Genomic DNA, 230,044 nt, shown 5'->3' on the forward strand with positions numbered 1-230,044 from the left:
CATCAACTCGGTGAACGGAATAAAGCGCACGCTATCACCAGGCTGGATGGGCGTGAGCGGCGGATTGTCGACCAAGCCATCGCCCCAGACCGTGGAGGTCAGCACGCCCGAGCCCTGGTTGCCAAACAGTGCCAGAGTGCCATTGCCCGTATGGCGCGCACGCAGGAATTCGCGGCGCTTTTCTTTCTTGTGCCATTCAAACTGCGCGGTCACTTCAATCGCCTTGGGCGCCACATCCTGCATGCCCTGCAGGCGCAACACAAAGGGGCGCACCAGCAGCAAGAAGGTGATAAAGCTGGAGACCGGATTGCCGGGCAAGCCCATAAAGTGGGCCACGCCTGCAGATGCATCCTTGCCGTTGCGCCAGACCTTGCCATAGGCAAAGGGTTTGCCGGGCTTCATGGAAATCATCCACAGATTCAGCTCGCCTTGCTGCTCCACGGCGGGCTTGACGTGGTCTTCTTCACCCACGGAAACACCTGCGCTGGAGAGCACCAGATCGCAGTCCTGCGCCACGCGGTGAATCGCCGCCACCGTCTGCGCGCGGTTGTCAGGCAGGATGCCGCCATCCACCACCTCGCAACCCAGCCGCTGCAGCAGCGCCCGCAGAAAGTAGCGATTGCTGTTGTAGATATGGCCGGGTTGCATGTCCTGCGGCGCCACGGTGCCGGGGATGACCAATTCATCACCCGTAGAGAACAGTGCCACACGCGGCTTGCGGCCCACGGGCAACTCGGCCATGCCAATGCTAGCGGCCAAGCCGATCGCCGCAGGCGTCAATCGCGTGCCTTGCGCCAGCACCGTGCTGTGCAGGGCAATGTCTTCCCCGGCACGGCGGATGTTCTGGCCCAGCTTGGGCACCGCGTTGAATTGCACGCGGCCGTCTCCCAGCACCTGCGTGTCTTCTTGCATCAGCACCGCGTCCGCCCCGGGGGGCACGGGCGCGCCGGTGAAAATGCGGGCCACGGTACCGGGCTGCAGTGCAGTGCCCACATGGCCTGCTGGAATGCGTTGGCTCACAGGCAGGGCCACGCCGGTGGCGGGGATGTCGGCGGCGCGCACGGCGTAGCCGTCCATGGCGGAGTTGTCTTGCGATGGCACTTGCAAGGCCGAAACGCAGTCTTGCGCCAGCACGCGACCATCGGCGTTGAACAGATCAACGTTCTCCGAGCCCAACAACTGGGCCTGCGCCAGCACGTGGGCTAAGGCGTCATCCAAAGTGGTCATGGCAGCCATCAGGCATTCGCTCCTTGGTATTCAAAACGGCTGGCGTTGGCCAGCATCCAATCCGCAATGTGCGCGGGCTGGTTCAAATCTAAAACGGTGATGTGCGCAGGCGGTTGCACGGGCAGCGCCAGCTCATCGTCGGTGGCCACGGCCACCACATGCGGGTCTTGGGGAAAGCGCAGCGGCTTGGCCGACTTACCCGATGCAGGATCGGGCGCACGCCAGATTTCCACCTTGGGCAGATTGCCATGCTTGAAGCCTTCTACCAGCACCCAGTCCACACGGCTATCCAACTCGGCCAGCATGGCGTGTACATCAAGCTCTTGCTCAGTCTCAAACTCGCGCACCAGCGCCAGGCGCTTGTCGCACACCAGCAGCACCTCGCTGGCACCGGCCTGGCGGTGGCGCCAGCTGTCTTTGCCCGGAATGTCGATGTCCACATCGTGGTGGGCATGCTTAACGGTGGACACACGCTGGCCCCGCGCACGCAGCGCGGCAATCAACTGCTCCAGCAAGGTGGTCTTGCCCATGCCAGAGAAAGCGGCAAAGCCCAAAGCTTTCATCGTGTGTTCTTTCTTCCCAATAAAAACGGCGCTTGGTTGCCCAGCGCCGTTGGTGTGCCACAGGTGCACAGGCTTTCAAAAGCATAGCTGCTAGCGCTTGCAGTATCTTGCTTTGCAAATACTTGGTAGTGCAAAGCGAGTTTTATCAAGCGCAGACAGCTCTCTTTTTTATAAAGCCCGCCTTACCTCAATCGCAGTGCTGCTGGATATAGGCCTTCACCTGTTCCACATCCGACGGCATTACCACCACGCGCTTGGGCAGGTATTCAATGCCGTCGAACTTGGCTGGACGCTCAGGCTGGCGGCCCAGCGCTTCTTCGATAGTCGCCGCAAACTTGATGGGCAAGGCAGTTTCCAGCACCAGCATGGGCTCGGCACGCAGATGCTCGCGGGCCACCTTCACGCCGTCGGCGGTGTGGGTGTCGATCATCTGGCCCAGACGCTCGTAGCAGTCTTTGATGGTAGCCAAACGGTCTGCGTGCGTGCTCTTGCCGCTGACAAAGCCGTACTTGCTGGCAGCTTCTTCCACCATCAAAGGACTGAGCTTAAAGCCACCTTGTTCGGCTACTCCAGCCTCAAACAGTACACGTGTTGCTGCACCATCGCGGCCGACCAAATCAAAGATAAAGCGCTCAAAGTTGCTGGCCTTGGAGATGTCCATCGAGGGGCTGGATGTCTCATAGGTGTTGGCCGAGCCACGCACTTGGTACACGCCGGTGCGGAAGAACTCGTCGAGCACATCGTTTTCGTTGGTAGCCACCACCAGTTGGGCAATTGGCAGGCCCATCTGGCGTGCCACGTGGCCCGCACAGATATTGCCAAAGTTGCCCGAAGGCACGGTGAAGCTGACCTTCTCTTCGTTGCGGGTCGTCGCCTGCAGGTAACCGGCAAAGTAGTACACCACCTGGGCCAACAGTCGCGCCCAGTTGATGGAGTTGACGGTGCCAATCTTGTACTTGGCCTTGAAGGCGTGGTCGTTGGACACCGCCTTGACGATGTCCTGGCAGTCGTCAAACACGCCTTCGATGGCGATGTTGTGGATGTTTTCGTCTTGCAACGAGAACATTTGCGCCTGCTGGAAGGGACTCATGCGCCCATGCGGGCTGGTCATGAACACGCGCACGCCCTTTTTGCCGCGCATGGCGTACTCGGCCGCGCTGCCGGTGTCGCCCGAAGTGGCACCCAGAATGTTCAGCTCTTCGCCACGGCGGGTCAGCTCGTACTCAAACAAGTTGCCCAGCAGTTGCATGGCCATGTCCTTGAAGGCCAGCGTGGGGCCGTTGGACAGGGCTTCGATCAGCAAATTGCCTTCCAGTGTGCGCACGGGCACGATGGCATCGGTGCCAAAGACTTCCTTGGTGTACGTCTTGGCGCACAGGGCGCGCAGGTCGTCAGCGGGAATGTCGTCGATGTACAGCGACAGAATCTCAAACGCCAGCGCGGCATAGCCTTGATTAGCCAAGACATTGCGCAGCTCTGTCAGCTTCGCGTCACTGATCTGAGGGTACTCAACAGGCAGGTACAGGCCGCCATCAGGCGCCAAGCCTTCAAGCAAGATGTCGCAAAAGCGTTTGCGGTCTGCATGACCGCGGGTGGAGATGTACTTCATGAGCGCTTACGCTTGTATCTGGAATAAAGAGAAGCTGCTGCAGCTAGTGCTGTAGCAGCACCAGCTACTCCAATCACAACAGGGGCCACCGTCACGATCAACGGCGCACTTGTCACACCCAGAGCAACTCCGAGAGCACTAAGCCCTGTGGGAGCTGCTACAGATGCTCCTGCAGCAGTCACAACAGCAGCAATCCGAGTAACTTTAGCTGCGGTATCCGTCACCTCAGTTACTTTTTCGTACTGTTCCATTGCTTAACCCCTATGGTTTAAATCAATTCAACTCTTCTTTGCGGATGCGAGTAATGCCAGCCAGCACGGTAGGCAGGCCCTGGATTTCAGCTATGGCCTTGTCCATATCACCTTCGCGGGTGTCGTGCGTCAGAATGATCAGGTCAGTCTGGGTCGAGCCCTCGCCGCCCACTTCGTCGGCTTCGCGCTGGATCACCGCGTCGATGCTGATGCCAGCATTGGCCAGCAGCGTGGTGATCTTGGCCAACACACCGGCTTCGTCCGCCACGCGGATGCGCAGGTAGTAGCTGGTGACCACGTCGGCCATGGGCAGCACGGGCAGTTCGTTGCCCGCAGCCGCCAAGGTGTGGGCCTGGAAGGCCAGCGCCGGCACGCTGTGTGCGGGGTCTGCACCGTGCAGGCGGGCAATATCCACCAGGTCGGCAATCACGGCCGAAGCGGTGGGCTCAGAGCCCGCGCCCTTGCCGTAGTACAGCGTGGTGCCCACAGCATCACCGTTGACCACCACGGCGTTCATGGCGCCTTCGACGTTGGCGATCAGGCGCTTGGAAGGCACCAGCGAGGGGTGCACACGCAGCTCGATGCCCTTGTCCGTGCGCTTGGTGATGCCCAGCAGCTTGATGCGGTAGCCCAGTTGCTCGGCGTACTTGATGTCTGCGCCCGCCAGCTTGGTGATGCCCTCTACATAGGCCTTGTCGAACTGCACGGGAATACCAAAGGCAATCGCGCTCATCAAGGTGGCCTTGTGCGCGGCGTCCACGCCTTCAATGTCGAACGTGGGGTCGGCTTCGGCGTAGCCCAGGCGTTGCGCTTCTTTCAGCACCACGTCAAAGTCCAGACCCTTATCACGCATTTCGGACAGGATGAAGTTGGTCGTGCCGTTGATGATGCCGGCCACCCACTGGATGGAGTTGGCAGTCAGACCTTCGCGCAGCGCCTTGATGATCGGGATGCCCCCGGCCACGGCCGCTTCATAGGCCACGATCACGCCCTTCTCGGCGGCCGCCTTGAAGATTTCGGTGCCGTGCACGGCCAGCAGCGCCTTGTTGGCCGTCACCACGTGCTTGCCTGCGGCAATGGCTTCCAGCACCAGGGCCTTGGCAATGCCGTAGCCGCCGATCAGTTCCACCACCACGTCGATGTCGGGGTTGGCGATGATCTCGCGGGCATCGCCCACCACCTTGGCCTTGTCGCCCACCACCGCTTGCGCACGCGTTGTGTCCAAGTCGGCCACCATGGCAATCTCAATGCCACGACCCGCGCGGCGGCGGATCTCTTCTTGGTTGCGCTGCAGCACGTTGAATGTGCCGCTGCCCACGGTGCCAATGCCCAACAGGCCTACTTGGATCGGTTTCATAAGTTGCTTACGTTTCTACGTCAAAAAGGGCTGCAGCGCTTATGGAGTCTGCGCTTGCAGCTATCAGAAAATTTTAGGCCGCCACGTGCAGTTTGGCTTTGCCTTTGCCTGCAGCTTTGGAAGCTGCCAGCTTGTCGGTACCGTGGCGCTGGCGGTATTTCGCCAGGAAGTCTGCCAAACGGTTGATGGCTTCGCGCAGGTCAGCCTCATGGGGCAGGAACACAATGCGGAAGTGGTCCGGATGGGGCCAGTTAAAACCGGTGCCTTGCACCAGCATGACCTTGGTTTCTTGCAGCACTTCCAGGAAGAATTCCTGGTCGTTGGTGATGGGGTAAATCTCGGGATCCAGGCGCGGGAACATGTACAACGCGCCTTGGGGCTTGACACAGCTGACGCCCGGAATGGCGTTGATCATCTCCCACGCCAGGTCACGCTGCACACGCAGGCGCCCTCCTTCACACACCAAATCCTTGATGGACTGGTAGCCCCCCAGCGCCGTCTGTACCGCCCACTGCCCAGGCACGTTGGCGCACAAGCGCATGTTGGAGAGCATGTTGATGCCCTCGATGTAATCCTTGGCGGGCTTTTTGTCGCCAGAAATCACCATCCAGCCCGCGCGATAGCCGCAGGAGCGGTACGCCTTGGACAGGGAATTGAACGTCAGCGTCAGCACGTCCGTCGACAAGCTGGCCATGGGCACGTGCTTGACGTCGTCATACAGCACCTTGTCATACACCTCATCGGCAAAAATCACCAAGCCGTGCTGACGGGCAATTTCAATGATGCTCAGCAACAACTCCTTGGAATACAAGGCCCCTGTGGGGTTGTTGGGGTTGATGACCACAATGCCCTTGGTACGCGGCGTGACTTTGGCGCGAATGTCGTCCAGATTGGGCATCCAGCCATTCGCCTCATCGCACATATAGTGCACGGGCGTGCCGCCCGAGAGGCTGGTGGCTGCCGTCCACAGCGGGTAGTCAGGCGCCGGCACCAGCAACTCGTCGCCGTTGTCCAGCAACGCATTGGTAGCCAGGTTGATCAGCTCGGAAGCGCCATTGCCCAGGTAGATATCGTCGAGCGTGACCCCCTTGATGCCCTGGTGCTGGGTTTCATGCATCACTGCCTTGCGCGCCGCAAAAATGCCGCGACTGTCCGAGTAACCGGCCGAGTTGGGCAGATTGCGGATCATGTCCTGCTGGATTTCTTCCGGCGCATCAAAGCCAAACACCGCCAAGTTGCCGATGTTGAGCTTGATGATCTTGTGGCCGTCTTCCTCCATTTGTTTCGCCGCATCCATGATCGGCCCGCGGATGTCATAACAGACGTTGGCTAATTTGGCGGATTTTTGGACGGTCTTCATAGGAGGATTTTCCAGTTGGCTCGAAGTGGCGCCGAAGCGCGCTTGCGCCCCGGTGAAACCTATAATTTGAACACAGATCGGGCGCAGCGCCTCCCGTAAACCGAGGTGCCCATGCTCCTTGCACACAGAGGGGACAGCACCCCGAGCATTTCCACGAACTGCCCAAGAAGGAATCTCTATGCAACTCCATGCCGATCGCGCTGATGTGCAAATGGTCACAGGCTATGGCCCCGGCTGGGTCGCCATTGATAAAAAAGAGCACTCCGGCAGTGTTCTGCTTGGTGCCAGCGGCTTTTTACGCCCTTGGAATTGCAGCAACTTTGCTTCGCTCACCGCCCAGCACTTTGTCGAGCTGGCCGAACTCAACGCCGAACTCATCATTTTTGGCTCCGGCGACAAGCTGCGCTTTGTCCACCCTTCCTGGCTCCAAGCCCTGATGCAAAAACGCATCGGATTCGAAACCATGGATACCCATGCCGCCTGCCGTACTTACAACGTTTTAGCAGCAGAAGGCCGCAACGTGATAGCCGCACTGTTGTTGGAGTAATATCCGCAGGGGGCTCGTCAAATTCAACGTTTCGGGGTAAAATTGCAGGTTGCGGTCGGGGGCGTACTTATCCATAAAAGCAATACTTACCCTACACCCCTCGGCATTCCAACGACTACTCCCGAGAGATAAAAGCGCATGGCGATCGTTGTCAACAAACCCCTTCCCGAATTTGAAGCCAATGCGACAGGTGGCGTGAAGGTTTCCAACACCTCGCACAACGGCCAGATTGTGATTCTGTACTTCTATCCGAAGGACAACACACCTGGTTGCACCACAGAGGCCATGCAGTTCCGCGACAAGTTCAAGGACTTCGAAAAGGCAGGCGCCGTGGTGTTCGGTGTTTCGCGCGACAACATGAAGTCGCACGACGACTTCAAGGAGAAGCTGGAGCTGCCCTTCGAGCTGATCGCGGACACCGAAGAAAAAATGTGCCACATGTTTGGCGTGGTCAAAAACAAGATCATGTACGGCAAGAAGGTCAAGGGCATTGAGCGCTCCACATTCTTGATTGATACCAACGGCATCTTGGCGCAAGAGTGGCGCGGCCTGAAAGTCCCCGGTCACGTGGATGAAGTTCTGAAGGCCGTAAAAGCCTTGAAGACGGCCGCCAAGAAGGCTGCCTAAACCCTACATTCTTGGCGCTGGCATTCATGCCAGCGCCAAGACATGCATAATGGATCGCATGCCTTTGCGCGTATTGAACCAGCATTACAAATCCTTCTCTTCCAAAGCCGCTCGGGCCTGCGCCCAGCGGCTTTGTGTTTTTTACAGCCCTGAAAACAAGGACTGAAACGCTTATGCCACTGCCTCCAGCCCCTACCAAGCGCGCTGCGCGCGTTGCCAAGGAAGCCTTCAACGTCACTGCTGACACCAGCAAACGTGCCGCTGCGGCAAAGCCCCCGGTCATCGACTTGGACGAAGACTTGCCCAGCACCGTTGCGACGGCCATCGCCGCAGAACCTGCAGCTTCTGCAGCACCCGCCCGCAGTCGCAACAAAACCTCGGGCAGCGCCAGTGCTGCCACCACGGCTGCCGCCAAACAACTGGCCCAGCAGCGCGCTGCGGCACAGGCAAGCATCAAACAGTCGCCCGCAGTAAAACCCGCGCCTGCCGTTACGGCAGCCACCATGCCTGTTGCCACCGCTACGCCAGTGCCCACCGCAGCAGTTGCACCAGCTACGCCCAGCCAACCCACCAAGGGCAAAACCAAGGCTGCCACCACCCACAAAAAGCGCACCCAGCAGTCCTGCCTGTTTGTGCTGGATACGAATGTGCTGCTGCACGACCCCACCAGCTTGTTCCGCTTTGAAGAGCACGACATCTTCTTGCCGATGGTGGTGCTGGAAGAGTTGGATGCACACAAACGCGGCATGACCGAAGTGGCGCGCAATGGCCGCCAGGTCAGCCGCACCTTGGATGCACTGGTTGATGCCCAGCAAGACGCCGACCTGGCCACCGGGCTGCGCCTGGACGCCAGCGGCCACAAGGGCGCCACGGGCCACCTGTTCTTCCAGACCGTGCCGCTGGATTACAAGCTGCCTTCCAGCCTACCCCAAGGCAAGGCCGATAACCAGATTTTGGGCGTGGTACAAGCGCTGCGCGCCGTCAAGCTCGGCCAACAGGAAGTGATTTTGGTGTCCAAGGACATCAATATGCGCGTCAAGGCACGCGCACTGGGCCTGCCTGCCGAGGACTACCGCAACGACAAAACGCTGGAGGACGGCGATCTGCTCTATACGGGCAGCCTGGCCCTGCCTGCCGACTTCTGGAAGAAGGCCAAACAGGTGGAAAGCTGGCAAGACCGTGGCAAAACGCTCTACAGCTTCACCAGCCCGCTGTCGGGCCAGATGCTGGTCAATCAGTATGTGTACTTTGAGGCACCCGGCGAGCCCAGCTTGCACGCGCGCGTGGCGGAAATCCGCGACAAAACCGTGGTGCTGGAAACCCTGCGCGACTACAGCAGCGCCAAACACAATGTCTGGGGCGTGAACGCACGCAACCGCGAGCAAAACTTCGCCCTGAACCTGCTGATGGATCCGAATGTGGACTTTGTTTCACTCACCGGCACGGCAGGCACGGGCAAGACCTTGATGGCACTGGCTGCTGGCTTGGCACAAGTGCTGGATGACCGCCGTTACACCGAAATCATCATGACCCGCGCCACCGTGAGCGTGGGCGAGGACATTGGCTTTTTGCCCGGTACCGAGGAAGAGAAAATGGGCCCATGGATGGGCGCCCTGGACGATAACCTCGAATTTCTGGCCAAGGGCGACGGCGGCAACCCCGGCGAATGGGGGCGCGCAGCCACCAATGAACTGATCCGCAGCCGCATCAAAATCAAGAGCATGAACTTCATGCGGGGCCGCACATTCTTGAACAAATACGTCATCATCGACGAAGCGCAGAACCTGACGCCCAAGCAAATGAAGACCTTGATCACCCGTGCCGGCCCCGGCACCAAGATCATCTGCATGGGCAACTTGGCACAGATCGACACCCCCTATCTGACTGAAGGCAGCTCGGGCCTGACCTTTGCGGTAGACCGCTTCAAGGGCTGGGCGCACGGCGGCCACATCCAGCTGGCACGCGGCGAACGCTCGCGCTTGGCGGACTTTGCCAGCGAGGTGCTGTAAATGGCCATCAGTTGGGTGACTGCACTCAAAATGGTGCCGTGGGGCGATGTGATTCAGGCTGCGCCTTCGGTGCTCAAAGCCGCCAAGGGACTGATGAAAAAAAGTCCCGAACAGACCCAGGAAGAAGCCGAGCAAGCCGCTTCGCTGCACGCTGCTCAGCCTTCGCTGGCCAGCAATGCCGGTGAATTGGCGCTGCAGCAAGTGGCGCAGTTGGAGGCGCGCATTCAGCACCTGGAAGCCGCCCAGCGCGCATCCAACCTAGTGCTGGAGAAAATGGCGGAGCAGCAGGCACAAATCGTCAAAACCGTGGGCATTTTGCGCACTGGTGCTACGCGCCTAGCATGGGCCTGCGGCGTGCTGAGCGTGGTGGTAATGGGCTTGCTGATCTACCTGGTGCGCATGTAGCGCTTTCAAAAAAGAAGCTGCTTGCGTCGAGCAATCAACAACTTCAGATACAAAACCATCTAAAGTCTATGAATATCAAGCGCTAGCAGCTCACTTTTTATTCAAACCATAAAAAAAGGCCATGCAGCATTGCAAGGCCTTTTTCTTTTGCGTCATCTATGGCGTCATCGCTTTGCGCCAACACCCAGCACTCAATACTCGTCGCTGCCATACCCCATGGCCAGGTTCTCAAAGCGCGTCTGGTTCTTCTGAAAGAACAGTTTCACCGTGCCGGTAGGGCCGTTACGCTGTTTACCGATGATGACTTCGGCCACGTTCGGCTCTTTAGAGTCTTTGTTGTAGTAGTCGTCGCGGTAGATGAACATGATGATGTCCGCGTCCTGCTCGATGGCACCCGATTCGCGCAAGTCACTCATCATGGGGCGTTTGTCGGTGCGCTGCTCCACCGAGCGGTTGAGCTGCGACAGGGCAATCACCGGGCATTGCAACTCCTTGGCCAGCATCTTCAAACCACGGGAGATTTCACCCAGTTCGGTCGCACGGTTGTCGCCACCACCGCCGCTGGAGCCACTCATCAGCTGCAAATAGTCAACCACGATCAGACCCAGCTTGCCGCAGGTACGCGACAGACGGCGGGCGTTGGCACGCAGCTCCGAAGGCGTCAGGCCCGGGGTTTCGTCAATGTGCAGCGAGATTTGGCTCAACTTTTCCACCGCCTCGGTCAGCCGCGCCCACTCATCGTGCTCCAGCTTGCCGGTGCGCAAATTGCCCTGGTTGACCTTGCCAATCGAGCCAACGATACGCACCGCTAGTTGGGCGGCACCCATTTCCATCGAGAAAATGGCCACCGGCAGACCTTCATTGAGCGCCACGTGCTCTGCAATATTCACCGCGAACGAGGTTTTACCCATGGACGGGCGCGCCGCCAGCACCACCAGGTCACCCGCTTGCAGGCCGCTGGTCATGCGATCGAGATCGGCAAAGCCCGTGGGCACCCCAGTCACATCCATGGGGTTATCGGCCATCTCCTGCACACGGTCCAGCAGGTCACCCACCAGCACATCCATGCTCTGAAAGCCCTGCTTCATGCGCGAGCCTTCTTCGCCAATCGCAAAGATCTTCTGCTCCGCCTCGTCCAGAATACGCTCCACCGGCTTGCCCTGGGGGTTCAGCGCATTGGTGGCAATCTCATCGCTCACCGTCAGCAGTTTGCGCAGAATGCCTTTCTCGCGCACGATTTCCGCATAGCGGCGGATATTGGTGGCACTGGGCACATACTGCGCCAGCTGGTTCAGGTAGAGAATGCCCCCTACCTCGTCCGCCTTGCCCATGCCCTGCAGGTGCTCAAACACCGTGATCACGTCGGCAGGCTTGCTGTCGTTGATCAGCTTGCCAATCGCCGCAAAGATCAGCTTGTGCTCATGGCGATAGAAATCGTTGTCGGTGAGCAAATCACCCACCCGGTCCCAGGCGTTGTTGTCCATCAACAAGCCACCCAGCACGCTGGACTCTGACTCCATGGAGTACTGCGGCAGGCGCAGTTTGGCTACCTGCTGATCTTCATCAGGCACAGGGACACCAAACACATCATCTTCCAACGGCGGCATTACGGAGGACATCTATCAACAACCCACAAAAAGACAAGCCAGTGATCGTAGCGCCCAGCGCTGCTGGCGTCATCCAGTAATCACACCAGCAACGCACGCATTGCAACTATCGCGCGCCACCAGCACTTGGCAATACTCAAAAATAAGTGCTGCCCACGCGGATTCAACGTCCACTGACAGCGGTTTTATGCATCCAGCACAGAACCCAAATACAAAAGCCACCCGAAGGTGGCTTTTGTGTGTCGGAAAGTATTCCGAGAAGTTCGGCAAACGCTTAAGCAGCTTCGCCAGCCACTTCCACGTTCACTTCCACAACCACGTCAGTGTGCAGAGCCACTTCCACGGTGGAAGCGGAAACAGTCTTGATAGGACCGTTAGGCATGCGCACTTGAGCCTTGTGCACCGACGCAAAACCTTGCGCCTTCAGAGCATCGGCGATGTCGTAGTTGGTCACGGAACCGAACAGACGACCATCCACACCGGCCTTTTGCGACAGCTTCACGGTGAAACCGTTGAGCTTTTCGCCTTCAGCTTGTGCAGCAGCCAGCTTCTCAGCAGCAGCCTTTTCCAGTTCGACGCGCTTGGCTTCGAACTCAGCCTTGGCAGCAGCGGTAGCACGGCGTGCTTGGCCTGTAGGGATCAGGAAGTTACGTGCGTAGCCGTCCTTGACCTTAACGATATCACCCAGGTTACCCAGGTTCACAACCTTTTCGAGCAGGATAATTTGCATGATTCTTGCTCCTTAGATCTTGTGCTGGTCAGTGTAGGGCAGCATAGCCAGGAAGCGAGCGCGCTTGATGGCAGTGTTCAGCTGACGCTGGTAAATAGCGCGCGTGCCGGTCAGGCGAGCAGGGATGATCTTGCCGTTTTCGGCGATGAAGTCACGCAGGGTGTCAACATCCTTGTAATCGATCTCTTCAACACCAGCCACGGTGAAGCGGCAGAAGCGCTTGCGCTTGAACAGCAGCGACTGGGTGTTGCGCTTGGGGCGCTTGTCTTTGTTGAATTTCTTGAACGTGGCCATTACTGGACCTCTTGAAAATTAATTTTGTTGAATATCCTGGATGTGCAGCACCACGGTTTTGCTGTTGCGCGGTGTGGCAAGAAATCCTTGAAAACTCCAAGAACTTCCGGGTGCTTGACGAGCCAGTCGCTCGGCCAATGCACCAAATGCCACCGCTTTCACAGCCGCTGAGACTTTGCGCGGAACGCCTGCTTCCACTTGGGAGGATTCATGCACCAGGCGCAAATCCAAGGCAGGCAATCCGGCAGGGGTGTAGCGCAGAGCTTGCAGCTCTTCGATACAGGCGCTCAGGACAACGTGGTTTTCCACTCCAAGCGAAACCTAATTAGGCTTCAGCAGCTTGGTTGGCCTTGCGAGCTTCTTCGCGCTCGACAGTCTTCATCATGGAAGAAGCGCCGGTGTCGGCCTTCTTCTTCTGCACTGTCAGGTGACGCAGCACGGCGTCGTTGAACTTGAACGCGTGTTCCAGCTCTTGCATCACAGCCTGGTCGGCTTCGATGTTCAAGCAGATGTAGTGAGCCTTGGCGAGCTTGTTGATCATGTAAGCCAGTTGACGACGGCCCCAATCTTCTTCACGGTGCACCGCACCACCGCCAGCGGTGATCATGCCCTTGTAGCGCTCCAGCATGGCTGGAACTTGCTCGCTTTGATCCGGATGGATCAACAAAATGATTTCGTAATGACGCATGAAAACTCCCTTTTGGGTTAAGCCCCCCGCTGCGCCTGTAGCGGTGGAGCAAGGCAAAACGGCAGATTATAAGCACTCCCCATGGGCTTGTACACTCACAGGCTTGAAATACCCTTTGGCATAACTGCCCTTGAAAGTACAAAACCCGCCCCCAAGTGAACTAACAAGGTTCACTCTTTAGAGACGCTATCCACATGTCAGAACAAACCAATACGCCCCACGCAGCCCCTGTTGACGCCTCGCCTGAGGAAGTCGAAGCTGCGATGGCCGCTAATGTGGCCGACGAAATCTCTCGCCTGCAAGCCGAGCTGGCTGAACTCAAGGCCAAGAACGCCGAAATGGCTGACCATTTCCTGCGCGCCAAGGCTGAAGCCGAAAACATGCGCCGCCGCGCTGAAGAAGAGGTCAGCAAAGCGCGCAAATTCGGTATTGAAAGTTTTGCAGAAAGCCTGCTGCCCGTGTGCGACAGCTTGGATGCCGCTTTGGCGATTCAAAACGCAACGGCCGAGCAATTGCGCGAAGGCTCAGATGCCACCTTGCGCCAGCTGCAACACGCACTGGAGCGCAACAAAGTCATCTTGATCAATCCTGCAGCGGGCAGCAAGTTTGATCCCCACCAGCACCAGGCCATCTCCGTCGTGCCGGCAGACCAAGAAGCCAACACCGTAGTCACCGTGCTGCAAAAAGGCTACCTGATTGCAGAGCGCGTACTGCGCCCCGCCTTGGTCACTGTGGCAGCCCCCAAATAAACGTTAAAAAAACCTTATCAATTGGCTTGAAATCCTAGTAATCACCCTTAGTTACAAGCCAATCAAACATCACAGTATTCGGAGCATTCAAATGGGAAAAATCATTGGTATTGACTTGGGCACGACCAACAGCTGCGTGGCCATCATGGAAGGCAACAACACCCGCGTGATCGAAAACAGCGAAGGTGCGCGCACCACGCCTTCGATCATTGCGTACCAGGAAGACGGCGAAATTTTGGTGGGAGCTTCCGCCAAGCGCCAGGCCGTCACCAACCCCAAGAACACCATCTACGCTGCCAAGCGCCTGATCGGTCGCAAGTTCGACGAGAAGGAAGTGCAAAAAGACATCGACCTGATGCCTTTCACTATTGCCAAGGCTGACAACGGCGACGCATGGGTGGAAGTGCGCGGCCAAAAGCTGGCGCCACCCCAAATCTCCGCAGAAGTGCTGCGCAAGATGAAGAAGACCGCCGAGGACTTCTTGGGTGAAGAAGTGACCGAGGCCGTGATCACTGTGCCTGCTTACTTCAACGACGCGCAGCGCCAAGCAACCAAGGACGCAGGCCGTATCGCTGGCCTGGAAGTCAAGCGCATCATCAACGAACCAACTGCCGCTGCACTGGCCTTTGGCTTGGACAAGGTGGGCAAGGGTGACCGCAAGATCGCCGTGTATGACCTGGGCGGCGGTACGTTTGACGTGTCCATCATCGAAATTGCCGATGTGGATGGCGAAAAGCAGTTCGAAGTGCTGTCGACCAACGGCGACACGTTCCTGGGCGGCGAAGACTTTGACCAGCGCATCATCGACTACATCATTGCTGAGTTCAAGAAAGAGCAAGGCGTGGACCTGTCCAAGGACGTGCTGGCCCTGCAACGCCTGAAGGAAGCGGCAGAAAAGGCCAAGATTGAGCTGTCGAACTCTGCGCAGACCGACATCAACCTGCCTTACATCACTGCAGACGCCAGCGGCCCCAAGCACCTGAACATCAAGCTGACACGCTCCAAGCTGGAAGCTTTGGTGGAAGACCTGATCGAGCGCACCATTGCGCCTTGCCGCACGGCCATCAAGGATGCTGGCATCTCCGTGTCTGACATTCAGGACGTGATCTTGGTGGGCGGTATGAGCCGCATGCCCAAGGTGCAGGAAAAGGTCAAGGAATTCTTCGGCAAGGAACCCCGCAAGGACGTGAACCCTGACGAAGCCGTGGCCGTGGGTGCTGCCGTGCAAGGCCAAGTGCTGGCGGGCGACCGTTCTGACGTGCTGCTGCTGGACGTGACTCCGCTGTCCCTGGGTATTGAAACTCTGGGTGGCGTCATGACCAAGATGATCACCAAGAACACGACCATCCCCACCAAGTTTGCGCAGACCTTCTCGACCGCAGACGACAACCAGCCTGCGGTGACCATTAAGGTCTACCAAGGTGAGCGCGAAATGGCTTCGGGCAACAAGGCGCTGGGCGAGTTCAACCTGGAAGGCATTCCCGCAGCTCCACGCGGCGTGCCCCAGATTGAGGTGACTTTTGACATCGACGCCAACGGTATCTTGAACGTGTCCGCCAAGGACAAGGGTACCGGCAAGGAAAACAAGATCACCATCAAGGCCAACTCCGGTTTGTCGGAAGAGGAAATCCAGCAGATGGTCAAGGACGCTGAATTGAACGCGGCCGACGACAAGAAGAAGCTGGAACTGGTGCAAGCCAAGAACCAGGGCGAAGCCGCTGTACACAGCGTCAAGAAGAGCCTGGGCGAGCATGGTGACAAGCTGGAAGCCTCCGAGAAGGAAGCCATCGAAGCTGCTGCCAAGGACTTGGAAGAAGCCCTCAAGGGTGAAGACAAGGAAGCCATCGAGGCCAAGACCACGGCCCTGATGACAGCCAGCCAGAAGCTGGGCGAGAAGGTGTACGCCGAAGCCCAGGCTGCTGCAGCCGCAGGCGGCGCGGAAGCGGCTCCCGAAGCTGCGCAGGCACAGTCCAAGCCCGCAGGCTCCAGCGATGACGACATCGTCGACGCGGAAGTCAAGGAAGTGAAGAAGTAATTTGGACGCAGCGGCATACGTGACCGCTTGCCGCCGCGCTGCCGCCTGCCAAGGCGACTTGCGCGGCGTTCCTGTTTTTTACCGTCTGTAAATACCAATGTCCAAACGCGACTTTTACGAAGTCCTCGGCGTCAGCAAGACTGCCTCGGACGAAGAACTGAAAAAGGCCTACCGCAAGCTGGCCATGAAGTACCACCCTGACCGCAATCAGGGCGAGCAAGCCAAGGAAGCCGAAGAGAAGTTCAAAGAGGTCAAAGAGGCCTACGAAATGCTCTCGGACAGCCAAAAGCGCGCTGCTTATGACCAATACGGTCACGCCGGCGTGGATCCCAACAGCGGCATGGGTGGCGGTTTTGGCGGCGGCGGTGGCTTTGCTGAAGCCTTTGGCGATATTTTTGGCGACATGTTCGGCGGTGGCCGCGCAGGGGGTGCACGCGGCGGCCGTCAGGTCTACCGCGGCAACGACCTGAGCTACTCCATGGAAATCACCCTGGAAGAAGCCGCCAAGGGCAAAGATGCGCAAATCCGCATCCCCAGCTGGGACAGCTGCGACACCTGCCACGGCAGCGGCGCCAAACCCGGCACCAGCCCCAAGACCTGTACCACCTGCGGTGGCCAAGGCTCGGTGCAAATGCGCCAGGGCTTTTTCAGCGTGCAGCAGACCTGCCCCCACTGCCGCGGCACGGGCAAGATCATTCCCGAGCCCTGCACCAGCTGCGGCGGCCAAGGCCGCATCAAGCGCCAGAAAACACTGGAAGTGAAGATTCCTGCGGGCATCGACGATGGCATGCGCATCCGCTCTTCCGGCAACGGTGAGCCCGGCATGAACGGCGGCCCTCCCGGTGATCTGTACATTGAAATTCGCATCAAAGAACACGACATCTTTGAGCGCGAAGGTGATGACCTGCACTGCCAAGTGCCTGTGAGCTTTATCACCGCCGCTTTGGGTGGCGAGATTGAAGTGCCCACGCTGCAAGGCAAGGCCGCGATCGACATTCCCGAAGGCACCCAGGCAGGCAAGCAGTTCCGCCTGCGTGGCAAGGGCATCAAGGGCGTGCGCTCCAGCTACCCCGGCGATTTGTACTGCCACATCGTGGTGGAAACCCCTGTGAAGCTGACCGAATACCAGCGCAAGCTGCTGCGCGAGCTGGAAGAATCCTTGAAAAAGGGTGGCGGCAAGCATTCACCCAACGGTGAAAGCTGGACCGACAAGCTCAAGCGCTTCTTCAGCTAACTGAACGCACTTCCCACAAGCCCTGCACTGCAGGGCTTTTTTCATTTCCAGGGGTTGCAACGCATCGCCAGCTCTATGAATCGACTCACGTCCGCAACAGGACTGTCAGCATGCACGCGCGCTACAAATTTGAAAGCACACAGTGCTTGCCAGTTAAGCGCTTGTTGGCATTTTGGATAGTATCCAGCACCATCAGCTGCGGCTTCGCCGGGCTTGCATACTCAGCGGCCACTGCTTCATAAAAAAGAGCTGGTGCCGCTTTGTTTTTGCTACTTTCAGCCATGAAGCACCTTGAAGTGCATGCAACACCAGCGCCAGGCACCCACTTTTTCACTAACAACACACCAGCCATCGCCAACCACGAAGGCTTTGCTGGTATTTTTATGCCCCAAGACTTCGCGTAGCGCGATGACAAGCAGCCTATCAGGGTGAGAAAATGCTTTTAACTTCTCAAAACGAGAAGACTGAAAAAGTGTTCCCCGCCATGAAAAATTCCGAGCGCAGTTTTGCACGCCGTATAGACCTGACCTCTTTGCAGTTGTTTGTCGCTGTGTGTGAGCTTGGCAGCATTGGTCGCGCTGCCGAACGAGAGTACATCGCAGCTTCCGCCGTGAGCAAGCGCCTGTCTGATCTGGAAGCCGCCGTGGATACGGCCTTGCTGTACCGCCACAGCCGTGGCGTCACCCTCACCCCCGCAGGCGAAAGCCTGTTGCACCATGCCCGCAACGTGCTGTATGGGCTGGAGCGCATGCAAGGCGAGCTCTCGGAATACGCCGATGGCGTGCGCGGCCATGTGCGCGTGCACGCCACCATCTCGGCCATCGTGCAGTTCTTGCCCGAAGACCTGGGCGCCTTCAGCAAAGAGCACCCCCAAATCAAGATCGATTTGCAAGAGCACCTGTCCGCCGACGTGCTGCAGGCTGTGCAAGAAGGCACGGCCGACATCGGCATTTGCAACATGGGCCAGGCCAACACCAATGGCCTGCAAACCCGCCCCTACCGCACCGACAAGCTGGTGCTGGTGGTGCCCCAAGACCACGCACTGGCCCAGCGCACATCGATTTCTTTTGAAGAAGTGCTGGAGTGGGACATTGTTGGCCTGCACGGCGGCAGCTCCATCAGCCTGGCCATGCGCGGCGCCGCAGCGCGCTCGGGCCACCCCTTACACCAGCGCATTCAGGTCACCAGCCTGGATGCCATGTGCCGCATGATCGACAACGGCCTGGGCGTGGGCCTGATCCCCGATCGCGCGTTTGAGCTCATGCACGGCGTGGGCCATTTGAAGAGTGTGCCGCTGACCGACGGCTGGGCCCAGCGCACGCTGAGTCTGGTGGCGCGTGATTTTGATGCGCTGCCCGTGACATCGCGTTTGCTGGTGGAACACCTCGGCAAAGGCTGGGTGCCAGCGGCCAAGGCGGCTGCCTAAAATTTCAGAGACAACTTTTTCCCACGAAGACGAGAACACTTATGGGCCGCACCCTTTACGACAAGATTTTTGACGAGCACGTCATCCACACCGAGGAAGACGGCACCTCCATCCTCTACATCGACCGCCATCTGGTGCACGAAGTCACCAGCCCGCAGGCGTTTGAAGGCCTGCGCCTGGCCGGTCGCAAGCTGTGGCGCATCAACTCCGTGGTCGCCACGGCCGACCACAACACCCCCACCACCGGCTGGGAGCGCGGTTACGACGGCATTGAAGACCCCATCAGCAAAGAACAAATCACCACGCTGAACACCAACATCGCCGAATTTGGCGCAGCCGCCTTTTTCCCCTTCATGGACAAGGGCCAGGGCATCGTCCACGTGATGGGCCCTGAGCAAGGCGCCACCCTGCCCGGCATGACCGTGGTCTGCGGCGACAGCCACACCTCCACCCACGGCGCCTTCGGCGCGCTGGCCCACGGCATCGGCACCTCCGAGGTCGAGCACGTCATGGCCACCCAGACCCTGCTGGCCAAGAAGGCCAAGAACATGCTGGTGCAGGTCAACGGCAAGGTCGCGCCCGGCGTGACAGCCAAGGACATCGTGCTGGCCATCATCGGCAAGATCGGCACCGCCGGCGGCACGGGCTACACCATCGAGTTTGCCGGCCAGGCCATCCGCGACCTGTCCATGGAAGGCCGCATGACCGTGTGCAACATGGCCATCGAGGGCGGCGCCCGCGCCGGCCTGGTGGCCGTGGACGACAAGACCATCCAGTACGTCAAGGGCCGCCCCCTGGCGCCCACCGGTGCGGAATGGGAGGCCGCCGTCGCCTACTGGAAGACGCTGCACTCCGACGCCGATGCCCAGTTCGACCACGTGGTCGAGCTGAACGCCGCCGACATCGTGCCCCAAGTGACCTGGGGCACCAGCCCCGAGATGGTGCTGGGCGTGGACGCCACCGTGCCCGATCCCGACAAGGAAAAGGACCCCAACAAGCGCGGCGCCATCGAACGCGCGCTGACCTACATGGCGCTGGAACCCGGCAAGCCGCTGAACGACATCTTTGTCGACAAGGTGTTCATCGGCTCGTGCACCAACAGCCGCATCGAGGACATGCGCGAAGCCGCCGCCGTGGTCAAGAAGCTGGGCCAGAAGGTGGCCAAGAACATCAAGCTGGCCATGGTCGTGCCCGGCTCCGGCCTGGTCAAGGAACAGGCCGAGCGCGAAGGCCTGGATGTGATCTTCAAGGCCGCCGGCTTTGAATGGCGCGAACCCGGCTGTTCCATGTGCCTGGCCATGAACGCCGACCGCCTGGAGCCCGGCGAGCGCTGCGCGTCCACCTCCAACCGCAACTTCGAAGGCCGCCAGGGTGCGGGCGGACGTACGCACCTGGTGAGCCCCGCCATGGCAGCGGCAGCGGCCATCCACGGTCACTTTGTGGACATCCGCAAGTTCGCTTAACACCATTCTTACCAAGACAACGAGACCAGGAGATACCGTCATGAAGCCTTCCTTCACGATTCTTTTGATCGGTTTGGCCTTCACGCTGGCCGCTTGCAACACCGTCCAAGGCATTGGCCAAGACGTGCAAAAAGCGGGCAACGCCATCGAACGCGCCGCGCGTTGATCTGACCTACGGACACTTCGAACGTCATGCAAAAATTCACCGTACACAAGGGCCTCGTGGCCCCCATGGACCGCGAAAACGTCGACACCGACGCCATCATTCCCAAGCAGTTCCTCAAGTCGATCAAGAAGACCGGCTTTGGCGTGAACGCGTTTGACGAATGGCGCTACCTGGACCAACCCGGCCAGCCCGGTGTGCCCGAGTCCGCACGCAAGCCCAACCCCGACTTTGTGCTGAACCAGCCACGCTACAAGGGCGCCAGCATCTTGCTCACCCGCAAGAACTTTGGCTGCGGCTCCAGCCGCGAGCACGCGCCCTGGGCGCTGGATCAGTATGGTTTTCGCGCCATCCTGGCGCCCAGCTTTGCCGACATCTTCTTCAACAACAGCTTCAAAAACGGCCTGCTGCCCATCGCACTGCCCGAGACCACGATCGACCTGCTGTTTAACGAAGTGAACGCCTTCCCTGGCTATGAGCTGACGATTGACCTGGAGCGCCAGGTCATCGTGCGCCCCCAGGGTGAAGAAATTCCGTTTGACGTGATTCCCTTTCGCAAGTACTGCCTGCTCAACGGTTTTGACGACATCGGCCTGACCATGCGCCACGCCGACAAGATCAAGGCCTTTGAAGCCGAGCGCCTGGCGCAAAAGCCCTGGCTGTCGCACAGCCTGGTCCAAGCCTGAGCACGCAACAGCCCACGCATATCTATAAATAAATGAGCTGCCAGCGCTCGTTATTTATAGATTTCAGATGCTTTTGTATTTGAAACCTATGAATAACCAGCGCCAGCAGCTATCAAAAAGTTGAGGAATATGATGAAAATCGCAGTCTTGCCCGGTGATGGCATTGGCCCCGAAATCGTTGCCGAGGCCGTGAAAGTGCTCAACGCACTGGATCTGGATTTGGAGATGGAAACCGCGCCCGTAGGCGGTGCCGCCTACGAAGCCGCAGGCCACCCCCTGCCACCCGCCACGCTGAAGCTGGCGATGGAATCGGACGCCGTGCTGTTTGGCGCCGTGGGCGACTGGAAGTACGACACGCTGGACCGCCCCCTGCGCCCCGAGCAAGCCATTTTGGGCCTGCGCAAGCACATGGGCCTGTTTGCCAACTTCCGCCCTGCGATCTGCTACAAGGAACTGACGCATGCGTCGAGCCTCAAGCCCGAGCTGGTGGCAGGCCTGGACATCCTCATCATCCGCGAGCTGACCGGTGACATCTACTTCGGCCAGCCGCGCGGCCGCCGCATTGCCGAAGACGGTCACTTCCCCGGCGCCGAAGAAGCCTTCGACACCATGCGCTACTCGCGCCCCGAGATCGAGCGCATTGCCCACGTGGCCTTCCAGGCCGCCCAAAAGCGTAGCAAGCGCGTAACCAGCGTGGACAAGGCCAACGTGCTGGAGACTTTCCAGTTCTGGAAGGACATCGTCACCGAGATCGGCAAACAGTACCCCGATGTGGCCCTGGACCACATGTACGTGGACAACGCCGCCATGCAACTGGTGAAAGACCCCAAGCGCTTTGACGTGGTGGTGACGGGCAATATGTTTGGCGACATCTTGAGCGACGAAGCCTCCATGCTGACCGGCTCCATCGGCATGCTGCCTTCGGCCTCCTTGAACGCGCAAGGCCAAGGTCTGTACGAGCCCAGCCACGGCTCGGCCCCCGACATCGCAGGCAAGGGCATTGCCAACCCACTGGCCACCATCTTGTCGGCGGCGATGATGCTGCGCTTCTCGCTGCAGCAAGAAGCCGCCGCACAAAAGATCGAAGCGGCCGTGCAAAAGGTGCTGGCCGACGGCCTGCGCACTGCCGACATCTACAGCGAAGGCACCACCAAGGTATCCACCCGCGAAATGGGCGATGCCGTGGTGGCCGCACTGGCGGCGGTCTAAAACCCCAAGCCGCGTGGCGCAGGGCGCACGCGGCTTTTTTCTGGCGGCTAATGTCTGCACAGAAAATTTCAGGTGTTGTGGCGTGCATTTGCCGCCACAATCACCGCCAAACCCCTTGCGGCGGGCGGAGATTAGATTCTCTAAAGCCGCATTAGTTAAGCTACAATTTATGTCCATGTTTGCCGCCCACATCCTTACAGCCTCTCACAACACTGCCTTGCTGGCAGGCGTGGCCGTGCGCGCGACAACCACGACAACGACGATTAAAGGCTGACCCAGCCCGGTTCGTCGTGCGCCCTTTTCCGGCCAGACGAGCCGGGTGCAGAAAGCCAGATTGAGCACTTTCACATCTGTTTTCGCAACTTCTTCTTAAGGGCGTTTCAAAATGAGCAAGCAATTGGTAGGTTTGGTGGGCTGGCGCGGCATGGTCGGCTCCGTATTGATGGACCGCATGCAGGCCGAGGGCGACTTTGACCTGATCGAGCCCGTGTTCTTCTCCACCTCCAACGCCGGCGGCAAGGCCCCGGCCATGGCAACGGTGCACACCCAGCTGAAGGACGCCAACGACATCGCCGAGCTGTCCAAGTGCGACATCATCATCACTTGCCAGGGCGGCGACTACACCAAGGAAGTGTTCCCCAAGATCCGCGCTGCGGGCTGGAACGGCCACTGGATTGACGCGGCTTCCTCCCTGCGCATGGAAGACGACGCCGTCATCGTGCTCGACCCCGTCAACGACGATCTGATCAAGTCCAAGCTGGCCGCCGGCGGCAAGAACTGGATTGGCGGCAACTGCACCAACTCCATCCTGCTGATGGGTCTGGGCGGCTTGTTCAAGGCCGGTCTGGTGGAGTGGGTGTCTTCCATGACTTACCAAGCAGCTTCGGGCGGCGGCGCCAACCACATGCGCGAGTTGCTCAAGGGCATGGGCGTGGTACACGCGGCCGTGGCTGACGAGCTGGCAACGCCTGCTTCCGCCATTCTCGATATCGACCGCAAGGTGGCCCAAACCATCCGCGAAGACGTGCCCACCGAATTCTTCGGCGCACCGCTGGCCGGCGGACTGATCCCCTGGATCGACGTGCAACTACCCAACGGCCAATCCAAGGAAGAGTGGAAGGGCCAGGCTGAAGTGAACAAGATTTTGGGCACCGCCGCCACTATTCCTGTCGACGGCCTGTGCGTGCGCATTGGCGCCATGCGCTGCCACTCCTTGGCTTTGACTTTGAAGCTGAAGAAGGACTTGCCTTTGGCCGAGATCGAAGCACTGATCAAGGGCGGCAACCCCTGGGTTAAGTTCGTGGCCAACGACCGTGCAGAAACCGTCAAGGAACTGACACCTGCTGCCACCACCGGCGGCCTGGAAGTGGCCGTGGGCCGCGTGCGCAAGCTGAACATGGGCCCCGAATACGTGTCGGCCTTCGTGATTGGTGACCAGTTGCTGTGGGGCGCTGCCGAACCCCTGCGTCGCATGCTGCGCATCCTGCTGGCCAAGTAAGCCCTGCTCGGCCGCCCATAAAAAAGGAAGCTACGGCTTCCTTTTTTCTTTCCATGGTGCTTTGCGCTTTGTCGCCCACAGACAACATCCCCTACCCACACACAGCATCGCCCGCACACCAGGGGAATTGACCGCCGCAACCGCCGCCAAACTGGCAGCAAGCGCGCACACTTCCGCCTTACAGCGCGGTTGTGCTTGTCATAATCAAGACTTTGACAACATCCATGCCCTAAAAAGCCTTGTTTTTCGGGCTTTGGCTTGGCTTGTCACCCTCTGGCATTGCTGCTAATGTCTTTGCCAATGTCGCACCAGTGGGAGAGGCTGCGTGCAGCGCCCCAATAAGAACACCCGCCGTAATCACTTCGGCCCAACATTTTGAACGTGACCACAAACATGCATCGTTGGAAACTTTCAGCCTTGGCTGCAGCCGCATTTGTCTCTGCTGCACTAACCACCACCGATGCGTGGGGGTTGTCGCTGGGATCGTTGAATGTGCGCTCCGCACTGGGCGAGAACCTGCAGGCTGAAATTGCCATCCCCCAAGCCACCGCCGCAGAAATCAATAGCTTGGTCGCCCAAATCGCCTCGGCCGAAACCTTTCGGGCTCAGGGTATGGACTACAGCAATGCTGCACGCTCCATCCAAGTGCAACTGCAGCGCAACGCAGATGGCACAGCCAGCCTGCGCCTGAGCAGCACTACGCCCATCCAAGAGCCTTTTGTCGATTTGGTGCTGGAGACGCAGTGGAGTACCGGCCGTCTGGTGCGCAGCTACACCCTGCTGTTAGACCCACCTGCAGCGCAACGCAATGCCCCGGCTCCGGTGGCGCCGCCACAAATCACGGCTCCAGCCAACCCATCGGTTGCGGCTCGCAACTACAACTCCAGTGCAGCGCCACGCCAGCGCGCCACCGCACCTACAACTACCACGACCCCTGCAACCCCTGCGGCGCCTGCCGCTTCCAGCGAAGCAAGTACACGCGTTCGCCCGGGCGATACTGCAGGCCGCATTGCCAATACCCACCGTCAGGCGGGCGTTTCCCTCGACCAAATGCTCGTGGCCATGCTGCGCAGCAACCCTGATGCATTTATCAACGGCAACGTCAACCGCCTTCGTGCAGGTGCCGTCGTGCAGGTGCCCAGCCGCGATCAAGCACTGGAAACCTCCAAAACAGAGGCCCGCCAAATCGTTGCAGCGCAAAGCCGTGACTTCAATGCCTATCGCCGCAGCTTGGCATCAAAAGCGCCGCAAGCCGCCGTACAGGCTGCCGACCGCAGCTCTGGCGGGCAGGTGCAAGCGCGCGTCGAAGAAACACGCCCCAGCGCCGAAACACCTGACAAGCTGACCCTTTCCAAGGGTTCTGTACAGAATGCAGCTGCAGAAGCCAAGGTAGCCGAGCAAAAGCAGGCCAGCGACCAAGACAACCGCCTGAATGAGTTGCAGCGCAACTTGGCAGAGCTCAATGACTTGGCCCAAAACTCCGCAAATACAGCGCCCGCGACTGCCGCCGCAAGCACCAAGCCTGATGCCCCAGCGGCAGCCCCAGACGTGACGAATGCCGCCGCTGCAGCAGCACCTTCTCTGGAAGTGGCCAACGCCACTGCTGCAGCCGCCAGTGAAGCCAATGCCCCAGCCGCGATAGAAGCGGGTGCAGCGCCTTCTGCAGAGACAGCGCAAGAAGCATCGCCCCCTACACCGCAAGCCGACGCCACACCCGCCAAGAAGCAGGCACCTGTCGCACCCGCGCCTACGCCAGCGGCAGAAGCTTCGGTCATGGATGAATTGCTGGACAACCCCTTGGTGCCAGCCGGTGCAGGTTTGGTTGCTGTACTTTTGGGCTTGCTGGGCTATACCGCATGGAAGCGCCGCCGCACAGCGCAAACTGCACAAGACCCCAGCCTGGGAGACAGCCAGCTGCAGCCAGACTCTTTCTTTGGCAGCAGCGGCGGTCAGCAGGTTGACACCAGCAGCGCAGATGCGGGTGCCTCCACCATGGCCTACTCCCCCAGCCAGCTGGATGGGGGCGGGGATGTAGACCCTGTCGCCGAAGCCGATGTCTATCTGGCATATGGCCGTGATGTGCAGGCCGAGGAAATCCTGAAGGAGGCACTGCGCAGCCAACCCGGCCGCTTGTCGATTCACGTGAAATTGGCAGAAATCTATGTCAAACGCCATGACATCAAGGCACTGGAAGGCATTGCACGTGCCATGCAAGACGTCAGCAGCAGCCAAGATCCCGAATGGCAACGGGTGGTGGAAATGGGCCGCCACATGGACCCCACCAACCCGTTCTTCGCAGCGGCCAACACAGCGGCAGGCACTGCCAGCAACAAGCCTACTTCGCCATTTGCCGCCGCATTGAACTCCGTCAAACCCGAGCACACGGGCAACGCCGCAGCTGCCGCAGTCGCTACCGCTGCCACCGTGGCGGCCGCCCAGCCGCTGCCCGATATAGACCTGAATTTGGGTTTGCCGGATGACGGCCTCAGCCATGCCGCCGCACCCGCCCCCACCACCACCCCAGCATCCACGGTATCTGCTGCCCCTACAGCGCCGCTGCCATCGGATGACGACTTCGCTTCCTTGGAACTGCCAAGCGTCTTGGACAGCCAGCTCGATGTGTCTGCAGCCCCTGAGCCGCAAGACCCGCCCACGTTGATACAAGACACGCTGATGGCCCAAGACGACAGCGCCCATGATTTGAGCGGCTTGGATCTGGACCTCTCTGGTTTCGATGTTCCGTCCATGGCGGAGCCCAGCTCGGCGCCTGCAGCGCCCTCCTCTGTGGCAGAGCCTGCACCAGCCATCGATGCAGGCCTTGACTTTGACTTGAGCACGCCCGTCACCCCAGAAGAGCTGCCATCACCCGCTAGCCCGGTCGTAGAACCTGCGGCAGCACCAGACACTACCGAAGCCAGCGACCTGGACTTTGACCTCGGTTCCCTCGATCTGGACTTGGGTGATGCCGCAGCGCCAGCAGCACCAACACAGCCCGTGCACAATCTGGCCGATGACCCCCTGTCCACCAAGCTTGACTTGGCACAGGAATTCAACGCTATCGGCGACAGCGAAGGTGCCCGTGCCTTGATCGAAGAAGTGCTGGCAGAAGCCAGCGGATCGCTCAAGGAACGTGCACAAAAAATGCTGTCTGAATTGGATTGATGATTTGCATTTTTTCTGAAGCGGCTGCGCCGCTTCCCCTGGAGCCGCCATGCGCATAGCCCTCGGGGTAAGTTACAACGGCCAGACCTACAACGGCTGGCAAAGCCAAACGAACGGCAACACCGTTCAAGACAAACTCGAAGCGGCCTTAGGCCGCTTTGCTACGCATAGCATCTCCACTTTGTGCGCGGGCCGCACGGACTCTGGGGTGCACGGGCTCATGCAGGTCGTGCACTTCGACACCGCAGTGCAACGCCCGGAAAGCGCCTGGGTGCGTGGCACCAACAGTTTTTTACCGCCCGATATTGCCGTGCAATGGGCGCGTGCTGTACCTGATGCGTTTCACAGCCGGGCCTGCGCCACCTCGCGCCGCTACGCTTATGTGCTGCTGCAGTCGCCCGTGCGCCCCAGCGTGGAAACGGGCCGCGTGGGCTGGGTGTTCAATGCGCTCAATGGTGACGCCATGCGCCAAGCTGCGGCGTATCTGATTGGTGAGCACGATTTTTCGTCGTTCCGCGCTTCGGCCTGCCAAGCCCTGTCCCCCGTCAAAACCTTGCACCGGCTGGACATCACGCGCCGCAGCGTGGCCGACTCGCTGCACCGGGAGATGGAGTGCTGCTACTGGCGCTTTGAGTTTGAAGGCAGTGCTTTCTTGCACCACATGGTGCGCAACATCATGGGCTGCTTGGTGGCCATTGGGGATGGCTCTTACGCGCCAGAGTGGATGGAGCAGGTCTTGGCAGCACGCTCTCGGGATGCCGCAGCCCCCACTTTCTCGCCCCACGGCCTGTATTTCATGGGCCCTGTTTACGGTAGCGAATGGAATTTGCCGGATCGCGTTCCCGGTTTCGACTGGCTCCCTTAAGCATCAAATTGGCATCAAACCTTTATGGAACAAGCGCTGACAGCTCCTATTTCTCGCACTCGCATCAAAGTCTGCGGGCTGACCCGTGAATGCGATGTCGATGCCGCCGTGGCTGCGGGCGTCGACGCCTTGGGCTTTGTGCTCTACGCGCCCAGCCCGCGCGCCGTGAGCTTGGAGCGCGCCACCCAATTGGCGCAGCGGCTGCCACCGTTTGTCACGCCTGTGCTGCTGTTCGTCAATGCCAGCGCCGCTGAAGTCAGCGCTGCGGTACGCGCCATTCCGCACGCATTGCTGCAGTTTCATGGGGACGAAACCCCTGAAAGCTGCGCGCTGGCCACCGAAAATGGGCGCCACCGTTTCCTGCGCGCTGCACGCATTCCCCTAGGTAACGACGCCAAGGGCTTTGACCTCGTAAAATACGCCGATCATTACTCTCAGGCCCAGGCCATTTTGTTAGACGCCCATGTGGACGGCTACGGTGGTGCAGGCAAAGCATTCAATTGGTCACTCCTTCCAACAAGCGTCAGCGCTCACCTCGTTTTGTCTGGTGGACTTACGCCTGCAAACGTGACCGATGGCATCCGCCAGGTGCGACCCCGCTGCCTGTCTTTGGCAGTTGATGTCAGCTCCGGCGTCGAAGCCACCAGCCCCGAAGGCCAAACGCTCAAGGGCATCAAGGATGCTGAAAAGATTCAACGCTTCGTTGCAGCCGTGCGTGCTGCCGATGCACCACTGGCCCCCTAATCCTGATGTTTGAATATTCCTACCCCGATGCAAACGGCCACTTTGGCCCCTATGGCGGCAGCTTTGCCAGCGAAACCCTGACCCACGCCCTGGCGGAGTTGCGCGATGCCTATGCCAAATACCAGCACGACCCGGAGTTCGTTGCCGAATTCCGCTCTGAGTTGGCGCACTTCGTCGGCCGTCCTTCGCCGGTCTACCACGCCGCCCGCATGTCCAAAGAGATGGGCGGCGCGCAAATCTATCTGAAGCGTGAAGACCTGAATCACACCGGCGCGCACAAGATCAACAACGTGATCGGCCAAGCCATGCTCGCCAAGCGCATGGGCAAACCTCGCATCATTGCCGAGACCGGTGCGGGCCAGCACGGCGTAGCCACGGCAACGATTTGCGCGCGCTATGGCCTGGAGTGTGTGGTCTACATGGGGGCCGAGGACGTCAAGCGCCAAAGCCCCAACGTCTACCGCATGAAGCTGCTGGGCGCCACCGTGGTGCCGGTGGAGTCTGGCTCCAAGACCCTCAAGGACGCGCTGAACGAAGCCATGCGCGACTGGGTGGCCAACGTGGACAACACCTTCTACATCATCGGCACGGTGGCCGGACCGGCCCCCTACCCCGCCATGGTGCGCGATTTCCAGAGCGTGATCGGCGAAGAGTGCCTGACGCAGATGCCCGAGATCTTCAAGGAACTGAAGATGGCCGGCGAGCAGCCCGATGCGGTCGTTGCCTGCGTGGGCGGTGGCTCCAACGCCATGGGCATCTTCTACCCCTACATCCCATTTGAGAACACCCAGCTGATTGGCGTGGAAGCTGCGGGCGAAGGCCTGGACACCGGCAAGCACTCGGCCTCGCTGCAAAAGGGCAGCGCGGGCGTGCTGCACGGCAACCGCACCTTCATCATGCAGGACGACAACGGCCAGATCATGGAGACCCATTCCATCAGCGCTGGCTTGGACTACCCCGGCGTGGGGCCTGAGCACGCCTGGCTGCAGGAGATCGGCCGTGCGCAGTACGTGGGCATCACCGACAAGGAAGCGCTGGAAGCCTTCCACTACCTGTGCCGCGTCGAGGGCATCATTCCTGCGCTGGAGTCCAGCCATGCCGTGGCCTATGCCATGAAGCTGGCCAAGACCATGAAGCCCGAACAATCCATCCTGGTCAACCTGTCTGGCCGGGGGGACAAGGACATCGGCACCGTGGCCGATCTGTCGGGTGTAGATTTTTACGACCGCCCATCGATGCGCGGTCTGACTGTCAAGGGAGGGCCCGCTGCATGAGCCCACAACCATCCAGAATTGCTGCCACTTTCGAAAAACTGAACCAGGAAGGCCGCAAGGCCCTCATCCCCTTCGTGACGGCTGGCTATCCGTTTGCCGCCATCACGCCCTCGCTGATGCACGGCATGGTGGAAGCAGGCTCAGACATCATCGAGCTGGGGGTGCCGTTCTCGGACCCCATGGCCGATGGCCCCGTCATCCAGAAGGCCGGTGACCGCGCGATTGCCAATGGCGTGGGCCTCAAGCAGGTGCTGGCCTACGTGCGCGAGTTCCGCCAGAAGAACCACACCACCCCCGTGGTGCTGATGGGCTATGCCAACCCGGTGGAGCGCTACGACCAGGTACACGGCACGGACGCCTTCGTCAACGATGCCGCCGAAGCCGGTGTCGATGGCATATTAGTGGTGGACTACCCCCCTGAAGAGTCTGAAGCGTTTGCCGCCAAGCTGCGCGCCAAGGGCATGGACCAGATCTTCCTGCTGGCCCCCACCAGCACCGATGAACGCATCCAGCAAGTGGCGCGCATCGCCAGCGGCTATGTCTACTACGTCTCGCTCAAGGGGGTGACCGGCTCCAACGCACTGGATGTGGATGCTGTGGCAGCGATGATGCCCCGCATCAAGCAGCACATCCACGTCCCCGTAGGTGTGGGCTTTGGCATTCGCGACGGCCAAACCGCCCATGCGGTCGCCCAAATTGCGGATGCGGCCATCATTGGCAGCAAGATCATCCAATTGCTGGAAGATCAACCCCACGAAAAAATTGTCCCACTGGCCATTGATTTCTTGCGCGGTGTGCGCAAAACGATGGATGCATAATGCGCCCCCTGGCCCACATCCGTTGTATGTGTGCCAAGTGAGATTGCCCTAAAGAGGAAACCGTATGTCCTGGCTTGAAAAACTCCTGCCTGCCAAAATTCAGCAAACCGAACCCAAGGATCGCCAACAGCAGATTCCTGAAGGCCTGTGGGTCAAGTGCCCTAGCTGCGAAACGGTGCTGTACAAGACGGATCTGGAGAGCAACCAGAACGTATGCCCCACCTGTGGTCACCACCACCGTATTGGCGCGCGCGCCCGTCTGAACCATTTCCTGGACGGCGAAGGCCGCTATGAAATTGGTCAGGAAGTCATTCCTGTGGACCCACTGAAGTTCCAAGACAGCCGCAAATACCCCCAGCGCCTGAAAGAAGCGCTGGAAAACACCGGGGAAACCGATGCCCTGGTGGTCATGGGCGGCACGGTCAAGGGCATCGAGATGGTCGTCGCCTGCTTTGAATTTGACTTCATGGGCGGCTCCATGGGCTCCGTGGTCGGCGAGCGCTTTGTGCGCGGCGTGGAAACCGCGATCGAGCAAAAAGTACCCTTTCTGTGCTTTACCGCCACGGGTGGTGCGCGCATGCAAGAAGGCTTGCTGTCGCTGATGCAAATGGCCAAGACCAATGCAGCGCTGACCCGTCTGGCCAAAAAGGGCCTGCCTTACATCTCGGTACTGACCGACCCCACCATGGGTGGCGTTTCCGCGGGCTTTGCCTTCGTGGGCGACATCGTGATGGCCGAGCCCAAGGCGCTGATCGGCTTTGCCGGCCCCCGCGTGATCGAAACCACGGTGCGCGTGAAGCTGCCCGAGGGCTTCCAGCGCTCCGAGTTCCTGAAGGACAAGGGCGCCGTGGACATGATCGTCGACCGCCGCGCGCTGCGCGATACCGTGGCCAGCACCCTGGCCATGCTGCAGCGTCTGCCTGCTGACGCAGTGGTGCAAGACTAAGAACCGCGCACTGTTTGTGGTGCGTCACCCCACAAAAAAGGCTCCTAGGTAGGAGCCTTTTTTACGTCCTGCGCTTGCCACGGCTGCACAGCCAGCTAGCAAGGACTGAATACGCCAAACCGCGCCTTAGTACGCCACTGCCGTCATGCCGGAGAGCAGGCTGAACTGGATGTGCGAGAGCATCATCTGCATCACCTGCAAAGCAATGATGGCCACCAGCGCCGACAGATCAACACCGCCCACCAGAGGAATCAGTTTGCGCAGCGGGCGCAGCACAGGCTCACTCAGCCGGTGCAGGATGCCTGCAATGGGCGAATGCGGCTGCACCCACGACAAGATGGCATACACAATCAAGATACCAATCAGCCCCGTCAGCACCATGCGCAGCAGGCCAAAGATGGCCAGCACCAACACCATCAACGGATTGCCGACCGCGCCCAGCAGCAGCCACAGCAGCAGGTACTGCACCAGCATTACCAGCATCGCGGCCAGCAAGCTGGACAGGTCGTACTGCGTGCGGCTGGGCACCAGCTTGCGCAGCGGCATCACCAGCCAGTCGGACAGCGCAAACACCAGCTTGCCCACGGGGTTGTTGAAGGGAATGCGCTGTGCCTGCATGTACAGGCGCAGCAGGCAAGCGCCTGCCACCAAGCCGCAAACCACCTCCAGCAGAAATTGAAGAATTTGAACCATCATGGAGATCGAAAAGGTTGAATCACTACGTCAATAAAAACGCCCCACATGCAGGGCTGCGCGGCCTCAGCCTACGTTGACCCTCATGCACTGCAACCCATCATAGCCAAGCGTACTGCTGCTATAGACCATGACTTCTGCGCTGACACTGGTTTCTCTGCCCATTTTTCCGCTGCACACGGTGTTGTTTCCGGGCGGTGCATTGCCATTGCGGGTGTTTGAACCACGTTATCGCATGATGGTGCGCGGCTGCCGTGAGCAAGGTGCGCCATTTGGTGTGGTCACACTGCTCAGTGGCAGCGAAGTGCAACGCAGCCATGCCCCTGAAGAGCGCTTTTACCCGCTTGGCACTCTGGCGCATATTGATATGGTGGCCACACTGAGCTCAGGCTTGGAGCTGATTCACTGCGCAGGCCAAGACCGCTTTCGCATCACCACGGCGCGCCAACTCGCCAATGGTTTGTGGGTGGCGGATGTGCAACTGCTGCCCAGCGACATCACCACTCCCATCCCCGCAGACTTGCAACACGCTGCAGCGGCTTTGCGCCATGTGCTGCACAAGCTGTTGCAGCCGCACTTGGACCAGGCCACGGAACAACAGTTTGCAGATTGCGGCTGGGTGGCCAACCGCTGGTGCGAATTATTGCCGCTGACAGAGCAATTCCAGCTGCAACTGCTAGAGCTGGACAGCCCTTTGCTGCGCCTGGAGCTGATCACCGATGCCCTTGAAAGCGCAGGCATCGTGCCGCAGCAGCCTACAAAAACATAGCTGCCTGCGCTTATTGAATCTAGTTTTCAGGCACTTTCAGTGCTCAAATGCTTTAAATACAAGCGCTTAAAGCTCACTTTTTAGCAATTGTCCGGCGCACAGCACCGCCTTTCACACTGAAAGTGCCGAGATTGCAGCGCCTGCATGCCGAAGCAGCGCAAAAAAACTAAAATGCTCGGTTTTGGCAAGTCTTACCAGCCTTTGCGCTGCGCTCATCCATGTCTGAACAACACAACTCCCCCGAGGCAGAAGTCGCTGCCCCCCAAGACGAAAACAAACTGATTGCTGAGCGCCGCGAAAAACTGAAAGCCTTGCGCGAGTCCGTCAAGGCCCACGGTGGCGTGGCCTTCCCCAACGACTTCAAGCCCGCTGACCGCGCCCTGCCGCTGGTCGAAGCGCATGGTGCCAAGGAAGCCGAGGCGCTGGACGCCGAAGCCATCACCGTCTCGGTGGGCGGCCGCATGATGCTCAAGCGCGTTATGGGCAAGGCCAGCTTTGCCACCGTGCAAGACGCCACCGGCCGCATCCAGGCCTACATCACCCGCGACGCCGTGGGGGAGGAGGTCTACGCCGACTTCAAGAAGTGGGACCTGGGCGACATCATCGCCGTCGAAGGCCAGCTGATGAAGACCAAGACCGGCGAGTTGTCGATCAAGGCCACGCGCATCCGCCTGCTCACCAAGAGCCTGCGCCCCATGCCCGACAAGTTCCACGGCATGGCCGACCCCGAGCAGAAGGTGCGCCAGCGCTACGTCGACCTGATGATGAACGAAGACGCCCGCAAGCGCTTCGTGGCGCGCAGCAAGGCCGTGGCCGGCATCCGCGACTTCATGGTGCAACACGGCTTCCTGGAAGTCGAAACGCCCATGCTGCACCCCATCCCCGGTGGTGCCAACGCCAAGCCCTTCGTCACGCACCACAATGCGCTGGACCAGGAGATGTACCTGCGCATTGCGCCCGAGCTGTACTTGAAGCGCCTGATCGTCGGCGGTTTCGAGCGCGTGTTCGAAATCAACCGCAACTTCCGCAACGAAGGTATCTCGGTACGCCACAACCCCGAGTTCACCATGATGGAGTTCTACGCGGCCTACTGGAACTACCAGGACCTGATGGACTACACCGAGCAGCTGGTGCGCGACGCCGCCATGAAGGCCGTGGGCACGCTGGAGTGCACCTACGGCGGCAAGCCTGTGGATCTGACCAAGCCGTTTGAGCGCCTGACCATCCCTGAAGCCATCGTCAAGTACACCGAAGCCGGAGACAACGTGGCCAACCGCGACTGGCTGACCAATGCCCTCAAGAAGCTGGGGATGAACGAAGAGAAGGACAAGCTGTCCACCCGCTCGCTGGCCAGCCTGCAGGTGCTGTACTTCGAGGAAGTGGTGGAAGAGAAGCTGTGGAACCCCACCTTCATCATGGAGCACCCCACCGAAATCTCGCCGCTGGCGCGCGCCAACGACGAGCGCCCCGAAGTGACCGAGCGCTTTGAGCTGTACATCACTGGCCGTGAATTCGGCAACGGCTTCTCCGAGCTGAACGACGCCGAAGACCAGGCCGCGCGCTTCAACGCCCAGGTGGAAGCCAAGGACGGTGGCGACGACGAAGCCATGTACTTCGACCACGACTTCGTCCGCGCCCTGGAATACGGCATGCCCCCCACCGGCGGCTGCGGCATCGGCATTGACCGCCTGCTGATGCTGCTGACCGACAGCGCCAGCATCCGCGACGTGATACTGTTCCCCGCCCTGCGCCGCGAACATATCTAACGCACTTTCTCTGCAGCAGATCACAGGTGTACTCCGTTTTGGCGGAGTACACCTTTTTTTGCTTTGTGTTCCGGCGCAACCTCGCCAAACTGCGTACTTCTTCGCAGTTTTTTCGCTGGATCTTATGCATTCCCCAGACGAGCGCCCGACCACTGCCTTGGATGACCAAGGTCTTGCCTCCGGCACCACCCACCTGGCAGGTCAGGGTATTCAAAACATTCGGGTCATGGTGGTCGATGACCAAAACTCCGTGCGCTTGGCTTTGGCGTATGAGCTGCAGCGCAGCGGTGTCACCGAGGTCATCCAGGCTGCCGATGCAGAAAGCGCGGTCGCGCTCTTTCAGCAACATCGGCCAGACTTGGTTCTGCTGGACATTCGCCTGCCCGGCAAAAGTGGCTACTGGGTGGCTCGCCGCATTCGCGAAAGCGAGAACGGCGACTGGACACCCATCATCTTCCTCTCGGGCTTGGACAACGACCTGGATGTCTGGCAAGGCATTGAATCCGGGGGCGATGACTACCTGGTCAAACCCGTCAAACCCATTGTGCTGATGGCCAAACTGCGCGCCATGCAGCGTTTGCTGGATATGCGCCGCCGCTTGGTCAGCATGTCTGCCGAATTGCGCCTGGCCAACCAGCGCCTGAACCACATGGTGGAAATTGATGCGCTGACGGGCTTGACCAACCGCCGTGGCCTGGAGCGCCTGCTGCACTCCGAAATCCACGCTGCCCGGCGCGAGCAGCAGCCGCTGACCTTGATGCTATGCGATATTGATTTCTTCAAAAGCTACAACGACAACCTGGGCCATCTGGCGGGCGATGAATGCCTGCGTGAAGTGGCCCGATTGCTCAGGGATGTGTGCGTACGCCCCCGCGATATCGCCACGCGCTATGGCGGTGAAGAATTTGCCCTGGTGCTGCCCAACACCCCGCGCTCGGGCGCCATGACCTTTGCCCGCGCACTGTGCAGCGTGCTGCACAAGCGCGCCATTGCACATCCGCAAAGCGCCGCCTCACCCTTTGTCACGCTTTCTGGCGGTATTACCACCTGCATTCCCGACGAAAATACGGACGAAGAAAGCCTCATCATGCGTGCGGACCATGCGCTGTATGCCGCCAAAGCCGAAGGAAGAAACCGTTTTTTCAGCTTTGAAATGCAGATGGATACCATTGAGCAATTGCGCATGCGTTAGCCTTCGGGCCATATTTGTCTGTCCGGGCACCTTCTGGTGCCCTTCGCCTTTATGGCTTCTCTATTTATTGCCTTTGAAAAATAAGGAACCGCTTTTGTGACCTTGATTGACCGTTTATCCACCCTGCGCACTCGCCTTCCCGCCTGGATGCAAGACTGGATCGAGATTGCCATCCCCTTGCTGCAAATTTTGCTGATCGTGCTGGTCGCCTGGCTGCTGCACCGCCTGTTCAAACGCCTCATCCAACGCGCCAGCGCTCACTATGAGTTTCCACATGAGCTGCTCATGCCCATCCATGCAGTGGTGCGCTGGCTCATCATTGCGGGTTCGGTGCTGCTGATTTTGGAGCGCCTGGGCGTCTCCGCCAGTGTGCTGTGGTCGGCCTTTACCGGCTTTGCCACCGTGGGTGCCGTAGCCTTTTTTGCCGCGTGGAGCGTGCTGTCCAACCTGTTTTGCGCCTTCCTGATCTTCACCGTGGGCCCTTTCCGCGTGGGCGATCACATTGAAGTGCTGGACACCGCCGAAAAACCCGGCGCACTGGGCCGCGTGATCGACATCAACCTGCTCTACACCACGCTGGAAGATGCCACGGCGGCAGAGCCCGGCACGATGATTCAAATCCCCAACTCGCTGATCTTCCAGCGCGTGGTGCGCCGCTGGCGCATGGGCACCCCGGTGCCTGCGGACAAGCTGTACCAGGCGGCACCCGCCGCCCGCGAGACCACGGCAGAGCCTGCGCCTGCGCCCAAGACCGTGACTTTCCCGTAAACGCAGGCCGCGCTTCTCTTACTCCAAAAAGCCGCTGCTTCACGCCGAAGCAGCGGCTTTTTGCATGCCCGAACAATTCGTGCACTTTTCATGCACTTTTTAGCCTCTAGCGCTTATGCATCAAGCGCTAGCAGCTCTACTTTTTAAGGCTTTCGAGGATGTACCTTGCTGGCAGCCAACTTAGCCTGGGTGCGTGCTGTATCCACATCCGCCGCACGCGCCAGCGCCACCCCCATGCGGCGCTTGACAAAGCTCTCGGGCTTGCCAAACAGGCGCAGATCGGTGCCGGGAATCGCCAGCGCTTCGTCCACGCCATCGAACACCAGACCCTCGGCATCCTGGCCGCCATAAATCACAGCACTGGCGCCGGGATTGCGCAAGCTGGCATCCACAGGCAAGCCCAGAATGGCGCGGGCATGCAACTCGAACTCGCTTTGCCACTGGGTGCACAGCGTGACCAGCCCCGTGTCGTGCGGGCGCGGCGAGACTTCGCTGAACCACACTTGCTCGCCCTTCACAAACAGCTCCACACCAAACAAGCCCAGCCCGCCCAGGTCATCGGTCACGGCCTTGGCAATCTGGCACGATTTTTCCAGTGCCGCTGGGTGCATGGGGTGAGGTTGCCAGCTTTCGACATAGTCACCGGCTTGCTGAATGTGGCCCACGGGGTCACAGAAATGCGTTTCGATCTGGCCATCAGCACCCTTGGCGCGCACGGTCAGCTGGGTGATTTCGTAATCAAAGTCGATAAAACCTTCGACAATCACGCGCCCCTTGGCCACACGGCCACCTGCCATGGCGTAATCCCAGGCGGCTGCCACATCGGCGAGGCTGTCGATCTTGCTTTGCCCCTTGCCGGAGCTGCTCATCACGGGCTTGACCACACAGGGATAGCCAATGGCGGGCTGGCCATCACTGCCGTCAATCGCAGCTTGCAACTGCGCCAGCGAGTCGCAAAAGCGGTAAGGGCTGGTGGGCAGGCCCAGGGTTTCAGCCGCCAGACGGCGAATGCCTTCGCGGTCCATCGTCAGCCGCGCCGCGCGTGCGGTGGGGATGCAGGTGATAACGCCTGCGGCTTCCAGCTCTTCCAGCATCGGCGTGGCAATCGCTTCAATCTCGGGCACCACCAAATCCGGCTTGACGTCCTCAATCAGCGCCTTGAGCTGGGCGGGGTCGCTCATGGTGATGGTGCGCGCGTGGTGCGCCACCTGCTGGCCCGGCGCGTTGTCGTAGCGATCCACCGCAATGGTTTCCACGCCCAGGCGTTGCAGCGCAATCAAGACTTCTTTGCCCAATTCGCCGCTGCCCAGCAGCATGACTTTGGTGGCATTGGGAGACAGAGGGGTTCCAAGGGTGGTCATAGCAAAAGTTTTCAAGAGAAGAATGCGCTACGTTTCTCAGCAGCAAGCCTCTCATCATAATTTCCATATAAACCCTATAAGAAATTACGAATTCAAAATTCAAGGCAATGACCGCAGCAACTCCAACCTGCACACCCCATCACCAGGCTTGCTGCGCTGCGTTTAATGCGTCGTAGGCTTTACTGCCTGTGGCGCAGCTTGGTCTTTGCGAGGAATCTCTGCCTGCGCAAAGTCCATATCTTCCGTCCACACCACACTGTCCCAGACCCAAGGGCTGCTCGCTGTTTCCAGACTGAGCACGTGCACGCCCACCATATCTTTGGCACGCCCTTTGAGCCACTCGACCTGGTCATCGCGCACAAACACCAGCAAGCCAATGCTCCAGTCACTCCCAACAACTTGCAGACGCTGCAGCTGCTCGAGCAAAGGGGCATACCACTTCTCTACACGCTGATTGATCTTGTCCACCAGCCCCAGTGGGTAGCCCGATGCACTGACCTCCACCACCCACACCTGGCGTTTGGCCGGCCGCAGCGCTACGAAGCTGGGGCACATCCAACCAGCTGCGACGTCGTACTGCGCTGCAATAAAGGTGTCGCCATTGGCAGTTAACAACTGCATGACCGCTTCATCGTGTCGATCCATGCCTACCCTTTCAGAGTTTTTAATAGCTACCTGCGCTTTACAGACAAGCGTTAGCGCCCTATTTTGCTTATAAAAAAAGGAGCCGCAATGGCTCCTTGTATCAGCGTGTCACGCAATGACTTAGAAAGATTCCCACTCGTCATCATTGGTGGTGGCCACCGCTTTGTTAGCGGCCGGTGCGGGACGCAGCAGTTTAGGCGCTTCTTCCACTTTTTTCGCCACCGGCTTGCTCGCTACGGGCTTGGCATGGGGCACTGCCGCTTTAGCAGCCGCTCTGTGCACGGCAACGCGGCTGCTGGCCACACTCGCCACTACAGGCTTGCGCACTGCGGCAACCGCCACAGACTGTCCCACATTGAAGATCGAGACGACTTGCGCCAGTCGCTGCGCCTGGTCATTCATCGACGTCGCTGCCGCGCTGGACTCTTCCACCAAAGCCGCATTTTGCTGCGTCATCTGATCCAAATTGCTCACAGCCTGGTTCACCTGTGCAAAGCCATCGTTTTGCTCGCTGGCAGCAGCAGTCAACTCACCAATCAAGTCGGTCACGCGGCGCACGCTGCTGACAATCTCTTGCATGCTTTCACCGGCCTGCGCCACTTGCTCAGCACCCATGTCCACATTGTTGACGCTGGCTGTTATCAAGGCTTTGATTTCCTTGGCCGCTTCCGCACTGCGGCCTGCCAAGCTGCGCACCTCACCAGCCACCACGGCAAAGCCACGACCTTGCTCGCCCGCACGCGCCGCTTCCACGGCGGCATTCAAGGCCAAGATATTGGTCTGGAACGCAATGCCATCAATCACACCAATGATGTCGCTGATCTTGCGACTGGAGGTGTTGATCTGGTCCATGCTCATCACCACCTGGCTGACCACTTCACCACCACGCTCTGCCGCTTGCACCGCAGTCGTAGCCAACTGGTTGGCCTGGCGGGCTGTATCGGCAGACTGCGCGACGGTCGATGTCAACTCTTCAATGCTGGCCGCAGTTTCTTCCAGGTTGGCCGCTGTTTGCTCGGTACGTGCCGACAGATCTTGGTTACCCGTTGCAATTTGCGACGCGGCGGAAGACACCGAATCCACCCCATTGCGCACCTCACCGACCACGGCGCGCAGCTTTTGCGTCATGGCATTCAGGCTACGCAGCAGTTGGCCCAATTCGTCCTTGCGGTCATCGTGCACATCACGGGTCAGATCACCTGCCGCAATGGTTTCTGCCAGCTCTACCGCACGGGCCAGAGGTGCCGTCAGCTGACGCACCAGCCATGCCGAGAACAGCAAGCTCAGCACCACCACAGCCGCCAATGTCAGGCTACCCACAGACATAGCGACCGCAGAATCCTTTTCGCCTTGGTCTATCGTTTTTTGCAGCAATTGCTGCTGCAAAACGACCAGTTCCTCTTGCAAGGCCAAATACTGCTGTACCGCAGGCAACAGCTCGGTCTTCACCATCGAAGCGACATCACCATCATTGCGACGCTCCAGACCAATTTGCTCTGCGACTTTCAGCAGTTTCTGGCGCTGCTCCAAGATGCGATCGAACACTGCGCGGCCTTCTGCCGATGACAGGCGCTGACCTGTACGGTCCAGCAGCGCTTTCGCTTCATTCGCAATGGTTGCGTACTGCTCGCCGAAGAACTCCATCGACATGTTGTCTTGCGCCATGTTGGAGGCGATCAAATAGCTGGAGGTGGCTTGCGTATTCCCACGCAACTGCATCACCAAGCTGATGCGCTCCTCCATATCAATGACTTCATTGAGCATCTTTTTATCGACGCTTTTCAGATACGCGGTCATGCCCAAGCCAGCAAGCAGCATCGTGCTCAACACGGTCAACAACAACAACCAAACTTTTTTTGCGACAGAAAGATTTTTGAATTGCATAGCAGCCAGAAAAAAGAAAACCGCCTGCACCTACGTGCAAGCGGCCTGAAAATTCACAGACAGTGACAATTACACCGGGTTTACCCACATATTCCAACCTCTTGTGACACTTAATTACAAACTTTCAAAGAACGCCTATTGCAGATTTGGACAAAGCAACGCTGCACACCAACACAGTTTGCCGTGTCACTTCTTCCACTGATCAAGCCTTGCCCAAGCAAATCCCAATGTCTCGGGCCATGGTCAGTAGGGGGTGATCAAGTGCAATTTTGCGCTGCGTATTGGCCACGGTCGCAATCTCGACGCTCCCAATCTCGCCGTTTTGTAGCGTGACCATGCGTCCAAATTGCCCCGACAAAATCAGCTGCGCAGCGTGGTGGCCAAACTGCGTGGCCAACACGCGGTCAAACGGCGTGGGATCCCCACCGCGCTGCACATGGCCCAGCACCGTAGTGCGCACCTCACTCTTCAAGTGCGGCTGCAAGCGCTCACGCAACACATGCCCCACTCCGCCTAAACGTACCGGGTCAGGACTGTGGGCAATGGTTTCTCGCACCGTCAGGCTGTGGCCGCTTTCCTTGGCACCTTCGCCAATGCAGATGATGGTGTAGCGCTGGCGCTGCTCACGCGCCTTGCACACATCGATGATGGCCTGCAGGTCATAGTCAATTTCGGGCAGCAAGATGATGTCCGCAGCACCCGCCACGCCGGCCTCCAGCGCCAACCAACCGGCATTGCGACCCATGGTCTCCACAATCATCACGCGGTGGTGGCTGTTGGCTGTGCTTTCAATGCGGCGTAAAGCTTCGGTCGCGGTGGCTACGGCAGTATCAAAACCAAAGCTGCGCTCGCAGTTGGCAATGTCGTTGTCGATGGTCTTAGGAACGCCCACGCACTGCATGCCCACCGCATTGGCCAGTCCATAGGCCAAGCTTTGCGTGCCGTCACCGCCAATCGACACCACCACATCCAAGCCCAACGTCTGCACATTGCGCTTGACCTGCGCCAGCGTAGTTTCATTCTTGAGCGGGTTGGCGCTGTTGCTGGTGCCCAAGATCGTGCCGCCAATGTGCAAGATGCCCGAGACCTCGTCCCATGTCAGGGGCTTCACTCGGGGGGCTTCGCCCATCAGGCCTTCAAAACCATCTTGAATGCCCAGCACTTCGCAGCCACCTTGGCTGATCAACGACTTGGTGACCGCACGGATCACCGCGTTCAAGCCGGGGCAATCGCCGCCTCCGGTCAGTACTCCCACGCGCATGGCTTACTCCTTGTTGGGCGCACACACGATCAGATCGACCGTGCGCAAAACCTAAATCATCCCACGGCCAAGCGAAAGCATTCCCCTTTGAGGCACAAAAAAAGCCCTGCCGGCATTCGCACGGCAGGGCTGAAGGGGAAGCACAGGCGGCTATGGCCGCCGGGCATCAATGGGCCGAAGCACCCTTTGCACGCACCTCGCTCACGTCGCTGGCGCTGACGTTGGGCGCCTGATTGCCCCAACCTGTGCGCAGGAAGTTAGCCAGTGCAGCGACTTCTTCGTCATTCAGACGGTCTTCATAGCCTTGCATGACCAGCTGCATCGGACGACGCTCTGTCACGGACGACGCAGCACCGTGCAAAATCACCGACAGCAGTGGGTCAGCACCCTTGGCCAGTACCATGGCGTTGCCTTGCAACTCGGGGAAGATTTCCGCTGCGCCCTTACCGCTGACAAAGTGGCAGGCTGCGCAGTTGTCCAAGTACAGGCGGGCACCCAAAGGCATGTCAGGCGATGCCGAGGTCAGCAGGTCTGCTGTGGCCTTGCCGGCGGCATCCGCTGGCAATGGCGGCATGCTGCGGCCATGCTCAGGCGCAGGAGCAACCGCTGCCGACACGGACTCTACGGTCTTGCCATCCATGTTCTTGATGAAAACCGCCATCGCGTTCAGGTCCGCATCGGTCATGTACTGCATGGAGTGCTCCACCACCAGCGCCATTTCACCATTCGCAACAGCATGGGCGTTACGGCCCGTGGCCAGGTAAGCAGCGATTTCTTCCGCTGTCCACTTTTGCACACGTGCTTGCTCACCGCGCAATGCTGGCGCACTCCAGCCGTCCACGACGCCACCCTTCAGGAAGTTGGCATCTGACAGGCGTGTACCGTCTTGCGCCATGAAGGTCGTACGGGGGCTGTGGCAGGCTGCGCAGTGACCTGCGCCTTCCACCAGGTACTGACCGCGGATCATCTGGTCGTCACCGGCCGTGGGTTTAAAGTCGGCTTCACCCGACAGAGCCAACCAGTTCCAAGCACGGATACCGAAGCGCATGTTGAACGGGAAGCTCAGGCTGGTGGCCTGCACTGCGTTCTTGACAGGCTTGACTTCCGTTTGCAGGTAGTCATACAGCGCACGCAGATCGCTTTCCTTCATGTAGCGATAGTTCTCGTACGGCATGGCGGGGTACAGCTGCTGGCCGTGGCCACCAATACCGTCCACCATGGCTGCACGGAACTGGTCCAGCGTCCAGTTACCGATACCGGTTTCCTTGTCAGGCGTGATGTTGGACGCCCAGATCTTGCCCATAGGGCTTTCAATGGCGTTGCCACCGGCCAAAGGCTCACCACCCTTGGCAGTGTGACAGGCCATGCAGTCACCTGCGCGCATGACGTATTCGCCACGGCCGGGTTCAGCCTTCCAGTCGGCAGCCAAGGTTTCGTTAGCGGGCGATGGTGTGAATGGCACCAAGATCAGCGCCAAGGCCGCCAATGCACCGAGAACCAGCAGCGCAATAACAATGCTGAGGATTTTTTTCATGACTTACGCTCCTCAGACCAACGGACGGGGGTTCTTCAAATACATGGTACGGATCGCGTGCAGCGTCCAGTACGCCAAGCCGCCGACCAAGCCAGTGGGGTTGTACTGGGTGTTTTGCACAAAGTTACCGGCACCAAAGACGAACACGTTGTGCTTGTCCCAAGCTTGGCAGTAACGGTTCACCACGCCTTCGGTCGGCTTCTCGGACATGATGTGGCCGCCGGTGTTGTGGGTGGTCTGGTAGGGACGTACGTCGTACTGCGCACCAAAGCTCTTGAAGCCTGCCTGCATCAGGTCGGGCTTCATGGCCTTGGCCACTTCTTCGACACGCAGCTTTTGGTACTGCGTCATCTTCAGGTCGTTTTCCTGCCAGTTGAAGGTCATGCGCATCAGCGGACGGCCATGCGCATCCTTGTAGGTAGGGTCCAAGTCCAGGTGGTTGACACGGTAGGACATGTGCGAGCCGTGCGTACCAATCGACATGGCGTGACCGTACCAGTCCTTGATACCCTGCTTCCAGCCTGCACCCCAGCCCGGTGTGCCCTTGGGTAGCGGCATGGAACGGATAGGCTGGCCATTCATGGCACCCACGCGCCAGTAAGCGCCGCCAATGAAGCCCAGCTTGCCGAAGTCGTTCTGGTTGATACCGAAGTCATCGATACACATGCCGTTGGAGCCGTGCGCGATGAAGGGGTTGAAGTGATCGCCCTTGAAGAACATGGTCATGCCACCGTTCATCTGGTAGGCGTAGTTCTTACCTGTCACACCTTCGTTGGTCTTCGGGTCGTAAGGCTTACCAATACCCGACACCAGCATCAAGTGCACGTTGTTGAGTTGGTAGGACGACAGAATCACCAGATCGGCAGGCTGGAATACTTCTTCTTGCTTGACCGAGTCGAAGTAGGTCACGCCTGTGGCGGTCTTTCCATCGGCCGAGCTTTCCACGCGCAGCACTTCGCAATGGGTGCGGTACGAGAAGTTTTTCTTACGCTTGAGCGCATCCAGCACTGCTGTTTGGGGCGACGACTTGGAGTACTGGTAGCAGCCATAGCGCTCACAGAAGCCGCAGAAGTTGCAAGGTGCCATCTGCATGCCATAGGGGTTGACATAGGCCGTCGAGGCAATGCCCGCAGGTGCTGGGAAGGGATGCAGCCCCATGTCCTTTGCTACCGCCGCAAACTTGGCCGAGTCATAGGTCGTACCCAACGCAGGCATAGGGTATTCCTTGGAGCGCCAGCCTTCAAAGGGGTTACCACCGGACTGAATCTGGCCTTTGATATTGCCGGCCTTGCCAGAAATACCCGCCACTTCGTCAAAGCGCGTGAAGTGGGGTTCCAACTCGTCATAGCTGACGGGGTAGTCCATCAGGTTCATGCCTTCAGGAATGATGGACTCGCCCCAACGCTCCTTCACATAGGAGCGCAGCTTCATTTCTTCGGCTTGCGGACGCCAAGTCAGGCCGTTCCAGTGCGTACCCGCACCACCCACGCCATTGGCGGGCAGGAAAGAGCCCATCGCACGGTAAGGCAGTGCAATTTCACCGTCGTTGCGGCGGATCGTCACCGTCGCCTGACTGGGGCGCTGCATATTCTTCAGGCGCACGCCATAAGTCAGCTCATCGATCTGGTTGGGGTACTTGAACTCAGGCACCGTGTTCTGGTCACCACCGCGCTCCAGCGCCACGATTTCCAAGCCTTCAGCGGCCAATTCCATACCAGCAATAGAGCCGGTCCAACCCAGGCCAACAATGACCACGTCTTTCTTTTTTTCAATGCGTGCCATTGCTTAACCTCTTTCGCCCTTGATAGAAACCGGACCCAATGGGTACTTGCGGTTGTGTTGATCGACCCATTCGGCATAGCTGGCGCGCGCGCCTGGGAAGCCGATGTGCTTCCACGACTGCATGCCGTAGTTACCGCCGTGTTGCGGGTCAGCGAAATAGCCTTCTTTGGTATTGGCCAGCAAAGTGGCGAAGAAAATACTCAGCTCTGGCGCGAGCTTGATCGCGCCCTTTTGCAGCGCGGTCAATGCTTCGTCTTGCTGTGCAGCTTCCAGCTGCGCGAAATCCTTGCCCCAACGGCTCTTGCACTCTGCGTTGAATGCAGGAATGGCTTGGCGGTAGAGCTGTGCAGGATTGAGAGGCGTCTGCCAGCCACGGTCAGGAGTGGCTGTGGGGTCATGCGGACCTTGCATGTACCAAAGTTCCGCATTGCCGTAATAGCCTTGGAGCTGGCGGTCAATGAACACGGGTACATGGGTTTCCAGTGCGCCGGGGCCTTCGCCCTCCGAGGGGATCAGGCGGGCTGTCGCCGCCATCACAAACGCCCATTCTTCAGCGTTCAGATATTCCGGTTGGTACTTTTCCAATGAAACAGCTGCTTGCTTGGCATTGGCATGAAAAGTCATGGCGATACCAGTTGCAGCCGCCCCAGCACCAGAAGCCTTCAAGAAAAATCTGCGGCTTTGCGGGGAAATGTCAGACATTGCTTCTCTTCCTACATCGTGTCAACAATCCATGCTCTCTTAATGAGAGCATGTGCAGTGCGTCTCGACCTTCTGCGGGCCATGTCACACTGCTTTAATCTTCCGATGCTAGGCCGCTCAGTTCACATTGGTTTTCACCCCCAGCCACATCAATCCGCCAGTCATGGTCTTTTATAAGAGTAAAAACATAGGGTTTACCCTTGGTGATAGAAAAAATACATTCAAAACAACGGGTTGCGTGCATTTATTTCAGTAATTACTGAAATAAATGCACGCAAGAGCTTGCTTCATTAATCCGTCGCCATCAGGTTCTTAAAAGTTATTTTCTATGCCGATATTGCAGTCAGCTTGCACGTACTAACTTAGTGCTTGAAGGCTTCTGCAGTGGTTTCGCAAGCAGAAAAACCACGCAGTGGCCTGCTTTCACCCCAACCCATCGCCCGGATGCCAAAAAAAATCCGCCCAGATGCATCAACATCTGCGCGGACCGGTATCACCAAGGCGGCCAACAAACAGCCTTGCCAGCACTCAAGGCAACATATCGAGTGCCTGCTGATAAGCAGGCTGGCGCATCAATTCATCCCAAGGCTGAGGCACGGTTTCTGGCAAAAGCGCCAAACGACGAGACTCAGAATCGATGTCTGGCTGCCAGCGGCCGCAGCGCAACGCATCGTCCATGCCATCCAGCAGCTCGTCCACATGCTCTCCGAGGCCCAGGCTTTGGTTGCACAGCAGCACCATGTCGCAGCCTGCATTTAAAGCGCGCAGCGCGGCTTCGGTGTAGCTGATGACCTGACCATCAATGCGGCGTGCGGCTTCCATGCTCAAGTCATCGCTGAAGATCGCTCCGTCATAACGCAACTCACCGCGCAAAATTTCCTGCAGCCATACAGAAGAGAAACCGGCTGGCAAGGCATCCACCTTGGGGTAGATCACATGGGCTGGCATCACCGCAGTCAGCACGCTAGAGAGCCACGGGTAGGGGGCGGAATCTTCACCCAAGATCTTTTTCAGCTTGCGCTTGTCCACCGGTATGTCGGTGTGGGAGTCTGCTTTGACGTGACCATGGCCGGGAAAGTGCTTGCCACAGTTGCCCATGCCCGCTTGCAGCAAGCCATGCATCAGACTTCTGGCCAGGGTCGCGACCACACGCGGGTCACGGTGAAAGCTGCGGTCGCCAATGACGGAGCTTTCACCATAGTCCAGATCCAGCACTGGGGTAAAGCTGAAGTCCACGCCACAGGCGCGCAACTCACAGCCCAAGACATAACCAGCAGCCGTCGCTGCATTCATGGCGTGCATGGCGCCGCTGCCTTTGCGGCGTTTTTTACCCTTGCCGTCATCCATCCACATTTGCCCCAAGGCACGCATGGGTGGAATGTGGGTGAAACCATCGGTTTTAAATCGCTGCACCCGGCCACCTTCGTGGTCCACGCAGATCAGCAGGTCTTCCTTGACGGCTTTGATGTCTGCGCACAGCTGTACCAGTTGCGCGCGACTCTCCCAGTTACGGCCAAACAAGATGATGCCGCCCACCAGTGGGTGGGACAGGCGTGCGCGGTCAATATCGGTCAGCGCTTTGCCAGCAATGTCGATGATCAAAGGGGCATGAAGTGCAGTCATAACAATCAGGCTTGTGGACACAATGCACGCTGCAATGTGCGAGAGATGAAAGCCTTGAGTATGACTGCGCTTTGCACGCTGTCTATGACTCAACCACTGGGCTGAGCAGTTTTAAACGTTCAGCGACGTCAAAAACACCCACAGCACACCAAGTCCGGCGGGCAATAACAAGGCCTGCATGGCTTAAGCCTCCTTGCACTCCACCACGCAAAAGCTGGCGGCGTATTCGCTTTCATCCGTCATGGTGATGTGCACGCTCAGGCCTTTGCCCTCAAACCATTCCTTCATCGCGCCGTGCAGCACGATGGTGGGCTGGCCACTGGGCAAATTGGCAATTTCGCAGTTGCGCCACGTCATGGGCATCACCATGCCCAGCCCCACGGCTTTGCTGAAAGCTTCTTTGGCAGAAAAGCGTGTGGCCAAGTATTTGATGCCGCGCTCAGGCCAGCGGGCGCTACGGGCGCGCCACACCCGCAGCTCTTGCTCAGTCAGCACTTTTTCGGCAAAGCGATCCCCGTGGCGCTCTACGCTGGCGCGTATGCGGCGGATGTCGCAGATATCAGTTCCAATGCCGTAAATCATGATGCACCGTCAAAACAGCCTCTAGCCCTTATTTAGAAAGCACTAGCAGCTATCAAAATCAAATTACCCCAACCTTCAGATAGAGCGCTGTGTCATGCCTTGGTCAATGCACGCTTGGTAAGCCTTGACCGTACTGGAATACCCTAGCTCCAGCGCGTCAGCGATCAGCGCATGACCGATAGAGACTTCCGCCACACCCGGCACCAGCGCCACAAACTCTGCCAGGTTGTCACGGTTCAAATCGTGGCCGGCATTCACTTCCAAGCCTACATCCAGTGCCGCTTGCGCAGCCTTGGCATACGTCTCCAACTGCTCGGCCTGCCCTGGTGTACCCCATGCAGCGGCATAAGGTTCGGTATACAGCTCCACACGGTCTGCACCCGCCGCTTTGGCGGCAGCCATTTGCTCAGGGATGGGGTCCATGAACAAACTCACACGCACACCCAGGGCTTTGCATTCCGCAATCAGGGGCTGCAGGCGCTCAGCGTCTTGCGGAAAACTCCAGCCGTGGTCGCTGGTGAACTGGCCCTCGCTGTCTGGCACGAACGTGGCCTGGTGCGGCTTGACGTTGCGAATGAAAGCCATCAGGTTTTGCGTCGGGTTGCCCTCAATGTTGAACTCAGCCTGGGGCCAGGCCTGCATCAACTCGGCCAGCTCGTACACATCGGTGCCGCGAATATGGCGCTCATCGGGGCGGGGATGGATGGTGATGCCCTGCGCACCCGCCTCCAGGCACAACTGCGCCGCGCGCATGACGGAGGGAATGCCCAGGTGGCGCGTATTGCGCACCAGCGCGACTTTGTTGACGTTCACGGACAAGGCCGTGCGGCGGGAAGAGTGAGAGGCGGTCATAGCGTTTGCAAATCCATCATCAATTGCCGCGTGCGCAGCAAGCTACCGCAATGGTATTGCAGCAAATGGCGCAACTGTGGTTTCAGTGCGGGCGCTACCGTTGCGCAGGCACGCACCAAAGCGGGGTAAGCGGCTTCTTCTTGCTCCAGCGCCGATTGCAGCTGCAGCCACTGCTGCCCCGTCAACGCGGCGCGGTCATTATCCAGTGCGGGGCGCAGGCCCATTTCTGCCACCAGTACATAAGCCGTTTGCGGCTGCAGCGCTTGCAGGGTCTGCGTTTCCAGCTCTAAAGCTGGGAGCAACCCCAGTTCGCGCAGCAAAATCAGCTCAAACGCGCGCAGCACCGGCTCAATCACCTCTTCGGGCTGCGTCGCCAGCAGCTTGACCACAGCACCGTACACATCGAACAGGTAGGCGTACGGGTCATCGCGCGCCAGCAGGCGCATCAGCAACTCGTTCAGGTACAGCCCTGTGAGCAGGTTGTTGCCCATGGGCATGATGTGGCCGCCCGCCCACTCCGCACCCTTGAGCACATGGATGTCGGCATTGCCATCGCCCGAGAGCGTGTAGCTGACCTTGAGCGGCTGCAGCGCCAGCAGCACCGGCCGGAAGTTGGAGGTATGCCGTTTGACCCCTTTGGCCAGCAGCGCCACCCGCCCGCGGTGGCGCGTGAACACCTCCAGAATCAGGCTGGACTCGCTCCAGTCGTAGCGGTGCAAGATGAATGCGGGCTCTTCGCCCACGCGCTTGGCGGCCATAGGTTCTTACAAAGACAACAAGGCCTCAACGAGGCCTTGTGAAGCACTGGTGCATCCAGTGTTGGGAAATCGGTTCAGCAAAGCGGTCGAGACGCGAAGCGACCGCGCAGGCAGTGGCAACGCCACGGCAAGCGTGTGCGACAAAGTATCGGGAACCGAATGCCAAGCACCACCCATCATTCATAGCCGAAGGATTTGACGCGTGCCTCGTCATCCGCCCAGCCGGACTTGACCTTGACCCACACTTCCAGGAACACCTTGGCGTCAAACAGCTTTTCCATCTCCTGGCGTGCTTCCATGGAGATGCGCTTGAGGCGCTCGCCGCCCTGGCCAATCACCATGGCCTTGTGGCCATCGCGCTCCACCACAATCGTGGCGGCCACGCGCATGAAGCGCTTGTGCTGCTTGCTGGGCTCTTCCACAAACTTGTCGATCACCACGGTGGAGGTGTAAGGCAACTCATCGCCCGTGAAGCGGAACAGCTTTTCGCGCACGATTTCGGCGGCCATGAAGTTTTCGCTGCGGTCGGTCAGCTCGTCTTCGGCGTAGAACCAGGGCTGCTGCGGCAGGTACTTGGCGCAGATGCCAAACAGACGCTGGATGTCATCGCGCTTTTTGGCCGACATGGGCACAAATTCTTCAAATGGATGGCGCTCTTGCATGCTCTTGAGCCAAGGCGCAATCTCATGGCGGCGGCCCACCTCATCCAGCTTGTTGGCGATCAGCAGCGTGGGAATGCCGGGTTTGAACAGGCTCAACACCTTGGCATCGGCCAGGGTGAAGCTGCCCGCCTCCACCACGAACAAAATCAAGTCCACATCGGTGATGGCGCCCATCACCGTCTTGTTCAGGGACTTGTTCAGCGCGGTGGAGTGCTTGGTCTGGAAACCAGGCGTATCCACAAAAATGAACTGCGTCTCTTCCTTGGTGCGAATGCCGGTGATGCGGTGGCGCGTGGTCTGCGACTTGCGCGAGGTGATGGACACCTTCTGGCCCACCAGGGCATTCATCAGCGTGGACTTGCCCACGTTGGGCTTGCCCACAATCGCAATCAGACCGCAGCGCTGCTCTTCAGGGGCATACACGCGCACCGGCGTGGCAGCTTCGGCGGCCTTTTCGGCCTCAATCTCTGCCGCGCGTGCCACCAGCGATGGGGTGGCGCCGGGTTTGGCCGCCGCCAGCATGGCATCCAGCTCCGCCATGCTTTGGCCCGCAGGCGTCACCTCGGGAAATGAGGGCATAGATTTCGATTCTTTTTGGCCCTTGGCGCTTGCTGCGCCTGCGGTGCTAGCTACTTTTTTCTTCGCAGCATCGGTCATGGGTGTTTCGCTTTCAAAAGTTCCAGCATGGCGCTGGCAGCAGCTTGTTCGCCGGCACGGCGCGATACGCCCGTGCCCTTTGCGCCCAGCTTGAGTTCAGGAATCATGCAGGCCACTTCAAAGGTCTGCTTGTGGGCTGCACCCGTCGTGGCCACCACACTGTATTGCGGCAGCTGTTTGCGTCGCCCTTGCAGCCATTCTTGCAACGCAGTCTTGGGGTCTTTTTCTGCGGCACGCATATGGGGGTTGATATCAACCCCCTCAAACAGGTGGTGCACCAGCTTTTCGCCCGCTGTAAAGCCAGCGTCCAGGTACACCGCACCCAAAATGGCTTCCACCGCATCCGCCAAGATGGAAGGGCGATTTTTGCCCCCCGACTTGGACTCGCCTTCGCCCAGACGCAGCAGCTCGGACAGCTGCAGTTTGATGGCGATTTGGTGCAGCGTGCCTTCTTTGACCAGGTTCGAGCGCACGCGCGAGAGGTCTCCCTCGGGCAAATCGCGCAAACGCTGGTACAGCAGGCTGGAGATGGCCAGACTCAACACGGAGTCGCCCAGAAACTCCAGACGCTCGTTGTTGTCTGCCGAGAAACTGCGGTGCGTCAGCGCACGCTGCAGCAAGGCAGGGTTTTGAAATTCGTACTGCAGCGAGCGCTGCAGATCTTGCAGGGTGATTGGCACCTATTTGGTCTGATGTGTAAAACGATAAACAAGGTAGGCAGGGCCTACCAACGGTACGGAACGCTCATATTCAAAGGCCACCACCACGCGGTCATTGACCTTGCTGACCTCCAGATCCTGGCCGGAAATGGTTTTGATGTCATCAATTTGTGCGGCACGATCAAACGCTGCGCGCACCTCTGGCACGGTGTTGCCTTCATTGGCTGCTTTCTGCGCAGCTTTTTTGGCGGCTTGGTATTCCAAGACGATGGGAAGCGATTGTCCGCCAATCGCAAAAACCGCGACGGCCAGCACAGCAATCACGACAAATCCAACGAAAGACACACCCTTTTGGCTGCGAGCAGATACACGACGCATGATGACCCTCTCCTCTCATGAAAAATGGCCGCTCGAAGCGGCCATTCGATACAGGCGCAATGCCTTGATTTAGTTGAAGCTACCGATACGTTTGAGATTACCGAAATTCATCCAAACGAAAAAGGCCTTTCCGACAATGTTTGCTTCCGGCACAAAGCCCCAGTAACGCGAGTCCAGCGAGTTGTCGCGGTTGTCGCCCATGGCGAAGTAGTGGCCTTCCGGTACTTTGCAGATCACGCCTTCAACGGTATAGGTGCAGTTTTCGCGATAAGGAAACTCCGAAGCGCCTTGCACGAATGCAGGCATGCCCTTGGTGTTGAGCAACTTGTGCGGCTTCTCGCCCAGTTGCTCTTCAAACTGCGCGAAGTAACGCATTGCATCCGTGTCAAAGAAATCCGGCAGCTCCTTGGTCGGCACTTCCTGACCATTGATGGTCAAGCGCTTGTTCAGGTACGCCACGGTATCCCCAGGCACGCCGACCACACGCTTGATGTAGTCCAGCGTAGGCTGTGGGGGGTAGCGAAACACCATCACATCACCGCGCTCCACGGGGTTGCCGTCGGTTACCTTGGTGTTGAGCACAGGCAGGCGGATGCCGTAGTGGTATTTGTTCACCAAAATCAGATCACCCACCATCAGCGTGGGAATCATCGAGCCCGAAGGGATTTTGAACGGCTCAAACAAGAACGAGCGCAGCACAAACACCACAAACAGCACCGGGAACAGGCCCGCCGTCCAATCCAGCCACCAAGGCTGCTTGAGGATGCGGGTTTCGCCTTCCTGCGTGTCCACCATGTCGTGGCGCAAGCCCTGACGCTCCAATTCAGCACGCCGTGCGGCAGCTTCGGCGTTCAGGCGCTCGGCCTCCTTCTTGCGCTGCGGCCAGAAGTAAAAACGCTCCGCCAGCCAGTACAGGCCGGTGATAAAGGTTGCCAGGAACATCAGCAAGGCAAAGTTGCCTTCAATCGCCCCGGTGTACCAAGCACCGATGTAGCCCACAAACGCGGCCAAGATGACCGCCGTGATCCATTGCATTGCTTGCATGGTCTCCCTCGCTTTAGTCTTCGACCTGCAAAATGGCCAGGAACGCTTCTTGTGGTACTTCCACCGAGCCGATTTGCTTCATGCGCTTCTTACCGGCCTTTTGCTTTTCCAACAGCTTGCGCTTGCGGCTCACGTCACCGCCATAGCACTTGGCCAACACGTTCTTGCGCATGGCCTTGACGGTCTCACGTGCAATGATGTTGCCACCAATGGCCGCCTGGATCGCTACGTCAAACATCTGACGGCTGATGATCTCGCGCATCTTGGCGACCACGGCACGGCCACGGTACTGGGACTGGCTACGGTGCACGATGATGGACAGGGCATCGACCTTTTCGCCATTGAGCAAAATATCCACCTTGACCACGTCCGAAGCGCGGTACTCCAGGAACTCATAGTCCATGGAGGCATAGCCGCGCGAGACCGACTTGAGCTTGTCAAAGAAGTCCAACACGATTTCGCCCAAGGGCATCTCGTAGGTCAACATGACTTGGCGACCGTGATAGGCCATGTTCATCTGCACGCCACGCTTTTGGTTGGCCAGCGTCATGACCGGGCCCACGTACTCTTGCGGCATGTACAGGTGCACGGTCACGATGGGCTCGCGAATCTCCTCAATCTGACCAATGTCGGGCATCTTGGATGGATTTTCTACGTCGATCAGCTCTCCTCCTGCCTTGAGCACTTGGTACACCACGCTAGGGGCCGTGGTGATCAGGTCTTGATCAAACTCACGCTCCAGACGCTCTTGCACAATTTCCATGTGCAGCAGGCCCAGGAAACCGCAGCGGAAACCAAAGCCCAGCGCCTGCGAGACTTCGGGCTCAAAGCGCAGGGCAGCGTCGTTGAGCTGCAGCTTTTCCAGCGCGTCGCGCAACTGGTCGTATTCAGAAGCTTCCGTAGGGTACAGACCTGCAAACACTTGCGGCTGCACTTCCTTGAAACCTGGCAAAGCCTTTTCAGCGGGGCCTAAGTTGTTGGGCAGCTTCTTTTCCAAGGTAATGGTGTCGCCCACCTTGGCAGCCTTCAACTCCTTGATGCCTGCAATGATGTAACCCACCTCACCCGCCTTGAGCGAGTCACGGGGTTGGTTGGACGGCGTGAAAACGCCCACATTGTTGGCTTCATAGGCGGCGCCTGTGGCCATCATCTTGAAGCGCTCGCCCTTTTTGAGCTCGCCATCTACCACGCGCACCAGCATGATGACACCCACATACGGGTCAAACCAGCTGTCCACAATCATGGCGCGCAAAGGGCCATCCGGATCACCCTTCGGTGGCGGCACCTTGGCCACAATGGCTTCCAAAATCTCTTCGATGCCCATGCCAGTCTTGGCCGAGCAGGGGATTGCGTCGGTGGCATCAATACCAATGACGTCTTCGATTTCAGCCTTGGCATTGTCTGGATCGGCATTGGGCAGATCCATCTTATTGAGCACCGCAAACACTTCCACACCCAAGTCGAGCGCGGTGTAGCAGTTCGCAACGGTCTGTGCTTCTACACCTTGAGAGGCGTCAACCACCAACAAACCGCCTTCACAGGCCGACAGCGAGCGGGACACTTCATACGAAAAGTCGACGTGGCCGGGGGTGTCAATCAAATTCAGGTTGTAGACGTTGCCGTCTTTGGCCTTGTATTGCAGCGCCGCCGTCTGCGCCTTGATGGTGATACCACGTTCTTTCTCGATGTCCATCGAGTCCAGGACTTGCGCCTCCATCTGGCGTTCAGCCAAACCACCGCAGGTTTGGATCAGTCGGTCTGCCAGGGTCGACTTGCCATGGTCAATATGCGCAATGATGGAAAAATTTCGAATGTGCTTCATCAACGATAAGCGTTTGTAATTAAAGGGGAAAGCGTGCTCTAGGCAAGAAAAAAGGGCGCGTCTCAATGTGACGCGCCCTGAACCAACAATCTCTGGCAACTGCGATTGGTTGGACGATCGATTGTAGGCAAAACCGCCCAAAAACCAAGCATCTATTTACTATGACTCGGGCATTGTGCATTGCCGCCAAATCACTTACCAACAAGTTACCCACAATTCAACTGTAGGTTCACAGACAGTCATTTCAACACCCAACAAGCCTGCATTCACAGCGAGTACTTGCTTGTGCCGGCCTGTGACCGCGCTCATTCAATGGGCATTCTACCCAAGCACCCATCTAAAACCACAGCGAGTCAAAGTAAGTCATTCCTACGCAAGGATTAGCATCCTGCGCAGGAAGACCTTAACCGATGCTTTACTTGGTGTTAGGGCGAATGAGTACGTACTGCGTCCACTCACCACGGCGCACCAACAAGTTCACGGGCTTGCTCTTGTCTGCCTTCGACAGGGCCGCCTCAAAACTCTTGACGCTAGTTACCTCACTGTTGGCCACCGCCAGCACCACATCGCCTTCACGCAGCCCAGCGCGGGCAGCGGCATCCGTGGCCGAGAGCACACGCACCCCACCCTTGACGGCCAGGGCACGCTTTTGGGCCTCGCTCAGCTCACCCACCACCAAACCCAGCTGCTTGGCCGTAGCGGTTGCACCAGAAGCAGGTTTGCCATCTGCGGCAGCGACTTTCTCGTCGGGCTCGACCTCTGCCACCATGATGGACAAATCACGCATCTGGCCGCGGCGGAATACCGTGATCGCGCTCTTGGTGCCGGGCTTGGTGTTACCCACCAGGCGCGGCAGATCGCCCACCTTGTCGATGGCTTTGCCGTCGTATTTCACGATGATGTCACCGGCCTCAATACCAGCTTTGGCTGCCGGTGAGTCAGGCTCTACCGCCGACACCAAGGCGCCCCGTGCAGTACCCAAACCAATCGATTCGGCCACTTCCTTGGTCACCTGACCAATTTGCACCCCAATGCGCCCGCGTGTGACCTTGCCGGTGGCACGCAGTTGATCGCTCACGCGCACCGCCTCGTCGATCGGAATGGCAAACGAAATACCCATGAAGCCGCCGGAGCGCGAATAAATCTGGCTGTTGATGCCCACCACTTCACCGCGCATATTCAGCAAAGGCCCCCCCGAATTGCCGGGGTTGATGGCCACATCCGTCTGAATGAACGGCAGATAGTCACCCGTATCACGCTGCTTGGCCGAGACAATGCCTGCAGTCACCGAGTTTTCCAGCCCGAACGGTGAGCCAATCGCCATGACCCATTCACCCACTTTTAAGCGGCTGACATCACCAATCTTCACTGCGGGCAGGCCCTTGGCATCAATCTTGACCACCGCCACGTCGGTGCGCTTGTCGGCACCGATGATTTTGGCCTTGTACTCCCGCTTGTCGGTCAGCGTCACGATGACTTCGCTGGCGCCCTCTACCACGTGGGCATTGGTCATGACATAGCCGTCCGCGCTCAGGATAAAGCCTGAACCTACGCCACTGGGGCGCTCTTCGCCCTCGTCATTGGGCTGCTGCTGGGGACCTCCTTGGCGGGGCACATTCGGCACAGGCAAGCCAAAGCGGCGGAAGAACTCCAGCATGTCTTCGTCGATGCCGCTCATAGAAGGCTGTGTCGAAATTTTCTCCGTGGTGCGGATATTGACCACCGCAGGGCCTACCGCATCCACCAATTGGGTGAAGTCGGGCAACCCAGTCACCATCGGGGCTGCCGCAGGTGCCGTTGCCACCGTCTGCGCATGCGCCGCAGGCATCCACTGGCGGGCCGCATCGCTCCACGCAACGGTCGCCGCACCTGCAGCCACACCAACGGCCAGCACTGCAGCATGCAAAGGTTTGAATTGCATTAAAGGCATTTTTGTCATCCTTTCCAAAATCACACTCTGCGCCATGCGCAACTACATGTTCAGAAAATCGAACCGCAATTTGGTTCCCCAGTTTATGAGCGAGTTGTCAATTCTTGTGGAGCTTCCATCACGATTCACACAAATAAAAAAAGAGCGCCTTGCGTGCGCTCTTTCTTGGTTTCAGTATGTTTTAGCTTTGAATACATTCAAAACGAGGCGCTGATAGCTCTCATTTTTGAAAGACAGCATCGCCAAAGCGTGCCAGTTATTTGGCTGTGCGGCCACTGCTGCGCGCTTCTTCAAAGCTGGCGTTGCGCAAAAAATCAGCCGGCGTCTGCAAAGAAGCGCGGCTGGCGTACTGTTGGTGGTTCGCCAGCAAGGCGTCCAACCGGGGATCGCGCAACACGCTGCCATTCTCAGTCGCCACCACCACCGAGCTATTTGCGCCAGGCGCACTGGCCAGTTGTGCGCCTTGGCCGTCCACCGGGGTTGCCACCAAATTCCAGCCCAGCGCAGCCATGGCAGCGACCGTGGCAAAACTGGCCGCCACCTTCCAGCGAAAGACCGAGTGGTTGGCGGCGGGGTCGCGCAATGCCACCACCGGCGCCTGGGTTTGCTCCATGCCTGCAGCCACTTGCTGCAGCTGCGAAGACTGCAACTGCAAGGCCGGCTCTTGCGCCAGTTGCGCGCGCAGCCCTGTCAGCAGATCGTGCTGGCTGTGGTGCGCCAGATCCGGCGAACGCAGCACATCGCCCACCAAGTGGTAGAGCTCCCAGCTGGCACAGCCCTCCGCACTTTCTGCACACGCCAAGGCCTGCTCCAGCTCTTCGCCGCGCAGTTCACCATCCACCATCGCAGACAGCAATTCCTTGTTCATCTTTTGTTCCATCATGGGGTCACCTGCTTGATGTCCTTTTTTGCATCACCAACGCTTACCGCCTTGACGCTCTAGCAAAGGCTTCACGCGTGCCGAAATCGCTTCCCGCGCACGAAAAATGCGAGAACGCACCGTGCCAATCGGGCAATTCATTGCCAAGGCAATTTCCTCGTAACTCAAACCTTCAATTTCACGCAGCGTGACCGCTTGTCGCAAATCTTCAGGTAATGCCTCCATGGCTGCGTTCACCGCTGCTGCAATTTCTTGCGCAGCCAGCACAGTCTCGGGTGTTTCGTCTGTGGTTGGTTCATTTCGAGGACGGAAAGTTTCATCCTCGTCATCGGAAATGTGTAACGCGTTCTCGAACACCACAGGATCTCGGCGCATTTCGACCAGTGATTTCTTGGCCGTATTCACCGCAATCCGATAGAGCCAGGTGTAGAACTGCGCCTCGCCGCGAAATTGGTGCAAAGCGCGGTAGGCACGCAAAAACGTCTCTTGGGCAATGTCCTGCACCAGGTCTTGGTCGCGCACCATGCGCGCAATCAGACGCTCAATACGCCTTTGGTATTTGATGACCAACAGTTCATACGCACGCTGATCGCCGGCGACGGTGCGCTCAACCAGTTGCAGATCACTGTCAGATGAAGAGGATGGCGCTAAGGCAGAGGTCATGTATGCGGGGGGACGCGAGGGCACCAACTCATGCGCAAATCAAGCCTAAAGCACTTGATTTTTCGCTGCATCGTGCGTTGGATAAGCTAAAGAATATACCGCACGTCGCAAGTCAAGCCATAAATGCGGCGCCCAATTCCTTTGCAAGAGAAAACGCCGCACTCCTTTTGGCCCACAAGCAAAATGCAGCACCAGCAGCGATTGCAGGTCAGCCACCACCACCGGGGTGCCTTGCAAGACCTCGACCTGTGCAGGCTGTATCCAAATCCACCGCTTGCCATCCCACTGCAAAACACCCTGCGGCATCTGCACCAGCGCCCACCAACTGGCTACAGCACACAACAGCCACGCCACGGTAGAGAAACCTACGCGCAGCCACAAGTCCAGCCCACGCCCTGCCCCCTCAAACCACCATGCCACCAGCACAGCGGCTGCGCAAATTACCGCCAGCCCCCACAGCACCTGCAACGACCGGGCGCGGTGCAAAGGGTAAGACACTGCTGGACTATGGCGCTGAGACATCAGCTAACCTCACTCCAAAAAAACAAAACCCGCTGACTGCACAAGCAGCGAGCAGGTTTGCAGCCTGAGAGAAGGAAAGCAAGATCCTTCTCTGGGCATGGCTTAGATACGCTTGAAAATCAGCGATCCGTTGGTGCCACCAAAACCAAAATTGTTCTTCAGTGCAATGTCAATCTTGGCATCACGTGCCACGTTGGCACAGTAGTCCAGATCGCAATCAGGATCTTGATTCAGCAAATTGATGGTGGGAGGAATCTTCTGATCATGGATGGCCATCACCGTAAAGATACTCTCAATACCGCCAGCGCCGCCCAGCAAGTGACCTGTCATGGACTTGGTAGAACTCACCACCGTCTTGTAGGCCGCGTCACCCAGCGCTGCCTTGATGGCATTGCTTTCGTTCTTGTCGCCCAGCGGGGTCGATGTGCCGTGCGCATTCAGATAGTTAATCTGATCGGGATTCACGCCGGCATTGCGCATGGCATTCAACATGGCGCGGCGTGGGCCGTCCATATTGGGCGCCGTCATATGGCCTGCATCGGCACTCATGCCGTAACCAGCCAGTTCCGCGTAAATCTTGGCGCCACGGGCTTTGGCGTGCTCGTACTCTTCCAGCACCATGACACCGGCGCCTTCACCCAGCACAAAGCCGTCGCGGTCTTTGTCCCAAGGGCGCGAAGCTGCCTTGGGATCATCGTTGCGCGTGGACAAGGCACGCATGGCCGCAAAACCACCGATCCCCAATGGGGAGACGGTGGATTCAGTACCTCCGGCGACCACGATGTCAGCGTCGCCGTATTCGATCATGCGCCCTGCTTCACCAATGCAGTGCAAGCCCGTCGTACAGGCCGTTACCACCGAGAGGTTGGGGCCCTTAAAACCATGGCGCATGGATACGTGACCAGCCACCATATTGATGATGGAAGCGGGCACGAAAAATGGGGTAATGCGGCGGGGGCCGCGATTGGACAGTTCGATCTGGGTGTTTTCGATCAGGGGCAAGCCCCCGATACCGGACCCGATCACGCAACCGATGCGAGTAGCTAAGTCATCAGACAAGGCGTCGCCCGTAGGCAGGCCTGCGTCCTTGACCGCTTGCTCCGCTGCCGCAATGCCAAAGTGAATGAAGGAGTCCATGGTGCGCGCATCTTTGGCGCTCATGTAATCCTCCACATTGAAACCCTTGACCTCGCCTGCAATCTGGCAGGAGAAGTTAGTGGCATCAAACTTGGTGATGCGGTCAATACCGGACTGGCCGGCCAAAAGACTGGCCCAGGCATCAGCGACCGTGTTACCCACGGGGCTGATACATCCCAGGCCGGTCACGACAACGCGACGACGGCTCATGCGTTCTAACCTTATTCTTATCGCTTCGGTGCGTAGAGACTTAACGAATTAAGCCTTGTGGTGGGTGTTGGCGTAGTCGATGGCGTTTTGCACCGTCGTGATCTTTTCAGCGTCTTCATCGGGGATTTCGATGCCGAATTCATCTTCCAGGGCCATCACCAGTTCGACCGTGTCCAGGGAGTCCGCGCCCAGGTCAGCCACGAAGGCCTTTTCGTTGGTTACTTGAGACTCTTCAACGCCGAGTTGTTCAGCAATGATTTTTTTGACACGTGCTTCGATATCGCTCATGGTTTCCCTCAGGGGGTTGTGAATGAACCCGCGATTCTAGCCGTTTCAGGGAATCCCCCTTCATTCGGCCTGCCGTCGCGAGGAAACGGCATAACTTTCGTTAAGTTACATGTACATGCCGCCATTGACATGCAATTCATGACCCGTAATGTAACCAGCGCCTTCCGAGGCCAGGAAAGCCACGGCGTTTGCAATGTCTGAAGGCTTACCCAGATCACCCATAGGGATCTGCGCGGCCAATGCTTTCTTCTGCTCTTCGGGCAAAACTGCTGTCATATCTGTAGCAATAAAGCCTGGAGCCACGCAGTTTACCGTGATACCACGGCTACCCAATTCACGCGCCAGTGCTCGACTCATGCCCGCCACACCGGCCTTGGCAGCCGCGTAGTTGGCCTGACCGGCGTTGCCCATCGCGCCAACCACGCTGGTGACGCTAATGATGCGCCCAAAACGCTGTTTCATCATCGGACGAATAGCCGCACGGCTGAGTCGGAAAACAGCCTGCAAATTGGTGTCAATCACGGCCGACCAGTCATCGTCCTTCATGCGCATGGCCAAGGTGTCCTTGGTGATACCGGCATTGTTCACCAGCACATGCAACCCACCATCGGTCTTGAGGATGTCATCCATCAAGGCATCTACGCCTGCAGCATCATTCACGTTCAGGTTCACCCCACGGCCGCCCAGGGCAGCCAGGGTTTCACCAATGCGTGCAGCGCCTGCATCTGTCGTGGCAGTACCAATGACGGTATAGCCACGGTTTGCCAGCTCCAAAGCGATCGCAGCGCCAATGCCGCGGGATGCGCCAGTCACCAGCGCTACTTGTTTCTTTGATTCAGTCATGCGAGCAATTCTTTCACTTCGGCCAAGGTGGCGGGGTCATACAAAGGGGCACCCACCAGGTCTGCATCGATGCGCTTGGTCATACCAGCCAGCACCTTGCCAGGGCCGCACTCTACCAAATGTGTAATGCCGCGGGCTTTCATGGCCTGCACGCACTCGACCCAGCGCACAGGGCCAAAGGCTTGACGGTACAGCGCATCACGGATTGCTGCGGCGTCGGTTTGTACTGCCACGTCGATGTTGTTGATCACAGGAATCTGGGGCACACCCAACTCCAGCGCCGCCAGCGCCGCTTTGAGCTTTTCTGCGGCAGGCTTCATCAAGCTGGAGTGGAAAGGCGCCGACACCGGCAAGGGCAGCGCACGCTTGGCACCCGCCTCTTTGACGGCTGCGCTGGCTGCTTCCACCGCCGCCTTGGAGCCGGCGATCACTGTTTGACCTGGGTCATTGAAGTTCACTGCTTCAACCACTTCAGCGCCACCCAGCTGGGCAGTGACGGTCGCGCACACTTCCTTGACCTTCTCGGCTGGCAAGCCCAGCACCGCCGCCATCGCACCCGTACCCACTGGCACAGCCTCTTGCATGGCCGCAGCACGCAGGCGCACCAGCGGTGCAGCCTGTGCCAGCGTCAGCACGCCAGCAGCCACCAACGCGGTGTACTCGCCCAGAGAGTGGCCAGCCACCGCAGCAGGCATGGCACCGTCTTCTGCCAGCCACACACGCCATGCAGCCACACCGGCCACCAGCATGACAGGCTGGGTGTTGGTGGTCAGGGCCAAATCTTCCTTGGGGCCGTTTTTGATCAGCGCACCAATGTCTTCACCCAAAGCTTCCGAGGCTTCTTGCAGAGTTTGGGCCACCACAGGGTGATCACCCCATGCGTCCAGCATCCCGACAGACTGGGAACCCTGGCCAGGGAAGACAAATGCGAATTGCTTCATATGACGGTCACTCTTTATTAGTTAAAACAGGCTCTAGCGCTTGTCCAGCAAGCGCTACTAGCTACATATTCAGGAGAACAGCGCCCCACGTAAAGCCACCGCCCACGCCTTCGAGCATGACCGTCTGGCCGGACTGAATCTGGCCGCTGCGCACGCCATGATCCAGCGCCAGCGGAATAGAAGCCGCCGAGGTATTGCCATGCTGATCAACGGTCACGATGACCTTGTCCATCGACAACTTCAGCTTGCGCGCCGTGCTTTGCATGATGCGGATATTGGCCTGGTGAGGCACCAGCCAGTCAATGTCTGCTTCGGTTTTTCCGGCCTTGGCCAGCACTGCGTGTGCGGCTTTTTCCAGCACACCCACCGCCATCTTGAACACGGCCTGACCGTCCATGACCAGCAAGGGCGAGCCCAAGACTTCGCCACCCGAGACATGGCCGGGCACACACAGAATGTCGACGTGCTTGCCATCTGCGTGCAGGTCACACGCCAAGATACCGGGCTGCTCCGAAGCTTCCAGCACCACAGCGCCCGCGCCATCACCAAACAACACGCAGGTCGTGCGGTCGTTGAAATTCAAAATGCGGCTGAACACTTCCGCGCCCACCACCAAAGCACGCTGGGCAGCACCCGAGCGAATCATGGAGTCCGCCACGGTCAAGGCATAGACAAAACCGCTGCATACCGCCTGCACATCAAATGCAGGGCAGCCATTGGCACCGAGCTTGTTTTGCAAGATACAGGCCGTCGACGGGAAGACCATATCGGGCGTCGACGTGGCCACAATGATCAGATCAATGTCTTGGGCGGTAATGCCCGCCGCTTCGATGGCTTTGCGCGAAGCCTCCAGCGCCAAATCGCTGCTGCAGGCGTGCGCATCCGCAAAGTGGCGCGCCTGAATGCCCGTGCGCTCCACGATCCATTCGTTCGAAGTCTCGATACCGCGCTCCGCCAGCTGAGCGGCCAAGTCATCGTTCGTCAGTCGGCGCTCAGGCAAATAGCTGCCTGTGCCGGTAATGCGTGCATAGCGTGTCATGTAGTCTCAAGCTGCTCCGGTGCCGCTGCTCGAAGTCCCCGCAGCGTCCAACACAGGAGCGGCTTGGGCGACTCGACCCTGCACACGGTCAAGAAGGTTATTGCGGGCTGCATCATAAGCGCGGTTGAGCGCATGCTCGTAACCAGATTGGTCAGCAGATCCATGGCTCTTGAATACCAGGCCACGCAAACCCAGCAATGCTGCGCCGTTGTAGCGACGGTGGTCCATGCGCTTCATCAGCGCTTTGAGCACGGGATAAGCCATGATGGCAGCAAATTTGGTGAAGATGTTGCGTTTGAACTCATTTTTCAAACCACCCACAATCATCGCGGCCACACCTTCGGAAGCCTTCAAGGCCACATTACCAACAAAGCCGTCGCACACCACAATGTCTACGCCGCCTTTGAAAATATCGTTACCTTCAACGTTCCCAATAAAGCGAATGGCCTGCGAATCACCTGCCTTGCGCAACAATTCGCCCGTGCGCTTGATGACTTCACTGCCTTTGATCGCTTCTTCGCCAATGTTGAGCAAACCCACGGAAGGCTCCACATTTTTGGCATCCAGCGCTGACACCAACGCCGAACCCATCACGGCAAACTGCAACAGGTGCTCAGGCAAGCAATCTACATTGGCTCCCAGATCGAGCACCGTCGTGGCACCACCCCGGTCGTTCGGCAACTGCGTCGCAATCGCTGGACGATCAATCCCATCCATGGTCTTGAGCAGGTAGCGCGAGACTGCCATCAGCGCACCCGTATTACCCGCCGATACCGCCACTTGTGCCTTGCCATCCTTGACCTGCTGGATCGCTACACGCATGGAAGAATCTTTCTTGCGGCGCAGCGCCACTTCCACAGGGTCATCCATAGTGACCACTTCCGAGCACGGCACCATCTCTGCGCGCTCGTGGGCCTGCCATGTTGCCAAGACCTCAGGAAGGCCGACCAACAATAAACGGGCATCCGGGTGAGTGGAAAGAAATTGGCGGCACGCGGGAAACGTAACGCTGGGGCCGTGGTCGCCCCCCATGCAATCGACTGCCAGTGTGATCATGAATGACTTACCGGTCCGCTGCAGAACCAAGCTGAAATGAGCAGCATTAAAAGAGAAAAGCCCGAGCTACGAGTAGCTTCGGGCCTTTAAACAGTTGAAGCGCTAGTAAATTAGGCTTCGGACTTATTCTTCAGCACTTGACGGCCGCGGTACACGCCGTTGGGGCTGATGTGGTGACGCAGGTGCACTTCGCCAGTTGTAGTTTCAACAGCGATACCAGGCACATTCAGTGCATTGTGCGAACGGTGCATGCCGCGCTTGGAAGGGGACTTTTTGTTTTGCTGAACAGCCATGATGGCTCCTGAGTCTGAAAAGGGTTGGTGAAAAACGCGATCAGCCCATTAAAGACACGAGGGGGGTTTCGCGCGAAGCCCCCGATTATAGCGCAAACCTTTCCCCATCTCATTAACCCCCCAGCACCCAAAAGGGATGCTGCGGTAGCTGCAGGGGAAGGCCGTATCTTTTACGTCTGGCGCAGCACAATTTGTACTGCCTGCACCAAGCAAAACCGCCCGAAGGCGGTTTCTCGCTGATCACAAAGGAATATCAGTCCTCGGCCACATTTTTACGCAGCCCGGCCAACACTGCAAATGGATTGGCTTTATCCGTATTGGCCTGCTCAAAATCTTCATCACTGGACACCATGGGCATGACCTCTGGGCATTCTTCGTGCATAGGCACCAAAGGCACTTCCATCAGCAGTTCGTCTTCCAGCAATTCCCGCAAATTGAAGTCTTTGCTGAGGGCCAGCAGGTCTTCTTCGACCTCGTCGTCCATGGCTTGCGCGGTGGCTTCATCCTGCACAAAGCGGAACGAGCGGTCTACCTGTAAATCAATGTGCGCCACTCCCAGGCAGCGCTGACAAATCATGGGCACTTGGGCATCCGCCTCCAAATGCAGCCACAGGTGACCAGGCCCACCGGTTTCCGGCACATGCTCGCCCTCCGCATACCAGGCAACGTTCATGCCTTCCACGGGGGCCTGCGCCTCTTGGGCCAAACGCTCAAATGCAGATAAGGGATCTTGGCCTTCCATCACCGCATTCGCCTTTGCAAACGCGGCCACATCAAGGTGATCCAATGAATATTCCTTGCTCATGGCGGCAGTGTAAGAGAATCCACCCATGTCTGAACTCCACACCCCACAGCGCCCCTTGATCTTGGGGTCTACCTCCCGCTACCGCCGTGAATTGGTGGAGCGCCTGCACACTCCCTTCACCTGCGTTGCCCCCGACGTGGATGAAACCCCCATGCCCGGCGAAGCCCCCGGCGCTTTGGCCCTGCGCCTGGCACTGGCCAAAGCCCATGCCGTAGCCGCACTGCACCCCGAAGCCATCGTCATCGGCTCTGACCAAGTCTCTGACTTGAATGACCAACCCATGGGCAAGCCCGGTACGCACGAGCGCGCTGTCGAGATGCTGCGTGCCATGCGCGGCCAAACCGTCATGTTCCACACCGCGGTGGCGGTGGTGTGCCAAGCCACGGGTTTTGTGCAAAGCGATGTGGCCGTCATCCGGACCGTGTTCCGCAGCGACCTGAGCGATGACGCCATCGAGCGCTACCTGCGCGCCGAGCAGCCCTACGACTGCGCCGGCAGCGCCAAGAGCGAAGGCCTGGGCATCAGCTTGCTGGACGCCATCCACAGCGACGACCCTACTGCCCTGATTGGCCTGCCCATGATTCGCACCTGCCGCATGGTGCGCGCTGCCGGGATTCAACTGCCATGAGCGATACCTTGCAAACCAAAGGCAAGCTGTATTTGGTGCCAGCGCCGCTAGATTTTGGCTGCGCCACGCAATCGCCCATCACCGATGTGCTGCCCGAGTTGACGCTGCGCACCGCCGCCCGCTTGCAGCACTGGGTGTGCGAGAACGCCAAAAGCACCCGCGCATACTTGAAACGCGTGGGCGAGCACTTTCCGCTGGCCACCCCCATCCAGCAGCAACACCTGCAAGAGTTGCCCCGTGAAGCCCACAAAAAAGGCGACCACGGCGGCAAAGACGGCGCAGTGTTTGATGCCAAGGCCCTGCTGGCCCCGGCCCTGGCGGGACACGATATGGGCCTGGTCAGCGAAGCCGGCATGCCTGCCGTGGCCGACCCTGGCAGCTCCATCGTGCGGGCTGCGCACGATGCAGGCATTGCGGTGGTGCCCTTGGTAGGCCCTGTGTCGCTGCTCATGACACTGGCCGCCAGCGGCTTGAACGGCCAGAACTTTGCGTTTGTCGGCTATCTGCCGCAAGACGCGGCCCAGCGCGTGCAGCGCATCAAAGAGCTGGAGCAGTTGGCCCTGCGCCACAACCAGGCCCAGCTGTTTATTGAAACGCCCTACCGCAACCCGGCGCTATGGCAGGCACTGCTCGCTGTGGTGCAGCCCAACACCCGCCTGGTGATGGCCAGCGGCTTGACGCTGGAGAGCGCCCACATCCAAAGCTGCAGCGCCAAAGACTGGAAGAAACTGGGGGCCGAGCCCGACAACCGCACGCCGGTGGTGTTTGCGCTGGGCCAATAATCACTGCACTCAGCACACCACAGCACTCAGCAAACAAAAAAGAGCGCCTTGCGCTGATCCAACAAGCTTTTCAGATAGTTTTCTATCTAAAAACCAAGCAGATCAAGCGCAAGGCGCTCTTTTTATTGAATCATCCGCCGCGTGCCAAAACTTTAGCGAATCGCTGGCAGCATGCCGTGCAGCGCATCCACCGCGCCGCTGCCCACTGCAGCGCCAAAACGCTTGGCAAAACGCTCGGCGATGTTTTCGCTGCGGGTGTAGTCGATCACCTCTTCGGCCTTGACGATGTCGCGCGCCACGCTGTCCAGTGTGCCAAATTGATCGGCCAAACCCAGTTCCACCGCCTGCTGACCCGTCCAGAACAAGCCGCTGAATGTGTCTTCGTTCTCTTTCAAACGGTCTCCGCGCCCTGCGCGCACCACCTCGATAAATTGGGCGTGAATTTGATTGAGCATGGTTTGCGCATGTTCGCGCTGTGCCTCGCTCAGCGGGCTGAAAGGGTCTAGCATGCCTTTGTTGGCACCAGCGGTGAGCAGGCGGCGCTCCACGCCCAGCTTGTGCATGGCGTCGGTAAAGCCAAAACCATCCATCAGCACACCAATGCTGCCCACGATGCTGGCCTTGTCCACAAAGATTTCGTCGGCGGCAGCTGCAATGTAGTACGCCGCAGAGGCGCAGGTTTCTTCCACCACCGCGTAAATCGGCTTGTTGTGCATGGCTTTGAGGCGCACGATTTCATCGTTGATCATGCCCGCCTGCACCGGGCTGCCGCCGGGCGAGTTGATCAGCAGCACCAGCGCGCGCGAACCGGGGTCTTCCAGCGCACTGCGCATGGCCGCAATCACAAAATCTGCGCTGGCATTGGCATCACTGGCAATCGCACCCTTGATGTCTACCACCGCCGTGTGAGGGCCGCTCATAGAGGTAGCCGCGCTGTCGCGCCCCATCCACCAGATGCCACCCACCACCAGAATCACCCACAAAAAGCGCCAGAAAATGCGCCAGCGGCGTGCCGATCGCTGCTCGCTCACCGTGGCAAACACCAAGCGCTCCAGCACATCGCGCTCCCAGGCAGGGGCAGCGGGTTTGGCGTGCGTTTGCGCCCCCGAAACCCCGCGTGCCCACAGGTCTTGCCCGGGCTGGGGTTCAGAGGAGGCAGCGCCTTCGTTCTCAGGCGTGGAATGGGGGTTCATGGACAAGCTCTACTCTCTCAAAATCAAGCCAAGACGGCAGTATGCCAGCGCGCTCAGGCCCTGCCGTGACAAAGCACTCAAGCGTTGGTGCCCAGCCACTGCTGCAGCTGTGCCACATCACGCGCCACATACAGGGGCGAGCAGCTCTGCAAATCAGCGGCTGCATGGGCGCCATAAGCCACACCCACGCTGGCGCAGCCCGCATTGCGCGCCATCTGCAGGTCGTGCGTGGTATCGCCAATCATGAGCAGGCGTTCGGGCTCCACCCCAAACTCTGCCATCAACTCCTGCAGCATCAGCGGATGCGGTTTGCCCGCAGTTTCATCGGCCGTGCGCGAGCCATCAAACATGCCGCGCAAATCGGCATGCTGCAGCGCCTCATTCAAGCCCCTGCGGCTTTTGCCCGTAGCCACCGTCAGCAAGTGGCCGCGCTCACGCAAGCCCTCCAGCAAAGGCAACACCCCTTCAAACAAGGTAATCAGCGCTTGCTGCTTGAGGTAGTGATAGCGGTAGCGGTTGGCCAAGTCGTTGTACTTTTCCTTGGGCACATCCGGTGCGGCATGGGCCAGCGCAGGCTGCAGCGCCATGCCAATCACGTACGAAGCCTGCTCATCCGAAGGCACCGTGCCGCCCACATCGGCCACCGCCAGCTGAATGCTGCGCGCAATCGCCACAGTGGAATCAAACAAGGTGCCATCCCAATCGAAGGCAATCAAATCAAATTTACGAGCAGTCATCGCAGGATAGTTATAGGTTTTCAGGCTTTTTCGCATACAAACTCAACCAACTCTTGCGGCAACTCGGCGCGCACTTCGATGCGCTCCTCGGTGGCCGGGTGGTTGAACTGCAAACGCCATGCATGCAAAAACATGCGATTCAGGCCCTGCTTGGGCAGGCGCTTATTGAGCGCAAAGTCACCATACTTATCGTCCCCCACAATGCCGTAGCCTTGTGAAGACAGATGCACACGAATCTGGTGCGTGCGCCCGGTTTTGATGGTGACTTCGAGCAAGCTCATCGCAGGCAAGCCCTGCATGGGACGCGGCGCATGCTGGCTGCGCACCTTGACCAAGGTCAGCGACTTCATGCCATCGGGGTCATCCGGCGTCGTCACACGCACTCGGCGCTCCCCATCGGGCAGCAGGTATTTGTGCAAAGGCGCATCAATCACCTTTTTATTGGCGGGCCAGGCGCCACTCACCAAGGCCAAATACGTCTTGCCGGTTTCACGTTCGCGAAACTGGTCTTGCAACTTGGTCAGCGCCGAACGCTTTTTGGCAACCAACAAAATCCCCGAGGTCTCCCGATCCAGGCGGTGCACCAGTTCCAGAAACTTGGCCTGCGGCCGCGCTTGGCGCAATTGCTCAATCACCCCAAAACTCACGCCGGAGCCGCCATGCACGGCCACACCGGCAGGTTTGTCAATCGCAATCAGGTGATCGTCTTCAAAAAGAATCGGAAACTCGCGCGGCGGCGCTGGGCGCTCGGCTTTTTCCTGCACCTTGTCAGAAATACGCACAGGGGGCACGCGCACCACATCGCCGATTTGCACGCGCGAGTCGGCTTGGCAGCGGCCTTTGTTAATACGCACCTCGCCACTTCGGATGATGCGGTAGACGTGGGTCTTGGGCACCCCTTTGAGGTGGCGCATGAGAAAGTTGTCCAGACGCTGACCTGCACCATCTTCATCCACCTCAATCAACCGCACAGCGACTGATGCGGGGTTCTGGGTACGTTCTTGGGGCAGTTTGCCCTCTATAATGTGTTTCACCTGCGCGAATTTATGTGTAAGTGGTTGATTCGTTTGGATTTTAGTCCACCCAGCCATTTCCCCGGCGCAGGCAGGTCGATGCCACAGATGCCGTGCCCGCGTAAAAGCCACCCAATTGTCGGTGCTGGCGGGGCGGAATTTGTCTGGTTGACGCATTGAAACACTGAACGGAATCTTCACGTGGATGGTGGTGTTTGAAGCCAGTTGCTTCAGGCCATCCACGTATATGAATAAACAGCGAGCATGTGGGCATTTTTTTCTTGGTTGCTAGGTATGACGCAGGGGCACAAGCCCGTGCTGCGTGCGCGCGTACCCAACGCCCACCCTGTTCTCTACGCCAGCTCAGGCCACAACCGCAAGGTGCTGGGCCAGCTTTTCGCGTGGCTCGCTTCCTGCTTCCTGCCCTTGCCTCCTTTGCTGACTTAAGCAGCACGGCACGCAATCAGGCCCAGGTCGATTCCCCTTCTTTTCGTTTCAACGCGGCAGCCCGGCATCTACGGCTCCCCTAGAGCCTGTCTTTGATACAGAGTCAAAGGCGTGTCGGCTAGGCAGCGTTGTCGCTGCAGCCGGCCGCCGCACAACGAAAAGGATACGCATCATGAAACGGATGCTGATTAACGCCACACAGTCCGAAGAACGCCGCCTGGCCATCGTCGACGGGCAAAAGCTGCTGGACTACGAAATCGAAATCGAAGGTCGCGAACAACGCAAGGGCAACATCTACAAAGCGGTCGTCACCCGTGTCGAGCCCTCGCTGGAAGCTTGCTTTGTGGACTACGGCGAAGACCGCCACGGCTTCCTGCCTTTCAAAGAAATCTCCAAGCAGTACTTTGCCGAAGGCATCTCCCCCAGCCAGGCCCGCATCAACGATGTGATCAAAGAAGGCCAGGAGCTGATCGTCCAGGTTGAAAAAGAAGAACGTGGCAACAAGGGTGCGGCCCTGACCACCTTCATTTCGCTGGCCGGCCGCTATGTGGTGCTGATGCCCAACAACCCCCGTGGCGGTGGCGTCTCGCGCCGCATTGAGGGTGAAGAGCGTGCAGAGCTGAAAGAAGCGATGGACCAGCTGGAGTACCCCAAGGGTATGTCCATCATCGCCCGCACGGCAGGCATTGGCCGCACCGCGCCGGAGCTGCAGTGGGACTTGAACTACCTGCTGCAACTGTGGACCGCGATTGACGGCGCTGCAAAGTCTGGCAAGGGTGCCTTCTTGATTTACCAAGAGTCCAGCTTGGTGATTCGCGCCATCCGCGACTATTTCAACAATGACATCGGCGACATCTTGATCGACACCGATGACATTTACGAACAAGCCCAGCAGTTCATGGCCCACGTCATGCCTGAGCATGCTGCACGTGTGAAGCGCTACCGCGACGATGCGCCGCTGTTTAGCCGCTTCCAAATTGAGCACCAGATCGAATCCGCCTACGCACGCACCGTGCAATTGCCTTCGGGTGGCGCGATCGTCATCGACCACACCGAAGCTCTAGTGTCGGTGGACGTGAACTCGGCCCGCGCAATCAAGGGCGGAGACATCGAAGAGACCGCCACCCGCACCAACCTGGAAGCTGCCGACGAAGTGGCCCGCCAGATGCGCCTGCGCGACCTGGGCGGCCTGATCGTGATCGACTTCATCGACATGGAAGAATCCCGCAACCGCAAGGAAGTGGAAAACCGCCTGCGCGATGCGCTGCGCCAAGACCGTGCCCGCGTGCAATTCGGCACCATCAGCAAGTTTGGTCTGATGGAAATGAGCCGCCAGCGCCTCAAGCCTGCGCTGAGTGAAGGTGCGCACATCAACTGCCCACGCTGCGGTGGCTCGGGCCACATCCGCGACACCGAGTCGTCGGCCCTGCAGATTTTGCGCATCATTCAAGAAGAGTCCATGAAGGACAACACCTCCGCCGTGCACTGCCAAGTGCCTGTGGAAGTGGCCTCTTTCCTGCTCAACGAAAAGCGTACCGAGATCGCCAAGATCGAACTCAAGCAGCGCGTGTCGGTGCTGATGGTGCCCAACAAATCGCTGGAAACACCGCACTACAAGCTGGAGCGCTTGAAGCACGACGACCCACGCTTGGAAAACATGGATGCCAGCTACAAGCTGGCGGACGAAGTGGAAGATGTGACCAAGGTCACGCGCCGCTCGCAAGAGCCCACCAACAAGCAAACGCCGGTCATCAAGGGTGTGCTGCCTGATACCCCGCCTGCGCCAGAAGCCCGCCCACAACCCGCACAGCGCCCCGTCAAGGGTCGTCCCGGCGCACAGGCACCAGCGCCAGCTGCTGCGCCACGTACCGAAGTCAAGGAACAAGGCTTCTTCGCCTGGCTCAAGAGCCTGTTTGGCTTTGGCGCCAAGCCTGCTGCAGAGCCTGCAGTAGCTCCCGTTCAGCCCGAAGGCGAGCGCAATGGCCGCAACGGTGAGCGTGGTGCGCGCAATGGCCGCAACGGCGAGCGCAATGGCCGTGGCCGCAACGGCCGCACGGGCGAGCGCAATGAAGAACGCGATGCCAATGGTGAACGCCACAACCGCGAAGGCAGCGAAAACCGTGGCCGTCGTGGTGAACGCAACGAACGCGTAGAGCGCAATAGCGACAGCAACCGCCCACAGCGCGAAGGCCGTGAAGCTCGCAATCCCCGCGAGCGCCAGCCCCGCAATACCGAGGCAGTGGAGCAACGCACGCTGCAAGCGACGAACGCACCAGTTGCAGGCGCCGAGCAAGTTGCGCTGACGCCTGATACAGAGCGCAGCGAACGTGCAGAACGCCAGCCCCGCCGCGAACGCGGTGAGCGTGGTGATCGTGGTGAGCAGCGCCGTGAACGCCAGCCTCGCAACGCGGAAGCCCAAGGATCGGCTGGGGTCGATCCCATGGCCGAATCCGTGGCTACAGCGGTCCATGAAATCCAGGCCGCAGAAGGCGCCGCCCCCGCCGTCAATGGCGAAGACGCGCCCCGCAACGGCCGCCGCTCACGCGACCGCTATGGTCGTGACCGCCGCAACGGTCGCGAACGCAACCGCGACGACGCTCCCGCAACCGAAGCCACCGAAGGGGCACCAGAAGCACCTTGGGGTGATGCCAATCGCGCTGCCCCTGCGATGGATACCATCGCCAACATGGTGGACGCCATGGCACCTGAGGCTGAGCAAGAAGCGCCCCGTCGCAGCTACTTCAGCCAAGCAACGCCAGTTGCAGAGGCAGTGGCCGTGACAACGCCAGTGCAAGCCCCTGAAGCAGCACCTGCTGTCGAAATGACCGCACCTGTGGTGGCGCCCGTGGCTGCAGCAGCGGAAGTTGAAGTGGTACAGGTTGCAGCGCCTGTTGCGCAAGCAGAAGTCGCATCCACCATGCCCCACATTCAGGCCTACACCCTGCCGCTTGCCAGCTTGCAGCAACTGGCCCGTGATGCAGGTCTGGAGTGGGTGAACTCCGATGCCGACAAGGTTGCCGCCGTGCAAGCCGCGATTGCCGCGGAACCCAAGCCCGTGCGCATTCCCCGTGAACGCCCTCCTGTGGTGGTCTTGGACGAAGGCCCGCTGGTGCTGGTGGAAACCCGCAAAGACCTGAGCGCCATGGTGCTGCCTTTTGAGGAAAGCGCCAACCACGCATAACGCATAACGCATAACGCGTGACACACAACCGGGGGCCTTGAGCCCCCGGTTGCATCTTCAGCCCTGTTTTTTCTTTCGGACGGTCCGAGCCCATGCTGTTTCTGCTCTCTCCCGCCAAATCACTGGAATACGAACGCCCCCTGCCCGCAGGCCTGGGGCACACGCTGCCGCCTTTCATTGCTCAATCGGCGCAGCTGATTGAAGTGTTGCGCCAGCTGCCGCCCCAGGAAGTGGCGGCGCTCATGTCGATCAGCGACAAGCTGGCACAGCTCAATACCGCCCGTTATGCCGCTTGGCAGCCCACATTCACCGCCGACAATGCCCGCCAGGCGCTGTTTGCCTTCAATGGCGATGTCTATGAAGGCTTGGATGCGTATTCCCTGCAGCCCGATGAGATTGCCTGGGCGCAAGAGCATCTGCTCATGCTCAGTGGCCTGTACGGCGCGCTGCGCCCCCTGGACTGGATGCAGCCCTACCGCCTGGAAATGGGCACGCGCTTGGCCAATCCCCACGGCAGCAACCTCTACCAGTTCTGGGGCAGCCGCATTGCCCAGCTCATCAATGAGCGCCAGGCAAAAGATACGCAGCCTGTGGTCATCAACCTGGCCTCCCGGGAATACTTCAAGTCGGTCGATCTGAAACACCTCAAGGCCCGGGTGGTGGAGTGTGTCTTTGAAGATTACAAGGGTGGTCAGTACAAAGTCATCAGTTTTCACGCCAAGCATGCACGCGGCTTGATGGCGCGTTACGCTATCACCCACCGCCTGACCCAGCCCGAGCAACTGATGTCCTTTGATGTGCATGGCTACGCTTACGCGCCCGAGGCATCGGGCCGAGACCGCTTGGTGTTCCGCCGCAACACTGCATAAAAGATAGCTACTTGCGCTTGTCACTATTGCTCTAGGAGGTTGTTTTGCCACATTCCTCGGAACAATTGTCTGCCCGCATCCCCGGCAGCACCCCTGCCCTGATGCACTGGCTGCAAGCCCAGCTCGCGGCGGGCCATGCGCCCAGCACTTTGCAGCACAGCCTCGTCAAAGCCGGTTGGGCACCGCACATCGCACAGGCGGCCATCCTTGCCTGTACGCAGCCGGTGCCCGCATCCGTTGACCACAGCGCCCAGCCCGGGCCGGATTTGCAGCACTCCCCCAATGAGATAGATGTGGGAGACCGTCGCGTGTCAGTGCTGCTGTCTTTGCAAACGCCGCGCATGGCGCTGTTTGCCAATCTGCTGTCTGATGCCGAGTGCGACCAGCTGATTGCAGATGCCCGGCCTGCCTTGGCACGCTCCAAAACGGTAGCCACCAACAGCAGCGCCGAAGCCATCAACCCCGACCGCACCAGCCACGGCATGTTTTACACGCGCGGACAAACCCCGGTCGTCGAGCGCCTGGAAGCACGCATTGCGCAATTGCTGCGCTGGCCTGTGGAGAATGGCGAGGGGCTGCAAGTGCTGAACTACCACCCCGGCGCACAATACAAGCCACACCACGATTACTTCAATCCCCACGAAGGCGGCACTGACGCGCTCTTGCGCCGCGGCGGTCAACGCGTGGGCACATTGGTGATTTATTTGAACGATGTGCCCGCTGGCGGCTGCACCTTCTTTCCCGAAACACAGCTACGCATTCACCCCCGCAAAGGGCACGCGGTGTTTTTTGGCTATCCACACCCCGATGTCAGCACGCTGACTTTGCACGCCGGAGACCCGGTGGTCGCCGGGGAAAAATGGATTGCCACCAAATGGCTGCGTGCACGGGAATTTCGCTGACCCGGCAAACTTTATCCATCAAATATGGCTCTAGCGCTTATGCAGCAAGCGCTGACAGCTATGAATATCTAGCACCAAGCATGAATACACCCGAACAATCGCAGCTGGGCAAAACCTCGGCTTACGCAGACCAGTACGCCCCCAGTCTGCTGTTTCCCATCCCCCGCCAAACCAAGCGCGATGAAATTGGCATCACCGCGCAATTGCCATTTTTTGGCGCTGATTTGTGGACCGCGTTTGAGTTGTCCTGGCTGAACCAACGCGGCAAACCCCAGGTGGCCCTGGTGCACTTCACCATCCCCTGTGAAACACCCAACATTATTGAGAGCAAATCGTTCAAGCTGTACCTCAACAGCTTCAACAACAGCCGTTTTGACAGCCCAGAAACCGTGCAAGAGCGCCTGCGCGAAGACGTCAACGAAGCGCTGTGGCGCGGCGCCGCCGTGCGCCAGTCCACTGCGGGCGTGCGCATCATCACCCAAGAAGCGTTTGCGCAGCAAAAAGTGCAAGAGCTGCAAGGGCTGAACCTGGACCGCCTGGACATTGACTGCTCGGACTACACCCCGCGCCCTGATTTGCTCAAGGCCGAACACGACAACCCGCCAGTCACGGAAACCCTGGTCAGCCACCTGCTCAAAAGCAACTGCCTGGTGACGGGCCAGCCCGACTGGGGCAGCGTGCAGATCAGCTACACCGGCGCGGCCATCGACCAGGAAAGCCTGCTGCGCTACATCGTGAGCTTTCGCAACCACAACGAATTTCATGAGCAATGCGTGGAGCGCATCTTCATGGACATCACGCGCCAGTGCCGCCCGCTAAAGCTCAGCGTGTATGCCCGCTACACCCGCCGTGGTGGACTGGACATCAACCCGCTGCGCACCAGCGCGCCCATGGCTTTACCGGTGAATGTGCGTTCAGCCCGCCAGTAACGAACACTAATAGCTATAAAAAAAGCAGCTACAGAGCTGCTTTTTTTGATTTCTGACCGCCTCACCCTGCTGCACGGCTGCCGCTACAGCGAAAGGCGCGGAGCGCGTAACGCGCTCCACCACCCAACCAGGGTCAGACCTCAAACGTCGCCGGATCAAAATCCAGGACATAGTTTTGCGGCCCCTTGGCGGCCACCTTCAGTGCGCCCACGCGGTTACCCAGTGCCGCGCACTTGGCCAGCGGCCAGCCCTTTTCCAGACCGTACAGCAGCGCGCCACGCCAGGCATCGCCGCAACCGGTGGGGTCCACCACTTCCTGGGCCTTCACGGGGGCCACCAAGGTCATTTGGCCCTGCTCCCACACCTGGCAGCCTTGCTCACCCAAGGTGACGACCAAGCCTTGCACCTTCATCGACAGCGCAGCCAAATCCAAACCAGTGCGGTCACACAGCATTTTGGCTTCGTAGTCATTCACGGCAATCCAGGTGGCCTGCTCCACAAATGCCAGCAGCTCTTGGCCATTGAACATGGGCAACCCTTGGCCGGGATCGAACACAAACGGAATGCCTGCGGCCTTGAACTGGGCACTGTGCTGCAGCATGGCGTCACGGCCATCGGGGGAGACGATGCCCACGGACGCTCCTTCGCTGCCATCGATCATGTTCACATGGGCTTCGGTCATTGCGCCAGGGTGAAAGGCGGTGATCTGGTTGTTGTCACTATCGGTCATGATCATGGCTTGTGCCGTGTAGCTGTCATCGAGCTGCTTCACAAAGCGGGTGTCAATACCCTGCGCCTTCATGCGACCGATATAGCTGGCGCCATCTTCACCCACCGTTGCCATGGGCAAAGGGTTGCCGCCCAGCAGCTTCAAGCTGTAGGCGATATTGCCCGCACAGCCACCAAAGTCACGGCGCAGCGATGGCACCAAAAACGACACATTCAGAATGTGCAGTTGCTCAGGCAAGATTTGGTTCGCAAACTTGCCTTCAAAGCTCATGATGGTGTCAAAAGCCAAAGAGCCGCAGATCAGGGCTGCCATAGTCAAACTTCCGTTCTTCAGAAAAATCAGGGGTAAAAGGCCATCACCCGGTATCCCGATACCGGCAAGTTCAGGCCTTGTGTCATCACGGGCAGCGTGCCGTTCCACTCACTGCGCGCAGCCAGCTCTGCAGGTGCGCCAATTTCAGACAAGTCCAGCACCTTGCGCACCAGCACCTGGTCTTGCGCATCCGTCAGCGTTAGTTCCACCGCAGGAGTGGCAACTGCCAGAGAAGACTGGTTCTGGATGCTGATATCCAGGCGATAGTGGTTAGGACGCGCTTCATGGGCAAAAGAAGAGCCCGTAAGCACCACCGAAGCAATGTGTTTGCGCGGCGCCAACTCACAGCGCAGGGCCACACACAAGGTCTCTAACACGGGGCGCCATTCCGGCTTCCATGCAGCCAGGGTGTTGCGCTCATGGATGGCCACTTGCAGTAGCAGCGTAATGGGCAGAAAAATCACCAGCATGCCCATCGCAAAGCGCACAGCAGGTTGGCTCCACCATGCTTTGCGCTGCGCTTGCTTGACAAATTCAGGGATCTGCTCGTGCTCCCCCACGCCCCTGTCTCCGTCACCGTCGCTGCCAACCGGCGCAAAGTCTGCAGACAGGGGGGCGTCAGGCTGCAGCGGCGTCACCTCCCCTGGCTGCACAAGCGCTGGGGCTGGTGCAGCCATAGAGATTGCCAGGGGCTCCTGCATAGCGGGCTGCTCGGCATGCACATCCGCCCCAAACGGCTCCCCTTCGGTTGCAGGCTGCCCCTCCTCCAACGCTACGGGTGCAATCTCCCCAGACAACGTATCTGGTTGGGCAAATTCAGCATCCACACCTGCAGTGGCTGCAGGGGCAGCCTCGGGGAGATCCTGCAACGCAGGGGCTTCAACAGCTTGCGGTGTCCAAAGCACCTCATCCCAAGCGGGCTCTTTGGCTTCTGTGGCACTTTGCATGCGCCGCGCAATCGAGGCGAACTCTTGCCCCGGCACATCGGGTGCCACTGGCGCATCAAGCCAAGCTTCATCCTGGTCCACGTCCGGGGGGGCTGGTAATTCATACCCACCCACCAAGGGCTCTGGCTCTGGCTCTGGCTCTGGCTCTGGCTCTGGCTCTGGCTCTGGCTCTGGCTCTGGCTCTGGCTCTGGCTCTGGCTCTGGCTCTGGCTCTGGCTCTGGCTCTGGCTCTGGCTCTGGCTCTGGCAAAGTATTGACCAGTGGGTGGGTGATGGGCGGCTGCGGTGCCTCCACCACAGGTTCATCCCCACCACGCACGATCGGGGGCTGTGTCACCGCCTGCTCCTGCAATGCAGGCTGCGCCGTAGACGCAGACACGGGTGCTGCCGTGGTGAGCGGCATTTCCTCCAGCGCCTGCGTGGCATCAAATACTTCTTGGCAACGCCCGCAGCGCACCCACCCTTCGGAGATGCGCAATTGATCGGCCACCACACGAAATTTGGTGCCGCAAGAAGGACAGCAGGTAATGAGGCTCATCGAGCGTCGATTGTAGGAGGAGCTGCAAGCAGCCAGTGCGTGCATCGACAGTTTCGACACACGCTGGGCTGCCCGCGACCTGCAGTGTTAGGCCTTGTGGGCCGTCATCAAAATCCAGCCGTCTTCGCTGTCGGCTACATCCAGCTTGATGTAGGGGGCATAGGCTTCTTTGAGCTCATCGGCCTGGCGCTCCAAAATGCCTGCCAGCACCAGATGGCCACCGGCTTGCACATGGCTTACCAGGAGCGGTGCCAGCATTTTCAGTGGCGTTGCCAAAATATTGGCCAGCACGGTCTGGTACTCGCCCACCGCCTTATCTGGCAAACCGGCCTTGAGCGTCACTTCATTGGCCTGCGCATTGAGCTCACACGATGTCACCGCATCTGGGTCGATGTCCACCGCATCAATATCGACGGCGCCGAACTTGGCAGCCCCAATCGCCAAAATGCCCGAGCCACAGCCATAGTCCAGCGTGCGTCCCAGCGAACCTTGGGGCTGGCGCGCAATCCAGCGCAAGCACATGCGGGTCGTGGGGTGGGTACCCGTACCAAAGGCCAGGCCAGGGTCCAAACGAATGCTGATCTTGGCGCCTTCAGGCAGCTCATGCCAGGTGGGCACGATCCAGAATTCGGGGGTGATGTCCACCGGCTGAAACTGCGACTGGGTCAAACGCACCCAGTCTTGGGGCTCTATCTCTTGAACACCCAGCACCTGACAGCCTTCGAAAAAGTCCTGCAATTGCAGCAAGGCTTGGGCTTGGCTGGCAGCTTCTTCGTTAGGAAATAGCGCCACGATGCGGCTGCGGTTCCAGCCTTCTTTGGGGACAGGCATGCCAGGCTCGCCGAACAACGGCTGCTCGGACTCGGTTTGTGCATCCATGTCCTCGACCGACACGCTCAAGGCATCCAGTGCATCGAGCGCATCGCTCACATCTTCCACCCGCTCTTCCGGGCACATTAGGCTGAGCTCATGCATGAGGCAGTTCCTTCAAGCTTTTAAAAACGAAATGCTGGCCCCCGTTTCCAAGGGCCAGCATAGCTGGTCAACAACGTCTGGTGATTAGCGCTTTTTGCGCTGTTCCAGCCAGTGTTCCAGATAGTGAATATTGGTGCCGCCTTCAGCAAAAGCAGCATCCACCATCAAGTCTTGGTGCAAAGGCACATTGGTCTTGATGCCTTCGATCACCACTTCCGACAGCGCAGTGCGCATGCGGGCCAGCGCCTGCTCACGGGTGTCACCGTGCACGATCAGCTTGCCGATCATAGAGTCGTAGTTCGGTGGCACAAAGTAATTGCTGTACACGTGGGAATCCACGCGCACGCCGGGGCCACCAGGCATGTGCCACATATTCACGCGGCCAGGCGAAGGCATGAAGTTGTAGGGATCTTCCGCGTTGATACGGCACTCGATGGCGTGACCGCGCATCTGGTTGTTGATTTCACGCTGGGTGAAAGGCAGCTTCTCGCCCGCCGCAACCATGATCTGGGTGCGCACGATATCGACACCGGTGATCATTTCGGTCACAGGGTGCTCCACCTGCACACGGGTGTTCATTTCAATGAAATAGAACTCGCCGTTTTCGTACAAAAACTCGAACGTGCCCGCACCGCGGTAGTTGATCTTCTTGCAAGCAGCCACGCAACGCTCGCCCACCTTCTCCACCAAACGGCGAGGAATGCCGGGCGCAGGTGCTTCTTCGATCACCTTCTGGTGGCGACGCTGCATGGAGCAGTCACGCTCGCCCAGATACACGGCGTTCTTGTGCGTATCAGCAATCACCTGGATTTCGACGTGGCGGGGGTTCTGGAGGAACTTCTCCATGTACACCGCAGGATTGCCGAAAGCCGCACCAGCTTCTGCCTTGGTCATCTGTACAGCATTGACCAGCGCAGCTTCGGTGTGCACCACGCGCATGCCGCGACCACCGCCACCGCCTGCGGCCTTGATGATCACAGGGTAGCCAATCGCCTTGGCGATGCGCTTGATTTGTGCGGGATCGTCGGGCAATTCGCCGTCCGAGCCGGGCACGCAAGGCACACCGGCCTTGATCATCGCTTGCTTGGCCGATACCTTGTCACCCATGATGCGGATGGACTCAGCGGTCGGGCCAATGAACTTGAAGCCACTTTGCTCCACACGCTCGGCAAAATCTGCGTTTTCCGACAGGAAACCGTAGCCGGGGTGGATGGCTTCTGCATCGGTTACCTCAGCTGCCGAGATGATGGCAGGCATGTTCAGGTAGCTCAAAGGCGAAGCTGCAGGGCCAATACACACGGCCTCATCGGCCAGTTTGACGTACTTGGCGTCACGGTCTGCCTCGGAGTAGACCATTACGGCCTTGATGCCCATCTCGCGGCAAGCGCGCTGGATGCGCAGAGCAATTTCGCCCCGGTTGGCAACCAAAATTTTCTTAAACATGGAAGTCCTCGTTGTTCACCGCCTCTGACGAGGCGAATCGTTCAATCTGAAAGCCCTTGTGCTATCGCAGGGGCTTGACCAGATATCACTCGATCACGAACAGCGGTTGGCCGTATTCCACGGCTTGGCCGTTGTCGGCCAGAATGCGGGTGACGGTACCCGACTTGTCAGCCTCGATCTCGTTCAAGATCTTCATGGCTTCGATAATGCACAGCGTGTCGCCTTCCTTCACGGTGTCACCCACCTCAACGAAAGGCTTGGCTCCAGGGCTGGCAGCGCGGTAGAAGCTGCCCACCATGGGCGACTTCACTTGGTGACCGGAAGCTGCAGCAGCGGCGGCAGATGCGGCTGCTTGTTCTGCAGGGGTTGCAGCAACAGCAGGGGCAGCGGCGGCTTGCACGGGAGCAGCTTGCATGGGGGCAGCAACAAACTGCTGCACCACATTACCACCGCTCTTGACGATGCGGACTTTGCCCTCAGCCTCGGTGATTTCGAGTTCCGACACATTCGATTCGGACACCAAGTCGATAAGGGTCTTGAGTTTACGCAGATCCATGGAAGCTCCAACGGCTAAAACTAAATAAGGGCGCGAATTTACCCCAAATTCGCCCTTCTGCGCGCTTTGTGAGATATTTTTCGCTATCACTAAAGCGGTTTTTTGATCCAGCCCCCGGCTTTAGCGTTCCATGCGCTAGGCAAATGATGCCCATTGCGCAAGATCTTGCTCGGAAAGTTCGCCGATTTTACGCTGTTGCACTTGTCCCTGGGCATCGAACAAGATCGTGAACGGCAAGCCACCGCTGATGTTACCCAGCGTTCGCGTCATGGTGACGCCTCCCGCACCGGCCAGCACCACGGGAAATGCCAAGGGCTGGCGCGCAATCCAGCGCTTAACGTTGGCCGCTTGGTCCACGGCAATCCCCAGCACTTGCACTGCATGCGTGCCACGCGCGGCCTGGCTTTGGGCAAACTGGTTGATGAGCGGCATTTCCCGCACGCAAGGCGGGCACCACGTGGCCCAAAAATTCACCAGCACAGGCTTGCCGCGCAGTGACGACAGCGCCATCTGCCCGCCATCGGGCTGCATCAGTTGCAAATCCCAAAACGCTTGCAGCGCCTCATCATTGGTAGACATGTCCCGGGTTTGCTCCCAAGCCACCCAAGCACCTGCGGCTGCAGCAGCCAACGCCACCCCACCCGCCAGCCAGCGGCGGCGCTCTGCAGACATGATGGAGTCGGTCATTGCGCATCCTCCATCTGCAACAGCTGGCGCAAGGCTTGGGTATCACCTCGCTGGGTACGGCCTTGCGCGTCAGCCTTCAAAGCACCACGCAGATCGTCATAGTCGTACACCATCAGGTGTACGCCAATGGTTTCACCCAGAGGTTGGCACAAGCTGCTGATACTCAAGGCATCCACCACTTCCCCGTTAAATCCGACCACCTCCGTCACGTCGTATTGCACGTTGTGGTTGATCAGAGCGATTTCGGCCGATTTGGAATCATCACAAAACAGCCCTATATAAATATCTGACATGCGGGTGGCCGTGCCGCGCCACACGGCGCCTGACAGGTGAGGGCGAAACTCCTGCAAACGCTCCATCCACGTCAAGGCCAACTCCCGCAAGGCGCGCAGCTCCTGCGGCTGGGTTTCGGCACAAAAAATTTCGATGTACTCCCGCACCGCCGCTTCCACAGCCTCGTTGTCCGGCAGCGATGTGCGGGCGGGCAAGCCCAATTGTTTGACGGCGCGGCGCTTGGCCGGGCCCCACTCCAACCCCTCCTCCACCACCATGCGGGCGGCGGTCTGAGCGATTTCCTGGGTCACAGACGATGGATACATGCCTTGTTCTAGCTTGAGCTCACAAGCCGCCATTATGGGAAAGGTGGGCAGTGCAGGGCTTTTTCCAAAACCTGCCTGCGTACAGACTATTGCATTCATATAAAAACAAGAGCATTTAGCGATCAATCAACAAGGTTTTGGCAAACCAAAGCATTGCAAATGCTTATAAATAAAGCGCAAGTTGCTCCTTTTATAGGTGCAAGCGTGCTTTTGCACATGCTCGCATCACCAAGCCATGCCAGCGCCAGCCACCGCCGTAGAATGCCCAGCCATGCATATTCATATCTTGGGCATTTGCGGCACGTTCATGGGCGGTGTCGCTGCGCTGGCACGCGAGGCGGGCCATACCGTGACCGGCTGCGATGCTGGCGTCTACCCCCCGATGAGCGACCAGTTGCGCGCCTTGGGCATTGAGCTGATCGAAGGCTTTGGCGTGGAGCAACTGGCGCTCAAGCCCGATATGTTTGTGATTGGCAACGTGGTCAGCCGCCAGCACCTGGAAGAAGGCAGCCCCAAGTTCCCCTTGATGGAAGCCATTTTGGACCAAGGCCTGCCCTACACCAGCGGCCCCCAGTGGCTGAGCGAGCATGTGCTGCAAGGCCGCCATGTGCTGGCCGTGGCCGGCACGCACGGCAAAACCACCACCACTTCCATGCTGGCGTGGATTCTGGAGTGCGCAGGTTTGACGCCCGGTTTCTTGGTGGGCGGTGTGCCCCTGGACTTTGGCGTCTCAGCGCGCCTGGGAGAAAAAGCCCCAGAGCAAGAGCGCCCGCTGTTTGTGATTGAGGCCGACGAGTACGACACCGCCTTTTTCGACAAACGCAGCAAGTTTGTGCACTACCGCCCACGCACGGCGGTGCTGAACAACCTGGAGTTCGATCACGCAGACATCTTCCCGGATCTGGCGGCGATTGAGCGCCAATTCCACCACCTGGTGCGCACCGTGCCCGCATCGGGGCGCGTGGTCATCAACGGTTTGGAAGAAGCCCTGACCCGCGTGCTGCACCAAGGCTGCTGGAGCGAGCAGCGCACATTCGGCGCCGCTGTAAGCGACTTCACCGCCCTGGGCGAACACCACGCTTTTGACGTGCTGCAGCAAGGCCGCAAGGTTGGCCGTGTGGAGTGGGAACTCAGTGGCGAGCACAACCAGCTCAATGCGTTGGCAGCGATTGCCGCGGCAGAACATGTGGGCGTTGCACCTGCTGTGGCTGCGCAGGCGCTGGGTAGCTTTCACAACGTCAAGCGCCGCATGGAGCTGCGCGGCACCGTCGTCGGCATTACCGTGTACGACGACTTCGCCCACCACCCCACCGCGATCCGCACCACGCTGGACGGACTGCGCCAGCGCGTAGGCCAGCAGCAGCGCATCCTGGCCGTCTTTGAGCCGCGCAGCAACACCATGAAACTGGGCACCATGAAAGCGCAACTGCCTTGGTCGCTCAAGGAAGCCGACCTGGCGTTTTGCCACACTGCCGGACTGGACTGGAACGCGGCCGAAGCCTTGGAAGCCTTGGGCGATGCAGCCTTCACCACGGACAACATCGACACTCTGGTTCGCCAAGTTTTGGCCCATGTCCGCCCCGGCGATCACATCGTGTGCATGAGCAACGGTGGCTTTGGCGGCATCCACGGCAAGCTGCTCACGGCGTTGCAAGACCAATTTGCCACCGCCTAAAGGCGCCCCCCCATACCCCCATAAAAAAGCCGACTGTATGCAGTCGGCTTTTTTGATAGCACGGCTGGCGTTGAAGGGCTGTCTACCACACCAACCCTTACCAGCCACTTTGCACGTGGTGACGCGTTCAGTAGCTCACCGTCATGGCGGCCACATCCACCTTGATCACGGGGCGCCCCAGCACCGCATGCGCTGCACGCGCATAGGTCTGAAACCATGCCTCATCAGACAAACGGCGTTCACCCGCTTCACGTGCCACCACCAGCACCTTATCGGCCAGCAATACCTTGCCGCTGGGGCGCAAAGGCTCGCACTCCAGCACGGTGAACTGCTCATCAAGCCACCGGCGTGCCTCTTCATTGCCCATGGGAGCGAGCCGATCGACCGCAGCGCGGAATTGCTGTTCAGTACTCAATTGCACAATGACTTCACTGATCATGTTGGGCCTTTCGGGATAGCAAGCAATGCAAGAAAAACATGGCTACAGCTTAGCGACAGGCAGCCCCCGCGTTAAGAGGTGATGTACCTGAATCACCACATAAATCAGTGAAAAAATAAGAGCTACTCATGCAATGCCCATAAGCCTTAGAGGCAAAAGTCACCCCAAAGACATTTGCTACCTGGGGGCGGGTCTTGCGACCCGCCCCAACCCAGGCTTATGCCACTGCTTCGGTCTGCAAGGCACCCGCCAGAGTGCGGCGTGCCTGCACTGCGCCCGACAGTTGTTCCAGCACATCCAGCGTGTCATTCCAGCCGATGCATGCATCGGTAATGCTCTGGCCGTAGTTCAAACCGCAGATGTCATCCTTGCCAGGCGTGAACTTTTGCGCGCCGGCTACCAAATGGCTCTCTAGCATCACGCCAAAGATGCGTTGTGAGCCCGACGCGATTTGCGCCGCAATATCAGCCACCACCTGCTTTTGGCGCTCATGCTGCTTCAGGCTATTGGCATGGCTGCAGTCCACCATCAAACTGGCTGGCAAGCCCGCCTTCTCCAAATCAGCGCATGCGGCTTCCACACTGGCTGCGTCGTAGTTGGGCGCTTTACCGCCACGCAAAATCACATGGCAATCAGGGTTGCCCGTGGTGTGCACGATGGCCACTTGACCGTTTTTGTGAACCGACAAGAAATGGTGCCCGTGGCTGGCCGACTGGATGGCGTCGGTCGCAATGCGGATATTGCCGTCTGTACCGTTCTTGAAGCCAATCGGTGCCGAGATGCCGGAAGCCAACTCGCGGTGAATCTGGCTTTCGGTGGTGCGCGCACCGATGGCACCCCAGCTGATCAAATCACCGATGTACTGGGGCGAGATCACATCCAAAAATTCGCTGGCAGCGGGCACGCCCAGGCGGTTGATGTCGATCAGCAACTGGCGCGCAATCCGCAGTCCTTCATCAATGCGGTAGCTGCCATCCAGGTAGGGATCGTTGATCAACCCCTTCCAGCCTACCGTGGTACGGGGCTTTTCGAAGTACACGCGCATCACCACTTCCAGCGTGTCTTTGTACTGCTCACGCACATCGGCCAGGCGGCGGGCGTAATCCAGCGCTGCTGCAGGGTCGTGGATGGAGCAAGGCCCCACAATCACCAGCAGGCGGTCATCACCACGGCCATGCATGACGTTGCGGATGGCACTGCGGGTTTGGGCAACCAGCGTTTCAACGGCTGTCGCATGGATGGGGAAAAAGCGGATGAGGTGTTCGGGAGGGGGCAGCACGGTGGTTTCCTGGATGCGTTCGTCGTCGGTATGTCCTGTTTTGTGGTTGACCGAGCTGCGATACCAAGCTTCGCCATAGTTGTGTGCTGTCATGTCTGCCTCTTTGTGAGTGTGAAATCGTTGGGTATAAAAAAAACCGCCGGGCTTTTCAGCTTCGGCGGTTTTTTGAAGAGGATTTGTTCGTGTGTGCGAGCTATTGCCTCTCATCCGCCATGGACCGAGAACCAAAAGTAAAAATAGAAAGCGCTACGAACTTGCATAGCGGATGACTTTAACACCGTACATCGTGCACCGCAACAAGGCACAAGAACCACAATTCAGGAATATTCCAAAATAACCCACAAAAAATGCTGATTCAAAAATATGAATCAGCATTTTTCAATTTGAAAGCAGAATTCCTGCAAAACAAATCAATTTAAGCAGTGCCACCGACCGTAAGCCCATCGATACGCATGGTGGGCTGGCCCACGCCCACAGGCACGCTCTGGCCTTCCTTGCCGCAAGTACCCACACCGCTGTCCAAACGCATGTCATTGCCAATCAGGCTGACTTTTTTCATGCACTCGGGGCCATTGCCGACCAAGGTAGCACCCTTGACGGGATATTGAATCTTGCCGTTTTCCACCCAGTACGCCTGGCTGGCCGAGAAGACAAACTTGCCGCTGGTGATATCCACCTGCCCGCCGCCAAAATTGGTTGCGTACAAGCCCTTCTTGATAGAGGCGATGATTTCCTGCGGGTCTTTATCGCCACCCAACATGTAGGTATTGGTCATGCGCGGCATGGGCAAGCTAGCATAGCTTTCACGGCGGCCATTGCCGGTGGGCTTCACGCCCATCAAACGTGCATTGAGCGCGTCTTGGATGTAGCCTTTCAAGATGCCATCTTCAATCAGCACATTGGCCTGGGTGGCACAACCTTCATCATCCACATTGAGCGAGCCACGACGATCTGGCAAGGTGCCGTCATCCAAGATGGTGACGCCCTTGGCCGCTACGCGCTCGCCAATGCGGCCGCTGAAAGCGCTGGAGCCCTTGCGGTTGAAGTCCCCTTCCAAGCCATGTCCGACGGCTTCGTGCAGCAGCACACCGGGCCAACCGGGGCCCAGTACCACGGTCATTTCACCTGCTGGGGCCGGGCGCGAATCCAGGTTGATCAAGGCTTGCTCCACGGCCTCGTTCACGTATTCATTGATTTGCGCATCGCTGAAATAGGCCAAGCCAAATCGGCCGCCACCACCAGACGAACCTACTTCACGGCGATCACCTTGCTCGGCAATCACGGTCACCGACAGGCGCACCAAGGGGCGCACGTCAGCCGCCAGCGTGCCATCGGCACGCGCCACCATCACCACGTCGTACTCACTGGCCAAACCAGCCATCACTTGCACGATGCGCGGGTCTTTGGCACGCGCCAGCGTTTCCACCTTGCCCAGCAACTCGACTTTTTCCGTGCTGTTGAGCGTTGCAATCGGGTCTACGCCGGGGTACAGCGTGCGCGAAGGCGCTATTGTGGTCTTGGGGATGCGCACCTTGCGTTGCTGCTGCGCACCGGAGATGGCACGCACCGCGCGGGCGGCATCCAGCAAAGAAGCCTCGGAAATATCGTCGGAATACGCGAAGGCGGTTTTCTCGCCACTGACGGCACGCACGCCCACACCCTGGTCAATGGAGAACGAGCCTGTCTTGACGATGCCTTCTTCCAAGCTCCAGCCTTCGGCACGGGTGTATTGGAAGTACAAGTCAGCATCGTCCACCTGGTTGGCGCGGATTTCCGCCAGCGCACGCGACAGGTGGGATTCATCCAAGCCAAAAGGCTCAAGCAGCAGTTGCCGGGCCGTGGCCAAGCGCTCGATGGTGGGTTCGCGAGAGATCATGGCAGCAATTGTAGGCACGCTGCCATGACCTCACCGCGCACTGGCTTGAGTGATAGCTGGATTTATTTAGCTGGCAGCGCTTTGGTCGTCCAGCACGGCGTCTGCTGCGTTTTTCATCACCGAAGCAACGCCGTTGTCGCGTGCGGCCGCCGAAGAATACATTTCGCTGTGACCAACGATGTGGCCATTGCCCGCTTTGAGGGTGAAGTAAGGCGAGCCGTCTTTGGCAACAAGCTTGTCAAAGTTGGTTTCGACCACGCCGTTCTTGCGTACCGACGCAACCCCATCCAAAGCATTCTGCACAGCGTCATACATTTCGCTGGTCAGAATAGGCTGCCCATTGGATGCCTGCAGATTGAAAAAGAATTTGCCGTTTTTGGCTTTTTTGAGCACGTACTTAGCTGCCATCACACACTCCTTGAAAAATGAGGGGCAGACACAGCATTAGCGCTGAGGATTAGCACTGGCACTGTGCCTACCCCCATTGTTCAGCGGATGTGCATCCAAAAACAACGCGTATTTATGGCTATCACCAATATTTACAAAGTATGTTTGGGCTCGGCGAGCGACTGCCGCTGCGAGCGCGCCACTGACATCAACACGCCCAGCGCCAGCCCCAGCGTCACCATGGCGGTGCCGCCATAGCTGATGAACGGCAAGGGCACGCCGACCACCGGCAAGATACCGCTGACCATGCCCATATTCACGAAGGCGTAGGTAAAGAAAATCATGGCCACCGCGCAGGCCATCAAGCGGCCAAACAAGGTTTGCGATTTGGCGGCAATGGCCAGGCCACGCCACACCAGCAGCAAGAATCCAACGATCAGAGCGAGATTGCCCAGCAGCCCAAACTCTTCGGAATAGGCGGCAAAGATAAAGTCGGTGGTGCGCTCAGGAATGAACTCCAGGTGGGTTTGCGTGCCGGCCATAAAGCCCTTGCCCCATACACCGCCCGACCCAATCGCAATCATCCCCTGAATGATGTGAAAGCCACGACCCAAGGGATCACGCATGGGGTCCAGCAGCGTGCAGACCCGGGTGCGCTGGTAGTCGTGCAACAAGTACCAGCTTTGCCCATCCACGCACAGCCAGGGCTCGTTCCAGATCAGCCAGGTAATGCCCACCACGGCCAGCACCACCGGAGGCACCACCAGCTTCCAGGGCAGGCCGGCAAAAAAGATTACCGACAACCCCGCCGCCAGCACCAGCAGTGAGGTGCCCAAATCCGGCTGCTTCATGATCAGCGCCACGGGCAAGGCCAGCAGCACAAAGGCGATCACAAAATCCATCGCGCGCAACGCACCTTCACGGCGGTGAAACCACCAGGCCAGTATCAGCGGCGCCGCAATTTTCAAGATCTCCGAAGGCTGGATGACCACCCCCACATTCACCCAGCGCGTTGCCCCTTTTTTGGTAATGCCAAACAGCAACACCGCCACCAGCAGCGCCACGCCCAGGGCATACAAAGGCACGGCCACCATCATGAATTTTTGCGGCGGAATCTGCGCCACCACAAACAAAATGGCGGCGGCCAGCAGCATGTTGCGTCCGTGATCGACAAAACGTGTGCCGTGGTCATATCCTGCGGAATACATGGCCAGCAGCCCAATCCCCGCCAGCCAGGCAATGACGAGCAGCAAAATAGGATCAAAGCCGCGAAACATCGGCAAGATACGTTGAAGAATGTTGGGCTTATCAAATTCTGCGGGCATAGCGCGCAATTATCTGCTGAGCGCTGTGTCTGCCGAATGCGGCCCATCTCCTGCCCCCGAAGTTTGTGAGGAACCCCACCACCATGCCCACCACCCACTTGTTGTATTTGCACGGCTTTCGCTCATCGCCACAATCCAACAAGGCCCGCACCATGGCGCACTACGTGCAGACCCAGCACCCCAACGTGACATGGTGGTGCCCCCAACTGCCGCCCTCCCCCAAAGCCGCCATGGAGATGGTGATGGACACCGTGCAAGCCTGGCCCAGCGCGCACATGGCGGTGGTGGGTTCATCGCTGGGCGGCTACTACGCCACGTGGGTGGCCCAGCACAAGCAATGCAAAGCCGTGTTGCTCAACCCCGCCGTGTTCCCCGACCAAACGCTGGAGCAATACATTGGCGAGCAAACCAGCTGGCACAACCCCGAGGAAGCATTTTTCTTTCGGCCTGAATACATCCAAGAGCTGCGCGACTTAAGGGCCACATCCGATGTCGCCCCAGCGCCGCAGCTGGGCATTTTTGCCAAAGGCGATGAATTGCTGGACTGGCGCCAGATGGTGGCGCGCTACCCGGAGGCCGAGCACGTGATTTTGGAAGGCAGCGACCACGCCCTCAGTGATTTTGAAACCCATATTTCGCGCGTGCTGGATTTTTTGGATTTGGCTTGAGCTGCGCACCACCCCCCAACCAGCACTCAAAAACAAGAGCTGCTAGCGCTTGATATTTCTAGATTTCAAGCACTTTATATGTTCAAACTCTTATTGAACCTGCGCTAGCAGCTACATCTTTTAAACACCCCACCCTGTGCTGCGCGCTGGAGGCAAACACCTCCGGGGGAAATACGCGGCATGGGACAATCACCCCCCTATGCACGCATTGTTTGAAGATGCCGGTAAATTTTTGGCCGGCCGTATCCTGTCTGAGGCCGATGCCTCCTCCCAAATCGAGCTGGCCTCTGGCAAGCGCGTCAAGGTCAAGGCCGCCCACATCCTGCTCAAGTTTGACAAGCCCGAACCCGCAGAACTGATTGCCAAGGCCGAAGCGATTGCCGCCAGCATTGAACTGGACCTGGCCTGGGAGTTCGCGCCCGACGAAGAATTTGGCTTTGCCGACATTGCGCGCGACTATTTCTCCGAGTCCGCCCCGCTGAGCGAGCAGGCCGGCATGCTGTTTGCGCTGTACGGCGCCCCCCACTATTTCCGCCGCGCAGGCAAGGGCCGCTTCAAAAAAGCGCCGGCCGAAATCCTGCAGCAGGCCCTGGTGGCGATTGAGAAGAAAAAGCAGCTGCAGGCGCAGATTGACGCCTGGGCGCAAGAGTTGGTCGCGGGCGTTACGCCCCAGGCCATCCGCGACGAGCTGTACAAAATCCTGTTCAAACCCGACAAGAACGCACCCGAATACAAGGCCGTGGTCGAAGCCAGCCGCAGCGCCCAAAAAGCGCCGCTGGAGCTGCTGCAAGCCGCCGGCGCCATCGACTCGGCCTACCAGTTCCACTGGAAGCGTTTCCTGTTTGAGAACTTCCCCAAGGGCACACGCTTCCCGGACGTGACTGCACCCCAGCCACCGGACGATTTGCCGCTGGCCGATGTGCAGGCCTACTCCATCGACGACTCCATGACCACGGAAATCGACGATGCGCTGTCCGTGCAGGGCCTGGGCACCGGCACCGTCACCGTGGGCATTCACATTGCCGCCCCCGGCCTGGCGATCACGCCCGGCTCTGAGCTGGACAAGCTGGGCCGCGCCCGCCTGTCCACCGTCTACATGCCCGGCTACAAAATCACCATGCTGCCCGACGAGGTGGTGCAGATTTATACGCTGGACGAAGGCCGTGCCAACCCCGCCGTGTCGCTGTACGTGACCTATGACGAGGCCACGCTGGAAGTCAAAAACAAGGTCACCAAACTAGAGCGCGTGCCCGTGGCCGTGAACTTCCGCCACGACAAGCTGGACCACATCGTCACCGAAGAATGGCTGCACACCCCTTCGCTGCACGTAGAAGGCACACCCCCGGAGCTGCAAGAGCGCCGCAGCGAGCTGATGTTTTTGCACCGCCTGGCGCAGCAACTCAAGGCCGACCGCGAGCAAGTACGCGGCAAGCCCGAGAACTTCTCGCGCCCGGACTACACCTTCCGCCTGGAAGGCAATGACGGTGAAGAGCCGCAAGGCAACGAGATCGTCAGCATCACCACGCGCAAGCGCGGCGCGCCGCTGGATTTGATCGTGGCCGAAGCCGCCATCGTGGCCAACAGCACCTGGGGTGGCTGGCTGGCCGAGCTGGGCGTGCCCGGCATCTACCGCAGCCAGGCCAGCATGGCACCCGGCGTGAAGGTGCGCATGTCCACCAAGGCCTTGCCCCACGCGGGCATGGGCGTCAAGAGCTATTCGTGGGCCACCTCGCCCCTGCGCCGTTATGTGGACTTGGTGAACCAATGGCAAATCATTGCCTGCGCACGCCACGGTGCTACCGCTGCGCTGGCCGCGCCCTTCAAGCCCAAGGATGCGGAGCTGTTTGGCATCATCAGCAGCTTTGACGGCGCCTACAGCGCCTACAACGGCTACCAGCAGGGCATGGAGCGTTTCTGGACGCTGAAGTACCTGGAGCAAAACGCCATCACCGAGCTGGACGGCGCCGTCATCAAAGACAACGGCCCCAACGGCGTGCTGGTGCGGGCCGACACGCTGCCGCTGGTCATCAGCGTCGCGGGCACCGCCGTGCCGCGTGGCGCCCGCGTGCGGGTGAAACTGGGTGATATTGATGAAATCACGTTGGATATTCACGGCACCGTGACCGAGCGGCTGGACGATCCCGACGATGCCAGCGATGATGCTCCGCTTGACGATGCAGCAGACGACGAGGAGGAAGGCGTAGCCGGCCCCATCGCGATTGCGGTAGATGTCAACGAAGCCGATAGCACCAGCGCTGATAATTCCAACCCGTGAAACTTCCTGCCGCGTTCCGCTCCATGTCCACCCTCACCCTCACCTTGGGGGTGTCGATTGCCATTCACGCCGTTTTGCTGACCGTGCGCTTTGTTGCGCCCGAGCAGTTCAATCGCGTCTTCCAAGACACGCCGCTGGAGGTGATCTTGGTGAATGCACACACGCAGGAGCGACCGGAAAAAGCGCAGGCCATTGCCCAGGCGGCCTTGGCCGGCGGCGGCGATGCCGCCCAGGGCCGCGCCACCAGCCCACTGCCCTATTCGGCCCTCACCGCCATTGGCGATGATTTTGAAGAGCGGCAAAAAAAGCTGGATGCGCTGCAAGAGCAGCAAGCCGTCATGCTGACGCAGCTGCGCAAGCAAATCTCCACCATGCCGCAGTTTGATCCGCGCGAGCAATCGGCCCAGCAAGACCGCGAGCAGCAAGAGCAAAAGCGCAAGCAGCTCATCAAGCTGCTGGCCGAGATTGAAAAGCGCATCAACGAAGAAAACGCCCGCCCCAAAAAGCGCTACATCAGCCCCGCCACGCGCGAAGAGGTGTATGCCGTCTACTACGACGGCCTGCGCCGCAAGGTGGAAGACAAGGGCACGGAGAACTTTCCGGAGTACAAAGGCCAAAAGCTCTATGGCGAGCTGGTCATGGTGCTGACCGTGAACCACGACGGCCGCGTGCTGGAGACCGAAATCGTGCAAGGCTCTGGCAACCGCCAGCTCGACACCCGCGCCCAGGCGATTGCGCGCGCGGCAGGGCCTTTCGGCCATTTTGGCCCGGCCATGCGTGCCAAGGCCGACCAGATTGCCGTGGTTTCGCGCTTTAACTTCACCCGTGAGCAGACGCTGGAGACCAACGTCCGCTAAGGCTTTCACCGCCCCACGCCGCAGCCTGCGGCGTTTTGCTTTTACGACATGCCAAGTACCGCCACCGATTTGTACTGCGTCATGGGCAACCCCGTGGCCCACAGCCGCTCCCCGTGGATCCACGCCCGCTTTGCGCAGCTGACGCAGCAGCCGCTGGTCTACCAGCGCCGTCTGGTGCCGCTGGACGGTTTTGCCGCAGACCTGCAGCAGTTGCTGCAGTCTGGTGGCAAAGGCTGCAACATCACCGTGCCTTTCAAGCTGGATGCCGCCCAGGCGGCGCACAGCCGCAGCCCGCGCGTGGCCTTGGCTGGTGCCGCCAACACCCTGGTGATCGGCGCAGATGGCCACATCCATGCGGACAACACCGACGGCCTGGGGCTGGTGGCTGATATCACCCGCAACGCAGGGGTAGCGATTGCTGGTAAAGCCATTTTGCTGGTGGGCGCCGGGGGCGCCGCTGCTGGCGTGCTGGGCCCGCTGCTGGAGCAGCAGCCGCGCCAAGTGGTGGTGTGCAACCGCACCTTCCACAAGGCTCAGGCCTTGGTGGATGCGCATGCCACCCTCGCCCAATCACAAAAAGTAGAGCTGCTAGCGCAAGAGCAGCAAGGCTTGAGTGGCAGTTTTGACATCATCATCAACGGCACTGCCGCCAGCTTGCAAGGCGCTGGCATTCCGGTGCCAGCCAGCGTCTTGCGCCCCGGCTCTCTGGCCTACGACATGATGTACGGCCAAGCCGCGCAGCCTTTTTTGGACTGGGCCCAGCAGCATGGCGCGGTCGGCCGTGATGGCTTGGGCATGCTGGTGGAGCAGGCTGCGGAATCGTTTGCGCTGTGGAGTGGCGTGCGCCCGCCCTCGCAGCAAGTGCTGCAGGAGCTGCGCGCCGTGCTGGCCCAAGAAGCGCTGGCATGAAAGCCCTGGAGCGCTGGCTGCTGTTGGTGCTGTGCGCGGCTTTGGCGCTGCAGCTGTTTTTTGTGCTGCGCATTGCGCTGGCTGCGTGGTGGGACCCGCAATCGACCAGCTTGCAACGCTCTGAGATGTGGCGCATCTGGCAGCAAAGCGGCCTGCAGCGCACGTGGCAGCAGCAATGGGTGGATTACGCCCAGATCTCCCCCCACCTCAAGCGCGCCGTACTGACGGCCGAGGACGATGGCTTTGTGGAGCACGACGGCGTGCAGTGGGAAGCCATTGAACGCGCCTGGGAGCGCAACCAGAAAGCCCAGGAAAAAGCCCAGGCCCACCCCAACGCCAAGCCGCCCAAAATTTACGGGGGCTCCACCATCACCCAGCAACTGGCCAAAAACCTGCTGCTGTCGGGTGAGCGCAGCTTTTTGCGCAAGGGGCAAGAGCTGCTGCTGGCACGTACGCTGGAAGCGTTTTTGAGCAAGCAGCGGATTTTGGAGATTTACCTCAACAACGTGGAATGGGGCGAAGGCATTTTTGGTGCGCAAGCCGCAGCGCGCCACTACTTTCGCAAAAATGCCGCACAGCTCACCCCCACCGAGGCGGCACGCCTGGCCGTGATGCTGCCACGCCCGCGTTACTACGAGGTCAACCCCCAATCACGCTATCTACAATCGCGCACCCAGGCGATCGTGCGGCGCATGGCGGCAACCCCATTGCCATGACCTGGCGGCGCCCCCTTGCCGCGCTCCACGCCAAGCGGCGTATCATGGCCTGCCCACCTTGGGCTTGAGGCGTAGTGATGACCAGCCTTATTGCCCCCTAACGCTTATACAGACTGCGCAAGCAGCTCCTTTTTTCTTCATGCGAATTCTTGGTATCGACCCTGGCTTGCAGACCACTGGCTTTGGCATCATTGAGCGCGATGGCCAGCAGCTGCGCTATGTGGCCAGCGGCACCATTTGCACCACGCGCACCGAAGGGGTGGCGCTGGGTAATCTGCCGGCGCGCTTGAAGATTTTGTACGAGGGCATCAGCGAAGTCGTTGCGCGCTACGAGCCGCAGGTCGCAGCGGTGGAAATCGTGTTTGTGAACGTGAACCCGCAGTCCACCCTGCTGCTGGGGCAAGCGCGTGGCGCAGCGCTGACGGCTTTGGTCACCAAGGATTTGCCGGTGGCTGAATACACGGCGCTGCAGATGAAAAAAGCCATCACCGGCCATGGCCGTGCCGCCAAGTCGCAAATCCAGGAAATGGTCAAACGCATGCTCAGCCTGCCGGGCCTGCCGGGCACCGACGCGGCCGATGCCCTGGGCCTGGCCATCACGCATGCGCACGCGGGCTCCATCCTGAGCAAGCTGGCAGCAGAATCCACGCTGCAACGCAGGCAGCACGCCATGCTCAAAGGCGGGCGGGTATATTGAGCAAGTTGCCACGACACGGGCACATGCACGCACAGACGCATACGCCGACCAACAAAAAACGCCTCTTGCGAGGCGTTTTTTTACGGCAGCACAGAAGGCCCTGTACGCTTTCATTTTGTGAGCTTGTAGCGCTTGATATTTATAGATTTCAGATATAAAACCATCTGAAACCATGAATTGACAAGCGCTAGCAGCTCTGCTTTTTAACGCACGCCGTTGATGATGAGCTGCGTAATCACGCCGGAAGCGATGGCCACCAGCATGTAGTCGCCGCCATACTGCACCCAGTGGTAGCCACGCGGCGGCTGGTGCAAACGGTGACCGCGCCAGTTATGTACCACATAGCGGGGCGCGCGGTACTGCGGCGGCAAATAAGAGCCCCGCACCCAGTTATGCCGCGGGCCAGCGCCGCGGTAATGGTGCACGGCGGGCGGTGGTGGCCGGTGGCCGTAATACCCATGCGGCTGCGGGCGTGGACGCGGGCCATGCTGCCAGCCAGAGTGAGGGCCATGCTGCGGGCCTTGCGCATGCGGTGGTAGCCCATGGTGGCGCGGCCCGCCATGAGGCTGTGCTTGCGCCACAGCGCTAGCACCCAAGGTCAGGGCAGTCACCATGGCGATGGAAGAAGTGAGGCGTTGTAGTCGCATAGCGGCATCCTTTCTAAGAAACCCAGCAGCAATTTCTGCAGCTGATGGCCGTCATGATGCGAGATAAAAACGGCCCAACCACCCGAAAGCGCCCGGCTTTACCGTACTTTGCGCAAGCACGCCGCGCACTTTGCACCAGCTTTACAGATGCAATAACTTGCAGTGCGAACGGGCTAAATCATCAAAAAGCGCGACAGCCCCAGAACCGCAAAAAACGCCAGCCCGGCAATCACTGCCCACTTCAAGATCAGAAAACCCCAGTATTTGTAGTGGGGCATGCCTGTACCCAGAAAGAAGACAAAGCACAGTGCCGAGGCAATCAGCAAAATAAAAAGCAGCCAGCGAAAAATCAGCATGGCTGCTTTATACCGTGATTCAGGCCGGGCAAGACCTGCTGCCAATCACCAAGCGAGTGCCGTCTGTGCAAAGCCTGCGGGAGCTTTGCGCTCATTTTCAAAAGTGACAAATTCCCAGTTGGCATCCTCAGCCAGCACGGCACGAATCAACTGGTTGTTCATGCCGTGACCGGAGCGAAAAGCACTGTAGGCGCCCAAGATCGGGTGACCGATGACGTACAGGTCGCCAATCGCATCCAGAATTTTGTGCTTCACAAACTCATCGTCGTAGCGCAGGCCGTCGCTGTTGAGCACCTTGTAGTCATCCATGACGATGGCGTTGTCCAGGCCACCGCCCAGCGCCAAGCCATTGGTGCGCAGCATCTCCACGTCTTTGGTAAAGCCAAAGGTGCGGGCGCGGGCAATATCGCGCATGTAGTTGCCCTCGCCCATGTCGAACTCAAACGACTGCCCGGTGGAGTCCACCGCAGGGTGCGAGAAGTCAATATCAAACTTCAACTTAAAGCCGTGGTAGGGGTCAAAGCGCGCCCATTTGAGGCTCTTGCCTTCGCCTTCACGCACTTCCACGGGCTGCTTGATGCGGATAAATTTCTTGGCAGCGTTTTGCAGCTCAATGCCAGCACTTTGCAGCAAGAACACGAAGGAGGAAGAAGATCCGTCCAAAATCGGCACTTCTTCGGCCGTGATATCTACGTACAAGTTATCAATACCCAAGCCGTACAGGGCTGACATCAGGTGCTCGATGGTGTGCACCTTGGCATTGCCCACACCAATGGTGGACGCCATGCGCGTATCCACAATCGCTTGGGCATGGATGGGCATATCCACAGGCTCTGGCAAGTCCACGCGACGAAACACAATGCCCGTATCAGGCTGCGCAGGGCGCAGTGTCATCTCGACACGTTGGCCGCTGTGCAGGCCCATGCCGACGGCACGGGTGATGGTCTTGATGGTACGTTGCTGAAGCATGGCGTGATTTTACTGGTGAGGGGCTGTTTGCTGCCCTTAGAAGGTCTTGGAAATATTTATAACGCCGATTGCCAGAGACCGTTGACCCCTGTTTTGTGCCGGGCACTCGCACATAAAAAAACCGGGCCTCTAGGCCCGGTTTTTAGGTGGATTTGCTCAGCGCTTAATCGGCTTGCTTGCGCAGGAATGCGGGGATTTCCAGATCATCCATGCCGCCCGAAGACAGGGCATCCACGCGCGCAGCCGCTTGCGTGCGGTTGGTGCGCCACACGCTGGGCACGCTCACATCGCCATAGCCACCGCCCATGCCACCCGTGGCTGCACCCATGGTGGGCGCAACACCTGCAGCGCCCATGGTCACACCACCCATTGCATTCGTGGGCGAGCCTGCATAGGCGAAGTCGCCATCGGTACCGGTACGCAAACCACCTTGCACCACCGACATGGCCTGGCGTCGTGCCGCGGGGCGCGACAAGCCGGTTGCCACAACGGTCACGCGGATGTCATCACCCAGCGAGTCATCGTAAGCCGCACCATAAATCACGTGCGCTTCAGGCGAAGCGTAGGCATTGATGGTGGACATGGCCAGGCGCGATTCGGCCAGCTTGAGGCTGCCCTTGGCGGCCGTCACCAGCACCAGCACACCCTTGGCACCCGACAAGTCAATGCCTTCCAGCAAGGGGCAGGCCACGGCTTGCTCCGCAGCAATGCGGGCACGGTCAGGACCGGAAGCGCGGGCTGTCCCCATCATGGCCTTGCCAGGCTCACCCATCACAGTGCGCACGTCTTCGAAGTCGACGTTCACGTGGCCGTATTCGTTGATGATTTCAGCGATACCGCCCACGGCGTTTTTCAGCACATCGTTGGCTTGCGCGAAAGCTTCTTCCTGGGTGATGTCATCGCCCAGCACTTCCAGCAGCTTTTCGTTGAGCACCACGATCAGCGAATCCACATTCGCCTCCAACTCGGCCAGGCCCCCGTCAGCATTGGTCATGCGGCGGCCACCTTCCCATTCGAAAGGCTTGGTCACCACACCCACGGTCAAAATGCCCATGTCCTTGGCCACGCGCGCAATCACGGGCGCAGCGCCCGTGCCTGTGCCACCGCCCATGCCGGCGGTGATAAACAACATGTGTGCGCCTTCAATGGCCGCGCGAATGTCGTCCACGGCAGCTTCTGCAGCTTCACGCCCCTTGTCAGGCTTGCTACCAGCGCCCAAACCACTTTGACCCAGTTGAATCGTGCGGTGTGCATTGCTGCGAATCAGCGCCTGTGCATCCGTGTTAGCGCTGACAAACTCAACGCCTTGAACGTTGCAGGCAATCATGTGTTCGACGGCGTTGCTGCCGCCGCCGCCGACACCGATCACCTTGATCTGTGTGCCCTGATTGAATGTTTCGGCTTCGATCATTTCGATGGTCATGTTGGTGCTCCTGGAAATTTTTTAACTGGGTTCGCTATAGCTGTATGGGGGGCTTCTCTTCGGCGTCGGTATCGAAAATCGGTGGGAGGACCCGTGATGCGCATGCGTCGAGAGCACATAGTTAGAAGTTTCCCACAATGAAGTCTTTAAATCGACCAAAAGCAGTCTTCACAGACCCACTCTTTTGTGCCACCTTGAAACCGCGCAACCTTCCTTGTCGCGCTTCTTCTAACAAGCCCATGACTGTGGCGGAACGGGGCTGAGCCACCATATCGGCCAATGCACTGGAATACTTGGGAACGCCACGGCGCACGGGCTTGAGGAAAATGTCTTCCCCCAATTCCACCATGCCCGGCATCACAGCACTGCCACCGGTGAGCACGATGCCCGAAGAGAGCACCTCTTCGTAGCCCGACTCACGAATGACTTGCTGCACCAACGAGAAAATTTCTTCCACGCGGGGCTCAATCACGCCCGCCAGCGCCTGCTTGCTGATCATGCGAGGGCCGCGATCGCCCAAGCCAGGCACTTCCACCTGGCTATCGGGATCGGCAAGCATCTGCTTGGCATAGCCGCTTTCCACCTTGATGTCTTCGGCATCTTTGGTGGGGGTGCGCAGTGCCATGGCGATGTCGCTGGTGATCAGGTCGCCGGCGATCGGAATCACGGCGGTATGGCGGATCGCACCACCGGTGAAGATGGCGACGTCGGTAGTGCCGGCGCCGATGTCGACCAAGGCCACGCCCAGGTCACGCTCATCGTCGGTCAGCACAGCCTGGCTGGCTGCCAGCGGGTTCAGCAACAATTGCTCCACTTCCAAGCCGCAGCGGCGTACGCATTTGATGATGTTCTCCGCTGCACTTTGTGCGCCGGTCACGATGTGCACCTTGGCTTCCAAGCGAATCCCGCTCATGCCCACGGGTTCACGCACATCCTGGCCATCAATCACAAACTCTTGCGGCTCCACCAACAGCAGTCGCTGGTCCGAAGAAATGCTCACGGCCTTGGCCGTTTCAATCACGCGCGCCACATCGGTGGGTGTGACTTCCTTGTCCTTGATCGCCACCATGCCGCTTTGGTTCAAGCCACGAATGTGGCTGCCGGTGATACCGGTATAGACACGCTGGATCTTGCAATCCGCCATCAGCTCGGCTTCTTTCAGCGCTTGCTGAATGCTTTGCACGGTGGCTTCAATATTGACCACCACGCCGCGCTTGAGGCCATTGCTCGGCGCCACGCCAAGACCTGCCAGCTTGAGCTCGCCGCTGGGCATGACTTCGGCGACCACGGCCATGACCTTGGCAGTGCCAATGTCCAAACCGACGACGACGTCTTTGTACTCTCTTGCCATATCAGTGTCTGCCCTCAGTAGGTCGTGTTTTTTTACTATCCTGTTGTTGCGCTGCAGCTTGGCGACGCGCCATCTCCAGCGCCTTCTCGCGTGACACCGTCGTCACGCCACGCAGTCGCAAGGCATAGCCATCGGGGTAGCGCAAATCCGCGTACTCCAAAGCTTCTGTTGTCCGTTGGTACTGCTGGGTAATTTGCGGCAAGGTGCGTACAAAGCGCTGAATGCGCTGCAGCACGTCTTGCTCCTTACCGCCACCCAATTCAATCTGCGCACCATTGTCCAGTTGCACCAGCCAGCTGCCACCATCGCGCAGCGTCAGGGCATCAATCGGTGGCGCGCCCATGTCTTTGAACGCAGGCTCAAGGGCATAGAACATGCGCAGCACATCCGCAGCCGAGCCCTGAGGACCAGAAAGGCGAGGCAAGCCTTCTCGCTCTACCTCGCCGACATTGGCCTCAAAAACTTCGCCCATGGTGTTCACCATGGAGGTGCCGGTGTCAGGTCCCCAATAGGCCTGGGCTTCATGCTCAAGCAAGATCACCCGCAGGCTGTTGGGGTACTCACGGCGTACCTCTGCTTGGCGTACCCAAGGTACCTGCTCGAAGGCCTCGCGCGCCTCTTTGAGATTGATGGTGAAGAAATTACCGGTGAGGTGCGGCGCCACATTGGCCCGCAAAGTCACGGCATTGTTGTGCACCAACTCACCCTCTACGACGATGCGTGCAATCGAAAAAGCCGGATGGCGCAGTGCCCACCAACTCACCACGGCCAGCAACAAGACGGCCACGCCCGCGAACATGGCCGTAGCGGTCACGTTCATGAGTTTGACGTCAAAAGGTGCTGACATGGAGTAGCTCATCAGATTGCGCGCTCCTGATGTAAATCGCTGTCCAGCGATGCTTGCGCCACCAGATGCAGGCACAACTGCTCATAGCTCATGCCCTGGGCGCGCGCAGCCATCGGCACCAGTGAGTGGCTGGTCATCCCTGGAGAGGTGTTGATTTCCAGCAAAAACGGCTGGCGATCGCTTTGGCGAATCATCACGTCTGCACGGCCCCAGCCACGGCAGCCCAGCGTGCGGAATGCTTTTTCCACAATCTGCTGAATGCGCAGCTCTTCCTCTGCAGGCAGGCCACTGGGGCAGTGGTACTGCGTGACATCGTTGAAGTATTTGTTCTGGTAATCGTAGTTACCATCGGGCGCCTCAATGCGAATTACCGGCAAAGCCTTGGCAAAACGGCCTTCACCCAGCACCGCGCACGTGGTTTCCTCACCGGCAATGAACTGCTCACACAGCACTTCATCGTCGTATTTGGCAGCCAAGGCATAAGCGGCAGCGCACTGGCTGGCATCCGTCACTTTGGTCAAGCCCATGCTGGAGCCATCACGCGCAGGCTTGACAATCATGGGCGCACCCAATCCGGCAAAGGCCTCGCAGGTTTCCTCAGCGCTGGCCACCATGCGCCAGTCCGGCGTGGGCAAGCCTTCAAAGCGCCAGATGCGCTTGGTCATGACCTTGTCCATCGCCATGCTTGAAGCCATCACACCAGAGCCGGTGTAGGGAATGCCCAGCAATTCCAAAGCACCTTGCACGGTGCCGTCTTCACCAAAACGGCCGTGCAAAGCGATGAAACAGCGGTCAAAACCTTGGAGCTTCAAGGCGCCCAGCTCTTGCTCGGCGGGGTCAAATGCATGGGCATCCACCCCTTGCGAGCGCAAGGCGTCCAGCACCCCTTGCCCGGACATGAGCGAGACTTCGCGCTCGGACGAACGGCCTCCCATCAGCACCGCGACCTTACCCAAAGCGTGCACGTCGATATTTTTCATGTTTTTGCTCATAACGCAGACCCCTTCTGCGCTTGCAGCTCTTTTTTCTCTAGCATTTCAACCAGTTGCGCAGGCACAGCGCCAATCGATCCAGCGCCCATACACAGCACCACATCGCCCGATCGCGCATTGTCCGCGATGACTTGGGGCAAATCGCTTATTTTCTCAATAAAAATGGGCTCTACGCGGCCTGCAACACGTACCGCGCGCGCCAAAGCACGGCCATCGGCAGCCACCACCGGCGCTTCGCCAGCGGCATACACCTCATTGAGCAGCACCACGTCCGCCTCGCCCACCACTTTGACAAAGTCTTCAAAGCAATCCCGCGTGCGGGTGTAGCGGTGCGGCTGGAACGCCAGTACCAAGCGTCGCCCAGGGAATGCCCCCCGTGCAGCAGCCAGTGTGGCGGCCATTTCCACGGGATGGTGCCCGTAGTCATCAATCACGGTGAATGTGCCGCCTTGTGCGCATGGCAGATCGCCATAGCTTTGGAAACGGCGCCCCACGCCCTTGAAACCTTCCAGGGCGCGCAACAGGGCGTCGTCCTCGATCTCCAGCTCCATGGCGATTGCCACAGCCGCCAAGGCATTGAGTACGTTGTGCTCGCCCGCCAAACTCAATCGCACATCCAGCGCGGGATAGGTTTGGCCGTTTTGGCGCAGCACCTTAAAACACATCTGCCCGTTTTCAGCACGCACATCCACCGCACGCACTTGCACATCTTCGGCAAAACCGTAGGTGGTCACCGGGCGTGCCAGCACGGGCAAGATATCGCGCACCGCGGGGCTTTCCGCGCACACAATGGCACGGCCGTAGAAAGGCATGCGGTGCAGAAAATCGACAAAGGCTTGCTTGAGCTTGCCAAAGTCGTGCCCGTAGGTTTCCATGTGATCCGCATCAATATTGGTAATCACAGCCATCACGGGCAGCAAGTTCAAAAACGATGCGTCAGATTCATCGGCTTCCACCACGATGTAGTCGCCATGGCCCAGCTTGGCGTTCGCACCCGCACTGTTGAGTTTGCCGCCGATCACAAATGTGGGGTCCAGACCCGCTTCCGCCAAAACGCTGGTCACCAAGCTGGTGGTTGTGGTTTTGCCGTGGGCACCCGCAATCGCGATGCCTTGCTTAAAGCGCATCAACTCCGCCAGCATCAGCGCGCGCGGCACCACGGGAATTTTGCGCGCACGGGCTTGCAGCACTTCAGGGTTGTCCGCTTGCACGGCCGTGGAAGTGACCACCACGTCCGCTGCTTGCACGTGCGCTGCATCGTGCCCCACGAAAGTCTGAATACCCAGTGTCTGCAGCCGCTGCAAAGTGGCGCTTTGTGCCAAGTCAGAGCCGGAGACGGTATAGCCGAGGTTGTGCAAGACCTCAGCAATACCACTCATCCCAGAGCCACCCAGGCCCACAAAATGGATGTTTTGAATGGCGTGTTTCATGCGGCGAGCTCCTCGCACGCAGCAACCACTTCACGGGTTGCATAAATCTTCTGCATCGTTTTAGCTTTAAGAGCAACGTTCAAGAGCGTTGGACGCTGCATATTCTGTAGCATTTCTGCCAGTTTTTGTGCATTCAGTGCAGGTTGTTGCAATAACCACCCACCGCCGGCTTCCACGATGAAGTTGGCGTTCGAGGTCTGATGGTCATCCACCGCATGTGGAAAAGGCACATAAATGGCTGCAGCACCTACCGCAGCGATCTCTGTAACGGTGCTGGCACCTGCCCGGCAGATCACCACATCGGCGTCGGCAAATGCCTGCGCCGTGTCGTCAATAAAAGGGGTCAGTTCGGCTTGCACGCCAGCGGCTGCATAGTTGGCCCGCAAGGCCTCAATCTGCTTGGCGCCACTTTGGTGCACAACGCTGGGGCGCGATGCCTCTGGAATCAAGGCCAACGCTTGCGGCACCACATCATTCAGCGCCTTGGCACCCAAGCTGCCTCCCACCACCAGCACCTTGAGCGGCCCTGTTCGGCCGTCGAAGCGCTGGGCCGGATCGGGTTGCCGCAAAAATGCTTCACGCAGCGGGTTACCCACCCACTGCGCTTGCTTCAAGGCCCCGGGGAATGCGCTAAAGACGCGATCCGCGACCGCAGCAAGCACTTTGTTGGCAGCACCTGCCACCGAGTTTTGCTCATGCAGCACGAGTTTTTTACCCGCCAGCACACCCATCATTCCGCCAGGGAAGGTGATGTAGCCGCCAAAGCCCACCAGCACATCGGGCTTGACGCGGCGGACCACCGCCAGCGCCTGCCAGAAAGCTTTGAGCAAACGCAGCGGCAGCAACGCCAGCGTCACCATGCCTTTGCCGCGTACGCCACCAAACTCAATGGTTTCCAGTGGAAAACCCTGCGGAGGCACCAGCCGTGACTCCATGCTCTCAGGCGCGCCCAACCAGTGCACGCGCCAGCCTTGCTCACGCAATGCTTGTGCCACAGCCAAGCCCGGGAAGATGTGTCCACCCGTGCCACCGGCCATGATCAAAGCGACTTTATCTTTCATTACTTTCTCATCCTCGGGCTGAGCAACTTGTTTTCGTAGTCAACGCGCAGCACCACGGCAATCGCCACCAAATTCATCAAAATGGCCGACCCCCCAAAACTCATCAACGGCAAGGTCAGGCCTTTGGTGGGCAAGGCCCCCAGGTTCACACCCATGTTGATAAAGGCTTGAAAGCCGAACCACAACGCCACCCCTTGCGCGACCAAGCCCGCAAACACACGATCCAATGCAATCGCTTCACGGCCAATCTCTGTAATGCGCCGGGTCAGCCATACAAAGGCGATGATCAAAGTGAGAATGCCGATAAAGCCAAACTCCTCGCCGATCACCGACAGCAAAAAGTCGGTATGCGCTTCAGGCAACCAGTGCAGCTTTTCCACACTGCGCCCCAGGCCCACGCCAAACATCTCGCCACGACCAATGGCAATCAGGGCGTGCGACAGCTGGTAGCCCTTGCCCAGCGCGTGATCGGCCGAAAAAGGATCCAGGTACGCAAAGATGCGCTCACGCCGCCACGGGGAGAACGCAATCATCAGCATGAAAGCGCCCACCACCAGCGCAGCCATCAGGAAGAACATGCGGGCGTTCACCCCGCCCAGAAACAGAATGCCCATGGAGATCACCACAATCACCATGAAAGCGCCCATATCTGGCTCTGCCAGCAACAGCACACCAACAAAGAAGACCGCCGCCGCCATGGGCAGCACAGCGCGAAAGAAGCGCTCCTTCACATCCATGCGGCGCACCATGTAGTCCGCGGCATAGACCAGCACCGCAAACTTGGCCAGCTCTGAGGGCTGGAAATTCATGATGCCCAGTGGCAACCAGCGCCGCGCACCATTGACCACCAGGCCAACCCCGGGCACCAGCACCATGACCAGCAAAAACAGCGCTAGCAAAAACATGGGGATCGCCAGGCGCTCCCAGGTCTTCATCGATATCTGAAACGCCAGCAACGCCGCCACAAAGCCCACGCCCAGCGCCAGCGCATGGCGCAGCAAGAAGTGATAGTGCTCAATCTTGCCAAAGCGGGGGTTGTCCGGCATGGCAATCGATGCGGAATACACCATCACCAGGCCCCACGCCAGCAAACCGATGACGACCCAGATCAGCGATTGATCCAAGCCCAGCGCTGTCGGGGGCAGCGCACGTGTTTTGCGGTATTCCGTACCGCCCACGCGCACCGGCAAAACGTCCACGGGCTTGTCCACCGTTCCGCGGAACCAGCCCTGTACACGCTCGCGCACTTGGATCAGCTTGGCGTTCATCCCGCGTGGCCCTCCAGCACTTGGCCGGCGTCATCAGCCAGCACTTGCACCGCATCGATAAAAGCCTGGGCACGATGGGCGTAGTCACGGTACATGTCCATGCTGGCGCATGCAGGGCTCATCAGCACCGCATCACCTTCTTTGGCGTGGGCTGTAGCCAACTGCACGGCTTGCGCCATGTCGGCAGCATGGAGCAGGGGCACCCCCTCGCCTTGCAGCGCTTGCTGGATCAGGGGTGCATCGCGGCCAATCAGTACCACGGCACGCACGTAGCGTGCCACCGGGGCGGCCAGCGGCGCAAAGTCCTGGCCTTTGCCCAGTCCGCCCAAAATCAGCACGATGCGGCGGTCGGCGCCCAGCCCGGTAAGGGCGGCCACGGTGGCGCCCACGTTCGTGCCTTTGCTGTCGTCAAAGTACTCCACGCCGTTGACCATACCGATGGGCTCAACCCGGTGCGGCTCGCCACGGTATTCACGCAGGCCATACAGCATGGGCGCCAAGGGTGCCCCTGCAGCCTGCGCCAAGGCCAGCGCCGCCAGTGCATTCGTGGCGTTGTGGCGACCGCGAATGCGCAACGCATCGGCAGGCAGCAAGCGCTGAATGACCAGGTCTTCCTGAGGATCACGGGATTTGCGGCCCGCGTTGTCCACGTCCATGGCACGCACCAACCAAGCCATTCCGGCGACCACTTCAATGCCAAAGTCACCGGGGTTGCGCGGCAGGTCTGCACCGAAGGTCAGGTGCGCACGCAACTGCGGCTTGTGCAGCTTGACCTTCACGGGCGGAGGCAGCATCTCCATCACCACGCGGTCGTCACGGTTGAGCACCATCAAGCCGGTCTCACCAAAAATGCGCGCCTTGGCTGCGGCATAGGCCTGCATGCTGCCATGCCAGTCCAGGTGGTCTTGGGTAATGTTGAGCACCACGGCCGCCGTAGGCTCAAAGCCCTGCACACCGTCGAGCTGAAAGCTGGACAACTCCAGCACCCAGGCCTGGGGCAAATCGTGCGCATCAATCCGGGCGCTCAGCGTATCGAGCAAGGTGGGGCCAATATTGCCTGCCACTGCCACGCTGATGCCTGCGTGTTCCAGCAATTTGCCGGTCAGCGATGTGACGGTGGTTTTGCCGTTCGTGCCGGTAATTGCCAGCACCTTGGGCGCGTAGCCGTGGGCTGTGGCCATGCCTTGCAAAGCGGCGGCAAATAAATCCAGCTCCCCGCCCACCGGCAGGCCGATGGCACGGGCCGCATCCACCACGGGCGCCATCACCTCAGGGGACAAGCCTGGTGAGCGGTAAACCGATGTCAGGTTCTGCCCCTGCACCAACGCCGCTGACAGCGCACCGCCGACAAAGCGTGCGTCAGGCATTTCGGCGTGCAGCGCGGCCAGCTGCGGCGGCGCTTCGCGCGTATCCGCAACCGTGACGTGCGCGCCCGCGCGTGTGCACCAGCGGGCCATGGCCATGCCCGATGCGCCCAGTCCCACAATCAGCACACGCTGACCTTGCAGGTGCTGGGCTTGGCCCAATGGCCATTGCGCAGGCACGGGAGGCAGTTCTACCTGGGGTTCTTGCGGCACCGCTTGCGCCGCCGTGACCGGTGCATCGGCCTCATCCGAAACACTGGGGTCGGTAAAAATTTGCGCCACGAAAGCCGCTGCGTCTTTGGCCGCACTCAAGGTGGCTACATCAGGCACCGGTACGGCCCAGGCTGCAGAAACTTCCGTTTTAGGAGCGCCTTGCGCTTGCTCTTCCTGACATTCAGCATCATTTAGACCTGAAACTAAGGATTCTTCAGCGCTAGCAGCTCCTAAATTTTCAGCCTGCAACAGCGCTTCATCTGCGGCTGCCGCTGGGAAGTCTGCCGGTGGCATCTGGGGTGGGAAGTCTTCGGTCTGCATGTTGCTTACCTCAGCTTCAGCGTGGACAGGCCAATCAGGCACAGCAGCATGGTGATGATCCAGAAGCGGATCACCACCTGCGTTTCCTTCCAGCCACTCTTTTCAAAGTGGTGGTGCAAAGGTGCCATCTTCAGCAGACGGCGGCCTTCGCCGTAGCGTTTTTTGGTGTACTTGAACCACATCACCTGCAGCATCACCGACACCGCCTCGGCCACAAAAATGCCACCCATGATGGCCAGCACAATCTCCTGGCGCACGATCACGGCAATCGTGCCCAGCGCGCCGCCCAGCGCCAGCGCTCCCACGTCACCCATGAAAATTTGCGCAGGGTGGGCGTTGAACCACAAAAACGCCAAGCCCGCACCGGCCATGGCGCCACAGAAAATCATCAGCTCGCCCGTGCCGGGAATGCTGGGGAAGTGCAGGTATTTGGCGTAATTGGCGTTGCCGGTCACATAGGCAAAAATGCCCAGTGCCGTGCCCACCATGATGACGGGCATGATGGCCAGGCCATCCAGGCCGTCGGTCAAGTTGACCGCATTGCTGGCGCCCACAATCACCAAATACGTCAAGATCACAAAGCCCAGCACACCTAACGGGTAGCTGATTTCCTTGAAAAACGGCACTTGCAGACCTGCTTGCGGCGGCAAATCCATCGAAAAGCCCGATTGCACCCAGGTTACAAACAGCTCAAACACGCGGCTGTTGGAATTCTCCGAAATGCTGAACACCAGGGCCACCGCAGCAATCAGGCCAATCACCGACTGCCAGAAATACTTCTCGCGCGAGGGCATGCCTTCCGGGTCTTTGTTGACCACTTTGCGCCAGTCATCCACCCAGCCGATGGCACCAAAGCCCATGGTGACCAGCAGCACAATCCAGACAAAGCGGTTGGAGAGGTCAAACCACAGCAGGGTAGACGTGGCAATCGCAAACAGGATCAGCACGCCACCCATGGTCGGTGTGCCGTTTTTGACCAAGTGGGTTTGCATGGCATAGCCACGCACAGGCTGCCCCACCTTCAAGGCCGTCAGCATGCGGATGGCCTTGGGGCCCACATACAAACCAATGGCCAGTGCCGTCACCGCAGCCATCACCGCACGGAAGGTGATGTACTGCACCACCCGCAAAAAACTAAAGTCAGGCGACAGAGACTGCAACCATTCCGCCAAGATCAGCAGCATGCTGCGCCCTCCCCACAAGCACGCTCCAGCGCCTGCACCACTTGTTCCATCTTCATACTTCTCGAACCTTTAACCAGCACACTGCCGGTTTGCCCCATATGGGCTTGCACCGCTGCGATCAACGCTGCCATATCTTCAAAATGTGTAGCACCCCGCCCAAATGCAGCAACGGCATGCTGCATTTTTGGGCCTAAGGCCATAAAAGTTTCAATACCCGCTTGCTGGGCACGGGCACCGACTTCGGCGTGAAAGGCGGGGCCTTGGTCGCCCACCTCGCCCATATCACCCAGCACCAGCAGATGCGGCCCAGGCAGCTCTGCCAGCACCGCAATCGCGGCTTGCACCGAGTCAGGGTTGGCGTTGTAGGTGTCATCCACCACATCAATGCGCCGGCCCGCGCAGACCACCGAGGTCGAGCGCGAGCGGCCTTTGACAGGGCTGAATGCACTCAAACCCCGCGCAATCGCCGCCAAGGGCACGCCTGCAGCCAAGGCACATGCCGTAGCGGCCAGCGCATTGCGCACGTTATGGCGGCCTGCGATGTGCAGCGCGCAGTCAAAACTGCCTTGTGGCGTTTGCACCTGCACCTGCCAGGCGCTATCGGCCCATTGCGCCTTGGTGCTGCGCACGTCGGCCGCTTCGCCGCCAAACGTCAGCACCTTGCGGCCTGCGGCCAGCTTGTGCCACAGCGGGGTAAATGCTTCATCGGCAGGAAATACGGCCACGCCATCCTTGGGCAAAAAGCCCAAGACGCTACCGTTCTCTTCCGCCACCGCCTGCACGGTGTGCATGAACTCTTGGTGTTCACGCTGGGCGTTGTTCACCAGCGCCACCGTCGGCTGGGCAATGCGTGCCAGCTCGGCAATTTCGCCCGGGTGGTTCATGCCCAGTTCCACCACGCCCAGCTGGTGCGCGGCACTCAGGCGAAACAGGGTCAGCGGCACACCAATCGCATTGTTGAAATTGCCTTGGGTGGCAAACGCCGCATCACCCGCTTGCGCGTGCAAGATGCTGGCAATCATTTGCGTGACCGTGGTTTTGCCATTGCTACCTGTCACGGCAATCAAGGGCAGGCCAAACATGCTGCGCCAACCTGCGGCCAAAGCACCCAAGGCTTGGGTGGTGTCTGGCACTTCAATGCCAGGCAAACCTAAAGCGTCCAAACCACCATGTGCCAACGCAGCCGCAGCCAAGCCCTGCGCCTTGACCTGGGGCAAAAATGCATGGGCATCCATGCGCTCGCCTTGGAGCGCCACAAACAAGTCACCACTTTGCAAAGTGCGGCTGTCCGTATGCACACGCAGCACGGGCGTAGCGCCATCTCCCACCAGTCGCGCCTGCGGCTGGAAGGCCTGGATCCACTGCCATGCCTGTTGCAAAGTCATCATTACTTCTGTCCTTCTCGCTGGGCCAAGGCTTGAGACGCCTTGTCCATGTCAGAAAACGGGTGCTTCACACCCTGAATTTCCTGATAGTCCTCATGCCCCTTGCCTGCCAGCAGCACAACATCACGGTGTCCTGCCAGGGCAATCGCTTGCTCAATGGCTTGGGCGCGATCCACCACCACATGCACGCCCTGCAGTTGCATACCGGCCGTGATGTCTGCGACGATGGCCGCAGGCACCTCACCCCGGGGGTTGTCACTGGTGACCCAGACCACATCGGCTTGCCGCTGCGCGGCCTGGCCCATCAAGGGGCGCTTGGTGGCATCGCGGTTGCCGCCGCAGCCAAACACGCAATGCAGCTGGCCGCCACGCGCTTGCGCTACGGGTTGCAAGCCTTTCAAGGCTTGCTCCAAAGCGTCCGGCGTATGGGCGTAGTCCACCACCACCAGGGGCTGCTGTGCTTGGGCAATTTGCTGCATGCGGCCGGGCACCGGCTCCAAATCCATGCAGGTGCTCACGGCATCTGCCAAGCTCACGCCCAGGGTGCGCAAGGTGGCCAGCACGCCCAGCATATTGCTCACGTTGTACTGGCCAATCAACCCGGTTTCCATCGTGAAAACTTGGGTGCCTTCTTGCACTTCAAAGCTCAAGCCCCGCAAGCCATGACGCACATGGCGTGCTTGCAGACGTGCGGGGTTCTCTACCGCCACCGTCCACACATCCAGGCGGTTTTCGGCTTGCAGCTGGGCGGCCAAACCCATGCCGTGCGCATCATCGACATTGATCACAGCTGCTTTCAAGCCTTGCCATGCAAACAGCTTGGCCTTGGCTTGCCAGTAGGCCTGCATGCTGCCGTGGTAGTCCAAGTGGTCTTGGGTGAAATTGGTAAAGATGGCTGTGTGCATCTGCGTGCCATCAAGGCGGTGTTCCTCCAAGCCAATTGAAGAAGCCTCGATCGCGCACGCAGCAATGCCTTGCTGCACATAGTCTGCAAAAGCGTACTGCAAGCATACCGGGTCAGGCGTGGTCATGCCCGTACTCACCACCTTCGGCGGCACGCCAATGCCCAGGGTGCCTACCATGGCGCAGCCCTTGCGTGCTCCCTGCTGGTAGTGCGCCAAAGCATGCGCCAGCCACCACGCCGTCGATGTTTTGCCGTTGGTCCCCGTCACGGCCAGCACTTGCAACTGCGCTGAGGGATGCTTGCACCAGAGGGCTGCGATCTCCGCAGTGGCAGCTTTCAAACCTAAAAAGCTAGCTACGGGCCCTTGCAAATCAAAGGCTTCCATGCCTTTGTGCTCTACCAGACATGCCACCGCACCACGTGCCAATGCGGATGCCACGTGCTCTCGCCCATCCGTCACGCCTCCCGGCCAGGCAATAAACCCGTCACCAGGCTGCACCAGGCGGCTGTCTGTACGCAGTTGCCCTGTCACGCGGGCACGCAGCCAAGCATGGGCTTGCTGCAGGTCATTTAATAATTCAGGCGCGCTGCTCACAGCGACTCCTCCACAGGGTTGGCAACAATTTGGGGCTGTACCGCCATGTCAGGAGCCACACCCAAAAGTCGCAAACTCTGCTGAACCACCGTGCTAAAAACAGGCGCAGCCACAGCACCACCGTAGATGGTGCCGTTGCTGGGCTCATCGACCATCACCGCCACAATCACACGCGGATTCTCGATCGGCGCCATGCCGGTAAACCAAGCGCGGTATTTTCCCGCGGCGTAGCTCTTGCCGACCTGCTTGCGAGCGGTACCCGACTTGCCACCGACGGAATAACCCACCGTCTGGGCCCGCTGGCCCGTGCCACCGGGGCCTGTCGCCAAAGCCAGCATCTTGCGCACCTGCTCCGCCGTGCGCTCCGAAAAGACCGGCACGCCCACTGGCGGCTTGTCCAACTTCAGCATGGTCGCCGGAATGACGTGACCGCCATTGGAGAACACGGTGTAGGAGCGCGCCATTTGCAGCAAGCTGGCCGACAAACCATAGCCATACGACATGGTGGCCTGCTCTACAGGGCGCCACGTCTTATAGGGCCGCAAACGGCCACTGGCCGCACCGGGGAAAGAAATTTGCGGCTTTTGACCAAAACCCACCGCAGAGAAGGTCTCCCACATCTCTTTGGCCGTCAGTTGCTGCGAAATTTTGGTGGTACCCACGTTGGATGACTTCTGAATCACCCCTTCCACGGTCAACAGGCCGTAGTTTTTGGTGTCAGAAATGGTGGAGCCCGTGACATTGATGCGGCCTGGGGAGGTGTCGATCGTCGTCGTCGGCCGCACCTTGCCGCTTTCCAGCGCCACACCCACGGTGATGGGCTTGATGGTGGAACCCGGCTCAAACACATCCGTAATCGCACGGTTACGCAATTGCTCACCCGTCAAGCGTTTGCGGTTGGAAGGGTTAAAGCTCGGATAATTGGCCAGCGCCAAAAGTTCGCCGGTTTTGGCGTCCATCACCACCACCGTACCGCCCACGGCCTTGTGCGCAATCACCTGCTCTTTGAGTTTTTGATACGCAAAAAACTGGATTTTGCTGTCGATGGAAAGCTGAATATCACGGCCATCAATCGGAGGAATTTCTTCCCCCACGCCCTCTACCACGCGCCCCATGCGGTCCTTGATCACCCGGCGTGAGCCAACCTTGCCTGCCAGGTCTTTTTCAAAGGCCAGCTCCATGCCTTCCTGGCCTTTGTCTTCCACGTTGGTAAAGCCAACGATATGCGCAGCCGCTTCACCTTCAGGGTACTGGCGCTTGTACTCACGAGACTGATAAATACCCTTGATGCCCAAGGCCTTGATCTGCATGCCCACGTCCCAGTCCAGCTGACGCTTGAGCCAAACAAAGCTCTTGTCCTCCGCCAACTTTTTCTTCAGTTGATCCAAAGGCATATCCATCAACTTCGCCAACTGGGGCAACTTGGCCAAGTCTTCGGGCGAATTCTTCTCTACGTCTTCGGGGATCGACCAGATACTGGCGGCAGGCACGCTGGATGCCAGGATCAAGCCATTGCGATCCAAAATACGGCCGCGATTCGCGGACAGCTCCAAGGTGCGTGCAAAACGCACCTCACCTTGGCGCAAGAAAAAGTCGTTATCAATCACCTGCACCCAGGCCGCGCGCGCAGCCAAACCGACGAATGCAAACACCACGCAAGCCATCACAAACTTGCTGCGCCAAGCGGGCGTTTTGCTGGCCAGCAAAGGGCTGGATGCGTAATTCAGGCCGCGCCTCACTGCACACCCCCAACTTGCTGGGTGTCATGCACATAGTGCGTGATAGCGGGCGAAGCGCCTTGCAAGCCCTGTGCAACCGCCAATGCTTCGATGCGCGAGGGTGAAGACTGGGCACGCAACTCCACTTGGAGACGCTGGTACTCCGTCTCTAAATTGCGGGATTCATTGGTGGCGCGGTGCAGCTCTGTAAAAAGTCGGCGCGACTCGTACTGGGTTTGCACCAGATAGAGTGCACTCAACATCACGGAGACCAGCAACAAGAAGTTCAGGCGCAGCATGCCGCCCTCCTTGTCTGGCGCAGCCGTACACGGGCTGTCATGCAGGCACCTCGGTACGTTCAGCCACACGCATCACAGCACTGCGAGAACGCGGGTTGGCATCGACTTCCGCCTTGCTGGGCTTGATACGCTCCAGCGCCTTCAAGCGCATGGGCTTGGGTTCTGCAAATGGGGTGCGGCGGTCATACACCTCTTTGGAGTGCTCCGCGATGAACTGCTTGACGATACGGTCTTCCAGCGAGTGAAAGCTAATGACCGCCAAACGACCGCCCGGTTTGAGCACGCGCAAGCTGGCCGCCAGCGCCTCTTCCAGCTCCACCAACTCCGCATTGATAAAAATGCGCAGTGCCTGGAAAGTACGTGTCGCGGGGTTTTGACCATCGCGGCTTTTCACCACCTTGCCTACCAACTGTGCCAATTCGGTGGTGGTTTGCAAAGGGCCATGGGCCTCGCGGTGCGCCACAATCGCCTTGGCCACGGGGTAAGCGAGACGTTCTTCACCGTAATCACGGATGACATCCGTGATCTGCTGCACCTCGGCATCTGCCAGCCACTCGGCCACGCTTTGGCCCCGGGTGGTGTCCATGCGCATATCCAAAGGGCCATCAAAGCGAAAACTGAAACCGCGATCAGCTTGGTCGATCTGGGGGGAACTCACCCCCAAATCCATCAAGATGCCATCGGCACTGGCATCTGGCAATTCGCTGATATTGCGGAACCCTTGGTGACGAATAGAAAAACGGGCGTCTTGGATACGTCCGGCTTCTGCAATCGCCAGCGGGTCTTTGTCAAACGCAATCAGCTGCCCCTGCGGGCTCAGCCTGGAGAGGATGAGTCGCGAGTGGCCTCCACGGCCAAAAGTGCCATCGACATAAGTGCCATGCGCAGCAGACGGATCATTTCCCAGCAAGGCGTCTACCGCCTCGTTCAGTAAAACTGTGATGTGTTGGAGGGGCTGATTCAAAGCGCACCCTTTAGAAAGCGAAATCTTGAAATACGTCGGGCATGGGCGCTTGCATGGCTTGCGCCTCATGGGCTTCATAAGTGGCTTTGTCCCAAAGCTCGAAGTGATTGCCCATGCCAAGCAAGATCACCTCTCGATCCAGGCCTACTGCTTGGCGCAACTCTGGAGAGACCAGCACGCGGCCCGTGCCGTCCATGTCTACATCCATGGCATTGCCCAAGAAGATGCGCTTCCACCACTGCGCCGACATGGGCAATTGGCCAATGCGCTCACGAAACAGCAGCCATTCAGAACGCGGAAAGAGCATCAGACATCCGTGGGGATGTTTGGTGATAGTGATCTGGCCTTGTGCTTGGGAAATCAGGGCGTCACGATGCCGGGTCGGTATGGATAACCGGCCCTTGCCGTCGAGATTCAGCGAAGAAGCCCCTTGAAACACGATCGATCACACCCCGTTTACTTGGGCCTTGAGCGCCCTTCACAGGGCGTTTCAGGCAATTTGCACCACTTAATTGCACTTTTTTGCACTGTAGCAGCAAATTCGGGCCACGCTATTAGGGCCTTCACAAACATTTGCAATGAAATCAATGACTTAGAAAGTAAAAAATCGACCAAAAAACCAAAAAGTCTTTTACTTTCAATCACTTAACCGCTCATCAGCAGAACAATGCTGTCCTACAGCCCTTTTACGTTCTTTATCAAAACAAATCCCCCTTGGTGACAAGGCGTCACCAAGGGGGATGTGCGGGCAATGATTTGGTTACAGGATGTATCTCGACAAGTCTTCGTCCTGGCTCAGCATTTGCAGTCGTGCATCCACATAGGCTGCATCAATCGTGACGGTCTGCCCTGCCAATTTGACGGCATCAAAACTCACCTCATCGAGCAAACGTTCCATCACCGTCGACAAACGGCGCGCGCCGATATTTTCTGTGCGCTCGTTCACGGTAAAAGCGGTGTAGGCCAAACGGGTGATGCCATCTGGGGTGAAGTGCAGCTGCACCCCTTCGGTCTCCAGCAGCGCTTGGTACTGCTTGGTCAGCGATGCATGGGTTTGCGTCAGGATGGCCTCAAAGTCTTGCACCGACAGCGATTGCAACTCCACGCGGATCGGAAAGCGCCCTTGCAACTCCGGAATCAAATCACTGGGCTTGGACAGGTGGAAGGCCCCCGAAGCGATGAACAAGATATGGTCCGTCTTGACCATGCCGTACTTGGTGGACACCGTCGTTCCTTCCACCAGCGGCAGCAAGTCACGCTGCACCCCTTGGCGTGAGATGTCAGAACCACTGGCTTCCTGGCGTGTCGCCACCTTGTCAATCTCATCGATAAAGACAATGCCGTTTTGCTCCAAGTTGGCAAGGGCGCGGGCCTTGGTCTCTTCTTCGTTGACCAGCTTGGCGGCTTCTTCGTCCACCAACTGCTTCAAGGCATCTTTGATCTTGAGCTTGCGCGTCTTGCGGCGCTCTTGGCCCAGTTGGCTGAACATGCCGCGCAACTGCTCGGTCATCTCTTCCATGCCCTGAGGGCCCATGATCTCCAGCTGGGGCTTGGCTTCCGCCAAGTCGATTTCTATTTCTTTATCGTCCAGTTGCCCCTCGCGCAGCTTTTTGCGAAAGATCTGGCGCGTGCTGTTGTCTTCCACGGGAGCATCCCCCGTGCGCGCTGGGGGCAGCAGCACATCCAGCACACGGTCTTCGGCCGCGTCTTCCGCCCGCATGCGCAGCTTTTTCATTTCGCTCTCGCGCGCTTGCTTGACGGCAATTTCCGCCAAATCGCGAATGATTGAGTCCACGTCCTTGCCCACATAGCCCACCTCGGTGAACTTGGTGGCCTCCACCTTGATGAAAGGCGCATCGGCCAAACGTGCCAGACGGCGGGCAATCTCGGTCTTGCCTACGCCAGTGGGGCCAATCATCAAAATGTTTTTGGGCGTGATCTCTTGGCGCAGGCCATCCGCCACCTGCTGGCGACGCCAGCGGTTGCGCAAGGCAATAGCCACGGCACGCTTGGCCGCTGACTGGCCCACGATGTGGTTGTCCAGCTCGGAAACAATTTCCTGGGGGGTCATGGAGGACATAAGCAAATATCAGTCAAATCAGGCTCTAGCGCTTATCCAGAAAGCGCTAGCAGCTATTAATATTTCACAGCCAATCAGCGCGGCGTGGTGGGCAACACCTCTAGGGTGTGGTTCATGTTCGTGTAGATGCACAGCTCACCCGCAATTTCCAGCGACTTTTTCACGATTTCCTCTGCGGACAAGTCGGTGTTATTGAGCAAGGCTTTGGCCGCCGAGTGGGCATACGCACCGCCCGAGCCAATTGCCACAATGCCTTGTTCGGGCTCCAGCACATCGCCGTTGCCCGTGATGATGAGCGAAGCGGAGTGGTCGGCCACGGCCAGCATCGCTTCCAGTTTGCGCAGTACGCGATCGGTGCGCCATTCTTTGGTCAGCTCAATGGCTGCACGGGTCAGGTGGCCTTGGTGTTTTTCGAGCTTGGCTTCAAAACGCTCAAACAGGGTGAACGCATCGGCGGTAGCGCCGGCAAACCCCGCTAGCACCTTGCCGTGGTAGAGCTTGCGCACCTTGCGCGCGGTGCCCTTGACCACAATGTGCCCCAGAGTGACTTGGCCATCGCCGCCAATGGCGACTTGCACGCCCTCGGGGGTTTCGCGACGGATGCTGATGATGGTGGTGCCGTGATACTGTTCCATAGCCAATGCAGATAAGGGCTGCGCCTGTGAATACAAGCGCCCATTCTGCATTTTTTAGGCACTCAGGCGAGCGTCGCCTGCACGGTGGCGTGCTCGTGAATCCCAATCACGTGAAAAAACACCGCAACCAGCTGGTGCAACTGCGTAAAGCGCAGGATATAGCCTTGGTTTTGCATCTCTGCAGCCCAGTTGAGCAAACCACCAGCGGCCACAAAATCCAGGCGGATCAAGTTGTCGCACGCCACTTCCAGCACTTGGCCGGGCTTGGCCTGCGCAGTCAAGGCATCCAGCCACACTTGTGGGTCGCCTTCAATCACGCCTGCCAGTCCCTGCATGGCCGAAGCCACCGGAACGGGCACCAGCCCCTTGGCCTGTGCATGGGCAGAGTGCAGCGAGGCCTCTTGCAAGATGGAGATATCCGCCTCCCCCTCTTCCTGCACCACACAATGGCATTGCGGCTTGGCCCATGATGGAGGAGACACCTCGTAGGTCACGCAATAATCCAGCGCCACTTGCTCGTAATCGTCCATGCGATCCATCATGCGCAGCACTGCCATACGCAATTCCCACCACGCAGCGCAGGTGGCGGCATTCCCCACAGGTGTGTGCCGCTCCAGCAGTTGCAAGAGTTTGCCCGCATCAGACAAGACAAACTGCCCTTCGCCGTCAGACCAGGCATTCAGCAATTGGGTCAACGGCGTCAGTGCAGCCTCATCCACGGACTGCAAGCGCAGCCACGACATGCTCCAGGGCTGCGGAGCTTCTGCCTGCGCCGCACGCAACGCCGTGACCGAGCCCACCGTCAACATCGAGGGGCAAGACCATTGGAACTGTCGCTTAGGCGCATGGGGCCGTGCCGCGCCATGCAAAGCAGGCAAGCCCATACGCTCAGGAATCGACGACCACAGCGGGGCCGAACGCCCAAAATGCTCCGCATAGTCAATGGCCAGCGGTTCAAAAGCCTCTTCGTCGCCGGTCGCGCGGCACAAGTCCAGCACGGCATGCCACAGCACAGCGGCTTTGTCTTCATCCACCGCCTCCGTACTGAGCACCTGCACCAACTGCTCGAGCAAACGGGTGCGCGCACCGTCCATATCACCATGGGCGAACAAGATGGCGGCTTCTTCCAAGTCGGGATGGGGTTGAAAAACGGGCAATGCAGCGGCAGGCGCTGCGGGCGATAGCGCGGCAGCGGGCGCAGGGGACATAGGCACCACCTGCGAGGGCAGTGCTACCGGCGCAGGGGCTGGGGGCTGCACCACGCTGTCTTCACCCAGCACAGGAATGTCACCCAGCGGGCGCGCCGTGGAAGGTCGTGGTGTGGCGGTTTTTTCTACCTTGGCAGCAGTTTGCGCAGAACTGCGCCACCACTGGCCAGACATTTGTGCCTCAATGGCATCAATTTTTTGCAGGGTTTCGGTACTGCGGGTTTCCTGACCGAGCAGGGATGACAGTGCATCATCCTTGGCGGCTTGGCTGGCACTGACTTGCCCCCCAACTTCATTGCGCTGGCGCAGCAACCGCAGTTGGGCAAACTCATGCAAGCGTATGGCCTCATTGCGGCGCTTGCGCACCATCGACTCTTGCAGCACTTCACGTGCACTCAGACTGTCGGGATCGATAGATGAAGCACTGGCAGCGGGGGTGCCGCGCACCATGTGCATCACCTTGTTGAAAAAACCACCTGATTTTCCGCTGTCTGGATGCATGTGCAGTTTTCAAAGCCGTGCTGATAGCACGGCACTCCCTCAATCGCCGAACATTTTTTGTTTGAGCTCACGGCGCTGCTGCGCTTCCAGCGACAGTGTCGCTGTCGGGCGTGCCAGCAAACGTGGCACACCGATGGGCTCACCCGTCTCATCGCAGTAACCATAGTCACCTGCGTCGATTCGAGCAATGGATTGTTCGATTTTTTTCAAAAGCTTACGTTCGCGGTCGCGTGTACGCAACTCCAGCGCATGCTCTTCTTCAATGGTGGCGCGGTCTGCGGGATCGGGCACCACCACGGTGTCTTCGCGCAGGTTTTCTGCGGTTTCACCCGCGTTTTGATGCATGTCTTGCTTGAGCTTGACCAGCTTGGCGCGGAAGTACGCCATCTGTACATCGTTCATGTACTCGTCGTCAGGCATCGCAATGATTTCCGCATCGGTCAGCTCTTCCAAAGGCTTGGTCTTCCAGTTGTTCGCCAGCTTGGGGTCGCGTTTGGTCACAGAGGAAGTAGGCACAGAAGTTGTCGTTGGCATGGTGTTGTTTGAAACGGCCTTGGTAACTGCTGCAGGTGCAGCAGCGGCCTTGGTGGGTTCATGGGTCACAGCGCGGGACTTGCTGCCCGCTGTGGTTTTGGCGGCAGCAGCGCTGGGCTTGGCTGCAGTTTTTTCGCCTGCGGGCTTACCCTTCTGCTCGGCGGTGGCGGCAACCACTTTGGGTGCGGCTTTTTTCTTGCTCGTATCGACTGCTGTCACTTCCTGTCTCCTCACAGTACTAGCACGGCCCAGTCGGTTCACCCATCAGGTATGAAGTACCGGGTTCTTATCAGGGGCGCGATTGTATCGGTCAGACACGGCTTAACCCCTAAAGTTGTACATAACGCACAAGCTTGTCTGGTTTAACCCTGATTCGCACAATGCTTTTCAGGGCCTCACCCCCTTATACCAAGCACTGATCCAGACCTTGGCGCAAGATATCTTGCGGCAAATCAATCCCGATGAAGACCATCTTGCTTTGGCGCTTTTCGCCCTCTGCCCAGTCTGGGCCCAAATCACTGCCCATCAACTGGTGCACGCCCTGGAAGATGACCTTGCGGTTGGTGCCCTGCATGTGCAGCACGCCTTTGTAGCGCAGCATCTTGGGGCCGTAGATATTCACGATGGCACCCAGAAAGTCTTCCAGCTTGGCGGGATCGAAGGCCTTGTCCGCACGGTAGACAAAGCTTTTCACATCGTCGTCATGGTGGTGATGGTGCGGATGGTTGCAGTGCTCACCGTGCGCATGGTCATGGCCGCAGTCGTGGCCGTGTGCATGCTCGTGGTCATGCCCTTCATGGCTGCAATGGCCGTGGTCATGGTCGCAGTGGCTGTGATCGTGGTCATGACCATGGTCATCTTCCTTAAGGAAGTCGGGGTCGATGTCCAGCTTGGCGTTCAGGTTGAAGCCACGCAGGTCAAACACCTCGTTCAGGGCCACATCGCCAAAGTGCACGGCCTTGATGGGGGCACGGGGGTTCATGTGCTTGAGGCGGTGAATCAGCGCGTCTTTTTCTGCCTCGGTCACCAGATCGGTCTTGGACAGGAATATCTGGTCGGCAAAGCCGACCTGGCGGCGCGCTTCCTGGCGGTCGTCCAGTTGCTGGTTGGCGTGCTTGGCGTCCACCAAGGTCAAGATGGAGTCGATCAGGTAGGTTTCCGCAATCTCATCGTCCATGAAGAAGGTTTGCGCCACGGGGCCTGGGTCGGCCAAACCGGTGGTTTCGATCACGATGCGGTCAAATTCCACCAGGCCCTTGCGGCGCTTGGCGGCCAGCAGTTGCAGCGCTTCGCGCAGGTCTTCGCGGATGGTGCAGCAGATGCAACCGTTGCTCATCTGCAGGATTTGCTCGGTGGACTCGGCGCGCAGAATGTCGGTGTCGATGTTTTCTTCACCAAACTCGTTTTCAATCACAGCGATCTTCATGCCGTGCGACTCGCTGAGCACGCGCTTGAGCAGCGTGGTCTTGCCCGCGCCCAAAAAGCCGGTGAGGATGCTGACGGGAATGAGTGCCATGGAAGTACAACCTTGTCGCAATGTGCAAACTGCAGCCGTGCAGCTTGCTGATTAATCAAAGCCCAAGCGCTCAGCCGACGATGGCCGCGCGCCAGAGGCCGAAAGTGTAGCCAGTGCAGCAAGCACATGGCCCCAGCAGGGATGTGCCAATTCTTAGTGTTTTAAGGCTCTGACGCTTATACAGAAAGCGCTGGTAGCTATCAATATTAATACACCCTCAGGCAACCACACGGTTTTCCAGCAGGCTGGCCATGGAGGCCAGGTTCAAGTCCCCCACCAAAACACCGGTAAAGCGCCCGCTGGTGCCGTACATCGGCACGGCAATGGTCAGGCAAAAGTCTTCGGTGGCGCTGGACAGGTAAATGGGGGAGACAAAAGCCTGCCCACTGTCCCGCACATGGGCAAAGTAGGACTGGCCACTGCGGTTGGCCCCGGCACCGCCTGCGCGAATGCGGCCGTACATGGCGGGGTTGATCCAGTTGGCACAGGTTTGCACGCCCTGGGCATCCAGCTCAAACAGCACCTCAAAAAACGGGTAGGCCTTGAAGACATGGTCCAGCGCGCGGGCATCGCGCCCACGCGGCTCTTGCAGCAGGCGCTGCAAGATGTCGAGCACATGCGCCTCCCAGCCCGACATGTTGTCGCCCCGGGCTTCGGGGTGAATCACGCGCGGCGTTTGTGCCTCCACCACAATCACATTGCCGCCTACGTTTTTGCCCACTTTTTTCAGCTTGGCGGCGCGCGCCGAGGCTTCCACACAGTCTTGCGGCATGCCCGTGCTGCCGTTCACGCACGACACCGACATGCTGGCAACGGGGTGGCTTTCCCCATCTTCGGTCACAAAATAGCCACGCTGCAGGTCTTCGGTGTCGTACAGGTGCTGCGCCAGGGTATGAAACTGCGCCATGGCGCGTTGCAGCTGGGGAATGAGCAAGGGGTCAGGCTGGTCAAACAGCACGATGAAATCATCACCCCCAATGTGCCCGAGCATGCACTCCGTGCTCATCGCGAACACGTGGCGCAAAATTTCTGCCAGCGTGCGGATCATGGCGTCGCCGCGCACAAAACCATAGCGGTCGTTGAAGGCCTTGAAATGATCCAGGTCGATATACACCAGCTCCAGATGCCCATGCTTGCGGGCAATGCGCATTTCAATCGCCTGGCGCAGCGTGGGCCCGGTGGGCAACTGTGACAGCGGGTGCAAGCTGGCGCCATGCGCTTGCCGCGCCAGCAGGTGAGAGACCAGCATCATCGGCTCCAGCGTGCCGATGTAGCAGCCGTGCTCATCCACCACCGCCCAGGGCGTGGTCTCCATGCGCTCCAGATACAGGCTGCGCGCCAAGGCCGTCAGGCCCATATTGAACGGCAGCATGCGCTGCAACGGCTGCGCGCCCTGCGCCACCGTGCGGGTGTGCCGCGCCAGCGCACGCCCACGGGGCAAGACGGCCACGGGGCGCCCCCCATCGGTCAGCATGCACCACGGCAGCTCTGGCGATTCCCGAAACGCTTGGCGCACCAGCGTCAGCGGGGCCTGGATATCAAACGCCGGCGGCGACTCGATCACATCGGTGATGCAAAAGCGGTCCACGCGCTGCACGGGCACGCTTTTGTCGGCAGCGGGCACCCCCAGCTTGCCCGTTAATGGTGCATAACTGGGGCGCGCCAGCAAATAGCCTTGCACCAAATGAATGCCCAGGGAGCGGCAAAACGCCACATCTTCGGTGCGCTCCAAGCCCTCGGCAATCACGGTTGCACCCAAGCGCTCGGCCATCGACACCAGCGCTTCGAGCAGCACCGAGCGCACCCGGCTGCCCCGCGCTTCGTGCACCAGCCCCCGGTCGACCTTGATGTAGTCAGAGCGCACCATGCCCAGCACCGACAGGCAGTTAAAGCCCGCCCCCATATCGTCCAGCGCAATACGCAGCCCCTGGCGGCGCAGGTCATCACAGCGCTGTGCCAGCCCGGCAGGGTCAACTTTTTCACTCTCCACCACTTCAATCACCACCTCCTGGTGGTCAATGCCCCAGTCACTGAGCCACTGCACAAACTGCGCGGGCCAGTGGGGCTGCATGAGCGTGGACGGCAGCACGTTCAAGAACAAGGTCGTGCCCGGCTCCAAATCTGCGGCCTTGCGCTGCAAGGCTTTTTGCTGCAACGCCATATCCAGCGCATCCAGCCGCCCCAGGTGGCGCGCCAGGGTGAAGGTTTCATAGCCGTTGAGCAATGCCCCGTCTGGGGTGCGCAAGCGGCACAGCGCCTCTTGCGCATGGATGCGCCCGCCATCCGCCAAATCGATGATGGGCTGAAAGTGCACGTCCACATATTTTTCGATGCCGCTTTGCAGCCACGGGTAGCGCAGCCGCGTCAACAGCACCATGAACGGCACGGCGTTATCCAGCAGCAGGGCGGGCGACTGCTGCGCGGCCACCTGCACCACAGCCACCAGCGTCAAGGCCAGCACTTGCTCGTCCACGTCTTGCGCCAGTTGCTGCATCAGCGCCAGCACAGCGTCTGGGTGTGGCAGCTTGAACACCCACACATTGCGCCCCATGCGCATGCCCTGCAAACGCTCCCAGCCAGGGGGAATGTGGTGTCCTTCGTATTTGAGCAATAACTCCATGGTGCTTGTCCCGCTCATTCGCTTGTATAAAAAGGTAACAAGCAATAAGCACACCATGTCGCTGTACAAAAACAAGAGCGGCTAGCGTTCGATAAACAGGCTTCTCAGCACTAAAACAGCTTGAGAAGCTTTACTTTCATCCGCTAGCAGCTCCTCTTTCAGAAGCAAGCAGCGTTCAAGATTTCTTGCGTGCCCGGGGGTGGGCCTGCTCATAGGCCTGGGCCAGGTGCTGAAAATCCAGCCGCGTATAGATTTGCGTGGTGGAGATGTTGGCGTGCCCCAGCAACTCTTGCACCGCACGCAAATCGCCACTGGACTGCAGCACATGGCTGGCAAACGAATGGCGCAGCACGTGCGGATGCACGGCCACCGGCAGGCCCGCTTGCTGGCTGCGCTGACGCAAGCGCAGCCACACCATCTGCGGCGTAATGCGCGCACCGCGCGCGCCCACAAACAGCGCAGACTCGGCCCACTGAACGCCAAACCGGCTGGCACGCAGCGCCAACCAGCGTTGCAGCGCAGCTTTGGCGGGCGCCCCCACGGGGACGCTGCGGCGCTTGCCGCCTTTGCCTGTCACATGCACCAAACCCGCCTGCAGATCCAGCCACCCCAGCCCAGAGCCCGCTTGCACGTCCAGATGGGCCAACTCACTCACGCGCAAGCCACTGCTGTAGAGCAGCTCGGTCATGGCGGCATCGCGCGCCTCTTCCCAGGGGTCTGCCGCAGCGTTCACAAATGCGGCCAGCTGCACGGCCGCGTCCACGCCCAAGGCTTTGGGCAAGGGCTTGGAAGTTTTCGGGGCGCGAATGCCCTCCACCGGATTGCGCTCTACCCAGCCCTGCCACGCCGCCCATTTAAAAAAACCACGCCAGCACGACAGCCACAACGCAATGCTGCGCCCGTGGCGGCCTTTGGCATGCAAAGCGGCCACAAAACGGCGTATCTGCGGAGGTTGCAGTGCCAGCACCTCGTGGCCGGCTTGCGCAGCCATGGCCTGCAATTGCTGCAGGCCTTCGGTGTAGATGGCTACCGTGCGCGGGGCCAGGCGCCGCTCACTGGCGACATGCTGCAGATAGGCCTGCAGCTGTGGCGCAAGTGCAACCGCGTCTGGCATACCCATGCTCGCGCCTAAGCGCCCATTAATTGCCCGAGGGCATCACACGCAAACGCCCCAGCGCGGCGCTGGCCTGCTCGGCAATGCGCGAGAGGAATTCCGTGCCCATGGTGGCATCAAAACGCAGCGGATCGGGCGAGCCCAACACCAGCAGACCGAAGGCGGGGCTTTGGCTGTCGTTGGGGCCTTCGCGCAGCGTCAGCAGTGCCATAGACTGCACTTCACTGGGGTTGGGCAGCCAGGCCGTGGGCTCAAAACCCAGGTTGGGGCCGCAAAACGGCATGGTCAGCGAGGTGGCAAACGACTTGGCATCTTCGCTCACGCCCATGGTGAACAGCTGGCCCACATAAGGCCCAGCCACATCCCACACGCGGATGCCGACTTGCGGCACATCGAATTCTTTTTGAATGCCTTCGGCAATGGCGCGGGGCAGTTGGCGCACGTCTTGCACCGCAGCCAAGTTGCAGCTCCAGCGATGGATTTTGTGTGCAATGGCGGAGTTTTCACTGCTGTTGCGCACCATTTCCATGATGCGGCCTTCCAGGCCCTTGATTTTGTCGCGCAACATTTCTGCCTGGCGCTCTTGCAAGCTCACAGCGCGCTGGCCGTGACCGCTGCTCAGGTGCACGGCCGTCAGCATTTCTGCATGGCGCTCAAAAAACTCTGGGTGTTGCAGCAGGTACTCGGCAATGCTGGCTTCATTCATGGCGGGTGTTTCAATGCTGTTCATAGTTCTTCGGGAATGTGTATCTGACCTTCAAACACCGTGGTGGCAGGCCCCGTCATCATGACAGCGTCTTGCGCGCCCCCCGTCCATTCAATGGTCAGCAGACCCCCGCGAGTATGCACGTCTACGCGGTGGTCTAGCACCCCCAAAAGGATACCGGCAACCACTGCCGCGCACGCTCCCGTGCCGCAGGCCAGTGTTTCACCGGCGCCGCGCTCGTACACGCGCAGCTTGACTGCAGTGCGCGAGAGCACCTGCATAAAGCCTGCATTCACGCGCTGTGGAAAGCGTATATGGCGCTCAATCTGTGGGCCGACGATGGCCACCGGGGCAGCTTCCACATCCTCCACCAGTTGCACCGCATGCGGGTTGCCCATGGACACAGCCACCACCTGCACCTGGTCGAGCGGCGCAGGGCCTTGCAAGGCCAAGGGCCACACCAGCGCTTGAGACTGGCGCTGTTGCGGCAGGCCCGATACATCAAACGGCACGCGCGCTGGCTCCAGCACGGGCGCGCCCATGTTCACCGTGACGCGGCCATCCGCAGTGAGCTGGGGGGCAATCACCCCCGCTTGGGTCTGTACGCGAATCTCGGTCTTGGGCGTCAAGCCTTTGTCATGCACATAACGTGCAAAACAGCGTGCGCCGTTGCCGCACTGCTCTACCTCACCGCCATCGGCGTTGTGGATGACATATTCAAAATCCACCCCTGGTGCGGGGGAAGGGCGCACCGTCAAAATTTGGTCGGCCCCCACCCCAAAGTGGCGATCCGCCAGAAAACGGTAGTGCGCAGGCGTCAGGCCCAAGCGCCCCTGGGTCTCGTCCAGCACGACAAAGTCGTTGCCAGCGCCTTGCATTTTGGTGAATCGAACTTGCATAAGCAGTGCACAAAGAGCAAAGCCCAAAGCTTAGACCTTTTTTCCACGCTGCCGCACAAACTGGTGCTGCCTGTGTGCCCCGTGCGCAGATATTTTCTGCGGTGACACAGCACTTCCAAAAATTAAAAGCATAGCTAACGGTGCTTGATAAGTCTGCCTCAAACGCTTATTTGACACTGATAAAAAAAGACCGGCAGATGCCGGTCTTTGTACACAAACCTTGGTGCGATGCGCTATTTACATATTGATCTTGCTGATCTTGCTGCCATTGACCGAGACGCCGGCCTCCAGGCCCGTGTTGTTCAGCACATAGCTGCTCACCGGGGCATTGGCTGTGGTGGTGTCAATCGCGCCATTGGCGCCAGCCTTGCCCACTGCCACGTTGGCATCGGCACCTACCGACCAGCCATCGCTCTTGACGAATTTGTCATACGCATCTTGTGCGCTGAACACATAAATCACCGCTTTGGATTGACCGCCAGCCTGCCAGCCAATCGACGCTGCGGTGGTGCTGTAGTAGCCACGTGTGGTGCCATTAGAGCGCAGCACGCACTTGCCGTGTTCTGCGCCAATCACAAAGCTGCCGCCGATCACCGCAGGGCACACCAGCACGCCCCTGGACTTGGCCACCAGCTCACGGGTGCCAGGCATGGCGCTGTACAAACGGTTCAGCGCTGCAGTCGACTGCGACTCCAGTTCAGCGCGGCTGTTGGGTGCCGAGCCCTTGCCCTGGGTGTTGCCGGTCGAAGTGCAGCCCGCCATCACCAGTGCAGCGGCCACCGCGCCAGAAGCCCAAACCACAGAACGCACAGAGAAAGTCTTTTGCATAGTCAGAACCCTCGAAAAAGTATGAATAAGCACACGCACAAGCTGCAAGACAGCAGCTGTGGCGCATGGCTGAAAATCATCCTAGAGGGCTTGTTCGCCCACGCCAACCCTGTTCAAACAGGTCTGGCCCCAGACCTACAGCCAACGTCAGATGCGCCTGCCCTCTGCATGCGCTGGCGCCCCACAAGCCAGTGGACTGCAACCGTTTCTCCCTGTTTTCCCACGGATTGAAAACGCATTTTTTGTTTTACTCTGTGGCCTTATGAGCTTCTGGAAACACTTCTACCATCCCCATGCGGCCATGGTGCTGCTGCGCGTCACCTTGGCAGTGCTGATGCTGTTTCACGGCTGGGCCAAGATCACCAACGGTGTCGGCGGCATTGAGAGCATGCTGGTCAAAGCAGGCTTGCCCGGCTTTTTGGCCTATGCGGTGTTTCTGGGCGAAGTGGTGGCTCCGCTGTTTTTGCTGGTGGGGCTGTATGTGGTGCCTGCGGCGCTGGTCGTGGTCATGAACATGCTGGTGGCCTTGGTGCTGGTGCACACCAATCACTTCTTGCAGCTAAGCAAATCGGGCGGCTGGGCGCTGGAGTTGCAGGCTTTTTTCTTGGTGACGGCCTTGGTTGTTGCCATGGGGCACAGCAAAAGCAAATAGCCCCTGCAGCCTCTGCGGCACCCGGCGCATGCATGCCCTAAGAAATGGAACATGAAAAAAGGCGCGGAATTCGCGCCTTTTTTCGTGGGGGCACAAGGCCTCTACAACCAGGTACGCCCCGCACTCGGGCAATCAAGCGCTGCTTAAAAGCGCTCCCAAGGCATGAGATAGCGCCACTGGCCTTCATCCAGTTTGGCCATGGAGATACGCCCCACGCGCAGGCGCTTGAGGCCCACCAGCTTCAGCCCCACACCCCGGCACATGGCGTCAATCTCTTCGGGGAAGATGCCTTTGAGGGCAAAACGCAGGCGGTTATCGCTTTGCCAACTCACCTTGGTGCGTGGCAGGCGCTTGCCCGCGATAGCCGTGCCGTTGCACAGGCTCTCCAGCCCCTCCGCATCCAGACTGCCTTGCACATGGGCAATGCACTCCTGCTCGATATACAGCGCATCGTCTGTCAGCTTGCGCGCAATCCGGCGGTCTTGGGTCAGCACCGTCAAGCCGCTGGCGGGCACAGGCAGTGGCTCCAGGCACTCCAGATTCTGAAAATGCTTTTGCAGCATGCGAATCGGGGCTGGCGTATCGCCTTGGTGCCAGTTCTCGGGGGTGAGCAAATCCAAAGCATTGAGCTTGCCTGCGGCTTGCACCGAGTAGCCCGCAGGCTTGTGCAGCAAGATGGTGACAGGCGGAACATGCTCGGCCTTGGCACCTGCGGCCACGGTAATTACTTGCTGGGGCAGCACGCGGGCACCGGGGTGCTCCACGGTCACGCCGTCTATTTGGACGGCGCCGTTTTCAATGTACAGCTCTGCTTCGGCGCGCGAGCAGGCCAGTTGCTCCGCCAGTCGCTTGGAGAGGCGGACGCTGTTGTCGTTGTTCTTGGGGTGTTCAGTCGGTGACATGCAGCAAGCCTAAAGCACGAATGCGTTCCACGTGCGCAATCAGGCTTCTTTCCGCCAGTTTCCACAGGTTTTGCGGCGTGTCGGCATAAGCCAGCGCCACCCAGTCTTGCGGGCTGCCATCAGGCTGCGCCCGCATGGCGGCCATCACCTTGGCCTCGCGCGCCAGCCGGTGGGCTTTGAGCTTGGCAATCACCTGGTGCGCATGGCCCAGCACATAGCCATGGGCGGGCAGCACAAACTCCACCCCTTCGGCGCAGCACAAGGCAGCCAGTTTGTCGAGGCTGTCGATGTAGTCACGCATATTGCCGTCGGGCGTGTCGATGATGGGGGTGCTGCCGTTCAAGATGTGGTCGCCACTGAACAGCAGCGCATCTTCTTGCAGCAGCAGGCACAGGTGGTTGGCTGCATGCCCCGGCGTGGATATGGCGCGCAAGGTGTGCGTCACATTCACAGTGTTTTCGGCCTCTAGCGCTTGCGCAGCAAGCGTCAGTCGCTCTCCATCTTGAAGCACCACATCCGGCACAAAGTGGCTGTTGGCCCGCGCCGTGGGGGCCGAAGGCAGGCCGTAAATCAGCGGTTTGGGCAAACCGCGCTGCACGCACAGCGCCTGCAGCAAGAAAGCGCCGGGGGAATGGTCCGCGTGCGAGTGCGTGCAGACAATGTGGCGCACATCACCGCCTGCCGCGTCCAGCAGCCGCGCCACATGGCCGGCATCGGCAGGGCCGGGGTCGATGGCGATATAGCCCGTGGCAGGCTCACCCACCAAATAGCTGTTGGTGCCGGGGCCGGTCATAACGTTGGCATTCGGCGCCGTCAGGCGCAGCACGTTCTTGCGCAGCGGCACAGCGCGCTCGGTTTGCCATGCCAGCTCGTGCACCACCTGCCCATCGGGGCTGACCATGGCCGCCTCACCGTAGGCCGCATCGCTGTCGAGCAAGGAGCGCTCCTTGCCGTTTTCCAGCGCAAAGCGCGGCGCAAACTTCCACAGCGGGCCTTGGGCAACCGCCGCCAAAATGGCATCCACACTGGGGAACTGGGCCAAATACGTCAACGTGCGCACGGTGGGCAGCATCATGGGCATTTGCCGGGCTTTGTGCGCTGCCAGTGCCTGTTGGGGCTCTACCCAGACGGCTTCAAACTGCTCACTGTTATCGGGTTCCGGCGTTTGCCCGTGCGGCATGCGAGCCACAAAAAACGGCACGGCAAAGCGTTTGGGCAAATGCGGTGGGGCGGTGAAATGCCCCACTTGCCACAGCGCCGCCGCATCCAGCTTGAGCCCCTGAGCGGCCAGCTGGGGCCACAAGGCCGTGCTGCGGTCCAGCCCCTGCACCGCAGCAGGATCTACGGCTGCACCCTGCGCGTTCACCGCCAGCAGCACGCCCATCTCCTCCAGCGTTTCGCGCAAGGCTGCCACCGCGGCCGTGCGCATTGTGTCGTCCATATCGGCACGAAACTGCACGACATCGTGGCCTGCTGCGGCATCCTGGGCCTCAATACCGCCACCGGGGAAGACATACATGCCGGGCGCGAAGCTGGCGCGCTCGGAGCGCCGAGAGATCAGCACTTCCCACCCGCCTGGTGCGCGGTCACGCAACAGCAGCAAAGTGGCCGCCAGCAAGGGCTGGGGCGGTGTGCACTGGGGATACAGGTATTGGTCAGAACGCAGCATGGGCCGCATTATTAATGCAGCCTTTGCCACCGCGCTGTCGCATCGGAGCAGGGCGCTGGCCATAAAAAAAGCTGGGTGCACGCACCCAGCCTTGGAAATGTGTAAGTGTGAAGTTCGCCGATAAGCCGGATTCTGTGCACAGCGGTTGCCCGCTGCGTGACTGCCATTACTCTGGGCCAGGGGTCGCCCCACTGGCTCGATGCTACCTACCCGCACACTCCGGGGGCCCCGTCAACGTGTGCCTACTTGGTATTGCTGCGCGTAGAGATTGCCCGTTTCACCCTGTCCGGTCTACCCTTGCGGGCACTCCTGACAGACTACGTCTCTGTTGCTCTGATCCTCACCTCACGGTGGACAGCTGTTAGCTGCTACGCTGCCCTATGCAGTCCGGACGTTCCTCCAGTGCCGTGTTTCCACGATCGCACCAGCGGCAGTCTGCCGAACTTCACGGGCGCAATTATCGTCCATGCCCCCGCAGTTTTCAGCGAAGTTCGGAAAGAACCCGAATGTCGTAGACGATCACGGCCATCAAGCCCAGCACTCCCAACATCATGAGCACACCGCCAAAGCGCGAGTCGCGGTACGAAAAGCCCACCAGCAAGGCCACGCACACGGCCGTCATGGCAGCCATATTGAAGTGCAAAAGTGACATAAAGAACTTCCCTTCTCTTTGAATTCTGTTTTGGAATGCATCAAAGTATCAACGATCACTGCAGCCATTTGAAGCACCACTCAATGGCCCAATGAAACACTGCGCTTATCCGTGCCGTCCATATGCATATGGCGATACGTTGGAACAAGTGCGACAAAATGCCACCATCCGCACTCATTTCCGCCAAGGAGACGCCATGAAATTTGACAACGTCCTGCAGACCATTGGTAACACCCCCATCATCCGCATGAACCGCATTTTTGGCGCGGGCGCCAATGTCTGGATCAAGTCCGAACGCGGCAATCCCGGCGGCTCCATCAAAGACCGGATTGCCCTGTCGATGGTCGAAGCCGCTGAAAAATCGGGTGCCCTGAAACCCGGCGGCGTCATCATTGAGCCCACCAGCGGCAACACCGGCGTAGGCCTGGCACTGGTGGCCGCCGTCAAGGGCTACCAACTGATTTTGGTGATGCCCGAGAGCATGTCGATCGAGCGCCGCCGCCTGATGCTGGCCTACGGCGCGAAATTCGATTTAACGCCCAAAGAAAAAGGCATGAAGGGCGCGATTGCCCGCGCCGAAGAGCTGGCCGCACAAACGCCCGGCGCCTGGGTGCCGCAGCAGTTTGAAAATCCGGCCAACGTGGCGGTGCATGAGGCCACCACGGCGCAAGAAATTCTGGCCGACTTCCCCGACGGGCTGGACGTGCTGATCACCGGCGTGGGCACGGGCGGCCACCTGTCGGGCGTGGCCAAGGTGCTCAAGTCCCAGTTCCCGCATCTGAAGGTGTATGCGGTAGAGCCTGCCGCTTCGCCCGTGATTTCAGGCGGCGCCCCGGCGCCCCACCCTATCCAAGGCATTGGTGCAGGCTTTATTCCCAAGAATTTGGATGTGAGTTTGCTGGACGGCGTGATTCAGGTGGAAGGCGAGCCCGCGCGCGAATATGCTCGCCGTGCGGCCGCGCAAGAAGGGCTGCTGGCGGGTATTTCCTCCGGCGCGACGTTGGCAGCCATTGCGCAAAAACTGCCCGAGCTGCCCCCCGGTGCCAAGGTGCTGGGCTTTGCCTACGACACGGGCGAGCGTTATTTGTCGGTGGAAGGCTTTTTGCCCAGCGCTTAAACCGCTAGCCACCCCACGCCTAGCCGCTGCGCGCAAGCCCAGCGGCTTTTTATTTGCAGCGCGAACTGCGCTTGCGCAACGCCCTGATGGGGCAACCGCGCCATGCTGGCCCGCCAATAACAAGCAATAAAAAAACCTTCTAACCCTTATCAGTATTGCGCCAAAAGCTATTAATTTAAGCACCTATTGCCCGCGCTGCGCACAGGTCATGCCACTGGCCTACCATCGCCAGGGCAAGGAGAGTTGCCATCTTGTTTCGCTTTTTTGAAAACCGTATCCCCCCCTACCCTGCGGCTGAGCCCCAACAGCCGCCCGCAGGTTTTGCTGCTTTTTTGTGGTCCTGTACGCGTGGCATGCGCGGCTGGATTGTGCTGCTGACGCTGACCAGCGCCGCCCTGTCCGTCTACGAAGCATTTTTGTTTGCCGTGATGAGCCAGGTTGTGGACTGGCTGGCCACCACGCCCGTGGCGGACTTCTGGCAGCAGCAACGCGGCAGCATGCTCGGCATAGCGGCCATCTTGCTGGGCAGCATTGGGCTGCTGGCCCTGCACACCATGGTCATGCACCAGGTGCTGGCCATCAATTTTCCGATGCGCATGCGCTGGGTGTTCCACCGCCTCATGCTGGGGCAAAGCATGTCGTTTTATGCGGACGAATTTGCGGGCCGCATCACCACCAAAATCATGCAAACCGCATTGGCGGTGCGCGAGGTGATTTTCATTGTGGTGGATGTGCTGGTCGGCGTGGCCGTGTACTTCATCAGCATCTTGCTGCTGGCCGGTAGTTTTGATGCCTATTTGCTGCTGCCGTTTGGCATTTGGCTGCTGTGCTACGCCGCAGCATGCTGGTATTTTGTGCCGCGCCTGGGAGCGATTGGCAAAGCGCAGGCCGATGCGCGCTCGCTGATGACGGGCCGCGTCACCGATGCCTATACCAACATCACCACCGTCAAACTGTTTGCCCACACCCGCCGCGAAGCCGAATACGCACGCAGTGCAATGGACGACTTTAAAAAAACAGGCTATGCGCAGATGCGCCTAGTCAGCCTGTTTGAGCTGAGCAACCACACCCTCATCACCTTGCTGATACTGAGCAGCGCCAGCACCGCCTTGTGGCTGTGGACGCAAGGCCAGGTGGGCGCGGGCGTGGTGGCCGCCGTGATTGCCATGGCACTGCGCATTGCGGGCTACTCGCACTGGGTGATGTGGCAGATGACGGGCTTGTTCGAGAACGTGGGCACCATCCAGGACGGCATCACCACGCTGACCAAGCCGCGCACCATTACCGACGCCCCCAACGCCCAGCCATTGCGCGTCACGCAAGGGGCGATTGCCTTTGAAAACCTGAGCTTTGGCTACAAAGACGGTGGCAAAAAAGTCATTGATGGGCTGAACCTGCACATTCGCCCGGGCGAGCGCATTGGCCTGATTGGCCGTTCAGGCGCCGGCAAATCCACCCTGGTGAACTTGCTGCTGCGCTTTCATGAGCCGCAAAGCGGGCGCATCACCATCGATGGGCAAGACATCACCCAGGTCACGCAAGACAGCCTGCGCGGCGCCATTGGCATGGTGACGCAAGACACCTCGCTGCTGCACCGCAGCATGCGCGAGAACATCTTGTATGGCCGACCCGACGCCACCGAAGAGCAAATGCGTGCCGCCGCCGAACGTGCCGAGGCGGCCGAGTTCATCGACAGCCTGACTGACCGCCATGGCCGCAGCGGCTACGACGCCCAGGTGGGCGAGCGCGGCGTCAAGCTGTCGGGCGGCCAGCGCCAGCGCGTAGCGATTGCGCGCGTGATGCTCAAAGACGCGCCCATCTTGTTGCTGGACGAGGCCACCAGCGCGCTGGACAGCGAGGTCGAAGCTGCCATCCAGCACAGCCTGGACAGCTTGATGCAAGGCAAGACCGTGATTGCGATTGCCCACCGCCTGTCCACCATCGCGGCCATGGACCGCCTGATCGTGATGGACAAGGGCCACATCGTGGAAGAAGGCAACCACCAGCAACTGCTGCAACTGGGCGGCATCTACGCCAAGCTGTGGGCACACCAAAGCGGCGGTTTTTTGAGTGAGCCCGGCGAGGGGCTGCTTTAACACAGAGGCGGCTCCTGCCTCAGCCACTTGACCAATGCGTGCTCCGTGCAGCGCCTTGCACGACGCCCCCGCCACGCAAGGGTTGATCCAGCACAAAACTGCGCGATTTGTTGTGGCATGGGTGCAGCAGTGACATGTTGTTGCAACTAGGACTCCCTAGCATGTGAGGCCGTTTGGCGCGAATTTCTCTTAGGTACACGCCAGCGCTTTACCAAGGGAAACCCATGTACGCCACCACAGAACGCACACAGGCCAAGCAAACCCACGTTATTGCGCCGCGCCCCCCAGCACAGCACACCCCACAGCCCCCCAAGCCGGTGTTCCAAGCAGCCAAGCGCAGCATTGCGCCCCCACCCATGGAGGCCTTGCGCGATGAGGAGTTTGTGGTGCCTGAGAGCGAATTGCTCATGTCCACCACGGACCAGGCAGGCCACATCACCCACTGCAACGCCGCCTTCATCCACGTCAGCGGCTTCAGCACAGAGGAGTTGATGGGCCAGCCCCACAACATCGTGCGCCACCCGGATATGCCTAGCGAAGCATTCAAGGATTTGTGGGCCACGATTGGCCATGGCCGCGCTTGGTCGGGTCTGGTCAAAAACCGCCGTAAAGATGGGCGCTACTACTGGGTGCGCGCCTACGTCACGCCCATCATGGAGGGGCGCAAACCCATCGGCTATATGTCGGTGCGCGTCAAGCCCTCCGAAGGCGAAGTGCGCGCCGCCAGTGCGCTGTATGACAGTTTGCGCAACGGCACCCAAGGCAATCGATACCTGCATGCCGGAAGGGTGCGCCAGCATGGGCTGATGAACCAGTTGGGCAAGCTGCAGCGCGCCAGCTTCACACAGCGGCTGATGGCCTTGCTGGCACCGGTGCTGGTGGTGGCGCTGCTGTTTCCGCTGATGGGCTGGCATGCAGGCTGGCAAATCGGTGTGCAAGCAGCGCTGCTGCTGGCTTTGACAGGCTTGGCGCTGTATCGCCAGCACATCCGCGTGACCCGACCCTTCCAGGACGCAGCTGCATTGGCGCGTGATATTGCAGGCTGCAAGCTTGACGGCCCTTTACCGGCCTATTTAGGCCGCCACCCCATGGCGTTTTTGCTGGAGCGGCTCAAGCAAGTGCACATCAATTTGCGTGCGGTGGTGGGTGATGCACGGCATGAAATTGAAGGATTTTCGATGCTGTCGCGCAACCTCACGCAAGGCTCGATCAATCTGGCAAGCCGCACCGACCGGCAAGCCCAGGATTTGCAGGAAACCGCCGCAGCCATGGAAGAAATTTCCGCTACCGTCGCTAATGCCCAGCAAGCCACGGAAGAGGTGAAAAACCACAGCGAACAAAGCGCACAACTGGCCGTACAAGGCGGCAGGGCGATGGAAGAAGTCAGCACCTTGGTGCAAGACATGCACCAGTCATCGCAGCAAATGGGGCAAATTGTCTCCACGATTGAAAGCATCGCTTTCCAGACCAATATCTTGGCGCTCAATGCCGCCGTGGAAGCCGCGCGTGCCGGTGAGCAGGGCCGTGGCTTTGCCGTGGTGGCCGGTGAAGTGCGCACCCTGGCGCAAAACAGCGCCAAAGCCGCAGGTGAAATCCGCAACCTGATTGCCGCCACCAGCAACCAGATGGACCAAAGCGCACGCCACATGCAGCACGCCGGAGAGACCATCAAGCAAGCCGTTTCCTCGGTCACCCAGGTCAGCGCATTGATCCACAGCGTTGTCACCGCCACGCGGGAGCAAACCGTGGGCGTGGCCCAGGTCAACGATGCGCTGAACGATTTGGATGCCGTCACGCAGGACAACGCCCGCCTGGCCGAAGAGTCGGCCCACTCGGCCCAGGACATGAACACCAATGCAGGCATCTTGCGCCGCACCTTGGAAGTGTTTCGCATGTGATGCAGCCTCTGCCCAGCTGTGAAGCAAGCCACCTGCGGGTGGCTTTTTTGATAGCTGCCTGCGCTTGTTGTATCAAGGTTTCAGATAGAAAACCATTCAAAACTCAAAAACAACAAGCGCAAGCAGCTCTTATTTTTGACGCAGCCATGATTTATGGGATGGCTGCCCAACCATACGCGGCATCCAGCGCCACGCCTTAGCTTGCAAGGCAGATCTGCGCAGTTGTTGATGGACAGGCTAGACAAAACCACGTGCCGCTTTTTAAGGTCGCTGCCTTCACTTCACTTTGTGCAGCATTTATGAACGCCACCACCACCTTGCCCGAGTACCTCATGATCTTTGGCGAAGAAGGCCCTGTGACCGTAGAAGTCCACGGCCCCGACGGCCCCCTGGCTTTGCCAGCACGCCGCATCTGTGCCGAAGACATTGCCTGGCTGGTCAGCCTGGATGGCCAGCACCTGCGCACCGAGATGGCTTTTGACAGCCACATCCGGACATTGCTGCGCTGTGAGCTGCTTCCCGCACAGCAATGCATTCGGCTGCACGTGCAGTAAGCAGCCTTATTCCAGCCCAATGCCCTGCACGATGTCTTTTTCTTGCGCAAACGCCTGTTTGGCAAACGCCGCATAGGCTTGGTGATCGCGGTAATCCGTGCGAATGCCGTAATTGCGCACCACCTGCTGAAAAGCCGGGTCTTGCATGGCGGTTTTGATGGCTTGGTCCAACTTTTTCACCACATCCAAGGGCATGCCCTTGGGCCCAGCAATACCCAACGGCGAAGGCACATCAAATTCATAGCCCGCTTCGCGGAAGGTGGGCACATTGGCAAAGGCTTCGGGGCGGCGATCAGCCGCCGTGGCCAGCGCACGCACCTTGCCCGCTTGCACCTGCGGCAAGATGCTGTTGGCAAAAATAGCGGAAGTGATGTGCCCACCCGACAGCGCATTGATGGCCTCGGCGTCTCCCTTGAAGGGTGCGTGGTTGAGTGTGATGCCGGTCTTTTTCTCCAGCAACGCCATCGCCACATGGTTGGCGGTGAATTTGCCCGGCGTGCCGTAGCTCATCTGCCCCGGATTTTTCTTGGCCCACGCCACATAGTCTTGCACCGTCTGAATCGACGAATCGCTGGGCACCGTCAAAATAAAGTCGTAGGTCATGAAGGTGGCGATATAGGTCAAATCGCGCACCGGGTCATAAGCCACTTTCTGGATGTAGGGCTGGCGGAAAATGCCCACGGGCGCCAGCGTCAGGCGATAGCCATCGGGCCTGGCCGTCAGCATATCGACCACGCCCATCGCGCCAGCCGCACCCGCCTTGTTTTCCACCACCACGTTTTGCCCCAAAGCTTTCCCCATGCCCAGCCCCAAGGCACGCGCAATCACATCGGTCACCCCGCCAGGGCCATACGGCACGATGAGCGTGATGGGTTTGTTCGGGAAGGTTTCGCTTTGGGCGTGCACAGCGCTTGCTGCCAAGCTCGCCGCCATCGCCACCACGCCCCACATCCAAGCACGTCGCTGCATATCTGCCTCCTGATGTTTACCGTTGCACAGAGCTTCAATCTAAAAGGCATTGCACCGACCGCACTGCGGGTCTGCCCCCATGTGTGCGCGATTTAGGGCAAACCACATCGTGCACCGCAACACAGACCCCCAAGGCGGCATGCCACGGGGCTTTGCACTGCATGTACTGGCTGCCGGCCTCTGCCGTCTAGCGCCCAATGCGTCATGCAGGAGACAGCTGGCGCACAGCGCATGGTGCCCAAGGGCCACCTGTTGCCAGGTCATCACTTGGCCCACAGCCTCGCTAAGATGCTTGTTTGGTTTTGACTTTTCGGTCTCAGCAGATCCCGTATGCGCATCCTCCACACCTCTGACTGGCACCTTGGCCAGAACTTCATGAACCACAGCCGCGAGCGCGAGCATGCTGTCTTGATCGACTGGGTGCTGGAGCAGGTCGAGGCACATGCGGTGGATGCCGTGCTGATTGCTGGTGATATTTTTGACACCGGCACCCCTCCCAGCTACGCCCGCGCCTTGTACTACCGCTTGATTGCGCAACTGCACCAGCGCAAAGTGGCCTTGCTGCTGCTGGGCGGCAACCACGACTCCGTCAGCGTGCTCAGCGAGAGCTTGCCCCTGCTGCACCACCTGAACACCACCGTCATCGCGGCCACCGGTGACGCGGCCCAGCATGTGATCACTTTGCCTGTAAGAGGCAGCACGCAGCCCGGTTGCATTGTGTGTGCACTGCCTTTTATCCGGCCACGCGATGTGCTCACCAGCCAGGCCGGGCAAAGCGCTGAAGACAAACAGCGCAACCTACAAAGTGCCATCCAAGACACCTACGCCCAAGTGTTTGCGGCAGCGCAAGCCCTGCAAGCGCAGCTTCAGGCAGCGCATGGCACACGCGTACCGATTGTGGCCACCGGCCACCTGACCACGGTAGGTGCCAGCAGCAACGAATCCGTGCGAGAAATTTATGTGGGTGCGCTGGAAGCCTTCCCGACCTCTGCCTTCCCGCCTGCGGACTACATCGCCTTGGGCCACATCCACAAACCACAGAAAGTGGGTGGACTGGAACACATCCGTTACTGCGGCTCACCGATTGCACTGGGGTTTGATGAAGCCAAGCAAACCAAAGAAGTACTGCTGGTCGACTTGAATGCGCACGGCCTGCAAGCCCTCACCCCTTTGGCTACGCCTGTGTGCCAAATTTTGGCTTCGCTCACCGGCAATCTGGCCAGTCTGCCCGTACAGCTGCAGGCCTTGGCAGCACAAAGCAGCGCAGAACACCCTGCGTGGCTGGAAGTGACGGTGCAAGAAGACGACTACCTGCCCGATGTGGCAGCGCGCATCGACGCCATGGCGCAAGGGCTGCCCTTGCAGGTGCTGCGCGTCAAACGCCAGCGCGGCACGGCGATGCCCCAGCTTTTTACCGAGCATGGTGAATCTTTGGAGGCCCTCACCCCCAGCGACGTGTTTGCGCGCAGATTGGCCCAAGAGACGGTGTCTGCCGATGTCCACCAAGCTCTGCACCTCCGCTACCAAGAGGTGCTGGCCAGCGTGCACGCAGGAGATGCCGCATGAAAATTCTGAGCCTGCGCCTGAAGAATCTGAACGCCCTCAAAGGCGAATGGACGATCGATTTTCGCCAGCCACCTTTCCTCGATAACGGCCTGTTTGCCATCACCGGCCCTACGGGGGCTGGTAAATCCACGTTGCTGGATGCCATCTGCTTGGCACTGTACCACCAGACACCGCGCTTAAGCAGTGTGGGCGGTGCCAGCAATGACCTGATGACACGCCATACCGCTGATTGCTTGGCCGAGGTGGAGTTTGAGGTCAAAGGCATTACCTACCGCGCGTTTTGGAGCCAGCGCCGCGCGCGCGACAAAGTCGATGGGGCTTTGCAATCCCCCAAGGTGGAACTGGCCCAGGTGGAGGCGGCCAGTGGTGAAGGGCACATCCTCACCACACACAGCAATGAAAAAATCAAACGCATCGCCGCCATCACAGGGCTAGACTTTGGCCGCTTCACCAAGTCCATGCTGTTGGCACAAGGTGGCTTTGCGGCATTTTTGAATGCCAGCGCCAACGACCGCGCGGAATTGCTGGAAGAGCTGACGGGCACCGAAATCTACGGGCAGATCTCTCAGGCGGTATTTGAGCGTGCACGCGATGCACGCCAAGCGCTGGAAAAGCAGCAAGCGCAGGCCCAGGGCATGCAATTGCTGGATGCCGCCACACGTATGGATCTGGCAATGCAGGCCCACCAGTTGCAAGCGACGCTGGCAGATCTGCAGCAGCAACATGTGCAGTTGCAAGCGATCCACCACTGGCAAAGCCAAACCGCGCGCACCCGCACCGAGGTAGCACAGGCACAGAACGCGCGTTCTGCAGCGCAAGAGGCCTTGGCGCAGGCCAGCGCTGATCTGCAGCGCCTGCAAGCCCACGCCCCCGCCCAAGCGATAGCACCGCTGCATAGCCAATGGCTGCAGGTGCAGCGAGAACATGCCTTGCAGCAAGTGCAAACGCAGCAGTTGCACACGGATGTATTGCAGCACCACCGCCTACATTCGCAGTTGCACGAACACGCCCAGCAACTGAGTGCCCAAGCCCAAGATACAGCCCGCTGTGACTGGCAAGCGGCGGTGGCTGCACACACTTGCACACAGCACTGGTTGCAAGCCCATGCCAGCTACGCGCAGCTGGGAGCATGCCTCAGCGGCTGGCAGGCGCAGTTGCAGCAGCACCAACAATTGCAACAACAATGCGCTATGGCCGTGCAAGAGCTTGCCACCCTGGATCGCCGAACCCAGCAGTTGCAAGAGCAAGCTCACATGCAAGCGCAGGCGGCCCAGCAAACCCAAGCCAAAGTCGATCTCTCCGCCCAACAGCACGCTGCTGTACAGCATGCACAGCAGCAACGCTTGGCCAACCATGGAGGCCACATACAGCCTCTGCGTGACCACTGGCAAGCTGCACAACGCAAGCAGCAACACTGGCAGCACTTGCTGGACCATGCGCAATTGCGCCCCCCCTTGTCACAGCAACACACCCAGTGCGCACAGGCCTTGAATGAACGCCAGCAGCGCCTACCCACGCTGGAGCAACAGCTCGCCAGCCTGCGCCAGCAGTACGTCGTGCTGCAAGAGCGCGTAAAAGACAAGCAAACCTTGCTGGCGCAAGAGCAGCGCATCCAAAGCCTGCAAGACCATCGCCACGCCCTGCAACCGGGCCAGGCATGCCCGCTGTGTGGATCGCTAGAGCACCCTGCAGTCAGCGCTTATGCAGCGCTGGATGTATCCGCTACAGAAATGGCGTTGCGCGACTCCATCGCGCAACGGGATGCCCTGCAGCGCCAGGGTGAGCAGTTGAATGCCGAAATCGCGGGCTTACACGCCGAACTGCGCGCGCTGCAAACTCAGCACGAAGCGATTGCCCAAGACATTCGACGTTGGGAACAGCGCTGGAATGCCCTTTGCAGCGCCAGCAGCACGCCGGTGCTCCCTGAAGCTTGGCAGGATCTGCGCAGCTTGGCGGATGCCCAGCGCCATGCCGAACAAGCGGAGCAAGAGCTGCAGCGGATGCTGCATGCCGTCGAAGAAGGCGAGCGACAACTACAAGCCAGCCAAGCCGCATGGCAAGCTGCAATCTTGGCGCAACAACAAGCAACGTTTGCCCACAGCAGTAGCCTGCAGGCCCTGCAAGCCCTACAAACCGAACACGAGCGCACGAGCGCATCACTGGGGGCCTTGCAGCAGCAAGCCCAAGCGCTAGAACACGGTTTGCAAGCCAGCTTGCATGCTTTGGGCTATGCCCTACCCGCAAATGCAGCCACCGACAGTTGGCTGCAAGCACGCCAGCAAGAGGTACAGCAATGGGCGCAACAACAGCAGCAACTGCAAACCTTGGAGCGCCGCGTGGAGGCACTGCGCACCCAGCATGCACAAGCCAGTGAAGCAGCCGCGCACTGGCAAGCATGTGCGAAGGCTTTGCCAACCCTGCCCGCCAATGCGCCAGCCAGCCAGGTGCCCCTTCCGCACAATTTGGAGGACTGCGCTACGCGCATTGCAGCCACCGCCCAAACCATCTCCCGCTTGCAAGGGCAAATCACGCAAGCCGAGCAGCGCGGCTTGCAGCTGCAGCACGCAATGCAAGAAGCTGAACATGCATGGCAGCAGGCCTTACAGGCCAGCCCGTTTGCCCGTGCAGAAGATTTTGCGGCGGCACTGCTGCCGCAGCAGACGTTCCAGCGCTTGCAAGCGCTCAGCGAACAGTTGCACGCGCAGGTGCAGCGTGCGGATACGGTGCTGGCCGATGCCCAGCAGCGCTTGACCACATTGCAAGCCCAAGCACTGTCCGATGCCACGCCCGAGGCTGTCGTGGCCCACATTGCCCAGATAGACGCCGAGCGTGCGCAATGCACGGAGCAGCTGGGCGCACACCGCGCCCGCTTGCACGACGATGCGCAACACCGGGCCACACAGCAGGCGTTGCTCGCACAGATTGAGCAGCAAGCCCAAGACAGCGAAATCTGGCAACGTCTGGACGGCCTGATTGGTTCCGCCAAAGGCGACAAATTCCGCAAATTTGCCCAAGGTCTGACGCTGGACCACCTGCTTCATCTGGCCAATCAACACCTGCTGCGCCTGCATGGCCGCTACAGCTTGCAGCGCAAAGCCACAGGGGAGCTGGAGTTGGACATCGTGGACAGCTGGCAAGGCGATGCGGCGCGCGACACGCGCACCCTGTCCGGGGGGGAGTCGTTCTTGGTCAGTCTGGCACTGGCTTTGGCGCTGTCGGACTTGGTCAGCCGCAAAACCTCCATCGACTCGCTGTTCCTCGACGAAGGCTTTGGCACCTTGGATGGTGACACGCTCGAAACCGCTTTGGCGGCCCTCGACAGCTTGAATGCCAGCGGCAAGATGATTGGCATCATCAGCCATGTGGAAGCACTCAAAGAGCGCATCCCCGTGCAAATTCGCGTGGACAAGGCCGGTGGCGTGGGCCACTCCAAGCTGTTTTACTGATCGCGCTGGCGCGCCCAGGTGCGCTCGTGTTTGAGCCACTGCTTCAAGGTGTCGGGATCGTCTTCCAGCGCTTGCAGCAGCTGGCGCAAATAATCCACACCTGCTTGCAGTTGCTGCAGCCGCTCGCGCACCTGCGCCATCAGCTTGGCAGGCTGCAAGCGCTTGGCGGTATCCAGACCAAACTCCCGCGCAAACGCTTGCGTACGCGCCTGCACATCGCGCTGCAGGTCGTTCCATTGCTCTTCCAGCATGCGGTTGTAAGGGGCCAAACGTGCATCGCTCAGCTGTGCGAGCTTGGCGGGGTCCATCTGTTCGGCTTCCCACTGCAGCTCCAGCAACTCCATCAAGCGACTGGCTTCATAGGCAATATTGACCCGCTGCATCAGCGCCGTTTTGCGCGCGCGTTCCACCGGGTCTTGCTCACGATCGGGGTGCAAACGGCTGGCCAAACGACGGTACACCTCCCGCAACGACTGGTTGGCCAATTCAGCCGCCGTTGGCCCCTTGGCTTTTTGGGCTTGCTGCGCTTTGCGTTGCTGGCGCTTGGCGTGGTGCTGCGCACGGGCTCGCTCGGCCTGAGCGGCTGCAGCTTGCTCTTGGGCTTCCAAGAACTGCGCGACGGCCTCCGGGTCTTGCCAGTCAATGTCATCACTGGCACTGGCTGCCTGCGCAGCGCTGGGCGCAGCCTGCGACGCATCGTCTTCGCGCTCCTCGTCCTCTTCTTCAGGGGTGTAGCGGCGTACCAACTCTTCCATGGCGGCACGCTGTGCAGGTGTATCACTCAGATCCGCCACTTGCTGCGCGGACTCCAGCAAGCAGCTTTCCAGCAGCTGGCGCTCCAGCTTGGACAGCTTGCGGGCACTTTGCTGATCCAGGTACAGCGCCAAGGCCGCTTGTAGATCCAGGTAACGGGTGCGCAAAGGAACACCATCGCGTGCAAAGCGGGTGCGGCAGGCTTGCACGGCCTCATCCCAGGCCAGCAGCCAAGCTCGCTGATCCGCAATGCGTTGTACCCAAGCGTTGAAAAGTTGCTGCTGCGCACTGAGTGGTGCTTGGTCAGCGGCTGCGTCGATGCGCAGCAAAGAAGTGGCCACAATGGGCAAGCAAGAAGAGGCAATCACCGCGCCATTGTGCAGCATGGCTGCTTTCACCGTGCACCACAAGGTGTTGCTTTTTATAAGCGAAATTGACTTCTAGCCCTTATGCAGATTGCGCTGATAGCTCCTGAATTTAAATCCGTGAACACAGCACCAGCACCACTGCTACACACTGCGCGTTGGGCCGGTTCCCGCTACGATCAGCGGCTTCTTATTGCTTGATCACTACAAGCCATGATTCGCCTCGCAGAACTCAAACTCCCTCTCTCGGCGCTGGAATACCACCCCGAGAACCACACCGAATTCCTTCCCGAAGCCCGTTTGCGCGCTTTGGCCGCAGAACGTCTGGGTATCGCCACCGACGCAATTGCGCAGTTGCACGTGTTCAAGCGCAGCTTTGACGCCCGCCAAAAAGCCGAATTGCTGGCGGTGTACATCGTCGACATCCGCTTGGTTGATGAAAGCCAAGAAGCCGCCTTGCTGGCGCAGTTTGCCGACCACTCGCACGTCAATCCCACGCCCGACATGACTTGGACGCCGGTAGGCCAAGCGCCTGCGGATCTGAAGCACCGCCCCGTCGTGGTGGGTTTTGGCCCTTGCGGCATGTTTGCTGCGCTGGTGTTGGCGCAGATGGGTTTCAAGCCCATCGTGCTGGAGCGCGGCAAAACCGTGCGGGAACGCACCAAAGACACCTGGCGCCTGTGGCGCAAACGCGAGCTGACGCCTGAGTCCAACGTGCAGTTTGGCGAAGGCGGTGCAGGGACGTTCTCCGATGGCAAACTTTACAGCCAGATCAAAGACCCGCGCTACCTGGGCCGCAAGGTGCTGACCGAGTTTGTGACCTATGGCGCGCCCGAAGAAATTTTGTATGCCGCCCACCCCCACATTGGTACGTTCAAGCTGGTCAAGCTGGTAGAAGGCATTCGCGAGGAAATCTGCCGTTTAGGCGGTGAGATTCGGTTTGAGTCCAAGGTAACCGACATCACCGTCGAGGTCGAGGGCGAAGGCGATGCGCGCAAGGTGTCTGCGCTGCAGGTCTTGAACCAAGCCACCGGCGACAGCTACACGCTGACTACCGATCAGGTGGTGATGGCACTGGGCCACAGCGCACGTGACACCTTCACCATGTTCTACGAACGTGGCGTGTACATGGAAGCCAAACCGTTTTCGATTGGCTTTCGCATCGAGCATCCACAAAGCGTGATCGACCAAGCGCGCTGGGGCAAGCACGCTGGCCACCCCTTGTTGGGTGCGGCCGATTACAAGCTGGTGCACCACGCCAAGAATGGCCGCGCGGTCTACAGCTTTTGCATGTGCCCCGGCGGCACAGTGGTGGCTGCGACCAGCGAGCCCGAACGCGTCGTCACCAACGGCATGAGCCAGTACTCGCGTGCCGAGCGCAATGCCAACGCGGGCATGGTGTGTGCGATTGAGCCGTCGGACTATCCGCAAGACGCCAAATCGTTTGCATGGGCTTTTGACGGCAAAACTTTCGGCGTGGAAAACCAAGCCCCCGGCAGCTACCACCCGCTGTCAGGCGTGGTGTTCCAGCGCCAGCTGGAGTCCAAAGCCTATCTGCTGGGCGGGCGCAACTACAATGCCCCCGGCCAACTGGTGGGCGACTTTGTAGCGGGCAATCCATCGGCCGATGTCGGCGGGGTGCCGCCTTCGTACAAACCGGGCATCACCTGGGGCAATCTGCACCACGCACTGCCCGCTTTTGCGATTGAAGCCATGCGCGAAGCCCTGCCCGCCTTTGGCAAAAAGATTCGCGGCTACGACATGCACGATGCAGTGCTGACGGGGGTGGAAACACGCACTTCGTCACCCGTGAAAATTGCGCGCGGCGCCAACTTCCAAAGCGTCAACACCCGTGGCCTCTATCCTGCCGGTGAAGGTGCCAGCTACGCGGGTGGCATTTTGTCTGCGGGTGTAGATGGCATCAAAGTGGGCGAGGCCGTGGCTGCCGCCATCTTGGGGGTGGAAGTGCCCTCTTCGGGCATGCGCAACTCTGGCGCTTACTAAAACGCAAAACGCAAGCGCACACAGGTACAGCGATGCATTACCCCCTCCCCCACCACTCCCAAGTGTCTGTGGCCGTGCTGGCCATGGGGCTGGTGGTGCTGTCGTCCAACATCTTGGTGCAATTTGCCATCAACGACTGGTTGACCTGGGGCGCCATCACCTACCCGTTTGCGTTTTTGGTGACTGAACTGGTCAACCGCGCCTTTGGCCCGGCGCAGGCACGCCGCGTGGCATGGTTTGGCTTTGCGGTGGCGGTGGCGGCCTCTGCGGTGCTGGCCCCCGCGCGCATTGCAGCGGCCTCAGGGCTGGCCTTTTTGCTGTCACAAATGCTGGACATCACCGTGTTTGACCGTCTGCGCCAAAGCCGCTGGTGGCGTGCACCACTGGTGGCCACCGTGCTGGCCGCTATTTTGGACACTTGCGTGTTTTGGGGCGCGGGCTTTGCGGGCGAAGATGTGCCATGGGTGACCTGGGCGCTGGGCGATCTGGGCGTCAAGCTGGTCATGGCCGTATGCCTGCTGCTGCCTTTTCGGCTGCTGATTGGCAAGCGGGCTACCACCAACGCCCTGCCTCGCACCTAGCTGCGCGCAGGTTTTGGCCGTGCAGGCCGGGCACGGAGAGATCCGTATTAACCCGCAACCGCTGCCGCCCAACGCTGGGCTTGCACTGTACAGGTCACAACTGTCATGACTTTTGGCGTGGATGCCTGCAAGCCATTTGCAAGCCTGCGTGAAAAAAAATCCCCATCATCACTATCTACGCACATGCCATGCTCCAGCAGTTGCTGGCCTGCTGGCGCGCCCTACCATGACCGGAGACCAACGTTGACCCCCTCCTCCAACCCGCGCTTGCATATTGCAGTGCTGGGCTGTGGCCTGATGGGCCTGCCCATGGCACGCCGTCTTTTGGCCGCAGGCCATGAGGTGCATGTCTGGAACCGCACCCGCAGCAAGGCCGAAGCTTTGCTGTCCGAAGGTGCCTACGTGCATGACACGCCACGCCAAGCCTGCATCAAGGCGGATTACGTCATCAGCATGCTAGAAAACGGCAAGATCGTGGGCGAAGTGCTGTTCGGCATGGGCCAGGACGCAGCCATCCTCGGCATGCGAGAAGGCACGCTGGTGATCGACATGGCCTCCATCCAGCCGCGCGAAGCGCGCGATCATGCGGCCCGCCTGTCCGAGTGCCAATTGCGCCACCTGGATGCACCGGTGTCTGGCGGCACCGTCGGCGCAGAAGCCGGCACCCTGGCCATCATGGTGGGCGGCAAGGCCGAAGATTTTGAAGCCGCCCGCCCTATTTTTGCCCCGCTGGGCCGCGCCACCCATGTCGGCCCCCACGGCGCAGGCCAGTTGGCCAAATTGGCCAACCAAATGATTGTGGGCATCAGCATTGGTGCCGTGGCCGAAGCCTTGTTGCTGTGCGCCAAAGGCGGCGCTGACCCCGCCAAGGTGCGCGAAGCCATCACCGGCGGGTTTGCAGACAGCCGCATCCTGCAACTGCACGGCCAGCGCATGGTAGAGCGCGACTTTGCGGCGCGCGGCAAGATGACGGTGCAACTCAAAGACATGCGCAATGCCTTGGCGACGGCGCAGGAAATCGGCTTTGACGCCCCCATCACCGCATTGTTCGAGCAGTTGTATGCCGATGGTGTGGCGCACGGCTTGGGTGCGTTGGACCACAGTGGCCTGTTTGTGGAGCTGGCCAGCCGCAACGCCATGCAATAAAAACCTGTAGCCGCACCCAGGAAAAAGCACGTACTTTCCCTGAGGCCGGAAAAAATTGGTGCATAATTGCGGCTTCGCTTCGTTGCAAGCGACAAAAGTGGGCTCTTAGCTCAGTTGGTAGAGCAGCGGACTCTTAATCCGTTGGTCGAGTGTTCGAATCACTCAGGGCCCACCACTTTTTTGCTGGTTTGTTTTTCAACAAATTGGCACTTCGGAAAATTCCGAAGGGCTCTTAGCTCAGTTGGTAGAGCAGCGGACTCTTAATCCGTTGGTCGAGTGTTCGAATCACTCAGGGCCCACCAAATTTTCTTTCACTGCGTTGCGCATTGATTCTCCCGTTCAAGGGCTCTTAGCTCAGTTGGTAGAGCAGCGGACTCTTAATCCGTTGGTCGAGTGTTCGAATCACTCAGGGCCCACCACACAAAACCCGTCTTGGCAACAAGGCGGGTTTTTTGTTGCCTGTACGCGCCAAAAATAATAGCTTGCAGCGCTTCATCAACAACACTTTCCCATAGAAAAGCACTGGAAATTATTAACAGAAGAGCGCCGGCAGCTATATTTTTCAATAACTCGATAGGCGGCAGATACAAAAAAACCGGCATAAAGCCGGTTTTTTTGAGGCACCTGCAGCCTTTTCAGACTGCTGGAATGCCGTGCTTAACGGTCGCGCGAGAAGGTCTTGCGACGCTCGCCACCGAAGCCGCCGCGTTCGTCACGGCCGCCCAAAGGCTTGGCTTCACGACGGGGCGCACCACCGAAACCGCCGCGATCGCCACGGTCTTCGAAGCGAGGACGATCGCCGCCGCCACCAAAGCTACGGGCTTCGCGCTGGGGACGGTCAGCGCCACCAAAGCTGCGCTGCTCACGCTCGCCGCCGCCAAAGCGGGGACGGTCACCACCGCCAAAGCCGCCGCGCTCGGGACGATCACCAAACGCAGGCTTGCGATCCGCAAAACCACCTTCGCGACGCTGACCACCAAATGCTGGACGGTCACCACCGCGATCTTCAAAGCGAGGACGATCACCACCGAAACCACCGCGCTCAGGACGGTCACCACCGCCAAAGCGAGGGCGATCACCACCAAAGCCACCGCCTTCGCGACGCTGGCCACCGCCAAAGCCACCACGGTCGCCAAAGCCTGGCTTGCGGCCATAGCCTTCACCACCACGGCCACCACCGCCGCCGCCGAAGCTGCGGCCACCACCGCCACCACCACGGCGGCCATCGCGTTCGCCGGCTGCAGGGAAGCGCTGCTGGGGCTCCAGACCAGGAATCACTTCGGAAGTGAATTGCTGGCGTGTGTAGGCTTCGATATCAAAGATGCGACGACGGTCACGGAACTCACCGAAAGTCACAGCGATACCGCTGCGGCCTGCACGACCGGTACGACCGATACGGTGGGTGTAGTCTTCGGCCTTCATGGGCAAGCCGTAGTTGAACACGTGGGTGATCGTAGGCACGTCAATACCACGGGCTGCCACGTCAGTCGCCACCAATACTTGGATTTGGCCATTGCGCAGCGCCATCAGGCGGCGGTTACGCAAACCTTGGCTCAGCGCGCCGTGCAAAGCAGCAGCCGAGAAGCCAGCTTCTTGCAGATCGGTAGCCAAACCGTCGCACTCGACCTGGGTCGAAGCAAACACGATGGCTTGGTTGATGGTTTCGTCACGCAACCAGTGATCCAACATCTTGCGCTTGTGCTGAGCGTTGTCAGCCCAGAACAGCACTTGCTTGATGTTGTTGTGCTTTTCCTGAGGGGTATCAACAGTCACCTTCTTCACGCCAGCACCGTTGTCATGCATCACACGCATGGCCAACTGCTGAACGCGGGGAGCGAAGGTAGCGCTGAACATCATGGTTTGCTTGCGCTGCGAAGTCATTTGGTTAACTTCAGCCAAGTCGTCCGAGAAACCCAGATCCAACATACGGTCGGCTTCGTCCACCACCAAGAACTGGACCTTGTCCAGCTTGATTTGCATGGAGCGCTGCAGATCCAGCAGACGGCCAGGTGTGGCCACGACCAGGTCAGCGTTTTGCAGCTTGGCGATTTGCAGCTGGTAAGGAATACCGCCGACCACGTTGGCTACGCGCAGACCACGGCAGTGCTTGACCAGTTCGATCGCGTCGTGCGCAACCTGTTGAGCCAATTCACGTGTGGGGCACAAGATCAGGGCACCAGGTACGGCAGCCTTGAAGTTGCGGGCGTTGGTGGGGTCCTTGCGCTTGGCGCGCTTGGGCAGGGGCTCACCCTTGGCAGCCGCTTCGGCGCACAGGCGGTCAAATTCCGCCTTGGCTTCAGCATCAGCCACAGCGCGTTGCTGGAGGATGGTGTTCAGCACGGGCAGCAAGAAAGCTGCAGTCTTGCCGGAACCGGTTTGGCTGGACACCAACAGGTCGATAAAACCGTTTTCGTCAGCGCCTTCGCCCATGGCCAAAGGAATGGCCTTCTTTTGCACAGCGGTAGGCTGGGTGTAACCCAGATCCGCCACAGCTTGCACCAGCTCGGGTGCCAGTCCCAGCTCTACAAAGCCGTTCGGTTGTTCTTCAACTGCTTTTTGCTCAACAGCAACAGCGTCAATAGATTCATCAATTACTGCCTCAGCAGCAACATTCAAAGTGGAAGCGTCCAAAGCAGTATCCGCAGCGGCCAGTTGGCCCTGCTCATTCAAAAAGTCGTTCATGTTTTCTCACGCGAAAAGCGGCCCAGCAAAGCAGGCATCGCTTTTTTGACGGTTATGGAAACATCAACCGTCAAACGATTCCAGCGGCGCGCACAGGGCTGCTGGTGGGCCATTCATTGCTACGACGCTGGCGAAAACTTGAAAGTTATCGTTGCAGCGGGTAGCGGGCCCGGTGAGTGATGGGAGATGCACAAGTGTTGCATCGCTACGCAAGCGCTAGTCGCTTGAAACGTGCAAGACAGCAATTATCACACGTTCTGGATTTTTCCGCTCAACTGCAAGGTCAATACCGCTACGTGCGGTATGCAAACCCATCGCCACAGAGGGTGGTGATGCTCTTGCGCACCACGCTGGGCGCAAGAGCGCGCAATTAACACTTAAGCCTGCACCGCAGCAGCCGCTGGAAGTTCTTCCTGCGCCGCAGGCAATGCCAGGAAATGCGTGCGGTAGTGCTGCAACTCGTCAATGGACTCCAGCACATCGGCCAGCGCGGTATGGCGCTGCGCTTTCTTGAAGCTCGTGACCACCTCCGGCTTCCAGCGGCGTGCCAATTCTTTGAGGGTGCTGACATCCACATTGCGGTAATGCAGATACGCCTCCAACTTGGGCATGTAGCGCGCCAAAAAGCGGCGGTCTTGGCCAATGCTGTTGCCACACAAAGGCACCTTGCCCTTGGGCACGTACTTTTGCAGGAAGGCAATCAGCTGTGCCTCGGCCTGCGCCTCGGTCACTTCGGACGCTTTCACGCGCTCAATCAAACCGCTGCGCCCGTGCGTGCCTTTGTTCCATGCATCCATGCCTGCGAGCAACTCGTCGCTTTGGTGAATGGCAAAAACCGGCCCTTGCACACGAATGTCCAGATGGGCATTCGTCACCACCACTGCAATTTCAATAATGCGGTCATGTTCAGGGTTCAATCCTGTCATTTCACAGTCAAGCCACACGAGGTTGAAATCTGACTTGGGTAACACAGGGGTTTCAGGGGCAGAGGCAAGAGACATACTTAAATTGTCGCCTACACTCGCCGCCAATGCCCACAACAAATGCTCTTTCCCCCTCACTGGTGCTGACTCTGGCCTTTGCCACAGCCTTGGCACTGCAGCTGCTGGTGCAGCTTTGGCTGAACACGCGCCAAGTGCGCCATGTAGCCCAACACCGCGACCAGGTGCCCGGCACATTTGCCAACCACATTTCCTTAGCTGCCCACCAAAAAGCGGCCGACTACACCTTGGCCAAAGCACGCCTTGGTTTGGCCCACATGGCCTGGGGTGCATTGATTTTGCTGGGCTGGACGTTGTTGGGCGGGCTCAACGCCTTGCACACGGCGCTACTGCAATTCATGGCGCCAGGGATGGCGCAGCAATTGGTGTTGCTGGCAGCGTTTGCGCTGATCTCCGGTTTGCTGGATCTGCCTTTTTCGCTTTATCAAACCTTTGTGCTGGAGGCGCGCTTTGGGTTCAACAAAAGCACACCCGCCATCTGGCTGGGCGACCTGCTCAAATCCACGGTGCTGGCAGCTGTGATTGGCCTGCCGATTGCCTGGGTGATTCTGTGGTTTATGGGTGCCGCAGGCAGTCTGTGGTGGCTGTGGGCATGGGGCATCTGGACGGGGTTTCAGCTGCTGCTGATGTGGATCTTCCCCACTTTTATCGCCCCTTGGTTCAACAAGTTTGAACCGCTGGCCGATGAAACCCTCAAAGCTCGCGTCACCCATTTGATGCAACGCTGCGGCTTTGCGGCCAAGGGCCTGTTTGTCATGGATGGCAGCCGCCGCTCGGCCCACGCCAACGCCTACTTCACAGGCTTTGGCGCCAGCAAACGCGTGGTGTTTTATGACACCTTGCTCCAGCAGCTCAACGCGGATGAGGTGGAGGCCGTGCTCGCGCACGAGCTGGGCCACTTCAAACACAAGCACATTACCAAACGCATGCTGGGCATGTTTGCACTGAGCTTGGCTGGATTTGCCGTATTGGGCTGGCTGTCGCAGCAAGTGTGGTTCTTCACCGGCCTGGGCGTTACCCCCAGCACCGCCATGGTGTTTGGCCAGCCCGCATACGACAACGCTTTGGCTTTGTTGCTGTTCATGCTGGCCATGCCTGTGTTTACGTTTTGGGCTTCCCCGCTGTTGGCACACTTTTCGCGCCGCGATGAATTCGAGGCCGATGCCTACGCCATGCAGCAAGCCCAAGGCAGTGCCTTGGCCAGCGCCTTGCTCAAACTGTATGAGGACAACGCCTCCACCCTCACCCCAGACCCCGTTTATGCGCGCTACTACTACTCGCACCCGCCGGCAGTCGAGCGCCTTGCGCGCATGCCAGCCCCTGCAACCCCTCAGTCAGCGAGTGCCGCATGAGCCGCAGACATAGCAAATCCGCAGTGGCGTCTGCTGCCGCATCGACCGAAGGCTTGGTCGTAGGCAGCCATGGCCGCCATTGCATCGTAGAAACAGCGGACGGCGAGCGCCGCATCTGCCATCCACGCGGCAAGAAAAGCCAGGCCGTCGTTGGTGACCGTGTGCTGTGGCAAGCAGCGCCACCTGGTCAAGGCGAAGAAGGCACGATCGAGCAAGTGCTGGCGCGCAGCAATTTGCTGTACCGTCAGGATGAAATACGCACCAAAACCTTTGCTGCCAACCTCGACCAGGTGCTGATCGTGATTGCCGCAGAGCCTGTGTTCTCGGAAAGCCAGTTGGCCCGCGCCTTGATTGCTGCGGAGGACGCCGGCATCACCCCCATCATTGCGCTGAACAAGTTTGACTTGGAAGAAGCCTTTGCCATGGCTTGGCAGCGGCTGGAGGCCTATCGCAGCATCCTCAATGCCGACGGCAGCGAGCGCTACCCCATCATTCCGCTGAACCTGACCAGCGATGACCCGGAGCAAAAAGCCGCCTTGATGGAATTGCTGGCTGGCAAACGCACCTTTGTGCTGGGCCCCTCCGGCGTGGGCAAAAGCACACTGATCAACCTGCTGGTGCCCGGTGCGCAAGCTGCCACCAACGAAATCTCGCGGGTCCTCAATACTGGCAAGCACACCACCACCACCACCAGCTGGTACTGGATGGACGAAGCACGCACCACCGCCATCATTGACTCACCTGGCTTTCAGGAGTTTGGCCTCTACCACATCAAAGCGACGGACCTGCCCCGGTGCATGCCCGACATTGGCGCGCTGGCCGATCAGTGCAAGTTCTACAACTGCACCCACTTGCACGAGCCGGGCTGCGCCGTGATGGCCGAGGTAGACAACGAGGGCAGCCCGCACTACATCCACCCCAACCGCTACCGCATCTACACCGAGTTGTCTGAAGAGTTGAACGCGGGCTACAAGTACTAAGTCAACACTTTAGCCCACCCAAAAAAGCAAAAGCCTGCGGTTTTCATCGCAGGCTTTTTATATATCAAATATTGCTCTAGCCCTTATCCAGAAAGCGCTAGCAGCTATCAAAATACTATCCGAGCAACCGCGCCAAGCTCAGTAGCGCCAGCAGCAGCATCCACACCACCACGCTGCGCCACACCAAGCCCACCACCGAGCGCAGGTGCCCCATCTCCGCCTCCCGGCCAGGCGTGACGCCCGGCTCTTGCCATGCGTCTTCATCGTCGTAAATCGGGGCTGTGGTGAGCTCCTCGCGCATCTTCAAGCCGCTGCCACCCAAACGCACATTGATGGCACCTGCCGTTGCAGCCAAGATCACACCATCGTTGTCATTGGGAAAGTGCTTGGTATGGAAGCGCCAACCATCAATCGCTTCCTCAAAGCTTCCCACCACCGCAAAACCCAGCGCCGTCATCCGCGCAGGCAGCCAGTCAATCACCAGCCACGCCTGCTTGGCCGACTGCTGCAGCCGCTCACTCACCGGCGCGGCCCCGGCAATCGCGTTGCGCGACCAGTAACGCGACAGGTACTCTGCCACACGGTAGAGTACCGCGCCCGCAGGCCCCAGGCCCACAGCTGCGAGCAGCGCGAACCAGAACAGCACCCCAAACACATGGCGGTGCGCACTGATGACCGAATACTCAATCACATGCCGCACCATCTCGCTGCGCGGCACCTCGGTGGTCTCAACCTGGCGCCACTCGGCCAGTGCTTCGCGGGCCGCATGCTCATCGCCACTGTCGAGTGCATCACGGATGCGCGTGAAATGGTGGCTGAACTGGCGAAAGCCCAGCGTCACATAAAGCACCGCCACATTCCAGAGCATGGCGGCAGGCCAGCCCACCCAGCGCATGAGCAGCCAATACACCCCGACCACCAGCAGCACAGGTGGCACCACCGCCAATCCCCAGGCTACCCAGCCATGGTGCTCTCGCCCCGCATCAAAATTGCGGCGCACAGACACAGACCAAGCCCGAATACCTGCGTGCACCGGATTCTCGCGTGACAGCGGTCGGGCTTGCTCCAACAACAGGGCAAGCAAGATGGCAAAGAAACTCATAGGCTGATGATACTGGCAAGCATTCTCAGCGCCACCCCAAACCCTTGCACTTTGCTTTAAGCGGCCATGAAACGGTAAAAGTTGCGCAACATTCCCGCAGTCGCACCCCAGATATAGCGCTCATGCCCGCCATCGTCATAAGGCATGGACCACCATTCACGCTCCATCCCTTGCCAGTGCAGGCGATGCCGCTGGTGGTGGGCCGGATCCAGCAAAAAGCGCAGCGGCACTTCAAACACCTCCGCCACTTCATAGGGATTGGGCTTCAAAGCCACATCAGGCTGCACCAGTGCCACTACCGGCGTCACGATAAAAGCCGTCCCTGTTTCATACACCGGCAAACTGCCCAGCACTTCGGCTTGCGCCGCCTCCAAGCCCACTTCCTCATGGGCTTCACGCAGTGCAGTAGCTACGGCATCCTGATCTTCCGGGTCTTGCTTGCCCCCGGGAAAAGCTACCTGCCCCGAATGGGTGGACAAATGCTGGGTGCGTTGCGTCAGCAACACCATCAACTCATCCCGCACCACCAAAGGCACCAGCACGGCTGCCTGCGCAGGTACGCGATCTGCAAAGCGTGCTTCAGCGCGCACTTCAGGCTGCCACTGCGGCGGCCGCGCAAAGCGCGCGCGCAGGGCCTGCGGGGTTTGCGCGGCCCTGGGCACTGCCGGCAAATGCGCATCCACCCCCACCACGGGAACGGCGCGGGGATCAAAGTGCGGAATGCGTGCGGTCAAAGAACCCAACAACGGGGCCGCAGAACGGGAAGACGAAGGCAAGAATGCATCTCCAACAGGCATAAAAAAAGCCGCCACAGCGAACTGTAGCGGCTTTTTGCCCAAGGAAGGCGCGCGAATTACACGGCTGCTGCAGCAGTCTTGTTAACGCGTTGTGGCAGCTTTTCCTTGATACGTGCCGACTTACCGCTGCGCTCACGCAGGTAGTACAACTTGGCACGACGCACGTCACCACGGCGCTTGACTTCAACACCGGCGATCAGGGGAGAGTAAGTTTGGAACGTACGCTCCACACCTTCGCCCGAAGAGATCTTACGCACGGTGAAAGCGCTGTTCAGACCACGGTTACGCTTAGCGATCACCACGCCTTCGTAGGCCTGCACGCGCTTGCGCGAACCTTCCACCACGTTCACGGACACGATCACAGTGTCGCCAGGCGCGAAGGAAGGAATGGTCTTGTTCAGGCGAGCAATTTCTTCTTGCTCAAGAGTCTGGATCAGATTCATGATTTCATCCAACTCGATCGTGTCCGCGCCAGGATTGGCAAGCCTCGGGATTGAGACGATGGCTGCATTCAAACCGATGCAGCGGCCGGATAGAGGATCGAAGAGCCGATGATTATAGCTTGGCTGCGTTTTTTGCCAAAAACCCTTCGTCTTTGGCGTTCAGCAGCCCTTGTGCGCGGGCTTGCTCGACCAATTCCGGGCGGTGCTGGGCCGTAATACGCAATCGCTGGTCTCGGCGCCAGCGTTCAATATTGCCGTGGTGGCCAGACAGCAGCGCTGCAGGCACTGCTTGCCCCTGCCACACTTCGGGACGGGTGTAGTGGGGACAGTCCAGCATGCCGTCCAGCGCCGGATTAAAACTGTCTTGCTGAAAACTGCCTTCGTCATTAAGCACCCCGGGCTGCAACCGGGTGATGGCATCCAGCAGCACCATGGCTGCCAGCTCGCCGCCCGACAACACAAAATCCCCCAGGCTCAATTGGTGGGTGACGTGCTTATCGATAAAGCGTTGGTCAATACCTTCATAACGACCACACAGCAGCACCGCACCCTGGCTGCCTGCCCACTGCGCCACCACGTCGTGCTTGAGGGTGGTGCCAATCGGTGAAAACAGCAGCACCGGAGCGGGTTGCACCTCCCCCCCGGCTGCGCGCGCCGCACGGATGGCATCCAGGCAGTGCTGCAATGGCTGCGCCATCATCACCATGCCAGGGCCACCGCCAAAAGGGCGATCATCTACGCGCCGGTAGTTCCCCTCGGCGTAGTCACGCGGGTTCCACAAATGCACCGCCACCTGCCCCGAGCCATAGGCTCGCCTTGTCACGCCGCTTTCCAGGAAAGGGGCAAACATTTCAGGGAACAAAGTGATGATGTCAAAACGCATGGTGCTTGCCGCCAAAGTCGGCTTAGTAATCAGGCTGCCAGTCCGCAGTGATGGTCTTGCCCGGCAGATCCACATGGTCGATATAGGCATCGACAAACGGAATCATGCGCTCGCGTTCCTTGCCACCTTCTTCGTAGCCCATCACCAAAGTGGTTTGCGGACCGGTCGCCAGCAAGTCTTTGACCACCCCCAAATCCACGCCTTCGCGGTTGACTACCCTCAACCCCATGAGGTCGACCCAGTAGTACTCACCATCATCGGTTTTAGGGAAATGCTCGCGCGCCACAAAAATGCGGGCTCCGCGCAATGCTTCGGCCGCATTACGGTCTGGCACGGACGGCGACGCAGCCACAATGGTGTCCGAGTGTGGGCGCACCTGCTGAATGGGCAGCAGCACGGTGCCTGCAAAATTCTTGGCACCTTTTTCCGCGGGCAACAAAAACCACTGCTTGGCGGTGAACAAGGCCTCGGGGTCTGCGCTGTAAGCAATGACCTTGAACCAGCCTTTGATGCCCCAAGCATCGGCAATACGCCCCACTTCCACCGCGTCTTCAGGCAGTGCAACGGACTTTAGTTCAGGCATGTGACTCATGGTGATCTTGGCAAAGACGAGGAAAAGAAAAAACGGGTTCCGTCAGACTAGCCAACGGAACCCGTTTTCAATGGGGGTGCTAATTAAGCAGCAGCCTTAGCAGCGGCTTGCTTGACCAGGCGCTCAGCGGTGTCGCTGATTTGTGCGCCAACGCTCTTCCAGTAAGCCACGCGATCCAGGGCAACGCGCAGGCCTTCTTCAGCGCCACGTGCGGTAGGGTTGTAGAAACCCAGACGCTCAATGCACTCGCCATCACGGCGGGTACGCTTGTCAGCAGCGATGATGTTGAAAAACGGACGAGCCTTGGAGCCGCCACGGGAGAGTCGAATAACGACCATGATTTATCCTTCGGGTGGTTGCAGCAAATTGCTGCAATAGTTTTTCAGGCGTTTGAGACACGCGACATAGCCACCCGGCCAGCGACACGCCCAAAAGCAGACATTATATAGCATTCCAATTTTCATGCCCACCATTCGAGCCAGCCACCCCTTGGATCTGCCTGCCATTACGGCTATTTACTGCCACCACGTGTTGCACGGCACGGGCACTTTTGAAAATGAACCGCCTTCGCTGACCGAGATGTCCGCGCGCCGCGACGATGTGCTGCGCAAAAACCTGCCCTGGCTGGTGGCCGAAGCTGAGGACGGCAGCATCTTGGGCTACGCCTATGCCAGTTGGTTCAAACCCCGTCCGGCCTACCGCTTTTCCGCCGAAGACTCCATCTATGTTGCCAACCAGGCACGCGGCCAAGGTATTGGCCGTTTGCTGCTGGATGCGCTGTGCCGCGAATGCGAAGCCTGCGGCGTGCGCAAAATGATTGCCGTGATTGGTGACAGCAGCAATGTCGGCTCGGTGGGCGTACACCGCGCTGCGGGTTTTGCGCATGTGGGCACGCTGCGCAGCGTGGGCTGGAAATTTGGGCGCTGGCTGGATGTGGTGATGATGGAGAAGTCCCTAGGTGCAGGAGACACCACCTCGCCCGAATAATGGTTGGATGAAAAACAAGACTGCTGCGGCATGGCTGGCCTTTGTGGGCGGCCCCCTGGGTTTGCACCGTTTTTACCTGCATGGCTTGGGCGACACCTTGGGCTGGCTGCTGCCCGTGCCCACCGCGCTAGGGCTGTACGGCATTCAGCGGGTGCAGCAGTGGGGGCAGGATGACCAACTCAGCTGGCTGCTGATTCCACTGCTGGGCTTCACCATCGCCGCCTGCGCCTTGGTCGCCATCTTGTACGGCTTGAGCAGCCCTGAAAAATGGAACGCCCGCTACAACCCGCACAGTGCCGACAGCGCTACGCCAGGCCAAACCAACTGGTGCACGATTGCTGCGATTGCCTTGGCCCTGATGGTGGGCGCGGCCGTGCTGATGGCCAGTTTGGCCTACAGCTTTCAGCATTACTTTGAATACCAGATTGAGGAAGCGCGCAAGATTTCTCAGTAGCAAAAAAAACATAGCTGCTTACGCATAAAGAAAAAGGACTTCAAAGCATTTTCACTTTGAAGTCCTTTTTTATTAAGCGCTAGGCGCTCATGTATTTGCAGTATTGCACCGTACTTAGTACAGCTGCAAGCTCACCCAGTACGCAATCGCGGCCACAAAGGCGCTGGCAGGAATGGTCAAAATCCACGCCCACACAATATTGCCAGCGACACCCCAGCGCACCGCACTCATGCGCTGGGTCGAGCCCACACCCACAATCGCCCCGGTGATGGTGTGCGTGGTCGACACCGGCACGCCCAGCACGGTGGCCGTGAACAGCGTGATTGCACCACCAGTTTCGGCGCAGAACCCCCCCACAGGCTTGAGTTTGGTGATCTTCTGACCCATGGTTTTCACGATGCGCCAGCCACCAAACATGGTACCCATGCCGATGGCGGCGTAGCAGCTCACAATCACCCACAGCGGCGGCGAAGTATCGCTGCTGGACATATAGCCCGTGGCCAGCAACAGCAGCCAGACGATACCAATCGTCTTTTGCGCATCATTGCCACCGTGGCCCAGCGAGTAGGCACCCGCAGAAACCAGTTGCAGACGGCGGAACCATTTGTCCACCTTGCTGGGGCGCGAGCGGCGAAACATCCACGCCACAATCACCATCAGCAGAGAGCCAAACAAAAAGCCCAGCAGTGGCGAAATAAAGATAAACGCCACCACCTTCAAAATGCCGGTTGCCACCAGGGGGGCTGTGCCCGCCTTGGCCACCACCGCACCCACGATACCGCCGATCAGCGCATGCGAAGAGCTCGATGGGATGCCGTAGTACCAAGTGATCAGGTTCCACGCAATAGCACCCGCCAAGGCGCCAAACACCACATGGGTGTCCACAATGTCAGGGGTCACAATGCCCTTGCCCACGGTGGCCGCCACACTCAGGTGGAAGACAAAAATAGCAATGAAGTTAAAAAAGGCTGCAAATACCACGGCCTGCGTGGGCTTGAGCACGCCGGTGGAAACAACGGTCGCAATCGAGTTCGCCGCATCATGAAAACCATTCATGAAGTCGAACACCAGCGCCATTGCCACCAGCAAAATGACCACCCACAGGGCAGCTTGTACGGTTTCCATGGTCAAAGATTTCCTGTGCTGATCGATCAGGAGTTCTCGAGGACGATGCCCTCAATCGTGTTGGCCACGTCTTCGCACTTGTCGGTGATGGTTTCCATCAACTCGTACACGGCCTTGAGCTTGATCAGCTCGCGCACATCCGCTTCTTCGCGGAACAGCTTGCTCATCGCGGCACGCAGCACGCGGTCAGCGTCGGACTCCAGGCGGTCGATTTCCTCGCACGTCTTGAGCGCTGCTTCCGCAGTGCCTGCGTCGGCAATATGGCTCAGCATCTTGACGGCGTCACGCAGGCGCTCGCAGCACTTCAGACTCAGATCCGCCAGACGGTGGATTTCGTCCGTCATGCTACGGATGTCATACAGCGCCATCGCTTCGGCCGAGTCCTGAATCAGGTCAGCCACGTCATCCATGCCATTGATCAGGCTGTGGATGTGTTCACGGTCGATCGGGGTGATGAAGGTCTGATGCAGCGTCTTGCTCACTTCATGCGTCACACGGTCAGCAGCACGCTCGGCGTTGTCCACATCGCTGTTGTACTTTTCGCGCAGGTGCGGGTCGCTGTAGTTCGACACCAGTTGTGAAAAAGCACGTGCGGCTTCCACAATGCGGTCTGCATGTTGGTTGAACATTTCGAAAAAATTGCCTTCGCGGGGCAAGAGCTTGCCAAACAGCATGAGCGCTCCTTCAATGGGAGAGGGTTTGAATGGTCAACAGCCTACGCAGAACACTGCGTAGGCTGTAAAAATTTGGGATGAGCGGCAATACCGCCTGTGCCGCTCACTGCAGCCAGACCGCTTGCTACGCAACACTTTGCCAAAGGCAAAAAAGCACCGTCACCACCCTGGGCAACCGTGCATTTCCGGCAATTGTCCATGACAACGCCATGAAGATTTAATTAAATTTTTATGACAGTTGTGTGACATATCTTGTAAAAAACCATCAGACGTGAGCGCACGCTCTTTTCTTCAGGCTTTCGCTGTCTATGCCTGTGAAAAAACAGAAAAATGACGCTTGCCACCCCTATTTTTGTTGCACTGCAGCAACAAAATGCACCAAAAAGGGGAGGTCAGGGTTTGCGCTTTTCGGCGGCCTCTGCATTGAGTTGCTGCAAATGCGCCAGCTTTTCCCCAATTTTGATCTCCAGGCCGCGCGGCACAGGCTGGTAGAAGTGGGGGTTGTCCATGCCTTCCGGAAAGTAGTCCTCCCCGGCCGCAAAGCCGCCCTCTTCGTCGTGCGCATAGCGATAGCCTTTACCCCAATCCAGATCTTTCATCATTTTGGTGGGCGCGTTGCGCAAATGCATGGGAATGGGGCGCGTGCCTTCGGTTTTGACCAAGGCCTTCATTTGGTTGTAGGCCTTGTAGCCGGCATTGCTCTTGGGAGCCATGGCCAGGTAAATCACCGCCTGCGCCAGCGCCAACTCGCCCTCGGGGCTGCCCAGGCGCTCATACGTGGCCGCCGCGTCGTTGGCGATCTGCAAGGCACGCGGGTCGGCCAGGCCAATGTCTTCCCAGGCCATGCGCACAATGCGCCGCGCCATGTAGCGCGGATCGGCGCCGCCATCGAGCATGCGTACCAGCCAGTACAGCGCGGCATCGGGGTCAGAGCCGCGCACAGACTTGTGCAGCGCGCTGATGGTGTCGTAGAACTGCTCGCCGCCCTTGTCATAGCGGCGCATGCGTTCGCCCAGCACTTGCAGCAACCAGGCATCGGTGATGGTGCCGATCTGCGCCTGCTCGGCCGTGATGGCCAGCGTCTCCAGTGTGTTGAGCAAGCGCCGCGCATCGCCATCGGCATAGGCAATCAAGCGCTCCAGCGCTTCATCTTCCATAGCTGGCACCGCTTGCACTGCCTGGGCTTTGGCCACAATTTGCTTCAAGTCTTCAGCCGTAAGGCTTTGCAGCACATATACGGCTGCACGACTGAGCAGCGCAGAGTTCACCTCGAAGGACGGGTTCTCCGTGGTCGCCCCGATGAAGGTGAACAAGCCGCTTTCCACATGCGGCAAAAACGCGTCTTGCTGGCTTTTGTTGAAGCGGTGCACCTCATCCACAAACACGATGGTGCGCTGCGGCATCAGCCCACTGCGCGCCGCTTCGGCTTTCTCTACGGCTTCTCGAATGTCCTTGACCCCGCCCAGCACGGCACTGATGGCAATGAACTGCGCATCAAACGCATCGGCCATCAGCCGGGCGATGGTGGTTTTGCCCACGCCCGGCGGCCCCCACAAGATGCAGCTGTGCGGGCGGCCTGACTCAAACGCCAGCCGCAGCGGCATGCCCGCGCCCAGCACCTGCTGCTGGCCCACCACCTCCCCCAGCGTGCGCGGGCGCAAACGCTCTGGCAAAGGCTGGTGCAGTGCGGGGCGGTGACCGCCGCCTTTGCGCTGGGACAAATCAACATCAGCCTGAGGGGTTGTTTTTGGAATAGCCATATAACAGAACTTTATCTGCATCAAAATAGGTGATTCAGCGGATCACTACACGCAATGCACGATGCTTACCAGCGCCGTTCATACCGCCTGTAGCTCTCTGTACCGAAGCCACAAGCTTAATCGGCACGGGAACCCTTCACCACTTGCGGCCACTGCAACCCTTGGTCAGCAAGCGCCTTGCCCCTGAGCGCGTCGACATCCGGCCCTCAGCGTATCCGCACGGAATCCGCATTCGTCGTTTGCAACAAAGTCTGTCTGCCCCTGTGCAGCAGCTTTCTGGTTTTAGGTTTTCCCATGACAACTCTCAAGACGCGGGACATTTTTGCCCTCGGCTTCATGACATTTGCGCTCTTTTTGGGCGCTGGCAACATCATCTTCCCACCCAGCGTGGGCCTGGCGGCTGGCGAATTCCAGTGGTCTGCCGCCCTGGGCTTTTTGCTGACCGGCGTGGGCCTGCCTTTGCTGGGCGTGGTGGCACTGGCCCGCGTCGGCGGTGGCTTGGACACACTGACCAGCCCCATCGGCAAAGCGGCAGGCACCCTGATGGGCCTGTCCATTTACCTGACGATTGGCCCCTTCTTTGCCACCCCGCGCACAGCGACGGTGTCGTTTGAAGTGGGCATGGCGCCGTTTACCGGCAACACGCCGCAAGCGCTGCTGATCTTCACGATTGCCTACTTTGCGCTGGTGATGGTGCTGTCGCTGTTCCCTGGCAAGCTGATGGACAACATCGGCAAGATCATCACCCCCGCATTGATTGTGGTGCTGGCCATCTTGGGCATTGCAGCCTTTGTCGCCCCCGCCGGCGAGATCGTGGCCACACCCGCAGCGGAATATGCCTCGGCAGGCAAGGCACTGGCCCAAGGCTTTTTGCAGGGCTACCAGACCATGGATGCGCTGGCATCGCTGGTCTTCGGCATCATCATTGTGGCGGCCATCAAGGCCGCTGGCGTGACGGACACCCGCTTGCACACCCGCTACACCATCTATGCCGGCTTGATTGCCGCCACCGGCCTGGGGCTGGTGTATGTCTCGCTGGTCTATCTGGGCGGCATGAGCGGCACCGTGGTGGAAGCCGGCGCCAGCGGCGTCAACATCTTGAACCACTATGTGGACAGCACCTTTGGCACGGCAGGCATCTTCCTGCTGGCAGCCGTCATCTTGCTGGCCTGCCTGACCACCGGCGTGGGCCTGGTCAGCTCCTGCTCGGCCTACTTCAGCGAACTGCTGGGCATCCCATACCGCACGGTGGTGGTCATCATGTCGGTCTTCAGCGCCGCTGTGGCCAACCAAGGCCTGGCGCAGCTGATTGCCGTGGCTGTGCCCGTGCTGGTGGGTATCTACCCGGTAGCGATGGCACTGATTGCACTGGGCCTGATGTCCAAGCTGTTCCGCCACAAAGCCCGTGTCTTCATCCCCGTGATGGGCGTGGCCTTGGTCTTTGGCATTGTGGACGCCATCAAAGCTGCTGGCTTTGGCTCCCTCATCCCCGCCGTGCTGGACAGCCTGCCCGGCAGCGCACTGGGGCTGGGTTGGTTGCTGCCTGTGACGGCCGTGCTGGTGGTTGCCACGGTGGCAGACCGCGCCCGCGCGGCCCCCTAAAAGCCCATTCACCGCCTGGGCGCCGCGTTTGCAAGGCGCCCACAAAAAAGCCCTGCGGCCATCAGCTACAGGGCTTTTTTCATGGGCAGGAAGCAGCGGTAAAGCGCAGTGCAGCAGCCTATTCATCAAAAAAAGAAGCTGCTAGCGCTTTATCTATCAAGCATTCAAGCACTTAAATGCCTGAAACCATTGGTTGACCAGCGCTACCAGCTATCTAATTCACTTCCAACCACCCTGCAACATTACTGCTGCATGATGTCCGCGCCCACGGGCACTTCAAACTTGAAGTGGCTTGCGGGCAAAGAAGGCAACACCTTCAGCTGGTTGAAGCGAATCAACGAGCGCTGACCAAAGCCATCCAAGATGTCCATGGCCGCCAAGGTGTCGCCCTGAAAACCCACGCGCACATTTTTCAGCTGACCATCGGCCGCCTTGGGCTTGGCCTCTACCCACTGCAAACCATCAGCATCGGGCACGGACTTGAGCACAAAGTCCTTTTGCAACCCCGCCAGATCATTGGCCGAGGCCAAAATTGCGGCGGGCGTGCTGCCCAGCGCATCGGCTTGCTTGCGCTGCGTGACCTGGTTCAGGTCTACGTCATACAGCCACACGGTCTTGCCATCGGCGATGATGGTTTGCTCAAACGGCTTGGTGTAGACAAACTTGAACTGGCCCGGGCGCTGAAACTCAAACTGCCCGCTGCTGGTCTTGGTGCGCGCGGTTTGCCCTTCCTTGGCGGGCGCGGTCACCGTCTGCGTGAACTGTGCCTGCCCCGCCTTGGCGGTGCGCATGAAGTTTTCCAGGCTTTGCAGCCCATCGGCCCACACAGCGAGCGGCAACGTGGCCCACACAGTCAGCGCCAACAAAGACTTTTTCATCCATTTTCCTTTCGCCTTGCAGCCAAGGCTGCAAGGAATTACTCAGGGCGCGCAGGCACCAGCACTTCGCGCTGACCACTGCTGGTGAGACTGCTCACCAAGCCCGCCTGCTCCATCTGCTCCAGCAGATTGGCCGAGCGGTTGTAGCCAATGCGCAGCTTGCGCTGCACGTACGAAATACTGGCCTTGCGGTCCTTCAAAACAATTTCCACGGCCTGGTCGTACATGGGGTCTTTTTCACCGCCTTCACCACCTTCGCCGTCCACACCACCGTCTTCCGAGGTGGCCGCCTCCAACACCCCTTCGAGGTAATCGGGCTCGCCTTGTTCCTTCAAATAACTCACCACACGGTGTACTTCATCGTCTGACACAAACGCGCCGTGCACCCGAATGGGCATGCCGGTACCGCTGGCCATGTAGAGCATGTCGCCCATGCCCAGCAAGCTTTCGGCACCCATCTGGTCTAGAACGGTTCGGCTATCAATTTTGGATGACACCTGAAACGCAATACGTGTCGGAATGTTGGCCTTGATCAGGCCCGTGATCACATCCACGCTGGGGCGCTGGGTGGCCAAAATCAGGTGGATACCAGCTGCACGCGCCTTTTGCGCCAGGCGGGCAATCAGCTCTTCAATCTTTTTGCCCACCACCATCATCAGGTCGGCCAGTTCATCAATCACGATGACGATGTGCGGCAGACGATCCAGGGGCTCGGGCGACTCCGGCGTCAGGCTGAAGGGGTTACCAATGATTTCGCCCTTTGCCTTGGCTTCACCAATCTTGACGTTGTAGCCCGCCAGATTGCGCACGCCCAGCTTGCTCATCAGCTTGTAGCGGCGTTCCATCTCGGCCACGCACCAGTTCAGGCCATTGGCGGCCATCTTCATGTCGGTCACCACGGGCGCCAGCAGGTGCGGAATGCCTTCGTAGACTGACATTTCCAGCATCTTGGGGTCAATCATCAGCAGACGCACGTCTTTGGCCTCCGCCTTGTACAGCAGCGACAAAATCATGGCGTTGATACCCACCGACTTGCCCGAGCCGGTGGTGCCAGCCACCAGCACGTGCGGCATCTTGGCCAGATCGGCCACCACGGGCTTGCCTTCAATATCCTTGCCCAGACCCATGGTCAGCAGGCTCTTGGCCTCGTGGTAGACCTGCGAGCCCAGCACCTCGGACAGGCGGATCGACTGGCGCTTGGCGTTGGGCAACTCCAGCGCCATGAAGTTCTTGCCGGGAATGGTCTCGATCACGCGGATCGACACCAGCGACAGCGAACGTGCCAAGTCTTTGCCCAGGTTCACCACCTGCGAGCCCTTCACGCCGGTCGCGGGCTCAATCTCGTAGCGTGTGACCACGGGGCCCGGCGTGGCCTGCACCACGCGTACTTCCACGCCGAAGTCCTTGAGCTTTTTCTCAATCAGGCGGCTGGTCATCTCCAGCGTCTCGGGCGAGACAGTTTCTTGCTTGGCCGGTGCGGCATCCAGCAAATCCACCTGTGGCAGCCCGGCTTCGGGCATTTGCGAATCCTTGAACAACGCATGCTGGCGCTCTTTGGCCACGCGTTCGCTGGGCACCGCAGGCGGCGCTTGCGGGGTGATGATCAGCACCGGCTCATGGTGGCTGTCTTCGTGCTCAAAACGCTCTTCTTCCAGCACCTTGGCGCGCTCTTGCGCCGCTTTACGGCCCTCGGCCACATCCTTGCCTTTTTCGCGTTTTTGCTGCCTCAGGCGTATCACGCCTTCGATAAGCGCTCCTAATTTTTCAGCCGAACGGCCCCAAGAGAAGCGAAACACCAGCCCCAAGGCCACCACCAGCAGCACAATGCCAATCAGGCCAGAGCCGGTAAAACCCAGCCAGCGCACCCCGGTCAGCCCCAGCGAATAGCCAATCACCCCGCCTGCATGGCCGGGCAATACATTTTCAAACCGGTACAGGCGCGACCACTCCAGTGCACAGCTCACGCCCACCAGCAAGAACACACCGGCCCACCACTGCAAACGCTCTGCCACCGGCACATCCAGCATGCTTTGGCCGCGTATCCAACGCAACGCCGAGCGTGCCAGGGTATAGGCGGCAATCACCACCAGCCACCACACCGACATGCCAAAGCCAAAGTAGCAAGCGTCGGCCACCAAGGCCCCCAAGCGCCCCATCCAGTTATTGACCAGCCCGCCATCACTGCTGCCCGAGGTGGACCAAGCAGGGTCAACGATGGAGTAGCTCACCATCGCCAGCAGCCAAAAAAACAGGCCTAACGACCCTGCGATCAAACAAATCTCGTGACCAAAGCGCGCCAGACCATTTCGGGGCGCGGTTTTGCTGGAATTTGCGTTCAATGCATTGGAGGAATAAGTCATACGCAGGCGGGAGCTTACCCTAGGCGCGCAGTGCCTTACACAAACGGTTGCAACACCAGTGCAAGCACTTGCAACAACCGCAGCCAGACGCCCCCGAATGCTCCACGCTGGCAGCAGCGTGGGTGAACGCTGCACCTGTCAGCTAGCCATTCGCTACCTATTGCTACCCATTAGCTGCAAGCTATGGGCCTGTTTATAGATACGCATCCCAAGGACAACGCCAGCTTTCTACAATGCATGACTGTCCTGCGCAAGCTGTCACGCCTGCCCAGCGGCTGCTTGAGTGTTCAACGGTGTTGCGCGCTGCGCGCTGCAACCATCTCTTCGAAAAGCAACATGTCCACTAACCAACACGCCAAAGTTTTGATTCTGGGCTCCGGCCCTGCCGGTTACACCGCAGCCATCTACGCTGCGCGCGCCAACCTCAACCCCATGTTGGTGACGGGCATGGCCCAAGGCGGCCAGCTGATGACCACCACCGAAGTGGACAACTGGCCTGCCGACGTCAACGGCGTGCAAGGCCCCGAGCTGATGCAGCGCTTCATGGAACACGCCGAGCGCTTCAAGGCCCAGATGGTGTTTGACCACATCCACAGCGTGGATCTGTCCCAGCGCCCCTTCACCCTGACCGGCGACAGCGGCACCTACACCTGCGACAGCCTGATCATCGCCACCGGCGCATCGGCCAAATACCTGGGACTGCCTTCGGAACAAGCATTTATGGGCCGCGGCGTCTCCGGTTGCGCCACCTGCGACGGTTTCTTCTACCGTGACCAGCCCGTGTGCGTGGTGGGTGGCGGCAACACCGCCGTGGAAGAAGCGCTGTACCTGTCCAATATTGCATCCAAGGTCACCGTCATTCACCGCCGCGACAAGTTCACAGCCGAGCCCATCCTCGTGGACAAGATGATGGAAAAGGTCAAGGAAGGCAAGATTGAACTCAAGACCCACTTCACCCTCGATGAAGTCTTGGGCGACCAGTCCGGCGTGACCGGCATCCGCGTCAAGAGCACGCAAGACGGCACCACCGAAGACATCGCCCTGCAAGGCTGCTTCATCGCCATCGGTCACTCGCCCAATACCGAGATCTTCAAGGGCCAGCTGGAGATGGAAAACGGCTACATCGTCACGCAAGGCGGCCGCAAGGGCTACGCCACCCAGACCAGCGTGCCCGGCGTGTTCGCCGCCGGTGACGTGCAAGACGATGTCTACCGCCAGGCCATCACCAGCGCCGGCACGGGCTGCATGGCGGCCCTGGATGCCCAGCGCTTCCTGGACCAATAAACCACGCGCCGTATCGGGCATTGCAGGCATAAAACCCTGTTGGGCCACGCAATTTTTCACATAGCCCGTATAATCGCGGGCTTTGCTGCATTTAGCACTGGTGCCTGCCAGTTGCGGAGTGCGACAAATTTGGGCCACCGCCACCCTTTAACTGGCGAGGTGAGGCCTTCGACCCAGCTTTGCTGCCGCAAAGCGCTCGAGTCGCTGGCCGTTTCAACTATCGGAGTGTCCAAATGGCACGCGTATGTGAAGTTACGGGCAAGAAGCCCATGGTGGGCAACAACGTTTCCCACGCCAACAACAAGACCAAGCGTCGTTTCCTGCCCAACCTGCAGTACCGTCGTTTCTGGGTTGAAACAGAAAACCGTTGGGTGCGTTTGCGCGTTTCCAGCGCTGCTCTGCGTTTGATCGACAAGAACGGCATCGACTCCGTGCTCGCAGACATGCGCGCCCGTGGCCAAGCTTAATTTCCACTGAAGGAGAATCAACATGGCTTCCAAAGGCGGACGCGAAAAGATCAAGCTGGCTTCGACTGCTGGCACAGGTCACTTCTACACGACCACAAAGAACAAGAAGACGATGCCTGAAAAGATGTCGATCATGAAGTTCGACCCCAAGGCTCGCAAGCACGTCGAGTACAAGGAAACCAAGCTGAAGTAATTCAGCCGTTTCTTCGGACAAGAAACCGCCACAGCGCAAGCTGCAGGCGGTTTTTTGTTGCCTGCGCGACGTGTACGGGCAAGCAGGCTGCCTACAATTGCCTTTGTCGCTTGCACTGCGTGCTGGCGACATACGTTCTCAGGGCGGGGTGCAATTCCCCACCGGCGGTAAGCAGCCTTGGCTGCAAGCCCGCGAGCGCTTGGGCAGCTACGCCGCCCAAGGTCAGCAGATCTGGTGCAACGCCAGAGCCGACGGTCACAGTCCGGATGAAAGAGATACGTGAAGACCTGCCTTCCAGCCTGCCGCTGGGCGGAGTGTGCCTGCCTTGGTGCAAGTGCGCTCACACCTTTGCACAGGTTGCGTCTGCCTTCGCGCGCCCTGATTCATTGCTTGCACGTCTTGGAAAGACACACATGAATCAGACTTTGACACCCTCCCAACCCCACAGCGCCACCCAGGCTGTACTGGCCACTGCCCGCATTGCCATCGTCAGCGCCAACTGGCACAGCGACGTGGTGCACCAGGCCCGCGACGCCTGCGCCCAGCGCCTGCAACACCTGGGCGCCGCCCCCGCGCGCATTCACCCCGTGGAAGTGCCCGGTGCGTTTGAAATCCCGCTCATGGCCCAAAAGCTCGCACAGTCCGGCCAATTTGATGCGGTGATTGGCTGCGCCGTGATTGTCAATGGCGGCATCTACCACCACGAATTTGTTTCCACCGCCGTGGTCGATGGGCTGATGCGCGTGCAACTGGACACCGGCGTGCCCGTGTTCTCCGTGGCGCTGACGCCCTACAACTTCCAGCCTTCCGAAGACCTACTGGGCTTTTTCCGCACGCACTTTGTGAAAAAGGGCGAAGAAGCGGCCAATGCCTGCGCCGAAACCTTGGCCGCGCATGCGGCGGTGGATGCGCTGCTGGGTGAAGCGGTCACTGCTTAAAGTTAGGGGTGTTTGCTGGCTCTAGCGCTTATGGATATTGCGCTGGCAGCTATCCAAACCATCTACTTCCCCCACGCTGCGCAGAACCCCTTGCCATGAAGGACGACGGCCAAGAGTTCACCCCGGTGGGCGCGTTGCTTGCTTGCCCGCGGCCAGCAAGCACTCTGCACAATCTGGCGTGAAACGGAACCCATCGTGCGCAGCAATCTGGCTGAGGGGCAAAACAGCGCGCCCGCCGTGGTGCAAGGGCGCGCGGCGCTGCATCCAAACTGAAAAGCGTTTTGCGGAAGTTTTCAACCAACGCTTCTTACCTACCCATGAAATTTCAGCCAAAGCGGCTGCTAACACTTACCCAGCAAGCGCAAGCAGCTATAAAAAGCAAAAGCCTGTTGCCAGCCACCCTGCAACAGGCTTTTCTGTTTTCAGCGCCATGACTGCTCAGAATCACCGCGCCTGTTCCCAAAGGGGGGGCTTTATCGTTCATCCGTTCCACGGTGCTTTGGGCGCAGTGAGGTGCCCACACGGTAGAGCAAGTAGACAGCCCCCACGCTGATCACCACCCAGGGCAGGTACTGGGACACAGCGACAAATTTCCACAGCGCGCCTTCGCCCACGTACGCAGGGCTGTGCCGAATGGAGAGGTGCAATAGCAACGATGCGACCGTTGCGCCCCCGATGGCGGCAAGCATCATTTTTTCCGCCCAAGGCTTGAGGGCGTAGTGCAGGGCAACCACGGCAAAGAGCAGGTAAAAGCCCAGTGACACCCAGGCCAACACCTCAAAGGAGGCAGAGTCTACAGGTGCTATGGCGTGTGCCCAAGCTGTGAAGGGGGCAAGGGCTGAGGTTGATTCAACGTGGGCTAGCGGCATACCGTCAGGGGGTTGTTGCACAACAAACTCTGTGCAGACAGGAGAACAGGACTTGGTTGTCAGCGACCAGCAGCAGCTTAGAAATCAGCGTCAAATCACCCTCCAACGCAATCCCAGCAAGCGCTAGCAGCTATCAAATCAATCAAACAAGCCCTTGGGCTTTTTGTCTTTTTTGTGCTCCAGCGGATTGGCCAGCAACCAATTGGCCGGATAAGCCCGCATAAACTCGCGCGCTTTTTCTTGGCGGGTGGTCAGCCAGGCGTCGTAGGTGCCCTCGCCCAAAATGGCAGGCATGCGGCGCTCTGCACCCTGCGGGCCATAGCGGCGCATCAGCGCGTGGCTGTTGGCGTTGAGGGTCAAGATGGCGTAGCTCAGCAGCTCCGCGCCCGTTTCCGGATCCGTCCAACGGCTCCAGACGCCCGCAGCGCCCATGGGCTGGCCGTCCACGCGGGCGATGCGTGTGGGAATGGCCTTGCCGGTGCGCACATCGTCCACATAAAACGCCTGCATGGGGATGATGCAGCGCTGCCCCGCCAGCCATGCATCGCGAAAGGCCTGGGTGGTGCTCACAGTTTCATTGAGCGCCACCAGCAACTTGGGGGCGCGCAGGTTGGCGTCTTTGACGGACTTGGCCTGCGGGGGAATAAACCCCCACTGTGCAGGCACCCATTCGCGCGCCACTTGGGGTGCAGTTTTTTTGCTGGGGGCAGGCACTGGTGCGCTGCCATCACTTGCCGCTTCAGGGGCGGGCGCAGGTGCAGGGGCGGCAAGCTCCGGCGCTTGCGCAGCAGGCAATACCGTGCCGCGGATAAAGCCGGACATGCGGCGCGCGCGCATCTGGCGCTCTGCGGGCAGTTCGGCAGGGGTAACTTTGAAAAAGTCGTTCCACAGCTCGAGTGTGGCGAGGTTTTCGTATTGGGTGGTCATGGGGTAATCGTACGTGGCTGCGGCCTGAAAATACTGTAGCCATAAAAAATCCCCGCACAGCCAAAGCCTGCGGGGACTGAGGAATCCAACACTGCCTTTGGCAGCCGCCAGCAACTTCCGGCGTTACTTGCGCTCCCACACGGCGGCAAAGAAGCCATCGGTTTGGTGGGTGTGCGGCCACAGGCGCACATAGCGCGTGCCGGTTTCACCCCCGGCGCACAGACCTTCGGCCTGCTCTACCTTGAGCTTGGCCAAGGTTTCGCCCGCATCCAGCGGCACAAAGTCAGGGTGTGCCTTTTGGAAGGCTTCGGCAATGTGCTCGTTTTCTTCGGGCAACACCGAGCAGGTGGCGTAGACCAGGCGCCCGCCCGACTTCACCATGCGCGCGGCGCTGGTCAGGATGGAGAGTTGCTTTTCATTCAACTCGGCCACGGCCTTTTCATCCTGGCGCCACTTCAGATCGGGGTTGCGACGCAAGGTGCCCAGACCCGAGCAGGGTGCATCGACCAGTACGCGGTCAATCTTGCCTGCCAGGCGCTTGACGCGTTCATCGCGCTCATGGGCCAGCGCGGCGGGGTGCACGTTCGACAAACCGCTGCGCGCCAGACGGGGCTTCAAGGCTTCCAGACGGTGGGCCGATACGTCAAACGCGTACAGGCGGCCGGTGTTGCGCATCTGCGCGCCAATGGCCAGGGTTTTGCCACCGGCACCGGCGCAAAAGTCCACCACCATCTCGCCGCGCTTGGCCTCCAGCAGCAGGGCCAGCAGCTGCGAGCCTTCGTCTTGCACTTCCAGGCGGCCTTCTTGGAAGGCGGCCAGCTTGGTCAGCGCAGGCTTGTCTTGCACGCGCAGGCCCCAGGGGGAATACGGCGTGGCAACCGCCTTGATGCCCGCTTGGGCCAGCTCTTTTTGCACCGCATCGCGCTTGGCGTTCAGGGTGTTGACGCGAAGGTCCAGCGGTGCGGGCTCCAGCATGCTGGCGGCCAGTGCTTCAAACTGGTCGCCCACCTGGGCTTGCAGAGCGTCTGCCATCCACTGGGGCAGGTTGTGGCGATGCTGGGCCATCAACTCTTCGGGCTGGATGGCGTCGCACTGCTGCAGCCACTTGATTTCTTGGTCGCTCAACGCCGCCTGCAAGAAATTGCGCGGTGCGTGAAAACCCAAAATGGCCAAGCGGCGCTCTTTGGGGCCGCTGCCACTGCGCGCCATGGCTTCAAACAAGGTTTTCTTGCGCAGCACGGTGTAGGCGGTTTCAGCCAAGGTGGCGCGCTCGCGCGGCCCCAGGTTGCGGTGGTCGCGGAAATAGCGGGACACCACGGCGTCGGCGGGGTGTTGGAATTGGAGGGTCAGCTTGACCAGTTCGGCGCAAGCGTCGAGAAGGGCTTTGGGATGCATAGCCCGTATTGTCCCACTGCCGCCAAATCCCGGTGGCGCGCTGGCTGCTGCAACTGGGTACGATGGCGCTAGGCCACGGCTGCAGGTTGGCGTATTTCAACCCTTTTAGGGCTTAAACCCTTATGCAACCTACGCCAGCAGCTCTTATTTTGATAGATTGTTATGCACAACGACCACCTGCCCCCGCTGATCGTCACCCCGCCCGGCCAGTACCGCCACTACAAAGGCATGCTGTATGAAGTGATCGACACCGTGCGCCACAGCGAAACCCTGGAGCCGATGACGCTGTACCGCGCACTGTATGGCGAGCGCGGCCTGTGGGTGCGCCCCGCAGCCATGTTCAATGAGACTGTGGTGATCGATGGCGTGCCGCAGCCACGCTTTACGCGGGTGGAAGCGGCCCGGTAACTGGCCCCGCATGGCCGCGATGCTGCATCGTGGTGTGTCGTTTGTTTGGAGATGCCCATGTACATTCCTCCCGATTTTCAGGTGCAAGACCCTGAGCAGGCGCTGGCGCTGATCCGCGCGTACCCGCTGGGCATGCTGGTGCATGTGCATACCGGCGGGCTGGATGCCAACCACATTCCGTGGGAGTTGGAGACCTTGGCGCCAGAAGACGGCGGCACCCGGCTGATTGGCCATGTGGCCAGGGCCAACCCCTTGGCACAGCAACTGTGCGATGGCGATGCGGTGCTGGTGGTGTTTCGTGCAGAGCATGCCTACATCTCGCCCAACTGGTACCCCAGCAAACACGACACCCATTTGCTGGTGCCCACCTGGAATTACCGCGTGGTGCACGTGCACGGCCACGTGCGTGTGCATACCGACCAGCGTTTTTTGCTGCGCGTGCTGGGCAAGCTCTCGCGCACGCAGGAGCACCGCATCCACGAACAGATGCCCGACCCTGCCGGGCCTTGGGGCCCCAAGCACATGCCGCACGATGCCTTGATGGAGCGGCTGCAGCACATCGTCGGGCTGGAGATTGCGGTGGAGCGGCTGGAGGCCAAGTTCAAGCTCAGCCAAAACCGCAGTGATGCAGACCGCCTGGCAGCGGCACAGAAAGTCAGCGCCGCAGGCGCGCCGGAACTGGGCAGCGCCATGACCGGCAGCCCAGCGCAGACTTAGCGCAGCGTTCAGCTTTTATTTCGCACCACCCATCCTGCGTGGCGCGAAGCCACGCCGCAGACATGGCAGCAGCAAGGCAAGGCGGAAGTGACTGAGTGATGGAAGGCTGAGCACCCTGGAATCAGGCGCTAGCTGACGTGGCTTGCAGCAGGGCCGCTACGGCACGCGGGTAAATGATGTGCTCTTGCGTGAGCACGCGGGCGGCCAGCGTCTCGGCCGTGTCATCGGGCAGCACGGGCACCACGGCCTGGTCCAAAATGGGGCCGACATCCAGCTCCGCCGTCACACCATGCACGGTGCAGCCAGCAAACTTGCAGCCCGCATCAATGGCGCGCTGGTGGGTGTGCAAACCGGTGAAGGCGGGCAGCAGCGAGGGGTGGATGTTGACCATGCGCCCCGCAAAATGCTGCACAAAGCCGGGCGTCAGAATGCGCATAAAGCCTGCCAGCACCACCACACTGGGGGTGTAGCGGTCAATCACTTGCGCCAGCTGCGCATCAAAGGCTTCGCGGCTGTCAAACTGCTTGTGATCCAGCACCTCGGTGGCGATGCCGTGCTCCTTGGCAAAAATCAGCCCCTTGGCATCGGCCTTGTTGCTGAGCACCGCTGCCACGCGGGCACCATAACGGCGCTCCCAGTTCTGCTGCTTGGCTGCCTTCACAATGGCAGCCATATTGGATCCGCCGCCCGAGATCAAAATCACGATGTTTTTCATTGCGTCGCAATTATCCCTGCCATGACCTTCGACCATCAGAACCAGCCCTTGTCCCCGACTGAAGCACGTGTGCTTGCCACCCTCATGGAAAAAGCGCGCACCGTGCCGGACAGCTACCCGCTCACGCTCAACAGCCTGGCCAGCGGCTGCAACCAGAAAACCAGCCGCGAGCCGGTCATGAACCTGAGCGAGGCTGACATTCTCAGCGCCCTCGACAGCCTGCGTGACCGCCATTTGGTGATTGAAGTCAGCGGCCAGCGCGCCATGCGCTGGGAGCACAACTTTGAGCGCGTGCTGGGCGTGCCCAGCCAGGCCAGCGCCCTGCTGGGCTTGCTGATGCTGCGTGGCACACAAACTGCGGCCGAGCTGCGCACGAATGCCGAGCGCTGGCACCGCTTTGCTGACACCGGATCGGTGGAAGCCTTTTTGGAAGAGCTGCAAGACCGCAGCTCAGACAAAGGTGGCGCGCTGGTACAACTGCTGCCCAAAGCCCCGGGCGCACGCGAAGCGCGCTGGGCCCACCTGCTGTGCGGCGCACCCAGCTTGGCCGTACCAGGCGGCGCCAGCAGTGACCACAGCGCCCCAGCCCTTGACTGCGTCGAGGCCCGCCGCATTGAGGCCCTGGAAGCCCGGGTGGAAATGCTAGAAGCCCAGGTACAGCGCTTGTGCGCTGCGTTAGGGGAGTAATCCACCCACCGATCCAGGCAAGGCGTGCCGCGCCTGCACAAGGCACGCCCTTTTACCCGCAGCAGCGACTCAGGCCTGCGTCAAAGCGTAGGCAGCGCCTGCATCGGTCGCTGGCTTGGCGCGGGCCACACTCACGCCGCCTCTGACATCTTCCAGCTTGAAGGCGGCCACCGCTTGCACCAGTTGCCGCGCTTGCTGGTTCAGGCTGTCCGCCGCCGAGGCGGACTCTTCCACCAAGGCCGCATTTTGCTGGGTGACTTGATCGAGCTGCATGACGGCATGGCTGACCTGTTCAATCCCGGCCGTTTGTTCTGTGGCCGCCTCATTGATGTCGGAGATCAAGGTGCTGACCTGTTGCGCCTGGGTCACGATGTCCCGCATGGTGGTTCCGGCTTCGCCCACCAACTTACCGCCCGCCTCGACCTTTTGCACGCTGTCGCCAATCAAGGTTTTGATTTCCTTGGCGGCTTCCGCACTGCGCTGCGCCAAAGTACGCACCTCTCCAGCCACCACCGCAAAACCGCGCCCTTGCTCGCCCGCACGCGCAGCTTCCACCGCAGCATTCAAGGCCAAGATATTGGTTTGGAACGCAATGCCATCAATCACCCCGATGATGTCGGAGATCTTGCGTGAGGACGTATTGATGTCGTCCATCATGTCCACCACCTGCTCCACCACAGAGCCACCCTTGACCGCAACCTCACTGGCGGACTTGGCCAGTTGCGCCGCATGCTGTGCCGTTTCCGCATTGATGCGCACGGTGCTGGACAACTCCTCCATCGAAGCGGCGGTCTCTTCCAAGTTGCTGGCTTGCTCTTCGGTGCGCTGCGACAGATCGGCATTGCCCATGGAGATTTGATTTGCACCCGTTGCAATGCTGTCGCTGCTGCTGCGCACGGCGCCCACCACTTGGCGCAACGAGGCTTGCATCTGCTGCATGGCAAACACCACGCTGCCCGGCTGAGCACGGGACGTATCAATGGTGGTAGACAAATCGCCATCGGCAATCGCCGTCGCCGTGGCGGCCACGTCCACCGGCTCGCCGCCCAACTGCTTGGACAAGCCCCGGGTCAGCAAGACGCCGATCGCAATCCCCGCCAGCACACCCAGCACCGTCACACTGATCAGCAAAAAGCGAATGTCTGCATACACCTGGTCGGTTAGGGCACTCAATCTGGCGGCATTGTCTTTCTTGCGTGCCATCAGCTCCGACATCATGTCGTCGGCCTTGTCCGTGACGGGGCGCAGTTGGGTGAACACCATCTCGGTGGAATCGCGCTTATCGCTCAACCCCTCCGTTTGCAGCTTGTCCAGCAACGTTTGCGACATTGCATCAAAGGCTTGAACAGCTTTGAAGGCTTCATTCACCTGCGCTTTGCCGGCAGCGGTCACAAACAGTTTTTCTGCCTGCTGCAGCTCCGCGTACACCTGCCCCACACGTTCCTTATAGACCTTGAGACTGTAATTTCGCTCCTCTGCCGTGTACGCCAAAATGGCATTGCGGGTGGCACGGCTGGCCGATACCAGCTGCACATTCGCTTCGGCGACATGACTGAGCCCCACCACCTCGTTGTCATACATGGTCGACGCCATCTGATTGATTTGTGCCGACTTCAGAATACCGAGCGTGCCAATCACAGCCCCGATTGCAGCCACCACCAGAAAGCCGCCGATGAGCTTGACGCCCACCCGCAGGTTTGTAAACCAACTCATTTTTCGTCCTAAAAAATAGCTCTGAAAGCACCGAATTTCACTTTTCAGCACCCCAATCCGTGTGATTTATGACCTGTGGAAGAAGCCTGCCTGCACCGTGAACAGCGTGGGCCTGCACCTCGGGGTCTGCACCTTGCATGCGACCTTTCACGGCGCTGGTTCTGCTTTATCCACATGTTTCAAATTGTATATTTTTTGATGCAAAGCATGGGTCTGCAGCCCTATAGGGGCTAAGGAAATCAGCAGTTTTCAGCACCTCTCACCACTTACTGCCTTGGCTGCGCGCACTGCAGGGGATAGGCATCTATCTACCGTCCTAGCGTCACTCCCTGAGATGCCCCCTCGGCCCATGCGCCATGCAGCACCTTGGTGACAGCTTCTGCGTATTCCCCCTGTTGCCGCAGCGCAGCAAAAGGCCCACGCTCAGTGGCATGGTGGGCCTTGTGTCCACCTTGCTACACAAGGAGAGCATTTGCATGGACTTGGCATACACGCCCGAAGAACTGGCCTTCCGCGAAGAAGTTCGCGCCTGGCTCAAAGACAACCTCAACCCCGCGCTGGCTGACAAGGTACGCAACGACCTGCGCCTGAGCCGCGAAGACATCCAAGGCTGGGCCAAGGTGCTGGGAAAAAAGGGCTGGCTGGCCAGCGGCTGGCCCAAAGAATTTGGTGGCCCCGGCTGGACCGCCGTGCAAAAACACCTGTTTGCCGAAGAATGCGCCCGCGCCTGTGCACCTGCTGTGGTGCCGTTTGGCCCGGTGATGGTGGCCCCGGTCATCATGGCCTATGGCACGTCCGAACAGCAGCAGCGCTTTTTGCCCGGCATTGCCAGCGGTGAAGTGTGGTGGAGCCAGGGCTATTCCGAACCCGGCTCCGGCTCCGACCTGGCCAGCGTCAAAACCCGGGCCGAACGCCACGGTGACCATTACATCGTCAACGGCCAAAAAACCTGGACCACGCTGGGCCAGCACGGCGACTGGATGTTCAATCTGGTGCGCACCAGCAACGAAGGCAAACCCCAGACTGGCATCAGCTTCCTGCTGGTGGACATGAAGAGCCCGGGCGTGACCGTGCGCCCCATCAAGCTGCTGGACGGCGAGTGCGAAGTCAACGAGGTGTTCTTTGACAACGTGAAAGTGCCCGCCGACCAGTTGATTGGCGAAGAAAACAAGGGCTGGACCTACGCCAAGCACCTGCTGGCCCATGAGCGCACCAACATCGCCGATGTGAACCGCTCCAAGCGCGAGTTGGAGCGCCTCAAGCGCATTGCCAAACAAGAAGGCGTCTGGGAAGACCTCCGCTTCCGCGACCAGATTGCCTTGCTGGAAGTGGACATTATTGCGCTGGAAATGCTGGTGTTGCGCGTGCTCTCGGCCGAGAAAAGCGGCAAGAACTCGCTGGACATTGCCGGCCTGCTCAAGATCAAAGGCAGCGAGATTCAGCAGCGCTACACCGAGCTGATGATGCTGGCCGCAGGCCCCTACAGCCTGCCGTTCATTGAAGAAGCCATGGAAGCGGGCTGGCAAGGCAACTTCCCCGGCGGCACCGTGGGCAACGCACCGTTGGCCGGGACTTACTTCAACTTCCGCAAGACCACCATTTACGGTGGCAGCAATGAAGTGCAACGCAACATCGTCGCTCAGACGCTGCTGGGCTAAGACTGGGAGAGACACACATGGATTTCGATTTTTCTGACGACCAGCAGCAACTGCGCGATGCCGCCCGCCGCTGGGTGGACAAGGCCTACACCTTTGAACACCGCCGCGCGGCAGTGCAAGCTGGCGGATTCAGCCGTGACACCTATAGCGCCCTGGCCGAGTTGGGCCTGACGGCGCTGAACGTGCCAGAAGCCCACGGTGGCATGGGCATGGGCGCTGTAGAAGCGATGGTGGTGATGGAAGAAATGGGCCGTGGCATGGTGCTGGAGCCCTTGGCGCAAAGCTTTATGGCGGCCAAGGTGCTGAACCACTACGCCCCAGAGGCGGTACAGGCCCACTGGCTGCCCCGCATTGCCAGCGGTGAAACGCTGGTGGTGCTGGCCCACCAAGAGCGCCGCGCTCGCTATCGTTTAGACAAATGTGAGTCAAAAGCGGCTCAAACGTCCAATGGATATACGCTGACAGCTCATAAAAGCATAGTTCCTGCAGGCGACCACGCCGATGCCTTCCTCGTGCCCGCCATGCTGGATGGCCAGCAAGCCCTGTTCTTGCTGGAGCGCAACGCCCCTGGCGTGACCACCCGGGGCTATATCACCCAAGACGGCAGCCGCGCCGCCGAGGTGGAAGCCGAGCACAGCCCGGCCACGCTGGTGACCTCCGAAGGCCTGGCCGCGCTGGAACTGGCCGTGGACACGGGCAGCGCCGCCGTCTGCGCCGAGGCCGTGGGGGTGATGGACCAGGTGCTGCGCATCACGGCCGACTACCTGAACCAGCGCAAGCAGTTTGGCGTGGCCATTGCCAGCTTCCAGGCGCTGCGCCACCGTTTGGCCGACATGAAGATGCAGCTGGAGCTGGCGCGTTCCATGAGCTACTACGCCAGCCTGCAACTGGACACGCCCGCCGAGCAACGTCGCCGCGCCATTGCCCGCGCCCGCGTGCAACTGAGCCAGGCTATGCGCTTTGTAGGCCAGCAAGCGGTGCAGTTGCATGGCGGCATTGGCGTGACCGATGAATACATCGTCTCGCACCAGTTCAAAAAACTGACGCAACTGGAGATGACCTACGGTGACGGCCTGCACCATTTGGGTGAGGTCTCGTCTCGCATGCAGGAAACCGCCGGCGTGGGCGACGCATAAAGCCATCGCGCGGATGCGCTGCGAAGCGGGTGCCTGGGAGTGTTCTCCCTGCGCGCACACCCCGGCATGAAGCAGGCCCCCCGAGAAAGCACAAGGCCACCTCTGCGGTGGCCTTTGCTTTTGCTGCCTGCTATGCGCTTGCAACAGGCAGCACGCGTTATGTGAGCTTGCTGTGTACCGGCTGCATGGGAGCGGGGATTTCCGTATCCCCGAGCAAATGCAGCAAATTCATCTCCATGCTGCGGCACATGGCATCCAGCGGCAAGTCATTGTTGTCGGTGCCAAAAGGCTCTTCCAGCTCGTCGCCCAAGGCATCCAGACCAAAGAAGGTGTAGGCCACAATCGCCACCACAAACGGGGTCATGAAGCCCGTCACGTCCACCAAACCAAACGGCAGCAAAAAGCAATACAGGTGCGCGGTGCGGTGCAGCAGCAAGGTGTAAGAAAACGGCATGGGCGTGTGACGCAGACGCTCGCACGAAGCCGCCGCAAACGTCATAAAAGTGAGCGTTTCGTCCATCTTGTTGTAGTTGATGGGATCAATACGCCCTTCGCGCATGCAATGCGCCAGATCGTTGGCGTTGGCTTGCACGATGGCATCGCCCCGGTAGTCCAGCGCCAGATTGCGTACCTTGTCCCAATCTTGCGCAGTGAGCCAGCGCTGCACCGCCCGGTCATCCATGTGGTTGCGCAGCTGCGCGCGCAAGGCATGCGCATGGGCGAGTGTGCGGTGCACCACGCGCACGCGCACATCGCCATCGCGGTTGTTCGGATCCAGGGGCTGCTCGGTGTGAATCAGGCTCAGGCACTGTCGTGCCATCACGCGGGCGCGGATATTCAAATCCCCCCACAGCTTGCGGCCTTCCCAGTAGCGGTCGTACGCGGTGTTGTTGCGAAAGCCCAGGAAAATCGCCAATGGCAAGCCAATCAGCGTAAAGGGAATGGGCGTCACGGTGATCTTGATGTCAAAGAGATAACCGTGGGCAAATGTGACCAGCAGCGCCAGCAAGATGTTCAAGCAGAGCTTGCCACGAATGCGCTGCAAGATAGACCCCCTCAGCATGACAAAAAGGGTCAGCCCGTTGGGGCGCTCGTGAACAATCATGGCGGCAGGTGTAAAGGGGAAACCCTGGATTTCACCATGCCGCAAATGGCCAATTCAGGTATTGCTGCAATATTCAAACTCTGCCGCATGGTCTTTGGACATGGCCAACCGTGACGTCTTGGGCACATGCATGCGCAGAAACTCCATTTGGTCCGCCAAGATGCGGCGGTTGCGCAAAATAAAGTCTTCCCAGATGCTGGGCACATACGGCGCATACAACAAGGGCATACGTGCTTGCTCTGGCGTGCGCGGGCCTTTGCGGTGATTGCAGGGCTTGCAGGCCGTGACCACATTCATCCATGTGTTCTGGCCTTTTTGACACACGGGCAGGATGTGTTCGCGGGTGAGTGCCTCAGCCTCAAAGCTTTTGCCGCAGTACGCACACACATTGCAGTCACGGGCAAACAGCTTGGCGTTGGTCAACCCCGGTTTCAAATCATGGGGGCTGACCCGGGGCACGCCGCGCGTGCCAATGATGCTGTGCACCTCGATGCACGATTGCAGACCGGTGGCTGCATTGTGGCCGCCGCGAAACAGGGCCACCGAGGCGCCCAGGGTCCAGCGCACATCGTCCGCCGCATAGTGCAGCACGGCCTCTTCCAGGGTGATCCATGACTGGGGCAAGCCATGGGCGGACAGCTTCAAAACTCTCACGTTCGGCCTCCTTCCACGGGATGGGCAACTGCCTGAGCGCCCACCGTCGGGCTTGGTTCGCCGTCCATCTGCAGCACAATATACTTGCTTTCGGTGACAAACTGCTACCACAGCACATACAGCAGGTTTTACAAGCTATAAAAACCAAAGCACACAATGAAGATTTTTCGCGGATTCAAGCACCCCGGATTGGCTCCCCATTGCGCCGTCACGATTGGCAACTTTGACGGCGTGCACCGCGGGCACCAAGCCATGCTGGCGCTGCTGTCCGCCGAAGCCTCCCAGCGCCACATTCCTACGTGCGTGCTGACGTTTGAGCCCCACCCGCGTGACTACTTTGCGGAAAAATTCAAAAAACCAGAACTTGCCCCTGCGCGCGTAGGTACGCTGCGCGACAAGCTCTCGCAGTTGAAGCTGTGTGGCGTTGACCAGGTCATCGTGCTGCCCTTCAACGAGAAACTGGCCAGCCAGTCGCCAGACACGTTTATCCAAGAAGTCCTGCTCAATGGTTTGGGGGCGCAATATGTGCTGGTGGGCGATGACTTCAAATTTGGTGCCCAGCGCGCGGGCGACTACGCCATGCTGGACGCGGCAGGGCAGGCACAAGGCTTTGACGTGGCGCGCATGAACAGCTACGAGGTGCATGGCGAGCGCGTCTCCAGCACCACCGTGCGTGCGGCACTGGCACGGGGCGACATGGCGTTGGCCGCGCAGATGCTGGGCCACCCCTACACCATCTCCGGCCATGTGGTGCATGGCCGCAAGCTGGGCCGCCAATTGGCGGAATCCACCCCCGGTGCACAGGACGGTTTTCGCACCTTGAATCTGCGCTTTAACCACTGGAAACCAGCCGCCAGCGGCATCTTTGCCGTGCTGGTGCATGGCCTGGGTGCACAGCCGCTGCGCGGCGTGGCCAACCTAGGCGTGCGCCCCTCGCTGGACCCGAACGATGTCAATGGCGGGCGTGTACTGCTAGAGACGCACTGCCTGGATTGGCCGCTTCCACTCGGTGGCGAAGGTGCCTACGGTAAAATCATCCGTGTGGAACTTTTGCACAAACTGCACGACGAGCTCAAATACGACAGTCTGGCTGCCCTCACTGCGGGTATTGCCAAGGACTGCGATGACGCGCGCGCGTTCTTCGCCTCGTACACCGAAACCCGTCGCCAAACCACGCGCGACCGAATTTGACGCTCGCCCTCGTCAGCTCGGGCGCCGGCATTGCGCTCGGTGCTCCATCCCCGCTTTTTACGCCCGGCCGATAAAGCCCGGTAAGTCCTCAAGGTTCCCCCATGTCTGAACAGAAATCGAACAAGCCCGAAGCGTCCGCCTACCGCGCCACGCTGAACATGCCCGACACCCCCTTCCCGATGCGCGGCGACCTGCCCAAGCGCGAGCCCGCCTGGGCCAAGGAGTGGGATGAACAGGGCATTTACAAGAAGCTGCGCGATGCCCGCAGCGGGGCACCCAAGTTCATCCTGCACGACGGCCCGCCCTACGCCAATGGCAAGTTGCACATCGGCCATGCGGTGAACAAGATTTTGAAGGACATGATCGTCAAGAGCCGCCAGCTCGAAGGCTTTGACGCGCTGTACGCCCCCGGCTGGGACTGCCACGGCCTGCCCATCGAAAACGCCATCGAAAAACTGCATGGCCGCAACCTGCCCCGCGACGAAATGCAGGCCAAGAGCCGTGCCTTTGCCACCGAGCAGATCGCGCAGCAGATGGTGGACTTCAAACGCCTGGGCGTGCTGGGTGACTGGGATCACCCCTACAAGACCATGAACTACGCGAACGAAGCCAACGAGCTGCGTGCGCTGAAAAAGGTCATGGAGCGCGGCTTTGTGTACCGCGGTCTGAAGCCCGTGTACTGGTGCTTTGACTGCGCCTCCTCGCTGGCCGAGTTTGAAATCGAATACGCCGACAAGCAGTCGCAGACGCTGGATGTGATGTTCCCTGCGGCTGATCCAGCCCAACTGGCGGCCGCCTTTGGACTGCCCGCGCTGAACAAGGAAGCGTTTGTGGTGATCTGGACCACCACGGCGTGGACCATCCCCGCCAACCAGGCGCTGAACGTCAACCCCGATCTGGAATACAGCCTGGTCGACACCGAGCGCGGCCTGCTGGTGCTGGCTTCGGCACTGGTCGAAAAATGCCTGGCCCGCTGGAAGATCGAAGGCACCGTGGTGGCCACGGTCAAGGGCGAAAAGCTTGACCACATGCCCTTCAAGCATCCGCTGGCGCACGTGGACAAGGGCTATGACCGCATCTCGCCCGTGTACCTGGCCGAATACGCTACCGCCGAAGACGGTACCGGTATCGTGCACTCGTCGCCGGCTTACGGGGTGGACGACTTCAACTCCTGCGTGGCCAATGGCCTGGACTACAAGGACATCCTGAACCCGGTGACTGGCAACGGCGTGTATGCGGCTGACCTGCCCCTGTTTGGCGGCCAGCACATCTGGAAGGCCGTGCCCGTGATTCTGGACGCCTTGAAGGTGGCCAATCGCCTGATGGATACCACCGGCTTGACCCACAGCTACCCGCACTGCTGGCGTCACAAGACGCCCGTCATCTACCGCGCGGCGGCCCAGTGGTTCATCCGCATGGACGAAGGCGAAGGTGTGTTCACCGACCCCGCGCAAAAGCCCGAGAAGACCCTGCGCCAGATCGCGCTAGAAGCCATTGAAGCCACCAGCTTCTACCCCGAGAACGGCAAGGACCGCCTGCGCGCCATGATCGCGGGCCGCCCAGACTGGTGCATCTCGCGCCAGCGTTCGTGGGGGGTGCCCATCCCCTTCTTCCTGCATGTGGACACGGGCGCGCTGCACCCCCGCACCATGGAAATCATCGACCAGGCCGCAGCCATGATCGAGCAAGGCGGTATCGAGGCCTGGAGCCGCGTGACCACCGAAGAAATTCTGGGTGCCGAAGAAGCCAAGCTCTACACCAAGAGCACCGACATTCTGGAAGTGTGGTTTGACTCCGGCTCCACCTTCTGGCACGTGCTGCGCGGCTCGCACCCCGGTCACCACCATGACCACGGCCCCGAGGCTGATCTGTACCTGGAAGGGCACGATCAGCACCGCGGCTGGTTCCACTCTTCGCTGCTGCTGGCCAGCGCCATCTTTGGCCGCGCGCCGTACCGCGGCCTGCTGACCCACGGCTTCACCGTGGACGGCCAGGGCAAGAAGATGTCCAAGTCGCTGGGCAACACCGTAGCGCCGCAGGACGTCTCCAGCAAAATGGGCGCCGAAATCATCCGCCTGTGGGTGGCCTCCACCGACTACTCGGGCGACCTGGGCATCGACGACAAGATCCTGGCCCGCGTCGTGGACGCCTACCGCCGCATCCGCAACACGCTGCGCTTTTTGCTGGCCAACACCAGCGACTTTGACGTGGCCACCGATGCTGTGGCGTACGACGACCTACTGGAAATCGACCAGTACGCGCTGGCGCGTGCAGCGGAGCTGCAGCAAGACATTCTGGGCCACTACAAGGTGTACGAATTCCACCCCGTGGTCGCCAAGATCCAGCTGTTCTGCTCGGAAGACCTGGGGGGCTTCTACCTAGACGTGTTGAAAGACCGCCTGTACACCAGCGCGCCCAAGAGCCTGGCGCGCCGCTCGGCGCAGACCGCGCTGCACCAGATCACCCATGCGCTGCTGCGCTGGATGGCGCCCTTCCTGTCGTTCACGGCGGAAGAAGCGTGGAAGATCGTGGGCCACAGCGAATCCATCTTCCTGGAGCAGTTCACCGCGCTGCCCGCAGGCGACGCAGCGCTGCTGGCCAAGTGGAACCGCATCTGCGAAATCCGCAACCAGGTCAACAAGGACATCGAAGTGGTGCGCGGCACCGGCGCCGTGGGCTCGTCCCTGCAGGCCGAAGTCACGCTGACCGCCGAGCCCGAAGATCTGGCCCTGCTGCAGTCGCTGGGCGACGACATGAAGTTTGTGTTCATCACCTCGGCCGCGCAGGCCATCGCCGGTGAGGCGCTGGTCACCAGCGTCCAGGCCAGCGAACACGCCAAGTGCGAGCGCTGCTGGCACTACCGCGACGACGTGGGCGTAAACCCCGCGCACCCCACCATCTGTGGCCGCTGCGACAGCAATCTGCACGGCGAAGGTGAAGTGCGCACCAAGGCCTAAGCCTTGTGTGGGCTGCGGCGCTCCTTCAAAAAGGGAGCGCCTAGCGCTTGTATTTATTAGGTTTCAATATGTTTTTATATGAAAAGCCAATGGATACAAGCGCAAGCAGCTATATTTTTCTGCCCTTACCTCTCAAAGGCACGCCATGCGTTCTCCAGCTTCTATCTCCCCTGGTATGACCCGCAAGCCTGCTTATTGGCCCTGGCTGGTCTGGGCAGCCCTGCTGGTGGGGCTCGACCAATTCACCAAACAGTGGATTTTGAGTTTCTTTGAATACGGGGACTGGACCCCGGTCACCAGCTTCTTCAACATCGTGCGTGCGCACAATACCGGTGCGGCGTTCAGCTTCTTGGCCGACCACGGCGGCTGGCAGCGCTGGCTGTTTGTAGGGATTGGCGCTGTGGCCACCGTGCTCATCATCTGGCAGCTGCGCAAACACCCGCAGCAAAAGTTTTTCTGCTTCTCGATTGCCAGCATTTTGGGCGGTGCCCTGGGTAATGTGATCGACCGCCTGCAGCACGGCTATGTGGTGGATTTTCTGGATTTTCACTGGCGCGGTGCCCACTACCCTGCCTTCAACGTGGCCGACATTGCCATTTGCGTCGGCGCAGCCAGCCTGATCCTGGATGAGATTTTGCGTGCCCGCCGCGCCAAACGCGCCGCGACTTGAAGTGGCCTTGGCCCCTCCCCCGCAAAGCAGGCACAAAGCCTGCTTTTTTTATGCCTACAGGAACACCCTGTATACAAATCGCACCCTGTCGTGCGTTATTGCCTCTGAATCGCACTACGTTGCTGTATGCGGCGTATATTCCCAAGCTCCTTTGTCGAGCATCCATGAAGCATTTACTGAATCTTTTAGCCGCTATTGCCCTCTTGGTTTGGGGCACCCAACTGGTTCGCACCGGCGTTTTGCGCGTTTTCGGGGCGAATTTGCGCCAATTTATTTCGCGTGGGGTGAGCAACCGGCTCAAAGCAGTGCTTTCAGGGATCGGGGTCACGGCCATCGTGCAGTCCAGCACGGCAACGGCGCTGATCGTCTCGTCGTTTGTGGGCCAGGGCATGGTCTCCCTGACTGCGGCGCTGGCTGTGATGCTGGGCGCGGATGTGGGCACCAGCGTGATGGCTGTGGTCTTCTCGCTGGATTTGTCGTGGCTGTCACCGCTGTTTATTTTTGTGGGCGTGGTGATGTTCATCTCACGCCAGGACACCACCACAGGGCGCGTAGGCCGTGTTTTTATTGGCCTGGGCTTGATGCTGCTGGCGCTGCGCCTGATCACTGAATCCACCACCGTGCTAACCCAGAGCCCCACCATGCTGACGCTGTTGGAGGCTTTGACCAGTGACATCACCATGGAGGTGCTCACGGGCGCCATCATTTCCATCATTTCTTATTCCAGTTTGGCCACCGTGCTGCTGGTGGCCACCTTGGCAGCGTCGGGCGGTATTCCGGTGGATGTGGCCCTGGGGCTGGTGATTGGTGCCAACCTGGGCAGCGGTTTGCTGGCGGTGCTGACCACGCTGAAAGCCAATGTCCAAACCCGCCAGGTGCCCTTGGGCAATCTGATGTTCAAGATGGTGGGCGTGGTGCTGATGATCCCCCTGATTGGCCCCTGGCATACGTACATGCGCGCCGTGGCCCCCGATGTGGGCACCCTGGTGGTGCTGTTCCACCTGGCATTCAATACGGTGGTGGCCATGGTGTGCATTTTGCTCACCGGGCGCATCGCCTTCATCGTGGAAAAAATCTTGCCCGTGCAGGTGGCATCGCCTTCTACCAGCCGCCCCCACCATCTGGATGCATCGGCGCTGAGCACACCATCGCTGGCCATTTCATGTGCGGCCCGTGAAGCCCTGCACCAGGCCGACGTGGTGGAGTCCATGCTGCTGGGCCTCAAGCGCGTGTGGCAAACCGATGACCAGAAGCTGGCTGAAGACCTGCGCAAGCTGGACGATGAAGTGGACGATTTGTACTCCGCCATCAAGTACTACATGACCAAGATTTCACGCGCCGAACTGGACGAGAAAGAAGGCCGCCGCTGGACCGACATCATCAGCTTCACCATCAATATGGAGCAGGTGGGCGACTTGGTGGAACGCGTGCTGCAGGACGTGGAAGACAAGAAGATCAAAAAGGGGCGCCAGTTTTCCCAAGCGGGGCTGGAAGAGATCAACCGCATGCACGACCACTTGGTAGCCAACTTGCGCCTGGCCATGAGCGTGTTCTTGAACGGTAATGTGCGCGACGCGCAAAAACTGCTGGAAGAAAAGGCGCGCTTTCGTGATCTGGAGCTGGCCTACTCGGCCACCCACCTGGATCGCCTCTCGGACAATACGGTGCAAAGCATTGAGACCAGCTCGCTGCACATTGACTTGATCAGTGACCTCAAGCGCATCAACTCGCTGCTGTGCTCGGTGGCCTACCCGATTTTGGAATCCGCTGGGGCGCTGGCACCCAGCCGCCTGCGTGAGCCTTTGGAGCACCGTTAAGCCCTCTCCGCGCAGCGCTTGCCCGCATGCACTGCCACCAAAAAAGCCGCTGAATCAGCGGCTTTTTTGATGACGTCCGGGGCCGTGCTCCAACGTCACAAATCCAGATAGTCGGCCAGCACCAAGGTGGCTTCCGGGGTGAAAAGGCCTTGCTCCAGCCACTGCATCAGGGTGGGCAGGTCGATGCACTGAAATTGCTGCACTTCACCATCTTGGTTGCGGGGCTCCAGGCCATCCGGCACCACAGCGCTGAACCAGTCAATGCGCTCACGCATGTAGGCCACGCCCCCTTTGACTTCATCGCTGGGGCAGGCAAACGCCACATGGCCGCCATGCCGCAATTGCTGCAGCTGCGCCACATCCAGGCCCGCTTCCTCATAGGTTTCGCGCGCCAGCGCTTGCTCCAGCGTGTCGGCGGCCGATACCATGCCGCCCATCAGCGTGTCCCACTTATTGGGGTGGTTGGGCTTTTTTTTGCTGCGCTGCTGCACCCACATGCGCCCGTCAGCGGTCAAACCCACCAGATGCACGGCATGCGTGCTCACACCCAGCACCCGCACGGCACCGCGCTCGACGGTGGCCACGCGCTGCCCCTGGGGCGTGCAAACTGCAATTTGCTCATCGCGCCACGGGCCGCTGCGCCCTTTTTCACGCAGCAACTGGGCCAAGGCGTTGAGACCAAAACTGGCATCGGGTGCGACGAAGCTCCACGCCTCGCCCAGCCCGGGGGTTTTCTTGTGGGTGAAGGTAATGCGTTGCCCGCGCAGAAAATCTACGTCCACACTTTCCAAAAAGCCTTGCGCCACCGTGCCGATAACCTGCCCATTCCACAGCAGTGGCATGCGCGGCTGGGCCGGGGAGCGTTGGGCATCATCACGTAGCTTTTCCAACCAATTCATCATCTCTCCTGTGCTGACTCACACGGTCAAAATCGTGGAACCCGTGGTTTGCCGTGCCTCGAGTGCCTGGTGCGCAGCGCGCACCTCCTGCAACGCGTAGCGTTGCGCAATATGGATGTTGACCTTACCGCTTGATACAACTTCAAACAATTGGTCGGCCATGGCCTGTGTGGTTTCGCGGCTATGGGCATAGACAAACACGCTCGGGCGTGTCAGATACAACCCTTTGGGTGCCAACGCGGCCACGCTGATGGGCGGCACCGGGCCCGATGCGTTGCCAAACGACACCATCAACCCCAAACGGCGCAGGCAAGCCAGCGAGCCTTCCCAGGTGTCTTTGCCCACGCTGTCATACACCACCTTCACACCTTGCCCACCGGTAATTTCTTGCACCCTGGCAGCAAAGTCTTGCGTTCTGTAATTGATAGCGTGTGACGCCCCACTGAGTAAGGCCAACTGGCATTTTTCATCAGATCCTGCGGTGGCAATCAGCTTCAGGCCCAGTGCTTTGGCCCACTGGCAGGCAATCAGCCCGACGCCGCCTGCCGCCGCATGGAACAGCACATGGTCACCCGCCTGCAGCCCTTCCACCGGAATGCATTGCTTGAGCAGGTACTGCACCGTCAGGCCCTTGAGCATCATGGCGGCGCCGGTCTCAAAGCTGATGTGGTCGGGCAGCTTGCACACATGGGTGGCTGGCATGACACGGCGCTCGCAATAGCTGCCCGGAGGGTTGCTGGCATACGCCACACGGTCACCTTTTTGAAGATGGGTCACGCCGTCACCCACGGCCTCCACCACCCCTGCGCCTTCCATGCCCAGCGCCAAAGGCAGGGGCAAAGCGTACAGGCCAGAGCGCTGGTACACGTCAATAAAGTTCAGCCCGATGGCGTGATGGCGCAACAAGATTTCTCCTGCGGCAGGTTGCCCCACTGCACGCTCTACCAGCTCTAGAACTTCCGCACCGCCATAGCGTGTGATTTGGACGGTTTTACTCACGGTGGCTGTCATATTGGTCTGTCTCCTTGTGGCCCTGATGCGCTGATCAACTGGCTATGGTGCCAGGTTCATGTCACACCACGATGACACATGCGCGCTACCATTCCGAGAATGAGTTCCCCATTGACATTCAGCACGGTTGCCATGCTGACCTTGGCACCCCTGCTTTGGGCGGGCAATGCCATTGTTGGCCGCTTGGTGCATGACCTGATCTCCCCCTTTACGCTCAACCTGATCCGCTGGTGCCTGGCATTTGTGGTGCTGCTGCCCGTGGCTGGTTACGTACTACGCAAAAACAGTGCCATGTGGCAATGCTGGAAGCAGTACGCCTGGCTGGGCATGCTGGGCATTGGCAGCTACAACGGCCTGCTGTATCTGGCGCTGAAAACCTCCTCGCCCATCAACGTCACGCTGGTCAGCTCCAGCATGCCGATTTGGATGCTGGTGATTGGGCACGTTTGGTTTGGCATCACCGTCAACAGCCGCCAGATCACGGGCGCGCTGCTGTCGGTGCTGGGAGTGGCCGTGGTGCTCAGCCGGGGCGATGCGCAGCAGCTGCTGGGCTTGCACCTGGTGCCCGGCGACTGGTTCATGCTGCTGGCCACGATTGTCTGGTCTATCTACAGCTGGCTGCTGGCGCGCAGCGGTCAGACCATGCCCGGGCAAGCAGACATTCGCGGCAACTGGGCGGCGTTTTTGATGGCACAGATGGTGTTTGGCATTGGCTGGTCGGCCGTGCTGGTCGGGGGCGAAGCGGCTGCGGGTGATTTTGTCTTTACCCCCAACGGGACACTGGCCGCAGCCCTGCTGTTCATTGTGCTGGGGCCGGCGATTGCGGCCTACCGCTTCTGGGGCGAAGGCGTCAAACGCGCGGGCCCAGCCACGGCGGGTTTTTTTGGCAACCTGATTCCCCTGTTCACGGCCCTGCTGTCCATCGCGGTGCTGGGTGAAGCGCCCCAGCTCTACCATGCGCTGGCATTTGCACTGATTGTGGGCGGCATCATCGTCTCCTCGCGCCGCTGACAGCGGTGTGCCAACGCGTTGGCATGCAAAAAGCCCCGCAGTGCGGGGCTTTTTTTCACCGAAGTTGGTGGTGACAGTAAGGCACCGCCCCCTTCGCACCGGGGTTAGTAAGTACCGGGGTACAAACCGCCATCGGGCAAGATGTTCTGACCTGTCATATAGCCTGCATGCACGCTGCACAGGAAGGCACAGATCGCACCGAACTCTTCGGCCGTACCAAAGCGTTTGGCAGGAATTTGCGCCGCCTGCGCAGCACGGATGGCATCCACCGCTTGGCCGGTTTTGCTGGCCGCCGCCTGGTGGGTGGCCACCAGACGGTCGGTATCAAACTTGCCGGGCAAGATGCTGTTGATGGTCACACCCTTGGCGGCAATGCCCGAGCGCGCCAGGCCCGCCACAAAGCCGGTCAAGCCGCTGCGCGCGCCGTTGGACAAGCCCAAGATATCAATCGGTGCCTTCACCGCGCTGGAGGTGATGTTGACGATGCGGCCAAAACCGCGCGCCGCCATGCCGTCCACGGTGGCTTTGATCAGCTCAATCGGGGTGAGCATGTTTGCGTCTACTGCCTTGATCCAGGCCTCGCGGTCCCAGTCGCGGAAATCACCGGGGGGCGGGCCACCGGCGTTGGTCACCACAATGTCGAAATCCTTGCCCGGGCCACCGGGTACGCTGAACACGGCATCGCGCCCCTCGGGGCTGGTGATGTCACAGGCCACGGCCAGCACTTGCGAAGGTTTTTGGCCTTTAGCGCTTGCTACATCTGCGCTGATAGCTCGCAATTTTGCAGCTGCTTCTTGCAAGGCAGCATCGGTGCGGGCGTTGATGACCACATTCACACCGTCTTCCACCAAGGCCTTGGCACAGCCAAAACCCAGCCCCTTGCTGGCGCCACATACCAACGCCCACTTACCGGCAATTCCTAAATCCATGCGGATGCTCCTTCAATGTCACGGGTTGCGCGAAACGCCGGGCTTTTGGGCCCAGCGCGTAAATACAAAAATCCCCACCATCACCAAGCAGGTACCTGCCACCATGAAGGCGTTGAGCTGCTCGTCCAGCAGCCACACGCCCATCAAGATGGTCGACAGCGGGCCAATCATGCCGGTCTGCGCCGTCATGCCGGGGCCAATGCGCTCAATCGCCATCATCACCATCAGCACAGGCGCGACGGTGCAGGCCGTGGAATTGAGCAGCGACAGCCACAGCACCTGTGGCGCCACCTGCATGGCCGACAGCGGGTGGGCCAGCAAAAACTGCGCGATGCAGAAGCAACACGCCACGCTGGATGCCAGCCCCACCAGGCGCAAAGCGCCCAGGCGTTTCACCATCTCACCGCTGTAGACCAAGTAAATGGCATAGCTCACCGCACTGCCCAGCACCAACAGCGCCCCCCAAACGGCATGCTTGCCCTGGGCGCCCACCTCATGGCCAAACACCAGCAGCACGCCGCAGTAGCTCAGCAGCATGGCGGCAAACTGCCCCCAGGTAATGCCGCGCCGGTAAACCACCCAGCCAAAGAGGACAACCAGCGTCGGGTTGAGGTAGAGAATCAGGCGCTCCAGCGCCGCAGAGATGTAGGCCAGCCCGGCAAAGTCCAGATAGCTGGCCAGGTAATAGCCTGAAAAGCCCAGACCGATTACGCCCAGCACATCCTTGCGCGACAGCGGTGGCTGCCCCCGCCCGGCCCACCAGGCCATCAGCAAAAAGATGGGCAAGGCAAACAGCATGCGGTACATCAGCAGCGTGACGGCATCCACCCCGTAGCGGTAAGCCAGCTTCACGATGATGGCCTTGCCACTGAAAGCCATCGACCCCAGCACCGCCAAGGTCAGACCCAGCGCTATGCCTTTGTTAGCTGCTTGCGCAGGCTTTTCCTTCACTTCAGACACTTTTCCATCTCAAACCATTGAAACACAAGCGCCAAACGCTCTTGTTTTTATATCTTTCTGCGCACCACCGACCGCCCCCCACACATCGCAGCGTTGCGCTGGAAACGTGGCGCGAAGCCGTGGGCAGCACCAGCGCACGATCAGACCAAGCAGCGACGAACCAAGGGTGATGTGTGCAGGTCTTAATGCTTGGCGCCAAACAATTTGTGGTGCAAGCGGCGCAGCGACCACCACACACTGAACGCCACCACCGGGATGGCAATCGCTGCCGTGATTTCGGGCGACAGCGGCCAGCCCATTTTTTGCGCGCCCTTGGTCAGGTAGGTGATCAAGCCGGTGATGTAGTAGGTAATGGCCGCCACCGACAGCCCCTCCACCGTGGACTGCAGTTTCAGCTGCATGCCCTGGCGGTCATTCATCGTGGCCAGAATTTCCTGGTTGCTTTGGTGCTGCTCAATTTCCACGCGTGTGCGCAGCAAATTACTCATTCGCGACACCCGTTGCGACAGCGCGTTCTGCCGGTGCACGGCCCACTCACAGGTGCTGCGCGCGGGCGAGAGGCGCCGCTCCATGAACTCCTGGATGGTCAGCAGACCCGACAAGCGCTCCTCGCGCAAATCGTGAATGCGTTTGTCCACCAGCTCAAAGTAGGCCTTGCTGGCCGAAAAGCGCGAGTGGGTGGCCGCGTATTCGCTCTCCACCTGCCCGGCCAGACGCGTCAGCCGATCGAGTAACTCGGGCTCGTCATCGCTCTTGGCCTCGCGAATCGCTTGCGCCAGATCTGCCAGCTCTCGCTCGGCCGTCCCCAGCACCACCGCCGCCTTGCGTGCGGCAGGCAGGCCCAGCAGCGCCGCCATGCGGTAGGTTTCTATCTCCAGCACCCGTTGCACCAGGCGCCCCAGACGGCGGGCGCTGATGCTGTCCGAAGGTTTGACCAAGATGCGCGAATAGCCATCCGCATGGATGGCGAAATCGGTACACACCTCGGTGTGCCCCATGTGCACGGCGGCACCGGCCAAGGTGTCGTCATTGAGCATGTGCTTGACCACATGCCGCATACCCTGACCGTCGCATTGCGCATCTTTCAAGATCCACAGATGCACGCTGCTCAAACACTGCCCGGGCAAATCTTTGAGCCATTGCTGCGGCACTTCTTCGATCGCCGTCGAAGGGTTGCGTGCATTCAAGGGAGCATCCGCAGCCAGCGGCACCATGAACGTCCAGCAGACAAACTCGGTGTGCAACTCCCAGCGCAGGCGGAATGCACCAAAGTCCACCCGCAGGTGGGTGCAGTCGGCATCCGGCCCGGTGCGGTGGTGGTCATGCATCAAAGCCGACAGGTGCGCGCGGCTGGCCTCCCGCTGGGCGGGGTCCGTCAGCATCACCAAGTGGGTGATGGCGGCCGGGCCGCTCACCGGCTCCGCAGGGCGGGCATGCACTTCGTTGTGCAGCAAGGCACGCAATGGATGTTGGGTAGGCTGGGGCAAGACAGGCATAGGCGATGCAAAAGAGACAACGGCAAACAGTTGCTTATTGTGGGGCTTTCCCTGTGCAGCGAGACCGCACAAACAAAGTAGCCCCGCATCGCGGGGCTACGCAGCTGGGTGCCTGCACCACGCCGGGCACTGCCAGCGCCTGGCGTGGTTCATGCCTTAGAAGGTCTCCCAATCGTCTTCACTTTGCGCAGCAGCGGTGCGGGCAGGCTGCTTGGCAGGCAAGCTGGGCGCATGCAGCGTCCGTTGCTTGGACTTTGCCGCTGCCTTTGTAGGTGACGGTGCGGGGGCTGTCGCAGAGGATGCGGCGGTTTGTCTCACGGCTGCGGCACTCTGGGGGACAGTTGCGCGGTCCGGCGCGCGGGCCACGGTATTGCTCACTGCCTGCGCGCCCACATTGAACGCAGCCATGGCTTGTAGCAAGCGCTGGGCTTGCGCGTCCATCGCGTCGGCGGCGGCGCTCGACTCCTCAACCAGTGCCGCATTTTGCTGCGTCATTTGATCCAGATTGCTCACCGCCTGATTCACCTGGACAAAGCCATCGCGCTGCTCACTCGAAGCGGCCGTGATCTCGCCAATCAAATCGGTGACGCGGCGCACACTGGCCACAATTTCCTGCATGCTGGCACCCGCTTGCCCCACTTGGGCAGAGCCTGCTTCCACATTGCTCACGCTGGCTTCAATCAATCCCTTGATTTCTTTGGCTGCTTCCGCGCTGCGCTGTGCCAGGGTGCGCACTTCACCGGCCACCACGGCAAAACCACGGCCTTGCTCCCCAGCACGCGCTGCTTCCACCGCAGCGTTCAAGGCCAGGATGTTGGTCTGGAATGCGATGCTGTCGATCACACCGATGATGTCGCTGATCTTGCTGCTAGAGCTATGGATTTGCGCCATGCTGTGCACCACCTGATCCACCACATTACCGCCACGCTCTGCGGCCTGCACCGCGGTCGTGGCCAATTGGGCCGCCTGGCGCGAGGTATCTGCAGACTGGTGCACGGTGGCAGTCAGCTGTTCAATGCTGGCGGCGGTTTCTTCCAAGTTGGCTGCCGTTTGTTCGGTGCGTGCAGACAGGTCTTGATTGCCACGGGCAATTTCTGAAGCCGCAGAGGACACTTCGTTCACACCACCGCGCACATCGACCACCACATCCCGCAGCCGCTGTGCCATGGCGTTGAGCGCCTGCAGCAGGTGACCAAACTCATCTTTGCGCTGGGTGTGGATCTGCACCGTCAAATCTCCCCCGCCAATGGCCTGGGTCAGCTGCACCGCTTGCAGCAGCGGACGCGTGATGGTGACCACCAGCCAGCGCGCCATCAGCACACCCGTCAGCAACAGCACAATGGTGACTACCCAGCCCACGAGAGCGCTAAGTTGGCGTTTTTCGGCAGCTTGTTTGAGCACCACATCCAGCTGGTTCACTTGGTACTGCATAAAGTCATCAAACGCTTGGGAATACTGCATACCCAAAGCGGCATATTCACCAAACGCAAAATTGGCACGTGCGTTGTAATCGTCCAGATCCAGATTGCGCTCTGCCTCGGCACGGCGACCTTGGACCTTCGCTCGGGCTTGCAACACGCGTTCAAACTGTGCGCGGTCTTCTTCCGTTTGCAAGGCTTCCTGCATGGCATTTAACGCAGCGGTGGAGTTTTGTTGGCGCTGCTGAAAGCGCTTTTCCAGCTCAAGCTGCAAGCGGTTTTCATTGGTCGCAAACTGGGCAATCCCCAGCTCCAGCCCCGTCATGGCTGCGCCGCGCATATTCTGGGCCAGCGCAATCTTGCGCTCGATCTGCTGCACGTCTTCACGCGCCTGTTCCAGCGCCTGCTCGGTATTGCTGCGCACCCACAGGTTGGACAGCAGCATCACGCTCAGCAAGCCCAAAATAGTTACCCATAGCTTGGGAGCAACACGCATGTTGTGTAAATTCATAGTCTTGGTTTCTTTGGTGCCCATGCCCTCGCCCATGAGGGAGGTACTTCGGGGTTAAGCCAAGAGCTCACCACGCCAAACAACCATTGCAGTTGTTCGCAGTTATGTGATGCAAATTGGTCTGCGCCAATCTCGAAGGTGTCTGTCTCGTGGCCCATGTCGCGACGCAAGCGCGACAGGCCAATCACTTGGATGCACCTGGTTTTCAACCAGTAAGCTCTCAAAGTCGCAATTATCGTGTAACTATTTTTTACAAAGTAAGCAGCCGTAAATACCGTATGGCACATCGGGATAAAAAAAAGCGCCCCGAAGGGCGCTTTTTTGCACGATGAAGGCTGAAGCTTATTCTTCAACGAAAGCTTCTTCGCGCTTATTCTTCACTGCGGGCAGTGTCACGACGACCAGCAAAATCACCGCCAGCACCAGCATGGTGGCAGAGATAGGACGTGTCACAAAAACCGACCAGTCACCGCGCGACAGCAGCAGGGCACGGCGCAGGTTTTCTTCCATCATCGGGCCCAAGATAAAGCCCAGCAGCAGCGGTGCGGGTTCGGTTCCCAGCTTGTAGAACAGATAGCCCACAAAACCGAAGATGCCCACCAACCACACGTCAAACTCAGAGTTCTTGGTGCCATACACACCCACCGCACAGAACAGCACGATGGCAGGGAACAACCAGCGGTAAGGCACGGACAGCAGCTTGATCCACATGCCGATCATGGGCAGGTTCAAGATGATCAGCATCGCGTTACCGATCCACATCGAGGCAATCAGACCCCAGAACAACTCAGGGTTGCTGGTCATCACTTGAGGACCAGGCTGAATGTTGTGGATGGTCATCGCCCCCACCATCAGCGCCATCACGGCGTTGGGAGGGATACCCAGAGTCAGCAGCGGAATGAACGAAGTCTGCGAACCAGCGTTGTTGGCCGATTCAGGTGCCGTCACGCCACGGATGTTGCCTTGGCCGAAAGGTACTTCACCGGGCTTGAGCTTGGTCTTCTTTTCGATGGTGTACGAAGCAAAAGCCGACAACATCGCACCACCGCCAGGCAAGATACCCAGGGCAGAGCCCAGCACAGTACCGCGCACCATGGCAGGGAACATCAGCTTCAAGTCTTGCTTGGTGGGCATCAGACCCTTGACCTTGGCCGTGAAGATTTCACGTTCATCTTCAGGCTTGGACAGGTTGGCGATGATTTCACCGTAGCCAAACACACCCATGGCGATCACGACGAAGTCGATGCCGTCGGTCATTTCAGGGATGTCGAAGCTGTAACGCGCCACACCGGAGTTCACGTCGGTGCCGACCATGCCAAACAGCAGGCCCAGCACGATCATGCCCACAGCCTTGAGCAGCGAGCCGGAAGCCAGCACCACGGCACCAATCAGGCCCAGCACCATCAGCGAGAAGTACTCGGCGGGGCCGAACATGAAGGCCACTTCGGTCAGTGGAGGTGCAAAGGCAGCCAAGATGATGGTGCCCACGCAACCCGCAAAGAAAGAGCCAATACCAGCAGCAGCCAGTGCAGGCCCTGCCCGCCCCTTGCGTGCCATCTGATAGCCGTCAATCATCGTCACTACCGACGAGGACTCACCTGGCAAGTTGACCAAAATCGCAGTGGTGGAGCCTCCGTACTGTGCGCCGTAATAAATACCGGCCAGCATGATCAGCGCAGCCACGGGTGGCAGCGCATAGGTTGCGGGCAGCAACATCGCAATCGTGGCCACCGGGCCCAGGCCAGGCAAGATGCCAATCAGCGTACCCAAGATACAGCCGATCAAGCAGTACATCAGGTTCTGGGCGGTGAAAGCCACCCCGAAACCCAAGGACAAGTGTTCAATCAATTCCATGATTCAAATCTCCTGGTGGCGTTAACCAACAATGAAGGATGGCCACACAGGGAACTGCAAATTCAGCGCCCAAACGAACACCGCATAGCTACCAATTGCCAACACAGTTGCCAACACCAAGCTTTCCTTGAAGTTCACTTCCTTGCGGGCGTAGCTCGCGATCAGCACCAGTGCATAAATGGCGACGATCAGGCCAAAACCGGGGATACCCAGTGCAGGCACACCAACCAGCAAAATACCGAACGAGAAGTTGGCAGCCAGCACAAAGAAGATAGGACGCCATGCCCACTTGCCGATGGGGTCACCATCGCCAGGGCCAGCAACCGTAGCCTTGAAGGAAATCACTACACCAATGAAGGCCAGCAAAACACCCAAGATCATTGGGAAATAGCCAGGACCCATGCGCGCAGCAGTACCGACGTTGTACCCATAGGCGCCAATGGCAAAAGCGCCACCAACGACGAGATACATCAGACCTGCAAAAAAGTCTTTTTGACTCTTGATTTTCACGAAACGTCTCCCATGAGAGGATTTACGACCGATGGAATTCTGTAAGCAAAGTTAAAGCAAATTCATGTGGATTCCACCTACAAAAATGCCAATTGATGCACCGACCTTTGACATTTGATAGGCGTTTACCCTTGGAAATTCACAATACAAGCGTTTACACACCATTTGCTTGCCCCGGCTTTCTGCCCAGAAAATGCGAATCCGCGCGGTGGATCGCTGGACAAGCAGGCAAGGGTGGCTGCGCTGTCAGCGCAGCGGTGGCGTGGCAGCCATGACCTCGGCCAAGGTCGTTACCCCCTCAGCCACGCGCAACGCCCCTGAAAGCCGCAGAGGGCGCATGCCGTCTTGCACGGCCTGCCGGCGCAGCGCCTCCATAGATGGGCTGTGATTAATCTGTTGCTGCAAACTGTCGCTGCCCACCAGCAACTCATACAGGCCCATACGCCCCTTGAACCCCGTCATGCGACAGGCTTCACAGCCCACGGGCCGATAGGGTTTGAATGCACCCTGGAACTTCCAAGGGCTCATCACCTGAGCCAGTGCATCGGCGCCCAATTCGGTATCCGGCTGCTTGCACTGCGGGCACAGCACACGCACCAAACGCTGCGCCAGCACCCCCAGCAATGTGGCATTGAGCAAGTAAGGGGGAATGCCCAGCTCCATCAGGCGGCTGACTGCGCTGGGGGCATCGTTGGTATGCAGCGTGGAAAACACCAAATGCCCCGTCAACGCCGCTTGCACCGCCATCTCAGCGGTAGCGGTATCCCGAATTTCCCCCACCATGATGATGTCGGGATCCTGGCGCATCAGCGCACGCAAGCCTTCGGTGAAACCAAAATCCAGCTGGGGCTGCACCTGGGTTTGGTTAAAGGCAGGCTCAATCATCTCGATGGGGTCTTCCACCGTGCTGACATTGACCTCTTCCGTCGCCACCCGCTTGAGGGTGGAATACAGCGTGGTGGTTTTGCCCGAACCTGTCGGCCCGGTCACCAAAATAATGCCGTGCGGACGCTGCACCAGTTGCTCCCAGCGCTGCGCGTCATGCGGCATAAAGCCCAGCTGGTCGAGCTGTTTGATGGTGTTGTCCGGATCAAAAATGCGCATCACCATCTTCTCGCCAAAGGCGGTGGGCAAGGTCGAGAGGCGCATTTCAATTTCTTCGCCGCGCGGATTGCGGGTTTTGATGCGGCCATCCAAGGGGCGGCGCTTTTCCACCACATCCATGCGCCCCAGCAATTTGATGCGCGCAATCATGGCGTTGAGCACCCCCATGGGCATGCGATAGACGCTGTGCAGCACGCCATCAATGCGGAAGCGAATCACTCCCTGCTCGCGCCGGGGCTCCAGGTGAATGTCGCTGGCCCGCTGGTCAAACGCGTACTGCCACAGCCAGTCCACCACGCGGATCACCCCCGTGTCATTGGCATCTAGCTGCTTGTTGGTGCGCCCCAGCTCCACCAGTTGTTCAAAGCTGGCGGCCCCCGTCGCGCCACCCAGCTTTTGGGCAGAACGCACCGAATTGGCCAAGGCAAAAAACTCGGCCGTGTAACGCTGAATCTCGAGTGGATTGGCCATCACCCGGCGCACCGTCTTGCGCGTCTGGCGCTCGATTTCTGCTACCCAGTGCTGCACAAAAGGCTCTGAGGTCGCGATGACAATTTCGCTGTTGCCCACTTGCAGCGGCAGCACCTTGTGTCGCTGCGCATATTGGGCACTCATGGCATCGCCCACGCGGCCCACATCCACCTTGAGCGGGTCAATCCGCTGGTAGCCCATGCCCGTGGCAGATGCCACAAAAGCAGTCAGCGCCTCAATGTCCAAAGGCAGGCCATCGCTGGCACGCGCCACCCCCACACTGGCTAGGCGTACCAAGGGGTGCTGCATACTTTGCGCCACCGAACAACGGGCACGAATACGCTGTGCCTCGGCATCATCCACCACACCTTGGTCGTGCAGCCACTGCAGCACTTGCGCCCAGTCCAGCGCACGCTCGGGCTGGGGCTCTACCTTGGCTACAGGGTTGGGGGTTCTGATGGAGTGCATAACGGGCAACAAAGAGTTCAAACGGCCCAGCTATTGTGCCGCCGGACGCCGTGCACGCTTTGTACCCCTCAGGCATAGGTGACCTAGACATGCCTGCCTGCTGGCGCACATACCAACAAAGTACCCCGCACAAGCCTGTGCGCAGCGCCGCTGCTAAGAGCCAGTACCAGGCTCCACCTGTTTGAATACCTTGAGCCACTTGGTGGCAGGCAAGCCCCAACGGGCTTGCACCGCCTCTGCACGGGATTGGAGCTCCTCGCGCGACAAAGGCGTTGCCACGCGCTGCGCCAGCACAATCGTGTTGCCTTCCCGCGTGGGTTTAAAGGCCCAGACATTGCTGGCGCCAAAAGCGGCGCTGATTTTGTCCAGACTGCGCTGGTAACTGGAAGCACGGCCAAACAGATTCACCGTCATCACCCCCTCTGGGGTGAGCATGTTGCGGCAATCGGCATAGAACTCGGCACTGTCGAGCACCGGTGCTGCAGCATTGTGGTCATACAAATCCACCTGCAGCGCATCCACCGCGCCTTGCCAGCGAGGTTTCAAAATTTCCAAGGAGGCATCGCCCAACACCACTTCCAGCATGTCGTTATCGGGCGGCAACTTGAACCAGCTGCGGCAGATATTGACGACCAGCGGGTTGATCTCAATCGCCGTGGTGTGCATCTTGAGTTTTTTGTAGTGGAACTTGGTCAGCGCGGCAGCACCCAAACCCAGCTGCACTGCGGTGCGCTCGGCAATGCTGTCGGGCTCCGCAAACAGCAGCCACGCCATCATGCGCTGCACATACTCCAGGTCAATCTCAAACGGTTCTTTGAGCTTCATGGAGCCCTGCACCCAAGGCGTGCCCAAATGCAGGTAGCGCGAGATACCGTCGTCAGACACGCTGACTTGGGGCATGTCTTCTTCGGTTGCGGTGCTGGAAATTCTCTTGCGTGCTGCCACGGCTTACTCTTTCTCTGTCTGAATGCCTGTGTGTATCAGGCCTGCGGCCTGCATCACTTCACGCCATGCGGTGAGTTTGCGCTCCCAGCTCCATCCGGCATTGGCCGGGCTGGTCGAGGGCAACTTGTACACCACCAGGCCCAACCCTGCGAGTTTGCCTGCGTGTTTAAAACTCTCTGCCCCGTTGTGGGCCACGGCCTGCAACTGCGGGCAACGCTGCTTTAACGCGGCAAAGTCATTGACTTGGGGAATGCGAATGGCGCTGTCCAGACTCCCTTGGCGCTCACAGCTGTCATACACATCCCACAGCCCCAGCCCTCGCTGCAGCAGCCATTCACAGCGTGCGGCGTAATCCGCCCGATCGGGCTGCGGCACCTGCGGCCACAAAGCCGCCAAGATAGGCCACAACTTGTTGTGCGGATGCGCGTAGTACTGCTGCGCCTGCAAAGACGCAACGCCGGGAAAGCTGCCCAAAATCAGCAAGCGCGTGCGCGTATCCGCCACAGGAGGCAGCCCTTGCAAACGCAGCAAAGCAGAGTCCAAAGCCACTGTCATGGCTGGGCATTGTGCGTGCAAAACAATGCCGCTTGCCACGGATAGAGTTTTACAAGTTCATAGCTACCAGCGCTTACCAGATAAGCGCTAGAGCCCTAAAAGGCTTTGAATGCAGGCAAACCCCGCAATGCCTTGCGCGCATTCTGGCTGGTCGCCTCGGCCAGTGCCTGCACGTCCATGCCGCGCAAATCGGCCACGGTGGCTGCTATGCGTGGTAGCTCGCCGGGGCTGTTACGCCCTTGCGCCTGACCTTGGGCGCGTTGCTCTGCCGTGGTGTAGCGCCAATGGGGGGGAATGTCGGGGGCATCGGTTTCCATGACGATGCTCTCTAGCGGCAACTGGCTCGCCAACTCCCGCAACTTGAGCGCACGCTCATACGTCACCGCCCCCCCAAACCCCAGTTTGAAACCCAGCTCTATGAACGTCTGTGCCTGCTGCCAGCTGCCATTGAAAGCATGGGCAATCCCGCCCTCCACGGGGTAGGCACGCAAGGTTTTCAGCAAGCGGTCACTGCTTTTGCGCACATGCAAAATCACGGGCAAGCCAAATTCACGGGCCAGCAGTACCTGCTGCTCATAAAACCAGATTTGCCGCTGTGCATCCAAGCCCGGCACAAAAAAGTCCAGACCAATTTCTCCAACGGCGACCAGGTGCGGATCGCCCTGCACTTCCTGCAGCAAGGTGCGCAGCGCGGCAACATCACCCTCCTGCGCCTGCGGTGTGTACAGGGGGTGAATGCCCAGCGCATAGCTGTCGCCGTGGCGGTGGGCCAGTGCCATCACGGCGCGCCAGTCGCTGCGTTGCACAGCTGGAATGACCAGATGCCCCACGCCCGCTGCCCTGGCTGCAGCGCGCACGGCATCGCGGTCCTGGTGAAATTCTGCGGCGTCCAGGTGGCAGTGGGTGTCAATCCAGAGGGTCACGGTCACCTCGGCTGTGCGTCGGCCCACTGCTGCAGCACGCGCTGCATATCGCTCAGCACCTGCTGCAGGCCAAAGACCCGGGCATAGTCCAGCGCCACCCTGCCGTCCACCATCAGGCGCAACACCGGCAGGCTGAACACCCCGTGCTGTGCACAGGCGGAAGGCGCCTGTGCACAATCCACGCTGTACAGCGGCAGCTGTGGGAAATGCGCAGCCACCTGCTGCGCCAGCCGGGGCTTGATTGCCTGGCAGACACCGCACTGCGCCCCGCCCCAAAGCACCAGGGCCAGAGGCTGCTGCAACACCTGCTGCAAGGCGGCCTCATCAGCCACCGGCTGCCAGGATGGCGCGCTGGCAGCCCGCATCAGGCCAGTTGCCCTTTGACCAGCCGCACCATGCGGTCGCATTTGGCGGCCAGACTTTCGTCATGCGTCACCATCACAAACGCCGTGCCTTGGGTGCGCGCCAGCTCCAGCATCAGGGCGAACACCCCGTCGGCCGTAGAGCGATCCAGATTGCCCGTGGGCTCATCGGCCAGCACACAGGCTGGCTGGGTGACCAAAGCGCGGGCAATCGCCACACGCTGGCGCTCGCCGCCGGACAGCTCTGCCGGGCGGTGCGCCATGCGCTCTTTCAAGCCCACGGCCTCCAGCATGCGCGCCGCTTGGGCCTGCGCCTGCTCTTTGGCATCGCGGCGAATGCGCAGCGGCATGGCCACGTTGTCTTGCGCGCTGAACTCGGGCAGCAGGTGGTGGAACTGGTAGATAAAACCCAGGTGCTGGTTGCGCAGCTCACCTTGCTTTTTGGGGCTGAGCGTGTGCATGGGCTGGCCCAGCAAATGCACGCTGCCTTGTGTGGGTGTGTCCAGCCCGCCCAGCAAATGCAGCAGCGTGCTTTTGCCCGAGCCCGAGGCACCGACAATCGCCAGCGTCTCGCCCGCATGCACCTGCAAATTCACATCCTGCAGCACCTGCACATTCAGGTGCCCATCTTCAAAGCGCTTGGACAGGTGGCGCGCATCCAGAACAACTTGATTACTCATAACGCAGCGCCTCCGCAGGGTTCACGCGGCTGGCGCGCCAGCTGGGGTAAATGGTGGCGACAAAGGCCAGAATCAAAGAAATGATGGCAATCGGCATGATGTCGCTGCTTTGCGGCTCGCTGGGCATCTTGCTGATCAGGTAAATGTCTTTGGGCAAGAAACTGGCCCCCAGCGCCTGCTCAATCGCCGGCACGATCACATCAATATTACAAGCCACCAGCAGCCCCAGCGCCAGCCCGGCAAACGTACCAATCACGCCCACCATGGCGCCTTGCACCATGAAGATGCCCATGATGGAAGCGGGCGATGCGCCCAGCGTGCGCAAGATGGCAATGTCGGCGCGCTTGTCGGTCACGGTCATCACCAGCGTAGAAACCAGATTGAATGCCGCCACCGCCACGATCAGCGTGAGGATGATGAACATCATGCGTTTTTCCACCTGCACGGCGGCAAACCAGGTTTTGTTTTGCTGCGTCCAGTCACGCAGGTACAAAAACTCCGTGATCATGCCGGACAGCTCTTGCACCACCCGCGGTGCTTCGTGCAGATTTTTGAGCTTCAAACGAATGCCCGTCGGGCCTTCCAGGCGAAAGATGCGCTGGGCATCTTCATGGTGCAGCATGACCATGGCCGAGTCGTACTCATAGTGGCCCGAGTCAAACGTGCCAGCCACCGTCATCTGCTTGAGGCGCGGCACCACGCCCGCTGGCGTGACTTGCCCGCTGGGCGCAATCAGCGTCACGGTATCGCCCACCTGCACGCCCATCTGGTGTGCCAGCTCCTGCCCCAGCACGATGTTGAACGAGCCCGGCGTGAGCTGCTGCAGCACCAGCGCATTGGCAGCGGCCAGATCGGTCACTTCGCCTTCGCGCTCCGGGTCAATCCCGCGCACGATGACGCCTTTCATGTCTTCACCACGGGCAATCAAGCCTTGTGCCGCCACAAAAGGCGCGGCGCCTATTACCTCGGGGTGCTGCTTGGCCTGCCGCATGGTGGTGTCCACATCCTGCATGGCCTGCCCGTTGGGCGCAAAAATCTCCACATGCGAAACGACGCTGAGCATGCGGTCGCGCACTTCCTTCTGAAAGCCATTCATCACGCTGAGCACGATGATGAGCGCGGCCACGCCCAGCGCAATGCCCAGCATGGACACCCCAGAAATAAAAGAAATAAAACCGTTGCGCCGCGTGGCGCGGCCTGCACGCGTGTAGCGCCAGCCTAAAGCGAGTTCGTAGGGAATTTGCATACGTGGGCAGCATTGTGGCATTGCCATAAAAGCTGGCGTGTCATACGGGTCTGACGCAGCGGCCGTGGTTTAGGGACAATAGACGGCTATGTCGCCTTCTGCCTTGCCTGTTTTGCCACTACCGTTTGCTACCCCGCCCCTGCAGACACGTGCCCGCCATATGCACCTGATCTTGCCGTATGCGGCCATGCCCTCGGACAGCTGTCAGCACGTCCTCCAAAATTTGGCACTGCCGCAGCTCGATCAGTTGCTGGCCATGCTGGACCCTGCCCACGCTGACCAAGACACGGAAGACCACCCCATCCCCCCGCATGAACGCGCCGTCGCGCGCGCCTGGGGGCTGAACCCGGAGGCCCCAGCTTGGGCCGCCGTGGCACAGCGCGAGGCATTGCCCGCGCCCAGCGCATGGATGACGCTGTGCCACTGGAGCGCTGGTGCCGATCAGGTGCGCATGGATGACCCCGCCAGCCTGCCCATCACGCTGGAAGATGCCCACGCCCTGCACGCAGTGCTGCAGCCGTGGTTTGCCGAAGATGGCATGCAACTGCAGGTCGTTGATCCCGGCCGCTGGCTGGTTACGGGCGCGCCCCTGCAAGATTTGCCCACCGCATCGCTGGACCGCGTGCTGCTGCGTGATGTCAGCACCTGGCTGCCGCACAGCAGCCACAGCCGCATGCTGCACCGCCTGCACAGCGAAGTGCAAATGCTGCTGTACAACCACGCTTTCAACGCCCAGCGGGCCCAGCGCGGGCTGCCACCCATCAATGCATTTTGGCTGCACGGTGCGGGGCCGCTCAGCCCTGACAGCCTGCAGGCTGCGCACACCTTGCAAAAAGTCGCCCCGCTCTTGCTGGTAGACAACCTGCGCCAAGCCGCACTGCGCCAAGACTGGCCCGCCTGGAAGGCGGCCTGGCTGGCTGCTGACGCGGGCCCCATCGGCCAGGTGCTGGCCCATGTGCAGCTGGGGGGCACGGCCACCGTCACGTTCTGTGGCGAGCGCCATGCCCGCAGCTACACCAGCACCCGCCGTAACTGGTTGGGCAAAATCAAGAACAAATTGAGCCCCCAGCGCTTTGCTGGCTTGCACCAAGCGCTATGAAAATTATTGAACGCGAGATTCCTGACGCCACCGTCCAAACGCTGGTGCAATCGGGCATCAACCCCTTGCTGGCCCGCCTGTATGTGGCGCGCGGCGTGCAGTCTATGGATGAGCTGGACACCGGGCTGGGCAAGTTGTTGCCACCCTCGGGCCTGCGGGGCATTCAAGAGGCGGCCTGCGTCTTGGCCGATGCGATTGCCCAGCAGAGGCGCATCTGCATCGTGGCCGACTATGACTGCGACGGCGCCACCGCCTGCGCCGTGGGCGTGCGCGGCCTGCGCATGCTGGGCGCCCAGCACGTCACGTACGAGGTGCCCGACCGCATCAATGATGGCTATGGCCTGTCCGCCCCCATCGCCCGCCGCGTGCACGCCAAGGGCCATGAGCTGCTGCTCACGGTCGACAACGGCATTGGCAGCGTGGAAGGGGTGGCCGAAGCCATGCGACTGGGCCTGACCGTGGTGGTCACCGACCACCACCTGCCCGGCGAGACGCTGCCCACGCCCCACGCCATGGTCAACCCCAACCAGCCCGGCTGCACCTTTGCCAGCAAGCACTTGGCAGGTGTGGGCGTGATGTTTTACGTGCTGCTGGTGCTGCGCGCCGAGTTGCGCACACGGGGCGTTTTCAACGCACAAAACCAGCCCAAGCTCGACACCCTGCTGCCGCTGGTGGCACTGGGCACAGTGGCCGACGTGGTCAAGCTCGATGCCAACAACCGCCGCCTGGTGGCCCAGGGCCTGCAGCGCATACGCAAAGGCCATATGCAAGCGGGCATTCGCGGCTTGTACGAAGCGGCAGGCAAAACCTACGCGCAGGCCACCACGTCAGACTTTGGTTTTGCCCTGGGCCCGCGCATCAATGCCGCCGGGCGCTTGGCTGACATGACGATTGGCATTGAATGCCTGCTGACCGACGACGACTCCAGAGCCCTGGAGCTGGCCCACGTCCTCACCCGCATCAACCGCGACCGGCAGGAGATGGAGTCCGGCATGCGCATGCAAGCCTTTGCGCTGGCCGATGAATTGTGGGAAGACGGCAGCACACCGCCTGCCGCCATCAGCGTGTTTGACCTCGATTTTCACGAAGGCGTGGTGGGCATCGTGGCCTCGCGCGTCAAAGACCGGCTGCACCGCCCCACCTTTGTGTTTGCCGCCAGCCAGGCCGAGGGCAAGGCGCACGAGCTCAAAGGCTCGGGCCGCTCCATCCCCGGCTTTCACCTGCGCGATGCGCTGGATCTGGTGGCCAAACGCCACCCCGGCGTGCTGCTGCGTTTTGGCGGCCACGCCATGGCGGCAGGCTGCACGCTGGTGGAAGACCAGTTTCACACCTTTGAGCGCGCCTTTGCCCAAGTCGCCCAGGAGTGGCTGGACGCCAAAACCCTGACGCGCTGCGTGGAAACCGATGGCCCGCTGGACCCCGCTTTCCGCCAGGCCGATGTGGTGGAACGGCTGAATCTGGAAGTGTGGGGCCAGGGCTTTGCCGCCCCCACGTTCAGCGAAGATGTGGAGATCATCTCCCAGCGCTTGGTCGCGGAAAAGCATTTGAAGCTGCAACTGCGCCACCGGGGGGATGTGGTCGACGGCATCTGGTTTGGCCGCACCGCCCCGCTGCCCGACTGGGTACACATGGCATTTCGCCTCGACATCAACGAGTTCCGGGGCGAGCGCAAAGTGCAGTTTTTGGTGGAAGGCACCGAGGGCTGAAAAGCCTTTTGCATCAAAACCATAGCTGGCTGCGCTTTTGAATACTTCACTTCAAGGCGTTTTGATACGAAAAGCTCTGTTTTTCAAACGCTGGCAGCTATCAAAATATTGATCTAAAAAACAACAAGGCCTGCATTGCAGGCCTTGTTGTTGGGGTGGCTACTGCCGCTGGCTGGCGAAAGCTTCAGAAGCTTTCCCAGTCATCTTCTGCGCCTGCCGCTACTGCAGGTGTGCTCTTGGACGCAGCCGTCAATTTGGACGTGACCGCAGCCTTGGGCGCCGAGGCAGCCACAGGTGCCGGTGCAGCAGGTGCGGACGCTCGCACAGAAGGCGGGCGCTTGGCGGCCCCCTGGGCAGCAGGCGTTTGCGGTTTTTGAGCGGCCCGCGCAGCAGCGGCCACAGGCACGCTGGCCTGCGCTGCGCGCGTTGCAGCCGCCAAAGGCGCAGGCATGGTTTGGGATGCGCCAGTGCCCACATTGAACACCGCCACCACCTCGGCCAAGCGCTGGGCTTGCTCATTCATGGACAGGGCTGCAGCGCTGGACTCTTCCACCAAGGCCGCGTTTTGCTGGGTCATCTGGTCAAGATTGCTCACCGCTTGGTTCACCTGTGCAAAACCATCGTGCTGTTCGTTGGCTGCGGCGCTCAGCTCGCCAATCAAGTCCGTCACGCGGCGCACGCTGGCCACAATTTCCTGCATGCTCTCGCCGGCCTGCGCCACCTGGCCTGTGCCGATGTCCACGTTGTGCACACTGGCGGTAATCAAGGCCTTGATTTCTTTGGCAGCCTCTGCACTGCGGCCCGCCAGGCTGCGCACCTCTCCGGCCACCACCGCAAAGCCACGGCCTTGCTCGCCAGCGCGGGCAGCTTCCACGGCCGCATTCAAAGCCAAAATGTTGGTCTGGAAAGCAATGCCATCAATCACCCCGATGATGTCGCTGATCTTGCGGCTCGAGCTGTTGATCTGCTCCATGCTTTGCACCACCTGCTGCACCACGGCACCGCCACGCTCGGCCGCTTGCACGGCGGTGCTGGCCAGTTGATTGGCCTGGCGTGAAGTGTCGGTAGATTGCGTCACCGTGGCAGTCAACTCCTCCAAGCTGGCAGCGGTCTCTTCCAGGTTGGCGGCCGTTTGCTCGGTGCGTGATGACAAGTCCTGGTTGCCGGTTGCAATTTGGCCCGCCGCCGCAGAGACAGACTCCACGCCGCTGCGCACCTGGCCCACTACAGCACGCAGCTTCTCCGTCATTTCGTTCAGGCTGCGCAGCAAATGGCCCAACTCATCTTTGCGATCGTCATGCACATCCACGGTCAAATCACCGGAGGCGATGGTGTCTGCCAAATGCACCGCTCGGTCCAGAGGGCGTGTGATGGAGCGCACGATCATGCCCGCCAAGGCCATGCCAACCAGCACCACGGCCAAACAAATGGCGCCTACCCACCAGTAGGATTGGTGGCGCTGCGCTATGGCCTGCTCACGCATTTCCGTGCGCATCTGCTCTTGCATGCGCAGCAAATCGGCCTGCGACTTCACATACACCGCGATGGCAGGGCGCAAGTCGTTGGTGGCGGCTTGCGTGGCTTGCAACACATCCCCGGCTTCGCGGGCCTGGTTGATTTTGGCCACGGCTTCCAACGATTTGGCGCGATTCGCGGCGACGGTGCGCAGCTGTGTTTTCTCGGCCTCTGTCTCCACCAGGGCTTCGACCTGTTTTTGCAGCTCGGTGATCTGCGCAATTCCCTGGCTTGCCAGCGTCTTCATCTCTTGAACCAGCGGTGCTTCTGAAGACATGGCACTGACCACCACGCGCTCGACCGTAATCTGCGTCATGCCCATCCAGCGCATGGTGGCAGCAATACGCTGATCTGCCTGCTCCGTTTTGGTGTTCATGGCAATGGCCCGCTGCTCTGCCACCCATGTCAGCACGAATGCCAGCGACAGCATCGACACCATGGACCCCAGCACCACCCCCCACAGCTTGTACGCGACAGGCAGATTATTCAAACGCATGATGGCTCCCTCGAACTTATTGTGCTTGCTGTGTGCAGCAAGCTATGTGATTGCATAGCACCGTCTTGCCGTGGAGGTTCCACCATGCAAAACACCCTTTGGGTGAGATGCACCAAAAGGGTGTTTTATTTTTTCACTGCCGGTCGTTGGCGACAGTGCTCGCTAACCCTGATGCGGATTGCGTATGCGGCATAAGGCGTGGCAAGCACCCGCCAGACCGGCAGCGTGGTCGCGCAGACAACGCAACCACGCAGTCAGCAGGCGATGGCGGCCTAAAAGCGCTCCCAGTCATCTTCCGCTGCAGTCACTGGCTGCTTTGCTGCAGGCGCCTCTCGCTCCCCTGTTGCGGCCACTGCTGCTGATCTTTGCTTCGGTGCGCGCGCAGAAGGCTTGGCGGCAGGCGGTAAGACCTTGGCTGAGGCTGTCCCCGCTTTCGCCCTCGCACCCGGCGCAGCCAAGGGTTTGGCAACCACCATTCCCTCTTGTTGCCCCACGTTGAACACCGACACCACCTGTGCCAAACGCTGGGCCTGTTCATTCATGGCCAGTGCGGCAGCGCTGGACTCTTCCACCAAGGCAGCGTTTTGCTGGGTCATTTGATCGAGGTTGCTCACCGCCTGATTCACCTGCGCGAAGCCATCGTGCTGCTCATTGGCGGCGGCACTGATCTCACCAATCAAATCCGTCACGCGGCGCACGCTGGAGACAATGGCTTGCATGCTCTCGCCCGCTTGCGCCACCTGCGCCGATCCGGTGTCTACATTGCTCACACTGGCGGATATCAGCGCTTTGATCTCTTTGGCCGCCTCTGCGCTGCGCTGGGCCAGCGAACGCACCTCGCCCGCCACCACGGCAAAGCCACGGCCTTGCTCACCGGCACGGGCGGCTTCCACCGCTGCATTGAGCGCCAAGATATTGGTTTGAAACGCAATGCCATCAATCACACCGATGATGTCGGCGATTTTGTGGCTGCTGCTGGTGATTTGCTGCATGCTGCTCACCACCTGCTCCACCACATGGCCACCACGTTCGGCCGCTTGCACGGCCGTGCTGGCCAGTTGATTGGCTTGGCGTGCGGTATCTGCAGACTGCGACACTGTGGCCGTCAGCTCTTCAATGCTGGCAGCGGTTTCTTCCAGGTTGGCGGCGGTTTGCTCCGTGCGCACAGATAGATCTTGGTTGCCTGTGGCGATCTGTGACGCTGCGGAAGAAACCGAGTCCACGCCATTGCGCACTTCGGACACCACGGAGCGCAAGCGCTGGGTCATCGTATGCAAGCTGCGCAGCAATTTACCCAGTTCATCGCGGCGGTCATCATGCACATCCACCGTCAGATCCCCTGCAGCGATGGTGTCCGCCAGTGCTACCGCCCGATCCAACGGCGCCGTGATCTGCCGCACCACCACCACAGACAGCAGCAACCCCATCACCACCACCAGCGCCACCGCTCCACCACCCAGCGACATTGCCATGTCACGGGCCTGCTGCCCTTCAGCCAAAGACTGATCGCGCATGCGCTCTTGCAAGCTCACCAGATCCGTCTGGGCTTGGTTATAGACCGATACGGCTGGCAACAACTGCGCCTCTAAGAAACTGCGTGCCTGTGCCATATCACCGGCAGCACGCAATTTGCCGATGGCTGCCGTCGCCTCCAGCACTTGTGCTCGCGCTTGGGCAATTTTTTCGAGCTGCTGTCGACCTTGCGGGCTGGTCAACTCGCGCTCCATCGTTTGTTGCAGTGCAGTGGCGGCGGCGATCCCTTCCTGGGTCTTGCCCTGCGCATACGTACTTAGCGCTTCCTCACTCGACATTGCGCCCACCACCACATGGGATACCGCAACGTCTGTCACACCGCGCCACTGCACGGCTTGGCGAATGCGGTTGTCATAGTCTTGCACCTCGACACGCTCTACTGCCTCCAAACGGCTGAGGTAGGCGGTCATGGCGAGACCTGCCAGCAAAGTCAGTGCCATCACCCCCAGCAGCAAGCCCCAGATTTTTTTAGCCACCGATAAGTTTTTTAATTCCATACCCTCCCCTTTCATTTTTTCAGCGCCATACGGCATCCATCAAAACACCCCACTACAACCACTTCGGCACCTCGCGGAGTATGGGTACGTGCTAAAAAAATGCGTGCTACAGACCTGATGCTTCTTGCGGAATCTCAAACACCGTTAACAATCTATACACCACCGCTTTGATTTTTTGTGCCGCATGCCACAGTGCTTGCCCCCTACTTTTTATGCCACGTCCTTTCCATGCTGATCTGCACTGCCACTCCACTTTTTCGGATGGCACGCTCTCGCCCTCCGCCTTGGCGCAGCGTGCCCAAGCCAACGGGGTGACGCTGTGGGCATTGACCGACCATGACGAAGTGGCGGGATTGCCTCAAGCGCAATCTGCAGCGCACGCATGCGGGCTGGATTTTTTAACGGGTGTTGAAATCTCGGTCAGCTTTGCCAATACCACGGTGCACATCGTCGGACTGGGGTTTGACGCAGACAATCCAGCGTTGCAACAAGGCCTGCATGCCTTGCGCAACAGCCGGGGGCCACGCGCCCAGGAGATGGGCTTGCAACTGGCTTCGGTCGGTATTCCCAACGCCTATGAAGGCGCACTCAAGTACGTGGGAAATCCCGCACTGATTTCACGCACCCACTTTGCGCGCTACCTGGTGGAAGCCGGTGTTTGCCGAGACACCTACGAAGTCTTTAAGCACTACCTGGTCGAAGGCAAGCCGGGCTATGCGCCACAACGCTGGGCCTCCTTGCAGGAGGCGGTGGGCTGGATCACCCATGCACACGGGGTGGCCGTCATTGCCCACCCTGCGCGTTATGGTTTCAGTCACACCGAGGAATACGCTTTTTTCAGCAGTTTCAAAAACTATGGCGGCCAGGCGCTAGAGGCAGTCACAGGCAGCCATGCAGCACACGAGTTCTCGCGTTACGCCCATTGGGCCAAAGAATTTGGCTTTGCCATTTCACGGGGCAGCGATTTCCACAGCCCGCAAGAATCGAAAATCGACCTGGGCACGCTGCCCCCTGACCCGGCGGGGGGTGCAGGCGTTTGGGAGTTGCTGGCAGACCGCATACACAGGCACGGCACCACCGCCCCCTAGCCACACTCGCATGCGCGCACAATCCCATCTTGCGCACGACAAAGGACACTCCCCATGGCACAGTACTTTGAGATTTACCCTGACAACCCACAGCCCCGCTTGCTCAAACAGGCGGTGGCCATTTTGCAAAAAGGTGGGGTGCTGGCTCTGCCTACTGACTCCAGCTACGCACTGGTCTGCCAGCTGGACGACAAAAACGCCGTGGATCGTCTGCGCCGCATTCGCCAGGTCAATGACAAGCACCACCTGACCTTGCTCTGTCGCGATCTGTCAGAGCTGGCCAATTACGCGGTGGTGGACAACCGCCAATACCGGCTGATGAAGCTGGGTACACCCGGGCCCTACACCTTCATTTTGGACGCCACCAAAGAGGTTCCCCGGCGTGTAAGCCATCCCTCACGCAAAACCATTGGTTTGCGCGTGCCTGATCGCAAAGGCACCCAGATGCTGCTGGAGTTGATGGGAGCACCTTTGCTGGCCACCACCTTAATTGCCCCCGGAGAAACCGAGCCCATGAATGACCCGCAGGCCATTCGCGAGCGTTTCGAACACGCCGTGGATGCCGTGGTCGATGCGGGCGCCTGCCCCTTGGAGCCCACCACCGTTTTGGATTTAACTCCCATGGCTGGTGGTGGAGACCCCGTTGTCATGCGCCAAGGTGCGGGTAGCTTGCAAGCGATTGGCTTGTAGCGTCGCCCCAGCGCAAGACAGCCTCAGCGATGTTTGCGACAATCGCTGCGTGCAAGAACTCATCCAAACCGTCCTCATCTATGCCCTGCCCGTGCTGTTTGCCATCACGGTGCACGAGGCAGCCCACGGCTATGCCGCTCGTTACTTTGGCGACCACACGGCGTCCATGCTCGGGCGCATCACACTCAACCCCATCAAGCACATCGACCCGATTGGCACCATCTTGATGCCTTTGCTGCTGTACTTTTCCACCTCCGGCGCCTTCCTGTTTGGTTATGCCAAGCCGGTACCTGTGAACTTTGGCAATCTGCGCCACCCCAAGCGCGACATGATCTGGGTGGCCTTGGCAGGGCCAGCGTCCAACTTCATCCAGGCAATTGGCTGGGCGGTGGTACTGGTCCTCTTGGTGGCGGTGGGCGTGCAAGAGCGCTTTTTCATGGAAATGGCCCGCGCAGGCATCTTGGTCAACCTGGTGATGTGGGCCTTCAATCTGTTTCCGCTGCCACCGCTGGATGGTGGCCGCATCCTGGTCGGCCTGCTGCCCACCAAGCAAGCCATCGCGGTCTCGCGCATGGAGCCTTACGGTTTTTTCATCGTGCTGGGCCTGGTGTTGCTCGGGGTGGTGGGCACCTACTGGCTGCGCCCGCTCATGAATGTGGGCTACGAGGTGATTGACTTGCTCATCACCCCCCTGCTGGCCCTGCTGCGCTAACCCTTTTGGCTTGCAGTGATGGCACTGCAAGCCCTGACTTTGAACTTGATAGAGCTATGAGCACCACCCGTTTCCTGACTGGCATTACCCCTTCCGGCACCCCGCACCTGGGCAACTACGCGGGTGCTATCCGCCCCGCCGTGACCGCCAGCAGACAGCCCGGCGCAGACAATTTTTATTTTCTGGCGGACTACCATGCGCTGATCAAGTGCCAAGACCCGGCCCGTATCCACCGCTCTACCTTGGAAATTTCTGCCAGCTGGCTCGCTTGCGGCCTCAACCCGGAGCACGTAGTTTTTTACCGCCAGTCCGATGTGCCAGAAATTCCAGAGCTGAACTGGTTTCTCACCTGCGTGACCGGCAAGGGGGTACTCAATCGCGCCCACGCCTACAAGGCATCCCAGGATAAAAATGCCGAAGCGGGCAAGGATCTGGACGACGGCGTCACGGCAGGGCTGTTCATGTACCCCGTGCTGATGGCCGCCGACATCTTGATGTTCAACGCCCACAAAGTCCCCGTGGGCCGTGACCAAATCCAGCACATTGAAATGGCGCGCGACATGGCGTCCAGCTTCAACCACCTGTATGGCGAGCACTTCGTACTGCCCGAGGCGGCTATTGAAGAAAGCGTGGCCACCTTGCCGGGCCTCGATGGGCGCAAGATGAGCAAAAGCTACGACAACACCATCCCGCTGTTTGCGCCCCGCAATGAACTCAAGAAGTTGATCAGCAGCATCGTCACCGACTCGCGCGCGCCCGGTGAGTCCAAGGAGACCGAAGGCTCGGCACTGTTCCAGCTCTACCAGGCTTTTGCTACCCCCGAAGAAACCGAAACCATGCGCCAGGCTTTTGCCAACGGCATTGCCTGGGGTGAGGCCAAGACCATGCTGTTTGAGCGCATTGATGCCGAGCTGAGCCCCATGCGCGAGCGCTATGAAGACCTGATGGCCCACCCCGAGAAAGTGGAAGCTGCTTTGCAAATCGGTGCCGAGCGTGCCCGCGCACTGAGCCGTCCTTTCATTGCCAAGCTGCGTGCTGCCGTCGGCCTGCGCAGCCTGGCCAGCCAAGACGGTGGCTCTCACAAAGCCAAAGCGGCTAAAGTTGCTCTGCCCAGCTTCAAGCAATACCGCGAATCTGACGGCAAGTTCTACTTCAAATTCATGGCGGCAGACGGTCAATTGCTGCTGCAAAGCACAGGGTTTGAACAGCCCAAGCAGGCGGGCCAAAGCATCGCGCAGCTGCAGCAGCAAGGTGCTGACGCCTTGACGGCGCTGGCGCCCATGCTGCAATGGGCTGACGGCGTGACGCACAGCGACGTAGCGCAAGCGCTGCACACACTGCAAGAGGCGGCAAAGGCTTAAACCCCAGCGCCGACCCATACAGACACAGAGGGGAGCATCTGCATGCGTATTGCTGTTTTGGATGATGATCGTCTGCTGCTCGAGATGATGGAGCGTGTGATCCAAGAAATGGGCAACACCTGCCAGCTCTATGAGACAGGGCAAGCCTGTTTGCAGGATCTGCGCCGGGAAACCTTTGACATGCTGATCGTGGACTGGGAGTTGCCCGACACCAGCGGCCCCGAAGTCATCCGCTGGGCACGGCAACACCTGGATGCCTCCCTGCCTATCTTGTTCATCACGCACCGCAGCGAGGAGCGCGACATTGTCGAAGGCCTGCAATGCGGGGCGGATGACTTCATGACCAAACCCGTGCGGGTGGCAGAACTCAAAGCCCGCATGCATGCGCTGCTGCGCCGGGCGTACCCGGAATGCACCGACGATGTGCAAACCTTTGGCCCCTACACCTTCACACGCTCTTCGTTGAGCGTGACTTTTGGTGGCAAAGAGGTGGTGCTGACCTACCGTGAATTTGCACTGGCGTTGCTGCTGTTTCAAAACGCTGGCCGCCTGATGTCCCGCGATCATTTGCGCGAAGCCGTTTGGGGGCAAAACTCCGAGGTGCTGTCGCGCACGCTGGACACGCATGTATCGCGTCTGCGCCAGGTGCTGCAACTGCGCCCGGGCAACCGCTATTCGATTGCTGCCGTCTACGGCTTGGGCTACCGCTTGGACAGCCACGAGATCTAGCTTCGCCCTCACACCGATTGCCCCATGCACGCCTTCGCAACCCTATTTGTCCGCCCGGCCAGTCTCGTTGCCTTGGCATGCACAGCCGCCGTATTTGCTGCCGCTGCACAAAACAACACCCCGTTACTGCGCAGCAGCACCATCCAGCACAAGGTGCTGCAGGGGGACACGCTGGAACATCTGGCGCTGCGCTACTTGGGTAATGCCTCCTTATGGCCTGCTTTGCAAAGCCACAACCGCGTTGCCAGCCCCTACCGGCTGCAGCCCGGCTCGATACTGGAAATTCCCCGTCAGCTGCTGCGCGCGGCCACAGCGTCGGTGGACTATGTGCATGGCGATGCCCACGTGCAGCGCAGCGGCGCCACGGCCTCTGCGACACGCGGCATGGCCTTGCAAGAAGGTGACCGCCTTACGCTGGCACCGAATGCGTTTGTTGCAGTCAAGCTGGCCGATGGCAGCACCGTGCACGTGCAATCTGCCTCGCAGCTGGCACTGAGCCAGCTGCGCCGCCGTGGCCGTGCGGGCAGCCTGCAATCGGTGCTGGAGGTGCAAAGCGGGGGCGTTGAAATCCAGGTTCCCGGCAAGCCTGACGCACAGCGACAGCTTGAAGTCATCACCCCCGTGGCAGCCACCAGCGTACGCGGCACCGTGTTTGATGTGCAGCTGGCGGCGGAGGGCCACACGACGGCCGCCGTGCTGCAAGGGCGCGTGGCGGTACAGGCGCTGGCCGATGCCGGCCACCCTTCACCAACTGCGCTGCTGCACAAGTACACCGGCATTGCGGTGTCAGCCGATGGCCAAGCGGGCAGTGTCACCACGCTGCTGCCTGCGCCTTCCGCCCAAGACTTGCCAGCGCTGAATGAAGATGCGCAATGGCTCCACCTTCCCATGCCGGCATGGGCTCCCGCCAAGGGCTGGCGTGTCAGCGTCAGCCAGGACGCCCCAGGCCAGCACGTGCTGCGCAGCGGGCAATTTAGCGGCCCGCTGGCGCGTTTTGCTGCGCTGGAAGATGGCGATTATTTCTTGCATGTGCGCGCCATCGATGCCCAGGGCATCAGCGGCATTCCCGCCACGGTGCCGTTGCGCGTCAAAGCACACCCGGTACCGCCGTTGGTGCAAACACCCGCGCCCGCAAGTGTGCTGGCACAAAGCGAAGCCCAGCTGCAATGCACGCCCGTAGATGGGGCCGTGCAATACCGCCACCAAGTCATTGCCATTGACCACGTGCAATCTGCCGTGCCTGCCGCTGCATTTGCCCAGCCGCTGCTGCGCAGCCAAAGCGACACCAAATGCGCGATGGATTTGCGCAGCCTGCCCGCAGGCAACTACGCTTGGCGCGCCGCCAGCGTGCGCATGGTCAAGGGCCGCGAAGACCAAGGCCCTTGGGCAGCGGCCCACACCTTTCAGATTGCGGCCAGGCCCCAGGCGCCTTCCTTGCAAGCGCTGCAAGTGCAGACGCAAGCGGGCATTTCCACCATCCACTGGCCTGCTGAAGCAGGTCAGCGTTTCCGCCTACAAGCTTTTGCCAGCACCGACAGCAATAGCCAGCCTGCCCTGGACACTGTGCTGGAGCACCCCCACTGGACCGCCGCTGACCTGCCCGCAGGTACATGGCACATCCGCATCCAGGTGCAAGACCCATCGGGCTTGCGCAGCGCCTTCTCGCCCCTGCGCAGCGTGCAAGTGCTGCCGCTGGTGCGCGATGGCTTCGGCGCACCCGTCAGCTCCGGCACAGGGCTGGGGATTACGCACCAGTGATTATTCTTAAAAGAGAGCATGTAGCGCGCATGCAGAAAGGCTTTTCTATGCATTTCATATGCAAAGCTTTATTTAACAAGCGCCAGCAGCTCTCTTTTTCTTAGTCCCCCCCTGCGCATGCAACGTTCACTGTCTCTGGAGTGGCTCTGCATGGCCACCGCCTTGCTGGCACTGACACTGTGGCTGTCTGGGCCGCAGCAGCTCGTGCGTGCCAACTTGTGGTTGCAAGACCTGTCACTGCGCCTGCACCAGCCCCCAGCCTCCCCCGATGTGGTGCTGGTTCTGGTGGAGGAGCGCAGTCTGGCCAGCATTGGCCGCTGGCCCTGGCGCCGCGCTTTGCATGCCCATGTGATCCAGCACATCAGCGCGGGGCAACCTCAATCCATCGGGCTGGATTTTTTGCTGGCAGAGCCTGATCTCGACTTCCCCGAAGACGATCTGGTGCTGGCCGAAAGCATGGCCCACAGCGGCCGCGTGGTACTGCCCGTGGTACGCGGCCTGGACGAGCACAGCGCCACCTTGCCGCTGCCTCTCTTTACCCAAGCCGCTGCGCGCCTGGGCCATGTGCATGTGCCGCTGGACGAAGATGGCGGTGTGCGCCGCTTTTATGCCCGCGAAGGCCTAGACCCGCAGCCCTGGCTGTATCTGGGGCTGTCCATGCTCTGCGTGACAGCGCCTGAGCAGCCAGATTGCCAGACCACGCAGCACAAAGCCCCCGCCGAACCCGCACCCTGGCAACGCCAGGGGCTGACACACATTGCCTTGGCCCAAGGCCAGCCGCCATTTGCCATGTACGCCTACATCGATGTGCTGCGCGGCCAGATTCCCGCCTCGGCCTTTCGCAACAAACACGTAGTCATTGGCACGGCCGCCGCAGGCCTGGGCACGGCGCTGGCTACGCCCAGTGGCCCCGACACCGCATCCGCCTACCACGCGCAGCTGCTGAGCCACATCCTCAGCGGCGCACAGCAAAACCAGCATACCACCAGCGCCAGCCCATGGGCCAACCGTTGGTTGAACATGGTGCCTGTCGCCCTGGGTTTGGTGGCACTGTGGGTGCTGGGCCCCTCGGCAGCCTTGCTCACCTGTGCAGGGCTGGCGCTGCTGACCTTGCTGGTGCACATGGCCGCGCCTGCGCTGTGGCACACCAGCTTTAGCCCCGCCGCCGCACTGCTTGCGCTGACGCTGGCCTACCCGCTGTGGAGCTGGCGCCGCCTGAACGCTGCCGCCCGCTTTTTGAACCAGGAGATGCAAGGGCTGCGCCTGCAGGGCCTGGGCACCCCCAACCCGGCCCCCATCAGCGGTGACTTTTTGCAGCACCGCATTGCGGCAGTGGAACAAGCCTCCCAGCAATTGCGCCAGCTGCACCAGTTGGTGACCGAGACCTTGCTGCAACTGCCATCGCCCACCCTGGCCTGCAACCCGCAGGGAGCCATTGTGCTGGCCAACAGCGCCGCGCACCGCTATGCGCACAGCCTGGGCCGCACGCTGCAAGTGCAGCAGCCGATTACCGATTTGCTGGAGGGCGCCATGGAGCGCGGCAGCCTGCTGCCCCTGTGGGACCGCAATGCACCACCACCGCTGACACAAACCATCCAGCGCGAAGGCATGGATGTGCGCCAAAACAGCCTGCTCATGCTGGCGCAGCCCTTTAGCGTGGCAGGGGAGACAGGCTGGCTTGTCAGCTTGGTCGACATCAGTGCTTTGCGCCAAGCCATGGCACAGCGTGACCAGGCCATGCACTTTATCTCGCACGACATCCGCGCTCCCATCAGCGCCATCCTGACGGTCATCGAGATGGAGCAGCACTTTGGCGAGCACTGCAGTGACACCCTATCTACCCCCTTGCTGGAGCGCATCCAGCGCTACGCCCGCAGCGGCCTGGCGCTGGCCGACGACTTTGTGCACCTTGCACGTGCCCAAAACACCACCGTACAGCGTGCCCCTGTGGAGCTGGGCGCCATCATTGACCAAGCGCTGGATGACACCTGGGCAGCAGCACATGAACGCTTGGTAGAGCTGGACTGGATGCCCCAGGAAGAAGAAGCCTGGGTGCTGGGCGATGCCAGCATGCTGCGCCGCGCGTGCGTGAACCTGCTGAGCAATGCCATCAAATACGGCCCCATCGAAGGCACGGTATCTTGCAGCTTGGCGCTGGAAGGCAGTGACTGGTGCATCACCGTGCGCGATCAAGGCGAAGGCATCAGCCCCAGCGAGCAAGAGCGGCTGTTTGCGCCTTTCACCCGCCAAGCCCAGCATGAAAGCAGCAGCACTCCCGGTATCGGCCTGGGTTTGGCCTATGTACATACCGTGGCCGTGCAGCACGACGGCAGCATTCGCGTGCACAGCGCAGCAGGGCACGGCACCAGCTTTACGCTGCGCCTGCCCCAGGCCAGCGCTGCGGCCTGATACCCAGCGCTCAGCCTCGCACCAGGCTGAGAAGGGCGGCACCAACGAAAAAGCCTCAGAACTTTGCAGTTCTGAGGCTTGTCGTTTTGGTGCGGCTGGCAGGAATCGAACCCACGACCCCTTGGTTCGTAGCCAAGTACTCTATCCAGCTGAGCTACAGCCGCGTAAGCCACGATTATATGCACGTTTTTGGAATGCTTTTTCCAAAACCATGAAATTCCTTGAATTCTTGAGCGGCATGGCGAATACCACTGTATTCCCATACAGTTTTTAACCATCAAAAGCGCTTCCAAGCCTTAGAATTCGAGCGTTGCATGCTATCGGCCTACTAGCAGACAGCGGCCCCATTGCATGTTCCATGGCTACGCGTAAGAAGAAATCTTCCCCTCCTGTGACTTGGCTGCGCCGACTGCGCCAGCGCCTGACCAGCCGTATGGCTTGCTTTGTCTGGGGTGCGATTTTTGGCAATGCCATTTTGAGTCAGCCCATCCAGCCGCTGAATCTGATTCTGGAGCCGCCAGAAAACATGCTCAGCGCGGCATCTCGCCAGTGGCTGGATGCGCTGCGGGCGGGGATTCGCTCACTCAGCACCACCTTCACCGGCACCGCCGTGCAAGTGCTGCGCGAGCAAGCGACCGAGCTCATTCCTGCCGCTGCCCCACCGGCCACGTCACCTACGACCGCCACCCAAGGCGAATTCGCGGCCTGTGCCGACCAGTTCCCCGCGCAGCGCCCGCTGCAAGTCTCCGCCATCAGCATGCAATGGGCACCGCTAGCCCTGTGCTCCGATGCTTTTGCCGTGCTGTATTCGGGACTTACCAAAACCCCCATGGTGGTGGTCGAAAAGCTCAGCCGTTCGCGCATGCTCCAGGCAGCTGACATTGCGCGCAGCGACCAGTTCTACGCCGACAGCCGCATTCCGCAGGCATGGCGCGCCACATTGAGTGACTACCAAAACAGCGGCTTTGACCGAGGACACCTGTCCGCCGCCGCCAACCAGCCTTCGCAGGCTGCCATGGCGCAATCGTTTGCCCTGAGCAATATGGTGCCCCAAGACCCGACGCACAACCGCAAGCTGTGGTCCAAACTGGAGGCCGACACCCGCAAGTACGCGCTGCGCGCTGCTGGCAATGTGTATGTATTTTCCGGCCCCCTGCACGAAGGCAGCACCCAAACCGTGGGAAGCAACGCAGTGTGGATACCCAGCCACTTGTTCAAGCTGGTCTACGACGAAGCCGGACAACGCGCCTGGGCCTACGTCTTGCCCAATCGGGCAGATGCCCAGATCACCCGCCCCATGGACTACGCCAGTTTTGTGCAGCGCACACGCTGGTCCTTGCTGGACGGTTTGCCGGTGACAGGCAGCTTGCGCTAAGGCCCATGCAAAGGCTTGCAGGCACAAAAAAGCGCCTCGGCAGAGGCGCTTTTGGACAAAAATCCGGGGAAAGTAGCACGCTTGCGTCTGCAGCCTTTGGGCCCCAGCTTATGCCGCCCCGCCTTGCAACTCCTGCGCGCTGCGGATGCGCACATGCATCCAAAACCCGCGGGGCTCACCTTGTTTGACCAAACGTGTTTCCAGTTTGATGCGGTTGAGCAGCGGCGTGGGAATTTCATACAGCGACGGGGTGCGCAAGATGGCTTCCTGCGAAGGCATCTTCCAGTACTGGTCGTAGCCCGCGTGGTAGGCCACGGCTTCGCACAGGCCCGCGCGGCGCAAATCTTCGGTCATCTTGCCCGTCAGCTCTTCGCCCTCGGCCACCCCCAGGTCTGGCACCAGCAGCAAACGCTGGGTTGCAGGCTGTACGTGCAACCAGATCATGGACGGGCCTTCCAGCCCCTTCTCCACCACCACAGGTTCAGATGCAGATTCCGCGCCTTCACGGCCCATAAAGCGTGAACGCTTGCCGTCGCCCTCTGGCTCTGGGCTGGGTGTTTTGGCAGGCGCAGGGGCGGCAGCCTCTTCGTTGCCTGTCAATGTCGAAATCAACCGATCAAAAATGCTCACTGCGTTTTTTCTTTCAGATCAGCCTGTGAAGTACAGGCACTCACCACTCCATCAAAGTACTTATTGTGGCAAAAAGCCAGCGTCTTTGGCTTTTTCAAGGCCGTGATAACCTTGACCTTGCTGCCCTTCTTTTTGCAATTGGACACTATCACCGCCAATATGACTTAGAGGCTTGACATTGATCAACGTCCACCGCCTACGGCGCCAGTGCCAGCACCACCGCAGATTCCGGCATGTGCACCCGCACTTTGCGCCCAGCACGCAAACCACTGCCAGCCACAGCAAAGCCCACCCACTGCACGCCGGCCGCCATGTGTACCGCCACCTCGTCGCCAATAGCACCCTGGGTGACGCGTGTGACCTTGCCCGGCAATGTGTTGCCGGCATGGCCTGCAATCGATGACGCCGCATTTTCGGCCACTACCTGCACCGCGGTGGCTTTGCACATGGCCAGTACCGCCATGCCCGCCTGCAGACCGAGCAACTGCGCACTTTCTGCGGTGATGCGGGCCGTCAGCTGCACATCACCATGCAGGCTTTGCACCTGCACCAAGGCCAGCGGCCCCGCCACCTCAACCTGCTGCACCACGCAAGGCCACTGGTTACGCATGCTGGTTTGAATACCCAGCCGCTGCACGGCAGCCGCGGGGCTGTGCGCTTGCAACTGCTGCATGACCGCACCACGCGCCAGCGCCATGGCCTGCGCGGCGCGCAGCAATTCCTGCCCTGCCGCTGTCAATGTGGCCCCGCCGCCGCCAGCGCCACCCACCGACTTGGCCACCACCGGCACGCCCGCCAAATTGCTCAAGGTGTCAATTGCCTGCCATGCGGCCTTGTAGCTCACGCCCACCGCGCGCGCAGCTTGCGAAATGGAGCCACATTCACCCAGCGCACGCAGCACTTGCAGGCGCCGATCGGACAGACTGTGGCCCAAGGCCTGCAGCAGAGCGGGTTGCGCGGGTGCAGCGGAGCCGGGGACGGGCGATAAAGAATCAGGATGTGCTTGAGCCATGCCTACATCATGCCGCTATTCACCCAAGGGGTAGCGCTATGGCTATACTTCGCTATTCACAAAAGGAATAGCGAATATGTTCACACCGTCTTGCTGGCGTGCCTCCTTGATTGCTGCGGCCTTGTGGGCCGGTGCTGCACATGCCGACACCATCTCGGTGGCCGTGGCCTCCAACTTCACCGCACCGATGCAAAAGATTGCCGCGGAATTCGCCAAGGACACGGGCCACAAGGCTGAGCTGTCGTTCGGCGCCACCGGCAAGTTCTATGCGCAAATCAACCACGGCGCACCGTTTGGCGTGCTGCTGTCGGCCGATGACACCACCCCCGCCAAGATCGCCCGCGAGGGCAAAGGCGTGGCCGCCTCGCGCTTCACCTATGCCGTGGGCCAGCTGGTGCTGTGGAGCAAGCAGGACGGCTACGTCGACGCCCAGGGCGCGGTGCTCAAGACCGGCAAGTTCCAGCACGTGGCGATTGCCAACCCCAAGCTGGCGCCCTACGGCCTGGCCGCGGAGCAGACGCTGACCCAGCTGGGCCTGCTGGAGCAGATCAAGCCCAAGTTCGTGCAGGGTGAAAACATCGGCCAGACCTACCAGTTCGCCGCCACCGGCAATGCCGAGCTGGGCTTCGTGGCCCTGTCGCAGGTGATGGAAGACGGCAAAATCAAGTCCGGCTCGGCCTGGCTGGTGCCGTCCAGCATGCACGAACCCATCCGCCAGGATGCCATCGTGCTGAACACGGCCAAGGACAACGCCGCCGCCAAGGCGCTGATGGACTACCTCCGGGGCGACAAGGCGCGCGCCATCATCACCTCGTACGGCTACGCTTTTTGAAGCAGCCAGCGCTACATTTATAAGCACTTCGTCATTTTTTGATGCTGAAGCGCTTGTTTTAACTGCGCAAGCAGCTCACTTTTTAAGATTAAAGGCCATACCTTGGGCATGCTTTCTGCTGAAGACTGGGTCGCTATTAGCCTCACGCTGAAGCTGGCCAGCGTCACCACCGTGCTGCTGCTCGTGCTGTGCACCCCACTGGCCTGGTGGCTGGCCCACACGTCTTCGCGCTGGAAGGGGCCGATCGGCGCCGTCGTGGCCCTGCCCCTGGTGCTGCCGCCCACGGTGATTGGCTTTTACCTGCTGGTCACCATGGGGCCCAACGGCCCCATTGGGCAGTTCACGCAATGGCTGGGCCTGGGGCGGCTGCCCTTCACCTTCGCCGGCCTGGTGGTCGGCTCGCTGATCTACTCGCTGCCGTTTGCCGTGCAGCCGCTGCAGCGGGCCTTTGAAAGCCTGGGCCTGCGCCCGCTGGAAGTGGCCGCCACCCTGGGCGCCAGCAAGCTGGACACTTTCTTCAGCGTGGTGCTGCCCCTGGCGCGCCCCGGCTTCATCACCGCCGCCGTGCTCAGCTTTGCGCACACCGTGGGTGAATTTGGCGTGGTGCTGATGATTGGCGGCAACATCCCGGGCGTGACCCGCGTGGTGTCCGTGCAAATCTACGACCATGTAGAAGCCATGGAATACGCCCAGGCCCACTGGCTGGCGGGCGGCATGGTGGCCTTTGCCTTTGGGGTGCTGGTGCTGCTGCACTGGCTGCAACCGCGCGCACACCGCCACAGCTCTCCTTTGTAAGCGCCCGCCATGCACCACCGAGCCATCTCCGCCCGCCTGCAACTTCAACGCGCCGACTTCACGCTGGACGTGGATTTGCAACTGCCCGGCCAAGGCATTACCGCGCTGTTCGGGCCTTCGGGCTGCGGCAAGACCACCTGCCTGCGCAGCATTGCCGGGCTGGAGCGTGCGCGCGGCAACGTCACCGTCAACGGCCACGTCTGGCAAGACGACGCCCAGCAGCACTGGGTGCCCACGCACCAGCGCGGCCTGGGCTATGTGTTCCAAGAAGCCAGCCTGTTCCCGCACCTGAGCGTGCACGACAACATCCATTACGGCCTGCGCCGCACCCCCACGGCGCGCCGAGCAATTGCGCTGGAGCCGCTGCTGGAGTTGCTGGGCATCACCGCGTTGCTCGATCGCCAGCCCGCCACCCTCTCCGGCGGCGAGCGCCAGCGCGTAGCCATCGCCCGCGCCCTGGCCACCAGCCCCCGCGTGCTGCTGATGGACGAGCCGCTGTCCGCGCTGGATGCCCAGCGCAAGGCTGAAGTGCTGCCCTACCTGGACAAGCTGCAGACCCACCTGGATATTCCCGTGCTCTACGTCAGCCACGCGCTGGACGAGGTGGCGCGCCTGGCCAGCCACTTGGTGCTGCTGCGCGAAGGGCGCGTGCTGGCCCATGGCGCGACGGCCAGCATGCTGGCGCGCCTGGATTTGCCGCTGACGGAGGGCGATGCGGCCACCACCATTCTCACCGCCACGGTCACCGCGCACGACGCCGCCACCCACCTGAGCACCCTCGCTTTTGATGGCGCCGTGCTGCACCTCATCAACGCCCAGCCGCCCGCCTTGGGCAGCCAGCGCCGCCTGCGCATTCAGGCACGCGATGTCAGCCTGAGCCTGCAGCCCCCGCAGCACAGCAGCATCCTCAACAGCCTGCCGGCCACGGTGCAGTCCGTGCGTGCAGACAGCCCCGGCTACGCCATGGTGGCCCTGCGTACGGGCAGCGCCACGCTGCTGGCGCGCATCAGCCAGCACTCTGCGCAGCAGCTGAACATTCAGCCGCAGCAGTCGGTTTTTATCCAGGTCAAAAGTGTGGCGCTGCTAGATTGACCGACACCCACCACCCTCAGACTGGCACCAGGCCTTGGCATGGCCGTCTCTGTGCTGGGGCTGCGGAGCCATCGCCATCCACCGCGCCCTCACAGGCCCTTCCTAAAAAAGGAGCTGCTAGCGCTTTGATTAACTGGGTTTTCATGTCAAAACATGTTGAAACCAAGCATTGACCTGCGCTAGCAGCTCCTCTTTCTTGATAAGCACCTGTACTACCCGCACGCACGCGGTGGCTGCCGCACTGCGGGGATAATCGCCGCATGACGTCTTCTGCTGCCGACACCTGCGCGCTCTCTGCCGCCCCCCGCATCGCTGCGCTGCACACGCAGGCCGTGCAGTGGCACCACGCCGAGCGCGGCGTACAGATGCAAGAGCGCGTGCTGGCCAGCGAGGTGCCGATCGCCCTGGTGTTCAACGGCATCGCTCACGCCGTGATGATGGGCACGCCGTTAGATCTGGAAGACTTTGCCATCGGCTTTGCGCTGAGCGAAGGCATTATTGACAGCGCTGCCGACTGCTATGGCGTGGAAGTGTCGCCCGTGGCCGCCGCCGCTGCTGGCTTGCCCGCCGGCATGGATGGCATGGAAGTGCAGCTGGAGATTGCGTCACGCTGCTTTGCCCGCCTGAAAGACCACCGTCGCAGCATGAGCGGGCGCACCGGCTGCGGCGTGTGCGGCGTGGAAAGCTTTGCCGCACTGGATTTGTCCTTCGATGCCCTGCCCGCACGCGACTGGGTGGCCCAGGTGGATTTGCCCACCGTGCTCCAGGCCATCAACAACCTGCCCCCGCTGCAACGGCTCAACGCCCAGGCTGGTGCGATTCACGCCGCAGGCTGGGCCACGCTGGACGGGCAAGTCCACGACGTGGTGGAAGACGTGGGCCGCCACAACGCCCTGGATAAATTGCTGGGCCGCCTGGCCCGCACGGGCCGCCTGGCCGAACCCGGTTTTGTGGTGCTCTCCAGCCGCGGCAGCCATGAACTGGTGCGCAAATGCGCCAAGCTGGGGATTGGCGCCCTGGCCACCATCTCGGCCCCCACCGCCATGGGCGTGCGCATGGCCGAACTCACCGGTTTGCGCTTTTGGGGCCTGTGCCGCCCCCCCCAGGCCACGCTGTATGCAGCAGGGAGGCATGACGCTGACTTGACGGCGCCGGAACCCGAGCAGCCCGCCCCGTCACCCCGTCTTGCGTAGAATACGGCGCTCTGTCAGCCCCTGGATGAACACCATGAATCGCTGCTTGCTTTCTTCTTTGGTCGCCGTGCCCCTGCTCGCCGCAGCAATGACCTGCGCCGCCCAAACCACCTTGCCGCAAGTGCAAACGGCCGTGACCGCCCCCAAAGTCGGTCAGCGCCCCTTTCCCAGCCATGCGCAATTTGGCATTTTGCGTATCGACCAAGTGCCCAACGCCCAGATCAATGGGCAAGCTATTCGCACAGCCCCCGGTTTTCGTCTCTTCAGCCCTGACAACAAACTGATTTTTGCCCACACGGTGCAAAGCCAGGAACTGAAGGTGGCCTACGTCCTCGAAGCCAGCACCCAATGGCTGCTGACGGCCTGGATCCTCACCCCCGAGGAACTGACCTCTTTCAAAGCCAAGCGCTAAAGCATTACGCAGCGCACGCTGACACGCGCCGTAAGGGCGCTCCCCCCATACCGCCCGCCCTGCTTGCCTGGGCGGCCGTTTTTACTTGAAAGCACAGCCGCATTCCGCGTCGCTGTGCGGTGACTACCATGAGCAAAAAAGTATTTATCAAAACCTTCGGCTGCC

209 protein-coding genes, 4 tRNA genes, 1 other RNA gene and 1 riboswitch (2 of these 215 only partly in view) are annotated in these 230,044 nt (G+C 59.8%); of the genes, 84 read left to right on the plus strand and 130 right to left on the minus strand.

Annotation, left to right across the window (positions count from 1 at the left end):
• From QEP12_RS03180 to QEP12_RS03205, 6 genes are all read right to left on the minus strand, one after another.
• Positions 1–1,236 carry the 5' portion of a molybdopterin molybdotransferase MoeA gene (locus tag QEP12_RS03180; RefSeq protein WP_284213320.1) on the minus strand. It extends 3 nt beyond the left edge of the window, so 1,236 of the gene's 1,239 nt are visible here — the first part of the coding sequence; its start codon is at positions 1,234–1,236; the stop codon falls past the left edge of the window.
• The gene (mobB, locus tag QEP12_RS03185; RefSeq protein WP_284213321.1) at positions 1,236–1,790 is read right to left on the minus strand and encodes a molybdopterin-guanine dinucleotide biosynthesis protein B; all 555 of its coding nucleotides are present in this window, start codon (positions 1,788–1,790) and stop codon (positions 1,236–1,238) included. The genes QEP12_RS03180 and mobB overlap by 1 nt, the downstream gene beginning before the upstream one ends.
• A gap of 187 nt (positions 1,791–1,977) precedes the next feature.
• Positions 1,978–3,399, minus strand: a complete 1,422-nt coding sequence (gene thrC, locus QEP12_RS03190) for a threonine synthase (protein ID WP_174863058.1) — start codon at positions 3,397–3,399, stop codon at positions 1,978–1,980.
• Positions 3,396–3,650, minus strand: coding sequence for a hypothetical protein (locus QEP12_RS03195; RefSeq protein WP_284213322.1), 255 nt, complete (start codon positions 3,648–3,650; stop codon positions 3,396–3,398). Before QEP12_RS03195 ends, thrC begins: the two co-directional genes overlap by 4 nt.
• A gap of 22 nt (positions 3,651–3,672) precedes the next feature.
• Positions 3,673–5,007: a homoserine dehydrogenase gene (locus tag QEP12_RS03200; RefSeq protein ID WP_174863057.1), complete on the minus strand. Its 1,335-nt coding sequence runs from the start codon at positions 5,005–5,007 to the stop codon at positions 3,673–3,675.
• Between the two features lie 73 nt (positions 5,008–5,080).
• The gene (locus tag QEP12_RS03205) at positions 5,081–6,367 is read right to left on the minus strand and encodes a pyridoxal phosphate-dependent aminotransferase (RefSeq protein ID WP_219163977.1); all 1,287 of its coding nucleotides are present in this window, start codon (positions 6,365–6,367) and stop codon (positions 5,081–5,083) included.
• 178 nt (positions 6,368–6,545) lie between these two features.
• Here QEP12_RS03205 and QEP12_RS03210 point away from each other — a divergent pair, with 178 nt between their 5' ends.
• The 4 genes from QEP12_RS03210 (at position 6,546) to QEP12_RS03225 (ending at position 9,955) form a co-directional block, all read left to right on the plus strand.
• Entirely contained in the window at positions 6,546–6,914 is a 369-nt protein-coding gene (locus tag QEP12_RS03210; RefSeq protein ID WP_174863056.1) for an Mth938-like domain-containing protein, read from the plus strand.
• A 138-nt stretch (positions 6,915–7,052) separates the two neighbouring features.
• Positions 7,053–7,541 (plus strand): peroxiredoxin, encoded by a 489-nt coding sequence (locus QEP12_RS03215; RefSeq protein WP_174863055.1) that lies wholly within the window; start codon positions 7,053–7,055, stop codon positions 7,539–7,541.
• Between the two features lie 173 nt (positions 7,542–7,714).
• Entirely contained in the window at positions 7,715–9,550 is a 1,836-nt protein-coding gene (locus QEP12_RS03220; protein ID WP_284213323.1) for a PhoH family protein, read from the plus strand.
• Positions 9,551–9,955, plus strand: a complete 405-nt coding sequence (locus QEP12_RS03225; protein ID WP_219163974.1) for a hypothetical protein — start codon at positions 9,551–9,553, stop codon at positions 9,953–9,955.
• 191 nt (positions 9,956–10,146) lie between these two features.
• Here QEP12_RS03225 and dnaB read toward each other — a convergent pair whose 3' ends face one another.
• From dnaB to rpsF, 5 genes are all read right to left on the minus strand, one after another.
• Positions 10,147–11,574 (minus strand): replicative DNA helicase, encoded by a 1,428-nt coding sequence (gene dnaB, locus QEP12_RS03230; RefSeq protein ID WP_219163973.1) that lies wholly within the window; start codon positions 11,572–11,574, stop codon positions 10,147–10,149.
• A 262-nt stretch (positions 11,575–11,836) separates the two neighbouring features.
• The gene (gene rplI / locus QEP12_RS03235) at positions 11,837–12,292 is read right to left on the minus strand and encodes a 50S ribosomal protein L9 (RefSeq protein WP_174863053.1); all 456 of its coding nucleotides are present in this window, start codon (positions 12,290–12,292) and stop codon (positions 11,837–11,839) included.
• A gap of 12 nt (positions 12,293–12,304) precedes the next feature.
• Complete coding sequence (gene rpsR, locus QEP12_RS03240; RefSeq protein ID WP_166069388.1) at positions 12,305–12,586, minus strand: 30S ribosomal protein S18; 282 nt, start codon at positions 12,584–12,586, stop codon at positions 12,305–12,307.
• Between the two features lie 18 nt (positions 12,587–12,604).
• Positions 12,605–12,895, minus strand: coding sequence for a primosomal replication protein N (priB, locus tag QEP12_RS03245; protein ID WP_174863052.1), 291 nt, complete (start codon positions 12,893–12,895; stop codon positions 12,605–12,607).
• Between the two features lie 16 nt (positions 12,896–12,911).
• Complete coding sequence (rpsF, locus tag QEP12_RS03250) at positions 12,912–13,274, minus strand: 30S ribosomal protein S6 (RefSeq protein ID WP_219163971.1); 363 nt, start codon at positions 13,272–13,274, stop codon at positions 12,912–12,914.
• Positions 13,275–13,468: 194 nt separating this feature from the next.
• Here rpsF and grpE point away from each other — a divergent pair, with 194 nt between their 5' ends.
• From grpE to dnaJ, 3 genes are all read left to right on the plus strand, one after another.
• Entirely contained in the window at positions 13,469–14,023 is a 555-nt protein-coding gene (grpE, locus tag QEP12_RS03255; protein WP_219163970.1) for a nucleotide exchange factor GrpE, read from the plus strand.
• A gap of 91 nt (positions 14,024–14,114) precedes the next feature.
• Positions 14,115–16,058, plus strand: a complete 1,944-nt coding sequence (dnaK, locus tag QEP12_RS03260) for a molecular chaperone DnaK (RefSeq protein WP_284213325.1) — start codon at positions 14,115–14,117, stop codon at positions 16,056–16,058.
• A gap of 97 nt (positions 16,059–16,155) precedes the next feature.
• A complete protein-coding gene (gene dnaJ / locus QEP12_RS03265; RefSeq protein WP_284213326.1) occupies positions 16,156–17,292 on the plus strand; it encodes a molecular chaperone DnaJ in 1,137 nt (378 codons plus the stop codon).
• Positions 17,293–17,413: 121 nt separating this feature from the next.
• Here dnaJ and QEP12_RS03270 read toward each other — a convergent pair whose 3' ends face one another.
• Positions 17,414–17,575, minus strand: coding sequence for a hypothetical protein (locus QEP12_RS03270; RefSeq protein ID WP_284213327.1), 162 nt, complete (start codon positions 17,573–17,575; stop codon positions 17,414–17,416).
• A 201-nt stretch (positions 17,576–17,776) separates the two neighbouring features.
• Between QEP12_RS03270 and QEP12_RS03275 the strand changes: the two genes are divergently transcribed.
• From QEP12_RS03275 to accD, 12 genes are all read left to right on the plus strand, one after another.
• Complete coding sequence (locus QEP12_RS03275; protein ID WP_284213456.1) at positions 17,777–18,718, plus strand: LysR family transcriptional regulator; 942 nt, start codon at positions 17,777–17,779, stop codon at positions 18,716–18,718.
• 41 nt (positions 18,719–18,759) lie between these two features.
• The gene (gene leuC / locus QEP12_RS03280; RefSeq protein ID WP_043379100.1) at positions 18,760–20,181 is read left to right on the plus strand and encodes a 3-isopropylmalate dehydratase large subunit; all 1,422 of its coding nucleotides are present in this window, start codon (positions 18,760–18,762) and stop codon (positions 20,179–20,181) included.
• Positions 20,182–20,221: 40 nt separating this feature from the next.
• On the plus strand, positions 20,222–20,347 hold the full coding sequence (locus QEP12_RS03285; RefSeq protein WP_174863046.1) for an entericidin A/B family lipoprotein: 126 nt from the start codon (positions 20,222–20,224) through the stop codon (positions 20,345–20,347).
• A gap of 26 nt (positions 20,348–20,373) precedes the next feature.
• Complete coding sequence (leuD, locus tag QEP12_RS03290) at positions 20,374–21,030, plus strand: 3-isopropylmalate dehydratase small subunit (RefSeq protein ID WP_284213328.1); 657 nt, start codon at positions 20,374–20,376, stop codon at positions 21,028–21,030.
• Between the two features lie 132 nt (positions 21,031–21,162).
• The gene (gene leuB, locus QEP12_RS03295) at positions 21,163–22,239 is read left to right on the plus strand and encodes a 3-isopropylmalate dehydrogenase (RefSeq protein WP_284213329.1); all 1,077 of its coding nucleotides are present in this window, start codon (positions 21,163–21,165) and stop codon (positions 22,237–22,239) included.
• A 385-nt stretch (positions 22,240–22,624) separates the two neighbouring features.
• Complete coding sequence (asd, locus tag QEP12_RS03300; RefSeq protein WP_284213330.1) at positions 22,625–23,737, plus strand: aspartate-semialdehyde dehydrogenase; 1,113 nt, start codon at positions 22,625–22,627, stop codon at positions 23,735–23,737.
• Positions 23,738–24,130: 393 nt separating this feature from the next.
• Positions 24,131–26,899, plus strand: coding sequence for a motility hub landmark protein FimV (locus tag QEP12_RS03305; protein WP_284213331.1), 2,769 nt, complete (start codon positions 24,131–24,133; stop codon positions 26,897–26,899).
• Between the two features lie 49 nt (positions 26,900–26,948).
• Complete coding sequence (gene truA, locus QEP12_RS03310; RefSeq protein ID WP_219163962.1) at positions 26,949–27,764, plus strand: tRNA pseudouridine(38-40) synthase TruA; 816 nt, start codon at positions 26,949–26,951, stop codon at positions 27,762–27,764.
• Positions 27,765–27,788: 24 nt separating this feature from the next.
• Positions 27,789–28,508: a phosphoribosylanthranilate isomerase gene (locus QEP12_RS03315; RefSeq protein ID WP_174863045.1), complete on the plus strand. Its 720-nt coding sequence runs from the start codon at positions 27,789–27,791 to the stop codon at positions 28,506–28,508.
• Between the two features lie 5 nt (positions 28,509–28,513).
• A complete protein-coding gene (gene trpB, locus QEP12_RS03320; protein ID WP_284213332.1) occupies positions 28,514–29,782 on the plus strand; it encodes a tryptophan synthase subunit beta in 1,269 nt (422 codons plus the stop codon).
• Positions 29,779–30,600, plus strand: coding sequence for a tryptophan synthase subunit alpha (trpA, locus tag QEP12_RS03325; protein WP_174863044.1), 822 nt, complete (start codon positions 29,779–29,781; stop codon positions 30,598–30,600). The genes trpB and trpA overlap by 4 nt, the downstream gene beginning before the upstream one ends.
• A gap of 64 nt (positions 30,601–30,664) precedes the next feature.
• On the plus strand, positions 30,665–31,546 hold the full coding sequence (gene accD, locus QEP12_RS03330; protein WP_219163960.1) for an acetyl-CoA carboxylase, carboxyltransferase subunit beta: 882 nt from the start codon (positions 30,665–30,667) through the stop codon (positions 31,544–31,546).
• Positions 31,547–31,672: 126 nt separating this feature from the next.
• Here the strand turns inward: accD and QEP12_RS03335 are convergent, their stop codons facing one another.
• Positions 31,673–32,242 carry a YggT family protein gene (locus QEP12_RS03335; RefSeq protein ID WP_174863042.1) on the minus strand — a complete coding sequence of 190 codons (570 nt, stop codon included), beginning with the start codon at positions 32,240–32,242 and terminating at the stop codon, positions 31,673–31,675.
• A 127-nt stretch (positions 32,243–32,369) separates the two neighbouring features.
• Between QEP12_RS03335 and QEP12_RS03340 the strand changes: the two genes are divergently transcribed.
• The 4 genes from QEP12_RS03340 (at position 32,370) to QEP12_RS03355 (ending at position 36,734) form a co-directional block, all read left to right on the plus strand.
• Positions 32,370–33,008: an LON peptidase substrate-binding domain-containing protein gene (locus QEP12_RS03340; protein WP_174863041.1), complete on the plus strand. Its 639-nt coding sequence runs from the start codon at positions 32,370–32,372 to the stop codon at positions 33,006–33,008.
• 218 nt (positions 33,009–33,226) lie between these two features.
• Positions 33,227–34,774, plus strand: coding sequence for a lysine--tRNA ligase (gene lysS / locus QEP12_RS03345; RefSeq protein ID WP_174863040.1), 1,548 nt, complete (start codon positions 33,227–33,229; stop codon positions 34,772–34,774).
• 226 nt (positions 34,775–35,000) lie between these two features.
• Entirely contained in the window at positions 35,001–35,966 is a 966-nt protein-coding gene (locus QEP12_RS03350) for a GGDEF domain-containing response regulator (protein WP_246254195.1), read from the plus strand.
• Positions 35,967–36,113: 147 nt separating this feature from the next.
• Positions 36,114–36,734 (plus strand): mechanosensitive ion channel family protein, encoded by a 621-nt coding sequence (locus tag QEP12_RS03355; protein WP_284213457.1) that lies wholly within the window; start codon positions 36,114–36,116, stop codon positions 36,732–36,734.
• 143 nt (positions 36,735–36,877) lie between these two features.
• Here the strand turns inward: QEP12_RS03355 and purT are convergent, their stop codons facing one another.
• The 28 genes from purT to QEP12_RS03495 form a co-directional block, all read right to left on the minus strand.
• Positions 36,878–38,095 (minus strand): formate-dependent phosphoribosylglycinamide formyltransferase, encoded by a 1,218-nt coding sequence (gene purT, locus QEP12_RS03360; protein WP_284213333.1) that lies wholly within the window; start codon positions 38,093–38,095, stop codon positions 36,878–36,880.
• A gap of 162 nt (positions 38,096–38,257) precedes the next feature.
• On the minus strand, positions 38,258–38,740 hold the full coding sequence (locus QEP12_RS03365; protein ID WP_284213334.1) for a hypothetical protein: 483 nt from the start codon (positions 38,738–38,740) through the stop codon (positions 38,258–38,260).
• A 120-nt stretch (positions 38,741–38,860) separates the two neighbouring features.
• Positions 38,861–40,624, minus strand: a complete 1,764-nt coding sequence (locus QEP12_RS03370; protein WP_431308056.1) for a methyl-accepting chemotaxis protein — start codon at positions 40,622–40,624, stop codon at positions 38,861–38,863.
• Positions 40,625–40,826: 202 nt separating this feature from the next.
• On the minus strand, positions 40,827–41,885 hold the full coding sequence (locus QEP12_RS03375; RefSeq protein ID WP_284213336.1) for a 6-phosphofructokinase: 1,059 nt from the start codon (positions 41,883–41,885) through the stop codon (positions 40,827–40,829).
• A 166-nt stretch (positions 41,886–42,051) separates the two neighbouring features.
• Positions 42,052–43,419, minus strand: a complete 1,368-nt coding sequence (locus QEP12_RS03380) for a cytochrome c (protein ID WP_174863037.1) — start codon at positions 43,417–43,419, stop codon at positions 42,052–42,054.
• 12 nt (positions 43,420–43,431) lie between these two features.
• Positions 43,432–45,201 carry a GMC family oxidoreductase gene (locus QEP12_RS03385; RefSeq protein ID WP_284213337.1) on the minus strand — a complete coding sequence of 590 codons (1,770 nt, stop codon included), beginning with the start codon at positions 45,199–45,201 and terminating at the stop codon, positions 43,432–43,434.
• 3 nt (positions 45,202–45,204) lie between these two features.
• Complete coding sequence (locus QEP12_RS03390) at positions 45,205–45,903, minus strand: gluconate 2-dehydrogenase subunit 3 family protein (protein ID WP_284213338.1); 699 nt, start codon at positions 45,901–45,903, stop codon at positions 45,205–45,207.
• A 528-nt stretch (positions 45,904–46,431) separates the two neighbouring features.
• Positions 46,432–47,526 (minus strand): beta-N-acetylhexosaminidase, encoded by a 1,095-nt coding sequence (gene nagZ / locus QEP12_RS03395; RefSeq protein WP_174863822.1) that lies wholly within the window; start codon positions 47,524–47,526, stop codon positions 46,432–46,434.
• A gap of 183 nt (positions 47,527–47,709) precedes the next feature.
• Positions 47,710–48,108 carry a holo-ACP synthase gene (gene acpS, locus QEP12_RS03400; RefSeq protein WP_284213339.1) on the minus strand — a complete coding sequence of 133 codons (399 nt, stop codon included), beginning with the start codon at positions 48,106–48,108 and terminating at the stop codon, positions 47,710–47,712.
• 75 nt (positions 48,109–48,183) lie between these two features.
• Positions 48,184–48,960: a pyridoxine 5'-phosphate synthase gene (locus tag QEP12_RS03405; protein ID WP_284213340.1), complete on the minus strand. Its 777-nt coding sequence runs from the start codon at positions 48,958–48,960 to the stop codon at positions 48,184–48,186.
• Entirely contained in the window at positions 48,957–49,718 is a 762-nt protein-coding gene (gene recO, locus QEP12_RS03410; RefSeq protein WP_174863035.1) for a DNA repair protein RecO, read from the minus strand. The genes QEP12_RS03405 and recO overlap by 4 nt, the downstream gene beginning before the upstream one ends.
• 176 nt (positions 49,719–49,894) lie before the next feature.
• A complete protein-coding gene (gene era, locus QEP12_RS03415; protein WP_219163948.1) occupies positions 49,895–51,037 on the minus strand; it encodes a GTPase Era in 1,143 nt (380 codons plus the stop codon).
• Entirely contained in the window at positions 51,034–51,717 is a 684-nt protein-coding gene (gene rnc, locus QEP12_RS03420; protein ID WP_174863034.1) for a ribonuclease III, read from the minus strand. Before rnc ends, era begins: the two co-directional genes overlap by 4 nt.
• On the minus strand, positions 51,718–52,074 hold the full coding sequence (locus QEP12_RS03425) for a DUF4845 domain-containing protein (RefSeq protein ID WP_219163947.1): 357 nt from the start codon (positions 52,072–52,074) through the stop codon (positions 51,718–51,720).
• Positions 52,075–52,143: 69 nt separating this feature from the next.
• On the minus strand, positions 52,144–53,118 hold the full coding sequence (gene lepB, locus QEP12_RS03430; RefSeq protein WP_284213341.1) for a signal peptidase I: 975 nt from the start codon (positions 53,116–53,118) through the stop codon (positions 52,144–52,146).
• A 13-nt stretch (positions 53,119–53,131) separates the two neighbouring features.
• Positions 53,132–54,940: a translation elongation factor 4 gene (lepA, locus tag QEP12_RS03435; RefSeq protein ID WP_284213342.1), complete on the minus strand. Its 1,809-nt coding sequence runs from the start codon at positions 54,938–54,940 to the stop codon at positions 53,132–53,134.
• A gap of 415 nt (positions 54,941–55,355) precedes the next feature.
• Positions 55,356–56,870: a DegQ family serine endoprotease gene (locus tag QEP12_RS03440; RefSeq protein WP_284213343.1), complete on the minus strand. Its 1,515-nt coding sequence runs from the start codon at positions 56,868–56,870 to the stop codon at positions 55,356–55,358.
• Between the two features lie 256 nt (positions 56,871–57,126).
• Positions 57,127–57,753, minus strand: coding sequence for a sigma-E factor negative regulatory protein (locus QEP12_RS03445; protein ID WP_284213344.1), 627 nt, complete (start codon positions 57,751–57,753; stop codon positions 57,127–57,129).
• 30 nt (positions 57,754–57,783) lie between these two features.
• A complete protein-coding gene (rpoE, locus tag QEP12_RS03450; RefSeq protein ID WP_174863032.1) occupies positions 57,784–58,413 on the minus strand; it encodes an RNA polymerase sigma factor RpoE in 630 nt (209 codons plus the stop codon).
• Between the two features lie 45 nt (positions 58,414–58,458).
• Positions 58,459–58,767, minus strand: a complete 309-nt coding sequence (locus tag QEP12_RS03455; protein ID WP_284213345.1) for a hypothetical protein — start codon at positions 58,765–58,767, stop codon at positions 58,459–58,461.
• Between the two features lie 270 nt (positions 58,768–59,037).
• On the minus strand, positions 59,038–60,282 hold the full coding sequence (gene fabF, locus QEP12_RS03460) for a beta-ketoacyl-ACP synthase II (RefSeq protein ID WP_284213346.1): 1,245 nt from the start codon (positions 60,280–60,282) through the stop codon (positions 59,038–59,040).
• Positions 60,283–60,330: 48 nt separating this feature from the next.
• Positions 60,331–60,570 carry an acyl carrier protein gene (gene acpP, locus QEP12_RS03465; RefSeq protein WP_019575021.1) on the minus strand — a complete coding sequence of 80 codons (240 nt, stop codon included), beginning with the start codon at positions 60,568–60,570 and terminating at the stop codon, positions 60,331–60,333.
• A 105-nt stretch (positions 60,571–60,675) separates the two neighbouring features.
• Positions 60,676–61,413: a 3-oxoacyl-ACP reductase FabG gene (gene fabG / locus QEP12_RS03470; RefSeq protein WP_219163939.1), complete on the minus strand. Its 738-nt coding sequence runs from the start codon at positions 61,411–61,413 to the stop codon at positions 60,676–60,678.
• Complete coding sequence (fabD, locus tag QEP12_RS03475; RefSeq protein WP_174863029.1) at positions 61,410–62,354, minus strand: ACP S-malonyltransferase; 945 nt, start codon at positions 62,352–62,354, stop codon at positions 61,410–61,412. Before fabD ends, fabG begins: the two co-directional genes overlap by 4 nt.
• A 61-nt stretch (positions 62,355–62,415) precedes the next feature.
• Positions 62,416–63,393, minus strand: coding sequence for a beta-ketoacyl-ACP synthase III (locus QEP12_RS03480; protein WP_174863028.1), 978 nt, complete (start codon positions 63,391–63,393; stop codon positions 62,416–62,418).
• Positions 63,394–63,399: 6 nt separating this feature from the next.
• Entirely contained in the window at positions 63,400–64,449 is a 1,050-nt protein-coding gene (gene plsX / locus QEP12_RS03485) for a phosphate acyltransferase PlsX (protein WP_174863027.1), read from the minus strand.
• Between the two features lie 110 nt (positions 64,450–64,559).
• Positions 64,560–64,742 carry a 50S ribosomal protein L32 gene (gene rpmF, locus QEP12_RS03490; protein WP_042411339.1) on the minus strand — a complete coding sequence of 61 codons (183 nt, stop codon included), beginning with the start codon at positions 64,740–64,742 and terminating at the stop codon, positions 64,560–64,562.
• 253 nt (positions 64,743–64,995) lie between these two features.
• Complete coding sequence (locus QEP12_RS03495) at positions 64,996–65,547, minus strand: YceD family protein (RefSeq protein ID WP_284213458.1); 552 nt, start codon at positions 65,545–65,547, stop codon at positions 64,996–64,998.
• A 25-nt stretch (positions 65,548–65,572) separates the two neighbouring features.
• Between QEP12_RS03495 and QEP12_RS03500 the strand changes: the two genes are divergently transcribed.
• Together QEP12_RS03500 and QEP12_RS03505 are read left to right on the plus strand one after the other, a co-directional pair.
• The gene (locus QEP12_RS03500; RefSeq protein WP_284213347.1) at positions 65,573–66,175 is read left to right on the plus strand and encodes a Maf family nucleotide pyrophosphatase; all 603 of its coding nucleotides are present in this window, start codon (positions 65,573–65,575) and stop codon (positions 66,173–66,175) included.
• On the plus strand, positions 66,172–66,957 hold the full coding sequence (locus QEP12_RS03505; protein ID WP_174863026.1) for an SAM-dependent methyltransferase: 786 nt from the start codon (positions 66,172–66,174) through the stop codon (positions 66,955–66,957). The genes QEP12_RS03500 and QEP12_RS03505 overlap by 4 nt, the downstream gene beginning before the upstream one ends.
• A 152-nt stretch (positions 66,958–67,109) precedes the next feature.
• Here the strand turns inward: QEP12_RS03505 and QEP12_RS03510 are convergent, their stop codons facing one another.
• The 3 genes from QEP12_RS03510 to QEP12_RS03520 all read right to left on the minus strand — a co-directional run bounded on the left by QEP12_RS03510 (position 67,110) and on the right by QEP12_RS03520 (position 69,921).
• Positions 67,110–68,150, minus strand: coding sequence for a S49 family peptidase (locus tag QEP12_RS03510; RefSeq protein ID WP_284213348.1), 1,041 nt, complete (start codon positions 68,148–68,150; stop codon positions 67,110–67,112).
• Positions 68,151–68,227: 77 nt separating this feature from the next.
• Positions 68,228–68,887 carry an HAD family hydrolase gene (locus tag QEP12_RS03515; protein WP_284213349.1) on the minus strand — a complete coding sequence of 220 codons (660 nt, stop codon included), beginning with the start codon at positions 68,885–68,887 and terminating at the stop codon, positions 68,228–68,230.
• 20 nt (positions 68,888–68,907) lie between these two features.
• Positions 68,908–69,921 carry an RluA family pseudouridine synthase gene (locus tag QEP12_RS03520; protein ID WP_284213350.1) on the minus strand — a complete coding sequence of 338 codons (1,014 nt, stop codon included), beginning with the start codon at positions 69,919–69,921 and terminating at the stop codon, positions 68,908–68,910.
• A 598-nt stretch (positions 69,922–70,519) separates the two neighbouring features.
• Here QEP12_RS03520 and QEP12_RS03525 point away from each other — a divergent pair.
• From QEP12_RS03525 to queF, 4 genes are all read left to right on the plus strand, one after another.
• A complete protein-coding gene (locus QEP12_RS03525) occupies positions 70,520–73,528 on the plus strand; it encodes an Rne/Rng family ribonuclease (protein WP_284213351.1) in 3,009 nt (1,002 codons plus the stop codon).
• A gap of 92 nt (positions 73,529–73,620) precedes the next feature.
• On the plus strand, positions 73,621–74,397 hold the full coding sequence (yaaA, locus tag QEP12_RS03530) for a peroxide stress protein YaaA (RefSeq protein WP_284213352.1): 777 nt from the start codon (positions 73,621–73,623) through the stop codon (positions 74,395–74,397).
• A 44-nt stretch (positions 74,398–74,441) separates the two neighbouring features.
• The gene (locus tag QEP12_RS03535) at positions 74,442–75,299 is read left to right on the plus strand and encodes a 2OG-Fe(II) oxygenase (RefSeq protein WP_431308058.1); all 858 of its coding nucleotides are present in this window, start codon (positions 74,442–74,444) and stop codon (positions 75,297–75,299) included.
• Positions 75,300–75,379: 80 nt separating this feature from the next.
• Positions 75,380–76,228: an NADPH-dependent 7-cyano-7-deazaguanine reductase QueF gene (gene queF / locus QEP12_RS03540; RefSeq protein ID WP_284213353.1), complete on the plus strand. Its 849-nt coding sequence runs from the start codon at positions 75,380–75,382 to the stop codon at positions 76,226–76,228.
• Positions 76,229–76,361: 133 nt separating this feature from the next.
• Here the strand turns inward: queF and QEP12_RS03545 are convergent, their stop codons facing one another.
• From QEP12_RS03545 to QEP12_RS03575, 7 genes are all read right to left on the minus strand, one after another.
• Positions 76,362–77,270: a carbohydrate kinase family protein gene (locus tag QEP12_RS03545; protein WP_284213354.1), complete on the minus strand. Its 909-nt coding sequence runs from the start codon at positions 77,268–77,270 to the stop codon at positions 76,362–76,364.
• A gap of 26 nt (positions 77,271–77,296) precedes the next feature.
• Positions 77,297–78,754 carry a zinc-ribbon and DUF3426 domain-containing protein gene (locus QEP12_RS03550; RefSeq protein ID WP_284213355.1) on the minus strand — a complete coding sequence of 486 codons (1,458 nt, stop codon included), beginning with the start codon at positions 78,752–78,754 and terminating at the stop codon, positions 77,297–77,299.
• An 87-nt stretch (positions 78,755–78,841) separates the two neighbouring features.
• Positions 78,842–79,729 (minus strand): 50S ribosomal protein L11 methyltransferase, encoded by an 888-nt coding sequence (gene prmA, locus QEP12_RS03555; RefSeq protein ID WP_284213356.1) that lies wholly within the window; start codon positions 79,727–79,729, stop codon positions 78,842–78,844.
• Positions 79,730–79,813: 84 nt separating this feature from the next.
• Positions 79,814–81,172 carry an acetyl-CoA carboxylase biotin carboxylase subunit gene (accC, locus tag QEP12_RS03560; RefSeq protein ID WP_219163925.1) on the minus strand — a complete coding sequence of 453 codons (1,359 nt, stop codon included), beginning with the start codon at positions 81,170–81,172 and terminating at the stop codon, positions 79,814–79,816.
• A gap of 85 nt (positions 81,173–81,257) precedes the next feature.
• Positions 81,258–81,728, minus strand: a complete 471-nt coding sequence (gene accB / locus QEP12_RS03565) for an acetyl-CoA carboxylase biotin carboxyl carrier protein (protein ID WP_174863630.1) — start codon at positions 81,726–81,728, stop codon at positions 81,258–81,260.
• Between the two features lie 135 nt (positions 81,729–81,863).
• A complete protein-coding gene (locus QEP12_RS03570; protein WP_246254392.1) occupies positions 81,864–82,415 on the minus strand; it encodes a TlpA family protein disulfide reductase in 552 nt (183 codons plus the stop codon).
• Complete coding sequence (locus tag QEP12_RS03575) at positions 82,412–83,014, minus strand: hypothetical protein (protein WP_284213357.1); 603 nt, start codon at positions 83,012–83,014, stop codon at positions 82,412–82,414. Before QEP12_RS03575 ends, QEP12_RS03570 begins: the two co-directional genes overlap by 4 nt.
• A 271-nt stretch (positions 83,015–83,285) precedes the next feature.
• On the opposite strand from QEP12_RS03575, the gene mpl reads away from it, so the two are divergent.
• Positions 83,286–84,689 (plus strand): UDP-N-acetylmuramate:L-alanyl-gamma-D-glutamyl-meso-diaminopimelate ligase, encoded by a 1,404-nt coding sequence (gene mpl, locus QEP12_RS03580; RefSeq protein WP_284213358.1) that lies wholly within the window; start codon positions 83,286–83,288, stop codon positions 84,687–84,689.
• Between the two features lie 127 nt (positions 84,690–84,816).
• Here mpl and QEP12_RS03585 read toward each other — a convergent pair whose 3' ends face one another.
• From QEP12_RS03585 to rodA, 5 genes are all read right to left on the minus strand, one after another.
• Complete coding sequence (locus QEP12_RS03585) at positions 84,817–85,128, minus strand: hypothetical protein (protein ID WP_174863636.1); 312 nt, start codon at positions 85,126–85,128, stop codon at positions 84,817–84,819.
• Between the two features lie 217 nt (positions 85,129–85,345).
• Positions 85,346–86,500 (minus strand): 3-deoxy-7-phosphoheptulonate synthase, encoded by a 1,155-nt coding sequence (locus tag QEP12_RS03590; protein ID WP_219163920.1) that lies wholly within the window; start codon positions 86,498–86,500, stop codon positions 85,346–85,348.
• A gap of 322 nt (positions 86,501–86,822) precedes the next feature.
• Complete coding sequence (gene tldD / locus QEP12_RS03595; protein ID WP_284213359.1) at positions 86,823–88,283, minus strand: metalloprotease TldD; 1,461 nt, start codon at positions 88,281–88,283, stop codon at positions 86,823–86,825.
• Positions 88,284–88,349: 66 nt separating this feature from the next.
• Positions 88,350–88,691, minus strand: coding sequence for a YegP family protein (locus QEP12_RS03600; protein ID WP_219163918.1), 342 nt, complete (start codon positions 88,689–88,691; stop codon positions 88,350–88,352).
• Positions 88,692–88,822: 131 nt separating this feature from the next.
• Entirely contained in the window at positions 88,823–89,995 is a 1,173-nt protein-coding gene (gene rodA / locus QEP12_RS03605; protein WP_284213360.1) for a rod shape-determining protein RodA, read from the minus strand.
• Between the two features lie 83 nt (positions 89,996–90,078).
• Between rodA and QEP12_RS03610 the strand changes: the two genes are divergently transcribed.
• The 6 genes from QEP12_RS03610 to ruvC all read left to right on the plus strand — a co-directional run bounded on the left by QEP12_RS03610 (position 90,079) and on the right by ruvC (position 96,117).
• Positions 90,079–90,663, plus strand: a complete 585-nt coding sequence (locus QEP12_RS03610) for a YqiA/YcfP family alpha/beta fold hydrolase (protein ID WP_284213361.1) — start codon at positions 90,079–90,081, stop codon at positions 90,661–90,663.
• Between the two features lie 199 nt (positions 90,664–90,862).
• The gene (locus QEP12_RS03615) at positions 90,863–92,938 is read left to right on the plus strand and encodes a ribonuclease catalytic domain-containing protein (RefSeq protein ID WP_284213362.1); all 2,076 of its coding nucleotides are present in this window, start codon (positions 90,863–90,865) and stop codon (positions 92,936–92,938) included.
• Positions 92,935–93,795, plus strand: a complete 861-nt coding sequence (locus QEP12_RS03620) for an energy transducer TonB (protein WP_284213363.1) — start codon at positions 92,935–92,937, stop codon at positions 93,793–93,795. Before QEP12_RS03615 ends, QEP12_RS03620 begins: the two co-directional genes overlap by 4 nt.
• 48 nt (positions 93,796–93,843) lie before the next feature.
• The gene (aroE, locus tag QEP12_RS03625; RefSeq protein WP_284213364.1) at positions 93,844–94,704 is read left to right on the plus strand and encodes a shikimate dehydrogenase; all 861 of its coding nucleotides are present in this window, start codon (positions 93,844–93,846) and stop codon (positions 94,702–94,704) included.
• Positions 94,701–95,420, plus strand: a complete 720-nt coding sequence (mtgA, locus tag QEP12_RS03630; RefSeq protein WP_284213365.1) for a monofunctional biosynthetic peptidoglycan transglycosylase — start codon at positions 94,701–94,703, stop codon at positions 95,418–95,420. The genes aroE and mtgA overlap by 4 nt, the downstream gene beginning before the upstream one ends.
• A 139-nt stretch (positions 95,421–95,559) precedes the next feature.
• A complete protein-coding gene (gene ruvC, locus QEP12_RS03635; RefSeq protein WP_174863642.1) occupies positions 95,560–96,117 on the plus strand; it encodes a crossover junction endodeoxyribonuclease RuvC in 558 nt (185 codons plus the stop codon).
• 203 nt (positions 96,118–96,320) lie between these two features.
• Here ruvC and QEP12_RS03640 read toward each other — a convergent pair whose 3' ends face one another.
• The 28 genes from QEP12_RS03640 to QEP12_RS03775 all read right to left on the minus strand — a co-directional run bounded on the left by QEP12_RS03640 (position 96,321) and on the right by QEP12_RS03775 (position 128,049).
• On the minus strand, positions 96,321–96,764 hold the full coding sequence (locus tag QEP12_RS03640) for an RcnB family protein (protein ID WP_284213366.1): 444 nt from the start codon (positions 96,762–96,764) through the stop codon (positions 96,321–96,323).
• 173 nt (positions 96,765–96,937) lie between these two features.
• Entirely contained in the window at positions 96,938–97,120 is a 183-nt protein-coding gene (locus QEP12_RS03645) for a hypothetical protein (protein WP_174863646.1), read from the minus strand.
• Between the two features lie 45 nt (positions 97,121–97,165).
• Positions 97,166–98,089 (minus strand): UDP-3-O-acyl-N-acetylglucosamine deacetylase, encoded by a 924-nt coding sequence (lpxC, locus tag QEP12_RS03650; protein WP_284213367.1) that lies wholly within the window; start codon positions 98,087–98,089, stop codon positions 97,166–97,168.
• A gap of 163 nt (positions 98,090–98,252) precedes the next feature.
• Positions 98,253–99,512: a cell division protein FtsZ gene (ftsZ, locus tag QEP12_RS03655; protein ID WP_219163909.1), complete on the minus strand. Its 1,260-nt coding sequence runs from the start codon at positions 99,510–99,512 to the stop codon at positions 98,253–98,255.
• 121 nt (positions 99,513–99,633) lie between these two features.
• Complete coding sequence (gene ftsA / locus QEP12_RS03660) at positions 99,634–100,863, minus strand: cell division protein FtsA (protein WP_174863648.1); 1,230 nt, start codon at positions 100,861–100,863, stop codon at positions 99,634–99,636.
• A 1-nt stretch (position 100,864) separates the two neighbouring features.
• Positions 100,865–101,722: a cell division protein FtsQ/DivIB gene (locus QEP12_RS03665; protein ID WP_174863650.1), complete on the minus strand. Its 858-nt coding sequence runs from the start codon at positions 101,720–101,722 to the stop codon at positions 100,865–100,867.
• Complete coding sequence (locus QEP12_RS03670) at positions 101,722–102,702, minus strand: D-alanine--D-alanine ligase (protein WP_284213368.1); 981 nt, start codon at positions 102,700–102,702, stop codon at positions 101,722–101,724. Before QEP12_RS03670 ends, QEP12_RS03665 begins: the two co-directional genes overlap by 1 nt.
• A complete protein-coding gene (gene murC, locus QEP12_RS03675; protein ID WP_284213369.1) occupies positions 102,699–104,132 on the minus strand; it encodes a UDP-N-acetylmuramate--L-alanine ligase in 1,434 nt (477 codons plus the stop codon). Before murC ends, QEP12_RS03670 begins: the two co-directional genes overlap by 4 nt.
• A complete protein-coding gene (gene murG, locus QEP12_RS03680; protein ID WP_284213370.1) occupies positions 104,129–105,193 on the minus strand; it encodes an undecaprenyldiphospho-muramoylpentapeptide beta-N-acetylglucosaminyltransferase in 1,065 nt (354 codons plus the stop codon). Before murG ends, murC begins: the two co-directional genes overlap by 4 nt.
• Positions 105,193–106,461 carry a putative lipid II flippase FtsW gene (ftsW, locus tag QEP12_RS03685; RefSeq protein WP_219163905.1) on the minus strand — a complete coding sequence of 423 codons (1,269 nt, stop codon included), beginning with the start codon at positions 106,459–106,461 and terminating at the stop codon, positions 105,193–105,195. Before ftsW ends, murG begins: the two co-directional genes overlap by 1 nt.
• Positions 106,458–108,359 carry a UDP-N-acetylmuramoyl-L-alanine--D-glutamate ligase gene (gene murD / locus QEP12_RS03690; RefSeq protein WP_284213371.1) on the minus strand — a complete coding sequence of 634 codons (1,902 nt, stop codon included), beginning with the start codon at positions 108,357–108,359 and terminating at the stop codon, positions 106,458–106,460. The genes ftsW and murD overlap by 4 nt, the downstream gene beginning before the upstream one ends.
• 5 nt (positions 108,360–108,364) lie before the next feature.
• The gene (gene mraY, locus QEP12_RS03695; protein WP_284213372.1) at positions 108,365–109,543 is read right to left on the minus strand and encodes a phospho-N-acetylmuramoyl-pentapeptide-transferase; all 1,179 of its coding nucleotides are present in this window, start codon (positions 109,541–109,543) and stop codon (positions 108,365–108,367) included.
• Positions 109,534–110,931: a UDP-N-acetylmuramoyl-tripeptide--D-alanyl-D-alanine ligase gene (locus QEP12_RS03700; protein WP_284213373.1), complete on the minus strand. Its 1,398-nt coding sequence runs from the start codon at positions 110,929–110,931 to the stop codon at positions 109,534–109,536. Before QEP12_RS03700 ends, mraY begins: the two co-directional genes overlap by 10 nt.
• On the minus strand, positions 110,931–112,427 hold the full coding sequence (locus tag QEP12_RS03705; protein WP_284213374.1) for a UDP-N-acetylmuramoyl-L-alanyl-D-glutamate--2,6-diaminopimelate ligase: 1,497 nt from the start codon (positions 112,425–112,427) through the stop codon (positions 110,931–110,933). Before QEP12_RS03705 ends, QEP12_RS03700 begins: the two co-directional genes overlap by 1 nt.
• Positions 112,424–114,166, minus strand: coding sequence for a peptidoglycan D,D-transpeptidase FtsI family protein (locus QEP12_RS03710; protein WP_284213375.1), 1,743 nt, complete (start codon positions 114,164–114,166; stop codon positions 112,424–112,426). Before QEP12_RS03710 ends, QEP12_RS03705 begins: the two co-directional genes overlap by 4 nt.
• Complete coding sequence (ftsL, locus tag QEP12_RS03715) at positions 114,163–114,444, minus strand: cell division protein FtsL (protein WP_174863659.1); 282 nt, start codon at positions 114,442–114,444, stop codon at positions 114,163–114,165. Before ftsL ends, QEP12_RS03710 begins: the two co-directional genes overlap by 4 nt.
• Positions 114,445–114,481: 37 nt before the next feature.
• Positions 114,482–115,408, minus strand: a complete 927-nt coding sequence (gene rsmH / locus QEP12_RS03720) for a 16S rRNA (cytosine(1402)-N(4))-methyltransferase RsmH (RefSeq protein ID WP_284213377.1) — start codon at positions 115,406–115,408, stop codon at positions 114,482–114,484.
• Between the two features lie 10 nt (positions 115,409–115,418).
• Positions 115,419–115,847 (minus strand): division/cell wall cluster transcriptional repressor MraZ, encoded by a 429-nt coding sequence (mraZ, locus tag QEP12_RS03725; RefSeq protein ID WP_174863661.1) that lies wholly within the window; start codon positions 115,845–115,847, stop codon positions 115,419–115,421.
• Positions 115,848–116,168: 321 nt separating this feature from the next.
• Entirely contained in the window at positions 116,169–117,488 is a 1,320-nt protein-coding gene (hslU, locus tag QEP12_RS03730) for an ATP-dependent protease ATPase subunit HslU (protein ID WP_219163898.1), read from the minus strand.
• Between the two features lie 74 nt (positions 117,489–117,562).
• Positions 117,563–118,123, minus strand: a complete 561-nt coding sequence (gene hslV / locus QEP12_RS03735) for an ATP-dependent protease subunit HslV (protein ID WP_219163897.1) — start codon at positions 118,121–118,123, stop codon at positions 117,563–117,565.
• A 62-nt stretch (positions 118,124–118,185) separates the two neighbouring features.
• Positions 118,186–119,832, minus strand: coding sequence for an STAS domain-containing protein (locus tag QEP12_RS03740; protein ID WP_284213378.1), 1,647 nt, complete (start codon positions 119,830–119,832; stop codon positions 118,186–118,188).
• Between the two features lie 39 nt (positions 119,833–119,871).
• A complete protein-coding gene (gene dksA, locus QEP12_RS03745) occupies positions 119,872–120,585 on the minus strand; it encodes an RNA polymerase-binding protein DksA (protein WP_257469198.1) in 714 nt (237 codons plus the stop codon).
• A gap of 184 nt (positions 120,586–120,769) precedes the next feature.
• A complete protein-coding gene (locus QEP12_RS03750; protein WP_284213379.1) occupies positions 120,770–121,882 on the minus strand; it encodes a CobW family GTP-binding protein in 1,113 nt (370 codons plus the stop codon).
• 217 nt (positions 121,883–122,099) lie between these two features.
• A complete protein-coding gene (locus QEP12_RS03755) occupies positions 122,100–124,502 on the minus strand; it encodes an EAL domain-containing protein (RefSeq protein WP_284213380.1) in 2,403 nt (800 codons plus the stop codon).
• Between the two features lie 175 nt (positions 124,503–124,677).
• Positions 124,678–125,616 carry a tyrosine recombinase XerC gene (locus QEP12_RS03760; protein ID WP_284213460.1) on the minus strand — a complete coding sequence of 313 codons (939 nt, stop codon included), beginning with the start codon at positions 125,614–125,616 and terminating at the stop codon, positions 124,678–124,680.
• Positions 125,617–125,641: 25 nt separating this feature from the next.
• Positions 125,642–126,346: a DUF484 family protein gene (locus QEP12_RS03765; RefSeq protein ID WP_219163893.1), complete on the minus strand. Its 705-nt coding sequence runs from the start codon at positions 126,344–126,346 to the stop codon at positions 125,642–125,644.
• Positions 126,343–127,221: a diaminopimelate epimerase gene (dapF, locus tag QEP12_RS03770; RefSeq protein WP_174864005.1), complete on the minus strand. Its 879-nt coding sequence runs from the start codon at positions 127,219–127,221 to the stop codon at positions 126,343–126,345. The genes QEP12_RS03765 and dapF overlap by 4 nt, the downstream gene beginning before the upstream one ends.
• 237 nt (positions 127,222–127,458) lie before the next feature.
• A complete protein-coding gene (locus QEP12_RS03775) occupies positions 127,459–128,049 on the minus strand; it encodes a BPSL1445 family SYLF domain-containing lipoprotein (RefSeq protein WP_174864007.1) in 591 nt (196 codons plus the stop codon).
• 262 nt (positions 128,050–128,311) lie between these two features.
• Here QEP12_RS03775 and QEP12_RS03780 point away from each other — a divergent pair, with 262 nt between their 5' ends.
• Positions 128,312–128,701 carry a DoxX family protein gene (locus tag QEP12_RS03780; protein WP_284213381.1) on the plus strand — a complete coding sequence of 130 codons (390 nt, stop codon included), beginning with the start codon at positions 128,312–128,314 and terminating at the stop codon, positions 128,699–128,701.
• A 143-nt stretch (positions 128,702–128,844) separates the two neighbouring features.
• Here the strand turns inward: QEP12_RS03780 and QEP12_RS03785 are convergent, their stop codons facing one another.
• From QEP12_RS03785 to QEP12_RS03800, 4 genes are all read right to left on the minus strand, one after another.
• Positions 128,845–129,603: an RNA pseudouridine synthase gene (locus QEP12_RS03785; RefSeq protein WP_284213382.1), complete on the minus strand. Its 759-nt coding sequence runs from the start codon at positions 129,601–129,603 to the stop codon at positions 128,845–128,847.
• Positions 129,590–131,272, minus strand: coding sequence for an MBL fold metallo-hydrolase (locus QEP12_RS03790; protein ID WP_284213383.1), 1,683 nt, complete (start codon positions 131,270–131,272; stop codon positions 129,590–129,592). The genes QEP12_RS03785 and QEP12_RS03790 overlap by 14 nt, the downstream gene beginning before the upstream one ends.
• Before the next feature lie 105 nt (positions 131,273–131,377).
• An RNA gene (gene rnpB, locus QEP12_RS03795) (RNase P RNA component class A) lies at positions 131,378–131,719 on the minus strand.
• A gap of 34 nt (positions 131,720–131,753) precedes the next feature.
• Positions 131,754–131,924 carry a hypothetical protein gene (locus tag QEP12_RS03800; protein WP_174863670.1) on the minus strand — a complete coding sequence of 57 codons (171 nt, stop codon included), beginning with the start codon at positions 131,922–131,924 and terminating at the stop codon, positions 131,754–131,756.
• Between the two features lie 196 nt (positions 131,925–132,120).
• On the opposite strand from QEP12_RS03800, the gene cysK reads away from it, so the two are divergent.
• The 4 genes from cysK to QEP12_RS03820 all read left to right on the plus strand — a co-directional run bounded on the left by cysK (position 132,121) and on the right by QEP12_RS03820 (position 137,589).
• On the plus strand, positions 132,121–133,041 hold the full coding sequence (cysK, locus tag QEP12_RS03805) for a cysteine synthase A (RefSeq protein ID WP_284213384.1): 921 nt from the start codon (positions 132,121–132,123) through the stop codon (positions 133,039–133,041).
• Between the two features lie 251 nt (positions 133,042–133,292).
• A complete protein-coding gene (locus QEP12_RS03810) occupies positions 133,293–135,137 on the plus strand; it encodes an ABC transporter ATP-binding protein (protein WP_284213385.1) in 1,845 nt (614 codons plus the stop codon).
• A 224-nt stretch (positions 135,138–135,361) separates the two neighbouring features.
• On the plus strand, positions 135,362–137,035 hold the full coding sequence (locus QEP12_RS03815; RefSeq protein WP_423119255.1) for a methyl-accepting chemotaxis protein: 1,674 nt from the start codon (positions 135,362–135,364) through the stop codon (positions 137,033–137,035).
• 299 nt (positions 137,036–137,334) lie between these two features.
• On the plus strand, positions 137,335–137,589 hold the full coding sequence (locus QEP12_RS03820) for a hypothetical protein (protein WP_284213386.1): 255 nt from the start codon (positions 137,335–137,337) through the stop codon (positions 137,587–137,589).
• Positions 137,590–137,595: 6 nt separating this feature from the next.
• Here QEP12_RS03820 and QEP12_RS03825 read toward each other — a convergent pair whose 3' ends face one another.
• Positions 137,596–138,558, minus strand: coding sequence for a tripartite tricarboxylate transporter substrate binding protein (locus QEP12_RS03825; RefSeq protein WP_284213387.1), 963 nt, complete (start codon positions 138,556–138,558; stop codon positions 137,596–137,598).
• A 330-nt stretch (positions 138,559–138,888) separates the two neighbouring features.
• On the opposite strand from QEP12_RS03825, the gene sbcD reads away from it, so the two are divergent.
• Together sbcD and QEP12_RS03835 are read left to right on the plus strand one after the other, a co-directional pair.
• Positions 138,889–140,124 carry an exonuclease subunit SbcD gene (sbcD, locus tag QEP12_RS03830; protein ID WP_284213388.1) on the plus strand — a complete coding sequence of 412 codons (1,236 nt, stop codon included), beginning with the start codon at positions 138,889–138,891 and terminating at the stop codon, positions 140,122–140,124.
• Positions 140,121–143,570 carry an AAA family ATPase gene (locus QEP12_RS03835; protein ID WP_284213389.1) on the plus strand — a complete coding sequence of 1,150 codons (3,450 nt, stop codon included), beginning with the start codon at positions 140,121–140,123 and terminating at the stop codon, positions 143,568–143,570. The genes sbcD and QEP12_RS03835 overlap by 4 nt, the downstream gene beginning before the upstream one ends.
• Here QEP12_RS03835 and QEP12_RS03840 read toward each other — a convergent pair.
• Positions 143,564–144,709: a J domain-containing protein gene (locus QEP12_RS03840; protein ID WP_284213390.1), complete on the minus strand. Its 1,146-nt coding sequence runs from the start codon at positions 144,707–144,709 to the stop codon at positions 143,564–143,566. The genes QEP12_RS03835 and QEP12_RS03840 overlap by 7 nt on opposite strands.
• 192 nt (positions 144,710–144,901) lie before the next feature.
• Here QEP12_RS03840 and QEP12_RS03845 point away from each other — a divergent pair, with 192 nt between their 5' ends.
• From QEP12_RS03845 to QEP12_RS03870, 6 genes are all read left to right on the plus strand, one after another.
• On the plus strand, positions 144,902–146,692 hold the full coding sequence (locus tag QEP12_RS03845; protein WP_284213391.1) for an NAD(P)/FAD-dependent oxidoreductase: 1,791 nt from the start codon (positions 144,902–144,904) through the stop codon (positions 146,690–146,692).
• 32 nt (positions 146,693–146,724) lie between these two features.
• Positions 146,725–147,273 (plus strand): VUT family protein, encoded by a 549-nt coding sequence (locus QEP12_RS03850; RefSeq protein ID WP_284213392.1) that lies wholly within the window; start codon positions 146,725–146,727, stop codon positions 147,271–147,273.
• Between the two features lie 243 nt (positions 147,274–147,516).
• On the plus strand, positions 147,517–148,419 hold the full coding sequence (locus tag QEP12_RS03855) for an NAD(P)-dependent oxidoreductase (protein ID WP_284213393.1): 903 nt from the start codon (positions 147,517–147,519) through the stop codon (positions 148,417–148,419).
• A gap of 99 nt (positions 148,420–148,518) precedes the next feature.
• Positions 148,519–148,594: transfer RNA gene (locus tag QEP12_RS03860), tRNA-Lys, on the plus strand.
• A gap of 51 nt (positions 148,595–148,645) precedes the next feature.
• Positions 148,646–148,721 (plus strand) — tRNA-Lys (locus tag QEP12_RS03865).
• A 41-nt stretch (positions 148,722–148,762) separates the two neighbouring features.
• Positions 148,763–148,838, plus strand: a tRNA-Lys gene (locus QEP12_RS03870).
• A gap of 238 nt (positions 148,839–149,076) precedes the next feature.
• Here QEP12_RS03870 and QEP12_RS03875 read toward each other — a convergent pair.
• Positions 149,077–151,101, minus strand: a complete 2,025-nt coding sequence (locus QEP12_RS03875) for a DEAD/DEAH box helicase (RefSeq protein ID WP_284213394.1) — start codon at positions 151,099–151,101, stop codon at positions 149,077–149,079.
• A gap of 377 nt (positions 151,102–151,478) precedes the next feature.
• Positions 151,479–152,102, minus strand: a complete 624-nt coding sequence (orn, locus tag QEP12_RS03880; RefSeq protein WP_174863478.1) for an oligoribonuclease — start codon at positions 152,100–152,102, stop codon at positions 151,479–151,481.
• Positions 152,103–152,131: 29 nt separating this feature from the next.
• On the opposite strand from orn, the gene QEP12_RS03885 reads away from it, so the two are divergent.
• Entirely contained in the window at positions 152,132–153,454 is a 1,323-nt protein-coding gene (locus QEP12_RS03885) for a M48 family metallopeptidase (protein ID WP_219163876.1), read from the plus strand.
• Positions 153,451–154,434 (plus strand): ribosome small subunit-dependent GTPase A, encoded by a 984-nt coding sequence (gene rsgA / locus QEP12_RS03890; protein ID WP_284213395.1) that lies wholly within the window; start codon positions 153,451–153,453, stop codon positions 154,432–154,434. The genes QEP12_RS03885 and rsgA overlap by 4 nt, the downstream gene beginning before the upstream one ends.
• 115 nt (positions 154,435–154,549) lie before the next feature.
• Here the strand turns inward: rsgA and QEP12_RS03895 are convergent, their stop codons facing one another.
• The 6 genes from QEP12_RS03895 to rpsP form a co-directional block, all read right to left on the minus strand.
• The gene (locus tag QEP12_RS03895) at positions 154,550–155,536 is read right to left on the minus strand and encodes a CobD/CbiB family protein (protein WP_284213396.1); all 987 of its coding nucleotides are present in this window, start codon (positions 155,534–155,536) and stop codon (positions 154,550–154,552) included.
• Positions 155,537–155,592: 56 nt separating this feature from the next.
• On the minus strand, positions 155,593–156,333 hold the full coding sequence (locus tag QEP12_RS03900) for a CoA pyrophosphatase (protein WP_284213397.1): 741 nt from the start codon (positions 156,331–156,333) through the stop codon (positions 155,593–155,595).
• Positions 156,334–156,389: 56 nt separating this feature from the next.
• The gene (gene rplS / locus QEP12_RS03905; protein ID WP_284213399.1) at positions 156,390–156,776 is read right to left on the minus strand and encodes a 50S ribosomal protein L19; all 387 of its coding nucleotides are present in this window, start codon (positions 156,774–156,776) and stop codon (positions 156,390–156,392) included.
• 112 nt (positions 156,777–156,888) lie between these two features.
• Positions 156,889–157,659, minus strand: a complete 771-nt coding sequence (trmD, locus tag QEP12_RS03910) for a tRNA (guanosine(37)-N1)-methyltransferase TrmD (RefSeq protein WP_284213400.1) — start codon at positions 157,657–157,659, stop codon at positions 156,889–156,891.
• A gap of 22 nt (positions 157,660–157,681) precedes the next feature.
• Complete coding sequence (rimM, locus tag QEP12_RS03915) at positions 157,682–158,251, minus strand: ribosome maturation factor RimM (RefSeq protein WP_284213401.1); 570 nt, start codon at positions 158,249–158,251, stop codon at positions 157,682–157,684.
• Between the two features lie 83 nt (positions 158,252–158,334).
• On the minus strand, positions 158,335–158,589 hold the full coding sequence (gene rpsP, locus QEP12_RS03920; protein ID WP_284213402.1) for a 30S ribosomal protein S16: 255 nt from the start codon (positions 158,587–158,589) through the stop codon (positions 158,335–158,337).
• Positions 158,590–158,713: 124 nt separating this feature from the next.
• On the opposite strand from rpsP, the gene QEP12_RS03925 reads away from it, so the two are divergent.
• Together QEP12_RS03925 and QEP12_RS03930 are read left to right on the plus strand one after the other, a co-directional pair.
• Positions 158,714–159,238, plus strand: coding sequence for a GNAT family N-acetyltransferase (locus QEP12_RS03925; protein ID WP_284213403.1), 525 nt, complete (start codon positions 158,714–158,716; stop codon positions 159,236–159,238).
• 7 nt (positions 159,239–159,245) lie between these two features.
• The gene (locus QEP12_RS03930) at positions 159,246–159,692 is read left to right on the plus strand and encodes a TM2 domain-containing protein (RefSeq protein WP_284213404.1); all 447 of its coding nucleotides are present in this window, start codon (positions 159,246–159,248) and stop codon (positions 159,690–159,692) included.
• 114 nt (positions 159,693–159,806) lie between these two features.
• On the opposite strand, the gene QEP12_RS03935 is transcribed toward QEP12_RS03930, so the two are convergent.
• The 3 genes from QEP12_RS03935 to QEP12_RS03945 all read right to left on the minus strand — a co-directional run bounded on the left by QEP12_RS03935 (position 159,807) and on the right by QEP12_RS03945 (position 163,251).
• On the minus strand, positions 159,807–160,817 hold the full coding sequence (locus QEP12_RS03935) for an inorganic phosphate transporter (protein WP_284213405.1): 1,011 nt from the start codon (positions 160,815–160,817) through the stop codon (positions 159,807–159,809).
• Positions 160,818–160,843: 26 nt separating this feature from the next.
• Complete coding sequence (locus QEP12_RS03940; RefSeq protein WP_219163865.1) at positions 160,844–161,491, minus strand: DUF47 domain-containing protein; 648 nt, start codon at positions 161,489–161,491, stop codon at positions 160,844–160,846.
• 392 nt (positions 161,492–161,883) lie between these two features.
• Positions 161,884–163,251, minus strand: a complete 1,368-nt coding sequence (locus QEP12_RS03945) for a replication-associated recombination protein A (protein ID WP_284213406.1) — start codon at positions 163,249–163,251, stop codon at positions 161,884–161,886.
• 294 nt (positions 163,252–163,545) lie between these two features.
• On the opposite strand from QEP12_RS03945, the gene brnQ reads away from it, so the two are divergent.
• Entirely contained in the window at positions 163,546–164,853 is a 1,308-nt protein-coding gene (brnQ, locus tag QEP12_RS03950; protein ID WP_284213407.1) for a branched-chain amino acid transport system II carrier protein, read from the plus strand.
• A 242-nt stretch (positions 164,854–165,095) separates the two neighbouring features.
• Here brnQ and lolA read toward each other — a convergent pair whose 3' ends face one another.
• Both lolA and QEP12_RS03960 read right to left on the minus strand, forming a co-directional pair.
• The gene (gene lolA / locus QEP12_RS03955) at positions 165,096–165,731 is read right to left on the minus strand and encodes an outer membrane lipoprotein periplasmic chaperone LolA (protein ID WP_284213408.1); all 636 of its coding nucleotides are present in this window, start codon (positions 165,729–165,731) and stop codon (positions 165,096–165,098) included.
• Positions 165,732–165,769: 38 nt separating this feature from the next.
• Entirely contained in the window at positions 165,770–168,091 is a 2,322-nt protein-coding gene (locus QEP12_RS03960) for a DNA translocase FtsK (protein ID WP_284213409.1), read from the minus strand.
• Positions 168,092–168,427: 336 nt separating this feature from the next.
• Here QEP12_RS03960 and trxB point away from each other — a divergent pair, with 336 nt between their 5' ends.
• From trxB to QEP12_RS03980, 4 genes are all read left to right on the plus strand, one after another.
• Positions 168,428–169,375 (plus strand): thioredoxin-disulfide reductase, encoded by a 948-nt coding sequence (gene trxB / locus QEP12_RS03965; protein ID WP_284213410.1) that lies wholly within the window; start codon positions 168,428–168,430, stop codon positions 169,373–169,375.
• Positions 169,376–169,608: 233 nt separating this feature from the next.
• Complete coding sequence (gene rpmB, locus QEP12_RS03970) at positions 169,609–169,842, plus strand: 50S ribosomal protein L28 (protein WP_066539714.1); 234 nt, start codon at positions 169,609–169,611, stop codon at positions 169,840–169,842.
• Between the two features lie 22 nt (positions 169,843–169,864).
• Positions 169,865–170,035, plus strand: a complete 171-nt coding sequence (gene rpmG / locus QEP12_RS03975) for a 50S ribosomal protein L33 (RefSeq protein WP_120966500.1) — start codon at positions 169,865–169,867, stop codon at positions 170,033–170,035.
• A gap of 130 nt (positions 170,036–170,165) precedes the next feature.
• Positions 170,166–170,318, plus strand: a riboswitch (FMN riboswitch).
• Positions 170,319–170,448: 130 nt separating this feature from the next.
• On the plus strand, positions 170,449–170,973 hold the full coding sequence (locus tag QEP12_RS03980) for a 6,7-dimethyl-8-ribityllumazine synthase (RefSeq protein WP_284213411.1): 525 nt from the start codon (positions 170,449–170,451) through the stop codon (positions 170,971–170,973).
• Between the two features lie 473 nt (positions 170,974–171,446).
• Here the strand turns inward: QEP12_RS03980 and QEP12_RS03985 are convergent, their stop codons facing one another.
• From QEP12_RS03985 to QEP12_RS03995, 3 genes are all read right to left on the minus strand, one after another.
• Positions 171,447–171,863, minus strand: a complete 417-nt coding sequence (locus tag QEP12_RS03985) for a hypothetical protein (protein WP_284213412.1) — start codon at positions 171,861–171,863, stop codon at positions 171,447–171,449.
• A gap of 117 nt (positions 171,864–171,980) precedes the next feature.
• Positions 171,981–172,769: an SOS response-associated peptidase gene (locus tag QEP12_RS03990; protein ID WP_284213413.1), complete on the minus strand. Its 789-nt coding sequence runs from the start codon at positions 172,767–172,769 to the stop codon at positions 171,981–171,983.
• Positions 172,770–172,892: 123 nt separating this feature from the next.
• Positions 172,893–174,164 (minus strand): RsmB/NOP family class I SAM-dependent RNA methyltransferase, encoded by a 1,272-nt coding sequence (locus QEP12_RS03995; RefSeq protein ID WP_284213414.1) that lies wholly within the window; start codon positions 174,162–174,164, stop codon positions 172,893–172,895.
• Positions 174,165–174,326: 162 nt separating this feature from the next.
• Between QEP12_RS03995 and QEP12_RS04000 the strand changes: the two genes are divergently transcribed.
• Together QEP12_RS04000 and QEP12_RS04005 are read left to right on the plus strand one after the other, a co-directional pair.
• Positions 174,327–174,572 carry a DUF1653 domain-containing protein gene (locus tag QEP12_RS04000; RefSeq protein ID WP_284213415.1) on the plus strand — a complete coding sequence of 82 codons (246 nt, stop codon included), beginning with the start codon at positions 174,327–174,329 and terminating at the stop codon, positions 174,570–174,572.
• A gap of 57 nt (positions 174,573–174,629) precedes the next feature.
• Positions 174,630–175,289, plus strand: a complete 660-nt coding sequence (locus tag QEP12_RS04005; protein WP_174862889.1) for an FMN-binding negative transcriptional regulator — start codon at positions 174,630–174,632, stop codon at positions 175,287–175,289.
• 121 nt (positions 175,290–175,410) lie between these two features.
• Here QEP12_RS04005 and purN read toward each other — a convergent pair whose 3' ends face one another.
• Positions 175,411–176,004: a phosphoribosylglycinamide formyltransferase gene (purN, locus tag QEP12_RS04010; protein WP_174862888.1), complete on the minus strand. Its 594-nt coding sequence runs from the start codon at positions 176,002–176,004 to the stop codon at positions 175,411–175,413.
• Between the two features lie 21 nt (positions 176,005–176,025).
• On the opposite strand from purN, the gene QEP12_RS04015 reads away from it, so the two are divergent.
• On the plus strand, positions 176,026–176,691 hold the full coding sequence (locus QEP12_RS04015; protein WP_284213416.1) for a YceH family protein: 666 nt from the start codon (positions 176,026–176,028) through the stop codon (positions 176,689–176,691).
• Between the two features lie 69 nt (positions 176,692–176,760).
• Here QEP12_RS04015 and QEP12_RS04020 read toward each other — a convergent pair whose 3' ends face one another.
• Entirely contained in the window at positions 176,761–178,404 is a 1,644-nt protein-coding gene (locus QEP12_RS04020) for a methyl-accepting chemotaxis protein (protein WP_284213417.1), read from the minus strand.
• A 476-nt stretch (positions 178,405–178,880) separates the two neighbouring features.
• Between QEP12_RS04020 and QEP12_RS04025 the strand changes: the two genes are divergently transcribed.
• Complete coding sequence (locus tag QEP12_RS04025; RefSeq protein ID WP_284213418.1) at positions 178,881–180,062, plus strand: acyl-CoA dehydrogenase family protein; 1,182 nt, start codon at positions 178,881–178,883, stop codon at positions 180,060–180,062.
• 17 nt (positions 180,063–180,079) lie between these two features.
• Positions 180,080–181,198 carry an acyl-CoA dehydrogenase family protein gene (locus QEP12_RS04030; RefSeq protein ID WP_284213419.1) on the plus strand — a complete coding sequence of 373 codons (1,119 nt, stop codon included), beginning with the start codon at positions 180,080–180,082 and terminating at the stop codon, positions 181,196–181,198.
• Positions 181,199–181,355: 157 nt separating this feature from the next.
• On the opposite strand, the gene QEP12_RS04035 is transcribed toward QEP12_RS04030, so the two are convergent.
• On the minus strand, positions 181,356–182,303 hold the full coding sequence (locus QEP12_RS04035) for a bestrophin family protein (protein ID WP_174862878.1): 948 nt from the start codon (positions 182,301–182,303) through the stop codon (positions 181,356–181,358).
• Positions 182,304–182,357: 54 nt separating this feature from the next.
• On the minus strand, positions 182,358–182,957 hold the full coding sequence (locus QEP12_RS04040; RefSeq protein ID WP_174862877.1) for an HNH endonuclease: 600 nt from the start codon (positions 182,955–182,957) through the stop codon (positions 182,358–182,360).
• 156 nt (positions 182,958–183,113) lie between these two features.
• Between QEP12_RS04040 and QEP12_RS04045 the strand changes: the two genes are divergently transcribed.
• From QEP12_RS04045 to QEP12_RS04060, 4 genes are all read left to right on the plus strand, one after another.
• Positions 183,114–184,148 (plus strand): bifunctional riboflavin kinase/FAD synthetase, encoded by a 1,035-nt coding sequence (locus QEP12_RS04045; RefSeq protein ID WP_284213420.1) that lies wholly within the window; start codon positions 183,114–183,116, stop codon positions 184,146–184,148.
• A 101-nt stretch (positions 184,149–184,249) separates the two neighbouring features.
• A complete protein-coding gene (gene ileS, locus QEP12_RS04050; protein ID WP_284213421.1) occupies positions 184,250–187,105 on the plus strand; it encodes an isoleucine--tRNA ligase in 2,856 nt (951 codons plus the stop codon).
• 145 nt (positions 187,106–187,250) lie between these two features.
• Positions 187,251–187,775 carry a signal peptidase II gene (lspA, locus tag QEP12_RS04055; protein ID WP_284213422.1) on the plus strand — a complete coding sequence of 175 codons (525 nt, stop codon included), beginning with the start codon at positions 187,251–187,253 and terminating at the stop codon, positions 187,773–187,775.
• A gap of 164 nt (positions 187,776–187,939) precedes the next feature.
• Positions 187,940–189,592 (plus strand): Na/Pi cotransporter family protein, encoded by a 1,653-nt coding sequence (locus QEP12_RS04060; RefSeq protein ID WP_284213423.1) that lies wholly within the window; start codon positions 187,940–187,942, stop codon positions 189,590–189,592.
• A 95-nt stretch (positions 189,593–189,687) separates the two neighbouring features.
• On the opposite strand, the gene QEP12_RS04065 is transcribed toward QEP12_RS04060, so the two are convergent.
• A complete protein-coding gene (locus QEP12_RS04065; protein ID WP_284213424.1) occupies positions 189,688–190,491 on the minus strand; it encodes an NUDIX hydrolase in 804 nt (267 codons plus the stop codon).
• 18 nt (positions 190,492–190,509) lie between these two features.
• On the minus strand, positions 190,510–191,490 hold the full coding sequence (locus QEP12_RS04070; protein WP_174862884.1) for a quinone oxidoreductase family protein: 981 nt from the start codon (positions 191,488–191,490) through the stop codon (positions 190,510–190,512).
• Positions 191,491–191,601: 111 nt separating this feature from the next.
• Here QEP12_RS04070 and QEP12_RS04075 point away from each other — a divergent pair, with 111 nt between their 5' ends.
• On the plus strand, positions 191,602–192,513 hold the full coding sequence (locus tag QEP12_RS04075) for a DMT family transporter (protein WP_174862874.1): 912 nt from the start codon (positions 191,602–191,604) through the stop codon (positions 192,511–192,513).
• 104 nt (positions 192,514–192,617) lie between these two features.
• On the opposite strand, the gene QEP12_RS04080 is transcribed toward QEP12_RS04075, so the two are convergent.
• The 13 genes from QEP12_RS04080 to QEP12_RS04140 form a co-directional block, all read right to left on the minus strand.
• Positions 192,618–193,442, minus strand: a complete 825-nt coding sequence (locus tag QEP12_RS04080; RefSeq protein ID WP_219163842.1) for an SDR family oxidoreductase — start codon at positions 193,440–193,442, stop codon at positions 192,618–192,620.
• Between the two features lie 18 nt (positions 193,443–193,460).
• Positions 193,461–194,402, minus strand: coding sequence for a DMT family transporter (locus QEP12_RS04085; protein WP_174862873.1), 942 nt, complete (start codon positions 194,400–194,402; stop codon positions 193,461–193,463).
• A gap of 182 nt (positions 194,403–194,584) precedes the next feature.
• Positions 194,585–195,898, minus strand: coding sequence for a DUF3422 family protein (locus QEP12_RS04090; protein ID WP_284213425.1), 1,314 nt, complete (start codon positions 195,896–195,898; stop codon positions 194,585–194,587).
• Between the two features lie 156 nt (positions 195,899–196,054).
• The gene (locus QEP12_RS04095) at positions 196,055–197,827 is read right to left on the minus strand and encodes a methyl-accepting chemotaxis protein (RefSeq protein ID WP_284213426.1); all 1,773 of its coding nucleotides are present in this window, start codon (positions 197,825–197,827) and stop codon (positions 196,055–196,057) included.
• A 342-nt stretch (positions 197,828–198,169) separates the two neighbouring features.
• Positions 198,170–199,681: a tripartite tricarboxylate transporter permease gene (locus QEP12_RS04100; protein ID WP_219163838.1), complete on the minus strand. Its 1,512-nt coding sequence runs from the start codon at positions 199,679–199,681 to the stop codon at positions 198,170–198,172.
• 21 nt (positions 199,682–199,702) lie between these two features.
• A complete protein-coding gene (locus tag QEP12_RS04105; RefSeq protein ID WP_219163837.1) occupies positions 199,703–200,191 on the minus strand; it encodes a tripartite tricarboxylate transporter TctB family protein in 489 nt (162 codons plus the stop codon).
• Positions 200,192–200,437: 246 nt separating this feature from the next.
• Complete coding sequence (gene tfpB / locus QEP12_RS04110; protein WP_284213427.1) at positions 200,438–202,234, minus strand: type IV pilus assembly ATPase TfpB; 1,797 nt, start codon at positions 202,232–202,234, stop codon at positions 200,438–200,440.
• Positions 202,235–202,387: 153 nt separating this feature from the next.
• Positions 202,388–203,134: a class I SAM-dependent methyltransferase gene (locus QEP12_RS04115; protein WP_174862872.1), complete on the minus strand. Its 747-nt coding sequence runs from the start codon at positions 203,132–203,134 to the stop codon at positions 202,388–202,390.
• A 48-nt stretch (positions 203,135–203,182) separates the two neighbouring features.
• Positions 203,183–203,734 (minus strand): DNA-deoxyinosine glycosylase, encoded by a 552-nt coding sequence (locus QEP12_RS04120; RefSeq protein WP_284213428.1) that lies wholly within the window; start codon positions 203,732–203,734, stop codon positions 203,183–203,185.
• Positions 203,735–203,829: 95 nt separating this feature from the next.
• Positions 203,830–204,657 carry a TatD family hydrolase gene (locus QEP12_RS04125; RefSeq protein ID WP_284213429.1) on the minus strand — a complete coding sequence of 276 codons (828 nt, stop codon included), beginning with the start codon at positions 204,655–204,657 and terminating at the stop codon, positions 203,830–203,832.
• Positions 204,658–204,659: 2 nt separating this feature from the next.
• A complete protein-coding gene (locus tag QEP12_RS04130) occupies positions 204,660–205,022 on the minus strand; it encodes a thioredoxin family protein (RefSeq protein ID WP_174862867.1) in 363 nt (120 codons plus the stop codon).
• Complete coding sequence (lolD, locus tag QEP12_RS04135) at positions 205,022–205,699, minus strand: lipoprotein-releasing ABC transporter ATP-binding protein LolD (protein WP_284213430.1); 678 nt, start codon at positions 205,697–205,699, stop codon at positions 205,022–205,024. Before lolD ends, QEP12_RS04130 begins: the two co-directional genes overlap by 1 nt.
• Positions 205,692–206,945 carry a lipoprotein-releasing ABC transporter permease subunit gene (locus QEP12_RS04140; RefSeq protein ID WP_284213431.1) on the minus strand — a complete coding sequence of 418 codons (1,254 nt, stop codon included), beginning with the start codon at positions 206,943–206,945 and terminating at the stop codon, positions 205,692–205,694. The genes lolD and QEP12_RS04140 overlap by 8 nt, the downstream gene beginning before the upstream one ends.
• Positions 206,946–207,033: 88 nt before the next feature.
• On the opposite strand from QEP12_RS04140, the gene QEP12_RS04145 reads away from it, so the two are divergent.
• Together QEP12_RS04145 and recJ are read left to right on the plus strand one after the other, a co-directional pair.
• Positions 207,034–208,044, plus strand: a complete 1,011-nt coding sequence (locus tag QEP12_RS04145; RefSeq protein ID WP_284213432.1) for a phosphoglycerate mutase — start codon at positions 207,034–207,036, stop codon at positions 208,042–208,044.
• On the plus strand, positions 208,041–209,750 hold the full coding sequence (gene recJ, locus QEP12_RS04150; RefSeq protein WP_284213433.1) for a single-stranded-DNA-specific exonuclease RecJ: 1,710 nt from the start codon (positions 208,041–208,043) through the stop codon (positions 209,748–209,750). Before QEP12_RS04145 ends, recJ begins: the two co-directional genes overlap by 4 nt.
• 184 nt (positions 209,751–209,934) lie before the next feature.
• On the opposite strand, the gene QEP12_RS04155 is transcribed toward recJ, so the two are convergent.
• Together QEP12_RS04155 and QEP12_RS04160 are read right to left on the minus strand one after the other, a co-directional pair.
• A complete protein-coding gene (locus tag QEP12_RS04155; RefSeq protein ID WP_284213434.1) occupies positions 209,935–211,761 on the minus strand; it encodes a methyl-accepting chemotaxis protein in 1,827 nt (608 codons plus the stop codon).
• Between the two features lie 272 nt (positions 211,762–212,033).
• Positions 212,034–213,791, minus strand: coding sequence for a methyl-accepting chemotaxis protein (locus QEP12_RS04160; protein WP_284213435.1), 1,758 nt, complete (start codon positions 213,789–213,791; stop codon positions 212,034–212,036).
• Positions 213,792–214,003: 212 nt separating this feature from the next.
• Between QEP12_RS04160 and QEP12_RS04165 the strand changes: the two genes are divergently transcribed.
• The 7 genes from QEP12_RS04165 (at position 214,004) to QEP12_RS04195 (ending at position 222,538) form a co-directional block, all read left to right on the plus strand.
• Positions 214,004–214,879 carry a PHP domain-containing protein gene (locus tag QEP12_RS04165; protein WP_284213436.1) on the plus strand — a complete coding sequence of 292 codons (876 nt, stop codon included), beginning with the start codon at positions 214,004–214,006 and terminating at the stop codon, positions 214,877–214,879.
• A 54-nt stretch (positions 214,880–214,933) separates the two neighbouring features.
• Positions 214,934–215,569 carry an L-threonylcarbamoyladenylate synthase gene (locus QEP12_RS04170; RefSeq protein ID WP_284213438.1) on the plus strand — a complete coding sequence of 212 codons (636 nt, stop codon included), beginning with the start codon at positions 214,934–214,936 and terminating at the stop codon, positions 215,567–215,569.
• 49 nt (positions 215,570–215,618) lie between these two features.
• The gene (locus QEP12_RS04175) at positions 215,619–216,281 is read left to right on the plus strand and encodes a site-2 protease family protein (RefSeq protein ID WP_174862861.1); all 663 of its coding nucleotides are present in this window, start codon (positions 215,619–215,621) and stop codon (positions 216,279–216,281) included.
• 56 nt (positions 216,282–216,337) lie between these two features.
• Positions 216,338–217,642 carry a tryptophan--tRNA ligase gene (locus tag QEP12_RS04180; protein ID WP_174862860.1) on the plus strand — a complete coding sequence of 435 codons (1,305 nt, stop codon included), beginning with the start codon at positions 216,338–216,340 and terminating at the stop codon, positions 217,640–217,642.
• A gap of 42 nt (positions 217,643–217,684) precedes the next feature.
• Complete coding sequence (locus QEP12_RS04185; protein ID WP_284213440.1) at positions 217,685–218,371, plus strand: response regulator transcription factor; 687 nt, start codon at positions 217,685–217,687, stop codon at positions 218,369–218,371.
• 24 nt (positions 218,372–218,395) lie between these two features.
• The gene (locus tag QEP12_RS04190; RefSeq protein WP_284213441.1) at positions 218,396–220,129 is read left to right on the plus strand and encodes a FecR family protein; all 1,734 of its coding nucleotides are present in this window, start codon (positions 218,396–218,398) and stop codon (positions 220,127–220,129) included.
• Positions 220,130–220,246: 117 nt separating this feature from the next.
• On the plus strand, positions 220,247–222,538 hold the full coding sequence (locus QEP12_RS04195; protein WP_284213442.1) for a CHASE2 and HATPase_c domain-containing protein: 2,292 nt from the start codon (positions 220,247–220,249) through the stop codon (positions 222,536–222,538).
• A gap of 87 nt (positions 222,539–222,625) precedes the next feature.
• Here QEP12_RS04195 and QEP12_RS04200 read toward each other — a convergent pair.
• Positions 222,626–222,702 (minus strand) — tRNA-Arg (locus QEP12_RS04200).
• 194 nt (positions 222,703–222,896) lie between these two features.
• Here QEP12_RS04200 and QEP12_RS04205 point away from each other — a divergent pair.
• Complete coding sequence (locus QEP12_RS04205; protein ID WP_284213443.1) at positions 222,897–223,913, plus strand: DNA/RNA non-specific endonuclease; 1,017 nt, start codon at positions 222,897–222,899, stop codon at positions 223,911–223,913.
• Between the two features lie 108 nt (positions 223,914–224,021).
• Here the strand turns inward: QEP12_RS04205 and QEP12_RS04210 are convergent, their stop codons facing one another.
• Positions 224,022–224,543: a hypothetical protein gene (locus QEP12_RS04210; protein WP_174862858.1), complete on the minus strand. Its 522-nt coding sequence runs from the start codon at positions 224,541–224,543 to the stop codon at positions 224,022–224,024.
• A 196-nt stretch (positions 224,544–224,739) separates the two neighbouring features.
• Positions 224,740–225,555: a TOBE domain-containing protein gene (locus QEP12_RS04215; protein ID WP_284213444.1), complete on the minus strand. Its 816-nt coding sequence runs from the start codon at positions 225,553–225,555 to the stop codon at positions 224,740–224,742.
• 76 nt (positions 225,556–225,631) lie between these two features.
• Between QEP12_RS04215 and modA the strand changes: the two genes are divergently transcribed.
• The 6 genes from modA to miaB all read left to right on the plus strand — a co-directional run.
• Positions 225,632–226,387 carry a molybdate ABC transporter substrate-binding protein gene (modA, locus tag QEP12_RS04220; protein WP_174862857.1) on the plus strand — a complete coding sequence of 252 codons (756 nt, stop codon included), beginning with the start codon at positions 225,632–225,634 and terminating at the stop codon, positions 226,385–226,387.
• 108 nt (positions 226,388–226,495) lie between these two features.
• Positions 226,496–227,182, plus strand: a complete 687-nt coding sequence (modB, locus tag QEP12_RS04225; RefSeq protein WP_284213445.1) for a molybdate ABC transporter permease subunit — start codon at positions 226,496–226,498, stop codon at positions 227,180–227,182.
• A 9-nt stretch (positions 227,183–227,191) separates the two neighbouring features.
• Positions 227,192–228,274, plus strand: coding sequence for a molybdenum ABC transporter ATP-binding protein (modC, locus tag QEP12_RS04230; RefSeq protein WP_284213446.1), 1,083 nt, complete (start codon positions 227,192–227,194; stop codon positions 228,272–228,274).
• Between the two features lie 260 nt (positions 228,275–228,534).
• Positions 228,535–229,467, plus strand: coding sequence for a formate dehydrogenase accessory sulfurtransferase FdhD (fdhD, locus tag QEP12_RS04235; protein ID WP_284213448.1), 933 nt, complete (start codon positions 228,535–228,537; stop codon positions 229,465–229,467).
• 34 nt (positions 229,468–229,501) lie between these two features.
• Positions 229,502–229,879 (plus strand): hypothetical protein, encoded by a 378-nt coding sequence (locus tag QEP12_RS04240; RefSeq protein WP_174862854.1) that lies wholly within the window; start codon positions 229,502–229,504, stop codon positions 229,877–229,879.
• A 128-nt stretch (positions 229,880–230,007) separates the two neighbouring features.
• Positions 230,008–230,044, plus strand: the 5' end (the start) of a protein-coding gene (gene miaB / locus QEP12_RS04245) for a tRNA (N6-isopentenyl adenosine(37)-C2)-methylthiotransferase MiaB (protein WP_284213449.1). It continues 1,292 nt past the right edge of the window; 37 of the gene's 1,329 nt are visible here — the first part of the coding sequence; the start codon lies at positions 230,008–230,010; its stop codon lies off the right edge, out of view.

Source organism: Comamonas jiangduensis (assembly GCF_030162955.1).
Taxonomy (GTDB): domain Bacteria; phylum Pseudomonadota; class Gammaproteobacteria; order Burkholderiales; family Burkholderiaceae_C; genus Comamonas; species Comamonas jiangduensis.

Coding starts and splice junctions, on each gene's coding strand:
- mobB (WP_284213321.1), bottom strand. CDS start 1,790: ATGAAAGCTTTGGGCTTTGCCGCTTTCTCTGGCATGGGCAAGACCACC.
- thrC (WP_174863058.1), bottom strand. CDS start 3,399: ATGAAGTACATCTCCACCCGCGGTCATGCAGACCGCAAACGCTTTTGC.
- QEP12_RS03195 (WP_284213322.1), bottom strand. CDS start 3,650: ATGGAACAGTACGAAAAAGTAACTGAGGTGACGGATACCGCAGCTAAA.
- QEP12_RS03200 (WP_174863057.1), bottom strand. CDS start 5,007: ATGAAACCGATCCAAGTAGGCCTGTTGGGCATTGGCACCGTGGGCAGC.
- QEP12_RS03205 (WP_219163977.1), bottom strand. CDS start 6,367: ATGAAGACCGTCCAAAAATCCGCCAAATTAGCCAACGTCTGTTATGAC.
- QEP12_RS03210 (WP_174863056.1), top strand. CDS start 6,546: ATGCAACTCCATGCCGATCGCGCTGATGTGCAAATGGTCACAGGCTAT.
- QEP12_RS03215 (WP_174863055.1), top strand. CDS start 7,053: ATGGCGATCGTTGTCAACAAACCCCTTCCCGAATTTGAAGCCAATGCG.
- QEP12_RS03220 (WP_284213323.1), top strand. CDS start 7,715: ATGCCACTGCCTCCAGCCCCTACCAAGCGCGCTGCGCGCGTTGCCAAG.
- QEP12_RS03225 (WP_219163974.1), top strand. CDS start 9,551: ATGGCCATCAGTTGGGTGACTGCACTCAAAATGGTGCCGTGGGGCGAT.
- dnaB (WP_219163973.1), bottom strand. CDS start 11,574: ATGTCCTCCGTAATGCCGCCGTTGGAAGATGATGTGTTTGGTGTCCCT.
- rplI (WP_174863053.1), bottom strand. CDS start 12,292: ATGCAAATTATCCTGCTCGAAAAGGTTGTGAACCTGGGTAACCTGGGT.
- rpsR (WP_166069388.1), bottom strand. CDS start 12,586: ATGGCCACGTTCAAGAAATTCAACAAAGACAAGCGCCCCAAGCGCAAC.
- rpsF (WP_219163971.1), bottom strand. CDS start 13,274: ATGCGTCATTACGAAATCATTTTGTTGATCCATCCGGATCAAAGCGAG.
- grpE (WP_219163970.1), top strand. CDS start 13,469: ATGTCAGAACAAACCAATACGCCCCACGCAGCCCCTGTTGACGCCTCG.
- dnaK (WP_284213325.1), top strand. CDS start 14,115: ATGGGAAAAATCATTGGTATTGACTTGGGCACGACCAACAGCTGCGTG.
- dnaJ (WP_284213326.1), top strand. CDS start 16,156: ATGTCCAAACGCGACTTTTACGAAGTCCTCGGCGTCAGCAAGACTGCC.
- QEP12_RS03270 (WP_284213327.1), bottom strand. CDS start 17,575: ATGGCTGAAAGTAGCAAAAACAAAGCGGCACCAGCTCTTTTTTATGAA.
- QEP12_RS03275 (WP_284213456.1), top strand. CDS start 17,777: ATGAAAAATTCCGAGCGCAGTTTTGCACGCCGTATAGACCTGACCTCT.
- leuC (WP_043379100.1), top strand. CDS start 18,760: ATGGGCCGCACCCTTTACGACAAGATTTTTGACGAGCACGTCATCCAC.
- QEP12_RS03285 (WP_174863046.1), top strand. CDS start 20,222: ATGAAGCCTTCCTTCACGATTCTTTTGATCGGTTTGGCCTTCACGCTG.
- leuD (WP_284213328.1), top strand. CDS start 20,374: ATGCAAAAATTCACCGTACACAAGGGCCTCGTGGCCCCCATGGACCGC.
- leuB (WP_284213329.1), top strand. CDS start 21,163: ATGAAAATCGCAGTCTTGCCCGGTGATGGCATTGGCCCCGAAATCGTT.
- asd (WP_284213330.1), top strand. CDS start 22,625: ATGAGCAAGCAATTGGTAGGTTTGGTGGGCTGGCGCGGCATGGTCGGC.
- QEP12_RS03305 (WP_284213331.1), top strand. CDS start 24,131: ATGCATCGTTGGAAACTTTCAGCCTTGGCTGCAGCCGCATTTGTCTCT.
- truA (WP_219163962.1), top strand. CDS start 26,949: ATGCGCATAGCCCTCGGGGTAAGTTACAACGGCCAGACCTACAACGGC.
- QEP12_RS03315 (WP_174863045.1), top strand. CDS start 27,789: ATGGAACAAGCGCTGACAGCTCCTATTTCTCGCACTCGCATCAAAGTC.
- trpB (WP_284213332.1), top strand. CDS start 28,514: ATGTTTGAATATTCCTACCCCGATGCAAACGGCCACTTTGGCCCCTAT.
- trpA (WP_174863044.1), top strand. CDS start 29,779: ATGAGCCCACAACCATCCAGAATTGCTGCCACTTTCGAAAAACTGAAC.
- accD (WP_219163960.1), top strand. CDS start 30,665: ATGTCCTGGCTTGAAAAACTCCTGCCTGCCAAAATTCAGCAAACCGAA.
- QEP12_RS03335 (WP_174863042.1), bottom strand. CDS start 32,242: ATGATGGTTCAAATTCTTCAATTTCTGCTGGAGGTGGTTTGCGGCTTG.
- QEP12_RS03340 (WP_174863041.1), top strand. CDS start 32,370: ATGACTTCTGCGCTGACACTGGTTTCTCTGCCCATTTTTCCGCTGCAC.
- lysS (WP_174863040.1), top strand. CDS start 33,227: ATGTCTGAACAACACAACTCCCCCGAGGCAGAAGTCGCTGCCCCCCAA.
- QEP12_RS03350 (WP_246254195.1), top strand. CDS start 35,001: ATGGTGGTCGATGACCAAAACTCCGTGCGCTTGGCTTTGGCGTATGAG.
- QEP12_RS03355 (WP_284213457.1), top strand. CDS start 36,114: ATGCAAGACTGGATCGAGATTGCCATCCCCTTGCTGCAAATTTTGCTG.
- purT (WP_284213333.1), bottom strand. CDS start 38,095: ATGACCACCCTTGGAACCCCTCTGTCTCCCAATGCCACCAAAGTCATG.
- QEP12_RS03365 (WP_284213334.1), bottom strand. CDS start 38,740: ATGGATCGACACGATGAAGCGGTCATGCAGTTGTTAACTGCCAATGGC.
- QEP12_RS03370 (WP_431308056.1), bottom strand. CDS start 40,624: ATGCAATTCAAAAATCTTTCTGTCGCAAAAAAAGTTTGGTTGTTGTTG.
- QEP12_RS03375 (WP_284213336.1), bottom strand. CDS start 41,885: ATGCGCGTGGGAGTACTGACCGGAGGCGGCGATTGCCCCGGCTTGAAC.
- QEP12_RS03380 (WP_174863037.1), bottom strand. CDS start 43,419: ATGAAAAAAATCCTCAGCATTGTTATTGCGCTGCTGGTTCTCGGTGCA.
- QEP12_RS03385 (WP_284213337.1), bottom strand. CDS start 45,201: ATGGCACGCATTGAAAAAAAGAAAGACGTGGTCATTGTTGGCCTGGGT.
- QEP12_RS03390 (WP_284213338.1), bottom strand. CDS start 45,903: ATGTCTGACATTTCCCCGCAAAGCCGCAGATTTTTCTTGAAGGCTTCT.
- nagZ (WP_174863822.1), bottom strand. CDS start 47,526: ATGACTGCACTTCATGCCCCTTTGATCATCGACATTGCTGGCAAAGCG.
- acpS (WP_284213339.1), bottom strand. CDS start 48,108: ATGATTTACGGCATTGGAACTGATATCTGCGACATCCGCCGCATACGC.
- QEP12_RS03405 (WP_284213340.1), bottom strand. CDS start 48,960: ATGACCGCCTCTCACTCTTCCCGCCGCACGGCCTTGTCCGTGAACGTC.
- recO (WP_174863035.1), bottom strand. CDS start 49,718: ATGGCCGCCAAGCGCGTGGGCGAAGAGCCCGCATTCATCTTGCACCGC.
- era (WP_219163948.1), bottom strand. CDS start 51,037: ATGACCGATGCTGCGAAGAAAAAAGTAGCTAGCACCGCAGGCGCAGCA.
- QEP12_RS03425 (WP_219163947.1), bottom strand. CDS start 52,074: ATGCGTCGTGTATCTGCTCGCAGCCAAAAGGGTGTGTCTTTCGTTGGA.
- lepB (WP_284213341.1), bottom strand. CDS start 53,118: ATGCAAGCAATGCAATGGATCACGGCGGTCATCTTGGCCGCGTTTGTG.
- lepA (WP_284213342.1), bottom strand. CDS start 54,940: ATGAAGCACATTCGAAATTTTTCCATCATTGCGCATATTGACCATGGC.
- QEP12_RS03440 (WP_284213343.1), bottom strand. CDS start 56,870: ATGCCTTTAATGCAATTCAAACCTTTGCATGCTGCAGTGCTGGCCGTT.
- QEP12_RS03445 (WP_284213344.1), bottom strand. CDS start 57,753: ATGATGGAACAAAAGATGAACAAGGAATTGCTGTCTGCGATGGTGGAT.
- rpoE (WP_174863032.1), bottom strand. CDS start 58,413: ATGACCTCTGCCTTAGCGCCATCCTCTTCATCTGACAGTGATCTGCAA.
- fabF (WP_284213346.1), bottom strand. CDS start 60,282: ATGAGCCGTCGTCGCGTTGTCGTGACCGGCCTGGGATGTATCAGCCCC.
- acpP (WP_019575021.1), bottom strand. CDS start 60,570: ATGAGCGATATCGAAGCACGTGTCAAAAAAATCATTGCTGAACAACTC.
- fabG (WP_219163939.1), bottom strand. CDS start 61,413: ATGACTGAATCAAAGAAACAAGTAGCGCTGGTGACTGGCGCATCCCGC.
- fabD (WP_174863029.1), bottom strand. CDS start 62,354: ATGAAGCAATTCGCATTTGTCTTCCCTGGCCAGGGTTCCCAGTCTGTC.
- QEP12_RS03480 (WP_174863028.1), bottom strand. CDS start 63,393: ATGACACGCTATGCACGCATTACCGGCACAGGCAGCTATTTGCCTGAG.
- plsX (WP_174863027.1), bottom strand. CDS start 64,449: ATGATCACACTGGCAGTCGATTGCATGGGGGGCGACCACGGCCCCAGC.
- rpmF (WP_042411339.1), bottom strand. CDS start 64,742: ATGGCTGTTCAGCAAAACAAAAAGTCCCCTTCCAAGCGCGGCATGCAC.
- QEP12_RS03495 (WP_284213458.1), bottom strand. CDS start 65,547: ATGAGCAAGGAATATTCATTGGATCACCTTGATGTGGCCGCGTTTGCA.
- QEP12_RS03500 (WP_284213347.1), top strand. CDS start 65,573: ATGTCTGAACTCCACACCCCACAGCGCCCCTTGATCTTGGGGTCTACC.
- QEP12_RS03505 (WP_174863026.1), top strand. CDS start 66,172: ATGAGCGATACCTTGCAAACCAAAGGCAAGCTGTATTTGGTGCCAGCG.
- QEP12_RS03510 (WP_284213348.1), bottom strand. CDS start 68,150: ATGAACCCCCATTCCACGCCTGAGAACGAAGGCGCTGCCTCCTCTGAA.
- QEP12_RS03515 (WP_284213349.1), bottom strand. CDS start 68,887: ATGACTGCTCGTAAATTTGATTTGATTGCCTTCGATTGGGATGGCACC.
- QEP12_RS03525 (WP_284213351.1), top strand. CDS start 70,520: ATGAAACGGATGCTGATTAACGCCACACAGTCCGAAGAACGCCGCCTG.
- yaaA (WP_284213352.1), top strand. CDS start 73,621: ATGCTGTTTCTGCTCTCTCCCGCCAAATCACTGGAATACGAACGCCCC.
- queF (WP_284213353.1), top strand. CDS start 75,380: ATGAATACACCCGAACAATCGCAGCTGGGCAAAACCTCGGCTTACGCA.
- QEP12_RS03545 (WP_284213354.1), bottom strand. CDS start 77,270: ATGGCAGCCCTGATCTGCGGCTCTTTGGCTTTTGACACCATCATGAGC.
- QEP12_RS03550 (WP_284213355.1), bottom strand. CDS start 78,754: ATGAGCCTCATTACCTGCTGTCCTTCTTGCGGCACCAAATTTCGTGTG.
- prmA (WP_284213356.1), bottom strand. CDS start 79,729: ATGCATGAGCTCAGCCTAATGTGCCCGGAAGAGCGGGTGGAAGATGTG.
- accC (WP_219163925.1), bottom strand. CDS start 81,172: ATGTTTAAGAAAATTTTGGTTGCCAACCGGGGCGAAATTGCTCTGCGC.
- accB (WP_174863630.1), bottom strand. CDS start 81,728: ATGGATCTGCGTAAACTCAAGACCCTTATCGACTTGGTGTCCGAATCG.
- QEP12_RS03570 (WP_246254392.1), bottom strand. CDS start 82,415: ATGACCGACTCCATCATGTCTGCAGAGCGCCGCCGCTGGCTGGCGGGT.
- QEP12_RS03575 (WP_284213357.1), bottom strand. CDS start 83,014: ATGTATCCATCGTCTGTGACCCAGGAAATCGCTCAGACCGCCGCCCGC.
- mpl (WP_284213358.1), top strand. CDS start 83,286: ATGCATATTCATATCTTGGGCATTTGCGGCACGTTCATGGGCGGTGTC.
- QEP12_RS03585 (WP_174863636.1), bottom strand. CDS start 85,128: ATGATCAGTGAAGTCATTGTGCAATTGAGTACTGAACAGCAATTCCGC.
- QEP12_RS03590 (WP_219163920.1), bottom strand. CDS start 86,500: ATGACAGCACACAACTATGGCGAAGCTTGGTATCGCAGCTCGGTCAAC.
- tldD (WP_284213359.1), bottom strand. CDS start 88,283: ATGATCTCTCGCGAACCCACCATCGAGCGCTTGGCCACGGCCCGGCAA.
- QEP12_RS03600 (WP_219163918.1), bottom strand. CDS start 88,691: ATGGCAGCTAAGTACGTGCTCAAAAAAGCCAAAAACGGCAAATTCTTT.
- rodA (WP_284213360.1), bottom strand. CDS start 89,995: ATGCCCGCAGAATTTGATAAGCCCAACATTCTTCAACGTATCTTGCCG.
- QEP12_RS03610 (WP_284213361.1), top strand. CDS start 90,079: ATGCCCACCACCCACTTGTTGTATTTGCACGGCTTTCGCTCATCGCCA.
- QEP12_RS03615 (WP_284213362.1), top strand. CDS start 90,863: ATGCACGCATTGTTTGAAGATGCCGGTAAATTTTTGGCCGGCCGTATC.
- aroE (WP_284213364.1), top strand. CDS start 93,844: ATGCCAAGTACCGCCACCGATTTGTACTGCGTCATGGGCAACCCCGTG.
- mtgA (WP_284213365.1), top strand. CDS start 94,701: ATGAAAGCCCTGGAGCGCTGGCTGCTGTTGGTGCTGTGCGCGGCTTTG.
- ruvC (WP_174863642.1), top strand. CDS start 95,560: ATGCGAATTCTTGGTATCGACCCTGGCTTGCAGACCACTGGCTTTGGC.
- QEP12_RS03640 (WP_284213366.1), bottom strand. CDS start 96,764: ATGCGACTACAACGCCTCACTTCTTCCATCGCCATGGTGACTGCCCTG.
- QEP12_RS03645 (WP_174863646.1), bottom strand. CDS start 97,120: ATGCTGATTTTTCGCTGGCTGCTTTTTATTTTGCTGATTGCCTCGGCA.
- lpxC (WP_284213367.1), bottom strand. CDS start 98,089: ATGCTTCAGCAACGTACCATCAAGACCATCACCCGTGCCGTCGGCATG.
- ftsZ (WP_219163909.1), bottom strand. CDS start 99,512: ATGACCATCGAAATGATCGAAGCCGAAACATTCAATCAGGGCACACAG.
- ftsA (WP_174863648.1), bottom strand. CDS start 100,863: ATGGCAAGAGAGTACAAAGACGTCGTCGTCGGTTTGGACATTGGCACT.
- QEP12_RS03665 (WP_174863650.1), bottom strand. CDS start 101,722: ATGAGCTACTCCATGTCAGCACCTTTTGACGTCAAACTCATGAACGTG.
- QEP12_RS03670 (WP_284213368.1), bottom strand. CDS start 102,702: ATGAGCAAAAACATGAAAAATATCGACGTGCACGCTTTGGGTAAGGTC.
- murC (WP_284213369.1), bottom strand. CDS start 104,132: ATGAAACACGCCATTCAAAACATCCATTTTGTGGGCCTGGGTGGCTCT.
- murG (WP_284213370.1), bottom strand. CDS start 105,193: ATGAAAGATAAAGTCGCTTTGATCATGGCCGGTGGCACGGGTGGACAC.
- ftsW (WP_219163905.1), bottom strand. CDS start 106,461: ATGAACGCCAAGCTGATCCAAGTGCGCGAGCGTGTACAGGGCTGGTTC.
- murD (WP_284213371.1), bottom strand. CDS start 108,359: ATGCAGACCGAAGACTTCCCACCCCAGATGCCACCGGCAGACTTCCCA.
- mraY (WP_284213372.1), bottom strand. CDS start 109,543: ATGCTGCTGATCTTGGCGGAATGGTTGCAGTCTCTGTCGCCTGACTTT.
- QEP12_RS03700 (WP_284213373.1), bottom strand. CDS start 110,931: ATGATGACTTTGCAACAGGCATGGCAGTGGATCCAGGCCTTCCAGCCG.
- ftsL (WP_174863659.1), bottom strand. CDS start 114,444: ATGCTGCGCCTGAACTTCTTGTTGCTGGTCTCCGTGATGTTGAGTGCA.
- hslU (WP_219163898.1), bottom strand. CDS start 117,488: ATGTCCTCCATGACCCCCCAGGAAATTGTTTCCGAGCTGGACAACCAC.
- hslV (WP_219163897.1), bottom strand. CDS start 118,123: ATGGAACAGTATCACGGCACCACCATCATCAGCATCCGTCGCGAAACC.
- QEP12_RS03740 (WP_284213378.1), bottom strand. CDS start 119,832: ATGCATCCAGACAGCGGAAAATCAGGTGGTTTTTTCAACAAGGTGATG.
- QEP12_RS03750 (WP_284213379.1), bottom strand. CDS start 121,882: ATGGCACTCATTCCCGTCAGCATCCTCACCGGCTTTTTGGGCGCGGGC.
- QEP12_RS03755 (WP_284213380.1), bottom strand. CDS start 124,502: ATGGAGTTATTGCTCAAATACGAAGGACACCACATTCCCCCTGGCTGG.
- QEP12_RS03760 (WP_284213460.1), bottom strand. CDS start 125,616: ATGCCAGACGCGGTTGCACTTGCGCCACAGCTGCAGGCCTATCTGCAG.
- QEP12_RS03765 (WP_219163893.1), bottom strand. CDS start 126,346: ATGAACAGCATTGAAACACCCGCCATGAATGAAGCCAGCATTGCCGAG.
- dapF (WP_174864005.1), bottom strand. CDS start 127,221: ATGCAAGTTCGATTCACCAAAATGCAAGGCGCTGGCAACGACTTTGTC.
- QEP12_RS03775 (WP_174864007.1), bottom strand. CDS start 128,049: ATGCAAAAGACTTTCTCTGTGCGTTCTGTGGTTTGGGCTTCTGGCGCG.
- QEP12_RS03780 (WP_284213381.1), top strand. CDS start 128,312: ATGAGCTTCTGGAAACACTTCTACCATCCCCATGCGGCCATGGTGCTG.
- QEP12_RS03785 (WP_284213382.1), bottom strand. CDS start 129,603: ATGTCACCGACTGAACACCCCAAGAACAACGACAACAGCGTCCGCCTC.
- QEP12_RS03790 (WP_284213383.1), bottom strand. CDS start 131,272: ATGCTGCGTTCTGACCAATACCTGTATCCCCAGTGCACACCGCCCCAG.
- QEP12_RS03800 (WP_174863670.1), bottom strand. CDS start 131,924: ATGTCACTTTTGCACTTCAATATGGCTGCCATGACGGCCGTGTGCGTG.
- cysK (WP_284213384.1), top strand. CDS start 132,121: ATGAAATTTGACAACGTCCTGCAGACCATTGGTAACACCCCCATCATC.
- QEP12_RS03815 (WP_423119255.1), top strand. CDS start 135,362: ATGTACGCCACCACAGAACGCACACAGGCCAAGCAAACCCACGTTATT.
- QEP12_RS03820 (WP_284213386.1), top strand. CDS start 137,335: ATGAACGCCACCACCACCTTGCCCGAGTACCTCATGATCTTTGGCGAA.
- QEP12_RS03825 (WP_284213387.1), bottom strand. CDS start 138,558: ATGCAGCGACGTGCTTGGATGTGGGGCGTGGTGGCGATGGCGGCGAGC.
- sbcD (WP_284213388.1), top strand. CDS start 138,889: ATGCGCATCCTCCACACCTCTGACTGGCACCTTGGCCAGAACTTCATG.
- QEP12_RS03835 (WP_284213389.1), top strand. CDS start 140,121: ATGAAAATTCTGAGCCTGCGCCTGAAGAATCTGAACGCCCTCAAAGGC.
- QEP12_RS03840 (WP_284213390.1), bottom strand. CDS start 144,709: ATGCTGCACAATGGCGCGGTGATTGCCTCTTCTTGCTTGCCCATTGTG.
- QEP12_RS03845 (WP_284213391.1), top strand. CDS start 144,902: ATGATTCGCCTCGCAGAACTCAAACTCCCTCTCTCGGCGCTGGAATAC.
- QEP12_RS03850 (WP_284213392.1), top strand. CDS start 146,725: ATGCATTACCCCCTCCCCCACCACTCCCAAGTGTCTGTGGCCGTGCTG.
- QEP12_RS03875 (WP_284213394.1), bottom strand. CDS start 151,101: ATGAACGACTTTTTGAATGAGCAGGGCCAACTGGCCGCTGCGGATACT.
- orn (WP_174863478.1), bottom strand. CDS start 152,102: ATGTCTCTTGCCTCTGCCCCTGAAACCCCTGTGTTACCCAAGTCAGAT.
- QEP12_RS03885 (WP_219163876.1), top strand. CDS start 152,132: ATGCCCACAACAAATGCTCTTTCCCCCTCACTGGTGCTGACTCTGGCC.
- rsgA (WP_284213395.1), top strand. CDS start 153,451: ATGAGCCGCAGACATAGCAAATCCGCAGTGGCGTCTGCTGCCGCATCG.
- QEP12_RS03895 (WP_284213396.1), bottom strand. CDS start 155,536: ATGAGTTTCTTTGCCATCTTGCTTGCCCTGTTGTTGGAGCAAGCCCGA.
- QEP12_RS03900 (WP_284213397.1), bottom strand. CDS start 156,333: ATGCCTGTTGGAGATGCATTCTTGCCTTCGTCTTCCCGTTCTGCGGCC.
- rplS (WP_284213399.1), bottom strand. CDS start 156,776: ATGAATCTGATCCAGACTCTTGAGCAAGAAGAAATTGCTCGCCTGAAC.
- trmD (WP_284213400.1), bottom strand. CDS start 157,659: ATGCGTTTTGACATCATCACTTTGTTCCCTGAAATGTTTGCCCCTTTC.
- rimM (WP_284213401.1), bottom strand. CDS start 158,251: ATGAGTCACATGCCTGAACTAAAGTCCGTTGCACTGCCTGAAGACGCG.
- rpsP (WP_284213402.1), bottom strand. CDS start 158,589: ATGGTCGTTATTCGACTCTCCCGTGGCGGCTCCAAGGCTCGTCCGTTT.
- QEP12_RS03925 (WP_284213403.1), top strand. CDS start 158,714: ATGCCCACCATTCGAGCCAGCCACCCCTTGGATCTGCCTGCCATTACG.
- QEP12_RS03930 (WP_284213404.1), top strand. CDS start 159,246: ATGAAAAACAAGACTGCTGCGGCATGGCTGGCCTTTGTGGGCGGCCCC.
- QEP12_RS03935 (WP_284213405.1), bottom strand. CDS start 160,817: ATGGAAACCGTACAAGCTGCCCTGTGGGTGGTCATTTTGCTGGTGGCA.
- QEP12_RS03940 (WP_219163865.1), bottom strand. CDS start 161,491: ATGCTGTTTGGCAAGCTCTTGCCCCGCGAAGGCAATTTTTTCGAAATG.
- QEP12_RS03945 (WP_284213406.1), bottom strand. CDS start 163,251: ATGGCTATTCCAAAAACAACCCCTCAGGCTGATGTTGATTTGTCCCAG.
- brnQ (WP_284213407.1), top strand. CDS start 163,546: ATGACAACTCTCAAGACGCGGGACATTTTTGCCCTCGGCTTCATGACA.
- lolA (WP_284213408.1), bottom strand. CDS start 165,731: ATGAAAAAGTCTTTGTTGGCGCTGACTGTGTGGGCCACGTTGCCGCTC.
- QEP12_RS03960 (WP_284213409.1), bottom strand. CDS start 168,091: ATGACTTATTCCTCCAATGCATTGAACGCAAATTCCAGCAAAACCGCG.
- trxB (WP_284213410.1), top strand. CDS start 168,428: ATGTCCACTAACCAACACGCCAAAGTTTTGATTCTGGGCTCCGGCCCT.
- rpmB (WP_066539714.1), top strand. CDS start 169,609: ATGGCACGCGTATGTGAAGTTACGGGCAAGAAGCCCATGGTGGGCAAC.
- rpmG (WP_120966500.1), top strand. CDS start 169,865: ATGGCTTCCAAAGGCGGACGCGAAAAGATCAAGCTGGCTTCGACTGCT.
- QEP12_RS03980 (WP_284213411.1), top strand. CDS start 170,449: ATGAATCAGACTTTGACACCCTCCCAACCCCACAGCGCCACCCAGGCT.
- QEP12_RS03990 (WP_284213413.1), bottom strand. CDS start 172,769: ATGACCACCCAATACGAAAACCTCGCCACACTCGAGCTGTGGAACGAC.
- QEP12_RS03995 (WP_284213414.1), bottom strand. CDS start 174,164: ATGCATCCCAAAGCCCTTCTCGACGCTTGCGCCGAACTGGTCAAGCTG.
- QEP12_RS04000 (WP_284213415.1), top strand. CDS start 174,327: ATGCACAACGACCACCTGCCCCCGCTGATCGTCACCCCGCCCGGCCAG.
- QEP12_RS04005 (WP_174862889.1), top strand. CDS start 174,630: ATGTACATTCCTCCCGATTTTCAGGTGCAAGACCCTGAGCAGGCGCTG.
- purN (WP_174862888.1), bottom strand. CDS start 176,004: ATGAAAAACATCGTGATTTTGATCTCGGGCGGCGGATCCAATATGGCT.
- QEP12_RS04015 (WP_284213416.1), top strand. CDS start 176,026: ATGACCTTCGACCATCAGAACCAGCCCTTGTCCCCGACTGAAGCACGT.
- QEP12_RS04020 (WP_284213417.1), bottom strand. CDS start 178,404: ATGAGTTGGTTTACAAACCTGCGGGTGGGCGTCAAGCTCATCGGCGGC.
- QEP12_RS04025 (WP_284213418.1), top strand. CDS start 178,881: ATGGACTTGGCATACACGCCCGAAGAACTGGCCTTCCGCGAAGAAGTT.
- QEP12_RS04030 (WP_284213419.1), top strand. CDS start 180,080: ATGGATTTCGATTTTTCTGACGACCAGCAGCAACTGCGCGATGCCGCC.
- QEP12_RS04035 (WP_174862878.1), bottom strand. CDS start 182,303: ATGATTGTTCACGAGCGCCCCAACGGGCTGACCCTTTTTGTCATGCTG.
- QEP12_RS04045 (WP_284213420.1), top strand. CDS start 183,114: ATGAAGATTTTTCGCGGATTCAAGCACCCCGGATTGGCTCCCCATTGC.
- ileS (WP_284213421.1), top strand. CDS start 184,250: ATGTCTGAACAGAAATCGAACAAGCCCGAAGCGTCCGCCTACCGCGCC.
- lspA (WP_284213422.1), top strand. CDS start 187,251: ATGCGTTCTCCAGCTTCTATCTCCCCTGGTATGACCCGCAAGCCTGCT.
- QEP12_RS04060 (WP_284213423.1), top strand. CDS start 187,940: ATGAAGCATTTACTGAATCTTTTAGCCGCTATTGCCCTCTTGGTTTGG.
- QEP12_RS04065 (WP_284213424.1), bottom strand. CDS start 190,491: ATGAATTGGTTGGAAAAGCTACGTGATGATGCCCAACGCTCCCCGGCC.
- QEP12_RS04075 (WP_174862874.1), top strand. CDS start 191,602: ATGAGTTCCCCATTGACATTCAGCACGGTTGCCATGCTGACCTTGGCA.
- QEP12_RS04080 (WP_219163842.1), bottom strand. CDS start 193,442: ATGGATTTAGGAATTGCCGGTAAGTGGGCGTTGGTATGTGGCGCCAGC.
- QEP12_RS04090 (WP_284213425.1), bottom strand. CDS start 195,898: ATGCCTGTCTTGCCCCAGCCTACCCAACATCCATTGCGTGCCTTGCTG.
- QEP12_RS04095 (WP_284213426.1), bottom strand. CDS start 197,827: ATGAATTTACACAACATGCGTGTTGCTCCCAAGCTATGGGTAACTATT.
- QEP12_RS04100 (WP_219163838.1), bottom strand. CDS start 199,681: ATGGAATTGATTGAACACTTGTCCTTGGGTTTCGGGGTGGCTTTCACC.
- tfpB (WP_284213427.1), bottom strand. CDS start 202,234: ATGCACTCCATCAGAACCCCCAACCCTGTAGCCAAGGTAGAGCCCCAG.
- QEP12_RS04115 (WP_174862872.1), bottom strand. CDS start 203,134: ATGCCCCAAGTCAGCGTGTCTGACGACGGTATCTCGCGCTACCTGCAT.
- QEP12_RS04120 (WP_284213428.1), bottom strand. CDS start 203,734: ATGACAGTGGCTTTGGACTCTGCTTTGCTGCGTTTGCAAGGGCTGCCT.
- QEP12_RS04130 (WP_174862867.1), bottom strand. CDS start 205,022: ATGCGGGCTGCCAGCGCGCCATCCTGGCAGCCGGTGGCTGATGAGGCC.
- lolD (WP_284213430.1), bottom strand. CDS start 205,699: ATGAGTAATCAAGTTGTTCTGGATGCGCGCCACCTGTCCAAGCGCTTT.
- QEP12_RS04140 (WP_284213431.1), bottom strand. CDS start 206,945: ATGCAAATTCCCTACGAACTCGCTTTAGGCTGGCGCTACACGCGTGCA.
- QEP12_RS04145 (WP_284213432.1), top strand. CDS start 207,034: ATGTCGCCTTCTGCCTTGCCTGTTTTGCCACTACCGTTTGCTACCCCG.
- recJ (WP_284213433.1), top strand. CDS start 208,041: ATGAAAATTATTGAACGCGAGATTCCTGACGCCACCGTCCAAACGCTG.
- QEP12_RS04155 (WP_284213434.1), bottom strand. CDS start 211,761: ATGCGTTTGAATAATCTGCCTGTCGCGTACAAGCTGTGGGGGGTGGTG.
- QEP12_RS04160 (WP_284213435.1), bottom strand. CDS start 213,791: ATGGAATTAAAAAACTTATCGGTGGCTAAAAAAATCTGGGGCTTGCTG.
- QEP12_RS04165 (WP_284213436.1), top strand. CDS start 214,004: ATGCCACGTCCTTTCCATGCTGATCTGCACTGCCACTCCACTTTTTCG.
- QEP12_RS04170 (WP_284213438.1), top strand. CDS start 214,934: ATGGCACAGTACTTTGAGATTTACCCTGACAACCCACAGCCCCGCTTG.
- QEP12_RS04180 (WP_174862860.1), top strand. CDS start 216,338: ATGAGCACCACCCGTTTCCTGACTGGCATTACCCCTTCCGGCACCCCG.
- QEP12_RS04185 (WP_284213440.1), top strand. CDS start 217,685: ATGCGTATTGCTGTTTTGGATGATGATCGTCTGCTGCTCGAGATGATG.
- QEP12_RS04190 (WP_284213441.1), top strand. CDS start 218,396: ATGCACGCCTTCGCAACCCTATTTGTCCGCCCGGCCAGTCTCGTTGCC.
- QEP12_RS04195 (WP_284213442.1), top strand. CDS start 220,247: ATGCAACGTTCACTGTCTCTGGAGTGGCTCTGCATGGCCACCGCCTTG.
- QEP12_RS04205 (WP_284213443.1), top strand. CDS start 222,897: ATGGCTACGCGTAAGAAGAAATCTTCCCCTCCTGTGACTTGGCTGCGC.
- QEP12_RS04215 (WP_284213444.1), bottom strand. CDS start 225,555: ATGGCTCAAGCACATCCTGATTCTTTATCGCCCGTCCCCGGCTCCGCT.
- modA (WP_174862857.1), top strand. CDS start 225,632: ATGTTCACACCGTCTTGCTGGCGTGCCTCCTTGATTGCTGCGGCCTTG.
- modB (WP_284213445.1), top strand. CDS start 226,496: ATGCTTTCTGCTGAAGACTGGGTCGCTATTAGCCTCACGCTGAAGCTG.
- modC (WP_284213446.1), top strand. CDS start 227,192: ATGCACCACCGAGCCATCTCCGCCCGCCTGCAACTTCAACGCGCCGAC.
- fdhD (WP_284213448.1), top strand. CDS start 228,535: ATGACGTCTTCTGCTGCCGACACCTGCGCGCTCTCTGCCGCCCCCCGC.
- QEP12_RS04240 (WP_174862854.1), top strand. CDS start 229,502: ATGAATCGCTGCTTGCTTTCTTCTTTGGTCGCCGTGCCCCTGCTCGCC.